General features: G+C 28.5%; 219 protein-coding genes and 3 tRNA genes (2 of these 222 running past the window's edge). 119 read left to right on the top strand and 103 right to left on the bottom strand.

The features are described 5' to 3' along the window. The 13 genes from neuC to B5464_RS14065 form a co-directional block, all read left to right on the top strand. Window positions 1–731 carry the 3' portion of a UDP-N-acetylglucosamine 2-epimerase gene (gene neuC, locus B5464_RS14125; RefSeq protein ID WP_079738911.1) on the top strand. 427 nt of this gene lie to the left of the window's left edge, so the window shows 731 of its 1,158 coding nt (coding positions 428–1,158); the start codon falls outside the window, past its left edge; its stop codon occupies window positions 729–731. Further along, window positions 731–1,426 carry an acylneuraminate cytidylyltransferase family protein gene (locus tag B5464_RS14120; RefSeq protein ID WP_079738910.1) on the top strand — a complete coding sequence of 232 codons (696 nt, stop codon included), beginning with the start codon at window positions 731–733 and terminating at the stop codon, window positions 1,424–1,426. Before neuC ends, B5464_RS14120 begins: the two co-directional genes overlap by 1 nt. Before the next feature lie 3 nt (window positions 1,427–1,429). Next, entirely contained in the window at window positions 1,430–3,142 is a 1,713-nt protein-coding gene (asnB, locus tag B5464_RS14115; RefSeq protein WP_079738909.1) for an asparagine synthase (glutamine-hydrolyzing), read from the top strand. Next, complete coding sequence (locus B5464_RS14110) at window positions 3,136–4,524, top strand: hypothetical protein (protein ID WP_079738908.1); 1,389 nt, start codon at window positions 3,136–3,138, stop codon at window positions 4,522–4,524. The genes asnB and B5464_RS14110 overlap by 7 nt, the downstream gene beginning before the upstream one ends. Further along, window positions 4,525–5,658 carry a glycosyltransferase family 4 protein gene (locus B5464_RS14105; protein ID WP_079738907.1) on the top strand — a complete coding sequence of 378 codons (1,134 nt, stop codon included), beginning with the start codon at window positions 4,525–4,527 and terminating at the stop codon, window positions 5,656–5,658. It begins immediately after the preceding gene. A 105-nt stretch (window positions 5,659–5,763) separates the two neighbouring features. After that, window positions 5,764–6,285 (top strand): hypothetical protein, encoded by a 522-nt coding sequence (locus B5464_RS14100; protein WP_079738906.1) that lies wholly within the window; start codon window positions 5,764–5,766, stop codon window positions 6,283–6,285. Beyond that, entirely contained in the window at window positions 6,285–7,418 is a 1,134-nt protein-coding gene (locus B5464_RS14095) for a glycosyltransferase (RefSeq protein ID WP_079738905.1), read from the top strand. The genes B5464_RS14100 and B5464_RS14095 overlap by 1 nt, the downstream gene beginning before the upstream one ends. Further along, window positions 7,411–8,487 (top strand): glycosyltransferase, encoded by a 1,077-nt coding sequence (locus B5464_RS14090; protein ID WP_079738904.1) that lies wholly within the window; start codon window positions 7,411–7,413, stop codon window positions 8,485–8,487. The genes B5464_RS14095 and B5464_RS14090 overlap by 8 nt, the downstream gene beginning before the upstream one ends. A 2-nt stretch (window positions 8,488–8,489) precedes the next feature. Then, entirely contained in the window at window positions 8,490–9,860 is a 1,371-nt protein-coding gene (locus tag B5464_RS14085) for an O-antigen ligase (protein WP_079738903.1), read from the top strand. Then, on the top strand, window positions 9,850–10,851 hold the full coding sequence (locus B5464_RS14080) for a glycosyltransferase family 4 protein (RefSeq protein WP_079738902.1): 1,002 nt from the start codon (window positions 9,850–9,852) through the stop codon (window positions 10,849–10,851). Before B5464_RS14085 ends, B5464_RS14080 begins: the two co-directional genes overlap by 11 nt. Further along, window positions 10,852–12,135 carry a phenylacetate--CoA ligase family protein gene (locus B5464_RS14075; RefSeq protein WP_079738901.1) on the top strand — a complete coding sequence of 428 codons (1,284 nt, stop codon included), beginning with the start codon at window positions 10,852–10,854 and terminating at the stop codon, window positions 12,133–12,135. It begins immediately after the preceding gene. After that, entirely contained in the window at window positions 12,128–12,868 is a 741-nt protein-coding gene (locus B5464_RS14070; protein ID WP_079738900.1) for a glycosyltransferase family 2 protein, read from the top strand. Before B5464_RS14075 ends, B5464_RS14070 begins: the two co-directional genes overlap by 8 nt. Continuing rightward, entirely contained in the window at window positions 12,868–14,247 is a 1,380-nt protein-coding gene (locus B5464_RS14065) for an exopolysaccharide biosynthesis polyprenyl glycosylphosphotransferase (protein ID WP_079738899.1), read from the top strand. Before B5464_RS14070 ends, B5464_RS14065 begins: the two co-directional genes overlap by 1 nt. Here the strand turns inward: B5464_RS14065 and B5464_RS14060 are convergent. From B5464_RS14060 to B5464_RS14050, 3 genes are all read right to left on the bottom strand, one after another. Further along, window positions 14,227–15,408: a DUF4105 domain-containing protein gene (locus B5464_RS14060; protein WP_154066982.1), complete on the bottom strand. Its 1,182-nt coding sequence runs from the start codon at window positions 15,406–15,408 to the stop codon at window positions 14,227–14,229. The two genes, B5464_RS14065 and B5464_RS14060, sit on opposite strands and share 21 nt — an antisense overlap. A 6-nt stretch (window positions 15,409–15,414) precedes the next feature. After that, the gene (locus B5464_RS14055; RefSeq protein WP_231963678.1) at window positions 15,415–16,485 is read right to left on the bottom strand and encodes a PorV/PorQ family protein; all 1,071 of its coding nucleotides are present in this window, start codon (window positions 16,483–16,485) and stop codon (window positions 15,415–15,417) included. A gap of 79 nt (window positions 16,486–16,564) precedes the next feature. After that, window positions 16,565–17,539, bottom strand: a complete 975-nt coding sequence (locus B5464_RS14050) for a YheT family hydrolase (protein ID WP_079738897.1) — start codon at window positions 17,537–17,539, stop codon at window positions 16,565–16,567. Window positions 17,540–17,645: 106 nt separating this feature from the next. On the opposite strand from B5464_RS14050, the gene B5464_RS14045 reads away from it, so the two are divergent. After that, complete coding sequence (locus tag B5464_RS14045) at window positions 17,646–18,386, top strand: phosphatidylcholine/phosphatidylserine synthase (RefSeq protein ID WP_079738896.1); 741 nt, start codon at window positions 17,646–17,648, stop codon at window positions 18,384–18,386. 55 nt (window positions 18,387–18,441) lie between these two features. On the opposite strand, the gene lptB is transcribed toward B5464_RS14045, so the two are convergent. The 4 genes from lptB to B5464_RS14025 form a co-directional block, all read right to left on the bottom strand. After that, a complete protein-coding gene (gene lptB / locus B5464_RS14040) occupies window positions 18,442–19,179 on the bottom strand; it encodes an LPS export ABC transporter ATP-binding protein (protein ID WP_077809359.1) in 738 nt (245 codons plus the stop codon). Between the two features lie 77 nt (window positions 19,180–19,256). After that, window positions 19,257–19,604, bottom strand: coding sequence for a carboxymuconolactone decarboxylase family protein (locus B5464_RS14035; protein WP_077809358.1), 348 nt, complete (start codon window positions 19,602–19,604; stop codon window positions 19,257–19,259). Continuing rightward, window positions 19,579–20,406 (bottom strand): twin-arginine translocase subunit TatC, encoded by an 828-nt coding sequence (tatC, locus tag B5464_RS14030; RefSeq protein ID WP_077809357.1) that lies wholly within the window; start codon window positions 20,404–20,406, stop codon window positions 19,579–19,581. Before tatC ends, B5464_RS14035 begins: the two co-directional genes overlap by 26 nt. Further along, window positions 20,406–21,374 carry an SIS domain-containing protein gene (locus B5464_RS14025; protein WP_079738895.1) on the bottom strand — a complete coding sequence of 323 codons (969 nt, stop codon included), beginning with the start codon at window positions 21,372–21,374 and terminating at the stop codon, window positions 20,406–20,408. Before B5464_RS14025 ends, tatC begins: the two co-directional genes overlap by 1 nt. Window positions 21,375–21,514: 140 nt before the next feature. Here B5464_RS14025 and B5464_RS14020 point away from each other — a divergent pair, with 140 nt between their 5' ends. After that, window positions 21,515–23,698, top strand: a complete 2,184-nt coding sequence (locus B5464_RS14020; protein WP_079738894.1) for an ATP-dependent DNA helicase RecQ — start codon at window positions 21,515–21,517, stop codon at window positions 23,696–23,698. Window positions 23,699–23,762: 64 nt separating this feature from the next. Here B5464_RS14020 and B5464_RS14015 read toward each other — a convergent pair whose 3' ends face one another. Together B5464_RS14015 and B5464_RS14010 are read right to left on the bottom strand one after the other, a co-directional pair. Next, a complete protein-coding gene (locus B5464_RS14015; RefSeq protein WP_079738893.1) occupies window positions 23,763–24,440 on the bottom strand; it encodes a ZIP family metal transporter in 678 nt (225 codons plus the stop codon). Further along, a complete protein-coding gene (locus B5464_RS14010) occupies window positions 24,437–25,162 on the bottom strand; it encodes a class I SAM-dependent methyltransferase (protein WP_079738892.1) in 726 nt (241 codons plus the stop codon). The genes B5464_RS14015 and B5464_RS14010 overlap by 4 nt, the downstream gene beginning before the upstream one ends. Window positions 25,163–25,349: 187 nt before the next feature. Between B5464_RS14010 and B5464_RS14005 the strand changes: the two genes are divergently transcribed. The 3 genes from B5464_RS14005 to mqo all read left to right on the top strand — a co-directional run bounded on the left by B5464_RS14005 (window position 25,350) and on the right by mqo (window position 30,691). Continuing rightward, window positions 25,350–26,531, top strand: a complete 1,182-nt coding sequence (locus tag B5464_RS14005; RefSeq protein WP_079738891.1) for a class I SAM-dependent RNA methyltransferase — start codon at window positions 25,350–25,352, stop codon at window positions 26,529–26,531. Between the two features lie 206 nt (window positions 26,532–26,737). Next, window positions 26,738–29,179: a primosomal protein N' gene (gene priA / locus B5464_RS14000; RefSeq protein ID WP_079738890.1), complete on the top strand. Its 2,442-nt coding sequence runs from the start codon at window positions 26,738–26,740 to the stop codon at window positions 29,177–29,179. Window positions 29,180–29,215: 36 nt separating this feature from the next. After that, a complete protein-coding gene (mqo, locus tag B5464_RS13995) occupies window positions 29,216–30,691 on the top strand; it encodes a malate dehydrogenase (quinone) (RefSeq protein WP_079738889.1) in 1,476 nt (491 codons plus the stop codon). Here the strand turns inward: mqo and B5464_RS13990 are convergent. Then, on the bottom strand, window positions 30,686–31,831 hold the full coding sequence (locus tag B5464_RS13990; RefSeq protein WP_079738888.1) for an NAD-dependent epimerase/dehydratase family protein: 1,146 nt from the start codon (window positions 31,829–31,831) through the stop codon (window positions 30,686–30,688). The two genes, mqo and B5464_RS13990, sit on opposite strands and share 6 nt — an antisense overlap. A gap of 123 nt (window positions 31,832–31,954) precedes the next feature. Between B5464_RS13990 and B5464_RS13985 the strand changes: the two genes are divergently transcribed. From B5464_RS13985 to B5464_RS13905, 17 genes are all read left to right on the top strand, one after another. Continuing rightward, complete coding sequence (locus tag B5464_RS13985) at window positions 31,955–32,515, top strand: RNA polymerase sigma factor (protein WP_079738887.1); 561 nt, start codon at window positions 31,955–31,957, stop codon at window positions 32,513–32,515. Next, window positions 32,502–33,302 (top strand): hypothetical protein, encoded by an 801-nt coding sequence (locus tag B5464_RS13980; protein WP_079738886.1) that lies wholly within the window; start codon window positions 32,502–32,504, stop codon window positions 33,300–33,302. Before B5464_RS13985 ends, B5464_RS13980 begins: the two co-directional genes overlap by 14 nt. Before the next feature lie 34 nt (window positions 33,303–33,336). Then, complete coding sequence (locus B5464_RS13975; RefSeq protein ID WP_154066981.1) at window positions 33,337–34,458, top strand: hypothetical protein; 1,122 nt, start codon at window positions 33,337–33,339, stop codon at window positions 34,456–34,458. Between the two features lie 216 nt (window positions 34,459–34,674). Continuing rightward, window positions 34,675–35,760, top strand: coding sequence for an alanine dehydrogenase (gene ald, locus B5464_RS13970; protein WP_079738884.1), 1,086 nt, complete (start codon window positions 34,675–34,677; stop codon window positions 35,758–35,760). A 108-nt stretch (window positions 35,761–35,868) separates the two neighbouring features. Then, the gene (gene rpsF / locus B5464_RS13965) at window positions 35,869–36,210 is read left to right on the top strand and encodes a 30S ribosomal protein S6 (protein ID WP_077809346.1); all 342 of its coding nucleotides are present in this window, start codon (window positions 35,869–35,871) and stop codon (window positions 36,208–36,210) included. A 3-nt stretch (window positions 36,211–36,213) separates the two neighbouring features. Next, on the top strand, window positions 36,214–36,510 hold the full coding sequence (rpsR, locus tag B5464_RS13960) for a 30S ribosomal protein S18 (RefSeq protein WP_077809345.1): 297 nt from the start codon (window positions 36,214–36,216) through the stop codon (window positions 36,508–36,510). 15 nt (window positions 36,511–36,525) lie between these two features. After that, window positions 36,526–36,972 (top strand): 50S ribosomal protein L9, encoded by a 447-nt coding sequence (rplI, locus tag B5464_RS13955; protein ID WP_079738883.1) that lies wholly within the window; start codon window positions 36,526–36,528, stop codon window positions 36,970–36,972. 97 nt (window positions 36,973–37,069) lie between these two features. Next, the gene (locus B5464_RS13950) at window positions 37,070–40,195 is read left to right on the top strand and encodes a carboxypeptidase regulatory-like domain-containing protein (protein WP_079738882.1); all 3,126 of its coding nucleotides are present in this window, start codon (window positions 37,070–37,072) and stop codon (window positions 40,193–40,195) included. A gap of 64 nt (window positions 40,196–40,259) precedes the next feature. Beyond that, window positions 40,260–40,727 carry a DUF6495 family protein gene (locus B5464_RS13945; protein WP_079738881.1) on the top strand — a complete coding sequence of 156 codons (468 nt, stop codon included), beginning with the start codon at window positions 40,260–40,262 and terminating at the stop codon, window positions 40,725–40,727. A gap of 127 nt (window positions 40,728–40,854) precedes the next feature. Beyond that, a complete protein-coding gene (locus B5464_RS13940) occupies window positions 40,855–41,268 on the top strand; it encodes a response regulator (RefSeq protein ID WP_079738880.1) in 414 nt (137 codons plus the stop codon). Between the two features lie 2 nt (window positions 41,269–41,270). Continuing rightward, window positions 41,271–41,810, top strand: a complete 540-nt coding sequence (locus B5464_RS13935; RefSeq protein WP_079738879.1) for a heme NO-binding domain-containing protein — start codon at window positions 41,271–41,273, stop codon at window positions 41,808–41,810. Continuing rightward, complete coding sequence (locus tag B5464_RS13930) at window positions 41,810–43,795, top strand: PAS domain-containing sensor histidine kinase (protein ID WP_079738878.1); 1,986 nt, start codon at window positions 41,810–41,812, stop codon at window positions 43,793–43,795. Before B5464_RS13935 ends, B5464_RS13930 begins: the two co-directional genes overlap by 1 nt. A 1-nt stretch (window position 43,796) precedes the next feature. Then, window positions 43,797–44,942 carry an FIST signal transduction protein gene (locus B5464_RS13925; RefSeq protein WP_079738877.1) on the top strand — a complete coding sequence of 382 codons (1,146 nt, stop codon included), beginning with the start codon at window positions 43,797–43,799 and terminating at the stop codon, window positions 44,940–44,942. Beyond that, a complete protein-coding gene (locus tag B5464_RS13920; RefSeq protein WP_079738876.1) occupies window positions 44,942–45,985 on the top strand; it encodes an ATP-binding protein in 1,044 nt (347 codons plus the stop codon). Before B5464_RS13925 ends, B5464_RS13920 begins: the two co-directional genes overlap by 1 nt. Window positions 45,986–45,987: 2 nt before the next feature. Continuing rightward, complete coding sequence (locus B5464_RS13915; RefSeq protein WP_079738875.1) at window positions 45,988–46,305, top strand: histidine kinase; 318 nt, start codon at window positions 45,988–45,990, stop codon at window positions 46,303–46,305. A gap of 5 nt (window positions 46,306–46,310) precedes the next feature. After that, window positions 46,311–47,030 (top strand): LytTR family DNA-binding domain-containing protein, encoded by a 720-nt coding sequence (locus tag B5464_RS13910; protein ID WP_079738874.1) that lies wholly within the window; start codon window positions 46,311–46,313, stop codon window positions 47,028–47,030. A 107-nt stretch (window positions 47,031–47,137) separates the two neighbouring features. Continuing rightward, window positions 47,138–48,781 carry a T9SS type A sorting domain-containing protein gene (locus tag B5464_RS13905; RefSeq protein ID WP_079738873.1) on the top strand — a complete coding sequence of 548 codons (1,644 nt, stop codon included), beginning with the start codon at window positions 47,138–47,140 and terminating at the stop codon, window positions 48,779–48,781. Window positions 48,782–48,835: 54 nt separating this feature from the next. Here the strand turns inward: B5464_RS13905 and B5464_RS13900 are convergent, their stop codons facing one another. Continuing rightward, on the bottom strand, window positions 48,836–50,842 hold the full coding sequence (locus B5464_RS13900; RefSeq protein ID WP_231963677.1) for a tetratricopeptide repeat protein: 2,007 nt from the start codon (window positions 50,840–50,842) through the stop codon (window positions 48,836–48,838). Window positions 50,843–51,047: 205 nt separating this feature from the next. Here B5464_RS13900 and B5464_RS13895 point away from each other — a divergent pair, with 205 nt between their 5' ends. The 3 genes from B5464_RS13895 (at window position 51,048) to B5464_RS13885 (ending at window position 53,894) form a co-directional block, all read left to right on the top strand. Then, a complete protein-coding gene (locus B5464_RS13895; protein ID WP_079738872.1) occupies window positions 51,048–51,320 on the top strand; it encodes a hypothetical protein in 273 nt (90 codons plus the stop codon). A gap of 14 nt (window positions 51,321–51,334) precedes the next feature. Continuing rightward, entirely contained in the window at window positions 51,335–52,606 is a 1,272-nt protein-coding gene (locus B5464_RS13890) for an oligosaccharide flippase family protein (protein ID WP_079738871.1), read from the top strand. Window positions 52,607–52,712: 106 nt separating this feature from the next. Further along, the gene (locus tag B5464_RS13885; protein WP_079738870.1) at window positions 52,713–53,894 is read left to right on the top strand and encodes a glycosyltransferase; all 1,182 of its coding nucleotides are present in this window, start codon (window positions 52,713–52,715) and stop codon (window positions 53,892–53,894) included. Window positions 53,895–53,896: 2 nt separating this feature from the next. Here the strand turns inward: B5464_RS13885 and B5464_RS13880 are convergent, their stop codons facing one another. Genes B5464_RS13880 through B5464_RS13870 form a run of 3 tightly spaced genes read right to left on the bottom strand, consistent with a single transcriptional unit; the run spans window position 53,897 to window position 59,708 of the window. Then, window positions 53,897–55,411, bottom strand: a complete 1,515-nt coding sequence (locus B5464_RS13880) for a cellulase family glycosylhydrolase (RefSeq protein ID WP_079738869.1) — start codon at window positions 55,409–55,411, stop codon at window positions 53,897–53,899. Then, on the bottom strand, window positions 55,405–56,619 hold the full coding sequence (locus B5464_RS13875; protein ID WP_079738868.1) for a hypothetical protein: 1,215 nt from the start codon (window positions 56,617–56,619) through the stop codon (window positions 55,405–55,407). Before B5464_RS13875 ends, B5464_RS13880 begins: the two co-directional genes overlap by 7 nt. Then, window positions 56,619–59,708, bottom strand: coding sequence for a hypothetical protein (locus B5464_RS13870; protein ID WP_079738867.1), 3,090 nt, complete (start codon window positions 59,706–59,708; stop codon window positions 56,619–56,621). Before B5464_RS13870 ends, B5464_RS13875 begins: the two co-directional genes overlap by 1 nt. Before the next feature lie 177 nt (window positions 59,709–59,885). Here B5464_RS13870 and B5464_RS13865 point away from each other — a divergent pair, with 177 nt between their 5' ends. From B5464_RS13865 to manA, 3 genes are all read left to right on the top strand, one after another. Next, window positions 59,886–61,025 (top strand): response regulator, encoded by a 1,140-nt coding sequence (locus tag B5464_RS13865; RefSeq protein WP_079738866.1) that lies wholly within the window; start codon window positions 59,886–59,888, stop codon window positions 61,023–61,025. A gap of 64 nt (window positions 61,026–61,089) precedes the next feature. Beyond that, window positions 61,090–61,503 (top strand): hypothetical protein, encoded by a 414-nt coding sequence (locus tag B5464_RS13860; RefSeq protein ID WP_079738865.1) that lies wholly within the window; start codon window positions 61,090–61,092, stop codon window positions 61,501–61,503. Between the two features lie 22 nt (window positions 61,504–61,525). Continuing rightward, window positions 61,526–62,737, top strand: a complete 1,212-nt coding sequence (gene manA, locus B5464_RS13855; RefSeq protein ID WP_079738864.1) for a mannose-6-phosphate isomerase, class I — start codon at window positions 61,526–61,528, stop codon at window positions 62,735–62,737. Here manA and B5464_RS13850 read toward each other — a convergent pair. Then, on the bottom strand, window positions 62,730–63,419 hold the full coding sequence (locus B5464_RS13850) for an NAD-dependent deacylase (protein ID WP_079738863.1): 690 nt from the start codon (window positions 63,417–63,419) through the stop codon (window positions 62,730–62,732). The genes manA and B5464_RS13850 overlap by 8 nt on opposite strands. Before the next feature lie 70 nt (window positions 63,420–63,489). Here B5464_RS13850 and B5464_RS13845 point away from each other — a divergent pair, with 70 nt between their 5' ends. Continuing rightward, window positions 63,490–64,161, top strand: a complete 672-nt coding sequence (locus B5464_RS13845) for an RNA methyltransferase (RefSeq protein ID WP_079738862.1) — start codon at window positions 63,490–63,492, stop codon at window positions 64,159–64,161. Beyond that, window positions 64,161–64,751 carry a YdeI family protein gene (locus B5464_RS13840; RefSeq protein WP_079738861.1) on the top strand — a complete coding sequence of 197 codons (591 nt, stop codon included), beginning with the start codon at window positions 64,161–64,163 and terminating at the stop codon, window positions 64,749–64,751. Before B5464_RS13845 ends, B5464_RS13840 begins: the two co-directional genes overlap by 1 nt. Before the next feature lie 2 nt (window positions 64,752–64,753). Here the strand turns inward: B5464_RS13840 and B5464_RS13835 are convergent, their stop codons facing one another. The 4 genes from B5464_RS13835 to B5464_RS13820 form a co-directional block, all read right to left on the bottom strand. Beyond that, window positions 64,754–65,122, bottom strand: coding sequence for a DUF4258 domain-containing protein (locus B5464_RS13835; protein WP_077809322.1), 369 nt, complete (start codon window positions 65,120–65,122; stop codon window positions 64,754–64,756). Window positions 65,123–65,216: 94 nt separating this feature from the next. Then, the gene (locus B5464_RS13830; RefSeq protein ID WP_077809321.1) at window positions 65,217–66,413 is read right to left on the bottom strand and encodes an alanine dehydrogenase; all 1,197 of its coding nucleotides are present in this window, start codon (window positions 66,411–66,413) and stop codon (window positions 65,217–65,219) included. 6 nt (window positions 66,414–66,419) lie between these two features. Continuing rightward, the gene (gene tsaE / locus B5464_RS13825; RefSeq protein WP_077809320.1) at window positions 66,420–66,827 is read right to left on the bottom strand and encodes a tRNA (adenosine(37)-N6)-threonylcarbamoyltransferase complex ATPase subunit type 1 TsaE; all 408 of its coding nucleotides are present in this window, start codon (window positions 66,825–66,827) and stop codon (window positions 66,420–66,422) included. 73 nt (window positions 66,828–66,900) lie between these two features. Then, complete coding sequence (locus tag B5464_RS13820) at window positions 66,901–68,445, bottom strand: bifunctional response regulator/alkaline phosphatase family protein (RefSeq protein WP_079738860.1); 1,545 nt, start codon at window positions 68,443–68,445, stop codon at window positions 66,901–66,903. Between the two features lie 194 nt (window positions 68,446–68,639). Here B5464_RS13820 and B5464_RS13815 point away from each other — a divergent pair, with 194 nt between their 5' ends. The 10 genes from B5464_RS13815 to B5464_RS13770 all read left to right on the top strand — a co-directional run bounded on the left by B5464_RS13815 (window position 68,640) and on the right by B5464_RS13770 (window position 79,483). Next, a complete protein-coding gene (locus B5464_RS13815) occupies window positions 68,640–69,863 on the top strand; it encodes an HD domain-containing protein (RefSeq protein ID WP_172830889.1) in 1,224 nt (407 codons plus the stop codon). A gap of 45 nt (window positions 69,864–69,908) precedes the next feature. Further along, window positions 69,909–70,943, top strand: a complete 1,035-nt coding sequence (gene lpxD / locus B5464_RS13810) for a UDP-3-O-(3-hydroxymyristoyl)glucosamine N-acyltransferase (RefSeq protein WP_079738858.1) — start codon at window positions 69,909–69,911, stop codon at window positions 70,941–70,943. Further along, window positions 70,943–72,334 carry a bifunctional UDP-3-O-[3-hydroxymyristoyl] N-acetylglucosamine deacetylase/3-hydroxyacyl-ACP dehydratase gene (locus tag B5464_RS13805; protein WP_079738857.1) on the top strand — a complete coding sequence of 464 codons (1,392 nt, stop codon included), beginning with the start codon at window positions 70,943–70,945 and terminating at the stop codon, window positions 72,332–72,334. The genes lpxD and B5464_RS13805 overlap by 1 nt, the downstream gene beginning before the upstream one ends. Window position 72,335: 1 nt before the next feature. Beyond that, entirely contained in the window at window positions 72,336–73,121 is a 786-nt protein-coding gene (gene lpxA, locus B5464_RS13800; protein WP_077809315.1) for an acyl-ACP--UDP-N-acetylglucosamine O-acyltransferase, read from the top strand. A gap of 53 nt (window positions 73,122–73,174) precedes the next feature. Further along, window positions 73,175–73,741: an elongation factor P gene (gene efp, locus B5464_RS13795; RefSeq protein WP_079738856.1), complete on the top strand. Its 567-nt coding sequence runs from the start codon at window positions 73,175–73,177 to the stop codon at window positions 73,739–73,741. Window positions 73,742–73,743: 2 nt separating this feature from the next. Beyond that, window positions 73,744–74,670 (top strand): UDP-3-O-(3-hydroxymyristoyl)glucosamine N-acyltransferase, encoded by a 927-nt coding sequence (locus B5464_RS13790; protein WP_079738855.1) that lies wholly within the window; start codon window positions 73,744–73,746, stop codon window positions 74,668–74,670. Window positions 74,671–74,732: 62 nt separating this feature from the next. Continuing rightward, window positions 74,733–75,605 (top strand): succinate--CoA ligase subunit alpha, encoded by an 873-nt coding sequence (gene sucD / locus B5464_RS13785; protein ID WP_077809312.1) that lies wholly within the window; start codon window positions 74,733–74,735, stop codon window positions 75,603–75,605. A gap of 103 nt (window positions 75,606–75,708) precedes the next feature. Next, complete coding sequence (gene fabG / locus B5464_RS13780; RefSeq protein WP_079738854.1) at window positions 75,709–76,455, top strand: 3-oxoacyl-[acyl-carrier-protein] reductase; 747 nt, start codon at window positions 75,709–75,711, stop codon at window positions 76,453–76,455. A 336-nt stretch (window positions 76,456–76,791) separates the two neighbouring features. Then, the gene (locus B5464_RS13775) at window positions 76,792–78,582 is read left to right on the top strand and encodes a VWA domain-containing protein (protein ID WP_231963611.1); all 1,791 of its coding nucleotides are present in this window, start codon (window positions 76,792–76,794) and stop codon (window positions 78,580–78,582) included. A 70-nt stretch (window positions 78,583–78,652) separates the two neighbouring features. Further along, window positions 78,653–79,483: a prohibitin family protein gene (locus B5464_RS13770; RefSeq protein WP_077809310.1), complete on the top strand. Its 831-nt coding sequence runs from the start codon at window positions 78,653–78,655 to the stop codon at window positions 79,481–79,483. 296 nt (window positions 79,484–79,779) lie between these two features. Here B5464_RS13770 and B5464_RS13765 read toward each other — a convergent pair whose 3' ends face one another. The 3 genes from B5464_RS13765 to B5464_RS13755 all read right to left on the bottom strand — a co-directional run bounded on the left by B5464_RS13765 (window position 79,780) and on the right by B5464_RS13755 (window position 80,862). Further along, window positions 79,780–80,586, bottom strand: coding sequence for a carboxypeptidase-like regulatory domain-containing protein (locus B5464_RS13765; RefSeq protein WP_079738853.1), 807 nt, complete (start codon window positions 80,584–80,586; stop codon window positions 79,780–79,782). Window positions 80,587–80,659: 73 nt separating this feature from the next. Continuing rightward, window positions 80,660–80,743: transfer RNA gene (locus tag B5464_RS13760), tRNA-Leu, on the bottom strand. A gap of 46 nt (window positions 80,744–80,789) precedes the next feature. Next, window positions 80,790–80,862 (bottom strand) — tRNA-Lys (locus B5464_RS13755). A gap of 96 nt (window positions 80,863–80,958) precedes the next feature. On the opposite strand from B5464_RS13755, the gene B5464_RS13750 reads away from it, so the two are divergent. Beyond that, the gene (locus B5464_RS13750; protein WP_077809308.1) at window positions 80,959–81,474 is read left to right on the top strand and encodes a shikimate kinase; all 516 of its coding nucleotides are present in this window, start codon (window positions 80,959–80,961) and stop codon (window positions 81,472–81,474) included. Here the strand turns inward: B5464_RS13750 and B5464_RS13745 are convergent. Both B5464_RS13745 and B5464_RS13740 read right to left on the bottom strand, forming a co-directional pair. After that, window positions 81,466–81,969, bottom strand: a complete 504-nt coding sequence (locus B5464_RS13745) for a phosphoribosyltransferase domain-containing protein (RefSeq protein ID WP_079738852.1) — start codon at window positions 81,967–81,969, stop codon at window positions 81,466–81,468. The two genes, B5464_RS13750 and B5464_RS13745, sit on opposite strands and share 9 nt — an antisense overlap. Beyond that, window positions 81,969–82,346, bottom strand: a complete 378-nt coding sequence (locus B5464_RS13740) for an RNA-binding S4 domain-containing protein (protein WP_079738851.1) — start codon at window positions 82,344–82,346, stop codon at window positions 81,969–81,971. Before B5464_RS13740 ends, B5464_RS13745 begins: the two co-directional genes overlap by 1 nt. A gap of 79 nt (window positions 82,347–82,425) precedes the next feature. Here B5464_RS13740 and B5464_RS13735 point away from each other — a divergent pair, with 79 nt between their 5' ends. Beyond that, window positions 82,426–83,232: an FKBP-type peptidyl-prolyl cis-trans isomerase gene (locus B5464_RS13735; protein ID WP_079738850.1), complete on the top strand. Its 807-nt coding sequence runs from the start codon at window positions 82,426–82,428 to the stop codon at window positions 83,230–83,232. A 236-nt stretch (window positions 83,233–83,468) separates the two neighbouring features. Here B5464_RS13735 and B5464_RS13730 read toward each other — a convergent pair whose 3' ends face one another. The 3 genes from B5464_RS13730 to B5464_RS13720 form a co-directional block, all read right to left on the bottom strand. After that, the gene (locus tag B5464_RS13730; RefSeq protein ID WP_079738849.1) at window positions 83,469–84,062 is read right to left on the bottom strand and encodes a porin family protein; all 594 of its coding nucleotides are present in this window, start codon (window positions 84,060–84,062) and stop codon (window positions 83,469–83,471) included. 37 nt (window positions 84,063–84,099) lie between these two features. Continuing rightward, window positions 84,100–85,053, bottom strand: coding sequence for a transketolase family protein (locus tag B5464_RS13725; protein ID WP_077809303.1), 954 nt, complete (start codon window positions 85,051–85,053; stop codon window positions 84,100–84,102). 145 nt (window positions 85,054–85,198) lie between these two features. After that, entirely contained in the window at window positions 85,199–85,777 is a 579-nt protein-coding gene (locus B5464_RS13720; protein WP_079738848.1) for a Maf-like protein, read from the bottom strand. 165 nt (window positions 85,778–85,942) lie between these two features. Here B5464_RS13720 and raiA point away from each other — a divergent pair, with 165 nt between their 5' ends. The 7 genes from raiA (at window position 85,943) to B5464_RS13685 (ending at window position 93,256) form a co-directional block, all read left to right on the top strand. Then, entirely contained in the window at window positions 85,943–86,245 is a 303-nt protein-coding gene (raiA, locus tag B5464_RS13715; RefSeq protein ID WP_077809301.1) for a ribosome-associated translation inhibitor RaiA, read from the top strand. A gap of 37 nt (window positions 86,246–86,282) precedes the next feature. Further along, window positions 86,283–87,404, top strand: a complete 1,122-nt coding sequence (locus tag B5464_RS13710; protein ID WP_079738847.1) for an alkene reductase — start codon at window positions 86,283–86,285, stop codon at window positions 87,402–87,404. Between the two features lie 4 nt (window positions 87,405–87,408). Further along, window positions 87,409–87,918, top strand: a complete 510-nt coding sequence (locus tag B5464_RS13705; protein WP_079739029.1) for a redoxin domain-containing protein — start codon at window positions 87,409–87,411, stop codon at window positions 87,916–87,918. Window positions 87,919–87,987: 69 nt separating this feature from the next. Next, complete coding sequence (locus tag B5464_RS13700; protein ID WP_079738846.1) at window positions 87,988–88,848, top strand: YihY/virulence factor BrkB family protein; 861 nt, start codon at window positions 87,988–87,990, stop codon at window positions 88,846–88,848. A 98-nt stretch (window positions 88,849–88,946) separates the two neighbouring features. After that, entirely contained in the window at window positions 88,947–90,257 is a 1,311-nt protein-coding gene (locus tag B5464_RS13695; RefSeq protein ID WP_079738845.1) for a DEAD/DEAH box helicase, read from the top strand. A 113-nt stretch (window positions 90,258–90,370) separates the two neighbouring features. Next, complete coding sequence (locus tag B5464_RS13690) at window positions 90,371–91,702, top strand: DEAD/DEAH box helicase (protein ID WP_079738844.1); 1,332 nt, start codon at window positions 90,371–90,373, stop codon at window positions 91,700–91,702. A gap of 15 nt (window positions 91,703–91,717) precedes the next feature. Next, window positions 91,718–93,256 (top strand): SDR family NAD(P)-dependent oxidoreductase, encoded by a 1,539-nt coding sequence (locus B5464_RS13685; RefSeq protein ID WP_079738843.1) that lies wholly within the window; start codon window positions 91,718–91,720, stop codon window positions 93,254–93,256. Between the two features lie 74 nt (window positions 93,257–93,330). Here B5464_RS13685 and B5464_RS13680 read toward each other — a convergent pair whose 3' ends face one another. The 9 genes from B5464_RS13680 to B5464_RS13640 all read right to left on the bottom strand — a co-directional run bounded on the left by B5464_RS13680 (window position 93,331) and on the right by B5464_RS13640 (window position 102,608). Beyond that, entirely contained in the window at window positions 93,331–95,073 is a 1,743-nt protein-coding gene (locus tag B5464_RS13680; RefSeq protein ID WP_079738842.1) for a M14 family metallopeptidase, read from the bottom strand. Window positions 95,074–95,089: 16 nt separating this feature from the next. Then, complete coding sequence (locus B5464_RS13675) at window positions 95,090–96,715, bottom strand: M14 family metallopeptidase (RefSeq protein WP_079738841.1); 1,626 nt, start codon at window positions 96,713–96,715, stop codon at window positions 95,090–95,092. A gap of 183 nt (window positions 96,716–96,898) precedes the next feature. Further along, window positions 96,899–97,639 carry an acyl-CoA desaturase gene (locus B5464_RS13670; RefSeq protein ID WP_079738840.1) on the bottom strand — a complete coding sequence of 247 codons (741 nt, stop codon included), beginning with the start codon at window positions 97,637–97,639 and terminating at the stop codon, window positions 96,899–96,901. Between the two features lie 65 nt (window positions 97,640–97,704). Beyond that, window positions 97,705–98,274, bottom strand: a complete 570-nt coding sequence (locus B5464_RS13665) for a Crp/Fnr family transcriptional regulator (protein WP_079738839.1) — start codon at window positions 98,272–98,274, stop codon at window positions 97,705–97,707. Window positions 98,275–98,350: 76 nt separating this feature from the next. Next, window positions 98,351–99,259 (bottom strand): EamA family transporter, encoded by a 909-nt coding sequence (locus B5464_RS13660; protein WP_079738838.1) that lies wholly within the window; start codon window positions 99,257–99,259, stop codon window positions 98,351–98,353. A 97-nt stretch (window positions 99,260–99,356) separates the two neighbouring features. Further along, a complete protein-coding gene (locus B5464_RS13655; protein WP_172830888.1) occupies window positions 99,357–100,163 on the bottom strand; it encodes a type 1 glutamine amidotransferase domain-containing protein in 807 nt (268 codons plus the stop codon). Window position 100,164: 1 nt separating this feature from the next. Then, window positions 100,165–101,325, bottom strand: a complete 1,161-nt coding sequence (locus B5464_RS13650) for an iron-containing alcohol dehydrogenase (protein ID WP_079738837.1) — start codon at window positions 101,323–101,325, stop codon at window positions 100,165–100,167. A gap of 40 nt (window positions 101,326–101,365) precedes the next feature. Further along, window positions 101,366–101,998 (bottom strand): nitroreductase family protein, encoded by a 633-nt coding sequence (locus tag B5464_RS13645; protein ID WP_079738836.1) that lies wholly within the window; start codon window positions 101,996–101,998, stop codon window positions 101,366–101,368. 25 nt (window positions 101,999–102,023) lie between these two features. After that, the gene (locus B5464_RS13640) at window positions 102,024–102,608 is read right to left on the bottom strand and encodes a TetR/AcrR family transcriptional regulator (protein ID WP_079738835.1); all 585 of its coding nucleotides are present in this window, start codon (window positions 102,606–102,608) and stop codon (window positions 102,024–102,026) included. Window positions 102,609–102,798: 190 nt separating this feature from the next. On the opposite strand from B5464_RS13640, the gene B5464_RS13635 reads away from it, so the two are divergent. Then, the gene (locus B5464_RS13635; protein ID WP_079738834.1) at window positions 102,799–104,886 is read left to right on the top strand and encodes an NAD(P)/FAD-dependent oxidoreductase; all 2,088 of its coding nucleotides are present in this window, start codon (window positions 102,799–102,801) and stop codon (window positions 104,884–104,886) included. On the opposite strand, the gene B5464_RS13630 is transcribed toward B5464_RS13635, so the two are convergent. Both B5464_RS13630 and B5464_RS13625 read right to left on the bottom strand, forming a co-directional pair. After that, on the bottom strand, window positions 104,883–105,500 hold the full coding sequence (locus tag B5464_RS13630; protein WP_079738833.1) for a DEAD/DEAH box helicase: 618 nt from the start codon (window positions 105,498–105,500) through the stop codon (window positions 104,883–104,885). The genes B5464_RS13635 and B5464_RS13630 overlap by 4 nt on opposite strands. A 105-nt stretch (window positions 105,501–105,605) precedes the next feature. Further along, window positions 105,606–107,591, bottom strand: coding sequence for an ATP-binding protein (locus B5464_RS13625; RefSeq protein WP_079738832.1), 1,986 nt, complete (start codon window positions 107,589–107,591; stop codon window positions 105,606–105,608). A 254-nt stretch (window positions 107,592–107,845) separates the two neighbouring features. Here B5464_RS13625 and B5464_RS13620 point away from each other — a divergent pair, with 254 nt between their 5' ends. The 5 genes from B5464_RS13620 (at window position 107,846) to B5464_RS13600 (ending at window position 111,760) form a co-directional block, all read left to right on the top strand. Then, entirely contained in the window at window positions 107,846–108,589 is a 744-nt protein-coding gene (locus B5464_RS13620) for a 5'-nucleotidase C-terminal domain-containing protein (protein ID WP_079738831.1), read from the top strand. A gap of 2 nt (window positions 108,590–108,591) precedes the next feature. Continuing rightward, window positions 108,592–109,506, top strand: a complete 915-nt coding sequence (locus tag B5464_RS13615) for a bifunctional UDP-sugar hydrolase/5'-nucleotidase (RefSeq protein WP_079738830.1) — start codon at window positions 108,592–108,594, stop codon at window positions 109,504–109,506. A 179-nt stretch (window positions 109,507–109,685) separates the two neighbouring features. Next, window positions 109,686–109,767 (top strand) — tRNA-Tyr (locus B5464_RS13610). 440 nt (window positions 109,768–110,207) lie between these two features. Continuing rightward, window positions 110,208–111,077, top strand: a complete 870-nt coding sequence (locus B5464_RS13605; RefSeq protein ID WP_079738829.1) for a glycerophosphodiester phosphodiesterase family protein — start codon at window positions 110,208–110,210, stop codon at window positions 111,075–111,077. Window positions 111,078–111,505: 428 nt separating this feature from the next. Continuing rightward, window positions 111,506–111,760, top strand: coding sequence for a helix-turn-helix domain-containing protein (locus tag B5464_RS13600; RefSeq protein WP_079738828.1), 255 nt, complete (start codon window positions 111,506–111,508; stop codon window positions 111,758–111,760). Window positions 111,761–111,900: 140 nt separating this feature from the next. On the opposite strand, the gene B5464_RS13595 is transcribed toward B5464_RS13600, so the two are convergent. The 19 genes from B5464_RS13595 to B5464_RS13510 form a co-directional block, all read right to left on the bottom strand. Next, window positions 111,901–112,542 (bottom strand): DUF6266 family protein, encoded by a 642-nt coding sequence (locus B5464_RS13595; protein WP_079738827.1) that lies wholly within the window; start codon window positions 112,540–112,542, stop codon window positions 111,901–111,903. A gap of 845 nt (window positions 112,543–113,387) precedes the next feature. Next, on the bottom strand, window positions 113,388–115,343 hold the full coding sequence (locus B5464_RS13590) for an NACHT domain-containing NTPase (RefSeq protein WP_079738826.1): 1,956 nt from the start codon (window positions 115,341–115,343) through the stop codon (window positions 113,388–113,390). A gap of 441 nt (window positions 115,344–115,784) precedes the next feature. Further along, window positions 115,785–116,468 (bottom strand): hypothetical protein, encoded by a 684-nt coding sequence (locus B5464_RS13585; RefSeq protein WP_079738825.1) that lies wholly within the window; start codon window positions 116,466–116,468, stop codon window positions 115,785–115,787. 442 nt (window positions 116,469–116,910) lie between these two features. Beyond that, on the bottom strand, window positions 116,911–117,375 hold the full coding sequence (locus B5464_RS13580) for a hypothetical protein (RefSeq protein ID WP_079738824.1): 465 nt from the start codon (window positions 117,373–117,375) through the stop codon (window positions 116,911–116,913). Between the two features lie 476 nt (window positions 117,376–117,851). Further along, window positions 117,852–118,358, bottom strand: coding sequence for a hypothetical protein (locus B5464_RS13575; RefSeq protein ID WP_154066980.1), 507 nt, complete (start codon window positions 118,356–118,358; stop codon window positions 117,852–117,854). 154 nt (window positions 118,359–118,512) lie between these two features. After that, window positions 118,513–118,977, bottom strand: a complete 465-nt coding sequence (locus B5464_RS13570; protein WP_079738822.1) for a hypothetical protein — start codon at window positions 118,975–118,977, stop codon at window positions 118,513–118,515. 237 nt (window positions 118,978–119,214) lie between these two features. Next, complete coding sequence (locus tag B5464_RS13565; RefSeq protein WP_079738821.1) at window positions 119,215–119,826, bottom strand: hypothetical protein; 612 nt, start codon at window positions 119,824–119,826, stop codon at window positions 119,215–119,217. A 51-nt stretch (window positions 119,827–119,877) separates the two neighbouring features. Next, window positions 119,878–120,465 (bottom strand): Crp/Fnr family transcriptional regulator, encoded by a 588-nt coding sequence (locus tag B5464_RS13560; protein ID WP_079738820.1) that lies wholly within the window; start codon window positions 120,463–120,465, stop codon window positions 119,878–119,880. Between the two features lie 436 nt (window positions 120,466–120,901). Further along, window positions 120,902–121,366, bottom strand: a complete 465-nt coding sequence (locus B5464_RS13555; RefSeq protein WP_077809275.1) for a hypothetical protein — start codon at window positions 121,364–121,366, stop codon at window positions 120,902–120,904. 458 nt (window positions 121,367–121,824) lie between these two features. Further along, a complete protein-coding gene (locus tag B5464_RS13550; RefSeq protein WP_154066979.1) occupies window positions 121,825–122,823 on the bottom strand; it encodes a hypothetical protein in 999 nt (332 codons plus the stop codon). 308 nt (window positions 122,824–123,131) lie between these two features. After that, window positions 123,132–124,436 (bottom strand): erythromycin esterase family protein, encoded by a 1,305-nt coding sequence (locus B5464_RS13545; protein WP_079738818.1) that lies wholly within the window; start codon window positions 124,434–124,436, stop codon window positions 123,132–123,134. A 555-nt stretch (window positions 124,437–124,991) separates the two neighbouring features. Next, a complete protein-coding gene (locus B5464_RS13540) occupies window positions 124,992–125,327 on the bottom strand; it encodes a hypothetical protein (protein WP_079738817.1) in 336 nt (111 codons plus the stop codon). A 61-nt stretch (window positions 125,328–125,388) separates the two neighbouring features. Further along, window positions 125,389–126,240 (bottom strand): IS3 family transposase, encoded by an 852-nt coding sequence (locus B5464_RS13535; RefSeq protein WP_079737287.1) that lies wholly within the window; start codon window positions 126,238–126,240, stop codon window positions 125,389–125,391. Next, window positions 126,240–126,611, bottom strand: a complete 372-nt coding sequence (locus B5464_RS13530) for a transposase (protein ID WP_079737286.1) — start codon at window positions 126,609–126,611, stop codon at window positions 126,240–126,242. Before B5464_RS13530 ends, B5464_RS13535 begins: the two co-directional genes overlap by 1 nt. A 184-nt stretch (window positions 126,612–126,795) precedes the next feature. Beyond that, a complete protein-coding gene (locus B5464_RS13525; protein WP_079738816.1) occupies window positions 126,796–128,439 on the bottom strand; it encodes a hypothetical protein in 1,644 nt (547 codons plus the stop codon). Between the two features lie 475 nt (window positions 128,440–128,914). Then, window positions 128,915–129,100, bottom strand: coding sequence for a hypothetical protein (locus B5464_RS14390; protein ID WP_154066978.1), 186 nt, complete (start codon window positions 129,098–129,100; stop codon window positions 128,915–128,917). Between the two features lie 252 nt (window positions 129,101–129,352). Further along, complete coding sequence (locus B5464_RS13520; protein WP_079738815.1) at window positions 129,353–131,893, bottom strand: T9SS type A sorting domain-containing protein; 2,541 nt, start codon at window positions 131,891–131,893, stop codon at window positions 129,353–129,355. Between the two features lie 181 nt (window positions 131,894–132,074). Continuing rightward, a complete protein-coding gene (locus tag B5464_RS13515) occupies window positions 132,075–132,620 on the bottom strand; it encodes a hypothetical protein (protein ID WP_079738814.1) in 546 nt (181 codons plus the stop codon). A gap of 349 nt (window positions 132,621–132,969) precedes the next feature. Next, window positions 132,970–133,434 carry a nuclear transport factor 2 family protein gene (locus tag B5464_RS13510; RefSeq protein WP_079738813.1) on the bottom strand — a complete coding sequence of 155 codons (465 nt, stop codon included), beginning with the start codon at window positions 133,432–133,434 and terminating at the stop codon, window positions 132,970–132,972. A 232-nt stretch (window positions 133,435–133,666) separates the two neighbouring features. Here B5464_RS13510 and B5464_RS13505 point away from each other — a divergent pair, with 232 nt between their 5' ends. Beyond that, a complete protein-coding gene (locus B5464_RS13505; protein ID WP_079738812.1) occupies window positions 133,667–134,347 on the top strand; it encodes a hypothetical protein in 681 nt (226 codons plus the stop codon). Between the two features lie 65 nt (window positions 134,348–134,412). Here B5464_RS13505 and B5464_RS13500 read toward each other — a convergent pair whose 3' ends face one another. From B5464_RS13500 to B5464_RS13485, 4 genes are all read right to left on the bottom strand, one after another. Beyond that, window positions 134,413–134,928, bottom strand: coding sequence for a hypothetical protein (locus B5464_RS13500; protein WP_079738811.1), 516 nt, complete (start codon window positions 134,926–134,928; stop codon window positions 134,413–134,415). A gap of 1 nt (window position 134,929) precedes the next feature. Further along, on the bottom strand, window positions 134,930–135,841 hold the full coding sequence (locus tag B5464_RS13495; protein WP_079738810.1) for an AraC family transcriptional regulator: 912 nt from the start codon (window positions 135,839–135,841) through the stop codon (window positions 134,930–134,932). A gap of 9 nt (window positions 135,842–135,850) precedes the next feature. Next, window positions 135,851–136,801, bottom strand: a complete 951-nt coding sequence (locus B5464_RS13490) for an SDR family oxidoreductase (RefSeq protein ID WP_079738809.1) — start codon at window positions 136,799–136,801, stop codon at window positions 135,851–135,853. Between the two features lie 704 nt (window positions 136,802–137,505). Then, the gene (locus B5464_RS13485) at window positions 137,506–138,318 is read right to left on the bottom strand and encodes an RDD family protein (RefSeq protein WP_079738808.1); all 813 of its coding nucleotides are present in this window, start codon (window positions 138,316–138,318) and stop codon (window positions 137,506–137,508) included. Between the two features lie 22 nt (window positions 138,319–138,340). Between B5464_RS13485 and B5464_RS13480 the strand changes: the two genes are divergently transcribed. The 9 genes from B5464_RS13480 to B5464_RS13440 all read left to right on the top strand — a co-directional run bounded on the left by B5464_RS13480 (window position 138,341) and on the right by B5464_RS13440 (window position 146,177). After that, complete coding sequence (locus B5464_RS13480) at window positions 138,341–139,306, top strand: stage II sporulation protein M (RefSeq protein ID WP_079739028.1); 966 nt, start codon at window positions 138,341–138,343, stop codon at window positions 139,304–139,306. Further along, complete coding sequence (locus tag B5464_RS13475; RefSeq protein WP_079738807.1) at window positions 139,306–140,007, top strand: hypothetical protein; 702 nt, start codon at window positions 139,306–139,308, stop codon at window positions 140,005–140,007. Before B5464_RS13480 ends, B5464_RS13475 begins: the two co-directional genes overlap by 1 nt. After that, on the top strand, window positions 140,008–141,219 hold the full coding sequence (locus tag B5464_RS13470; protein WP_079738806.1) for a hypothetical protein: 1,212 nt from the start codon (window positions 140,008–140,010) through the stop codon (window positions 141,217–141,219). 2 nt (window positions 141,220–141,221) lie between these two features. Beyond that, window positions 141,222–142,241 (top strand): MoxR family ATPase, encoded by a 1,020-nt coding sequence (locus tag B5464_RS13465; protein ID WP_079738805.1) that lies wholly within the window; start codon window positions 141,222–141,224, stop codon window positions 142,239–142,241. 20 nt (window positions 142,242–142,261) lie between these two features. After that, entirely contained in the window at window positions 142,262–143,596 is a 1,335-nt protein-coding gene (locus B5464_RS13460) for a DUF58 domain-containing protein (RefSeq protein WP_079738804.1), read from the top strand. Between the two features lie 27 nt (window positions 143,597–143,623). Further along, a complete protein-coding gene (locus B5464_RS13455; protein ID WP_079738803.1) occupies window positions 143,624–144,022 on the top strand; it encodes a DUF805 domain-containing protein in 399 nt (132 codons plus the stop codon). Between the two features lie 12 nt (window positions 144,023–144,034). Beyond that, window positions 144,035–144,469 (top strand): DUF805 domain-containing protein, encoded by a 435-nt coding sequence (locus tag B5464_RS13450; protein ID WP_079738802.1) that lies wholly within the window; start codon window positions 144,035–144,037, stop codon window positions 144,467–144,469. Window positions 144,470–144,490: 21 nt separating this feature from the next. Continuing rightward, on the top strand, window positions 144,491–144,865 hold the full coding sequence (locus B5464_RS13445) for a DUF805 domain-containing protein (RefSeq protein ID WP_079738801.1): 375 nt from the start codon (window positions 144,491–144,493) through the stop codon (window positions 144,863–144,865). 109 nt (window positions 144,866–144,974) lie between these two features. Beyond that, entirely contained in the window at window positions 144,975–146,177 is a 1,203-nt protein-coding gene (locus B5464_RS13440; protein WP_079738800.1) for a multidrug effflux MFS transporter, read from the top strand. A gap of 4 nt (window positions 146,178–146,181) precedes the next feature. Here B5464_RS13440 and B5464_RS13435 read toward each other — a convergent pair whose 3' ends face one another. Next, the gene (locus B5464_RS13435; RefSeq protein ID WP_079738799.1) at window positions 146,182–146,727 is read right to left on the bottom strand and encodes a DUF4251 domain-containing protein; all 546 of its coding nucleotides are present in this window, start codon (window positions 146,725–146,727) and stop codon (window positions 146,182–146,184) included. A 109-nt stretch (window positions 146,728–146,836) separates the two neighbouring features. Between B5464_RS13435 and B5464_RS13430 the strand changes: the two genes are divergently transcribed. Beyond that, window positions 146,837–147,544, top strand: a complete 708-nt coding sequence (locus B5464_RS13430; RefSeq protein ID WP_079738798.1) for an RluA family pseudouridine synthase — start codon at window positions 146,837–146,839, stop codon at window positions 147,542–147,544. 166 nt (window positions 147,545–147,710) lie between these two features. Here B5464_RS13430 and B5464_RS13425 read toward each other — a convergent pair whose 3' ends face one another. The 5 genes from B5464_RS13425 to B5464_RS13405 form a co-directional block, all read right to left on the bottom strand. After that, window positions 147,711–147,896, bottom strand: coding sequence for a CPXCG motif-containing cysteine-rich protein (locus B5464_RS13425; protein ID WP_231963609.1), 186 nt, complete (start codon window positions 147,894–147,896; stop codon window positions 147,711–147,713). Next, on the bottom strand, window positions 147,896–148,900 hold the full coding sequence (locus B5464_RS13420) for an NADP-dependent oxidoreductase (protein WP_079738796.1): 1,005 nt from the start codon (window positions 148,898–148,900) through the stop codon (window positions 147,896–147,898). Before B5464_RS13420 ends, B5464_RS13425 begins: the two co-directional genes overlap by 1 nt. 34 nt (window positions 148,901–148,934) lie before the next feature. Next, window positions 148,935–150,923, bottom strand: a complete 1,989-nt coding sequence (locus tag B5464_RS13415) for a thiamine pyrophosphate-dependent enzyme (protein WP_079738795.1) — start codon at window positions 150,921–150,923, stop codon at window positions 148,935–148,937. Between the two features lie 113 nt (window positions 150,924–151,036). Next, window positions 151,037–151,516, bottom strand: a complete 480-nt coding sequence (locus tag B5464_RS13410; RefSeq protein WP_077809232.1) for an Lrp/AsnC family transcriptional regulator — start codon at window positions 151,514–151,516, stop codon at window positions 151,037–151,039. 85 nt (window positions 151,517–151,601) lie between these two features. Then, a complete protein-coding gene (locus B5464_RS13405; protein WP_079738794.1) occupies window positions 151,602–152,651 on the bottom strand; it encodes a M14 family zinc carboxypeptidase in 1,050 nt (349 codons plus the stop codon). Window positions 152,652–152,998: 347 nt separating this feature from the next. On the opposite strand from B5464_RS13405, the gene B5464_RS13400 reads away from it, so the two are divergent. The 3 genes from B5464_RS13400 to B5464_RS13390 all read left to right on the top strand — a co-directional run bounded on the left by B5464_RS13400 (window position 152,999) and on the right by B5464_RS13390 (window position 154,591). Next, window positions 152,999–153,361, top strand: a complete 363-nt coding sequence (locus tag B5464_RS13400) for a helix-turn-helix domain-containing protein (RefSeq protein WP_077809230.1) — start codon at window positions 152,999–153,001, stop codon at window positions 153,359–153,361. A gap of 77 nt (window positions 153,362–153,438) precedes the next feature. After that, the gene (locus B5464_RS13395) at window positions 153,439–154,218 is read left to right on the top strand and encodes a HipA family kinase (RefSeq protein WP_079738793.1); all 780 of its coding nucleotides are present in this window, start codon (window positions 153,439–153,441) and stop codon (window positions 154,216–154,218) included. Next, window positions 154,208–154,591 carry a DUF3037 domain-containing protein gene (locus tag B5464_RS13390; protein WP_079738792.1) on the top strand — a complete coding sequence of 128 codons (384 nt, stop codon included), beginning with the start codon at window positions 154,208–154,210 and terminating at the stop codon, window positions 154,589–154,591. The genes B5464_RS13395 and B5464_RS13390 overlap by 11 nt, the downstream gene beginning before the upstream one ends. Window positions 154,592–154,910: 319 nt before the next feature. On the opposite strand, the gene B5464_RS13385 is transcribed toward B5464_RS13390, so the two are convergent. After that, window positions 154,911–156,764, bottom strand: a complete 1,854-nt coding sequence (locus B5464_RS13385) for a radical SAM protein (RefSeq protein ID WP_079738791.1) — start codon at window positions 156,762–156,764, stop codon at window positions 154,911–154,913. A gap of 163 nt (window positions 156,765–156,927) precedes the next feature. On the opposite strand from B5464_RS13385, the gene B5464_RS13380 reads away from it, so the two are divergent. Both B5464_RS13380 and B5464_RS13375 read left to right on the top strand, forming a co-directional pair. Continuing rightward, window positions 156,928–157,905: a hypothetical protein gene (locus B5464_RS13380; protein WP_079738790.1), complete on the top strand. Its 978-nt coding sequence runs from the start codon at window positions 156,928–156,930 to the stop codon at window positions 157,903–157,905. Between the two features lie 186 nt (window positions 157,906–158,091). Next, window positions 158,092–158,817 (top strand): tRNA-uridine aminocarboxypropyltransferase, encoded by a 726-nt coding sequence (locus B5464_RS13375; protein ID WP_302849545.1) that lies wholly within the window; start codon window positions 158,092–158,094, stop codon window positions 158,815–158,817. Between the two features lie 48 nt (window positions 158,818–158,865). Here the strand turns inward: B5464_RS13375 and B5464_RS13370 are convergent, their stop codons facing one another. The 7 genes from B5464_RS13370 to B5464_RS13340 all read right to left on the bottom strand — a co-directional run bounded on the left by B5464_RS13370 (window position 158,866) and on the right by B5464_RS13340 (window position 166,027). Next, a complete protein-coding gene (locus B5464_RS13370; protein ID WP_079738788.1) occupies window positions 158,866–159,642 on the bottom strand; it encodes a zinc-dependent peptidase in 777 nt (258 codons plus the stop codon). Window positions 159,643–159,667: 25 nt separating this feature from the next. After that, window positions 159,668–162,109 (bottom strand): M1 family metallopeptidase, encoded by a 2,442-nt coding sequence (locus B5464_RS13365; protein WP_079738787.1) that lies wholly within the window; start codon window positions 162,107–162,109, stop codon window positions 159,668–159,670. Window positions 162,110–162,305: 196 nt separating this feature from the next. Further along, a complete protein-coding gene (locus B5464_RS13360; RefSeq protein WP_079738786.1) occupies window positions 162,306–163,868 on the bottom strand; it encodes a S41 family peptidase in 1,563 nt (520 codons plus the stop codon). 78 nt (window positions 163,869–163,946) lie between these two features. Continuing rightward, window positions 163,947–164,489 carry a DUF4252 domain-containing protein gene (locus B5464_RS13355; RefSeq protein ID WP_079738785.1) on the bottom strand — a complete coding sequence of 181 codons (543 nt, stop codon included), beginning with the start codon at window positions 164,487–164,489 and terminating at the stop codon, window positions 163,947–163,949. A 60-nt stretch (window positions 164,490–164,549) separates the two neighbouring features. Next, window positions 164,550–165,056 carry a DUF4252 domain-containing protein gene (locus B5464_RS13350; protein ID WP_077809221.1) on the bottom strand — a complete coding sequence of 169 codons (507 nt, stop codon included), beginning with the start codon at window positions 165,054–165,056 and terminating at the stop codon, window positions 164,550–164,552. 40 nt (window positions 165,057–165,096) lie between these two features. Further along, a complete protein-coding gene (locus B5464_RS13345) occupies window positions 165,097–165,531 on the bottom strand; it encodes a hypothetical protein (RefSeq protein WP_079738784.1) in 435 nt (144 codons plus the stop codon). Further along, on the bottom strand, window positions 165,518–166,027 hold the full coding sequence (locus tag B5464_RS13340; RefSeq protein ID WP_077809219.1) for an RNA polymerase sigma factor: 510 nt from the start codon (window positions 166,025–166,027) through the stop codon (window positions 165,518–165,520). Before B5464_RS13340 ends, B5464_RS13345 begins: the two co-directional genes overlap by 14 nt. Before the next feature lie 166 nt (window positions 166,028–166,193). Between B5464_RS13340 and B5464_RS13335 the strand changes: the two genes are divergently transcribed. Together B5464_RS13335 and B5464_RS13330 are read left to right on the top strand one after the other, a co-directional pair. Beyond that, entirely contained in the window at window positions 166,194–167,651 is a 1,458-nt protein-coding gene (locus tag B5464_RS13335; RefSeq protein ID WP_079738783.1) for a S41 family peptidase, read from the top strand. 1 nt (window position 167,652) lies between these two features. Continuing rightward, a complete protein-coding gene (locus B5464_RS13330; RefSeq protein WP_079738782.1) occupies window positions 167,653–169,131 on the top strand; it encodes a S41 family peptidase in 1,479 nt (492 codons plus the stop codon). A gap of 40 nt (window positions 169,132–169,171) precedes the next feature. On the opposite strand, the gene B5464_RS13325 is transcribed toward B5464_RS13330, so the two are convergent. After that, the gene (locus tag B5464_RS13325; RefSeq protein ID WP_079738781.1) at window positions 169,172–170,140 is read right to left on the bottom strand and encodes a patatin family protein; all 969 of its coding nucleotides are present in this window, start codon (window positions 170,138–170,140) and stop codon (window positions 169,172–169,174) included. A 45-nt stretch (window positions 170,141–170,185) separates the two neighbouring features. On the opposite strand from B5464_RS13325, the gene B5464_RS13320 reads away from it, so the two are divergent. The 3 genes from B5464_RS13320 to pepT are packed head-to-tail and all read left to right on the top strand — an operon-like array spanning window position 170,186 to window position 173,030. Next, on the top strand, window positions 170,186–171,226 hold the full coding sequence (locus B5464_RS13320; protein ID WP_079738780.1) for an oxidoreductase: 1,041 nt from the start codon (window positions 170,186–170,188) through the stop codon (window positions 171,224–171,226). Further along, the gene (locus tag B5464_RS13315; RefSeq protein WP_079738779.1) at window positions 171,216–171,788 is read left to right on the top strand and encodes a hypothetical protein; all 573 of its coding nucleotides are present in this window, start codon (window positions 171,216–171,218) and stop codon (window positions 171,786–171,788) included. The genes B5464_RS13320 and B5464_RS13315 overlap by 11 nt, the downstream gene beginning before the upstream one ends. Continuing rightward, on the top strand, window positions 171,789–173,030 hold the full coding sequence (gene pepT / locus B5464_RS13310; protein WP_079738778.1) for a peptidase T: 1,242 nt from the start codon (window positions 171,789–171,791) through the stop codon (window positions 173,028–173,030). It abuts the gene before it with no gap. A 140-nt stretch (window positions 173,031–173,170) separates the two neighbouring features. Here pepT and B5464_RS13305 read toward each other — a convergent pair whose 3' ends face one another. Continuing rightward, complete coding sequence (locus B5464_RS13305; protein ID WP_079738777.1) at window positions 173,171–173,710, bottom strand: 1-acyl-sn-glycerol-3-phosphate acyltransferase; 540 nt, start codon at window positions 173,708–173,710, stop codon at window positions 173,171–173,173. A gap of 93 nt (window positions 173,711–173,803) precedes the next feature. Between B5464_RS13305 and rmuC the strand changes: the two genes are divergently transcribed. The 3 genes from rmuC to B5464_RS13290 all read left to right on the top strand — a co-directional run bounded on the left by rmuC (window position 173,804) and on the right by B5464_RS13290 (window position 175,778). Continuing rightward, window positions 173,804–175,144: a DNA recombination protein RmuC gene (rmuC, locus tag B5464_RS13300; protein ID WP_079738776.1), complete on the top strand. Its 1,341-nt coding sequence runs from the start codon at window positions 173,804–173,806 to the stop codon at window positions 175,142–175,144. Window positions 175,145–175,240: 96 nt separating this feature from the next. After that, window positions 175,241–175,480, top strand: coding sequence for a hypothetical protein (locus B5464_RS13295; RefSeq protein WP_079738775.1), 240 nt, complete (start codon window positions 175,241–175,243; stop codon window positions 175,478–175,480). Window positions 175,481–175,592: 112 nt separating this feature from the next. Continuing rightward, on the top strand, window positions 175,593–175,778 hold the full coding sequence (locus B5464_RS13290; protein WP_079738774.1) for a CsbD family protein: 186 nt from the start codon (window positions 175,593–175,595) through the stop codon (window positions 175,776–175,778). A 79-nt stretch (window positions 175,779–175,857) separates the two neighbouring features. Here B5464_RS13290 and glyA read toward each other — a convergent pair whose 3' ends face one another. After that, the gene (glyA, locus tag B5464_RS13285; protein ID WP_079738773.1) at window positions 175,858–177,132 is read right to left on the bottom strand and encodes a serine hydroxymethyltransferase; all 1,275 of its coding nucleotides are present in this window, start codon (window positions 177,130–177,132) and stop codon (window positions 175,858–175,860) included. Between the two features lie 198 nt (window positions 177,133–177,330). Here glyA and fahA point away from each other — a divergent pair, with 198 nt between their 5' ends. The 3 genes from fahA to B5464_RS13270 all read left to right on the top strand — a co-directional run bounded on the left by fahA (window position 177,331) and on the right by B5464_RS13270 (window position 182,633). Further along, the gene (gene fahA, locus B5464_RS13280) at window positions 177,331–178,608 is read left to right on the top strand and encodes a fumarylacetoacetase (protein ID WP_079738772.1); all 1,278 of its coding nucleotides are present in this window, start codon (window positions 177,331–177,333) and stop codon (window positions 178,606–178,608) included. 131 nt (window positions 178,609–178,739) lie between these two features. Continuing rightward, window positions 178,740–181,004 (top strand): FUSC family membrane protein, encoded by a 2,265-nt coding sequence (locus tag B5464_RS13275; protein WP_079738771.1) that lies wholly within the window; start codon window positions 178,740–178,742, stop codon window positions 181,002–181,004. 102 nt (window positions 181,005–181,106) lie between these two features. Further along, window positions 181,107–182,633, top strand: a complete 1,527-nt coding sequence (locus B5464_RS13270) for a carbon-nitrogen hydrolase family protein (RefSeq protein ID WP_079738770.1) — start codon at window positions 181,107–181,109, stop codon at window positions 182,631–182,633. A 48-nt stretch (window positions 182,634–182,681) separates the two neighbouring features. Here the strand turns inward: B5464_RS13270 and B5464_RS13265 are convergent, their stop codons facing one another. The 6 genes from B5464_RS13265 to ytxJ form a co-directional block, all read right to left on the bottom strand. Beyond that, window positions 182,682–182,948: a hypothetical protein gene (locus B5464_RS13265; RefSeq protein ID WP_077809204.1), complete on the bottom strand. Its 267-nt coding sequence runs from the start codon at window positions 182,946–182,948 to the stop codon at window positions 182,682–182,684. A 41-nt stretch (window positions 182,949–182,989) separates the two neighbouring features. After that, on the bottom strand, window positions 182,990–183,967 hold the full coding sequence (locus B5464_RS13260) for a deoxyhypusine synthase family protein (protein ID WP_077811337.1): 978 nt from the start codon (window positions 183,965–183,967) through the stop codon (window positions 182,990–182,992). Further along, a complete protein-coding gene (gene speB / locus B5464_RS13255) occupies window positions 183,957–184,901 on the bottom strand; it encodes an agmatinase (RefSeq protein WP_079738769.1) in 945 nt (314 codons plus the stop codon). The genes B5464_RS13260 and speB overlap by 11 nt, the downstream gene beginning before the upstream one ends. A 71-nt stretch (window positions 184,902–184,972) precedes the next feature. Then, window positions 184,973–186,364, bottom strand: a complete 1,392-nt coding sequence (locus tag B5464_RS13250; protein ID WP_079738768.1) for an arginine decarboxylase — start codon at window positions 186,362–186,364, stop codon at window positions 184,973–184,975. 484 nt (window positions 186,365–186,848) lie between these two features. Next, window positions 186,849–188,399 carry a DEAD/DEAH box helicase gene (locus B5464_RS13245; RefSeq protein WP_079738767.1) on the bottom strand — a complete coding sequence of 517 codons (1,551 nt, stop codon included), beginning with the start codon at window positions 188,397–188,399 and terminating at the stop codon, window positions 186,849–186,851. Between the two features lie 60 nt (window positions 188,400–188,459). Further along, on the bottom strand, window positions 188,460–188,861 hold the full coding sequence (ytxJ, locus tag B5464_RS13240) for a bacillithiol system redox-active protein YtxJ (protein ID WP_079738766.1): 402 nt from the start codon (window positions 188,859–188,861) through the stop codon (window positions 188,460–188,462). A 163-nt stretch (window positions 188,862–189,024) separates the two neighbouring features. On the opposite strand from ytxJ, the gene clpB reads away from it, so the two are divergent. Then, window positions 189,025–191,634, top strand: coding sequence for an ATP-dependent chaperone ClpB (clpB, locus tag B5464_RS13235; RefSeq protein ID WP_079738765.1), 2,610 nt, complete (start codon window positions 189,025–189,027; stop codon window positions 191,632–191,634). A gap of 93 nt (window positions 191,635–191,727) precedes the next feature. Continuing rightward, window positions 191,728–192,225 (top strand): histidine phosphatase family protein, encoded by a 498-nt coding sequence (locus tag B5464_RS13230; RefSeq protein WP_079738764.1) that lies wholly within the window; start codon window positions 191,728–191,730, stop codon window positions 192,223–192,225. Window positions 192,226–192,300: 75 nt separating this feature from the next. Here the strand turns inward: B5464_RS13230 and B5464_RS13225 are convergent, their stop codons facing one another. Then, the gene (locus tag B5464_RS13225) at window positions 192,301–193,044 is read right to left on the bottom strand and encodes a DUF6503 family protein (protein WP_079738763.1); all 744 of its coding nucleotides are present in this window, start codon (window positions 193,042–193,044) and stop codon (window positions 192,301–192,303) included. Window positions 193,045–193,145: 101 nt separating this feature from the next. On the opposite strand from B5464_RS13225, the gene smpB reads away from it, so the two are divergent. Then, complete coding sequence (gene smpB, locus B5464_RS13220) at window positions 193,146–193,610, top strand: SsrA-binding protein SmpB (RefSeq protein WP_077809196.1); 465 nt, start codon at window positions 193,146–193,148, stop codon at window positions 193,608–193,610. A gap of 1 nt (window position 193,611) precedes the next feature. Next, a complete protein-coding gene (locus B5464_RS13215; RefSeq protein WP_079738762.1) occupies window positions 193,612–194,508 on the top strand; it encodes a geranylgeranylglycerol-phosphate geranylgeranyltransferase in 897 nt (298 codons plus the stop codon). Here B5464_RS13215 and B5464_RS13210 read toward each other — a convergent pair. After that, complete coding sequence (locus B5464_RS13210) at window positions 194,498–195,421, bottom strand: EamA family transporter (protein WP_079738761.1); 924 nt, start codon at window positions 195,419–195,421, stop codon at window positions 194,498–194,500. The two genes, B5464_RS13215 and B5464_RS13210, sit on opposite strands and share 11 nt — an antisense overlap. Before the next feature lie 176 nt (window positions 195,422–195,597). Between B5464_RS13210 and B5464_RS13205 the strand changes: the two genes are divergently transcribed. The 3 genes from B5464_RS13205 (at window position 195,598) to B5464_RS13195 (ending at window position 198,061) form a co-directional block, all read left to right on the top strand. Then, entirely contained in the window at window positions 195,598–196,227 is a 630-nt protein-coding gene (locus tag B5464_RS13205; RefSeq protein ID WP_077809193.1) for a TMEM175 family protein, read from the top strand. Continuing rightward, on the top strand, window positions 196,208–197,017 hold the full coding sequence (locus tag B5464_RS13200) for a LytTR family DNA-binding domain-containing protein (protein ID WP_079738760.1): 810 nt from the start codon (window positions 196,208–196,210) through the stop codon (window positions 197,015–197,017). The genes B5464_RS13205 and B5464_RS13200 overlap by 20 nt, the downstream gene beginning before the upstream one ends. 93 nt (window positions 197,018–197,110) lie before the next feature. Next, window positions 197,111–198,061, top strand: coding sequence for a DUF5694 domain-containing protein (locus B5464_RS13195; protein ID WP_079738759.1), 951 nt, complete (start codon window positions 197,111–197,113; stop codon window positions 198,059–198,061). A 113-nt stretch (window positions 198,062–198,174) separates the two neighbouring features. Here B5464_RS13195 and yiaA read toward each other — a convergent pair whose 3' ends face one another. Then, window positions 198,175–198,663, bottom strand: coding sequence for an inner membrane protein YiaA (gene yiaA, locus B5464_RS13190; RefSeq protein ID WP_079738758.1), 489 nt, complete (start codon window positions 198,661–198,663; stop codon window positions 198,175–198,177). Window positions 198,664–198,813: 150 nt separating this feature from the next. On the opposite strand from yiaA, the gene B5464_RS13185 reads away from it, so the two are divergent. Together B5464_RS13185 and B5464_RS13180 are read left to right on the top strand one after the other, a co-directional pair. Next, entirely contained in the window at window positions 198,814–200,310 is a 1,497-nt protein-coding gene (locus B5464_RS13185; protein WP_079738757.1) for a hypothetical protein, read from the top strand. A gap of 74 nt (window positions 200,311–200,384) precedes the next feature. Further along, entirely contained in the window at window positions 200,385–200,879 is a 495-nt protein-coding gene (locus B5464_RS13180; protein ID WP_154066977.1) for a hypothetical protein, read from the top strand. Window positions 200,880–200,885: 6 nt separating this feature from the next. On the opposite strand, the gene hisIE is transcribed toward B5464_RS13180, so the two are convergent. From hisIE to B5464_RS13120, 12 genes are all read right to left on the bottom strand, one after another. Further along, a complete protein-coding gene (hisIE, locus tag B5464_RS13175) occupies window positions 200,886–201,485 on the bottom strand; it encodes a bifunctional phosphoribosyl-AMP cyclohydrolase/phosphoribosyl-ATP diphosphatase HisIE (RefSeq protein ID WP_079738755.1) in 600 nt (199 codons plus the stop codon). After that, on the bottom strand, window positions 201,485–201,946 hold the full coding sequence (locus B5464_RS13170) for a GNAT family N-acetyltransferase (RefSeq protein ID WP_079738754.1): 462 nt from the start codon (window positions 201,944–201,946) through the stop codon (window positions 201,485–201,487). The genes hisIE and B5464_RS13170 overlap by 1 nt, the downstream gene beginning before the upstream one ends. An 18-nt stretch (window positions 201,947–201,964) precedes the next feature. Then, complete coding sequence (gene hisF / locus B5464_RS13165) at window positions 201,965–202,720, bottom strand: imidazole glycerol phosphate synthase subunit HisF (RefSeq protein WP_079738753.1); 756 nt, start codon at window positions 202,718–202,720, stop codon at window positions 201,965–201,967. Window positions 202,721–202,785: 65 nt separating this feature from the next. Next, entirely contained in the window at window positions 202,786–203,523 is a 738-nt protein-coding gene (gene hisA / locus B5464_RS13160; protein WP_079738752.1) for a 1-(5-phosphoribosyl)-5-[(5-phosphoribosylamino)methylideneamino]imidazole-4-carboxamide isomerase, read from the bottom strand. A gap of 78 nt (window positions 203,524–203,601) precedes the next feature. Next, complete coding sequence (hisH, locus tag B5464_RS13155) at window positions 203,602–204,183, bottom strand: imidazole glycerol phosphate synthase subunit HisH (protein ID WP_079738751.1); 582 nt, start codon at window positions 204,181–204,183, stop codon at window positions 203,602–203,604. Between the two features lie 54 nt (window positions 204,184–204,237). Then, window positions 204,238–205,377, bottom strand: coding sequence for a bifunctional histidinol-phosphatase/imidazoleglycerol-phosphate dehydratase HisB (gene hisB / locus B5464_RS13150; protein ID WP_079738750.1), 1,140 nt, complete (start codon window positions 205,375–205,377; stop codon window positions 204,238–204,240). A 39-nt stretch (window positions 205,378–205,416) separates the two neighbouring features. Next, on the bottom strand, window positions 205,417–206,472 hold the full coding sequence (gene hisC, locus B5464_RS13145; RefSeq protein ID WP_079738749.1) for a histidinol-phosphate transaminase: 1,056 nt from the start codon (window positions 206,470–206,472) through the stop codon (window positions 205,417–205,419). A 37-nt stretch (window positions 206,473–206,509) separates the two neighbouring features. Then, the gene (hisD, locus tag B5464_RS13140; RefSeq protein ID WP_079738748.1) at window positions 206,510–207,790 is read right to left on the bottom strand and encodes a histidinol dehydrogenase; all 1,281 of its coding nucleotides are present in this window, start codon (window positions 207,788–207,790) and stop codon (window positions 206,510–206,512) included. 152 nt (window positions 207,791–207,942) lie between these two features. Next, window positions 207,943–208,800 (bottom strand): ATP phosphoribosyltransferase, encoded by an 858-nt coding sequence (hisG, locus tag B5464_RS13135; RefSeq protein ID WP_079738747.1) that lies wholly within the window; start codon window positions 208,798–208,800, stop codon window positions 207,943–207,945. Window positions 208,801–209,133: 333 nt separating this feature from the next. Continuing rightward, a complete protein-coding gene (locus tag B5464_RS13130) occupies window positions 209,134–210,381 on the bottom strand; it encodes a pyridoxal phosphate-dependent aminotransferase family protein (RefSeq protein WP_079738746.1) in 1,248 nt (415 codons plus the stop codon). Window positions 210,382–210,468: 87 nt separating this feature from the next. Continuing rightward, the gene (locus B5464_RS13125) at window positions 210,469–211,467 is read right to left on the bottom strand and encodes a PLP-dependent cysteine synthase family protein (protein ID WP_079738745.1); all 999 of its coding nucleotides are present in this window, start codon (window positions 211,465–211,467) and stop codon (window positions 210,469–210,471) included. A gap of 113 nt (window positions 211,468–211,580) precedes the next feature. Then, window positions 211,581–213,683: a S9 family peptidase gene (locus tag B5464_RS13120; protein WP_079738744.1), complete on the bottom strand. Its 2,103-nt coding sequence runs from the start codon at window positions 213,681–213,683 to the stop codon at window positions 211,581–211,583. 133 nt (window positions 213,684–213,816) lie between these two features. On the opposite strand from B5464_RS13120, the gene B5464_RS13115 reads away from it, so the two are divergent. Continuing rightward, window positions 213,817–214,140, top strand: coding sequence for a YbaB/EbfC family nucleoid-associated protein (locus B5464_RS13115; protein ID WP_079738743.1), 324 nt, complete (start codon window positions 213,817–213,819; stop codon window positions 214,138–214,140). Between the two features lie 119 nt (window positions 214,141–214,259). Beyond that, window positions 214,260–216,857: an AsmA-like C-terminal region-containing protein gene (locus B5464_RS13110; protein WP_154066976.1), complete on the top strand. Its 2,598-nt coding sequence runs from the start codon at window positions 214,260–214,262 to the stop codon at window positions 216,855–216,857. A gap of 42 nt (window positions 216,858–216,899) precedes the next feature. On the opposite strand, the gene B5464_RS13105 is transcribed toward B5464_RS13110, so the two are convergent. Together B5464_RS13105 and rocD are read right to left on the bottom strand one after the other, a co-directional pair. After that, window positions 216,900–217,343: a hypothetical protein gene (locus tag B5464_RS13105; RefSeq protein ID WP_079738741.1), complete on the bottom strand. Its 444-nt coding sequence runs from the start codon at window positions 217,341–217,343 to the stop codon at window positions 216,900–216,902. A gap of 106 nt (window positions 217,344–217,449) precedes the next feature. After that, window positions 217,450–218,724 (bottom strand): ornithine--oxo-acid transaminase, encoded by a 1,275-nt coding sequence (rocD, locus tag B5464_RS13100; protein ID WP_077809172.1) that lies wholly within the window; start codon window positions 218,722–218,724, stop codon window positions 217,450–217,452. Window positions 218,725–219,059: 335 nt separating this feature from the next. On the opposite strand from rocD, the gene rlmD reads away from it, so the two are divergent. The 10 genes from rlmD to B5464_RS14385 all read left to right on the top strand — a co-directional run bounded on the left by rlmD (window position 219,060) and on the right by B5464_RS14385 (window position 226,366). Next, a complete protein-coding gene (gene rlmD / locus B5464_RS13095) occupies window positions 219,060–220,511 on the top strand; it encodes a 23S rRNA (uracil(1939)-C(5))-methyltransferase RlmD (protein ID WP_079738740.1) in 1,452 nt (483 codons plus the stop codon). Between the two features lie 81 nt (window positions 220,512–220,592). Beyond that, window positions 220,593–220,889 carry a 4a-hydroxytetrahydrobiopterin dehydratase gene (locus B5464_RS13090; RefSeq protein WP_079738739.1) on the top strand — a complete coding sequence of 99 codons (297 nt, stop codon included), beginning with the start codon at window positions 220,593–220,595 and terminating at the stop codon, window positions 220,887–220,889. 31 nt (window positions 220,890–220,920) lie between these two features. Continuing rightward, on the top strand, window positions 220,921–221,412 hold the full coding sequence (locus B5464_RS13085) for a DUF6452 family protein (protein WP_079738738.1): 492 nt from the start codon (window positions 220,921–220,923) through the stop codon (window positions 221,410–221,412). Beyond that, entirely contained in the window at window positions 221,393–222,112 is a 720-nt protein-coding gene (locus B5464_RS13080) for a DUF6048 family protein (protein WP_079738737.1), read from the top strand. Before B5464_RS13085 ends, B5464_RS13080 begins: the two co-directional genes overlap by 20 nt. A 67-nt stretch (window positions 222,113–222,179) precedes the next feature. Then, a complete protein-coding gene (locus B5464_RS13075; RefSeq protein ID WP_079738736.1) occupies window positions 222,180–223,127 on the top strand; it encodes an isopenicillin N synthase family oxygenase in 948 nt (315 codons plus the stop codon). 74 nt (window positions 223,128–223,201) lie between these two features. After that, entirely contained in the window at window positions 223,202–223,525 is a 324-nt protein-coding gene (locus B5464_RS13070) for a translation initiation factor (protein WP_077809166.1), read from the top strand. 4 nt (window positions 223,526–223,529) lie between these two features. Beyond that, the gene (locus B5464_RS13065; protein ID WP_079738735.1) at window positions 223,530–224,474 is read left to right on the top strand and encodes a DUF1835 domain-containing protein; all 945 of its coding nucleotides are present in this window, start codon (window positions 223,530–223,532) and stop codon (window positions 224,472–224,474) included. Window position 224,475: 1 nt separating this feature from the next. Next, entirely contained in the window at window positions 224,476–225,345 is an 870-nt protein-coding gene (locus B5464_RS13060; RefSeq protein ID WP_079738734.1) for a nucleoside phosphorylase, read from the top strand. Beyond that, complete coding sequence (locus tag B5464_RS13055; protein ID WP_079738733.1) at window positions 225,346–226,206, top strand: substrate-binding domain-containing protein; 861 nt, start codon at window positions 225,346–225,348, stop codon at window positions 226,204–226,206. Window positions 226,207–226,225: 19 nt separating this feature from the next. Beyond that, a complete protein-coding gene (locus tag B5464_RS14385; protein WP_154066975.1) occupies window positions 226,226–226,366 on the top strand; it encodes a hypothetical protein in 141 nt (46 codons plus the stop codon). A gap of 90 nt (window positions 226,367–226,456) precedes the next feature. Here the strand turns inward: B5464_RS14385 and B5464_RS13050 are convergent, their stop codons facing one another. Then, window positions 226,457–227,053, bottom strand: a complete 597-nt coding sequence (locus B5464_RS13050; protein ID WP_079738732.1) for an NAD(P)H-dependent oxidoreductase — start codon at window positions 227,051–227,053, stop codon at window positions 226,457–226,459. 91 nt (window positions 227,054–227,144) lie between these two features. Between B5464_RS13050 and B5464_RS13045 the strand changes: the two genes are divergently transcribed. From B5464_RS13045 to B5464_RS13035, 3 genes are all read left to right on the top strand, one after another. Continuing rightward, complete coding sequence (locus tag B5464_RS13045; protein WP_079738731.1) at window positions 227,145–228,047, top strand: LysR family transcriptional regulator; 903 nt, start codon at window positions 227,145–227,147, stop codon at window positions 228,045–228,047. A 241-nt stretch (window positions 228,048–228,288) separates the two neighbouring features. Beyond that, complete coding sequence (locus B5464_RS13040; protein WP_079738730.1) at window positions 228,289–229,167, top strand: UDP-2,3-diacylglucosamine diphosphatase; 879 nt, start codon at window positions 228,289–228,291, stop codon at window positions 229,165–229,167. A gap of 3 nt (window positions 229,168–229,170) precedes the next feature. Further along, complete coding sequence (locus tag B5464_RS13035; RefSeq protein WP_079738729.1) at window positions 229,171–230,184, top strand: glycosyltransferase family protein; 1,014 nt, start codon at window positions 229,171–229,173, stop codon at window positions 230,182–230,184. Here the strand turns inward: B5464_RS13035 and B5464_RS13030 are convergent. Then, a protein-coding gene (locus tag B5464_RS13030) for a uracil-DNA glycosylase (protein ID WP_079738728.1) crosses the window boundary here: on the bottom strand, window positions 230,168–230,686 show its 3' portion. The gene runs 144 nt beyond the window's last position; only the last 519 of its 663 coding nucleotides appear in the window; its start codon lies off the right edge, out of view; its stop codon occupies window positions 230,168–230,170. The genes B5464_RS13035 and B5464_RS13030 overlap by 17 nt on opposite strands.

The following is a 230,686-nucleotide window of genomic DNA, read 5'->3' as shown; positions in this document are numbered from 1 at the left end:
CTAACACTAAATTAGCGGATTTACATCTTGTTGCTTCTGAAGACGCGAAAGAAAGAGTAATTAAATTGGGTGAAAACCCTAGTAAAGTTTTTAATACCGGTTGCCCGTCAATAGATTTAGCTTTTAATGTAAATAAATCTCCGGATTTAAATTTTGATCCAATAGAAAAATATGGGGGAGTTGGAGAAAATATTGATTGGGAAAATGGTTATTTAGTAGTAATGCAACATCCTGTAACTACAGAGTATACATCTGCTAGAAAAGATGTTGAAGCAACATTAGAAGCTATTTACAAATTAAATATGCCAACTTTTTGGTTTTGGCCAAATGTAGATGCTGGTTCTGATGGTACTTCAAGTGGAATAAGATCCTTTAGAGAAAGAGTAAAACCCAAAAATATTCATTTTTTTAAAAACATGGAGCCAGAAGATTTTTTGAGATTATTAATCAATTCTAAAACACTTATTGGAAATTCTAGTGTAGGTATAAGAGAATGTTCTTATTTAGGAGTTCCTGTAGTAAATATTGGCTCTAGACAAAGTAGGAGGCAACGTGGCTTAAATGTTATTGATGTTCATTATGATAAAGAAATAATTAAAACAGCCATTTTAGATAGTATTTCTAAAGAATATGAAAGTGAATTTATTTATGGTGATGGTAAATCTGGAAAAAAAATTGCAGAAATTTTAGCTACAGCAGAATTAACTTTTCATAAAACAATAGAATATTAATGAAAATTTTAGGGATTATACCAGCTAGAGGAGGATCTAAAGGACTTCCTAGAAAGAATATAAAAATGCTCGGTGATAAGCCTTTACTTCAATATACATCTGAAGTTGCTTTAGAAAGTGATAAACTAGACCTTGTAGTTTTAAGTTCTGATGATGATGAGATTATTGATATTGGTAAAAGGTTGGGATTAACAATACCTTTTAAAAGACCGCAAGTATTAGCTGAAGATAATTCGTCTAGTTTATCTGTAATTAAACATGTTCTAAATTTTTATTTAGATAAGAATGTACATTTTGATGCTATTTGCTTATTACAAGTAACTAGTCCATTTAGAACAAAAGAATTTCTAGATAAAGCGATTGAAACGTTTATAAATAATAAATCAGATTCTTTAGTTTCTGTATTAGAAGTTCCACATGAATATAATCCACATTGGACTTTTAAAGATAATGAAAAAGGTTTATTAGATATTTCTACAGGAGATAAAAATATTATAAGTAGAAGACAAGATTTACCAAAATCTTATCATAGAGATGGTAGTATTTACATTACAAAAACTTCTGTTATTTTAGATGAAAACTCTTTATATGGTTCATCAATTTCTTATATTGTTTCACCTAAGGAATATTATGTAAATATCGATACGGTTAAAGATTGGGAGAAAGCAGAAAATTTATTAAATAATATTTCTTAATAAATGTGTGGAATTGCAGGTATAATAGGAGGAAATATTAAAGAGGACGTAATTTCTAAAATGTTAAAAACTCAACATCATAGAGGCCCTGATAATACAGGAGTTTTTAGAGATGAACAAGTTTTGTTAGGTCATAATAGATTATCAATATTAGATTTATCAGAAAAATCGAATCAACCTTTTAAAGATAATTCTAATAGATATATAATAACTTTTAACGGTGAAATTTATAATTATATTGAATTAAAAGAAGAGTTAAAAAAATATAATTTTAAAACAGAATCAGATACAGAAGTACTTTTAGCCGCTTATATTAAATGGGGAAAAAAATGTTTACATAAATTAAATGGAATGTTTTCTTTTGCAATTTGGGATAAAGAAAAAAAGCACCTTTTTGCAGCTAGAGATCGATTTGGAGTTAAACCATTCTATTATTATAGAGAAAAAGAAAAATTTTATTTTTCATCAGAAATTAAAGCATTACATGCATCAGGAGTAAAAAAAACTCCGAATAAAAAAGTATGGGCCTCTTATTTAACCTATGGTAGTTATGGTCATCCAACAGAAACTTTTTGGGAAAATATAAATCAATTACAAGGTGGTCATTATTTAGAATATTCAAAAAACTCTTTAAATATTAACAAATGGTATTTTTTCGAAAAAGAGATTTTAAAATATCAAGCTAAAGTATCTTTTAAATCAGTAAAGGAAAAATACAAGAGTTTATTAGAAGACAGTATAAAATTAAGGTTTAGAGCAGATGTAAAAGTTGGATTTAATATTAGTGGTGGTTTAGATAGTTCAGCTCTATTAGCATATGTAAATAAGCTAAATAATAGCAAAAATATAAACGCTTACACTTTTTACACAAATGATAATAGGTATGATGAGCTACCATGGGTAGAAGAAATGATTAATTATACAGAAAATCCTTTATCAAAAATTTTACTAAAAATAGATGATGATTTTTATAAACTAATAGATTATATTTCAAAAATACAAGAAGAACCTTTTGGAGGTATTCCAACCTTAGCTTACAGTAAAATCTTCGATAAAGCAAGAAAAGATAATGTAATTGTTTTGTTAGATGGACAAGGTATGGACGAACAATGGGCGGGATATGATTATTATTTAAAAAATAATGATAACACAATTCAAGGAATAAAATCATCTCCTTTTAAAGAGAATGTACTTGCGGAAGATTTTAAAAAATTTGCATCTAAACCAGTTTATCCAAAACCTTTTAAAGATGCTATTTTAAATAAACAGTATAGAGATTTATTTTATACTAAAATTCCGAGAGCACTTAGGTTTAATGATAGAGTTTCTATGGCATTTAGTACAGAGTTGCGAGAACCTTTTTTAGATTATAGACTTGTAGAATATGCATTTGCACAACCTTTAGATTATAAGATTAAAAACGACATTCAAAAATACTTATTAAGAGAATTAGTTGCAGAAGATTTAAATGACTCTATATCCTATGCTCCTAAAAGACCATTACAAACTCCACAAAGAGAGTGGTTACAAAATGAATTATTTTCTTTTGTAAAAGATTCTTTAGAGAAAATAAAAAAATCAGAATATTCTAATTGGTTTAATATAAAAGAATTAGAAGAAGAGTTAGTTAAGTATAAAAAAGGAAATATAGATTCTAGTTTTCATATTTGGCAATGGGTTAGTTTAGGTTTAAATATTGATAATTATTTATGTTAAAAGGAGAAAATAAAAAAACTGTTTTATTTGTAGTTCCAGATGGTACAGGAATTAGAAATTATCTTTTTTCTGATATTATTCCAAAATTACATAAAGCAGGTAAAAATATTTATATTTATCATTCTTTGGATGATAAAGCACTAGATGAAGTTAGAAAAATTCATAAAATAAAATTTGAATCAAAAAACATTTCTCATTATAGAGAAACAATAAAGCAGAAGTTTTTAAGAGAAGTCATTGCATTTTCCCGTCTGAAATACAACGCAAATTTGGTTAATAATGATACAATATTAACTAATTGGAATAGAAATAGAAAAGGTACTAAGAAGTATTTTTATAAGTTAGTAGAAGGTATTGGTAATTATTATAGTAAAAAATATTCAAGAATTTTATGGTTAGAAGAAAAGTACCAGAAATCTTTATTAATTTCTATAAATAAAGAAATTAAATTTTTAAAAGATTTAACTGTAGAAAGTTTATTTTGTACTCATCAAAGAGCTATTAATGCTATACCAATAATTAAAGCAGCAAATGTTTTAAAAATTAAAACAATTGGTGCAATTTATTCTTGGGATAATATTCCTAAAGGAAGACTAAGTGTTAGAACTCAAAAATATTTAGTTTGGTCTAACTATATGAAAAATGAATTACTACAATTTTATCCAGAAATAAATTTAGAATCAATTGTAATTACTGGAACTCCACAATTTGAGTTTTATAACGATGAATCTATTTTTTTAAACAGAGAAATATTTTTTAAAAATCAAAACTTAGATTTAAATAAAATAACTATTTGTTTTTCTGGTGATGATGAGTTGACCTCACCCTATGATCCAAATTATTTAGAAGATTTAGCAGATGAAATTTTGAAAAATAATAAAGAAAATGATGTTCAAATTATTTTCAGAAGAAGTCCTGTAGATTTATCTGGAAGATATGATAAGGTAATTAATAAATACAAAGCATTTATAGTTCCAATAAGGCCTTTGTGGAGCAATAATAGAGAACATTGGTCTACTCTTTTTCCTAGTTTTAACGATGTAAAGTTATTGGCTAATATTTGTAAACATTCAGATTTGGTAATTAATTTAGGTTCTACTATGGCACATGATTTTGCTATTTTTAATAAACCTGCGGCTTATTTAAATTATAATAGTGTAATAGATAAAAGGTGGTCTGTAGAGACAATTTATAAGTTTCAGCATTTCAGGTCTATGCCTAATCAAAATCAATTATATTGGATTAATTCTAAAGAAGAGATCTTAAAAATTATTAATTTAGCTATAAATCATAAAAAATCTCTTGGAAAAGAATGGTTAAGAGTAATTAATTGTGATAATAAAAATTCATCATTAAACATTGTAAATCAAATTTTAAATTAAATGCATATTTGTTTTATTTCTAGTGAATTTCCATTGCCTAATGCTTCCTATGGAGGTATTGGTACTTTTTTATTAACCTATTCTAAGCTTTTGATTAACAATGGACATAGGGTTTCCGTTGTTGGTCTACATGATAAAGAAGAAACAGAAGTTAAAATTGAAGGTGTAAATATTTTTTATGGAATAAAATCTAATATAAAAGGATTTTCTTGGTTAAAAAACTCATTTTCTATAAGTAGTTTAATTAGTAAAATTCATAAAAAAGATAAAATAGATATATTAGAAGCTCAAGAAGGTGGTTTTGCTTTTATTAAAATACCCAAAAACGTAAAGAGAATTGTAAGATTGCATGGTGGTCATCATTTTTTTCACACTTTTGAGAATAAAAAATTAAATTTTAAAAAATCACTTTTAGAAAAATTAACCTTTAAAAAAACAGACGCAGTTATAGCTACTTCAGACTTTGTTAAAATTCAAACTTCTAAATTTATTAATTTTTCTAAAAAGAAAAATATTACTATTAATAATCCGATTTTAATAGACCAGTTTTATCCTGCGGATAAAAGTAAAGTTATTAATAATACTGCTGTTTTTGCGGGTACTATTTGCGAAAAAAAAGGAATAAGACAATTGTGTTTAGCAATTCCTGAAATTCTTAAAGAATTTCCTGAATTTCATTTATATATTTATGGGAGAGATTGGTATTTTCCAAACGGGACATTATATAAAGACTGGATGTTAAAACAATTATCGGATGATATAAAAAAAAGTATAACTTTTAAAAATCCAGTACCATATATAGACTTACCAAAAGTTTATGAATTTGGTGAAATTTGTATTTTTCCGTCTCATATGGAAGTTCAAGGTTTAGTTGCACCAGAAGCAATGTGTATGGAAAAAATAGTTGTTTTCACAGAGTATGGCCCAGGGTCTGAAACAATAACTGATGGAGTAGATGGTTTTTTATGTAAACCACTAGAAGTTGAAAATATTTCAAAGACAGTTATAAGGGTGTTAAAAAATCGTAATAATAACAGGGAAATAGAAATAAGAGCTAGGAAAAAAGTGATTGATAAATTTTCACCAAAAATTATTTTAAAAAAAAATATAGATTTTTACAACTCTATTCTTTAAAGATTAGAAATTTAACTACTCATTTTTTATTAAAATTCAATTTTCAACTAGATACATAGAGTAAAAAATTTATTAAATTTAAAGGCTTCAACTAAAAAAAATAATTTGTTTAAATCAGATATTTTAAAATATAAAAAATATAGTGGAGGTAAATCTTCACTAATATTACTTTTAACAACACAGGGTCTATGGGCTATTTTTGTATACAGAGTTTCTAATTATATTTTTAAAAGTAACTTATCTGGATTGATTAAAAAACCATGTTTATTGTTAGCATTAATATTTCAAAAATGGATTGAAATTATAACTGGTATTTCTATACCTTATACTTTTACAATTGATCATTCATTTTATATTGGTCATTTTGTTAGAGTCATTATAAATACCAAAGCAATTATAGCATGTAAAATAAAACCCTTTAATGAATTTACAGGAAATTCTGATTCGATACTTTTTTTTAAACCTAACTCCAAAGAATATATTAGTAAAAAAGTAGTTGATTTATTATCAGACCATAAAAAAAGATTAGAATTAATAGAAGAGAGTCAGAAACATACCTTAGAAAGTTTTAACTCTCATAATATTTTAGAAGATAATATTTCATTTTATAACCCAATTTTAAGATAATGAAATTTGGAATTATAACACATGCAATTCATAAACAACATTCTGACAAAATTTATGCTTATGAGCCTTATGTAAGAGAGATGAATTTATGGGCTAAATACGTCACTGAAATAAAAATTTTATCACCAATATCAAAAGAAAAACAAACTGCTATAGAAACAGAATATACTGGTGTTAAAGTTAAATTAGAAAAAATACCTAGTCTGCATATTAAAAATATTGCATATGCACTGCATAATATATTATACATTCCTTTAATTTTTTTTAAAATTATAAAATTTATAAAAAATGTAGATCATATACATTTACGATGCCCTGGTAATATTGGACTTTTAGGTGCTTTAGCTCAAATATTTTACCCTTCTAAACCAAAGACAGTAAAATATGCAGGTAATTGGGATCCAAACAGCAAACAACCTGTTAGTTATAAGATTCAAAAATGGATTTTATCGAATACTATTTTAACAAAAAACTGCAAGGTTTTGGTTTACGGAAATTGGGAAAATCAATCAAAAAATATAATTCCTTTTTTTACAGCATCCTATAAAAAAAATGAAATAGAAATAGTAAAAACTAAAAATTTATCATCAGTAATTAAATTTATCTATGTTGGCGCTTTCTCGGTTGGTAAACAACCTATGTTAAGTGTAAAAGTTATAGAAAAACTTTGTAACCAAGGTTTTAATGTACAATTAAATATGTACGGAAATGGTGAAAAATTTACTGAAATACATAATTATATAAAAGAAAAATCGCTTGAAAACATTATTGTTTTACATGGAAATAAACCCAAAATTGAAGTAAAACAAGCTTTTAAAGAATCACATTTTTTACTGTTTATTTCTAAATCTGAAGGTTGGCCTAAAGTTGTGGCAGAAGCAATGTTTTGGAGTTGTTTACCAATATCTTCAAATGTTTCTTGTGTAAATTACATGCTTGGTAATGGCTCAAGAGGAAGTGTTTTAAGACCTGATGTTAACATTGAAGATATTATCTTTGAAATAAAAAGATATTTAAATGATGAAAAAAAATATCAAGAAAAAGTTTTAAATGCAACCAGTTGGTCTCGAGAGTATACTTTAGATAAATTTGAAGTTGAAATTAAAAAAATTTTAGATATTAATTATGAGTAATTTAGGTGTTGTTCAAATTATTGATACATTAGAAACAGGCGGAGCAGAAGTTTTAGCAGTTAATATAAATAACGGTTTAAATGAAGTTGGAATAAACTCACATATTTGTGCAACAAGAAAAGAAGGTAAATTAATAGAAAACATCAATAATAAAACAAATTATATATTTTTAAATAGAAAAAAAACTATTGATATCAAAGCTTTAATTAAATTTAGAAAATATATAGAAACGAATAATATTTCTGTTTTACATGCTCATGCTACTTCCATATTTATGGCTTTTTGTATAAAAGTAATGAATCCTAAATTAAAAATAATATGGCATGATCACTATGGCAAAAGCGAAAACTTGAAGTATAGACCAAGCATATTTCTAAAACTTTTTTCATTTTTTACTCATTCTATAATATCAGTGAATGTAAAGTTGAAAGACTGGTCGGAAAAAAAATTATACTGTAAAAATGTTTTTTTTGTAAATAATTTTGCAAGCTTTAATTTAGTAAAAGAAAAAACAAAATTGAATGGTGAAAATGGAAAGAGAATAATTCATTTGGCAGCTTTTCGAAATCAAAAAAACCATCAATTTTTAATAGAGGCTTTTGCAAAAATAAGTAAAGTTAACCCTGATTGGACTTTACATTTAGTAGGAAGACTTGGGAATGATTTATATACACAAAAAAACTTAGCATTAATTAAAGAATTGAATTTAGAAAAGCATATTTTTGTTTATGATGCTAAAATGGATATCCAAAATATTTTATTCCAATCAGATATTGGGGTTTTATCATCTAGTTCAGAAGGTTTACCTTTAGCTCTTTTAGAATATGGTTTAGCTAAGTTACCTGTAGTTTGTACAAATGTTGGTCAATGTTCAGATATTGTTATTGATAAAAAAACGGGTTATTTAATTGAAAGCAATAATATGAATCAACTAGTTGATAAATTAGAATTGTTAATAAAATCAAAAACTGATCGAATTAAGTTTGGACAAAATAATGAAATCAATATTAAGAAAAACTATTCTGTAGGCCCTTTTTTAAAAAAAATAATTAAAATTTATAATTCTTAATTTTGATAAAATTAATTCTTCGAAATAAACTTGTATTCATATTAATTCATCTGGCTTTTGGATATTTTGGTACATTTAGTTTTTTTCCAAAATTATTTGGAATTATAATTGTATTAACTCCACTTTACTTCATTTTTAACTCTAAGAATGAAAATGAAGAAGCTTTATTATTTGCCGCTTATATTGTAGGTGCAGAAGTTTATACAAGAATGATAGGTGGTTTTATCTTCTATGAAACAGGGAAATATGTAGTTATATTATTTCTTGTTTTAGGAATGTTTATAGGACGATTTAAACAAAGTTTTTCTGTACAATATGTCTTTTATATCTTACTCTTATTATTAGGAATTGTTTTTACTAAAGTACCTGAAGGAGAATCAATAAGGAAAAATGTTATATTTAATTTAAGCGGCCCTATTGTTTTAGGTATCTCCGCTATCTACTGTTATCAAAGAAATGTTTCTGCTAAAAAATTATTAGATATTCTATATTTCATGCTTTTACCATTGTTTTCTATGATAATTTTCCTTTATTTTAGGACACCAGATTTAAGTGAAATAGTATTTGGTGGAGAAGCAAACTTTCAAACTTCAGGTGGATTTGGACCAAATCAAGTTGCAACTGCAATTGGTCTAGGTATGTTTATTTTAACAGTTTATATACTATCAAATAAACGACTAACTGGTTTTATATATATTGATGCCATTTTTTTAATTTATTTTTCTTATCGTGGTTTATTAACTTTCTCACGAGGTGGAATTTTAACAGCTATAATTTCGATTTCTTTTTTTGTTATATTTTTCTTGATGTACAAAAAAATATCATTTACAAAGTTTTTTAGATACCTAATGCTAGCATTGGTTTTTATATTGTCTATTTGGATATATACATTAGACATTACAAACGGAATGTTAAATAATCGTTATACAGGAAAAAATGCAATTGGAGTTCAGAAAGATATTACGACGGGTAGAGTAGATATTTTGAAAATTCAAATGGGTAATTTTTTAGAGAATCCTTTAGGTATCGGTGTTGGGAATGGTAAGTATGAAAGGCTAAAAAAAGGAGAAGCAATTACTGCAGCATCACATAATGAAGTAGGTCGTTTGTTAGAAGAACATGGTTACATAGGTTTTATTTTATTAATAGCACTAATTACAATTCCGTTATTTAACTTCCTAAAAGGGAATTCTTATCAAAAAGCATTTATAATTGCATTTTATTTGATTTGGTTTTTAACGATAAATCATTCTGCTATGAGAATTGCTCTTCCTGGATTCGTTTACGCTTTAAGTTTGTTAAATATCACAAATATTGATGAATTAGAAAACACAGAAGACAAGAATCTAATGATTGCCGAAAATGAGTATTAAAATTCTCTACATAGGTAATAACAATACTAAAAATGAAACTACTTTAAAACTATTAAGTAATTCTCTTGTAAATGAGGATTATGATATAATTATTACCTCTAATAAACAAAATAAGTTTTTTAGGCTTTTAGATATGTGTGTTAATTTATTAAAACTAAGTTTTAAATTAGATTTTGTTATTATCGATACTTACAGTACAACAAACTTTTATTATGCTTTAATATGTTCTCAAATTTGTAAAATTTTTAAATTAAAATACATTACTGTTTTACATGGAGGAAATTTACCAAATAGACTTAAAAAAAATAAATTTTTATCTAGTTTAATTTTTAATAATGCTTATAAGAATGTTTCTCCTTCCATGTATCTAAAAAAGGAATTTGAAAATTATAATTATGTAGTTGATGAAATACCAAATATTATTCAAATTGATAAATATCCGTTTTTAAAAAGAATCAATATAAAACCTAAGTTACTCTTTGTAAGAGCTTTTCATGAAATTTATAATCCAGTAATGGCTTTAAATGTATTAAAAGAGGTTTTGAAATCTTTACCAGAAGCAACATTGTGCATGATTGGTCCAATAAAAGATAATTCACATCAAAATTTTTTAAAACTTGCGAGCCAATATAATTTAATTGATAAAATTGAAATTACAGGTTTCTTGGCTAAGGAAGAATGGCATGAAAAATCTAAAGATTTTGATATATTCATAAATACTTCTAATTTTGATAATATGCCCGTTAGTGTTATCGAAGCTATGGCTTTGGGTTTGCCAATTGTTTCTACCAACGTTGGTGGACTTCCATATTTAATAGAAGAAAACATTAGTGGTTTGTTAGTTGATAAAAACGATGTTAAAGCAATGGCGAATGCCATCAATTTAATTGTTGAAGGAAAGCATCAGAAACTAGCAATAAATGCTAGAAAAAAAGTAGAAAGTTTTAGCTGGAATTCAGTAAGAAAAAAGTGGTTAGAAATACTAAAATAGATGATACACAAGTTTATTTACCTTTTAGGACAAACTTTTAGGAATCCATCTCTTAGAAAAAACTATCAGTTTTTAAAAACTACCGAGAATTGGTCTTTAGAACAATTAGAAGAATATCAGTTTAAAAAAATTAGAGAAATTACAAAGTTAGCAATTGAAAATTCTACTTTTTATAGAGATAAATATGCTAAAGTCAATACTCAAGAAATTAAATCGCTTGATGATTTAAAGTTAATTCCGGTTTTGACTAAAGAGGAGTTAATTGAAAATGTTAATGAAATTCATACCAATTTAAACTTTCGTAAACAATTTTTGGCAACAACGTCAGGTACTTCTGGTCAATCTTTAAAATTTTATAGAAACGAAGAAGCAGATTCGTTTAATAGAGCAGCAATTCAACGAGGTTATTCTTGGCATGATGTAAATCCTTGGGATAAAAATGGGTATTTCTGGGGATTTAATTTCTCGTTAATTTCTAAAATAAAAAATAAGCTTTTAGACAAACTCCAAAATAGATTTAGAATCTTTAGTTTTGAAGACAAATATCTAAAGAGTTTCATTAAGAAAACAAAAAATGCAACTTACATTCAAGGTTATTCTTCAATGATTTATCAAACTGCTGTATTAATCAATAAACTAAATTTAGAAAAACCTAAAAATTTAAAATTAGTTAAAGGTACATCAGAAAAAATCTTTGATTCATATCAAGAAGAAATAAAAAAAGCTTTTGGATTGAAAATGGTTAGTGAATATGGTGCTACAGAAGCTGGAATTATAGGTTTTGAATGTAATAAAGGAAATATTCACATAAATATGGAAGGTGTTTACGTTGAAGAAGTTAACAACGAGATTTTAGTAACGAATCTACAATTAAAATCATTTCCTATTATTAGATATAAGTTAGGCGATTATATTTCTTTGGCACCAAGAAATGAGAATTGTACTTGTGGAAAGAAACACCTAATTATTAAAGAAATAACAGGTAGAGTAGGAGAAAATATTTACGGGAAAGAAAATATATATCCTAGTTTATATTTGTATTATATTTTTAAAAATATTTCAAAAAAAGAAAATATAAATTTAAACTATCAAGTTTTACAAGAGGAAAAAGGTAAATTGGTGTTTTTAATTCAGAATCAAATCGAAGCAGAACTTCAGCAAAAGCTGTGTAAAGAAATTAAGCAACATTTTAAAGATGATATCGATTTCGAAATTAATACGGATTCAGAGTTAAAAAAATCTAACGGTAAATTAAAAAACTTTATTTCTACCATAAATGAATAATTTAGTTTCTATAATAACACCTAGTTATAATTCATCAGCTTTTATATCAAAAACCATAAATAGTGTTTTAAATCAAACCTATAAAAATTGGGAAATGATTATAGTTGATGATTGTTCTACGGATGGCAGTAATAAAATCATTGAAAGTTTTATCGCGAAAGATAGCAGGATTATACTACATAAATTAGCTAAAAACTCTGGAACAGCAATAGCAAGAAATACTGCAATAGATATAGCAAACGGTGAATTTATAGCTTTTTTAGATAGTGATGATATTTGGTTGCCTAACAAATTAGAGCTTCAAGTAGATTTTATGATTCAAAACAATTATAATTTCACATACACCTCTTACAGCACTATAAACGAAACATCAGAAAAACCAATTAAAAACTTTATTTGTAGACCAACTCTAAATTATAAAAACATGCTTTATTCTAATAGAATTGGGTGTTTAACAGTAATTTATAATGTAGATAAATTGGGTAAAATTTACATGCCAAATGTTAGAAAAAGGCAAGATTATGCACTGTGGTTAAAAATTTTAAAAATTGAAGAACACGCCTTTGGTATTCCAGAAATTTTAGCACATTATAGATTAAGAAACCAGTCTATTTCTAATAATAAGTTTGAAATGCTTAAGTGGAACTTCAATCTATTTAAAAATATTGAAAAAATGTCATATGTTAAATCATTTTTTTATCTTTCGTGCAATGTTTTGAATAAACTATTTTAATGAATCAAAAAAAATATTTTAATATATCTGAGCGTAAAATTTTGCTTAGAGTAATAGATACAATAGTTATAATTACTAGCTTGTATTTTTCTTTTGAAATATTAAATTTTAGCTATTTTAACTTTTATAGTAATAGTTTATTAGTTTGGGCATTCTTACTTATTTCATATTATTTAATTTTTGGAGAAATTTTTCAATTATTTAATTTAAACATTTCTAACAATAGATATTTAGTACTTAGAAGTATCGTTGTTACTGCTTTTGCCACAACAATATTCTACGTTTTCACACCATTTTTATCGCCTATTTTACCTAATAATAGACTTCAAATTGTCTATCTTTTTTTAATTCTAGCAATACCAATTGTTGTTTGGAGATTTTTATACATTCAATTAATATTTTCTCCAAAGTATTTTAAAACTGTCATTTTTATTGGGAAATCTGATAAGATAAAAGGGATGTTAGAAAAAATTCAAAAAGATAATTTTCATAACCTTAGAGCCTATTTTTCTGATGAAGAAATCGATAATGTTAATGGTTTTAGAAATGTTGAAACTGAAAAACTTTCAGAATTTTTTACCGATAATAGTATAAATGAGATTGTAGTTTCTAAAGATGGTTTATCTAATGAAGTTCTAGAATCTTTAAATAAAGAGTTGATTTTTCTTTTTCAAAAAGGATATAATATTGCAAGCTACGAGTCTTTTTATGAAGAAATAAACTTAAGAATTCCTAAAGAATATTTAGAACTTAATTTTTATAAGCATATTAATTTTAGTAAAAACAATACTAACAGGTTTTATTTATTTGGCTTAAGAGTAACAGATGTTTTTATTGCTTTAATTGGTTTGATTGCTTTTTTAGTTGTTTTTCCTATAATTCTAATAGGAAATATTTTTGCTAATCGTGGTCCTCTTTTTTATTCTCAAGATAGAGTAGGACAAAATGGTAAGATTTTTAAGATTTATAAACTTAGGTCTATGGTTACAAATGCAGAGAACAATGGTGCAGTTTGGGCTCAAAAAAATGATACAAGAATTACAACATTCGGTAAATTTTTAAGACATACAAGGTTAGATGAAGTTCCTCAATTTTACAACATCTTAAAGGGAGATATGGGAATTATTGGTCCTAGACCAGAAAGACCCGAATTTGTAAACGATTTAGAAAATAAAATTCCGTTTTACTCTATAAGAAATATTGTTAGACCAGGCTTAACAGGTTGGGCTCAGGTTAATTATCCGTATGCAAATACAATTAAAGAACAAGAAATAAAACTTAGATACGATTTGTATTATATAAAAGAAAGAAGTGCTTTTCTTGATTTTAAAATCTTAATTAAAACCATTACAACAATCTTATTTTACAGAGGTCAATAAGTTTTTTAGTAAATAGAAATATCTAATATTTAATAATATTAAAATCGGAATTAAAGTTACAGGAAAGCTCTGTAAACCTATTATCCATAATAACGGAACTATATTCAATAAAGCTATAGTCACTTTTAAATAATTTTTCACCCAAAGTTTTACCGATTTTCTTAATAATAAAAATGCAATAATAATATTAGGGATAAATGCCCATAATACATTAAAATTATTTGGAGCAGTTGTGTGAGAAGAAAATAACCATAGATAGGTTAAAATTAAACCAATTAAACCGGTTATAAAGAAGATTAAAAAATCTAAAACTTTTGATCTTTTATTATTTTTAATATTCTTAACAGTTATAAATAAAACAATAATTAAAAGAGCAGAAAAAATAAAAATCGGACTTACAATAAAGTTATTATTTTGAATTTCTTTATAATTTAATAAAACATCTTCGCGCTTAACAAAGTCTACAATTCTTCCGTTTCTTTTAATTTTTGCATTCTTAGATGTTTTGTATAAATAATCAGGTAAATAGGTGTAGGCTATTTGATTTCTTTCTTTATCTAAAATAGTACCAGCAATTAAATTAATTCCAAAATTACCCCAAGTATTCCAAGTAATTTCGTTGTTCATTAATTGTCTTAATGTTTTATTATTTTCTATCTCATTACTTTCTAAAATTAAATTATCTTTTAAAACTTCAAGAGAAATATCTTTAAGTTTAGATGCACAATTATTAAAAAAAGGATCGTATAAATACGTTGCATTTTCTTTTAGAGCATTTTTTTCTAAATATAAAAAGACTTGCTGTTTTTCTAATGTATTTAAATTTAAAACCTGTTGCTTTAACCAACGCTTATCTTTCATGTAACTATTAAAAAAATAGACAAAATCATATTTAGCCAATAGGTAGTACATTTTACCGTGAGCAAAATTTAATAGAAAATTAGGTTTATCAAAATCAAATATCCCATAGTTATAAATAACATCTAAATTTAAAGATGGGTCTTTAATTCTAATTGCAGAATGACCAAATTTCTCATATAACTCTTTACCAGGACCTGCTGTAACAATAGATATTTCTGAGAAAGTAGATAATTTCTGAGCATGATTAATTTTAAATAATAATAAAAAGATAGGAAGAACTATACATAGTTTTTTTATCATAATATATTAAGGTCTAAGTAAATTATAATCTATGGTAATAGAAAAAATATTAGAATACAAAGCGTTTCCGACACTACCAATATTAGTTAAAGCATAATCAACTTGAATTCCTTTATAATTAAATCCAACACCAAAATTAGGTTGAGTGTTTAAAGATTTAGAGCCATCAAATTCTGTTTGATATTGAAAATTACCAACACCAGCTCTTAAATAAACAATATTTTCATAATCTAATTGCAACCCGATTGCCGGATCTATACTTCCTGCATCCGAAGAGAAGATATCATTTGTTCTAGCAAAACGCACATTTAAATCTATTTCTGTTTGTAAATTAAAAAATCGGCCAATTTTAAAATCTCTAGCAACACCTAGTTGTAGTTTTGGTTTTGTAATTTCTGTACTTTGTGGTAATTCTTGATTTTGACCAGGAATTGCATCTCTAATTTTTTCAAATTCTTCTTCATTTATAGCCCAACTATTAAAAGTTGTAGTTATATCTCTAGCCATTAAACCAAATTTCCAATTATTTCTTTCAAATTGAAGACCAATATCAAAACCAAATCCCCAAGAAGAAGCAAAATCGCCAATTGTTCTTCTTACAATTTTTGCATTAACTCCTAATTTAACATCTTTAAAAATTAAGTTTCTAGCATAAGCTAGATTAAACGCATAGTCTGCCGCAGAAAATAAACTAATTCTGTTAAAATCTATGTTTCCGTCGCTATCAATTAACTGTGTTGTATTTAAAATATCATCTACACCAAATCGAATAACAGAAATTCCTAGAGCACTTTCTTTATCTATAGGCATTGCAAAAGCCGCATGGTTGTAATTTGCAATTCCTGCAAAATAAGAGGCATACATTAAGGAACCTTGATAATCTTCGATACCAACTAAACCCGCAGGATTCCAGTAAGTTGCATTTACGTTATTTGTAGTAGCTACAACAGCTTTACTTTTACCTAAAGCAGCAGCATCTACACCAATATTTAAAAATTCATTAGAGTAATTTCTAAATGCCTGCGCGTTTACTAATACTGTTAAGAATAAGAAAAAAAGTAAAATTCTATATTTCAAATGACATGATTTTTCTGTAACAAATATCTTAAATCCTATTAAAATAACATTAGTTTTAGTAAGATATTGTTTCATAAAGTTATATTTGAATTTTTTCTTCGATAAAAGAAGCTATTTTGGTTTCAAGCCAATTATTTTCTTCTGTTTTAAAGGAACTCATAAAACCACAATGACCACCAAATTCTGGAATTTCTAAATAAAAATTACGCGATTTAATCGCTTCTTTTCTTGGGTAACATTCTGCAGACAAAAAAGTATCATCTTTAGCATTTAAAAGTAAAGTTGGTCTATCTATTTTAGACAAATAAGGTTTAGAGCTCGCTTTTTCCCAATAATCTTCTGGATTTTTAAAGCCAAAAACAGGTACCGTATATAAATATTCTAAATGTTTAAACTTTGTTGCTTTTTTTAAGCGTTCTTTATCTAATTGAAACTCTGGAAATTTATTCGCTTTATCTAAAATTTTACTTTTTAAAGTCTTAAAAAATACTTCTACATATAATCTATTTTTAAATTTGTCTAATTCTTTTTCTGCAGAAGTAATATCAATTGGTACAGAAACAGCAATTCCTCCTTTAACAATGTTAGATAGTTTTTCTTGATATTCTCCTAAATACTTTAAAGTCAAATTTCCGCCCAAACTAAAACCTATAATTACTATTGAATCGTAATTATAGTTGGTATTAATGTGCTTAATTACATAATCTACATCTTCGGTTTTACCGCTATGATAAGTGTCTAAAAGTAAATTATCTTCACCACTACAACTTCTTAAATTTAACGAAACAGTATCTAAACCTTTACTATTTAAATGATTTACAGAAGAAATAATATATTTTGATTGAGAACTTCCTTCTAAACCATGAATTAACAATACCAAATTTTTAGAACCAACTTTAGAAAAATCTAAATCGATAAAATCATTATCCCAAGTAGAAATTCTTTTTCGAGAATAAGTACATGTTTCCTTAGAAAATAAAGGACGATAAATTGTATTAAAATGTCCGTTTTTAAAAGGTAAAGTAGGAGAGAAGTCCGATTTTAATATTGGCATTCTTAATGATTTGTATGATAATTTTTAAAAATACATAAAATATTGATAATTTTAGAAAATTACCAAATTAGGATTTATTATTTTAGCCCTCTAATCAAATTTTATAATGAAAAAACACATTCCTAACTTACTAACATTAGGTAATTTATTTTGCGGAACAATTGCAACCATTTTAGCTGTTAATAACAACTTTGTATTTGCAGGTTTGTTCGTAGTTTTAGGTATCTTTTTTGATTTTTTTGATGGTTTTGCTGCTCGTTTATTAAACGTTTCTGGAGAATTAGGAAAACAACTAGATTCACTAGCAGATATGGTAACTAGTGGTGTTGTGCCAGGAATTATAATGTTTAAGTTGATTTCAGGAGAAAAAGGTGTATCTTTCTTTAATCATTTTACAGAAACTTCTTCTTTTAAAGGTATGCATTTAAATGTAGTTTCTTTAATTGGTTTAATACTAACTTTAGGCGCATGCTACAGATTAGCAAAATTTAATATTGATACAAGACAATCTGAATCTTTTATAGGATTACCAACACCTGCAATGAGTTTATTTGTAATTTCATTACCATTAATTTTAGAATATTCTGATCTAGAATTTGTAAATGATCTTATTAGAAATAATTACTTCTTAATAACGATTACACTTTTATTAACCTATTTAATGAATGCAGAACTACCTTTATTTTCTTTGAAATTTAAAAATTATGCAATCAAAAATAATATCGTTAAATATTTATTTTTGTTGATATCAATTATAATGATTATCAGTTTACAATATTTATCGATTCCTTTAATAATAACAATTTACGTTTTATTATCGCTCATATCAAATTCTAAAAAAGCGTAAATAAAAAAAGCATCAATTTTAAATTGATGCTTTTTTTAATAGAATAAGGTTTGTCTTAAAATACTTTACGTTTTTTAAGCTCAAAATCTTTACCTAAATATACTTTTCTTACCATTTCATCAGCAGCAAGTTCTTCTGGTGTACCTTCTTTAAGAATACTTCCGTTATACATTAAATAAGTCTTATCTGTAATAGCTAAAGTTGCTTGTACATCATGATCTGTAATTAAAATACCAATATTTCTATCTTTTAAATGCGCTACAATACTTTGTATATCTTCTACAGCAATAGGATCTACACCTGCAAAAGGTTCATCTAAAAGAATAAAGTTTGGGTCTGAAGCTAAACATCGAGCAATTTCTGTTCTTCTTCTTTCTCCACCAGATAATAAATCACCTCTGTTTTTGCGAACATGACCAATATTAAATTCTTCTATTAAAGATTCTAATTTTATCTTTTGTTCTTTTTTAGAACGACCTGTAAATTGTAAAACAGACATAATGTTGTCTTCTACAGAAAGTTTTCTAAAAACAGAAGCTTCTTGTGCTAAATATCCAATCCCTTTTTGCGCACGTTTGTACATGGCATCTTGGGTTATTTCTTCATCATTTAAAAATATTTTACCAGCATTGGGTTTAATCATACCAACAATCATGTAAAAAGAAGTAGTTTTACCAGCACCGTTTGGTCCTAATAAACCTATAATTTCTCCTTGTTGTACTTCTAAAGAAATACCTTTTACAACTTTTCTACTTCCGTAGATTTTCTGAATGTTATCTGCTCTTAAAATCATATTTTAAATATGTAGTTTTTGGGTTTGTTAAAAGTAGTAAAAAACTACTTTGTTATTCTTAAAGGTATCTTAAACAGTTACTCTTTTTCATCTAACATTTCCCAATATTCTACTGCTTTTCTTAAATGAGGTATTACAATTGTACCACCAACTAAGTTGGCAATAGACATTGTTTCCATCATTTCTTCTGTCGTTACTCCGTTTTCTTTAGCCGATTCTAAATGATATTGAATACAATCATCACATCTTAAAACTGCAGAGGCAACTAAACCTAATAGTTCTTTTGTTTTTACTGGTAAATGCCCTTCTTTAAAAGCATTTGTATCTAAATTAAAAATTCTTTTAATTACTTTATTATCAGAATCTAAAATTTTCTTGTTCATTTTAGAACGGTAGTCGTTAAATTCTTGGACTTTTTTGTGCATCTTTTAATTGTTTTTTGATCACCATTTTTGAAACTTTGATACTTATTTCATATAAGATAAGTATCGGAATTGCTACAATAACTTGACTAGCAATATCTGGAGGCGTAATAATAGCTGCTAATATTAGTACAACTACTAACGCATGTTTTCTGTATTTTTTTAAAAATTCTGGAGTTACCAATCCTATTTTAGTTAAAAAATAAATTAGAACAGGTAATTCGAATAAAATTGAAATTCCTAACAACATATTAGTTACCAGACCAATATGAGAATCCATCGTAAAATTATTCTGAATTAAATCTGTAATTTGATAATTGTACAAAAAATGAATTGAAATAGGCGCAATTACATAAAAGCTAAATGCGATTCCGCAGAAAAATAAAAATGAAGCTATAAAAATAAAACCTCTAGAATTTTTAATTTCTCTTTCTGTTAATCCTGGTGCAATAAAACGCCATAATTCCCATAATAAATAAGGAAATGCAAGTATTATTCCTAAAATTAATGAAGACCAAATAGCATTCATTAATTGTTGTGTTGGTTTTAAACTGATTAAATTATCATTAAATTTTACGTTACAAAAAGTGCTATCTAATCCTAAGAAATTAAAAAAGTCACAAAAAACCTGATAGGTTATAAAATCTGGTTTTCTATGCGCTAGTAAAAAGTATTCGTAGACTTCTTTCTGAAAAATGAATAATAAAATTCCGATAATAAATATTGCTGATGCACTTCTTACCAAATGCCATCTTAATTCTTCTAAATGTCCTAGAAAAGACATTTCTTTTTGTTCTTCTGCCATTAGAAAATTCCTTCTTTAATTAAATCATGTAAATGTACAACACCAACATATTCATTTTTATCGTTTATTACTAAAATTTGAGTAATACTATTGTTTTCTAACTTATCTAAAGCCTCGATAGCCATTGCATTTTCTAAAACAGTTTTTGGGTTTTTACCCATAATGTCTTTTGCCGTAAAGTGGTTTATGTCTGTTGTTTTGCTTAGCATTCTTCTAATATCGCCATCAGTAATAATACCTACCAACGTTTCGTTTTCTAAAACAGCTGTAACACCTAATCTTTTTTCTGATATTTCTACAATAACTTTTGCAATAGAATCTGTGCTATTTACTCTAGGAACTTGGTTATTTGCAATTAAGTCAGAAACTCTTAGGTATAAACGTTTACCCAAAGCACCTCCTGGATGATATTTAGCAAAATCTTTGCTAGAAAAACCTCTTAAATCTTGCAAGCACATAGCTAATGCATCTCCCATCACTAATTGTGCTGTTGTGCTAGTTGTTGGTGCTAAATTATTTGTACAAGCTTCTTTTTCTACAAAAGTATTTAGAGGGAAATCGGCATTTTTACCTAAAAATGAATCAACGTTACCTGTTATGGCAATAATTTTATTACCATAATTTTTAATTAACGGAACCAATACTTTAATTTCTGGAGTATTACCACTTTTAGACAAACAAATAACTACATCATTTTCTTGTACGTTTCCTAAATCTCCATGAATTGCATCTGCTGCATGCATAAATATTGCAGGCGTACCTGTAGAGTTAAAAGTTGCTACAATTTTGTTTGCAATATTTGCGCTTTTGCCAATTCCTGTAATTATGACCCTTCCGTTTGCATTTAATATAAAATTAACGGCATTTTCGAAGTTATCATCTAATAAATTTGCTAAATTCGCAATTGCACTACTTTCCAATAAGATAGTTTCTTTTGCGGTTTGTAGTATCGGATTAATTTTTTTCAATAGTTTTGTATTTTATTAAAACAAAAAAAAGTTATATCTTTAGATATAAGAAACAGGCAAATTTACTACAAAAAATAGTTTCATCAAACTATATATAAAGGTTTGTATTTTGTTTTTAACGTTAAACGAATATTTTATAAATGGATTTACATAGCCCTCTAAAAAAGTTCTTTGGATTCAATAAATTTAAAGGCTTACAAGAGCAAGTTGTTAATAGTATTGTAAATGGTAATAATACATTTGTTATTATGCCAACAGGAGGTGGTAAATCTCTATGTTATCAACTACCTGCATTAATGCAAGAAGGTACAGCAATTGTGGTTTCTCCGTTAATTGCTTTAATGAAAAATCAAGTAGATGCCATTAGAGGTATTTCAGAAAATAATGGTGTTGCCCATGTATTAAATTCTTCTCTTAACAAAACAGAAATTGCAAAAGTTAAAGAAGATATTTCTAACGGAGTTACAAAACTTTTATACGTAGCACCAGAATCTTTAATTAAAGAAGAGTATGTTTTATTCTTAAGAACTCAAAAAATTTCTTTTGTAGCAATTGATGAAGCGCATTGTATTTCTGAATGGGGACACGATTTTAGACCTGAATACAGAAATTTAAAACATATAATTAAAGCTATAGATAATGTGCCTGTTATTTGTTTAACTGCTACAGCTACAGAAAAAGTACAAGAAGACATTTTAAAAACTTTGGGTATTACAGATGCCAATAGATTTAAAGCTTCTTTTAATAGACCAAACTTGTTTTACGAGGTTAGGCCTAAAACCAAAGAAGTAGAAAAAGATATCATTCGTTTTGTAAAACAAAGAATTGGTAAATCTGGTATTATATATTGTTTAAGTAGAAAAAAGGTAGAAGAAGTAGCTCAAATATTACAAGTTAATGGTTTAAACGCTGTTCCTTATCATGCTGGTTTAGATGCAAAAACAAGAGCAAAACATCAAGATATGTTTTTGATGGAAGATTGTGATATTGTGGTTGCTACCATAGCTTTTGGAATGGGAATTGACAAGCCAGATGTTCGATTTGTTATACACCACGATATTCCTAAAAGTTTAGAAAGCTATTACCAAGAAACTGGTAGAGCAGGTAGAGATGATGGCGAAGGTTATTGTTTGGCTTTTTATTCTTATAAAGACATAGAAAAGTTAGAAAAATTTATGTCTAGTAAACCAGTAGCAGAACAAGAAATTGGTCATGCTTTGTTACAAGAAGTTGTAGGTTATGCCGAAACTTCTATGAATAGGCGTAAATATTTATTGCATTATTTTGGTGAAGATTTTGATGAAATAAACGGTGAAGGAGCCGATATGGATGATAATTCTAGAAATCCGAAGAAAAAACACGAAGCAAAAGAAGATGTAATTAAACTGTTATCAGTTGTTAAAAATACAATGCAAAAATATAAATCTAAAGAAGTTGTAAATACTTTAATAGGTAAAGAAAATGCATTATTAACTTCTCATAAAACACATTTACAACCATTTTTTGGAATTGGTAAAGAGAAAAAAGCAGCTTATTGGATGGCTTTGGTTAGACAAGTTTTAGTTGTAAACTTTATCAAAAAAGAAATAGAACAATACGGAGTTGTAAAATTAACCAAAGAGGGAGAAAGTTTTTTAGAAAAACCAGTTTCTTTTATGATGACAGAAGATCATTCATATTCTGAAGAAAATGACAATACAATAATTACAAATGCTAAGTCTGCTGGTGCTGCAACAGATGCTACATTGGTTAAACTCCTAAAAGATTTACGTAAAAAAGTAGCTAATAAACAAGGTGTTCCTCCGTTTGCTGTTTTTCAAGATCCCTCATTAGATGATATGGCTCTAAAATATCCTATTAATTTAGAAGAACTTTCTACAGTTCATGGAGTAGGAGAAGGTAAAGCAAGAAAATTTGGTAAAGAATTTGTAGCATTAATTTCTAATTATGTTACAGAAAATGAAATTTTAAGACCAGACGATCTAATTGTAAAAAGTACGGGTACAAATTCTGGAATAAAGTTATATATCATTCAGAATACAGATAGAAAACTTCCTTTAGAAGATATTTCGAAATCGAAAGGTTTAGAAATGACAGAACTAATCAAAGAAATGGAAGCAATTATTTTTTCTGGTACAAAGCTAGATATTAATTATGCTTTGGATGATGTTCTAGATGAAGACCAACAAGAAGAAATTTATGATTATTTCATGGAAGCAGAAACTGATAAAATACAAGAAGCTTTAGATGAATTTGATGGTGACTATGATGAGGATGAATTACGTTTAATGCGTATAAAATTTATAAATGAAGTAGGTAATTAATCAACTTTATTACAGTATTTTAAAGTCTATTTTTAAGAATCAATTTCTTTGAAATAGGCTTTTTTTATAGCGTAAAAATAGTAAGTAAGATTCCTAAAAGAATTGCTGTAAACTTTTGTATATTAAATTTATGATTTTCCGAACTTTCAAATAGAATAATAGTTGAAATGTGTAAGAAAATTCCGATTATTAAAGCGATAATTTCCGCATAATAATCTGTGAAAAAACCTATTTTATTTCCTATTAAAACTCCTAACGGACTCATTAATCCGAAGAAAAAAAGAAACCCAAAAATAGTTTTTTTACTGTACTTTGTATTTACTAAAAAGGTAGTAAGTACAATGGCAATTGGTACTTTATGCACTACAATTGCCCATAACAAATTATCATCAGAATGATTTATAGGCAAACCTTCGGAAAATGCATGTAAACATAAACTTAAAAATAATAAGGTGGGAAACTTTTTGCCGTCTGTATGAATGTGAATATGACCATGTTCTGCTCCTTTAGAAAAAGATTCTAAAATCGATTGTAAAATTATACCAAAAAGAATAATAATTCCAATTTTTTTAGGATCAGTAGTCGTTTCATAAACCTCTGGCAACAAATGTAATATAGTTACAGAAAGCAAGTAAGAACCACTAAAAGCTAACAATAATCGAACTATATTGGTACTTGGTTTTATTACAAAAACTAATAAAGAACCAATTAAAACAGAAGATATTAATAAGATATTTATCATTTAGCTACAATAATTAATCTATTAGAATTATTAGCATCAAAATTATTTAAATTATAATCACCAAAAGCTTCAATAATTGTAAAACCAACAGCGTCTAGATAAGAAGTCATTTTTTCTAAATCTAAAAATTTTACTCTTTCTGTATATGCGTGATTTTTACCATCAGCAACAAAAGAAATATGTTTTAAGATAAACCCGTTAACGATTTCTCTTTTAATATCAAAAGTAATACCTTCTACTGTTTTAGTTTCCTGTGTAACTAAATTGGCTTTCACTTTATTTGCGTTTAAAAAATCAAAAACAAAAAGGCCATTTTTAGTTAACGCACTTTTAATGTTTTTTAGAATTAAAATGTCTTGTTTATCATCATCAAAATAGCCAAAACTTGTAAAAAGATTAAAAATAGCGTTATATGTATCGTCTAAATTAACACGCATATCGTGTACTTTAAAACTTAACGTATCATTTTCGAACTTTTTTGCGTACTTAATACTGTTTTCAGATAAATCTGCTCCGGTTACATTATAACCTAAAGAATTTAAATATACAGAATGCCTTCCTTTACCACAGGGCATATCTAAAACAGTACTTTTCTTATCAATGTTTAAATAAGTAGTAATATTTTTAATAAATAGTTGTGCTTCAGAGTTATTTCTATCCTTGTAAAGAATGTGGTAATACTTTGTATTAAACCAATCTGTAAACCAATCTTTTGTTTTCATAAGTGCTTTGAGTCTGTAAAAGTAACTAAAACTTACATTCTGTAAAATGAAATTTTAACAAAGTATTTTAAATTAATATTAAAAGCTTAATAGTCTATTGTATAATTTAATTATTAATTTAAAACTTCCGTATTCTAATAACATCATTCTAACAATTAAATGTATTTTTGCATACAATTTTACAAGTATGAATAGAGATTTTAAAATGACAGCAACAACACTTTTTGGTTTAGAAGGTGTGTTGGCAGACGAACTTAAAAAATTAGGAGCACAAGATGTTAAAGAAGCAGTAAGAAGTGTTTCTTTTAGAGGAGATACAGGTTTTATGTACAAAGCTAATATCGCTCTAAGAACGGCTGTTAGAATTTTAAAGCCAATAAAAACTTGTAAAATTTATGATGAAGAAGATTTATATGAAGCTATTCAAAAAATAAAATGGGAAAACTATTTAGATGCCGATGGTACTTTTGCAATTGGTGCTGTAGTAAATTCTAAAAATTTTACATCGAACTCTCATTATATCTCTTTAAAATCTAAAGATGCAATTGCAGATTATTTTCGTCATAAATATCACAAAAGACCAAATGTAGATTTAAAATACCCAGATGTTAAAGTACACGTTCACATTCAGAAAGATTGGTTAACGGTTTCTTTAGATTCATCCGGAGATTCTTTACATAAAAGAGGTTATAGAACCGCTACTAACATTGCACCAATTAATGAAGTTTTAGCAGCCGGAATGGTGTTATTATCTGGTTATACAGGTGATGAAAACTTTATTGATCCAATGTGTGGTTCTGGTACAATTTTAATAGAAGCAGCAATGATTGCCAATAATATTCCTGCAAATATTAACAGAAAACTCTTTGCTTTTGAGCATTGGAAAGATTATGATGAAGATTTGTACTTTACCATTCAAGATGCATTGTTAAAGAAAATAAGAAGTTCTCACTTTAAAATAATGGGCTTCGATAAAGCGCCATCTGCAGTTCAAAAAGCAAAAGCAAATATAGAAAGTGCAAATTTAGATGAGTTTATAGGTGTACATCATGTGAACTTTTTTAATTCAACAAAAGAAGTTTTTGGTAACACAACAATTCTATTCAATCCGCCATATGGCGAAAGATTAAACATCGATACAGAAGAGTTTTACAAAAAAATTGGTGACACTTTAAAACACAATTATCCTGGTTCTACGGCTTGGTTAATCACATCAGATACAGATGCTCTAAAATGTGTAGGTTTAAGAACCTCTAAGAGAATTGCTCTTAAAAACGGAGATTTAGATTGTAAATTTGTGAAATACGAATTGTACGAAGGAACCCGTAAATTTAAAGAACGTAAACAAGAAGACACTTCTGAAGATTAATTTTTAGAAGCTATTTCCTGCTTTTCGCACTCGCTTTTTTTCGTAACTCAAAAAGAGCTCAAACAAACGCTACAATCAGGGCTAAACATATTAAACAGTAAAATTTAGAATTAAAAAAAGGAATTGCTTTCTTATTTTAGTTCTATTTTTTATTAGTTTTGATGCTATAGTAATAATTAAATTATAATTAGCGAATTCTAGATTCTATGCATTTTATAGACGTTATTTTACCAATTCCTATTCAGAAGACATTTACTTATTTGGTTACAGAAGATGAAGCCAATTTTTTACAAAAAGGTATACGAGTAGCGGTATCTTTTGGTAAATCCAAAATGTATACAGGTTTGGTATTTAATATTCATAACAATGCACCAACATTATATGAAGCTAAAGAAATTCATCAGATATTAGATGAAACACCAATTGTAAATGAGTTACAATTGCAACATTGGCAGTGGATTGCTAATTATTACATATGCTCTTTGGGCGATGTATATAGAGCATCGTTACCATCGGCTTTTTTATTAGAAAGTGAAACAATACTTTTTAAAAACGAGGCTTTTACAGACGATACTATTTTAGCAGATGATGAGTTTTTAATTTTCGAAGCGCTCCATCATCAATCTCAATTAACAATACATCAAGTAGTTGCTATTCTTGGTAAAAAGAAGGTAATGCCAATTGTAAATTCTTTAATAAAAAAATCTGCAATTTATGTTAAAGAAGAAATTTACGAGCAATACAAACCAAAATTAGTAAAATATGTACGATTAAACTCTGCATATAATTCAGATACTGCTCTAAACAAATTATTAGAAGATTTATCTAGAGCAAAAAAACAACGAGAAGCTGTTTTAACCTTCTTTCAATTAGCGACATCAAAAAAACCTATAAAATCTAAAGATTTAGAAACGTCTGCAAATGTTTCTTCATCAATATTAAAATCTTTAGTAGATAAAAATATCTTTGAGTTTTATCACATTCAAACTGATAGAGTTCAGTTTAAAGGAGATACAAACGATTTAAAAGTATTAAATGAGTTCCAATCGAAAGCACTTTTAGAAATAAAAGAAACTTTTAAAGTTAAAGATGTTACACTTTTACATGGTGTTACAAGTTCTGGTAAAACAGAAGTTTATACAAAGCTAATTCAAGAAGTTTTAGATCAAGGCAAACAGGTTTTATTTTTATTACCAGAAATTGCATTGACAACACAAATTATAACGCGTTTGCAATTTTATTTTGGCGAACAAATTTCTGTATTTCATTCTAAATATTCTATAAACGAAAGAGTAGAAGTATGGAATAATGTTTTAAATAATAAGCCTAAAGCAAGAATCGTTTTAGGTGCTAGATCCTCTGTTTTTTTACCTTTTTCTAATTTAGGATTGATTGTAGTAGATGAAGAACACGAAACTTCTTATAAACAATTCGAGCCTTCACCAAGATACAATGCAAGAGATGCAGCTATTGTTTTAGCTAAACTACATAAGGCTAAAATACTCTTAGGTTCTGCAACACCATCTTTAGAATCTTATTTTAATGCTACTCAAAATAAATATGGTTTTGTTTCTTTAAATAGACGCCATGGTAATGTGCAATTGCCAAAAATAGAGCTTATAGACGTTAAGACAAAGCATAAGAAAAAAGAAATGACTGGGCACTTTTCTGATAGAATGCTTTTATTAATAAAAGAAGCTTTAGAAGAGAAAGAACAAGTTATTTTATTTCAAAATAGAAGAGGTTATTCGCCAGTTGTAGAATGTAAAACTTGTGGTGTTTCACCAGAATGTCCAAATTGCGATGTTACTTTAACATATCATAAATTCAAACACGAGTTAAGATGTCATTATTGTAATTACCAAAGAGCAATGCCAAATAGTTGTGGTGCTTGCGGTAGTAACACTTTAGACACAAAAGGTTTTGGTACAGAACAAATTGAAATAGAATTGAAAGAACTATTTCCAGACTATAAAATTGGTAGAATGGATTTAGACACAACACGTGGTAAATACGGTTATCAAAAAATAATAGGCGCTTTTGAAGCAAAAGAAATAGATATATTAGTTGGTACACAAATGCTTTCTAAAGGGTTAGATTTTGAAAACGTTTCTTTAGTAGGAATTTTAAATGCAGATACTATGTTAAATTTCCCAGACTTTAGAGCACATGAGCGTGCTTACGATATGATGGTGCAAGTTTCTGGTAGAGCAGGTAGAAGTAAAAAACAAGGAAATGTAGCTATTCAAACTTACAATCCTTATCACCAAATATTACAACAAGTTTCTACTACAAGTTATACAGAAATGTATAAAGAACAATTACAAGAACGTTGGCAATATAAATATCCGCCGTATTACAGACTTATAAAAATTACGCTAAAACATAAAGATTATAACAAAGTAGATTCTGGTGTTAACTGGCTTTTTAAAGCATTGTACACTTCATTTGGCGAAAATGTTTTAGGACCAACGGCACCGGCAGTTTCAAGAATAAGAAATCAATACATTAAAAATATTGTAATAAAGATTCCGCCGAAACAAAGTTTGGTAAATACTAAAAATCAGATTACAAAAATTAGAAATACCTTTGAAGCTGTAAAAGATTTTAGACCTATTCGGTTTATTATAGATGTTGATGCTTATTAGTAATTTAAAATATGTAAATTCTAAAAAAAATACTTTATGAAATTAAAAAAAGAATACGATTTAATATGTGTTGGTGGCGGAATTATGAGTGCTACTTTGGCTTTAATTACTAAACTTTTAGATCCTACGAAAGAAATTTTAATTTTAGAAAGGTTAGACAAAGTTGCTCAAGAAAGTTCTGCTGCATGGAATAATGCAGGTACTGGTCATTCTGCTTTGTGTGAATTAAATTATTGTCCAGAAAATAAAGACGGATCAATCTCTATAAAAAAGGCCATCGATATTTGTTCGCAATACGAAACTTCAAAACAATTTTGGTCTTTTTTAACTAAAGAAGGTTTCTTAGAAAATCCAGAAGAATTTATTGCTTCAGTTAAACATCATAGTTGGGTTTTAGGTAAGGATAATGCAGATTATTTAGAAAAAAGATTCAAAGCTTTTAAAGAACATTTTATGTTCGATTCTATTGAATTTACAAGGGAAAAAGAAAAGATGAAGGAATGGTTTCCTTTAATTACAGAAAATAGAGATGAAAGTGAAGTAATGGCAGCCTCAAGAATTGATAGAGGAACAGAAATGAATTACGGAGTTTTAACAGAGAAACTATTTTCAATTTTAGAAAAAGAATTTGATACACCAGTGCATTGTAATATGGAAGTATTAGATATTGATCCTGATACAGATTTAGATTGGACTGTAGAAATAAAGAATTTAAAAACAAAAAAAATACATCAATTAGAAGCAGAACATGTTTTTATTGGAGCAGGAGGCGGCAGTTTATTATTACTACAAAAAGTAGAAATTGACGAGAAGGAAGGTTATGGAGGTTTTCCTGTAAGTGGAGAATGGTTGGTTTGTAAAAATGAAGAAATTATTAAGCAACACAATGCAAAAGTATATTCTAAAGCAGGAATTGGAGATCCACCAATGTCTACACCACATTTAGATACGCGTTTTATTGATGGAAAACGTCAATTAATGTTTGGTCCTTTTGCTGGTTTTAGTCCGAAGTTTTTAAAAGAAGGTTCTCATTTAGATTTGTTTAAGTCTATTCAGTTTGATAATATTCCTTCTATGTTTGGTGCTTTTTGGCACAATTTACCATTAACTCAATATTTAATAGAGCAAGTTTTAATGAGTAAAGAAGACAGAATGGATTCTTTACGAAAGTTTGTAAAAGATGCCAAAGATGAAGATTGGGAAGTTGTAAAAGCAGGTCAGAGGGTTCAAATTATTAAAAAGGATGAATTTGAAGGCGGAAAATTACAATTTGGCACAGAAGTAATTTCTAGTAAAGATGGAAGTATTACGTGTTTGTTAGGTGCTTCACCAGGAGCATCAACAGCAACTTCTATCATGTTAGAAGTTATCGAAAAAGCATTTCCAGAATTGATGAATTCATCCGAAGGAAAAGAAAAATTAAAACAAATGGTGCCTTTTTATAAAACAGAAATCACCAAAGAATTGTTTGATAAAGAATTAGAAAAGAGTAAGATTTCTTTGAAATTATAATTTTGATATATTTTTCCAATCAGCAATAATTTCTTTTTCTTTAACTAAAACAGAATCTTCTTTTTGCTCAAATTTTGCACGTCTTTCATCCGTTAAATTATCAGAATACCACCAATTGTGCGTTTCTTTTATAGATGTTTTTGTGTCTCTAAATGTCAAACCATTTTTTATAGCTAAAGTATTACTAACTCTTGCAGAACCATAATTGTATTCATCAACAGGAATCCATGGCACTAAAGATAATACGTTATGTTTTTTAAGAAAATCATAATCATCAATTTGTACTATTGTAGATTCCGCATTAAAAGTATGCTGAGTTTTGGTAACAAAATCTAGCATGGTTTCTTTATCAGAAGGACCAACAACATTGTAAGTTCCTGCAGATTTTTGTTCGGCTAAACGAATTGTAAACTCTGCAACATCTCTCACATCAATATATTGTACAGGATCATCTGTTTTACCAGGAACTAAAATTTCACCACCTTTTGCCAATCGAACAGGCCAATGCATAAATCTATCTGTTTTATCACCAGGACCAAACATATAAGTTGGTCTTACAATTATAGAACGCTCTTTACCAAAAACTTTTATTGTTTCTTGTTCAGAATTAGCTTTCATAACTCCATACCAATATTCCATTTTTAGCATTTCGTCTTCAATAACTTCGGGTTCTTTTAAAAGAACTTTTTGCTCTTCTTTAATATCTGCAGTTTTATAAGGGAAATAAACTCCTGTAGATGATGTATACACATAAACACCACAATTATCTTTTAATAATTGAGCTGTTTTTTGAGTCCATTTAGCTTTTTTACCAGAATTATCAATAACAATATCCCACTTTTTGTTTTCTAAAGCAGATAAATTATTCTCTCTATCACCAATTAAATGTTCAACTTTATCAAAAACTTCTTTATTTACGTTTGGTTTTGTTTTTCCTCTTGTAAAGATAGAAACTTTGTGACCTCTTTCTAAAGCATATTTAATTTGATGTGGACCTAAAAAACTTGTTCCGCCTAGAATTAATATTGATAATTTATTTTTATCAGCAGAACTACAAGCGAGCAAACCACTACTTATTAAAGGGATACTTGCACCTAATAAAACACTGTTTTTAATAAATTTTCTTCTAGAATTACTCATATTTTACTACTGATTTTGATAACTTTAGCTAATATAATTAAATAATTATATTTTTTTAGGCAACCATTTTAAAAGATTTGTAGTCTATATATTTGTAAGGCAGTTAAAACAGAAAAAAGAGGCTTGAAAATTATAACATTGCATAACAAACAAAAATCGTTAATTAAAAAAGCGATTGATAACAACAGAGAAGCGCAAAAACAATTGTTCGAGCAACATTCTCCTAAAATGTTGGGTGTTTGTAGGCAATACGTAAAAGATATGCATCATGCAGAAGACTTAATGTTGCAAGGTTTTTTAAAAGTTTTTACCAACTTATATAAATTTAAACACGAAGGTAGTTTTGAAGGTTGGATTCGAAGAATAATGGTGAATACGTGCATCTCTTATCTTAGAAAAAAGAACCTTGTAGATGTATCTGATGAAGATTTTGTGTTTAACGATGCAGCAACAGAAAGTTTAGAAAATACTTCGGTAGAAGATATTCAGAAATTAATAGACAAATTACCAGAAGGTTATAAAATGGTATTTAATTTATTTGCTATCGAAGGATATAAACACTCTGAAATTGCAAAAAAATTAGATATTTCAGAAAACACATCAAAATCGCAATTATTTAAAGCACGTAAATTATTGCAAGAAAATTATAAAAAAATGAATAAAGTAATTCATGAAAACAAATAAGTTAGACAATAGCGTAAAAGAAAAGTTTGCAAATAGAACTTTAGAACCATCGGTTTCGGCTTGGGAACGTTTATCTACAAAATTAGATGAAGAACCAAAGCAAAAAAAGAAAGGTTGGTTTTTTTATATAGGTTATGCTGCAAGTATTATCGTAATAATTTCGATAGGATTTTTTATTTTTTCTGATGAAGACATCATCATTAAAAACGATACAATTATCGTTGAAGAAGCTCTAGATACTGTAAATATTATTAAAAATATAGAAGAACATTTTAATGAAGTTCCTGTAGAAAAAGCAATTGTAAAAACCGAACAGTCAATAGAAGAAAAAACCAAAAAGATTGATAATAACAAACGTGTTATTACAAGTAAAAGTACTAAAGTTGCTCAATCTAATAATAAAAACAAAAAGTTAGAGAAATTATTAGTAGATAAAACAACAAGAACAACAACTAATGTAGTTGCAAAAAATGAAGTAAACCCTAGTTTTGATTTAAACAAAGATAAATTTAGTATTACCGTAAATGCAGATGATTTGTTGAAATCTGTATCTACAAAAAGTAAAAAAGTAGAAGCGTATTACGCAAATAATAATATTAGTGAAGAAGAACTTTTAAAAGCGATTAAATCTGAGCTCATAAAATCTGATTTAAAAGTGAATCCAGAAACTATATTAGCAGAAGTAGAGCGAAGTATTAATGATGATGTTTTTGAAAATAATTTCTTAAAATCTTTAAAGAAAAAAATATCTAACATTGCTACTGCAATTGCAAGCCGAAACAATTAAATAACAAAAAACAAACCTGATAAAACAATTTATAATGAAAAAAATTACAATCATATTCCTCTTAATGTTGTCGATAACAGCATTTGGTCAAGAAAAAAGAACTTTTGAAAAAGAAGTAAGAAAAATATCAAAAAAGATAGAAGAAATTACAAAAAATCAAAAAGATTCTTTAAAAGCAAAAGTAATTGCAATTGATAAAAGATTAGAAAAAGGAGAAATTATAAAAGAAACAGCAGATAATTTAAAGAAAGATGTTGCTAAGTATCATGCTAAACAAATAGAAGAACAAGTTAGTAAACAAGAACAATTATTACAGGTACTTGTTCAAGAAAAAACAAATGGAAAAATTATTAGTGCAGACGATAGTGATTTAAATGAAGAAGATGTAAACACTTTTAAAGTAGGTAACAAAACTTTTCGTTTTTCAATAAACACCAAAGATTTTAATGACGAGAATGATCTAGATAAAGAAAGAAAAGAGAGAAGATGGCGAAGAGACGGAAAAAATAATAGAAGAACAACAAGCCAATTTGTATTTGCTTTAGGTGTAAACAATGTGTTAGAAGATCATAAATTTAGTTCTTTAAGCGATTCTGAATATAAATTTTGGCAATCTCATTTTTATGAAATTGGTTTTACATGGAAAACAAGATTAACAAAAGAAGCTTCGCAAGTATACTTTAAATATGGTCTTTCTTTTCTTTGGAATAACTTAAGGTTAGATAACAATCAATCTCATATTAAAAACGGAGATAGAACAGATATTGTAGTATTTCCTAATAATTTAATCGAAAGTAGGCTACGACATGTTCAAATGAATATTCCTATGCATTTCGAATGGGATTTTTCTAAAAACAAAAAGTATAAAGATGGTTTTGTTTACGATAGAACAAACAGAGGTTTAAGAGCAGGTTTAGGTGGTTTTGTTGGTGTTAAATTAGGCACCAGACAATACTTAGAATATGAAGATGATAGAAATGTTAAAGTGCAAGAAATTCAGTTTAACAATTATAACATGAATACAGTAAACTACGGATTAAGTGCTTATGTTGGTTATAAATCTACAAGTTTGTATTTAAAATACGATTTAAATCCTTTATTTAAAGACACTGAAACAAGAAATATTTCTATGGGACTTCGTTTAGATTTAAACTAAGAAATCATAAAAATTATAATTGATAATAAAAAAGTCAGCTCATTTGAGCTGACTTTTTTATTGATTTAGAGAATTATTAAAGATTAATTATTAAAATTTAATTATTAAGAGCCTTAATTAGTAATCTCATAAAAATTATACAATATCAAATTTTGTTTCAAATATCAAAAAAAATCAAACTAAATTTACTCGCTTAAAATATCTAAATTAAGCAAAATGATAGTTGGAATTCCTAAAGAAATTAAGAACAACGAAAGTAGAGTAGGTATGACACCTGCAGGTGTTTTTGAACTTACAAAAAGAAATCATTCAGTTTTTGTGCAATCTACAGCAGGAGAAGGAAGTGGTTTTTTTGATAAAGATTATCTAGAAGTTGGCGCTACAGTTCTAAAAACCATAGAAGAAGTTTACAGTAAAAGTGAAATGATTGTAAAGGTAAAAGAACCAATTGCATCAGAATATCCTTTAATTAAAGAAGACCAAATAGTATTTACTTATTTTCATTTTGCATCTAGCGAACCCTTAACACTTGCTATGATCAAAAGCAAAGCGATTTGTATAGCTTATGAAACTGTAGAAGATAATGACGGTACATTACCACTTTTAACACCAATGTCTGAAGTTGCCGGAAGAATGGCAATACAACAAGGTGCTAAATATTTAGAAAAACCAATTAAAGGACGTGGTATTTTATTAGGAGGAGTTCCGGGAGTAAAACCTGGAAAAGTTTTAATTTTAGGTGCAGGAGTTGTTGGTGTGCAAGCTGCCAAAATGGCTGCAGGATTAGGTGCTCATGTAACCATTATGGATATCAACATGAAAAGACTACGTTACGTAAATGATGTATTACCTAATCATGTTACTACCGCTTTTTCTAGTGAATATAGTATTAGACAATTAATTAAAACGCATGATTTAATTGTTGGTGGTGTTTTAGTTAAAGGAGGTAAAGCGCCTAAATTAATTACCAAAGATATGCTAAAAGAAATGAGACCAGGTACCGTTATTGTAGACGTTGCTGTAGATCAAGGTGGTTGTTTTGAAACTACAAAAGCTACAACACATGAAGATCCTACATATATTATTGATGATGTTGTACATTACTGTGTTGCAAATATGCCAGGTGCTGTGCCTTATACATCTACAATGGCATTAACAAACGTAACTTTACCATTTGTTCTAAACCTAGCCAATAAAGGTTGGGAAAAAGCATGCGAAGAAGATCAAAACTTATCTAAAGGATTAAGTATTGTAAAAGGAGACGTTGTTTATAAAGAAATAAACGAAGCTTTTAATCTTTAAAATTATCTTAAAAAAAGCTGGTAAATAAACATTTCAATATTATTAGTGCTAATAATTAAAAAGTTACTATATTTGCACCCTTAAAAATAAACAATAAATATTTAATTTATGAATCATTACGAAACTGTTTTCATTTTGAATCCCGTTTTATCTGATACTCAGATAAAGGAAACAGTACAAAAGTTTAATGACTATTTGGTTTCTAGAGGTGCCGAAATGATTTCTAAAGAAGATTGGGGCTTAAAAAAATTAGCGTATCCAATCCAAAAAAAGAAAAGTGGTTTTTATCACTTATTCGAGTACAAAGTAGCTGGAGAAGAAATTGCTGCATTTGAGTTAGAATTTAGAAGAGATGATAGCGTTATGCGTTACCTTTCTGTTAAATTAGACAAACATGCTGCAGCTTGGGCAAAAGTTAGAACTGAACGTGTTAAATCTAGTAAAAAATAAGAAATGGCATCAATAGAACAACAAGCAAAAGGTGGTAAATCTGCTGACGTTAGATATTTAACGCCATTAGATATAGATACAAAAAAAGAAGCAAAATACTGTAGATTTAAAAAGAAAGGTATCAAGTATATCGATTATAAAGATGCAGATTTCTTAATGTATTTAGTAAACGAACAAGGTAAAATTTTACCAAGACGTTTAACAGGAACTTCATTAAAGTATCAACGTAAAGTTGCACAAGCAATAAAAAGAGCGCGTCATTTAGCGTTAATGCCTTACGTTGGAGATTTGTTAAAATAATAAAGAAGTAGAGACATGGAATTGATATTAAGACAAGACGTAGAAAATTTAGGATTTAAAGATGATGTTGTATCTGTGAAAAACGGTTACGGTAGAAACTTTTTAATCCCTACAGGACAAGCAGTTTTAGCTACTTCATCTGCAAAGAAAGTTTTAGCAGAGAATTTAAAACAAAGAGCTTTTAAAGAAGCTAAATTAGTTGAAGATGCAAATGCAATTGCAGAAACAATTAAAGGATATGAAATTAAGATTGCATCTAAAGTTGGATCTGGAGACAAATTATTTGGTTCTGTAAACAACATAGATTTAGCTGCAGCATTAGCTAAAGCTGGTACAGATATTGATAAGAAGTTTATCAAAGTTACTGGTGGTAATGTTAAAAGATTAGGAAAATACGAAGCTGCTGTAAGATTACACAGAGCAGTTGTTGCTGATATTACTTTTGAAGTAGTAGCAGAGTAACTAAAATGTTAACATATTGTTAAAAAAAAGCATCTACTTTACAAGTAGATGCTTTTTATTTGTTTTATTTTTGAGATGTAAACTCAAATTATACAAAATGAAGCAAAAATTTATTTTAGTGCTTTCTTTATTTTTATTTGCAGTAATTAGCGTAAACGCTCAGGTTACTTCATCAAAGATTAAAGGAATTGTAACAGATGTTACAGGAGAACCATTATTTGGTGCATCCATTTCGGTACTACATGTACCAACAGGAACTTTAACTGGTACAACCGCTCAAGACAATGGTAGGTATACTGTATTAAATTTAAGAGTAGGTGGTCCTTACAAAATAACATTTAGTTATTTAGGATTTAAAACTCAAGAAGTTAATGACGTATTTTTACTACTTGGAAAAACTACTAACATCGATGGTAAGTTAGCAGAAGAAGGGCAATCATTAGATGAAATAGTAATTTCTTCATCAAAAAACAAAACTTTTAATAGCGATAGAACGGGTGCACAAACAAGTGTTTCTGCTATGCAATTAAAAACATTACCTACAATTTCTAGATCTACTGCAGATTTTACACGTTTAGAGCCTTCAGCTAGTGGAAATTCTTTTGGTGGTAGAAATGATCAGTTTAATAACTTCTCTTTAGACGGAGCAATTTTTAACAATCCATTCGGATTAGATGCGCCAACTCCAGGAGGACAAACAGGTGCACAACCAATTTCTTTAGATGCAATTGATCAGGTTTCTGTATCAACAGCGCCTTACGATGTAACATTATCTGGTTTTACAGGGGCTTCTGTAAATGCAGTAACTAAAAGTGGTACAAACGAATTTACAGGTACTGTTTATGGTTTTTATAGAAATGAAGATTTAACGGGTAGTAAAGTTAATGGTCAAGATATTTTTGTGCCAGAATTAACTCAAAATCAATACGGAGTTAGTATTGGTGGACCAATAGTAAAAAATAAATTATTCTTTTTTGCAAATTTTGAAAAAGATGAACGTGTAGATTTAGGACAAAATTGGTTACCAAATAGAGGTTCTGGTTTAATAAATGAATCTAGAGTTTTAGAGCAAGATTTAATCAATGTTAAAAATGCTCTTGCAGGTATTGGTTATGATACTGGTAGTTACGAAGGTTTTACACACGACACAGAATCTACAAAAGGTATTTTTAAATTAGATTGGAATGTGAATGAAAACAATAGAGTTGCTTTTATTTATAATTTCTTAAATGCATCTAAAGATAAACCTGCGCATCCAACTGCAATTAACAGACGTGGACCAGATTTTAACACTTTACAATTTCAAAACTCAGGATATAGAATTAATAATAAATTAAATTCTTTTCAATTTGAATTGAATTCTAATTTAACAGAGAATACTACAAATAAGTTACAATTAGGATATTCTCATTTTGAAGATTCAAGAGATCCTTTTTCTGCTCCAGCACCAGTAATTAATATCTATAAAAATGGGTCACCATATATTATAGCTGGTCATGAACCTTTTTCAATTAACAATAGATTAGATCAAAAAGTATTTCAATTAACAAATAATATGAACTTTTTTCAAGGGGATCATACTTATACAGTTGGTTTCTCTTTCGAAAAATTTATGTTTAAAAACTCGTTTAACTTAAAAGGTTATGGTTTTGATGTTTTTGGAAATGTTGATATTAATAATTTTGATGCAAATAATTACGCGAATGCATTAGCAAATGCTCAGACTACTTTTAATACTAAAAATAATTTAGGTGAAGGAGTAGATGGTGGATGGAATTTAGCTGAAATGAATTTTGGTCAATTAGCTTTTTATGTTCAAGATGAATGGGAAGTTAATAACAATTTTAAACTTACATACGGTATAAGATTTGATAAACCTTTATTCTTTAATACATCAGAATTAGCTCAAAAATTTATAGATACAGAAAATTCAGAATGGTTTGTTCCAGGAATAGAATATACAGATCCAGAGACAGGAAATCCTTACGTATTTGATTCTACAGAAATGCCGTCTAACCAATGGTTAATTTCGCCAAGAGTTGGTTTTAACTGGGATGCTAAAGGAGATTCTAGTTTACAAATTAGAGGTGGAACAGGATTATTTACAGGACGTTTACCGTTTGTATGGATTGGAAACCAAGTAAGTGGTTCTGATGTATTCTTTTATCAAGTTGTAGATCCAGATTTTAAATTTCCACAAGTTTGGAGAACAAATATTGGTATTGATAAACGTTTAGAAAACGGAGTAGTTTTAACCACAGATGTTTCTTACACGAAAGACATTAACGGTGTTCATGTGCAAAATTGGGGATTAAAAACACCTTCTGGTACTTTAAGTGGTGTAGATAATAGACCTGTTTATTTAGCAGGAGATCATGCAACATCTTTCTTAGGAAATGCAAACGCATATACTTTAACAAATTCAAACAAAGGTAGAATCTGGAATGCTTCTTTTAAAGCTCAAAAAACTTTTGATAATGGTTTGTATACAACTATTGCTTATAATTATTTAAATGCTAAAGATGTAAACTCTATCGAAGCAGAAATTACAGGTGATGCATTTGCATTTAATCCAGCATTAAATAATGTAAATGACGAGCAGTTAAGTTATTCTAAATATGGTGATACACATCGTATAGTTGGTGTCGCTAGTAAAAAGTGGACTTACGGAAATGACAAATGGTCTACTACTTTATCTGCATTTTTTGAATATGCACAAGGTGGAAGATTTAACTACACATATGGTGGAGATATTAACGGAGACGGTGCAGCCGGAAACGATTTAATTTACATTCCAACAACTAGTGAAGTTACACAAATGCAATTTTCTGGAGCAGGACAAGCAACTGCTTTCGAAAACTATATTCAGCAAGATGATTACTTAAACGGTAGAAGAGGAGAATATGCAGAAAGATACGGAGCCTTAGCACCTTGGAGAGGAAAATGGGATATCAAATTATTACAAGATTTAAACATAAACGTTGGTAATGGTAAAACAAATACTGTTCAGTTTAGTTTAGATATTTTAAACTTTGGTAACCTATTAAATTCTAAATGGGGTTTAATTCAGCAACCAAACAGTGTACAACCAATTGGTGTTAGTTTTGATAATGCTGGTGACCCAGTTTATACTTTTGATGAAAATCAACAAACAACTTTTGGTTACTCATCTTCATTATTATCAAGATGGCAAGCTCAAATTGGTTTACGTTATATTTTCTAAATCAATTAAGAATTAAGATATTTGAACCGCCCAATTATGGGCGGTTTTTTTTATATATAATATTATGAAATATAGACAGCTTACCAAAGAACAGTTTGAAAGTTTACATGAAGAATTTGCTAGATTTTTAGCTTCGCAAAGTATAGATGTTAAAGAATGGAATCAAATTAAGGAAGAAAAACCAAAAATTGCAGAAGAAGAAATGAATGTTTTTTCTGATATTGTATGGGATGATGTTTTAACAAAAACGAAGTTTGTAGAACATTATTCCAAAACAGCTGTAAACCTTTTTAAATGTGATGAAAAACAAATTAAAAGAATTGCCATAAAAATAAATTGGGACATTAATTTACTAGAGCAAGAAGGTTTTGAGTGGTTAATGAAAAATCCTTTAGACAATTCTGTAGATATTTTCACTGGAGATAAAGCATACAATACAGAGAGAAATAGCGAAATATTTGATTTAATTGAAAAAGGAGCAACCATATCAAAAGGCGAAATTTTCAATTATTTTGAGCAAATTATCGCTTAATAAAAATATATTACCATTCATCTATACTTATTTGTATCTTATCTACAGATAAAATTGTTTAAGCTACAATACATATAAACAACTCTTTATTAGATTATTTTTGTTTAAAACATAAGATTAATTAATCATGGGTAAGCAAATTAATGTACTGTTAATAGAAGATAATTTAATAGAAATAATGAAAATGAAAAGAACCATTTCATTATTAGAATTGACGCATAATATTACAGTAGCAAAAAATGGAGAAGAGGCATTGGAAATTTTAGAAGATAAAAGTCAATTTCCTGATTTAATTTTATTAGATTTAAACATGCCAAAATTAAGTGGAATAGAATTTCTTACAATTCTAAAAGGTAATGATGAAATTAAACATATTCCTACAGTAATTTTAACGACTTCAGATAATCAAAAAGATTTAGAAGAATGTTATAGTATAGGGGTTTCTGGATACATGCTAAAACCTTTAAAATATAACGATTACGTTAAAAAAATAGAAACTGTATTAAATTATTGGAGCATTAATGAATTAAAAAAATATTAGTTATGAAAGGTATTGTTTTTACTGAATTCTTAGATTTAGTTGAAGAAAAATTTGGTATAGAAATGGTTGATAAAATTATTTCTAAATCAACATTAGAATCCGAAGGAGTTTATACATCCATAGGTACATATAGTTTTTCTGAAATGTTACAACTACTAAAACACTTAAGTGAAAACACAAATATCTCTATAGATAATTTATTATTAGTTTATGCAGAACACTTTTTTAGTGTTATAGAAAATAGTTACCCTGGTTTATTGGCAACCTACAAAGATCCAATCGAGATGATTTCTTCAATAGAAGATCATATTCATATAGAAGTTAGAAAAATTTACCCAGATGCAGAGCTCCCTACTTTTATAGTAGAAGAAAAAACTGAAGATTCTTTAGTCTTAATCTATAAATCTAGTAGAGCTATGCATCATTTTGGTCTTGGATTGATGAATAAAACTTTCGAACACTTTAATTCTACAGCAAATATTGTTTTAGAAAAAATAAAAGAAGATGGTACGGAAGTTAAATTTCTTATTAATAAAAATTAATGAGCCAAGAAAAAATTGACATATTAGAAAGAGCACTTAAAAGGGAAAAAGCTGCCAGAAAAGCTGCCGAAAAAATTCTAGAAGACAAATCTAGAGACTTATATTTTGTGTCGGATAAATTAAAAGACACTAACAACAAGTTAGAAATTTTGTTAGATGAAAAATCTTCTCAATTAGAAGGTGTTTTTGAAAACTTAGTAGATGCTTTTGTTGTAATGGATTTAAGCGGAAAAGTTATAAAATTTAATGAAGCAGCCATTGATGTTTTTGGTTATGATATTGAAAACGAAAATTTAAATGTTAAAGATTTAGTATACAAAGAAGACATGGGATATGCCATTTCTTCTTTTTTTGATTTAATAACAGATGGACACTTTAAAAACTATGAATCTCGAATTTGCACAAAGTCTAAAGAAGTAAAATGGGTTCACATAAACGCTAGTTTAATTTATAACAAAGATAAACACCCTATTGCCGCACAAGGTATTGTAAGAGATATTACAGAACAAAAAGCTGCCGATGAAAAGTTATTAGAATCTAAAAACAGATTATCTGCTTTAGTTTTAAATTTAAATAGTGGTATAATTTTAGAAGATGAACATAGAAAAATTGTTTTAACTAATAATAAATTTTGTCAGTTATTTAGAATTGAAGAAAATCCAGAAGATTTATATGGCAAAGATAGTAATTGGGCTTTAGAAGAAATAAAAACACTTTTTAAAAAACCAGACGAATTTGAAAATAGAATCACAGAAATTGTTAATAATAAAGTAGCAGTTTTTGGTGATCATCTAGAGCTTAAAGATGGTACGGTTTTAGAAAGAAATTATATGCCAATAACCGTTTCTGGAAATGTAAATGGTTTTCTATGGACATTTAGAGATATAACTTTAGAGAAAAATTATAGTTTAAGCTTAGAAGCTCAAAAAGCAAAGTATAGTAATATAATTGCTAACATGAATCTAGGTTTAATAGAGTTAAACACAGATAATGAAATTTTGATGGTAAATCAAAGTTTTGTAGATATGTCTGGTTATTCAAAAGAAGAATTAATAGGACAAAAAGGTAATATTTATTTTCCTTTAACTGATTTAGATACAGAAAAGCTAAAAGAACAAAGAAAGAAAAGACATAAAGGAGAATCAGACTCATATGACCTAAAAGTTAAAACAAAATCTGGTGAGGTTAGACATTGGTTAGTAAGTGGTGCTCCTAATTATAATTTATCAGGAGAAGTTGTAGGTTCTATCGGTATAAATTTAGACATTACAGAGTTTAAAAAACTACAAATTCAAAAGGAAAAAATTCTTAAAGAATTAGAAAAAAGAAATGAAGAACTGCATGAGTATGCACATATTGTTTCTCATGATTTAAAATCTCCTTTAAGAAGTATAGATGCTCTGGTTTCTTGGATTAAAGCAGATAATGAAGGTAAATTTGATGAAATAACTCAAGAAAATTTTAATCTAATTGACAATACGTTAGAAACCATGGAAACTTTAATTTCTAATGTATTAGAATATTCTAGTGCTGGCTCTAACACAAATTCATTATCCAAAGTAAATTTAAATACAACTGTTAATAATCTTATAAAGGTATTATTTGTACCAGAAAATATTTCTATTAATATTATAAATAAATTACCAATTGTAAAAGGAGACGAAACGAAGTTTCAACAATTATTTCAAAACTTTATAAGTAACGCAATAAAATTTTGTGATAAAGAAGTTGGTTTAGTTGAAATTGAATATCAAGATAAAAATACTTTTCACCAGTTTTCTATAAAAGATAATGGTATTGGTATTGAGAAAAAATATCATGAAAAAATCTTTCAAGTATTTCACTCTTTAAATAAAAGGAAAGATTCTACAGGAATAGGTTTATCAATCGTAAAAAAAATAATTGACCTACACGAAGGTGACATTTGGTTAGAAAGTGAACCAAATGTAGGTACAACTTTTTTCTTCACGCTAAAAAAGAACTAAAATGAAAACAGTACAATTAAAAAAAACTAAAAATTCTGATTGGAAATTTTTAACAGAAAACATTAAGTTAAAAGAACCATTAGTGCTTGTTTTTGGAAATAGATTTTTATTAGAAGATGAAAATATTTACCAAGAAATTAAAGAAATGTTTACTGATGGACATATTGTATTTGGTTCTTCTTGTGGTGATATTTCTTCTGATGCAATCGATGAAGAAACAATTACAATTACAGCTATAGAATTTGAAAAAAGTACTTTTGAAATAAAAACAGCCAATGTAAATGAAAACAAAATTGATGATCATTACGACAGTTTTAAAGCTGGTAAAGATTTAATTAGTAAGTTTAACACAGAGAATTTAAAGTATATTTTTGTTGTTTCTGAAGGTAGTTTTTTAAATGGAAGTCAATTTACTACTGGTATGAACGCCGCTACAGATGATAATCTTTTAATTACTGGTGCTTTGTGTGGTGATGATGCAAGGTTTGAAAAAACAGTATCTTCTTATAATGAGAACCCTAAACAGGGTGAATTAGTAGCCATTGGTTTATATGGCGAATCATTAGAAGTTTCATTTTCTATTAATGGTGGTTGGACACCTTTTGGCCCTGAAAGAATAGTAACAAAATCTAAAGGAAATATTTTATACGAGTTAGATAATTTACCAGCACTAGATCTTTATAAAAAATACTTGGGTGATAAATCTAAAGAATTGCCAAGTGCAGCCTTGTTATATCCTTTAAATGTTAAGTCTGAAAAAGAAAAAAATTCTATCGTAAGAACTATTATTAATATTAATGAAGATGATAATTCAATGATTTTAGCAGGTGACATTATTGAAAATTCAAAAGTTCAATTAATGATGACCAATGTAGATAATATTGTAAATGCTGCAGAAAAAGCCGCTATCAGTGCTTCTGAAGTTAGAAAAAACAAGCCAGAATTAGCTATTCTAGTAAGTTGTATTGGTAGAAAATTAGTATTAGATCAAAGAGTAGAAGAAGAGGTTGAAGAAGTTATAGAAATTGTAGGTGAAACCACTACTGTAACCGGATTATATTCATACGGAGAAATTGCTCCTTTTATTGGTGAAAGTAATTGTCAATTGCACAATCAAACAATGACTATTACTTTAATTAGCGAATAATGAACTCTCTTTTAAAAAGACAAATCAGAAAATACTTACCTAAAGAACTTCATGAAAGTGAAGATTTAAATGCATTTTTAGATGCTATAAATAAATCATACAAAACATCCGAAGAGCAGTTTGTTATGTTACAAAGAGCTACAAGAATTAGCTCAGAAGAACTATTTGATGTTAATAGTAAATTAAAAGAAGAAACTAATTCTCAAAAAAAAGTTATCAATAAATTAGAAGGTGTAATAGATCAATTACAATCTTATAATTTATTGGGAGATAGACCAGAGGAAACAACAGACTCTTTAACGCTTGTAGATTTTATTGATAATCAAACTAAAGAAATTATACGAATTAATAATCAAAAAGACGCACTATTAAAAGATTTAGAGTTACAAAATCAAGAGTTGAATGATTATGCTCAAATGGTATCGCATGATTTAAAATCTCCATTACAAAGTATAGAGACAATGGCCACTTGGTTACAAGAAGATTATAAAGAAGCATTAGAACCATACGGAATAGAAAATTTAAAAATTATAAGAGAAAACGTATTAAAAATGGATAATTTAGTACGTGGTATTTTAGAATACTCTACCATTAGAAGAATGGAAGGAGCATTTTATAAAGTTGATTTAAATGAAATTCTAAAAAAGTTGATTGGTAAACTAAAAATATCTGATTCAATTAAAATAACCGTTCCTAATAATTTACCTACAGTTTACGGTGACAAATTTAGATTAGAAAAATTATTCTATAATTTGTTAGATAATGCAATAAAATATAACGATAAAGAAGAAAAAATTATAAAAATTGGCTTTGAAGAAAATGAAAATTATTTTAATTTTCATGTAAAAGATAACGGACTTGGTATTAAAGAACGTTATTTTGATAAAGTTTTTGAGACATTTCAAAAATTAGATCATGAAAACAACTCTACAGGATTAGGATTACCAATTGTAAAAAAAATTATAGATATTTACAACGGTAAAATATGGATAGAATCTATTGAAGATAAAGAAACTACATTTTATTTTACATTAAAGAAATAAATATGGAAAAACCGAATTTAGACTATATAAATCAACTAGCAAGAGGAGATGAATCTATTAAGAAAGAGCTTATAGATGTAATTAAAACTGAGTTTCCTGAAGAGCAAAAAGACTACTATGAAAGTGTAAAAATAGGTGAGTTCAAAAAAATTGAAGAAAATGTGCACCGAGTTAAACATAAAATTAGTATTTTGGGACTTGAGAAAAGTTACGAAATTGCTAATAAATTCGAACACAATCTTCGAGAATTAAATTTTAATGGTCAAGAAGACTTCGAAAAAATACTTGTAGCAATTTCTGAATATATAGAAACTCTATAATTTTTATGAATTGTATTATTATTGATGATGAAAAAATGGCTAGAACCATTTTAAAAACTTTATGCAATGAAGTTAAAGAATTAAATGTTCTAGAAGATTTTCCGAATGCCTTACAAGCAATCAAATATTTAAATGAAAATGCTGTAGATTTAATATTCTTAGATATTCATATGCCTGATTTTAATGGTTTAGATTTTATCAAAAGCATTAAAAATCCTCCCAAAATAATACTTACAACTTCAGATCCTCAATTTGCTATCGAAGCTTTTGAATATGATTTTATTATAGATTATTTACTAAAACCATTAGAGTTAGAACGTTTTAAAAAATCGATAGATAAAGCTAATAAAAAGGTTTTAACTACTTCATTAACTACGTCAAAAAACAAACCAAAATCTTCTAATAATGAGATTGATAATGATTTTTATGTAAATATTGATAGAAGATTAATTAAAATAGATTTACCTAGTATTTATTTAATAGAAGCAAAGGGAGATTACATTAAAATTAAAACTGAAAATAAAGATTATACTGTACATTCTACATTAAAGAAAATAGAAGAAAAATTACCAGATTCTTTATTCCTTAAAATTCATAGATCTTACATAATCAATATTAAAAAGATTATAGACATTGAAGATAATAGTGTTTTAATTAAAAAAGATGTGGTACCTGTTAGCAGGTCTAAAAGACCCGAATTAATGAAAAGGTTAGATTTACTGTAATCTTTTATCTAAACTAACCTGATATTTGTCTATAGTTTAGTTGTACATAGCGAATAAAACACATCAAATTTACCTTTATTACTATTTTTGTGGTATAAAATTATATCATGAAAAAATTGTTACTAATATTAATTTCTACGGCAATTACCTCGGTAAATGCACAGAATAAAATTAGTTTAGACAATTTTATTTCTAATGAAGGATCTTTAGATAAAAATACCACTTCCGTAGTTAATTATTTACCGAAAACTGGTGTTTTTAATTCGGAAACTACAAATATTTCTCAGCCGTCAGATTTATTAACTTCTACAAACGCAAATGAAATATTTATTGTAGACTATTATAAAAATAATAAAAAGGTTTCTTCTGTATTAGCATCAAAAACAAAAGCGAATATATATGATCATTCAAAAGTAACATACGATAGATTTTATAATGATTCGTTAGAAGATATTACTATTTTGGAAACAAGAGGGCATCAAATTATTTGTTCTAAAATAAAAAGAGCTAACGGAAAAATTGAATATAGTTTGAATTTTTCTATAAGAGAAAATACTAATGAAAACGAATTATTTAGTTTTTGGAATAGGGATCAATATCCTACAGGAAACTATCAGAATTTTCAAATATGGGGAAGTTCTTATTTACAAGTAGAGTTTATTGCTAATTTTATTATTGATAAACAAACCCAACTAAACGGTTTAAAAAGTTTAAAAAACAAAGATATAATTCCCAATGTATTTGTGAAGTCTGGTTCTTATGCAAACGGACTATTAAAATTAAATATTATTAATAAAACAAATGAAACTGCTGTTATTCTAGATAGTAATATAGCTGCTACAGAAATTTACAAGCATAAAAAAACATCTAAAACTATTGCTTTATCTGGTGCTTACACTGAAATATTACAAATTGAAACAGGTATTTTATTTGACATCGGTTTTACTTTGCAAACTAACAATTCTGTTCAAAAAGACGCTTTATATTTAGCCGATGGTCCTTGGGGATTGGATTATTTGAATGAATATGCAACTATCAATAACTTTAAAATAAACGTTAAAAATAAAGGCAATTCAGAAAAAGCTCATAGAGTTGATAGAAATGCATCTGTAACCGGAGAAGTTAAAGGAAACATAAATCTATTTAGACATCTTTTACCAGGAGATCAAACTTTAGACGTAAAAAACTATAGTTTTGTAAATTTTGCATCAATAAATAATAAACCTGTAGAAATTGTAATAATGCAAGAAGATGATAGAACTTGGGATAATAGATTAAGATACTCGATACCAGCAACATCAGAATTAAGAAATTTTAGTATTCCTTTTTCTGATTTTAAAGATGCCAATGGTAATTCTGCTGTAGTTACTAATATTAAAACAATTGTTTTTTCTGTTATAGGAGATTATACAAACTTTGTGCCTTTTGATATAGAAGTTAATGACTTGTCTTTCACTTCGACTACAGTTTTAAATAAAGAAGAACAGTTAAAAAACTCAAACGCAAAACCATTTAATTATCCTAATCCGTTTTCTAGCAATACAACCATGGTATTATCTTCTAGTTCTTCATATATAATTTTACAAGTGTATGATTCTTTAGGTAGAGTAGTAGATACTAAAAAAATAGATACAGATAGTACTTTATTGCGAGCAACTTATAAAGCGCCAAATTTAAAAAATGGTCAATATAAATATTTATTAAAGGACGAAAATGGTAAAACCTTTTCGGGTACATTTTTAATAAACTGAAATTAAAAACATATAGTGGGGAAATAGTAAAGGTGAAAGTTAGTTCTTTTGCCTTTACTTTTTATAAATCGGTTTTTTTAGAAAAATCCATTTAAATCTTAAACCAAATTCTGTGTAAGTAAACCCTGTAGAACCTGCTGTTGCTACTGCAGAAGCAATATTACTTTGTAAACCATAAATATTTATCAAAGCGCGGTCAGAAAACTTGTATCCTAATTTTGCGTCGATTCTATAAGTACTTAAACTATCATCATCTTCAATATACTGCAAACCAGTTGCTGCCGTTAGACCATAAAACCATTCCTTATTCTTTGCTGCGGTTTCATCTTTTATCAAGTTTATAAATAATTCTACGGCATTAAATTTACTTGGACTAAAATAGTTACCTCTTTTTTCTTTAAACGATATATTTTGATAATTTACACCTGCTTTTACTGATGGTTTTGAAAAAATATTATAATATAAAGAAGTAAATAATAAATTTCTAGAATTTTCGTCACTCTGCCAAGTGTAATAATATTGAGTAAACCAACCTAAATTAAAATTGGTATTTAAACTATAATTTGCAATAATATTATTTTGTACAATTTGATCATTTAATAAAGCAGCGTTAAAATTCTGAATATCTCTTTTGTAGCCGATCTCTAAGTTTTGTAGTTTAAAAGGCTTTATATTTAAAGAAATATCTGTTAATAATTGTGTGTAACTTTCTTGTGCTGATTCTGATTTTGTAGCACCAAAATTAGCTTTTAAAGTTAAATTATTTAAAAGTTGATAAGATGCACCAAACAACACATTATTAGTTGTTGCTTCTACTGCAGTTACATTATTTTTTGTTGTTCTGTAATTGTAATTTGCAAGTATTTTGAATTTTGTAGAAAAAGGAATTTCCGTTTTAAAATCAAATGCATTGGCTTTGTTGTTTCCGTTATCATAAGAATATGAATATTTTGTTTCTAAATGTGGCGTAAAGCTTAAATCTAATTGCTTTATAAAGTTTTTTGCATCTTTTTGATCGTCATAAAAAGTAAGAGTGTTTTCTGCACTTTTATAAGCCTTTTTGTAATATCCAGAAGCTTTTAAAGCATTTGCTTTTCCTAAGTTTCCATCAAAAGAAGCGCTATCTTTTTGTAAAATTGAATTATAATCGGCTATACTTTTCTTAAAATCACTTTTATAAATATTTAAAGTTGCTCTAAGTGATAATATCCAATTTTCTGGAGTAGAATTATTTTCTAATAATTTTTGAATTTCATTTTCTGCTGCAGAATATTTTTTATTCCAAATTAATGCCTGAATATATCTTTCTACTGTCTGATTTTTTAATGTTTTTGATGTATTCTCTTTGATGCTATTTAACGATTTCTCACTAATTTTTAACGCAGTTTTATCATCTTCCGCTAAATGATACGATAACGCAATACCGTTTAAAGAAGTTAATAAATCTTCAGGATTTTCTCCAATAATTTCATAAGTTTCTTTCGCTTTATCTGTTTGGTTAGAAATTAAATATAAGTTTGCTAGATTTAATAAAGTTTCTTTGTCATTTTTAAAAGTAACTAGATTTTCTTTTAACAAAGCTTCTGCTTTTTTATATTCTTGGGTTTTTACTTTAGCACTCGATAAGCCTAGTCTCATATACTTTTTTGAAACTAATGCATTGTTATTTCCAGGAGAAACTGCCAAGGCTTTATCAACATTAATAAGAGCATTTTCATATTCTTTTAAATTAGACAGTGTATTTGCATAACCTAATAAAGCAGCAAAACTTTTATCATTTTCTTGCAATAATTTTTCATAATATATCTTTGCATCTTTATAATTTTTACTCCATAATAATGATTCTGCATAATTTAATTTCACTTCAAAATCGGCAGGATAATCTTTTAATAAATCGGTAAAAATTCTAACTGCTTTAGCTGATTTTCCATTTAAACCTACAGCACGACCATAACATAATCTAGCAGTTTTATTTGTTGGATAATCTTTTAAAACTTCATTAAAAAAAACTTCTGCTTTTTTATATTTTCCGGTTTCTAAATAGGTAAAACCTTCTTTCATGTCTTGACATAAAGTATTTAAACTAAAAAAGAATACACAAAAAAGTGTCGTAAAAATATATTTCATATCTAACTTATTTTGATTGTAATTTAAAGAATAAGAATATTCTTTTAAACGGCATAAAATTGTAATTGAACGATTAAATCTACTCATTTTAATAGAACTAAAAGATATTTACAGCATTATTAACATAAAAATAAAGATAATGCCATTAGAAATTTCAAAAAAAGACAATAAATTTTATTTAAAAGGAAAAATTAATTCTGAAACGGTTCCTTATTTTATTTCTTTTTTTGATAAAATTAGATCTAAGCAAATAATTATTAACATTAATAATATTAAAGAAATTGATAAATTAGGATTACTAACAATTTATAATTTTTTAGATAAGTCTCATATAAACAATATGTTATTTTCTGTAGAAGGCTATGGTTGTAAAGAAATTTATGACTATTTTCAAGAAATGAAAATCGCTTAAAAGAAACCCAAACTATGCAAGCATTAATTAGATTTGTTAAAAAAGGTATAAAACCAGAACAATTGTTTATGTTAAGTGTACTACTAGTAAATGGTGGTAATTACTTATATAACTTGGTTTTAGGAAGAGTTTTAGGTCCAGAAAAATTTGCTGATGCAGCTATTTTAATCACTTTTCTATTAGTACTATCTTTTGTTGCCATGACTTTTCAGTTGGTAACGGCAAAGTTCTCTGTACTTTTCGAAGATTCTGTATTTAGCGGTTTTATTTCTAAAATATATAAGAATGCGCTACTTACTGGTATTTTTTTGGCAATTTTAATAGTAGTTTTTTCATTACAATTACAAAGCTTTTTTAGAACTACATCTTCTACAATGTTTGTTATTTTCGGAATTGGCGTTCCTTTTTATTTTTTAATGAGCGTAAATAGAGGTATTTTCCAAGGAAAACAAGAACTTAAGTCATTGTCTATTACGTATCAATCAGAAATGATTAGTAGACTGTTGTTAACTTTTACTTTATTATATTTATTAGATATTGATTCCTCTCTGATAATTGCAATTGGTATATTTTTCTCTTTCATTTTCGGACTTTTGCCTTTTAGAACCAGCAATTTTTCTTTATCTAAAAAGTTTGTTTTAGATACTGCCAATAAAAAATTAGTAAAAAACTTTTTTATCATTACAGCATTTTATGAGCTTACACAGATTATTATAAACAATAGTGATATTTTACTAGTAAAACATTATTTTGAATCTTATGAAGCTGGTTTATATGCTTCTTTAGCTTTAATAGGTAGAGTAGTATACTTTATTGCATGGATGTTTGTAATGTTACTTTTACCGACTGTTGTACAATTAAAAAAAGAAGGAAAAGATACGTTACCAATACTTTTAAAATATGTAGCTTATATTGCTGTAATTGCTGCAACAATTGTTTTAAGTTGCTTTTTCTTTCCTGATGAAATTATAAAAATATTATTTGGAAGCGAATACCTATCAATTTCTAATCTATTATGGAAATATGCATCTGCTACTGGTATTTTCGCGATTTCTAACATCTTTGCATATTATTATTTATCTTTAGACAAGTATGTACCTGTAGTTTTATCTGGTATTTTCGGAATGTTACAAATAGTTTTGGTTGTACTTTTTCATGATTCTTTAGAGCAGGTTGTTCATGTACAAATTATAGCAATGATTTTGTTATTATTTGTACAGTTAAGCTTTTTCTTTTTTAAAGATTCTGTTAAGTCAAAAAAAATTGAAGAGATCACAAAAGAATAATATCTAAGCGAATTTTACAATTATCTATAGATAACTGTATTTCAACGTAGTTAGTTAAAAACTAAAAGAAAAAATAAAGAAATTTGTACTATTAAAAAGAAAGAATATGAAATTAGCAATTGTAACCGCTTATCCGCCAAGTAAAGTAACTTTAAATGAATATGCATATCATTTGATAAAAAGCTTTAGACTTAAAGAAAAAATTACAGAATTAATTCTTTTAACAGATGTTACTAATGATGAAAAGGATTTAGACTTTGAAGAAGATGGTTGTAAAATAACTGTAAAAGAATGTTGGAAATTTAATAGCTATACAAATGTTTTAAATGTAACAAAAGCTATAAACCAAACAAAACCAGATGCAATTTTGTATAATTTACAGTTTATGAAGTTTGGCGATAAAAAAGTTGCTGCTGCACTTGGCCTAACTTTACCATGGGTTTGTAAAATAAAAAATATACCTACTATTGTTTTACTGCATAATATTTTAGAACAAGTAGATTTAGAAAGTGCAGGTTTTACTTCTAATAAAATTGCTCAAAAAGTTTATAATTTTATTGGTACATCGTTAACAAGATTAATCTTAAAAGCAGATTTAGTGGCTGTTACTATGGATAAATATGTAGTAACGTTAAAAAATAAGTATAAGAAAGATTCGGTTAAAATGATTCCTCACGGAACTTTTGAAATTCCGGAAAATCCATCACAAGATTTACCTGAAGGACCAATGAAAATAATGACTTTTGGTAAATTTGGAACTTACAAAAAAGTAGAATCTATGATAGAGGCAGTTGAAATTGTAAGAAGTCAAACAGGTTTAGATTTAGAAATTGTTATTGCAGGTACAGACAATCCAAATGTACCAGGTTATTTAGATAGTGTTAAAAAGAAATACCAAAATGTACCACAACTTACTTTTACTGGTTATGTAGAAGAAGTAGAAGTAGCACCTTTATTTACAGAAAGTGCAGTAGTTGTTTTTCCGTATACATCTACAACAGGTAGTTCTGGTGTTTTACATCAAGCCGGAAGTTATGGTAGAGCAGTGGTAATGCCAAATTTAGGTGATTTAGCAACCTTGATCATTGACGAAGGTTACAGAGGAGAGTTTTTTGAACCAGAAAGCGTGCCAAGTTTAGCAAAGGCTATTAAAGCAATTGTAACTGATGATGAGTATAGAAAAGAATTAGGAGAAACAAACTACAAAGCTGCAACAGCATTTCCTATGGAAAGAATTACAGACATTTACTTAGAAGAATTTGAGAAAATTATAGAATCAAAGAAATAATTTTAGTTAGTAATATGTTTAAACGAAAGTTTCTTTTCTCCTAAACTATTTATAAAACCAAATTTTTTCTGCGGATTTGTTCGCCAAGGTAAGCGTCCTAAAACTTCTTTAGGTACATTATCAAAATCATATAAAGTCCATGACATAAAAGAAATATTATTCTTTGTCAGGACTTTTTGCATTTCTGCATAATAGTTTGCTTGTTTTTCTTCAGAGCTAGCAAAAGGTCTCCAAATTCCGCTATAAGAAGACAATCCAAATTCTTGCAAAACAATTGGCTTGTTAGGTATATTAAGCTTTAAAGTTAAGAAATCACTTTCAAACTTCTCTTTATCTTCGTAATAGTGAAACGAAATAATATCTAGTTTATCTTTTAATATTGTAGCACTTTCTGTGTTAGACCAACCAACTGTTACAGGGTGAACTTTGTCTATATCTTTAATTAAATCTATCATAAAATTTAACCAACCAACAACATTTTCTTTTCCTCTTGAATCAAAATCTAAGTTTGGTTCATTTTTTATATCCCAAGCTAATAAAGCTTCGTGATCTTTAATTGCAGATACAATTTTTTCAGCATGTCTATGATTTAAAGTCCAATCTAGCACATCATAATTACCATAAAAATCAAACAAAGTAACAACTACTTTTAAATTATTCTTTTTAGCAACATCCAATACTTCTTTTAATTTTAAAATCTTGTTGTAATCTACGTTTGCTTTACCAAAATCTTCATATTGAACAAAAATTCTTATTGTATTTAAACCAGCATCTTCTATAATTTTAAAATCATTATCAATAATAGAAATATCATAATCTTCACCAAACATATCCCAAGGTGTTGCTTGCGGATAATAGTTAATTCCTTTTATATCATTATAAGCCAATGTTGCTGTGGTAATTTCTGGTTGATATGGTTTAGAGTTTTCTTTAACCATATGTCTAATTCGCCAAAAACCATCTTCTAGTAATAAAATATATCTATACGTATTAACCTCAGTAGTTTCTAAAATAAGCACGTTGTCTTTAAAAACTTTTTTATATTCTAACGCATCTGTATCTGTTAAAACCAATAACTGCCCATCTTCACTAAAAAATTCGATATCTAAATTATGCTTTAATGTTGTAGATTCTACCGTAATATTATTTTTCTTATTGTAATCTAAAATGCTATAAATATTAGTTCTTGCACTTTCTGTAAAATAATCTTCTATACCAACTCTTGTGTTTGTTTTGTATGCAATGTGTTTTACATACCAGGCATCTAAATAATCGTTTTCTACAGATTTTACTTTCTGATCGCTAATTTTTCTACCTTCATTTCCGTCATCTTTCCAAGTAACTTTTGGTAAATATTGATCTATTTTCTTAACCTCTGTATGCAACATTTTACTTCTGTCTGCACCGGTATTTAAGAAGCTGTATAAAGAACTTACTAAAAATAATAGTACACCAATAATAATTACATATGTAAGCATTAAAACGCCTCTAATTATTTTTCTATTAGTTTTTACCATACTTTTAAACCGTTAAATTCTTTTTCTATACCAGCAGTTTTTGTTTTGAAATCATAAATTCCGTCCTCAAAAATATTCGGATTTAAATTAAATTCTGCAAAACCAGCTTTAGATTCTCTAAATATAGTTTCTATCAATTTTTTATCCTTAAAAATAAACAGTTTTACAATTAAACCGTCTGGTATAATTTGCCCCATAAAACTCTCTAAAGGACCAATTTTTATAGTTCTATTGTTATTATTAAAGTCTACAGTATAATTATCTATTACTTTCTTAAACTTAAGATTTATAACGTTGCTTTCGGAAATACCGATAGAATATGCTTTTACGCTCCAATTTTCTTCAAAATCTGGATGAATAATTTTTGCATGTGCTACACCATTTATTGTTGTACCAGTAGTTTTTAAAATGTTTCCTTTTTTATTTGTAATGTAAAACTCTATAAAACTTCCATCTATAATTACATTATTAAGACGGTCTTTAATTACTGATGTATAAAAGGTTGTTATTTGATTTCCGTCTGCATATTCATGATTCCTTTTTGCATAGATTTTAAAATTGGTAGCAATTGCAGGCATAATATTTACATCAAATTCTTTTGAATTTAAACCGTAAGATTCTGATGAAATAATCATTCTACCACTTTTTAAAGGAGAATAAATATTTTTGTAACCTATTAATTTATCTGTAAAAATTGGAGCACTCCTTTCTGATTTTAAGAACTGATTTTTTACATCAACTTTACTATTATCTTTTATAGGATTGTCTAAACTATCTGTAGGTATTACAACTAACATTGTGTAATCTATTGCACCAGCATCTATACTTGGTGGGCCTAAATACGTTTCTATGGTTTTGGGCTGTTGCAAAGAATTTACAAATAAACTACCAGAAATATTAGTTTCTAAACCTATCGTTTTCCATGTTAAAAGTCCTCTTTTTTTTGATAAAAATTTAGGGATTCTAAATGTCACTTTACCATCATTTTTATCAGGATAAATCATCGAAGAACCATAACTATTAGAGCAATAAAGGTTAAAATTTAATGAATCTTTTACACCAAAATCTAAAAAAATCTCATCAGAAACACGAAACTCTTTTTGCGTTGTAAGTAGAGAAACTTTACCTACAGAATTTGTTTCTTGTGCATTTACGCAAAGAGTTAAAAAATAAATAATTAGTAATATTAAATGTTGTTTTTTCTGCATTATTTAGGATTACCGATATACATATTCAATTCTATTCTTACATAACTAAACAAAGAATGTTCTACTTTTTGTAGTTTTCCAAATGTATGATTTTCAATTCTTTTAGGTATTATTTTAAAAGCAATATCTTCATTTGGCAAACCATTTACAAAACAAAAACTCATATCGTCGCTAATGGTCTTTATTGTAGGATTTTCTGGTATTTGATAATTAAAAGGCAGTTTTCTTTCTTGACGTATTCCTTCTTTTAAAAATAGATTATCAACCCAAATCATCTCTTTATCTTCATTATAAAAAGTAATTATTAATTGCGGAATTGTAATTTCTTGAATTCCGCTATTAAATAAAGTTCCGCTAATATTATTTTGAGAAATTTCGACATCACTTAGTACAATATCTTTAAACAAATCTGAATTTGACGTATTACCAGCTGCTTGTAAATTAAATTTGGTTGGTTGTTCACTCAATTCTATTGGTGTAAATTCATCAGGATTAAATGTTTTAGGAATAGAATCTTTTGTTTTTGACCACGCAATTCCTTCAAAATTTATTCTGAAAGCACTTATTTCTTTTGGCATCAATTTATGCTTTAAAATATGTTTTGCATTATAAGTTGCAAGCTCTTTATTATCGTCGTTATAAAGTGTTCCTTTTAAAACCACATCCGAAGGTACGTTGTCTATATTTTGTACTTCACCAATTATAGAATAACGCTTATTAAACTTAATTAATTTTGCAGAAACTATCTCTAAAACAGGTTGTTTTAAAACATCTTCATGATGTGTTTGTTCTGTTGTTATTCTTCTTCTTCCTTGATTAAAATAACCTGTTACATTTTTAGAATATAGTTGATCTGGTGGTAAATCTATCGATTTTTTTGTTGCTTTTATATACCATTTTCCTTTTCTCTTAACAGCTGTTCTATATTCTAATTTTGATAATTTTTCTAATGGAGTTATCCATTTTGTTTCTACCTTTAAAGTGGCTAAACTGTCTGTTTCTTTTATAACATCGGCAGTAATTGCGTCTAATTTTGCATATGAACTTAACAGACCATCTGTTACAGAAATTTCTAAAAGATATTGCGCTCTAGACATATCTCCTTCCGGATCTATATAACCATAACTTTTATTTAATTCTTTAAAATCTATTGCATCGTAATATGCTTTTACAACATTTTCTGGAGACCTTTGGGTATCATTTTTAATGTAAAACATGTAACATGCATATGAAATAACAATAATCATAATAACAGCCCAAATATGTAAAGATTTTAATACCAAACTAGAAAATTTGGTGTAGTTATTTTGAAATTTAAAATATGCTGGTTTTGGTTTTACTCTTGTTTTTAAACTATTTACAAATAAAGACTGCACATTAAACATAAATGCAATTAGAACTGTTAAAAACGGAATTGTACCCCAAATTATTTTTACCCAAGCAGGCACATCTTCTTTAGGTAAAATTGATGAAACTGGCGGTACATTTAACTTTTCCCAAACCATAATTCCGTTTTCTAATTGAGATAAACGTTGCCATCCGCAGAAAAATAAAACCGGATCGTAAAATTTATCATTAGAAAAAATATACTTTAAATTGTATTTTTCTGGTGTTGTTAAAAATTGTTGCAAAGATCCAATACCAGCAACACCTTTAAATTTTGAATTTTCTAAACGTTCTATTGGTCTTGTAGTTAGCTCTGGTAGTCGTCTTGCAGAATGATAATTTCCGTCTACACTCATTGCATTTGTTTGTGCTGCTAACCAAGCCATTTGATCGCCAAATCCTAAAGTTAAATAGCGCCAATGGTCATGAGAATCTTGGCTCAAAAAATTTACAATTGGTAGCATTTTAATTTTCTGGGGTTGAGAAGGTCTAAAATATCCTAAACTCATTGTGAAAATTACAATAGCAACATACATAGATGCTAAAATACCACCAATTAAACGATGGTAAACAGCACCGAATTTTCGCTGTATTAATTCTTTTAAATCTCCTTCTACAAATCGATATATAAATTCTCCAAAAATGGGAATAGACATTATAGAACCCCAAAGTGTAAATCTATCTAACGTTAAAATATTAAAGGCAGTTTCACCTAAAATCATCTTAGGTATTGGTGTTGTTCCACCAGTACCTAAAATTACCAACATTGTAAAAGATAAACCAAAAAACAGGTATCTTTTACTATAATATCTATAAAAAATATAAGGTAAAATAAATAATAACAATCCCCACGGAATTGTAAAAAACACCAAACCAGAAGATGTAACTTCTATAAAACTATCTCTAGAACCATGCGGAATAGGAACTTGGGTAATAGGATTCTTCTTCGAGTTTAACCAATATGGAAAAATACAGAAAACAATTAAAAATAATGCAGATAGCCCAAAAGCCATATTCTTTTTTAACTGCTTAAAAAACGTTTTTATAAATAACGAAAATTTAACTTCTTTATAAGAATCTACTTCTTCTCGAGCAACATCCATAATTACAGTTCCAATCAACGGAAAAATAAAAAATAGCATTCCAAAAATAGGAGTAACATGATGTGACGTTACCGTTACAGAAATTAATGAAAGTGATGTAAAAAAGAATTTATATTTACCCGTTTTTAACCATAAATAAATTTCTGGCAACGCATGCATTAATATCGAAACACCAACTATACTTGGTAATTGGCCAAAAATATGCAGTGTTTCTACAAAAGAAGAAGAAAAAACAGCCAAAACAGATGCGTAACCTGCAACAGTTCTATTAGAAGTAATTAATAAGGAATACCTATAAGAACCCGTTACAAATAAAATGATTGCAATTATTGCAACTGTAAATAACCCAAACTTTAAACCACCAATTAAAGATAAAGCACCAATTGTTTGATGGACTAATGGCGGATAACTTTGTACCGTAAAGCCTGTATACCATTTGTAGTTCCATGGTTCAAACCATCCATTTGCATAATGATCTGCAAAAAACAAATGAATTAATGCATCATAAGTTGTTTCTAGTGTAAAAAATATAGAAGAGCCATGAAAAACAATGGCAAGTAATATTGCTGTAATTAAATATTTATTAGACTTCTCTTTCATTAACTATTTATAACTTATAATAATGTAAATATAAAAATTTTTAAGGTTAGTTTTTTTTTATTTAACTTTACTAACAAACCATTCATCTAAAGATATTTACCTTTAGTATCAATAAAAAAAAAACAAAAGAAAACAAAAGTACATTTGTGTAATCGTTTTTACAAAATAAACTCAACTATGAAAATACTTGCTATTGATGATCAGAAATTAGTTCTAATTCCTTTAGAAAACAGACTTAAAGAAATAGGATATGAAATAATTACAGAAACTGATGGTCGTAAAGGAATCGAATTATTTAATTCTTTTCAACCAGATTTAGTAATTGTAGATATAAATATGCCTACAATATCTGGTTTAGAAATTGTAAAACACATTAGAAATTCTAAAAAGCCTAAAACACCAATAATGATTCTTTCTGGTAACACAGATGATGAAATGATTACAGAAGGTTTTGAACTTGGTGCAAACGATTATATGAAGAAGCCATTGAGTTTAACTGAAGTTTGTTTAAGAGCTAAGAATTTAATAGGTGTGCCAGAGAATAAAGGACCTAAAAAGACTTTTAAAAATACAATTATTCAAGAAAGATGCGTAGGTGTTGTAATTCCTTGTTATAATGAAGAAAAAAGACTTTTTAGTACCGAATTTACAGACTATATAAAAAAGCATTCTGGGTATCATTTATGTTTTGTAAATGATGGTAGTACAGATAAAACGCTAGAAGTTTTAAATGAACTTAGAAAAGGTAGAGAAGACTTTATAACAGTTTACGATTGTGAAAAAAACGGAGGTAAAGCAGAAGCTGTAAGGCAAGGTATGTTACATATGGCCAAACAAGAAGATTTAGATTATATTGGTTTTTTAGACGCTGATTTGTCTACTGATTTATCAGATTTTGATGATTTGGTTAAAACTATAGAAAACTCGAATTACAAAATTGTTAGCGGATCTAGAATTAGTAGAATGGGTGCAAACATTACAAAAGAATCTGCAAGAAAGATTATTAGTTTAACTATTAACTATATAATTAGAAATATTCTGAAAATGGACTTTAAAGACACACAATGTGGTGCCAAAATATTTCATAAAGATGTAATAGACATCTCTTTTGGTGAAAAGTTTGTTACTCAATGGATTTTTGATGTAGAAATTTTTAGAAGAATAACATTACACTTTGGATTAGATAAAGCGAAAGAAATTCTTTGTGAACAACCTTTAAAAAGATGGATTCATGCAGATGGTTCTAAACTTTCGATGAAAGACTCTGTTAAAATTGTTGGGCAATTAGCGCAAATAAAATGGCATTATAGAAAATAAATAGTACAAATTAAGTAGAGAAAGAGTAGGGACTTTCTCATAAAAAATTAAAATTTAATTAATTATGAGAAATGGTTTAGTTATCGTTTTTGATGAAACATCAAAAATTGATAAAGAGGTTTTAAAAAAACCTTGTTTTAATAAAAAAGTAAAAATTTGCCTTGTTAAGAACGGAAATGTGCAAAATATATTAGATTTGCTTTATAAGTTTAAAGAACAATCTGATTGTGATATTTCTATATTAGATTTAAAAAAGCAAAAAAAAGAAATGCTTGCTATAAAAGCTGGTGCTAGATTTTTATCTAATAATGAAGAATTAGGTTTAATTTTATATTCAAAAAATATTTCTTTTTTAAAGCAAAAAATCTTTAAAAAAATTTCAAAATTAAATATAAAAGATTTTCTGAAAAAAGAAACTGATCAAAGAGTTTTGTTTAGAAAACTATATGATTTACAACAAGTTGTAAACTACGAATAACAGTAAATATTCGATATTAAAAATGAGAAAAATTTTCAAATTAAAAGGTAAAGTTCAAAATTATGATTGGGGTGGTACTAGTTACATTCCTAATTTAGTTTCAGAAAATATCAAAGAAAATACTACTTATGCAGAATATTGGATGGGCGCTCATATAAAAGCTCCATCAGAAGTTATCACAGAAAATGAAAATATCTTACTGAATAAATTTATAGCGGAAAATTTAACTGTTAGTTTAGGTAAAGATGTATCCTCTAAATTCGGAAAATTACCATTTCTTTTTAAAGTCTTAGATGTTAACAATATGCTTTCTATTCAAGTTCACCCTTCAATAGAAGCAGCCATTAATGGTTTTAATTTAGAAGAAAGTAAAGGAATACCATTAACCGCTAAAAATAGAAATTATAAAGACAAAAATCATAAACCAGAAATAATGGTAGCGCTTAGTGATTTTTGGTTATTACACGGATTTTTAGAAAGAAATAAACTTATAAAAAATTTAGAGCAAACTAAAGAATTAAACTTTTTAAAGGAAATTTTCTTAGATAAAGGTTTTGCTGGTTTGTATAAATTAGTAATGAATTACTCTCAAAGCGAAGTAAATAATATTTTACAACCTTTAGTTGATAGAATTCTACCAAAATATGTAAATAATGAATTAGATAAAGCATCTCCTGCTTATTGGGCTGCTAAATCAATTTACGGTAAAACTAATAAAGATATTGATAAGGGTATTTTTTCTATTTACTTTTTCAATATTTTAAATGTTTCTAAAGGTGAAGCTGTTTTTCAAGATGCAGGTGTACCACATGCATATTTAGAAGGAAAAAACATTGAATTAATGGCGAATTCAGACAATGTTTTAAGAGCAGGTTTAACATCTAAACATATCGATGTTGATGAACTTATTAAAAATACAAAATTTGAAGAAACCATTCCAGAAATATTAAAAGGAAATTTCAATGCTCAAAACGGTGAAACAGTATTTAAAACAAAGGCAATTGATTTCGAATTAAGTAAAATTTCTTTGGATGATTCTATTACTTATCATAAAACTTCTAATTCAATAGAAATTTTAATCGCTTTAGAAGGAAGTGCTACAATAAAAGATAATTCTTTTAGCCTAAATTTAGAGAAAGGAGAATGTATTTTGATAAATGCAAATACAGATTATAAAATTGAAACATCTAAACATGTAGAAATTTATAAAGCTAGTGTTCCAGAAATTATCTAATTTCTTTTAATAGTTTTAATAATTTATCGGTTCCAGAACTTGCAACATCTTCAATAATTTCTAATTTTTTAACGTTTTTGTTTGATACAGAAGGTTTAGGATCTATAAAATATATTGGCGTATTTGATTTTACAAAATCTATCAAACTAGCCGCAGGATAAACTTGCATAGAAGTACCAATAATTACTAAAACATCTGCTTTTTCTACAATTTTAATTGCAGTTTCTAACATTGGTACCATTTCTCCGAACCAAACAATATGAGGCCTTAACTGGCTTTTTTTAGAACATAAATCGCCCAGATTTAAATCTTTTTTCCATTCAATAACATCATTTTCGTTTAAAGTGCTTCTTACTTTTAACAATTCGCCATGAAGATGTAAAACATCAGAACTACCAGCTCTTTCATGTAAATCATCTACGTTTTGTGTTACAATATTTACATTAAAATATTGTTCTAATTCAACTAAATTAAAGTGTGCTTTATTCGGTAAAACTTCTAATAATTGCTTTCTTCTTTTGTTGTAAAATTCTAAAACTAATTCAGGGTTTTCATTAAATCCTTTAAGTGAAGCAACTTCCATTATGTTATGACCTTCCCATAAACCATCAGCATCTCTAAATGTTTTAATGCCACTTTCTGCAGAAATGCCTGCACCAGTTAATACAACCAAATTTTTCAATAGTATAGATTTTTATTATTTTTAGTAATAGTTATTGAAACCTAAAAATAATAATTTTAAGTTTGTAATTATGATTGATGATAAATTATTACAATATTTCGAAACTTTTTTAACAGAAAAAAGAAAATTACTATTTAAAAAAATTCTTGAAGAAAGAACTCGCCATTTTACTGTTGTTTTAGAAGATATTTATCAACCTCACAATGCAAGTGCAGTTGTAAGAACTTGTGATATTTTTGGAATTCAAGATGTTCATACCATAGAGAATAAATATAATAATAGTGTTTCTAGACATGTTGCTAAAGGTTCTCAAAAATGGTTAAATCAATATAGATATAGAAACGATGGCGATAACACAAAAACTTGTTTAAACGGTTTAAAAGAACAAGGTTATCAAATTATTGCTACAACTCCACACAACGATTCTTGTCTATTGCATGATTTTGACATTACAAAAAAATCTGCATTTGTTTTCGGAGTAGAGGCAGAAGGTGTTTCTGATTATGTTATGGATACTGCTGATGGTTTTTTAAAAATACCTATGGTTGGTTTTACAGAAAGTCTAAATATATCTGTAGCTGCGGCAATTATTTTACAAGATGTAACTACAAAACTTAGAAATTCTAATTTAGATTGGAAATTGAGTGAAGAAGAGAAAAATATTATCTATTTCGATTGGGTAAAGAAAACTATAAAAAATGTAGATAAAATTGAAGAACATTATAACTTAAATGTTAAATAATGCGTGCAAATGTTACTTCTTATATAAATGGTAAATCAAACTGGAAAAAAGAATTAGAAACTATAAGAGCAATTCTTTTAAAACTTCCTTTGGATGAAGATATAAAGTGGGGAATTCCGGCCTATATTTATAAGGGTAAAAATATTTTAGGTTTTGCTGCTTTTAAAAACTATTGCGGAATTTGGTTTCATAATGGCGTATTTTTAAAAGATGAAGCTAATTTACTTATAAATGCACAAGAAGATAAAACAAAAGCAATGCGCCAAATGAGGTTTTATAATTCAAATGAAATTCAACCAGAAATCATTAAAACTTATTTTTTAGAAGCAATTGCAAATTCAGAAGCTGGTAAAGAGATTAAGCCAAAAAGAAATACAAAACCTTTAGCAGTACCAACCATATTGTCTTCTGCATTATCATGCGATAAAATACTAGCCGAAAAATTTAATAGTTTTAATATAGCAAAGAAAAGAGAGTTTTGTGAATATATTTTATCAGCAAAAAAGGAAACAACTAAACAAAATAGATTAGATAAAATAAAACCATTAATTCTAAACGGAATAGGCTTGTATGATAAATATAAAAAATAAATTTAATTAACTATAACCTTTTGTATAGTTGAAGTAGAATCACATCTTTTTACTAATAAACTTACTTTCTCTAACTCTTTTTTACCAGTAACAAAATATTCTGCACATGGTTTTTGTCTGGGTTTTCCTTTACCAAAATCTACGTCACCATTTTCTAAAATTGTAGATATTTTAAGTGTGTCAATATCAAATTTTAGCATCGCATTTTTAGCTTCATCAGAAAAAAGACGCTTTTTTATTCTGATTGTTTTTAATGTTCTGGCATCCATACCATAATCGAAACTAGCATTTTTCTTTTGCCAGAAAAAATATACACCAATAGAACCTAAAGTTAATCCAACTAAATAATAAAAAATTCTTTTTGCTAACATGGTAAAATTTTAGAAATGCAAATTTAGTTTTTTTGTATGTATTTATTCAAATTGAAGTACTTTATTTTAATAGAATAAAACATCAATAAAAACGTTACATTATTAAAAGATTAATATCTCTAAAAGGTAAATCGAACCAATCTGCAACTGTTTTGTTTGTTAAAATTCCGTGGTAAAAATACATACCATTTCTTAAGCTTTTATCAAACCTAGCTGTATTTTCAAAACCTCCTTCTTCTGCAATATTTAATAAATAAGGCGTAAAGATATTACTAATAGATACAGATGCTGTTCTTGCATATCTTGCAGGAATGTTTGGTACACAATAATGTATAACGCCATGTCTTACAAATGTTGGTGTTTGATGCGTTGTAACATTCGAAGTTTCAAAACAACCACCTCGATCGATACTTACATCTACAACAACGGCACCTTCTTTCATTTTTTCTACCATATCTTCTGTGGCACAAATTGGCGATCTGCTTTTACCTCGAATAGCACCAATTGCAACATCGCATCGCATTAAAGCCTTAGAAACAGATTTTGGTTGTAAAGTCGATGTATAAATAGGAGAGTTTAAACAATCTTGTAATTTTCTTAATTTACTAATCGAGTTATCAAATACTTTAACTCTTGCACCTAAACCAATAGCAGTTCTTGCCGCGTATTCACCTACAGTTCCTGCACCAAAAATAACAACACTAGTTGGCGGTACACCACCAATATTACCAAATAATAAACCGTTACCTTTATTAACGCCGCTCATTAATTCGCCAGCAATTAAAATAGAAGCAGTACCAGCAATTTCGCTTAACGATTTTACAATAGGATAAGAATCATGCTCATCCTTTATATAATCGAAAGCAATAGCTGTAATTTTCTTTTTTGCTAAGCATTCAAAATATTTTTTTGATTGCGTTTTTAATTGAAGTGAAGAAATTAAAATAGCTTGCGGATTAATGTAAGCTATTTCATTTTCTGTTGGCGGTGCAACTTTTAAAATAATATTGCATTTAAAAGCTTCTTCTACGTTGTAAGAAATTTTAGCACCAGCATCAGAATACTCTTTATCTGTAAAATTTGCTCCATCGCCAGCACCCGTTTCAATAACAATTCGATGACCGTTTGCTGTTAATGCTCCAACTGCATCAGGAGTTAAACAAACTCTTTTTTCACTTAGATAAGCTTCTTTTGGCAAACCTATAAAAAGTTCTCCTTTTTGTTTTTTAATTTCTAATTTTTCTTCTTGAGGAATTAATTCTTCTTTACTAAACGGAGAAAATGAACTCATAGTTGGTTATTTTAGTTGAATGTTGCGTTGCCCATTTTCTAAAATTGATAAATGAATTTCAACAGCATCTAAAGGTAATAAATTTTCGACATTCTGTGGCCATTCAATAAGACACCATGTATTATTATATAAGTAATCTTCAATACCCATATCTAGCGCCTCTTCTTCATCTGTAATTCTATAAAAATCAAAGTGAAAAACTTTCTCTCCGGAAGAAGTTTGGTATTCATTTACCAACGAAAAAGTAGGAGAGGAGATATTGTCTTCTACAGATAAAACTTTACAAATTTGTTTAATAAGTGTTGTTTTTCCTGCACCCATTTCACCATAAAACAATAAAGTTTTATGAGCTGCAACTTTTATTAATTCTGTCGCAATTTCAGGTAAATTATCTAAGGAATAATCTTTATTCATATCACAAAAATAATAAAACTGATAGGTTTTTAAAGTCTATCAGTTTATTTTAATTCTATTATTTAATTTTATATTACTTAGGGCTATAAACCGCACAAGGAATAATAACTTCTTCTAAAGAAACACCACCGTGTTGGTATGTATTTTTAAAATATTTTACAAAGTGATTAAAGTTATTTGGATAAGCAAAAAACAAATCTTCTTTTGCAAAAATAAACGGAGCATTCATTGCAACCGTAGGTAAAAAAATGTCTTTTGGGTTTCTTACAGCATACACGTCTTTATCTTCATAGGTTAAACTTCTACCAGTTTTGTACCTTAAGTTAGAACTTATATTTTTATCGCCCACAACCTTTGTTGGATGTTTACAATTTATAGTACCATGATCTGTTGTAATTATTAATTTTTGTCCTAAAGCTTGTGCTTTTTGTATAATTTCGAATAGTGGAGAGTTTTTAAACCAACTTAAGGTTAGAGACCTGTAAGCTTTATCATCACCAGCCAATTCTTTAATAACTTCCATTTCTGTTTTAGAATGCGATAAAATATCAACAAAATTATAAACCACGGCAGTTAAGTCATTTTGTTTTGTACCGTTATAATTATCAGCTAACTCTTTACCACTTTTTAAAGTTGAAATTTTATAATATTCGTGTTTAATATTTAAACTCAAACGTTTGATCTGAGCTGATAAAAATTCATTTTCAAATAAATTCATACCACCTTCATCAGTATCGTTTTTCCAAAATTCTGGATGCCTTTTCTCCATTTCTGAAGGCATTAAACCAGAAAAAATCGCATTTCTAGCGTATTGAGTTGCTGTAGGTAAAATAGAAAAATACGTATATTCTTCGTCTTTCTTATAATGATTGTTAATTAAGGGCTCTAGAATTCTGTATTGATCGTAACGTAAATTATCAATCACAACCCAAAGTACACTTTGTTCTTTTCTAAGTTCTGGCACAACATAATCTTTAAACAACGTGTGCGAAAAAGTTGGCTTATCATTTCCTGTTAAAAAATCTTCGTAATTTTTTTTGATGAATTTAAAAAACTGTGAATTTGCTTCTTGTTTCTGACTTTCTAAAATACCAAGCATTCCAGGATCGCTTATGTTTTCTAACTCTAATTCCCAATGAATTAATTTTTTATACAATTCAATCCAGTCTTCGTAAGAATTCACCATGGCTAAATCCATAGATATTTTTCTAAACTCTTGCTGATAATTAGATGTTGTTTTTTCGCTAATTAATCTAGAATGATCTAAGTTTTTCTTTAAACTTAATAATATCTGACTCGGATTTACCGGTTTAATTAAATAATCTGCAATTTTAGACCCAATGGCCTCTTCCATGATATATTCCTCTTCACTTTTGGTAATCATAACCACAGGTAAATTGGCTTTTTTCTGTTTAATTTCGGCAAGAGTTTCTAAGCCTGTTAAACCTGGCATATTTTCATCTAAAAAAACGATGTCAAAATTTTCTTCTTCAACTAAATTAATAGCATCTGCACCATTTGTGCAAGTTGTAACTCTATATTCTTTACGCTCTAAAAATAAAATATGTGGTTTTAATAACTCAATTTCATCATCTACCCATAGAATTTGTATGCTCATGTATTTCGTTTTATTCTTTAACGATAAATTTAAGTAAATGTTACTTTTATTATGCATGTTTAATGATAAAATATTGCCAATTTTATAATAATTTGACAAATAATAATTTCATCAATAAAATTTATGGTTTTTTTCGTAATTATCTCATCAGAAATATTGTATTTTGCATTGTTAGATAGATAATTTTAGTCCTTTTGAAGAAAAAAAAACCGAATAAACTTAAAATATTAAACGATCCTATTTACGGATTTATACAAATTCCTAATTCATTAATTTTTGATATAATAGAACATCCTTATTTTCAGAGATTAAGAAGAATAACACAAATGGGATTTTCTAACTTGGTATATCCAGGTGCAAATCACACACGTTTTCATCATGCTGTTGGCTGTATGCATTTAATGCAAAAAGCAATAAGAGTTCTTCGCTTTAAACAGGTAGAAATTTCTAAGGATGAAGAAACGGCGCTTTGTATTGCAATTTTGTTACACGATATTGGTCACGGAGCCTTTTCTCATGCTTTAGAGCACAGTATTGTGAGCGAAATAAGCCACGAAGAAATTTCTTTAAAGTTTATGAAGAAATTAAATAAAGAATTTAAAGGAAAATTATCTTTAGCAATCGAAATTTTTGAAGGTAAAAATTCACGTAAATTTTTATGTCAATTAATTTCTAGTCAATTAGATATTGATAGATTAGATTACCTAAAAAGAGACAGTTTTTATACTGGTGTTACAGAAGGAAATATTTCATCCGACAGGTTAATTGCCATGATGAATGTTAAAAATGATGAATTAGTTATAGAGCATAAAGGTATTTATTCTGTAGAAAAATTCTTAATTGCCAGAAGATTAATGTATTGGCAAGTTTATTTACATAAAACAGGTTTAGTTGCCGAAAATATTTTGGTTAATATTTTAAAAAGAGCCAAAGAATTGGCAGAAAAAGGAGTAGAATTATACGCTAGTTCTTCTTTAAAATACTTCTTATACAATCCAATATCATCAGAAAACTTCACTTTAGAAACCTTAGAAATGTTTTCTAAATTAGATGATTATGATGTATTATCTGCTATTAAAGAATGGGTAAATCATGATGATAAAGTTTTATCACTTTTAGCTAAAATGATTGTTGATAGAAAGTTATTGAGAGTGGAAATTCAACAAGGAATTTTTAATGAGTCTTACATTCAAAAGAAAAAAGAAAAAGCCATTAAAAAACTAGGCATTGAATTAGATGAAGTAAATTATTTTGTTTTTCATCAAGAAATAAGCAATCAAGCTTATAATTTAAAAACACCAATATATATTTTAAATAAAAAAGGAAAACTTAAAGATATTGCAAAAGCTTCAGATCAATTAAACCTACAAGCTTTAACTTTACCGGTAATAAAACACTTTATTTGTTATCCAAAATAACCTTAGATTAGAGTAAACGGTATAATTTTTATATTTTTGCGTTTGATGAAATTTAAAGCACAACAAATAGCAGATATATTAGAAGGTGATATCGTTGGTAATCCTGATGAAGAAGTTTCTAAATTATCTAAGATAGAAGAAGGTGAAAAAGGTTCTTTAACTTTTTTATCAAACCCTAAATATAATTCATATATATATACTACAAATGCTTCTATAGCAATAGTTAATAAAAGTTTTATTCCAGAAAAAGATATTACCACTACCTTAATTAAGGTAGATGATGCATATAAATCATTTTCTAAATTATTAGAGTTTTACAACGAGGTAAAAAATAATAAATCGGGTAGAGAACAACCTCATTTTATTTCAGAATCTTCATCTATTGGAGAACATGAATATATAGGAGCGTTTGCATACATTGGTGAAAATGTTAAAATTGGTAACAATGTTAAAATTTATCCGAATACTTATATTGGAGACAATACAGTTATAGGAAATAATTCAACAATATTTGCTGGAGTTAAAATATACTCAGATACAATTATAGGTAATAATTGTAAAATTCATTCTGGAGCAATAATCGCTGCAGATGGTTTTGGTTTTGCTCCAGATGAAAATGGAGAATACAATGCAATACCTCAAATTGGTAACGTAATTATTGAAGATAACGTAGATATTGGTGCTGCTACAACAATAGATAGAGCAACCTTAGGATCTACAATTATTAGAAAAGGAGTTAAATTAGACAATCAAATACAAATTGCACACAACGTAGAAATTGGTAAAAACACAGTAATTGCCTCGCAAACAGGTATTGCAGGTTCTACCAAAATAGGCGAATCTTGTATGATTGGAGGACAAGTAGGTGTTGCAGGTCATATTAAAATTGGTAATAATGTAAAAGTGTTAGCACAAGCAGGTGTAACCAAAAGTTTAAAAGACAACGCTTTTGTAAATGGAACACCAGCATTTAAGTTTAATGATTATAATAAAAGTTATGTTCATTTTAAAAATTTACCAAAAATAGTAGCAAACATCAATCAATTAGAAGAAGAATTGAAGACTCAAACAAAAAAATAATGAGTAAGAAACAAAAAACAATACAGAAAGAAATTAGTTTATCTGGTGTAGGTTTACACACAGGTAATACGGTTACAATGACAATGAAACCTGCACCAACAAATCATGGTTTTGCTTTTAAAAGAGTAGACTTAGAAGGTGCACCTATAATTGCTGCTAAAGCAGAATATGTTGTAAACACTCAAAGAGGAACTAATTTAGAAAAAAACGGTGTTCAAATACAAACTTCAGAACACGTTTTAGCTGCTGCAGTTGGTTTAGATATAGACAACTTATTAATAGAGATTGATGCTTCTGAGCCGCCAATTATGGATGGTTCATCAAAATTCTTTATAGAAGCTTTAGAAAAAGCAGGTGTACAAGAACAAGATGTAGATATAGAAGAGTATGTTGTAAAAGAAATTATTTCTTACAAGGATGAAGTTACAGGAAGCGAAATTATTTTAATGCCTTCGGATGAGTACCAAGTAACTACAATGGTAGATTTTGGCACTAAAATTCTAGGAACTCAAAATGCTACTTTAGATAAAATTGCAGACTTTAAAGAAGAAATTGCAGATGCAAGAACTTTTAGTTTCTTACACGAAATTGAAATGTTACTTGAAAATGATTTAATTAAAGGTGGCGACCTTAACAATGCAATTGTATATGTAGATAAAGAATTGTCTGAAAGTACAATGCAAAAATTAAAAAAGGCATTTAATAAAGAAGACATTGCTGTTAAATCTAACGGAATTTTAGATAATTTAACACTACACTGGGCAAATGAAGCAGCTAGACATAAATTATTAGATGTTATTGGTGATTTAGCTTTAGTTGGTACAAGAATTAAAGGTAAAGTTATCGCGAATAAACCCGGTCATTTAATTAATACTTTATTTGCTAAAAAATTGGCTAAAATTATAAAAGCTGAAAAAAGAAACAATGTTCCTTCTTTTGATTTAAACTTACCACCGTTATTAGATATTCATCAAATAATGGATATTTTGCCTCACAGACCACCATTTTTGTTAATTGATAGAATTTTAGAACTAACAGACACGCATGTTGTTGGTATGAAAAATGTTACAATGAACGAAAATTTCTTTGTTGGACATTTTCCAGGAGCACCAGTAATGCCAGGTGTTTTACAAGTAGAAGCAATGGCGCAATGTGGTGGAGTTTTAGTTTTAAATACTGTACCAGATCCAGAAAATTACTTAACGTATTTTATGAAAATGGATAAGGTGAAGTTTAAACAAAAAGTTTTACCAGGAGATACTGTGATTTTTAAATGTGAATTAATTACACCTATAAGAAGAGGAATTTGTCATATGCAAGCATATGCTTATGCAAACGGAAAATTAGTTGCAGAAGCAGAATTAATGGCACAAATTTCTAAAATTAAGTAATATGAATCAACCTTTAGCATACGTACATCCACAGGCAAAAATTGCTAGAAATGTAGTAATAGAACCATTTACAACAATACATAATAACGTTACAATTGGTTCTGGTACATGGATTGGTTCTAACGTAACTATTATGGAAGGTGCTATTATCGGTAAAAACTGTAGAATTTTTCCAGGAGCTGTAATTTCTGCAATTCCTCAGGATTTAAAATTCGATGATGAAGAAACAACCGTAGAAATAGGAGACAATGTAACAATTAGAGAATGTGTGACGATTAACAGAGGAACATCCGATAGAATGAAAACTAAAATTGGAGATAACTGTTTAATAATGGCATATTGTCATATTGCTCATGATTCTTTTGTGGGTAACAACTGTATCTTTTCTAATAATTCAACACTTGCAGGTCACGTAACTATTGGAGATAACGTAGTTTTAGCAGGAATGGTTGCTGTACATCAATTTGCATCCGTAGGAAATCATGCATTTGTAACCGGTGGTTCTTTAGTAAGAAAAGATGTACCGCCTTATGTAAAAGCAGCTAGAGAGCCTTTATCTTATGTAGGAATCAATTCAGTTGGTTTAAGAAGAAGAGGTTACACTACCGAAAAAATTAGAGAAATTCAGAATATTTATAGAATCTTATTTCAAAAAAATTATAATTATACACAGGCTATAGATATAATTGAGGCAGAAATGGAAGCAACGCCAGAAAGAGATGAAATAATTCAATTTATAAAAGATTCTCATAGAGGAATCATGAAAGGATACTTCAATTCTAACTAAAAAGTTTACAATTGATATTAATAATAAAAAAATTATAAAATAAAAACGAAATAATGGCAACAACATCAGATATTAGAAACGGATTATGTATAAAGTATAACAACGACATTTACAAAATTGTTGAATTTTTACACGTAAAACCAGGTAAAGGTCCTGCTTTTGTAAGAACAAAATTAAAAAGTGTAACCAATGGTAAGGTTGTAGATAATACTTTTCCTGCAGGAAGAAAAATTGATGATGTTCGTGTAGAAACTCACAAATTTCAGTACTTATATAATGAAGGTGATACTTATCATTTTATGAATGAGCAAGATTACACTCAAATTCAACTTCAAAAATCTGCTTTAGATAGTCCAGATTTAATGAAAGAAGGTGAAATTGTAACAATTATTATTAATTCTGAAGATGACATGCCATTATCTGTAGATATGCCAGCAAGTGTTATTTTAGAAGTTACGCATACAGAACCTGGTGTTAAAGGTAATACTGCTACAAACGCAACAAAACCTGCAACAGTAGAAAGTGGTGCAATAGTAAATGTACCTTTATTTATTAATGAAGGAGATAAAATTAAGGTAGAAACTACAAAAGGAACTTACCAGGAACGAATTAAAGAATAGCCTTGAAATTTAAAGAATCTCAAACACTCCAACAAATTGCATCATTAATTGATGCAAAATTTGTTGGAGATCAAAACTTTAAAATCTTAGGTATCAATGAAATTCATGTTGTAGAACAAGGAGATATCGTTTTTGTTGATCATCCAAAGTATTACGACAAAGCATTAAATTCTGCTGCAACTACTATTTTAATTAATAAAGAAGTTGCTTGTCCAGAAGGGAAATCTTTACTAATTTCTGATGATCCTTTTAGAGATTTTAATAAAATAACTAAAAATTTTAATCCATTTATAGCTTCTAAAGTTAGTATTTCTGAAAGCGCAACAATAGGAGAAAATACAGTTATTCAACCAAATGTATTTATCGGAAACAATGTTAAAATTGGTAAGAATTGTGTAATTCACCCAAATGTAACTATTTATGATAATTCAGTTATTGGTAATAATGTTACTATTCACGCAAATACAGTTTTAGGTGCAGATGCATTTTATTACAAGAACAGACCAGAAGGATATGATAAGTTAATTTCTGGAGGAAAAGTTATTTTAAAAGACAATGTAGATTTAGGAGCCTCTTGTACAATAGACAAAGGTGTTACAGGTAATACAACAATAGGCGAGGGCACAAAAATAGATAATCAAGTACATGTTGGCCACGATACTGTAATTGGTAAAAAGTGTTTAATCGCATCACAAACAGGTATTGCAGGTTGTGTAGTAATTGAAGATGAAGTAACTATTTGGGGGCAAGTTGGTACAAATAGCGGTATAACAATAGGCAAAGGTGCTGTAATACTAGGACAAACTGGGGTTACGAAATCTGTAGCTGGCGGAAAAAGTTATTTTGGTACACCAATATCCGAATCAAGAGAAAAATTAAAAGAATTAGCAGAAATTAAACGATTTTTAAAAGATAGAAAGAATTCTTAATTTTCTTTTTTTTAAAGTTTCAAAAAGTTATTTTTGCGTAACAAAAATTAAATAGCAAACCAATGAGTGTTTTAGTAAATAAAAATTCAAAAATTATTGTTCAAGGTTTTACAGGTAGTGAAGGTACTTTTCACGCTGGTCAAATGATTGATTATGGAACCAATGTTGTTGGAGGTGTAACTCCAGGTAAAGGAGGTCAAGAACACTTAGGAAAACCAGTATTTAACACAGTTGTAGAATCTGTAGAAAAAGTAGGAGCTGATACCTCTATTATTTTTGTACCACCAGCTTTTGCTGCTGATGCAATTATGGAATCTGCTGATGCAGGAATTAAAGTAATTATTTGTATTACAGAAGGAATTCCTACAGCAGACATGGTAAAAGTAAAAGCTTATATAGACAATAAAGACTGTACATTAGTTGGTCCTAACTGTCCGGGTGTAATTACACCAGATGAAGCTAAAGTTGGTATTATGCCAGGTTTTATCTTTAAAAAAGGTAAAGTAGGTATTGTATCTAAATCTGGTACATTAACTTATGAAGCTGCAGACCAAGTTGTAAAACAAGGTTTTGGTATAACTACAGCAATCGGTATTGGTGGTGACCCAATTATTGGAACCACTACTAAAGAAGCTGTTGAGTTATTAATGAATGATGATGAAACTGAAGCAATTGTAATGATTGGTGAAATTGGAGGTAATTTAGAAGCAGAAGCTGCACAATGGATTAAGGCTGATGGAAATAGAAAACCAGTTGTTGGTTTTATAGCAGGACAAACTGCACCAGCAGGAAGAACAATGGGGCACGCAGGTGCAATTGTTGGTGGTGCTGATGATACTGCACAAGCAAAAATGAAAATTTTAGCTGAAAATGGAGTTCACGTAGTGAGTTCGCCTGCTAAAATAGGAGAAATGGTTGCAAAAGTTTTAAACTAGTTTTAAAATTAATCAATATATAAATTCCCGTTTTTACGGGAATTTCTTTTTTATAGTTGAGAAACTTTGATAGCGATAAGTTTAAAATGATAAATTGAAAATTATGAAATTATTAGAAAATAAATCAGCAATAATAACAGGAGCTACAAGAGGAATTGGTAGAGGTATTGCAGTAGAATTTGCAAAGCAAGGTGCAAATGTAGCATTTACTTATAGTGCTTCTGTTGATGCAGCAAATGCTTTAGAAGAAGAATTAAAATCTTTCGGCGTATCTGCCAAAGGTTACCAATCAAATGCTGCAAATTTTGATGCGGCACAAGAATTAGCAAAAGAAGTTCATAAAGAATTTGGTGCTATTGATATTTTAGTAAACAACGCAGGTATAACAAAAGATAACTTGTTAATGCGTATTTCTGAAGATGATTTTGACAAAGTAATTGAAGTTAATTTAAAATCTGTTTTTAATTTAACAAAAGCTGTCATAAGACCAATGATGAAACAAAGATCTGGTTCTATAATAAACATGAGTTCTGTTGTTGGTTTAAAAGGTAATGCAGGTCAAGCAAATTATGCTGCTTCTAAAGCTGGTATTGTAGGTTTTTCTAAATCTGTAGCCTTAGAATTGGGTTCTAGAAACATTAGAAGTAACGTTATTGCACCAGGATTTATAGAAACAGAAATGACTGCAAAATTAGATGAAGCAACTGTACAATCTTGGCGAGACGGTATTCCTTTAAAAAGAGGAGGGCAACCAATAGATATTGCAAACGCATGTGTATTTTTAGCTTCTGATATGAGTACTTATATTACCGGACAAACATTGTCTGTAGATGGTGGAATGCTAACATAAACTACATTGTATAAAATAAATAAAACCTGTAACAATTTTAACGTTACAGGTTTTCTTTTTTAAAATAGTTATTTATATCTTTCACTAAAATAGTTTTAATTGCAAGCAACAACCATATTTTACATCATTTTAGCTTTATTAGTAAGTATTGTTATTTCATATTTTCAATATTTTTACAAGAATAAAAGCAAGCACAAAGTAAATATTCTTCTTTTTTCACTAAAAAGTATTTCAATTTTTATTTTACTCGTATTATTTATAAATCCTAAAATTAATACTAAATTTTACAAAAATGAAAAGCCGAAACTATCAATTTTAGTAGATAATTCTAAATCATTGCGTTTTTTTAAAGATGAAAATAAATTAGAAAACGTACTTAGCAAGTTAAAAACCAATGAAAAACTACAAAGTAAATTTAATATTGAAACATTTCTATTTGATAAAACATTAAAAGTATCCGACTCTGTAGATTTTAAAGGAAATGAAACCAACATAAACAAATCTTTAAAAGCATTAAATCAATTAAATAAAAAGGAAAATGCGCCAATAATTCTATTATCTGATGGAAACCAAACAATTGGTAATGATTACGAGTTTATAAATTCTAAACAAAAAATTTACTCGGTAGTATTTGGGGATACAACTAAGTATAAAGACTTAAAAATTAGTCAGATTAATGTAAATAAATATAGTTACATAAAAAATAAATTTCCTGTAGAAGTAATTTTAAACTATGATGGTTTAGAGAATGTAAACTCAATATTTAAAATTTATAACAATGGTAAAACTGTATTTTCAAAGAAAGTAAAATTCAACAAAAATGATAATTCAAAAATAATTACAACAAATTTAACTTCTTTAAAAGAAGGTATCAATTATTACACTGCAACTTTAGATAAAATTGAAAACGAAAAAAATACTCGAAATAATAGAAAAAACTTTTCTGTTGAAGTTATAGACGAGCAATCTAAAGTACTAATTTTATCCTCTATAAAACATCCAGATATTGGAGTATTAAAAAAAGCAATTGAAAGTAACAAACAAAGAAGCGCAACACTCGAATACAACATTAACAAAAATATTGAATTAAATGATTTTCAATTAATTATATTATACAATTTAAATAATCAATTTAAATCTATTATTTCAAACATAAAAGCTAATAATCTAAATTTTTTATTGATTAATGGTATCAATTCTGACTGGAATTTTATCAACAGACAACAATTTGGTTTTTCTAAAAAAGTAATTAATCAAACTGAAAATTATGCACCAATTTTAAATAATTCTTTTTTAACTTTTTTACAAAAAGATATTGGTTTTAATGAAATGCCACCATTGGTTGATAAGTTTGGAGAAATTACTTTTTCTAAAGATTATCAAAATTTATTATTTCAAAATATCAACGGATTAAATACAGAGCAACCACTAATTTCATTTTTAGAAGAGAATAACCAAAAAATTGGAGTAATTTTTGGAGAAGGTTTATGGAAATGGAGAGCATCTAATTATCTACTAAATAATTCGTTTACAGAATTCGATCAATTTATAGGTAACATTGTTCAGTATTTATCTTCTCAAAAGAAAAGAGCACGATTAGATGTAAATTCAGAAAACTTATATCCTGCAAATTCATTAGTAAATATAACAGCATTTTATACAGATAAAAATTACAAATTTGACGCTAGAGCCTCTTTAGAAATTATAATAACCAACAAAGAAACTAAGAAAAACACAAAGTTACCTTTCTCTTTAATCAATAACTCTTATCAGGTTTCTTTTGAAGATCTTGAATCTGGCGATTACACCTACAAAGTTTCTGTATTAGGACAAAAAATCAATAAATATGGTAGTTTTAAAATAACTGATTATGAGGTTGAGGAGCAATTTACAAGCGCTAACGTAAAAAAATTAGAAAAGCTAGCTAATAAAACAGGAGGGAAGCTATATCATAAAAACAACCATCAACAGTTAATTAAAGACTTGTTAAATGATTCTTCTTATTTCACAATACAAAAATCTATTGTAAAAGAACAAAATTTGGTCAATTGGAAATGGATTCTTTTGTTAGTTGTCATTTTATTTACATCAGAATGGTTTATTAGAAAATATTTTGGTAAAATTTAATTCTACCTTATAGATTGTGATTCCTAAAGTTATATCGTAAATTTGACTTTAAATTTAATCAATATAACAAATGGCAAATAATCAAATGGATATAAAGTTTCCAAAAGGTGGAGTATTCTTCGTAATTCTTGCAGTTGCTGCATTAATTTTATTCTCAAAATCTACAGTTACTATCGGACCTGGTGAAGGTGGTGTGATTTTTGAAACTTTAGGAGATGGTATTAATACTGAAAAAACGTATGGAGAAGGGTTTCATATTGTGGCTCCTTGGAATAAAATGATTGTAAGAAAAGTACGTCAACAATCTATTTCTGATGAAATGAATGTACTTTCTGTAAATGGATTGGAAGTTAAAGTAAACGGTACTATTTGGTATGAACCAGAATTTTCTAATCTTGGTAATTTAATTAAAACTAAAGGAGAAGATTACGAAAGAGAATTACTAGATCCAGCAATTAATGCTGCTGCTAGAAGCGTTGTTGGTAGATATACACCAGAACAATTATATTCTAGTAAAAGAGATGTAATAGAACAAGAAATTTTAGACGAAGTTAAAAACGTTTTAAAAGATCAATATTTAATTGTAAAAAGAGTTTTAGTTGAAGATGTAAAATTACCAACAACTATTAGAACGGCAATTGAAACTAAATTAAAACAAGAACAAGAATCATTAGAATATGAATTTAGGTTAGCAAAAGCTAAAAAAGAGGCAGAAAGACAAAAAATTGATGCAGAAGGTAAAGCTGTTGCAAATAAGATTTTAAGTGCTTCTTTAACTGATAAAATTCTTCAAGAAAAAGGAATTGAAGCAACTTTAGAGTTATCTAAATCTAGTAACAGTAAGGTTGTATTAATTGGTGCAGGAAAATCTGGAATGCCAATTATATTAGGCAATCAATAAGAAAATATTTCTAAACATTTTGAATAAAAAAAATCCAGCTTAATGCTGGATTTTTTTTTGCTTATATATTTCTTCTTTCTATTAAAATACTGTTAAAGAGAATTTAAAATGTAACAAATAATAAAATATGGCGTCTTAATAATATAGATTAGGTTTAAAGTTTTCGGGTAACTATAAATTTAATTATCAAAATAGAATTTAAAAATAACTAAGCCCTAAAAAGTTTAGTTTGTAATTAGTTTTTAATAGTTGATTAAGGTCAGAAATCGTTGGTTTCTGGCCTTTTTCATTTAAGACTAATTCTTTTTATCCGGAATTTTGTTACGCTCTATTTTCCCCTTTTTTAAGGCTTTATAATTTTCATAACAATCTAATACTGCTTCAATCATTTGTAAATCTGATGCTTTTTTAATGAAATATTCAGAATAATTACAATCGGTTAATAACTCAGACAATTCTTGTCTATCCATGTCTAAATATTCCATCATAACTTCTCTATCAAACTTACCAGCAAGCATTTTACGCAAGTCGTCTTCTTTTTTTAGTTTCTGAAGCTTTCGAAGTTGTTTTGGTTTTTTTCCGAATAAATTATACAAGAAATCTACCGGTTGAAACAAGGCTGCAACAGGAGATGAGAAGTTTTTGGCTTGTGGTTTACCAACCTCATAAGTTTGTTGTAGACCATTAATATGTATTCTTGTAAATCTATCTTTAGGCACTTGTTTTACATCAATTTCTAAAACACCTATTAATTTAGTAGAACGAATTACAACTTCTTTTACATTTTCTGGTTTTTCATAAAGCGCTATTTCTAACTCGTTTCCTTTAAGTAAATCGTTTGTAACTTTTAATTTTATTGAAGTAAACCCTAAGTAAGAAACCAAAATAGTATCATTAACTTTTGTTGGTAATTCGAAAAAACCTTTATCATCAGTAATAGTTCCACTAACTGTATTTAGATTCAAAACATGGGCCGCACTTAAAAATTTTTTATTTTCGGCGTGTATAATTTGCCCTTTTAAAACTTTAGTACGTAAAGTATCTGCTTGAGAGAATGTGCTTAAAGAGGCTAAAAAGCACAAGATTATAATCAGTTTTTGCATAAAAACAAAATTAATGATAATCCGTTATACTTTGGTTAATTATTTGTGAAAGAAGTTATTTTAAGTCAATTTGTGCGCACGAGAAGATTCGAACTTCCACTTTCTTACGAAAACAACCCCCTCAAGGTTGCGCGTCTACCAATTTCGCCACGTGCGCAAATTAATATAAAATAAAAAAGTTAAGCTTTCGCTTAACTTTTTTGTGACCGGGCTGGGGCTCGAACCCAGGACCCTCTCCTTAAAAGGGAGATGCTCTACCAACTGAGCTACCAGGTCTTTTTCTTAAATCGGTTGCAAATATACTATCAATCATTGGATTTATTAGCATAAAAATGATTTTTTTTTATCGATATTTGTAAAAAAATAAAAATAATGAAAATTATACTGTTAGGATACATGGCTTCTGGAAAATCAACAATCGGTAGAGAAGCTTCTAAAAAGCTGAATACTAATTTTATAGATTTGGATGATTACATCTCTAACAGAGAAAAAATGACAATTTCAGAAATCTTTAAAAATAAAGGAGAAATCTATTTTAGGATAAAAGAAAACAAATATTTAAAAGAAATTTTAGATTCTGAAGAAGATTTTATACTTTCTTTAGGAGGAGGAACACCTTGTTATGCCGGTAATATGGATTTGATTAAAGCGAGTACAGCTACATCTATTTACATAAAAGCAAGCATAAAAACTTTGGTAGATCGTCTAAAGAATGAAAAAAACACAAGACCTCTTGTATCAGAATTAAATGATGACAAATTATCTGAATATGTTGCTAAACATCTTTTTGAAAGACGTTTTTTCTATGAGCAAGCAAATACAACTATTAGCTCAGATAACTTAACAAGTAAAGAAGTTGTTACAGAAATTGAAAAATTATTAAACTAAATACGCTAAAGCACCATCGTTATTAAACTCTACCTGAACATGTTCTTTAATAGAAGTTGATAACGAAATTCCTTTAAAATCTGCTTTTACTGGATATTTTTTATGATTTCTATTTACCAAAACTGCTGTTTTAAATCTTTTTAGAGGAACTTCTAAAAAATGTTTAATACCATAAATTAAAGTAGTACCAGAATTTAAAACATCATCAACTAAAATAAGAGGTTTATTCTTGTAATCTTCTACAGAAATGGAAGTTGAAACAGGTAGTAAAGGTTGTTTTTTATTGATATTGACTTCACAAAGTATCACTTTTAATGAAGAAATTTCTTCTAAAATAGTTGCTATTTTTTTTGAAAAAACGAAACCATTACCTATAATTCCAGCAACTACAACTTCACTTTCAGAACTATTGCTTTCATAAATTTGATATGCAATTCTTCTAATTTTCTGATTTATTTGAGTGTTATCTAAAATAATATTATTTTCTGCAATCATTACTCTTCTGTTGTATAATCTTGATAATTATCTATATCTCTTCTATCTTTTTTGGTTGGTCTACCAATTCCTTTTTTCCTATAGTAATCTTTTGCATATTTTAAAAGTTCTGTTTTTTCGAACTCTTCTTTTGGTGTCACATCTTTTCTATATTGATCTACCAATTTTGCGCCAACTCTACTTTCTGGTAAATTTAAAACTTTTATTTGATAATTTATCTGATTTTTACGAACTACAATTAATTCGTTACCAAAAACTTCTTTAGATGGTTTTATACTTTTACCATCTATCTTAACTTGCCCTTTTTTACATGCTGTTGTAGCAATACTTCTTGTTTTAAAAACTCGAATACACCACAAATATTTATCAATTCTCATAAAATAAGTTAAAATATAATTTTTGTCTTTTTACAAAGGTATAAAAATGGTAAATTGCACGCTTAAATTTTTAAGTTAAATGAATAAAATAAAAAATATTTTCTTTCTTCTTTTATTAGGAGTGGTAGTAATGTATTCTTGTGATGATGATAATAACGGTTTTTTTAATCCGTTTGCAGACATTAATTATGAAGAATTAGCAATAAAAGATAACGATTCTATTGTAAAATTTTTAAAGAACAATTATTACGACACTGATTTAGATTCTGTAAAAACATTAGTAAGTGGTAAAACTTCATTATTTGAAGATACAGATAAATTAAAATCTTATAAAGTTACAGAAAATGATATCGAGCATACTTTATATGTTTACACAATAGAACAAGGTCAACCTTCACCAGTAAAAGGAAACCCAACAGTAATGGATTCTATATATGTAAAATATTCTGGTCAAGCTTTTGCAAATACAGAATTGTTAACTTCTAATTTTGATAGAAATGACACTGGAGCATGGTTAACTTTAAATGCCGTTATTGATGGATGGAAATATGGTTTTACAAATTTTTTAGGAGGAGAATTAAAAAAAGATAGTAATGGCGGAACACTTAACGGACCAATTACATATTTAAATACAGGTAAAGGAATTTTATTTATTCCTTCTGGTTTGGCTTATTCTTCAATAGACACTAACAATTATACAAGTAGTTTAGTAGACACAAACTTAATGTTTTACATTGAGTTATTAGATATCGTAGAAGATACTGATCATGATAATGACGGAATACCTTCTATTGATGAAGATGCAGACGGAGATGGTGATCCAACAAACGACTTTAGTGATAATAGTAATCCTGGTTTACCAGATTATTTAAATCCTAATGTATAATTAGAATTTTTACAATATTTAAAAAAGCTCTTGAATTCTTCAAGAGCTTTTTTTGTACATAAAACTAAATTTTAAAAGTTATAAATAATTTTAAAGTAGAATAGGTAAGTATAATTATAAATTTATGAAACTCTTTAAAGCTCTAAAAACAACAATAAAACTATTTTCAGAATAGTTTAGAACCAAAAAAAAGTCCTTGTAAATACAAGGACTTTTTTAATATTTTATAAATGTTACTATAGCTTTAAAGATAAACCAAAAATAATTTGATCTGTTCTGTTATCTACAGTTACGTTAGCAAAATTTGCTTCAGTTTTAGATAAACCTCTTTCCCAACGTACATCTATACCTATTCTTCCTAATTCGATACCAGCACCCATTTGTAACCCAACAGAAAACTTGTCAAACTCATCTGTAGTTAATCCAGAAAAGCTAAAATCATCTTCTATTATATACTGAAATGAAGGACCAATAAAAACATTGGCAACACCTAAAAATTTCTTACCTAATAAAACAGGAACGTCTAATTTTTTATATTCATATTCTGAAGTTGCATCGTTTTGATCTGTATACTCATTTTTTACTTGTGTAAAAACCAATTCTGGTCTAATATACAAACCTATTAAAGGTAATTTACCACGAAACCATAAACCTGCATGATAACCCGATCTAGATTCTCCTCCTTTAATAACATCACTTCCTGTAGAAGAAAAAGTTGCATCACCGTTGTTATTGTAGTTTATACCTCCTTTTAAACCGAAATCGATTTGAGCATTAGAAGTTTGACTAAATGCAAAAGCCAAACAAATCATTAAAATTACTTTTTTCATGTTTTTTAGATTTATAGTTTGTTAATGTTAAACGAATTTATTTTCTAGAAATTACTTTTTTAACAGCTTTTACAACTGCAGTTGCGTCTAAACCATATTTTGCCATTAATTGTTCTGGTGTTCCAGATTCTCCGAAAGTATCATCTGTAGCAACAAATTCTTGCGGAGTAGGAGCGTTTAAAGCTAAAGTTCTAGAAACACTTTCACCTAAACCACCTAATTTATTATGTTCTTCTGCTGTAACAATACAACCAGTTTTAGCAACAGATTTTAAAATAATATCTTCATCTAAAGGCTTAATTGTATGAATATTTATAACTTCTGCAGAGATACCTTGAGCTTCTAATTGTTCTGCTGCTTGCAGAGATTCCCACACTAAATGTCCTGTTGCAACAATTGTTACATCTGTACCTTCTGTTAATTGAACTCCTTTACCAATTTCAAATTTTTGATCTGTTGGCATAAATACAGGCACTTTTGGTCTACCAAAACGTAAATAAACTGGCCCATCAAAATCTGCAATTGCAATTGTTGCAGCTTTTGTTTGATTGTAGTCACAAGTATTTATAACTGTCATACCTGGCAACATTTTCATCAAACCAATATCTTCTAAAATTTGGTGTGTAGCACCATCTTCACCTAAAGTAACACCTGCATGAGATGCACAAATTTTTACATTTTTACCAGAATATGCAACAGATTGACGAATTTGATCATAAACTCTACCTGTAGAAAAGTTTGCAAATGTACCTGTAAATGGTATTTTACCTCCAATAGTTAAACCAGCAGCAATACCAATCATATTTGCTTCTGCAATACCTATTTGAAAAAACCTTTCTGGGTTCTCTTTTATAAATTGATCCATTTTTAAAGAACCAATTAAATCTGCACATAAAGCAACCACATTTGGGTTTGTTCTTCCTAGCTCTGTTAATCCGTCACCAAAACCTGAACGTGTATCTTTTTTTTCTGTGTACGTGTATTTTTTCATTATTAAGTTGTAAAAATTGTTGTGTTGTAAATTTTGGTAAAAATAAACTTTTATTTGTCTTTAGGAAAAGAAAACGAAGATTAGAATTCGTTCTTTTTAACATAATTCTCTTAAAACTATAAAAAGACTAAAATCAATCTTAAAATTATAGCTTCATTAACTCACTATAAAGTTTTTGTACTGGCAAACCAACTACGTTAAAATAGCTTCCTTCTATTTTTTCTATACCAATAAAACCAATCCATTCTTGTATGCCATAACTACCAGCTTTGTCAAATGGTTTATAATTTTTGATATAATATTTTATTTCATCCGAAGTTAAATTTTTAAAAGTAACTTTAGTAACATCATTAAATATCTTCTGAAAACTATTGGTTTTTAAAGAAACAGATGTTATCACTTTATGCTCTTTTCCAGACAAATTGCTTAACATTTTAAATGCTTCATCGTCGTCTTTTGGCTTACCCAGTGCTTTGTTTTCTAGCCAAACAATAGTATCTGATGTAACCAATAAATCGTTATCGTTTAAGTTTTTAAAAGCTTTCGACTTTAAATCTGCTAAATAATCGGTAATTTCTTCTGCTACTAATTCCTTCGGATAAACCTCGTTAACTGGCTTTAGTTCTATTGAAAATTCTATTTCTAAGTCTTTAAAAAACTGCTGTCTTCTTGGTGAACCAGAAGCCAGTATAACATTGTATTTTGATAATTTTTGTTGAATCATGTGCTTAATTTAAAACAAATTTAATATTATTTATACATTTTAGTTATACGAAAATCGTTTTTTGATATGAGTTCAAATTAGAATCTTAAAGACAACTTTTTCGCTGTAAGTATTCTTAATTTTACATCAGAAAATTTAATTATAAATTAAAAAATGTAAGAGATTATGACTATAAATTTTGAATACCACGATGTAGAAGCTAGCGAGAGATTAGAAGAGTTTACAAAAGAAAAATTAGAGCATTTATACAAAAAATTTAATATGATTGTTAGAGCAGATGTGTTTTTTAAAACAGAAAACACAAGCTCTGATGAAACCGGAATGATATGTAACATTCGTTTAAGTGTGCCAGGGCCAAGGTTATTTGCAGAGGCTACAAACAGTAATTTTATGAATTCTATATCAGAATCTATAAAAGAACTAGACAAACAATTAACAAAAAAGAAAGGTAAAATGGCAACTTATTAAAAAGTCATTTAGAATTTCAATAAAAAAAAATAGAATTATGAAAAAATCATATTTATTACAAAACTTTAATAATATTACAGATCTACCTTTAAACAACAGAGTTGTAATGGCGCCTATGACTAGAAGTAGAGCAGACAACGACCAAAATGTTGCTACCAAAGATTTACAAGGTTTGTATTATAAACAAAGAGCATCCGCAGGTTTAATAATTACAGAAGGATCACAAGTTTCTAAGCAAGCTGTTGGTTATATTAATACTCCTGGAATTTATAGCGAAGCGCAGACAGAAGGTTGGAAAAAAGTTACTGAAGAAGTACACAAAGAAGGCGGTAAAATATTTATTCAGTTATGGCATGTTGGTAGAATTTCTCATCCAGATTTTCATAACGGAGCATTACCATTAGCTCCTTCTGCGGTTAATGCAAATGTGCAAGTATATACACCAGAAGGAGAAAAAGATACAGTAACACCAAAAGAAATGTCTTTAGAAGACATTAATCAAACAGTTTTAGATTTTAAAAATGCAGCCAAAAATGCAATGACTGCTGGTTTTGATGGTGTAGAAATACATTCTTCTAATGGTTATTTATTTCATCAATTTTTTAACGAAGAATCTAACATTAGAACAGATGAATACGGTGGTAATGTAGAAAATAGAACTCGATTTTTCTTTGAAGTTTTAGACGCTGTTAAAGAAGTTGTTCCAGAAAGTAAAATAGGTGTAAGATTTAATCCGTCTTTAAACGGGATTTTCGGAATGAAAGTTACAGAGAATTCGATTCCGACTTTCGAATACCTTTTATCAGAATTAAACGATTATAATTTAGCCTACGTGCATTTATCAGAACCTTTTACAGATGTTTCTGATGTGCCACATGCAGTTACAAACATAGCAAAACATTTTAGACCTATTTATAACGGAACTTTAATGATTAATGCCGGTTTTGATGAAGCGTCTGGAAATAAAATTATAGAAGATGGTTATGCCGATTTAGTAGCTTTTGGTAAACTATTTATTTCGAATCCAGATTTAGTAGAGCGTTTTGAACAAGATGTAGATTTAGCAGATTGGGATAACGATACTTTTTACACAACTGGTAAAAAAGGATATACAGATTATGAAAAAGCTACGGTAGATGTAAGTGAAATTAAAAGATAAAAAAATGATTAAACCAAGACAAGTAGTACCCGATTTAACTATTAACTTAGTTAACGACACAAAATGGAATTTAAAAGACCAAAAACCAGAAAATTTTACTTTGATATTTGTTTACAGAGGAAAACACTGTCCGGTATGTAAAAAACAATTAGAACAAGTAGAGAAAAAGATAGCAGATTTTAAAGAAAGAGGCGTAAACTTAATTGCAATTAGCGCCAACTCAGAAGAAGTTGCAAAAGAGACTTACAAAGAATGGGAAATAGAAAACTTACCTATTGGATATGACTTTTCTATTGAAGAAGCCAGAAAATGGGGGTTGTTTATTTCTAACGGAATTAGTGATAAAGAACCAAAACAATTTATTGAACCAGGTTTATTTTTAATTGATAAAGAGCATAAAATGTATTGGCAGTCTATACAATCGATGCCTTTTGGACGACCTAATTTAAAAGATGTTTTAGGCGGAATAGATTATATTTTGAAAGAAGGATACCCTGCTAGAGGAGAAGATTAAATACATTTAAACTTCCAATATCTATAAAATGATATTGGAAGTTTTTATATTACACCAAATTATAATAACGTGCATTTAAAAAGACTTATTAAAGATTTACCGAGTTTATTAAAAAAAACAGGCACAAATTGGCTTAATAGTGAACCTTTTGAGCTTAGTGCCATTGTTGCTTATTATGCTATTTTATCTTTACCTGCATTACTAGTTATAATTTTAAATTTAGTTGGTAATGTATGGGGAAAAGAAATAGTACAAGGAGAATTGTTAGATGAAATAACCAAAGCAGTTGGTGTGCAAACCGCCGAGTCTATTAGATTGATGATGCTAGATAGAGGAGATGAAAGTGTTTCTATTTTTACAACAATTATTGGTTTTGGAACATTATTTTATGGTGCAACAGGTGTTTTTTACCAACTACAAGCTGCATTCGATAAGATCTGGAAAACCCCAGAAAACAAACAAGAAAACGGTTTTATAAAAATGATTTTTAGCAGAATAAAAAGCTTTGGTTTCATTTTAATAATAGGTTTTTTATTACTGATAAGCTTTGTGTTAACAGCTTTAATTAGCACTTTTAATAAAAGAATCGAAAAATTCTTACCAGAAAGTTTATTCGAACATATTTATATTATAGATTTTTTAATGTCTGTTATTTTTATTTATGTACTTTTTGCAGCAATGTTTAAATACTTACCAAGCATTACTGTAAAATGGAGAGCTGTAAAAATTGGTGCTGCAGTAACCGCTATCCTTTTTGTAATTGGAAAATTTTTAATGGCGTGGTATTTTAATGAAATGGAACCAGGCTCAACCTACGGTGCGGCAGGTTCTATTATCTTAATTATGCTTTGGGTATCTTACTCTAGTTTAATTCTTTTTTTTGGTGCACATTTTACCAAAGTATATGCAGATACTTATTTTATAAAATAAACTTCTAATAGGTAAATAAGATTATTTACAGAATTATACACTTTAAGCAAGAAGTCTAACTATCTTTGTAGCCTATTTAATTCTACAAAACTGCAGTAATGGCAAATCATATTAAAGATCAAAAGGAAATTTTACAAAAACTGAATATTAGTCAGTTAAATCCGATGCAAGAGGAAGCTATTGCTACAATCAAAAAAAATACAAATACAATTTTATTATCTCCTACAGGAACTGGTAAAACATTAGCTTTTGCTTTACCCTTATTAGATTTTTTAGATCCAGAGATAGAAGAAATTCAGGCGTTAGTATTAGTTCCGTCTAGAGAATTGGCCATACAAATAGAACAAGTTATTCGTTCTATGGGATCTGGATATAAAGTAAATGCAGTTTACGGCGGAAGACCCATGTCTAAAGATAAAATAGAATTAAAGCATTTACCAGCAATCTTAATAGGAACTCCTGGTAGAATATCAGATCATTTTGCAAATGAACGTTTTTCAAAATCATATATTAAAACTTTGGTTTTAGATGAATTTGATAAATCTTTAGAAGTAGGTTTCGAATATGAAATGAGAGGTGTTATCAATCAATTAACGGCTTTAAATAAAAGAATCTTAACTTCTGCAACACAAGGTGTTGAAATTCCAGATTTTGTAAGAATGGATAAACCAAATACGGTAAATTATCTTAAAGCCACAACTTCTAAACTTCAAATAAAAACAGTTGTATCGCCCGCTAAAAATAAGCAAAACACACTTTTACATTTATTGAATCATTTAGGCAATCAGCAAGGAATCATTTTTTGCAATCTAAAAGATAGTATCAACACTATAAGTAATTTTTTAGAAAGTAAAAATATTAAGCATGGTTGCTTTAGTGGGGGAATGGAGCAAAAAGATAGAGAAAGATCTTTAATTAAATTTAGAAATGGTACCAATCAATTATTAATAGCCACAGATTTGGCTGCAAGAGGAATTGATGTGCCAGAAATGAAATTTATCATTCATTATGAATTACCAAGTGCCGTAGAAGAATTTACACACAGAAATGGAAGAACGGCTAGAGTTTCTGCTAAAGGAACTGCTTATGTTTTAAAATGGAAAGATGAAAGAGTACCCGATTTTATTAAAAATGTTGAAGTAGCAAACATATCTAAACAAGCTGAAAGAAAAGCTGTTTTTTGGGAAACACTATTTATTTCTGGTGGAAGAAAAGACAAAATTTCTAAAGGTGATATTGCCGGTTTATTTATAAAGCAAGGTAAACTAACTAAAGATCAACTTGGTGTTATAGAATTAAAACAAGATTGTGCATTTGTTGCTGTGCCTGCAAGTTTAACTGCGGATTTAGTTGATAAATTAAACAATTCTCGTTTAAAGAAGAAAAAAGTTAGAATTTACGAAGTCTAATTTTTTTTGAATTTTAAGTTTCATTTTATCCGTCAGAATTAAAAATAAAGAAACCTAACTACGGCAATTATATAAACTAAAAACAGTAGTACATTTGCATAAAATATTTTTTTATGTTAAAACAGTTTTCCGAATTAGGAATTAATAATGAATTACAAAAAGGTTTAATAGATTTAGAAATCTCTAAGCCTACAGAAATTCAAGAAAAAGTGATTCCTATTGCTTTAAATAATAGTGAAGACATAGTTGCTTTGGCTAAAACAGGTACTGGTAAAACAGCTGCTTTTGGCTTGCCATTATTACAATTAATTGATACAGATAATTCGAATATACAAGCTGTAATTTTAGCACCTACAAGAGAGTTAGGCCAACAAATTGCTTCTAATTTAGAAGCTTATGCTAAATTTTGCCCTTCAATTTCTATTGCTACTATTTGTGGCGGAATACCCATAAAACCACAGATAGAACGTTTAAAAAAACCAACTCAAATTGTTGTTGCAACTCCTGGTAGACTTGCAGACCTTGTAAAAAGAGAAGCAATAAACATAAAAAATATTTCTTACTTTATTCTAGATGAAGCAGATGAAATGGTTAGCGCTTTAAAAGAGGGTTTAGACCATATTATTAAAGAAATTCCTAAAAAAAGAAGAACTTTCCTTTTTACAGCTACAATGCCAGGTTCTATTAGACAAATGGTAAATAACTACATGTCTAAAAATGTTGTTCAAATTGAAGCGAATATGGCTACAATGGGGCATCAAGGAATTAATCATAAATATGTAGTTGTAGAACCGATAGAAAAATTAGAGGTTTTACTTCATTTTTTAAATTCTAAATCGGGCAAAAGAGGTATAATTTTTTGTAAAACTAAAGCTGCAGTAAATAAATTAGCCAAAAAATTAGCGATAAATAAATTTTCTTCTGGTGCGTTACACGGTAGTTTAACTCAAGGAATTAGAGATCGAATAATGGATCAATTTAGAGAAGGACATATTGATACATTAGTTGCTACAGATTTGGCTGCCAGAGGTATCGATGTTAAAGATTTAGCGTATGTTGTAAATTATCATTTACCAGATACTTATGATGCTTATGTTCACAGAAGTGGAAGAACGGCTAGGGCAGGAGCCAGCGGATTATCGTTATCCATCATTCAAAAGGAAGAAGAACAAGATATTACAGATTTTGAAAGAGAATTAGACATTAGGTTCGAAACTTTTAAAAAAGCAGATGCCAAAAGTATTGAAGAAAATAATGCTTTAGTTTGGGCAAATAAAATTTTTAAAACAAAACCTAACCGTTCTGTAGATGAAGATTTTAAAGCTCAAATTAAAACCATTTTTCACCATTTAACTAAAGATGAATTGGTAGATAAAATTTTAGCAAACTATTTAGCTAGCACAAAAAATACTTCATCAGAAACCACAAAAAATAAAAGGAAATAATAGTTTTAGTATTTTATGAGCGAAGAAATCAAAGAGAATAAAGAAGTTGCTGTTTGTATAGAAACTATTCAGAATTTATTAAAAGATACAAATCAACTTTTCGAATTACCAGAAGCACAAAGAATTGCTCTTTTTAAGGTTGCTGGTGAATTGTCTAGACCGAATAGAGACGAGTTTCAGCGAAGACGAAAAGATGCAAAAAAAGCTGCAAAACGTAAAAAAATTGAAAGTGATAAACATGCTAGAAAATCTACCGGAATTAGGTCTGCTAGAGAAGCTGCTTTATTTGTTGCTCCTAAATTATTAGGTGCAGGTCAAATAGAAAAAGACACACCAGAATTAGAGTCACCAAGAAACTGTTACGTATGTAAAACAGTGTATACTAAATTGCATCACTTTTACGACACAATGTGTACAGAATGTGGCGATTTAAACTATGCTAAACGTTTTCAAACTACAGATTTAAAAGACCAAGTTGCTGTAATTACAGGTTCTCGTTTAAAAATTGGATATCATATAACCTTAATGTTATTAAGATCTGGTGCAACAGTTGTTGCAACTACTAGATTTCCTGCAGATTCTGCAATCCGTTTTTCTAAAGAAGAAGATTATAAAGATTGGAGCCATCGTTTACATATTCATGGCTTAGATTTAAGACATATACCGAGTGTAGAAATCTTTTGTAACTATATAGAACAGAAATACGATCGTTTAGATATATTAATTAACAACGCGGCTCAAACCGTAAGAAGACCTTCTGGTTTTTATTACCATTTAATGGAAAATGAAAAAAAGCCCGTAGATCAATTACCTAAATTAGCACAAACGCTGCTAAAAGATCATGAAGCTTGTTTAGATGAATTGTCTAGTTTAAGTGTTTCTACAAACAAAACGAGTAAAAATAACGTTTTACCCGTAACATGGCATGGTCCAGAACCAGGAATTGGTTTGCGTAATTCTGCAGAATTATCTCAAATACCATATAGTTTCGATAATTCTTTACAAGCAGCAGAAGTTTTTCCTGAAGGAAAATTAGATGCAGATTTACAACAAGTAGATTTAAGAAAAACCAATAGTTGGCGTTTAAGATTGGGTGAAATTGAAACAACTGAAATGGTAGAAGTTCAGTTGGTAAATGCTGTAGCTCCTTTTGTTTTATGCAACCGATTATCATCTTTAATGATGAAAGAAAATACGGGTAAAAAACATATAATTAATGTAACGGCAATGGAAGGGAAGTTTCATCGATTTAAAAAGGAAGATAGACACCCACATACAAATATGGCAAAAGCTGCATTAAATATGTTAACGCACACTTCTGCATCTACATTTGCTAAATCTGGTATTTATATGAACGCTGTAGATACGGGTTGGGTTACAGATGAAGATCCGGCAGAATTATCAAAAAAGAAAACAGAAATTCACGATTTTCAACCACCACTAGACATTGTTGATGGTGCTGCAAGAGTTATGGATCCGTTAATTGACGGAATAAATACAGGAAAGCATTGGTGCGGTAAGTTCTTAAAAGATTATTTTCCTATTGATTGGTAAAACATTTTTTTAGACATTAAACATAAAAAAGCCCATCTTAAAAGATGGGCTTTTTAAGTTTAAAAAAATAAACTTTACTTATTTGATTTACTTAGTAAACCTCCTTTTGCACTGTCTACCGTAATTGTAAATTTAGAATTTCCTTTTACAATCCATCGTACTTTAACAACACCGTTACCAGGTATATTTCTTACTCTTAATTTAGCCGGATTTACCTTTTGTTCTTTATTGACGTTAAAATCTGCGTTAGAAACCAACATACCTGCAATTACTTTTACACCAGAAATTGATATATAATCTGGTCTTGTAATATTATATTTTAAATCTTGACTAGCATGCGTTGGCATTAATCTATCATTTTTAATTGTAGCTGTAATTTCTTTTAAACCACCACTAATTTTATTTTCAGATATATTAGAAATTGATAAATTAGGCATATGTTGTGCATGGTAAAATGTAAATGCCATATTTCTATGTGCTTCTTCTTCTAACATAAAACCAGGTGTTGCTCTACCAAAATTCTTTTTAAAGCCACCAACTTCTATTTTACCATAAGTAGGATGATCGTATTCTTTCCATGGTGTAAAAGCATCTCCCATTAATAACTCTTTATCAAAATCATAAGTTTGATTTCTATCTCTTCCTCGTTTTTTATAGTACGCAAAAGAAGTAAAAATCTCATTTGTAAAAGTGTAAATTCCTCGACTACCATAAAACCAATCTAATTCGCCACCAAATACCGAGTATAAGTCTTTATACACAGTTAAATAACGATAACCAGGTAACATTTTTTCTCCTTTTTTACCAATTGCATCATAAATTCTGATGTCTTGTCTGTTATAAGTTGCTAAATCTTCTTGTGCGCCAGGACCTCTTAAAATCATTCCGCCAGAGTTATGAAAACTTTGTGCACCTGCAATATTAGGATGCGCTAAAACAAAATCTGCAACGGCTCTTGTTTCTGGTAACGAAAAAGGATGCTTGTAAGCACCACGCTGAATATAATCTGGTTGCCATTTCCAACCCCAATCTCTATTTGGATCGTAATAACCATGTGTATCTTCATTTATTCTTCCGTCACCATCATTATCAATTCCTTCATTACCAAGGTATTCATATCGCTGAGTTGTAACTACATCATCTGGCCCAATTGCAATCATTTTTCTAGGATCTAAAGGATCTACAATATAATTACCATCATCACTTTTTCTTCTCATTCTAGTAATAGAACCATCACCATCAATATCATCATAACCATCTTCATCAAACTTACCGTCTCTATCATCATCCAAAGGAATCATACCAGATCTTGGACTACTCCCGGTATTTGCTTCTTTCATAAAGTCGTTTCTTGCATCAGGATTTATAGTTGGTACAATGTAAAATATACGATCATTTAACATATTTGTTATGTACTCGTTATCATTAAAATTTTCTGTTAAATACCAAGCAGTGTAAATACTTATTTCTCCTCCTTGAATTTCATTTGAATGAATGTTTCCGTCTAAATAAAAACCAGGTTTTCTATCTGCTTTTCCTTTTTTATAGTTGGTAATTGCTAACATCCAAATATCTTTACCTAAAGCAGATTTACCAATTGATTGCCTTTTTACTAAATTAGGATGCGCATCAGCAATTTTTTTACTTAATGCAGCTAAACCTTCTGATGTATAATATCTATTAAAAGAAATTTGAACTTTTGGATTGTGAGGTGAACCCGCAGCTCTAAAAACTTCTGAACTATTTTGTGCACCAATTGCTAATGGAAATAAAAATAATAGCAACAATGATTTTAATATATTTCTATTGAATTTCATCTTTTCTAATTTTTATTTATTTCAATTTTATTGTTGCAGAATCTAAGCCTGTATGTGATGTTCCTGCTTCTAACGTTACACTACCATTACCTTTTATTAACCAAGAAAATTGTACAGAACTGTCACCATCTATACTATTTAATAATGTAATTTCTTTTCCGCTAATAATTTCTTGATTCTTTTTTAAACCTAAGGCGACTTTAATTTTTCTTAACCACCTAGATCTTTTACCCATTTCTGTATGTGTTGGTAATAAACCGCTATTGTGCACGTCTACAGAAATTCTTGTAATTCCGTTTCCTACAGCTTCTGATGTTAAATTTTGAAGTGTAATATTAGGTTGCATTTTTGCCAATTCTATAATAAAATCTGTATGCTTTTTACTAATATCTGCCACTAATTTATATGGCGGATTTATCATTTTATAAGGAGCAATACCACCAACTTCTACTTTTTTATTAGGAAAGTCTGGATGAGAAACCGTTGTCCAATCTACAAATGCATTTTTAATATTTTCTTTTTCTGCCCATCTTAAGTAATTTACTACTTTATTTTTTGATGCTTTTTTAGCAGAATCTTTTACTTGAGGCACCCACCAACCCGGAGTTGACAATGCTAGTTTACCAAAATGAAAGTAAGACCATTGGAAAAAATCACCACCTTTGCCTTTAGAACTAGGAGCATTTTTAGCTTTAATAATTTTGTTATACTTATCTGATAAAAATTTATTTAAAGCTGCGTCTAGTTTTAAAACACTAGTTACAACTCGTTTTTTGGCACCAGAAGCACTATATTTTAAAGGTGTAGATAAATTGTTTTCTGGCCCTAATGTTACAATGGCAAAAATATTCCATCGATCGTATAAAAAAGAAAGTAAATCTCTATTTTCTTTTTCAGAAACAGGATGTTCTCCGGCACCAGGCGTAAAATATTGATAATTATAGCTAAAATTTTTATTGAATAAAATTCCGCCTTTACCATCTTCATTAAAAGCACCATCTTTATCATTATCAATTCCTTCACTTAACAATTTATAAGTTCCTTTTTCGCCTTTATTAATATCTGCTTTTACAAGAACTCTGTCATCTTCTTTTAATGTTGTATAATCGCCTGTAATATCTTCTACACGCATCATGGTTATCAAACCATCATTATTTAAATCATCAAAAGAATCTTCATTTACAGCACCATCTCTATCATCATCTGTCTTTTTAGCATTACCATTTTTATAATGTTTTAAAGACGAAAAATAGTTTTCTGTAGCATTCGGACTCATGTTCGGAAAAATGTAAAAAGTAGTTTTTTCTAAAACATTTGCATGATTTTTTAAAATGTTATCTGCAATATTAACAGCCATTTCTGGTCCTAAAATATGAGAACCATCTACACCACTAACAATTGCAATTGCTGGTTTATTTTCTGCATTGCCTTTAGATAATGTTAATACCCAAATCTTATGCCCACCAATTGTAGTGGTTAATGCTTCTAATTTAGCATTGGCAGCATTCGATTTTTGAAGTGATTTGATTTTTTGAGTAAGTTTACTGTAATTACTATAATCGGATTGTGCCGAAATTTGTAACGTAGTAAAACAAATAGTCATCCCTATCAAAAAGAGAGATGCTCGTTTTTTATTAAACATAATAGTTAAGTTTGGTTAATTTAAATAATTATGTTTAAATATATAGTTTTCTATATATAATGCATTCTTTAGTGCCTTTTACACCTAAATATTAAGGATTGTTTAACAGATTTTAAAATTTTTAAACTAAAAAGTTGTAATTCTTTAAAGAATTACAACTTTTATTAATATTATAAAGAAGTGTTATTTTTGGATTGAAATAGGTTTTAACTTTATAAATCCTACAAAATCTAATACTTTAATAATTTGATATGTTACATCAATTTCGTGCCACTTTACACCAAAATTTGCACTACTAGCATGTTTATGATGATTGTTATGATATCCTTCTCCCATCATTAAAAAATCAAAAGGAAATAGATTTTTACTCGTATTTGTCATTTTATAATTTACATACCCATAAATATGACCAAACCAATTGATAATAACTCCGTGAATTGGTGCCATTAAAAGTGCAATTGGTAATAAAAACCATTGCCATAATGCAGTTGTAAAATAAGCAAAAAATAAGATGTAAAAAGCAATCCAAAGTAATCTAGAAAAACGAGAACTTGCAAAGCTATCAAAGCTTTTCCATTGTGGTACGTTCTTGGTAAACTTACTATCTACTGGTATTTTTTGTTGATTAATTTGCTGATAAATCGTTTTAGTTTTCCACATCATTGCAAATAAATTAGAATCGTAAGATGGTGAGTGCGGATCTTTTTCTGTGTCTGTATATGCATGATGCATTCGATGCATTATACCATAACCATAAGCGCTTAAATAACTAGAACCTTGAAAAAACCAAGTTAAAACAAACGTAACACGCTCCATGGTTTTAGACATTGTAAAAACCTGATGTGCAGCGTATCGATGTAAAAAGAAAGATTGAAAAAATAAGCCTCCGTACCAAAGAATTACTACAAATAAAACTATAATCATTAATGTTTTTTTGCAAAGATAAATTGATATCAAAAGCAAAACAATGAACCCAAATCAATAAAAAATTATACTCTTTTTCTTATTCTACTTAGGGCTTGCGCTGTTACACCAATGTAAGAACTAATATATTTTAATGGTATTACTTTTAACAACTCTGGTCTTTCTTTAAAAAGCTGCAAATAACGTTCTTCGGCTGTTAGGTTTAGCAAATTTTGTTCTCTTTTAGATTTTATTAAAAAAAGTCTTTCTGCTGTTAACCTACCAATTAAATTACCAATTTGTGTAGTTTTATAAACCTCTTGTAAATCTTTATACGTAATGCTTAAAATAGTAGTTTTTGTAAGCGTTTGCAATTGATATAAAGAAGGCCTTTGTGTTAAAAAAGAATCATAAGCACTTACAAACTGATTTTTAAAACTAAAACCAAATGTAATTTCTTTTTCTGGATTTTCTTTGGGAATAAATAACCTAACAACACCAGATTCTATAAAAGAAATATGATTTTCTATTTCGTTGATTTTTAAAAAAGTGGTTTTCTTCGGAATTACTCTTCGCTGTAATTTAGAGGTAAAGAAGTTCCAATCTTTATCAGAAATGTCTGCAATTTGATTGATATATTCTTTTATTTGATCCACTTTTTTTAATACTTAAAATTAGATGCAAAGATAAGCTTCTTAGTATTAATCCTAATGGAGTAGGAAGTATAAATTTTTAAAATCCTGCGGCATATAATATCAAGAAAACACCAATCATAATTCCCGCTAAAGGCACTAGTTTTTTACGTTTATTTTTTTCTTTGAATAAAATACCTCCAATAACTACCGCAATAATTAACTGACTTCTTTTAATTGCTGATAAAAGCATTATCAAAGCTTCTGGATCTTGTAAGGCTTTAAAATAAAAATAATCTGCAGCTTGTAATAATATACCAACACCAATAATAGTGTATCTAAATTTAAACGCCTTTCTTTTTTCGGAATACGGAAACCAAGTTATCGCTAAAATTATCAACAAAATGAATACAGTGTAAAAACAAAACCAGAATTGCAATGTCTGCGGATTCAATAACAAACTCTGAATTAAAAACTTGTCATACAAACCACTCGAAGCGCCTAAAAAAGTAGCACCAATAATAGCAAATATCCATTTGTTCTTTTTAAAAATAATTCCTTCTTTTTTACCAACTCTAGAATAAAGAATTACAGAAAATATAATTAAAAAAAAGCCAATCCATTGTAAAAAAGTAGGTTGTTCATTATAAATTATAATAGCACCAATAAAAGTAAAAAAAGGTCCTGCAGATCTAATAGGTGCAACAATTGTTATTGGTAAAAATTTTAATGCTTGATATGCCAATACCCATGAAGCGGCCATAATCATCGATTTTATAAAAATAAATCCATGAGTTTTTAACGGAATTGAAGTGATGTAAAAACCAATTTCTTTTGTGTAATCTGGGTAAAAGATTGACATAAAATAAAAAGGCAAAAGCACTAAAAAACCAGAAGCTATTGTACCAAATAATACCGGAAAAACCTCATTACCTTGTACTGCATGTTTTTTACATAAATTATGTAATCCTAAGAAAAGTGCAGCCAATAAACCTAAATACATCCACATGGCGCGAAGATAGTTTTTTGAACTATTTTATTGAAAATAATTGCATAAAAAAAGGTTGCCGTTAAACGGCAACCTTTATAATTTATTTCAGTTTAAATTATTTTAAACTTTCTAATAATTTTTCTGCTACTAACTCAGAAGAAGCTGGATTTTGACCTGTAATTAAATTACCGTCTTGAATTGCATAAGCAGCCCAATCTTCTTTTTTAGAATAGATTCCGCCATTTGCACTTAGCATATCTTCAACTAAAAATGGTACCACAGAAGTTAATCCTACAGCATCTTCTTCAGTATTTGTAAAACCTGTTACTTTTTTACCTTTAACAAGTGGTTCTCCGTCTGTTCCTTTTACACTTTTTAAAGCAGCAGGAGCGTGGCATACAAATGCTACAGGTTTTTCTTGAGAATTAAACTTCTCTATCAAAGCAATTGAAGTTGCATCATTTGCTAAATCCCATAATGGTCCGTGACCACCAGGATAAAATACTGCATCAAAATCATCTGCATTCATATCAGACAACTTTTTAGTATTCGCTATTTTAGCTTTTGCTTCTTCATCTTTGTTAAATCTATCAGTGTCTTCTGTAGCAGCATCTGGTGCATCACTACTTGGATCTATTGGTGCAGCTCCTCCGTTTGGTGTTGCAATTGTAATGTTAGCACCTTTATCTAATAATGTATAATATGGGTTTGCAAATTCTTCTACCCAAAATCCTGTTTTTTTTCCTGTATCTCCTAATTTGTCGTGAGATGTAAGTACAAATAATACGTTCATATTTTTATTTATTTTAGTTTTTATTGATGTTTCAGAATCATTTTCTGAAGTTTTTTTTGATATTTTATCTTTACAACTTGATGCCGTAACAATAGTTAACGCGATGGCAATAGTTTTTAGTAATTTCATATTAATAAGCCATTTTTACAATTTTTTCAACTCTTTCTGGAGATAATGTTTGATGTTCTCCTAAACCTGTCCAACCACGATCTGTAAAACGTTGCGCAATTTTTTCTGCAGTACCTTCATACTCTTTTGTATAATCAGATAGTTTTGTATCGATACCTAAATTATTAAAAAATGCTTCTGTTTTAGTAATCGCTTCATATGCTTTATCATCTGTACTACCTTCGGTAATTCCCCAAATTCTTTCTGCATATTGTGCTAACTTTTCTTTTTTATCTTCAAAGTTAAACTTGTAATGGCTTGGTGCAATAACTGCTAATGTACGTGCATGATCTATACCAAATAAAGCTGTAAGCTCATGACCAATTGCATGAACTGCCCAATCTGTTGGCACACCTTTTTGAATTAAACCATTTAAGGCCATTGTACAACTCCACATAAAATTAGAAGCTGCTTTGTAATCTGTAGGATCTTCTAATACCTTAGGAGCAATTTCTATTAGTGTCTGTAAAATACTTTCTGCAAATCTATCTTGCAATAATGCACCAACAGGGTACGTCATATATTGTTCTAAAACATGCGTAAATGCATCTGTTAAACCATTAACTAATTGACGTTTAGGAATAGACGTTATTACTTGAGGATCTAATATTGAAAAAACAGGAAATAAACCAGGACCACCCATGGCTAATTTTTCTTTAGTTTCTTCTCTAGTAATTACAGCTCCAGAATTCATTTCAGAACCCGTTGCTGGTAAAGTTAAAACAGTACCAAAAGGCATTCCTTTTTCTGTTCTAATATTTTTAGTTAAAATATCCCAAGGTGTTTGGCCATCATAAACTGCTGCAGCAGATAAAAATTTTGTTCCATCTATTACAGAACCACCACCAACAGCTAATAAATATGTAATATTTTCATCTTTAATAACTGTTAAGGCATCCATTAGCTTTGCATATTCCGGATTTGCAGGAATACCTCCAAACTCAGTAACATCAACATCAGCTAAAGCAGTTTTTACTTGCTCATAGATTCCGTTTTTCTTAATACTTCCACCTCCGTAAAGCAATAATACTTTTGCATCCGCAGGAATTTCTTCTTTGATATTTTTTATTGTGTCTTTACCAAAAATAATTTTGGTAGGATTTTTAAAATCGAAATTATTCATTTTTCTTTTTTTTGGGTTGATACTTCGTAATGATAAATTACTACTCTATAACAGTTACTAAATCTTTCATTGGCTTTCTAACTTTAACTAAGTTCACCAACCAATCTTCATCTTCTTTTCTATAACCTAAAGGCAATAAAACTGCACTTTTTAGACCTTTTTCATTTAAGTTTAAAATTTCATCTACTGTAGCAGGGTCAAAACCTTCTAAAGGTGTTGCGTCTACGCCTTCATAAGCAGCAGCAATAATTGCGTGTGCAAAAGCAATGTATGCTTGTTTTGCAGCATGATTAAAGTTTTCGTCTGCATCTTTTTGCGGATAAGAACTTAACAACATTTGTCTGTAATTTTCCCATCCTTCGTTTTTAAAACCACGAATTTCATTGGTTAAATCGAACATATAGTTAATTCTTTCTTCTGTATACGTGTCCCAAGCAGCAAAAACTAAAAGGTGAGAACAGTCTGTAATTACAGATTGATTCCAAGCAATTGGTTTAATTTTTTCTTTAATTTCTTGATTTTTTACAACAATAATTTCAAAAGGCTGTAAACCACTTGATGTTGCTGCTAATCTAGAAGCTTCTAAAATTCGCTCTATTTTATCTTCAGATACTTTTTCACCGTTCATTGCTTTAGCGGCGTATCTCCAATTTAATTTATCTAATAATTCCATGTTATTTTAATTTATATCTATTTGTTTATTTGATCACTTTTATACTGTTCCATGCAGATTCGTAGGCGTCATCTAAATGCGTTTCATTTAAAGTGAACGAACCTCTTTTTTGAGAAATCATTAAAAACGATAACGGATTTATTGCATACGCATACAATAAATAATCTGACATGGGTTTGATTATATTTTGTTCTTTTCCTTTAGTCCATAAGTCGAGTAGGGGCTGTAAATGTTTAATACCTTCAATTCTACTTGGCTCATCAATCATTGGTGTGTTGTCGCATTGTGCTAAAAACATTGCATTTTCACATTCTTTCAATTTAAACTCTGCAATTCTATGCCATATCAATTTAAATCCTTCTTCTACAGCCATATCTGCACTATAATTTTCGAAAGCGTAATCTGTATATTTTGCTTTCACTTCTATGTACGTTTTATTTACCAAGTCTTGTTTATTCTCGAAATATAAGTAGATCGTTGCAGGAGAAACCTTAGCCATTTTAGCTATTTTACTCATAGGTGTTGCATGAAAACCGTTGTTGTTAACCAACTCTATAGTGGCTTTTATCAACGCGTTTCTTTTGTCTATGCTTTTCTGAAGTTTTACCATTGTTTTCTAATTACGATGCAAATATAGTAAAAAAATGAATGTTCATTCTTTTTTTTAACAAAACTTAACATAATACTTAATAAACTGATAACTAAACCCTAATAACCGATTTTATAAACGGGTATTTATACGCTAAAGCAAAAATTGGATAATAAATAAGTTTGTATAACTAAAACTTTAATTTATAATTATGAGCTATTTACCTTTTAGACCCAATGCAAAATCTATTGATATTGATAACAAAAGAGAAAATTCTGTTAGAAATGCTTTTTCAGAATTTTTGATAGAAAACTATGGTAAAGATTATCAAAGTACAGTAGAAGAACATAGAAGTAGACCCAAAGCAAATCATTTTAACGAACACATAAATTCTGAAAAAGCAGACAAACCAATAGTCGGAATTATTGGTGGCGGTTTTGCAGGTTTATATTCCGGATTGATACTGCAGTCTTTAAATATAGAGTTTGAAATATTTGAAAGCTCAGAAAGAGTAGGTGGTAGAATAGATACTTGGTATTCTACAAAGTATGATGTAAAAGATACAAACAAAGCAGGATTGTATGGTGAAGTAGGTGGTATGAGAATTCCACAGTTTTCTAATGATATGCTACCTGTACAACAACTTGCTTTGTCTGTAAATGCAGTTCTAAAAAGAAACGATTTAGAAGATACTTTGTTAATTTGGAGAAAATTCTATTACAATTCACCGGTACAAAGATTGCGCTATAACAACATGAAAAAACCAATTTTAGCAGAAGATTCTAATCTAAATGCTTTAAATTTTGGTGTAGATAAAGGCGGAGATATCCCAATGGTTTGGGTAACTAAAACAACGTTAGGTTCAGAATCTTTTTTACCAATTAATAAAATTTTAGATAAAGTGAATGAACCTTTTATCACGGCAATAAATCAATCTTTTTCAAAAGGATTTAAGAAATTGATGAAGTTTGACAATTTTTCTATGTGGGCGTACCTTACTAATGTATTTACACTTGGCGATTTAGGTGAATACTACAATCCTGCAATGGGAGAAAAAACAGCCCATTTACCTTACAATATTGCCAGTTATCTAGAAACCTTAAATGTTGGTACGGGCATGTATACTGTATCTTTTGTAGAAATTATTTTGGCAAGTTATGATTGGGATGGTAGCAAAAACTCGTACGATGCCACAGATCAAAATATTTATATGATTACGATGGATAAAGGAATGCAACATTTTCCTGATGCTTGTAAAACTGTTTTAAATTTAGAGAAAGGTATTTTACCAGAAGACGGACAAAGAGCTCAAGAATTAATAGGTATGAAACCTGGTTTAAATGGTAAAGTTGGGTACTCTCCAGATAATTTAACAATAGCCGCAGCACCACCAAAAACAGTTCCGGCTGCAGATGCTTCTGCACCAGTACAAGGTTCAAAATCTAAAAAGAAAGAACGTGTGCATTTAGAACACAGAGTTACTCATATTAATTATGATGAAAACTTATACAAAGGTCATGGCGGAGTTAAAATGACCATTAGAAATCATGGTGAAACAAGAGAAAAACAGTATCCGTATGTAATTACAACATTGCCAAACGGAGCGTATTTAAACGGAGATTTAAAAGAAAATTTCTTTGATAATTTATCTTTTTCAAAAGCAAGAGCTATTAGAGAATGTAATTATATGCCGTCTTTTAAAGCTTTTATTACATTTAAAAAACAATTTTGGGCAACTTTAGGTGAAAGACAAGATAAAGGTTTAGGTGTTGCAGTGTCAGACAAATCGAACAGACAAATTGTATACCCTTCTTATGGCTATGATGCAGAAGGTGGTGTTTTACAAATTTACTGTTGGGCACAAGATGCCGAAAGAATAGGTGCGCTTTCTGATGAAGAAAGAGTAAACGAATGTTTAAAAGGAATTCAGTATTTATATCCAGAAGTAGATATTTACGAACATTTTGCAGGTTATAAACCAGAAGAAACTACCAAAACTTGGTTTTGGGATAATCATGCCAATGGTGGTGCCTTTGCACTTTTTAAACCAGGCCAATTTAAAAGTTTATATCCAACCTTGCTAACGCCAGAATTTAATGGTTCTTTACATTTTGCAGGAGAATGTTGTTCTGTTCACCATGGTTGGATTGTTGGTGCTTTAGATTCTGCATACAACGCTGTGTTAAGTATTTTAAAACAAGCTGGCGCGCACGATAAAATTAAGCAAATGGAAACTACTTGGGGAACTTTATCAGCACCCGATGTGGCCTTAACCAAAATGAGCAAACAATTGGTTTAAACAGATATTTTTTTAGAATACTCCATAAAATTAGCTTCAAAACGTTTTAATGTAGCATCTAATTTTTCAGCATAAATTACAAACTGACATTTATGAATGCTTTGTGTAATAGAAATTATATCTGTGTATGGAGATTTTTGAGATAAAAAAGAAGCATCATCAACACTTAAAATTTTTACTTGTGTTGTGTTTAATCCTTCTAGTAATAATAATTTATTTACAATTTTAGGTGTTGAAATAAGAATGTCTATTCCTTCAAAAATTTCAGATTTTAAAAGGTCTATATGTTCTTTTTCATCACCAAAATAAACTCTTAAGCTTGTATGTCTTGTATATAATAAAAAAGCATTGTACAGTTCTTGTGCTTTTTCGTTGTCTTCTACTAAAACAATAGCTCTTGGTGCATCACCTTTTTCTTCACACTTTAATTTATGTAATGTTGTAAGTATTAATGTTGTTGATTTACCACTGTTTTCTGAAGCTGTACAATATAAATTTGCGCCACTTTTAATAGCAGGAATTGCTACTTTTTGAAATTCTGTTGGTACAGAAATTTCGAAAGAAGTTAATTTTTCTTTTAAGTGATTGTGTAATTTTTTAAAAGGCTTTTCCATTTAAAATACTATTTAGAATACAGTTATATAAAGTAAGGGCAAATATACAATTTAATTCATGTTTGCTATCTATTAAATACCTTAGTTATCGATGGTTTTTGTATTTTATATTTTCCAAGTAAAACTGATGGTTAAACCTTTCCCTTTATCAGAATCTATGGTAATTTCTCCTTTATTCTGAGTAATAATTTTTTTAACAATAGCCAAACCAATTCCTGTACTTTCTACATCTTCATTAATTTTTAATTGACTAAAGATTTTAAAGATTTTATCGTGGTATTTTTCTTCAATTCCGGGTCCATTATCAGTAACACTAAACAAATACCCTTCTGCTATTTCTTTAACATCAATCTTTATAATTGCCTTTTCTTTGTCGTTGTGCTTAATTGCGTTGCTAATTAAATTTTGAAAAACATGACTTAGTTCTGTTTCATTTGCATAAATATCTACATCTTTTTCAGGTAAAAGGATGCTACTTTTATGCTGATTATCTACAACACTAGATACCTTGTTTAATAGTTGATGTATGCTAAAATAGGCTTTTACTTTATTGCCTTTAGCTGCTTTAGAATATGCTAATAAACCATTGATTAAAGATTCCATTTTAGAAACAACATCTTTTAAAAGTTTTAAATGATACTTTGTATTAACATCTAAATTGTCTTTTAAATCTTCTTCTATAAAAGAAGCCAAAGAGTACACCGAAACTAACGGAGATTTTAAATCGTGAGAAACAATATGATTAAAATCGTCTAACTCTGTATTGTAATTTTCTAGAAGCAGTAAATTTTCTTCTAACTTTAGGTTGGCTTGCGATAATTTTTCTGATTGCAAAGAAATTTCCTTTTTTTGTTTGAGAGCCAATTCTTTAGAAATTTCTAACTGTTTAAAAGAAATCGAAAAGCGATTCATTAAAAGCATAGACAATAATAAAAAAGCAACAACATAACCAAAGTTTACAAAAATTATGGCAAAATCATTTTCATCAATAAAGAAAAATATATGAATGATAAAAATTGCAGATCCTAACAACATGCTTATTAAAAGTAGTATCGATTCAGATTTTTTTATAAAAATGACTTTAATAATTATAAACGCTACATACGTTAGATTTAAAAGCATCAAAACTAAAAATGGCATTAAGAGATATGTAAAGTAGGGTGCCGGTAAAATGACTGCTAAACTTGTAAGCGTCCAAAAGCTAATTTTTATAATTTTAGTGTAAATAGCATGCCTAAATTTTTTAAAAATATCATTAAAAAACAAACTTGCTGCAGAACCGCCTAAAAATAAAGCAACGTATTCTATTCTGGTTAATAATAGCCAGTTAGCATTTTCAAAAAGGTGTGTAAATGGCGCATAACGATCACTTAAAGCCATATAAGACAAAGCAATACACATTATTGCAAAATGCAACACCGCTTGGTCTTTGTTCCAATACCAAAGGTAAAAAAACAAGAAAAAGACTCCAATAAAACCAAGGCAACCAATAAAAATCATATCGGCAACAATACGTTTCGTTTTCTTATCAAATAATTGTTTTGTGGGTGCAATAACTAAAGGTTCTGTAATACCACCTTTAGAGTGATAAAAGTTAGCAACTTGCAAAACGATTTCGAAAGTAGACTCGTTTGTATTTAAAGGAATAATTTGCGAAAATCTTCGATGTAAGGTTTCTTTTCTATTGGTACCCACAACACCTATCTCTGAAATAAATTCTCCGTTAATCCAAAGTTTTGAAGCAGCGTAAATTTTAGGAATGTATAATGACGATGCAACTAGATCACTAGGTATGGTCACCGTTTTTGTATAGGTTGCAAAACCCAAAGAAGGTAAACTTTTTTGGTTGTTTAAGGTAAAATTTGTCCAATTTTGTAGAGAAACCTGCTTGTAAACTGTAGCAGATTTAACACTTTCTGGTGTTAAAAGTTGATTCCAATAAAAGTTCCAATCGGTATCTAAAACAATCTTATCATTTGATTTTAAACTGCTAGAATCCTTAGCAACATCAATGTTCTTATTTACTTTTTGAAAACCGTAAAGATTTATAAACGTACTTAAAAATATAAAAAGAAAGCTTACTAACTTCAATTGTAAAATGTTTGTTAAGATTGCAAAATACAATAAAGATTTTGTTTACTTTTTAAATAATTTAACTTTCTAAAGCCTAAGTGCATCAAACTTCACATTTACATACTATTAGCAATTTAAAGTGTTCAATTTGTTTGTTGTGTATGTTAAAGTGAAGTATTCTTTTTTTTTAACATAAACATTTTGATAATTGTATTCTACATATTGATTAAAAAGTATAATTTTAGATTTTTAAAATAACCAACACTACTTACATGAAATTTATCCATTTTTTATGTCTATTTCTTTTATTTACAGCTTGTAAAAAGACAGAAGTACACCTTACTAAAATTACTGCAAAAAATATTGCGATTGATAGTACCCTAGAATCATCAGCAAAAATTGATAGTATCATTGCACCTTATACTAGAAAAATGATTGGTGAAATGGAAAAAGTATTAAGTTATGCGCCTTATAATTTTACCAAAAAAAGCGAAAACAGACAAAGCAATTTAGGGAATTTAATGGCAGATATGTGTTTTGAAATGGCAAATGCGATGTTTAAAGATAAAACAAACGCAGCAATCGATTTTTCTATGTTTAACAGTGGTGGTTTGCGTGCAAATATTTCTATGGGAGATGTAACACAAGAAGACGCTTTTAATTTAATGCCTTTTGAAAATGAGTTGGTTGTTGTGCAACTATCTGGTGCTAAAATAGAAGCGTTGGTAAGCTATTTTATAGCTTCTAAAAGTGCACATCCTTTGTCTAAAGAAGTTGCATTAAACATCCGTAAAGATGGTTATCAATTAAAAATTAAAGGACAAAATTTTGATAAAAACAAAACCTATCATGTCTTAACATCAGACTATTTACAAGGTGGTGGCGATAGCATGAACTTCTTTAAAAATCCTATAAAACTTACAAAGTTAGATTATAAGGTTAGAGATGCCATCATCCATTACTTTCAACAAACAGATACCATAAAAGCCGCAATAGATAACCGTGTAACTTTATAATTATGAAAAGAAGAAATTTTATAAAACAATTAGGTGGCGCTGCAGCTTTATCTATGGTAGATGGTTTGGTTTTACCAACACTAGCTACGAACCATAAGCGTCATATTACTATTTTACATACCAACGATACACATAGTCATATAGAACCTTTTGATGCAGATCATAGCAGAAACCCAAATAGAGGTGGAGTGGCAAGAAGAGCTACATTGATAGAACAAATTAGAAATGAAAACAAAAACACGTTATTGTTAGATGCTGGTGATATTTTTCAAGGAACACCGTATTTTAATTATTTTGGTGGCGAGCTTGAGTTTAAGCTAATGAGCATGTTAAAATATGATGTTGCAACCATTGGTAATCATGATTTTGACAATTCTATAGAGGGTTTATACAAACAATTGCCCAATGCTAAATTCGATTTTGTTTCTGCGAATTACGATTTTAAAAATACCGTTTTAGATACGCACGTAAAACCTTATAAAATTATTGTAAAAGATGGTATTAAAATAGGAATCTTTGGTTTAGGTATTGAGCTTGAAGGATTGGTAGGCAAAAAAATGTATAAAGAAACAGGGTATTTAGATCCGGTAGAAATTTCTCAGGATATTACTAAAAAGCTTAAAAATGAAGAAAACTGCGATTTAATTATCTGTTTATCTCATTTAGGGTATTATTATAAAAATAATCCGAATAAAATTTCTGATCTAAACCTTGCGAAAGCAACCAAAGACATCGATTTAATTATTGGCGGACATACACATACCTTTTTACCGAAACCAACACTGGTAAAAAACTTAGACGATAAAAATATATTGGTAAATCAGGTTGGTGCTTATGGTATCAATTTGGGTCGTATTGATTTTTATTTTGACGAAAACAAAAATAAATCTGCGAATGGCACCACAATTTTAGTTTAAAAAATTCTTAAACTGCTTTACTTATTTATAAATGAAAAATTAAGTTGAAAAAATTATAAAAATTTTAGGTCGTTTATAAAAACTTTGTATATTCGCACACCTTAAGAAAACAAGGTTGTTTTTTTACAATAATGGCTACTTTAAAATTAGCTGTATATCGTATTAAAATAGCACAAAAAGGGGAGATACTCAAGCGGCCAACGAGGACGGACTGTAACTCCGTTGACTATGTCTTCGCAGGTTCGAATCCTGCTCTCCCCACAACTTGTTTTTCACTTCAAAACACCCCAAAAATCAATATAATTTATCATAATAGTTTGCTATCACTAAACAATCTATGTTTTGATAGTACGCTAAGATTTTAGCAATCTCGATATGTTTTTTTGAGTATTCAACTACTTTACCAAGACTTTTTTAACAACTGTAAAGTTTATTACATGTAAACTTTTATGTAGCAAAGGCTATGTTTTTTAATTTTAGATTCAGAAATAGCAATTTATATTTTAACTAAAAATTCATTACCAATATGATCTCATTTTTTTAGACAAGAATTAATTTAAATTTAATAATCCGTTCAATTAAGATAGAACCAAAATAGTATATTTGACTCATAGCAATACTTAAAAGCATACATGTAATAAGTGGCTTTTAATAAAAGCTTTACGACACTTACATGGTAAGCCTCTCAAAATTTTTATAAGATGAAAAAACTAATAACTTCTATTTTACTAATTGCATTTCTTTTTATTGGTTGTAAAGAAAAAAACAAGCTAGAAAATACGTTACAAACACATTTTAAATATGCAAAAGATAAGGAGATATTAATTAGTGCACATCGCGGAGGAAAAGGTTATCCTGGTTATCCTGAAAATTGTTTAGAGACGATGCAATACATTAAAAAACATATCCCAAATGCCTTATTTGAAATTGATGTAGCTAAAAGTAAAGATGGTGTATTATTATTGATGCATGATAATTCGCTAGAACGCACATCAACGGGGTTTGGTAGGGTAGATCAAAACAATTGGGCGGCAATGGAACAATTACAACTTAAAGATGATTTTAAAACCATTGTTGATTTTAAAATCCCTTTATTTAAGGAAGTATTAGATTGGGCAAAAAAAGAAAATGCTATACTTACTGTAGATATTAAGCGAAGTGTAGACCCAGCAGAAGTGCTACAATTTATAGAAAAAAACAATGCTTTAAACCAATCTGTTATTATTACTTATTCTTTAAAAACGGCTCAAAAGTTATATAACTTGAATCCGAATGTGATGTTATCTGTTAGCATTAGAAATATAGAGGAGTTTAATAAAGCGGCCAATTCTGGTATTCCTTGGGCCAATATGGTTGCTTTTACAGGAACAAGGCTTTCAAACACCAAATTGTATAACCAATTGCACTCAAAAGGAGTACAATGTATGCTGGGTACTTTAGGAAACTTAGATAAGAGTGCTGCTGCAAAAGGCAATCATCTCTATAGAAAATGGACAAACCTTGGGATTGATATTTTTGCTACTGACAGACCACTTGAAACTAAAAATGCACTGAAAACTTATAAAAATTAATATATGTATTTATAGTACATACTATTTTGCGAAAATCGATTCGCTTTATAAAACCATTTTAAATATCAAACCATATAGTTGTATCATAATGTGCTGCGTTATGTACCTTTTGCTTTGCTTAAAAGTAATAGTTGTGACAACAGTTTTTTAAAAAAATTATGTTACAATTTTAGTAAAACAGTTTTTACGTGACGATATAGAAGTAAAGCATCATGTGCGTACATTGAATTGTCTTACAAATTATTGCTTTAAAAAAACAACGTTTTATTTGGTCTTGTACTTGCATTGCGCCTATAATCAATATAAACATTTTTTAGCCTTTTACATACCCCGTATTTATACCTATAAAACAAGACTTAAAAAAAATTAAGTATATTTAGGCTAACGTACTCTATGTCAAAAGAGTAGGTTACTAAGAAAAAGTACTTATGAAAAAAGAAAAAAAACAACAACCCGCTGTACAAAACAAGCATTTAGCGTATGATGCACATTTGTTAGAAAATGAAGTATGGCTAACTACAGAGCAAGCCATGGCGCATTTAAATGTTAGCCGTAGCACCATGTACCGTTTACGCAAACAGCACAACATACCTAGTTTTAAATTAGGTCATAGTCCTATGTATCCAAAACATTTGTTAAATAAATTGTTTATTAACAAGGCATTGGGCAATGTAAAAATGTAAATAGATTTTATACATAATTTGTAGGTTGTTTATAAAAAACACCTGATTTTTGAGAACACAAAAAAGTGTTTGTACACAACTAGTTACTCGTTGTGTGCAAACACCTTATACACATGTTTTATGTTGTAACCTACAGGATGTTACAGCACCGTAACTGCCCCCATATACGTGCTTATCGCAGCAAAGTTGGTGGATGGTTTGCTAAAAGAGGCCCAAATTTCTACATTAAAAGTTGCCATAAAATTGGGTAATGTTACACTGGCTGTGGTAGCACTTCTATCTGCTACAGTTGTGTTGGTATAAAACAAATTTAGATCGGGTGCATATACCACTACCATTAAAGTATCGGTAGCGGTTGCTTTGCCTTGGCCGCTATTGTCTTGCCAACTAAAGTTTAGGGTTTGGTTTGCTGCAGCTGCCACTGCACCGCCATCAATTCCTCTTAAATCGCCTTTACTTATCAACACTTTTGGATAATCCATTACGGCACCTTGTGGTGTATTTATTACTGCGTTTTTAAGATGATAAGAGGTTGCCAAATTGGCTCTCGATTTATCGCCTTGTGCACTGCCAAAATAACTATTTAAAATTTCTACAATCGGACTTAAAAACCCAATTACAGTTTTAAATTTTTGACGTTGTTCTGTTTGTTTTTCTGTTGCTGTATAATTACCACGTTGTGGTAAACTACGCATTACATTTTTACCCCTCCATCTAGAGCCTACTACGTTACCTACTTTTCCAGAAAATCCGCCTAAGATGCCTTTTTCAAATGTTGCCATACTTCTTTTTTTTTATGATTAATAGAAACCAAACATACAGACTAAAGTGCACGAAAACAAGTACTTGACACCTGCTGATACGTATTGACACAAACTGACGTTTTGTAAACGCTTTTGAAACTTTATGACCAAAATTGACCAATTAAGACACGTTATGACACATCTTGATACGTACTGACACAGCTACGCAAATTTTATAGTGATTTATTCGAGTTTGCTTCGGGGTTTGTTCGGGTGCGGGTAGGGGGTATTTTTAAAAAATGGACTTTTTACGGAGAAATCTACTAGCAAACTGGTATCAGGCTGCTAACAATTGGTTTAAAAATGCCGGGTATAGTTCGTATTTTAAGCTTTAAAACTCTTGATTAGAAGATTTTATAAAAACAAATTTAAAGGTATGTCGAAACGTTTTTATTAGGCAAGCCCTGTTATTATTAGATACTATTAGGAATTGTTAATACAGGTGCTTTTTAATTTTCTGTAATTTCTTTATTGATTTTAGAAATTAACAAAGCCCAAATCGGAATATTTAAAAAAAAGAAAGAAATACTATTGAAACTTGAATTTGATTTTATACTTGAAAAGATAACACTGCCTAAAAGTACTCCAGTTAAAAAGAACCCTAAACTATTATTAAAATTGCTTTTCTTGTAAATGCTAATTTTCCAATAAAAATCTGTTTCATATTATTTTTTAGTTTTTTCGGAATTAATGGTCTTGTATATGAAAAGTAGCTGATTTCCATGAACTAACTTTTTCGATTATAACTGACCTTTAATTTATTCATTTTCTTTAGGTTAAGCGATTAAGGCTCTATTTTTTATATACGTTGTTAGCAGCAGATTTTAAAAGTCCAACAAGTCATCATTTGATTTTTTTTCTTTTTTAGAATTAATAATATTGATTATGTATTCTGCTTTTGTTTTATCAATGAAAATGTTGTTAGGTCTACTCGAATAAAACCTGATAATGTCGTTAGTTTTCTTAAAGTTTTCACCTTTATTCAAGATAGAGTTCTTTCGGTCTGTAACTTTATGTAATTTATTTTTGGGTAATTTAAAATTAACAGATAATTTTTTAAAATCTTCATTATTTCTGTATACAAAATCAGCCCTTTGTTTGTAGAAAAATTGAATGAGAGATTTGTATGGCTTATCTACTACTGGTGTTTTTATGTTGGATATGTTTGTGTCATCTGCTAACATAATACTCATTGGCACATATTTATTATTGAATTGTTTGCGCATTAAGTTAAAAACAAACTCAGCCACGTCAACTTTTGTATTCGGCTGAGCATTAATTAGATATATATCATTATTGAAACAAAATTGTTGTCTGGCTAATTTTTCATTTCCTGAGAAATTTTTGTAGGTGTTTTTTGTAAAATCTAAAAAATCGTTTAAAAGTTTGTAAGTGACTATACTTTCAAAACCTACTGGGTCAATACTTTTATACAAGTCAAGTACATTAAAATAAGATTTATTATTTGGATGAAAAGAAATATGAGTAAGCATATCATTTTGCTTTTCTTTTGAGTCGAGATAAATAAACTGAGCTGTGAAATATTCTTGTAATGATTTATGAGACCACTTAAAATATATTCCATCTTTATTAAATATAGGAACTGTACTCAGTAAATCTTTAATAAAGTCAGAAGGTTTGATATCTAAATCTCCACAATAGTCTATTGCTTTTTGAATGGTAGTAGTTAACTCATCACGAGTAAACTCTATTTTATTTCCAGATTTTAAACATAAATAACCAAAAATCCTTAAAACTCGATGAAAATCATCAGAACCTAATTTGCAATATTTATCTCTTTCGAAAGAGTTTCCTTTCGAAAGGTCATGAGTTTCAAATAGAGCATCATATACTTGTCTGTAAAATACGTGTTTTTTAAAAGGAATTTTTTGCTTGTGCTCAAATGCAGTATAAAGCAAAGACACTAATAAAGGTGTTGTTAAATATTCCTCAATATTTTGAAAAACTTCTTTTTCTTCTAATTTAGAGATAAGTAATTTTGATACTACTCCATGATTATCATATTTTTTTAATAAGTCAAAAGCTTCATTAGAGTTTAGGGCTTTTATTTTAAACTTTTTAAATTCTCCAAATGAAGATAATGCGTCTTCAGGTCGAGATGTAAGTATAAATTTGTTCGCTCTGGCTTTTGAAACAAACTTTTCAATATCAGTAGTAACAAATGCTCTTTCTGATAATGAAATTTCATCAAAACCGTCTAGGAAAAAAATAAAATCGCCTCTTTTAATTAAATCTAAAATAAATTGCTTGTCAATTTTTTCATTAATAGAGTTAAATTGTTCAATGATTTCATCGATTATACCTTTGCTCTTTGATAAACGCCTGAGTTCTATTAATAAAGGAACACCTTGATTTTGTTCAATGCAGGAAATGAGCATTTTTTTTACCAAAGTGGATTTACCCATTCCTGCTGTGTCTGTTATTAAAATTTTATTGGTTTCTTCAAATAGTTGATTATCAAAATTTTCGATTTTAATTTCCTCTCTGTTTTGTTCACAAATTAAATTTAATGGCAGATATACATCATTTAGCAAAACTTTTCTCTTTTTGTAAGCAATAGTATTTAATACTGCATTTTTCTCAAACGACTCATTAAGGTAATCTTGAAATTTACTTTCAAAATAATGATCAATTAAAAGTTGGTCTTTATTCCATTTTTTGCCAAGTTCTTTGAATTTTGGTACTAGATATGTATCTAAAATGGCTTTAGTGAAAGGGGCTGCAATTGTAGCTATATTTTTTAATGTATCTATGTCCATGTTTTGAATTTGCTGCTAACTCGTTATATAAAATCAAATATATTGCATTTAGATTTTATTTACTTGTATAACAGCACTTTTTTATTACTTAAACTAAATATCATGAAGTTATCAAATAGAAACAGTTATCTAGTTTGGCAATAACATTAACTAAATAATGCAAAAGTCTTAAGAAAGTTATTTCTACTTAATAGTCTATTAAAGTTGTGCTTATGTTAGGTTCTTCTTTTAAATTTGTGGTAATAAAGTTTTTGTATATGAAAAGTTACCTGTTTGTATCTAGTGATAAATGTAAGTAGGGGAGAACGTATTTGTGTATGCTTTGTTGCGTGGTTTAAGCAACTAATTTAGTAAATGATTACCGACCAAGAAAGTCCGCGAGGACTTTCGCAAGTAGGCAATAAGCTAGCAATAAATTATATACGGTGTTAGCAAAAGTTTTTACTTTTTATCTTCTGGAAACAAGTCATAATAATGTTCAAGCAAAGTTGCTCCCAAATCAGAAAGAAGATAGTTGAATTCAATTTCTCCACCTTTAAATTCAGGGTCATATTCATTGTACTGATGATTTTTTTCAATTGGTTTTTGTTCAGAAGGTTCTTGGTAAATTAGACCTAAACTAATTATCGGATAATAATCTCCTTCGTGAATTTGCTGTTTTTTCCCTTTCTCAAAATCCGTAACTAATATTAAATCATCTAAATATGCATCTTGAATTAGTTTAGTCATTCTTAAAAAATCTTCCGAATATTTGATTTTCCCTAGAGCCTTTAGTTTACATAAACGACCATAGACTTTGCATTTTTTAATTGTTTCTAGTCTATCAATTGCCATAAGAATCTTTTCTGAACCTGTTCCGTTTTCATCATCCAATTCAGATGTCAATTCAACACGTTCTTTCCAGTTTATTTCTCCAAGTTCTAGTAAAACATTCATTGCTTTTTTAATGAAAATTCTATCTGTATAAGAATTATAAATTTTCCTAACAGCAACTAGAGATTTTAGAATTGGAACTTCTTGGACAACTTCATTAGTGATTTGGTTATCTAAAACTTGTTCAACCAAATCAAAAGTAATATCCTTCAATTCTTCGGATTTAATTATTTCATTGAACTGTTCTTTCACTTGGTTTTTTAATTTTTGCTAACTCGTTATATAACATCAAATATATTGCATTTAGATGTTATTTACTTGTATAACAGCACTTTTTATTACTTAAACTAAATACCATGCAGTTATCAAATAGAAATAGCATTTTTCTTTGGTAATAACATTAACTAAATAATGCAAAAGTTTTAAGAAAATTATTTCTCCTTAATAGTTTATTAAAGTTCTGATGATGTTAGGTTCTTCTTTTAAATTTGTGGTAATAATTTTTATGTATATGAAAAGTTACCTGTTTGTATGTGAAGATAATTTTAAGTAGGGGAGAACGTGTTTGCGTATGCTTTGTTACGTATAAATAGAGACTAATTTAGTACATACAAACCAAATAGAAAGTCCGCGAGGACTTTCGCAAGTAGGCTTATACTAGCAATTTTGGTTATACGGTGTTGGCATGGTGTTTTTATTCAATCAACTTATAATTTCGTCCAGTTTTAAATCCGCTGTATACTATCAATCCAACTATTATTATTTGTAATGAATATAGAACTGTTGAAACATTGTCAAATATTTTGTTAGTTACAGGAAGATTATATTCTGTAGTCTCTGTTACTCCGATATAAGAATTGACAATTGAAATCATTCCAGTAAGGATCCAAATACTCAATACTCCACTAATTACAAAAATCATATTAGCAGTTAAGTTTTTAAAATTCTGTTTTAACATTCGTATAAGATAAAAGCTAAAAAAAATCAGAATGGATAATGGCAGAATAAAATGAATATTCGCAATTACAAAATAAGTGTCGTGAACATTTATGTCAGTTACAGATTCAGATTTGAATCCGTCAACACCAAATAGAGAAAAATTTATAATCAGCACAAAAATTGCTGTTCCAATAAGCCAAAATATTTCTTTGCGTTTCAATTCAGTCGTTAGTTTTTAAGTTAGTTGCTCAATATTATGCACAACTCGTTATATAAAATCAAATATATTGCATTTAGATTTTATTTACTTGTATAACAGCACTTTTTTATTACTTAAACTAAATACCATGCAGTTATCAAATAGAAACAGCATTTTTCTTTGGCAATATTATCAACTAAATAATGCTAAAGTCTTAAGAAAGCTATTTATATTTAATAGTTTATTAAGGTTCTGTTGATGTTAGGTTATTCTTTTTAATTTCTGGTAATAACGTTTATGTATATAAAAGTTACTTGTTTGTATGAGAAGATAATTTTAAGTAGGGAAGAACGTGTTTGTACAAGATTTAGTTGCGTATAAATAGACACTAATTTTCCGGTTAAACACAGAGCCGAATTTTTCTATTTTGTTTTTAAATACCAAATTTAAAAATTTAGCTACCTTTATAAATATGCATAAAACTTTCGATATAAGACTTACCAGCTATGTTTTATACACGTTGTTGTAGCTAGTTTTTCTTCATCTGCAATAAATGTATAAGTACAAATTTTTACTGTTTGTCTGTCAAATCCAATTTCAAGAGGATCTGCCCATTTAATATTTCTTCCAGGTGTTTTTCTCTTCCATACAAACCAATAAGAATCAAATTCTTGTTCACGTAAAAGGTCTAATTTTTTAAAACTCCATTTTTTAAATGAACTATCAATTTCTATTGCGATATCTTTTCCTTCTTTATTATATATAACAATATCTGTGTATCCAAAATTCCCTCTTTTTTTAAATTCCTCTTTTACGTCATCATTGAATACAAATTCAAATTCAAGTTTATATTTTAAATTTAAAGCCTTACAGCTATTGACTATTGAATTTGTTATAGCTTTAGTGAAATCTGATTTTAAGGGAATATAGTTGTAATCAAATCGACCTATATCAATAGAATAAATTCCTTCTAATAGTTTTTCGAATATTTCATCTGAAGTCATTTTTACCATATTAGCTACAACGGTTTTGTGTATGATTTCGTTGCGTCTTTAAGCACTAAAGTTAGCAAATAAATCACAGATAGAAAGTCCGCGAGGACTTTCGTAAGTGGGCTTATACTAGCAATTTTGGTTATACGGTGTTGGCATGGTGTTTTTATTCAATCAACTTATAATATCGTCCAGTTTTAAATCCGCTGTATACTATCAATCCAACTATTATTATTTGTAATGAATATAGAACTGTTGAAACATTGTCAAATATTTTGTTAGTTACAGTAAGATTATATTCTGTAGTCTCTGTTACTCCGATATAAGAATTGACAAATGAAATCATTCCAGTAAGAATCCAAATACTCAATACTCCACTAATAACAAAAATCATATTAGCAGTTAAGTTTTTAAAATTCTGTTTTAACATTCGTATAAGATAAACGCTAAAAAAAATCAGAATGGATAATGGAAAAATAAAATGAATATTCGCAATTACAAAATAAGTGTCGTGAACATTTATGTCAGTTACAGATTCAGATTTGAATCCGTCAACACCAAATAGAGAAAAATTTATAATCAGCACAAAAATTGCTGTTCCAATAAGCCATAATATTTCTTTGCGTTTCAATTCAGTCGTTAGTTTTTAAGTTAGTTGCTCAATATTATGCACAACGTTTAGTATGAGAATAGTAAGGGATTAAAACGCACTTACTTTTCGGTTTAGCACTTAGCCAAATTTACAATTTTACCGCTATTTTAATTTTAACCGTCAAATTGTAAATTTGGCGGACTTTGTTAATATGCACTAGTCTTTGATTAAGCATTAAAACCCTTATTATTTTTATACATTGTTGTGCGTTCGTTTTTATTTTCCAGTCATTATATCGTATTCTTTCGGTATTTCAACTCCATTAAATTCGTTTGTCAGTCCGTAGAATATTACTAAAGTCAGTATTATTCCAATAATCAGAATAATGTAGGATTGTATATTCGGCTCAATTCCAATTATTTTATTTTTCATTTTTTTTGAGTGAATAGCAGAAATATGCCCAAAAAATGAGATTATAGCAAGTCCATAATATGGTATAAAAAATAAGTTCAAGGGAAATGTATTTAGTCCGGCAACTCCAAAATAAAAATTAGTGTCTAAATTCAAAATTAGTCTTCCAGATAAAACTGCACTTAAATGAATAAAAAAGAAAATCGCAAGATAAAGTCCAGTCCAAATTTGTAATTTTTCAAAGAAATCAGTAACATTTTTTCGTTTTTTAAAGAATAATTTGATTCCCGAAAAAACCTGTATTATAACAGCAAAAAGTAATATGGTTTCTGCGATTATGTTTCTATAAACAACTCTTAAGTCATTCATCATTTCAAAATGAGCATCTGCTCCCAAAATACTATATAAATGATTAAACAAATGTACTCCCACGAAAAAGGAAATTAGGACTCCTGAGAAATAATGTATACGTTTCATTTTTTTTTTTACAAAAATCAACTTAAAAATTAAGCTGTCATTTGATTTATATCAAATTCGGTTTTTAAAATTTCGGATTCTACTTAATGTTTCAAGCGTAATTCCAATATATGAAGCTATATGTGTTAATGGAATTCTTTGAGTAATATCAGGTCGAATGGATAAAATATTATCATATTTCTGTTCTGCTGAATGAAATTGCATAGATGAAATTCTTTCCTGTTGTCGTAACATTGTTTTTGTCACAACAATTTTACTTAAACGTTCAAAATCAGTGTGCTCATCAGATAGTTTTTCTACATCTATTTTCGATATTTCTAATATTATGGAATCCTCCAGCAGTTCTATAAAATGTGGGCTTGGGATATTGAGAAAAAAACTATTTATAGAACTAATAAAATCGTTATCGAAAGCAAACCAATCAGAAATGTCTTTTCCATCTTTTAAATAGTACGCTCTTGCGCAACCATTAAAAATGAAAAATGTTTTATCAGAATATTGTCCTTCTCTGACAAGTATTTCGCCTTTTGGTAGAACTAAAAATTTAGAATTATTTGATAATTTCTGTTGACATTTAAAAGACAATTTTGAATATGTTTCACTAATTCGATTTATTATTTCTTCTTTATTTACTCTCATTTTGTAATGACGCACAACTCGTTATATAAAATCAAATATATTGCATTTAGATTTTATTTACTTGTATAACAGCACTTTTTTATTACTTAAACTAAAACCATGTAGTTATCAAATAGAAACAGTAATTTTCTTAAGCAATATCATACACTAAAGAATTCTGAAGTCTTAAGAAAGTTATTTCTACTTAATAGTATATTAAAGTTCTGTTGAAATTAGGTTCTTCTTTTAAATTTGTGGTAATAACCTTTATGTATATGAAAAGTTACCTGTTTGTATGTGTGGATACTTATAAGCAGGGGAGAACGAGTTTATGTATCCCTTGTTAGGTGTTTAAGCAACTAATTTATTAAATACAAACTGAATAGAAAATCCGAGAGGACTTTCGCAAGTAAGCTTATACTAGCAATTTTGGTTATACGGTGTTGGCATGGTGTTTTTATTCAGTCAACTTATAATTTCGTCCAGTTTTAAATCCGCTGTATACTATCAATCCAACTATTATTATTTGTAATGAATATAGAACTGTTGAAACATTGTCAAATATTTTGTTAGTTACAGTAAGATTATATTCTGTAGTCTCTGTTACTCCGATATAAGAATTGACAAATGAAATCATTCCAGTAAGGATCCAAATACTCAATACTCCACTAATAACAAAAATCATATTAGCAGTTAAGTTTTTAAAATTCTGTTTTAACATTCGTATAAGATAAACGCTAAAAAAAATCAGAATGGATAATGGCAGAATAAAATGAATATTCGCAATTACAAAATAAGTGTCGTGAACATTTATGTCAGTTACAGATTCAGATTTGAATCCGTCAACACCAAATAGAGAAAAATTTATAATCAGCACAAAAATTGCTGTTCCAATAAGCCAAAATATTTCTTTGCGTTTCAATTCAGTCGTTAGTTTTTAAGTTAGTTCTCAATATTATGCACAACTCGTTATATAAAATCAAATATATTGCATTTAGATTTTATTTACTTGTATAACAGCACTTTTTTATTACTTAAACTAAATATCATGTAGTTATCAAGTAGAAACAGTAATCTATTTTGGCTATATCATTAACTAAATAATGCTGAAATCTTAAGAAGTTATTTCTACTTAATAGTCTATTAAAGTTCTGTTGACGTTAGGTTCTTCTTTTAAATTTGTGGTAATAACGTTTATGTGTATGGAAAGTTACCTGTTTGTATGTGTGGATACTTATAAGTAGGGGAGAACGTGTTTGTACAAGATTTAGTTGCGTTTGTTTAGCAATAAAGTTACTAAATAATTACTGACAAAGAAAATCCATGAGGATTTTCGTAAATAAGCTAAAAGCTAGCAATTAATTTTGTACCGTGTTATACTTAGTTTTTTAGTTTGCAAATATTTAAGTAATCGTTACTGTATATGATAAAATTCTCACCAATTAAATCAAATTTTAAAATACCTGAATTTTTTTGTTGACCTAAATTTTGTTTGGAGGTCAGAGATAGTTCAAACTTTTTTGTAAAGTCTATTGTACTATAAAAATATAATCTGTTCTTTTTTTCTTGAGGTCGTAATATAAAATATTTCTTATCTGAACTATGGTTTCCTTGACCTTTTGCGATTTCAAAATTACAAATCCAGTTTTTTTTAAAATCATATTTTGATATTATACTATAATCCCAAGCACTACCACTTTTAGTTCTGGTTTTTGCTCCACCAGTCGAATATATAAATAAGAAATGTTCATTCGTGAAAATATCTCTAATGTTTAACCAATCATGATTTGGCCAGTCATCATTAATCCTAACTTTGGGGTATTTATCTTTTGGTAGCTCAAATAAAGTTTTTTCAAAATTAGCTGATGTTTTTCTTAAAAAACTTTTTTTATTGATTTTTAAACTACTTACATATCTTGGAGCATCATTTTTGTAGTATAAATCTTCTAAAGCAACTATAAATTTATTGCTATATTCATTGTAACATGATAAGCTTACTTTATGATAATTATTAATATCTAATGTGAGGGAATCTTTAACTTTCACTAAGGAATATTTCCCAAAGTTGTGGTTACTCCATAATATAATTTTATCTGTTTTAAATATTAGACCAAAAAAATCTGATGAATTAATTACTCCATAACCATTAAAACTAGACGCATATTTGAAATCTTTGTATTTATTTAAACAAATTGAATCTATAATTTTTCCATTTACATATTTGTCAATAAATGTTGGTGATTTAAATTTATTACTTATAACAATAGTGGTTGACTTATCTGTATTAAAGATCCATTCAAATCCATATCCCTCTCTAGGTTTGTATGTTTTTATAAATTCCGTTTTCAAAATTAAATATAACTCGTTATATAAAATCAAATATATTGCATTTTGATTTTATTTACTTGTACAACATAACCTTTTTTTATTATTTAAACTGAATATCATGTAGTTATCAAATAGAAACAGTTATCTACTTTGGCAATATTATCAAATAAAGAATGCTGAAATCTTAAGAAAATTGTTTTTACTTAATAGTTTATTAAAGTTCTAATGATTTTGGGTTCTTCTTTTAAATTGTTGACAATAATGTTTATGTATATAAAAAGTTACCTGTTTGTATGAGAATATTATTGTAAGTAGGGGAGAACTAGCAATAAAATATATACGGTGTTTTAAAACGTTATTTATTTCTCCCAATTATATTCAGGTTTCGATATTTCTTTAACAAAAATTAAACCATCATATGTTTCTGTGTAAATTTTACTAATCATAATCTTGTGAAGCGGTTTAGGTTTATATCCGCCAGCGCCTATTAATATATGTTTGTTTTTTTTACTAAAAAAGTTTGAGGAACCATTTTCAATTGCTTTTTGCAAATCAACAAAACAAATATCTTTATTAATAGACATTAGAGTTTTAGCATATGTTTTTTTAAACGGTTTTATTATATCGTAAGTTTTCCAATGATTTCCTTTTTTTTTGTCGACAACAAAACCATTTATTTTTCCAATTCCAAAGTCAAAACCTACACTATAATATTCATCTTTGTAATAATCTTTCAAATGACGACCTAAATTTATTATACTACTTCCAGTAGACCACATTTCTTTTTTATTAATGTGTTCATTATGTGCCCAAATAAAAGCTTTACCATTTTTGGATTCATTTTCTACTATCCATTTTACATTTTCAAACATTTTTAAATCTCTAAATTCTGTGCTTTCAGGAAATTTGCTTTTAACTTTTGATGCATATTCAGTATATGCTATTAAATAGTTTAGGCTTCTTATTACAGATTTGTATTCTTTATCCTTTATTTCTGAATTTAGTATTTCCTTTTTTAATTTAATTAATTTTGGAATTTGATATTGCCACCAATTATTAAATTTAGTATAATCTATCATCTTATTAGAACAACTATCTGCAATTTTCAAAAGATCCTCCTCAACAATAATTTTATTTTTATTGATAAATTCTCGTATTGTAAGATTAATTTTTTTGCCTAATTCAATATCCATTCCATAAAATCGAATTTGGTTTTCTTTTGGTTTATCTAAATTATAGTTTCTCATCCATTGTAAAAGATTCACTATTTCTTTAGTATTCCAAAAATACATATTAAAGTTTTTGGCTATTGTTTTAATATTTCCATTTCCGCCACTTATCCATTCATTTATTCCAGATTCAGCTTGATATTCATCTTCCATTATAAAAATTCTGACACCTTGATTTTTCACTAGATATTTAAAAAATTTTGCTTTTATATCAAAAAATTCTTTTGTATTATGAGAAGCTTCTCCGAATCCAAAAATTTTAGCATTTGCAAATTTATTAGGTGTATTATTTTTAAAAATTGTTAGTTCAGAATCAGGATTTGCATTTTCAATCTCTATTGCATTTTCATTAATCCATTTTACAGTTTTATTATTTTGCCCATTAACAATGAATAAGGAGAGTAACATTACAAGTATTAAATATTTTTTTTCCATAATATGAAATTGATTGTTTAGGTCAAGCTTATAGTATTTTGTTATCTAAAATATTAAAGTAGTATTTAATTAAAGTTAATTTAAATACAAAATAATTCAATTAGTTTTTAAGTTAGAAGTTTGTCAAATGTTTTACAACTCGTTATAAATCAAAAATATTGCATTTAGATTTTATTTACTTGTGCAACAAAACCTTTTTTATTATTAAAACTGAATATCATTTAGTTATCAATTAGAAACAGCTTTTTTCTTTGGCAATATCATCAACTAAATAATGCTAAAGTCTTAAGAGAGTTATTTCTACTCAATAGTTTATTAAAGTTCTGTTGAGGTTAGGTTCTTCTTTTAAATTTGTGGTAATAACGTTTATGCATATGAAAAGTTACCTGTTTGTATGTAGCGATAAATGTAAGTAGGGAAGAACGTATTTATATATGCTTTGTTGCGTGGTATAACCAACTAATTTAATACATACAAACCAAATAGAAAGTCCGCGAGGACTTTCTATTTGGCTAAAACGAGCAATAAATTTTATATGGTGTTAGCTTTAGTTTTTTAATTCAAGTTTCTTAATTGATTTTTTATTCGTTCAGTAAGAATGTCAAAATCCTTTGTTTTCCCAGTAAATTCATATTTCAAAATATCATTACTTTCAGCTTTTTTTGAAAGAATTATTGCAAGAGAAATTTCTTGTTCAGAATCATTTTCCTTAAACATTTCTTTAATAGCATCCCAATTAAGTTTTTTTAATTCCTCTTTATTTTCTGCTTTGAATTCAAAATTTGTAATAGCAATTTTGTCACTTTTTTTACTTGATTGAATTTGCGTAAATGCAATAAATACAAGTATTGATAATACTATAGTTCCAATTAAAATTCTTTTTGTTTTCATAATTTTTCTTTTTTATGGGTTAATGTCTTGTCCTGAAATATGGCTACAGGTTAAAATTGAATTAAGCTGATAATTTATATACCATATTTGGTGTTTTATAGTCTAAAGATAAGTGTAATCTTATCTCGTTGTATAAATTAATTGCATTTTTTGTAGCTCTCTTTGCGTGTGCCACATTATCAAAGGTTTGGTCTAGATAAAATTCATCTTTTAAAATACCATTTACACGTTCAGCCATTGCGTTTTCATAACAATGATTTTCTTCAGTCATACTGATGTCTATTTTCTTTCTTTTTAATATTTGAGTATATACATTACTGCAATATTGTATCCCTCTGTCTGAATGATGAATAAGCCCATTAATGTTTTTAGCTTTATAAATCGCCTTATTTAGCGCTCTCACACATCCTTTAAGTTCCAAGCTATCACTAAGGTCGTAACCAACAATTTTTCGAGAGTGCATATCTGTTATTAAAGCTAAGTAACAAAATCCTTTTACGGTTCTTATGTAAGTTATATCACTTACCCAAACCTGATTAGATTTTGTAATTTTTAAGTCTTTTATAATATTATTATATTTATAAAATCGATGATATGAGTTTGTTGTTCTGGCACTAGTTTTCCTTCTAAGTGTTAGCATTTGGTGTTTTCTAAGGACATTAAATAAAGTATCTCTACCAACTTTAATATTTACTTTATTAAAATCTACATCTAAAGATTTAGTAAGTTTACGCACACCTTCTCTAGGAAGAGATTTGCGTCTTTTTCTAACAATATTTATAATCTGTTGTTCTAATATTAAACGTTTATCAGCTCTAGATTTGTATTTATAATACGCATCACGTTTAAGTCCAAAACAATGAGTTATAGTCGTTAAAGACGCAAATTTCTTAGATTTCTCTTTAGCTTTTATTAAGGCTTTATACTTAACTTTTTTTTTAGTTCAGCAATAGATTTATAACCTAAATCTTCAGCAGCTACTTCTAAATAGGATTCTTCTACCATAGCATCGAGATCTTTTTTAAGTAGTAGTTTTTTTAGTTGCTCAACCTCTTTTTGAAGAGCTTTAATTCTGGATATTTCGTCTTTAGTCTCCACTTTTACTCTGGTGTTCATTAAGTCTTTACGATTGTACTTTTTAATCCACTCATTAACGGTTGTAGGTGCAATAGAGTAGAGTTTACAAAGTTCGCTCTTTGTGTGTTTTCCGATTGTAAGTTCGGCTAAAATTTTTAATTTAAAAGGTTCACTGTAACGTCTAATTACTTTGTCATTTCTATACATAATGTTTAAAATTATGTAGCCTTATTTCAGGACGGGTGTTAATTGTGGGCAACGGTTTTGTATATGAAAAGTAGCGGATTTTACTCACTAATTTTTCAGGTTATAACAGATCTTTAATTTATTTATATTCTTTCTATTAAGCGATTAAACCGCTATTTTTTATATACTTTGATGGCAACTGGCTTTATTCAATCTCAAATTTGAAAATATATGTTTGAGCTCTCCAATATGGGTCAGAAGAATACCTTACATTAGATTGATTAGCTTGAGAATAAATAAGGGTTTTATCATCTGAAAATATTATAGAATTAAACATGTCATTTCCTTGTGGTAATCCATTAAATTCACAAGCAACATTTAAATCTGAATAGTTATATATTTTATCAAAATCTGCGAGATAGCTATTATTTGGACTACATGCTTTAATATCTGTATTAAAAGTTCTGAGAACATTTAAGTCTAAATCTAATTCAAAATTTTCCCAGAATAGTTTTTGATTATCGGGAGCTAAAAATACAAATGGGTATGCTCTATAAGAATACGGTTGATTTATATTATCTAAATTTAATTTATTATTAGAATTTGAAAATCTATAAATTGTATGATCACCATTACTTTGTGCTCCATATAATTTGTTATTAGAAGTATTGAATTCAATATCCCCATGGCTTGTAAATCCTGTCTGACTTGCTAATAAGTTACCATTATTTCCATTATACAACCAGAAACCAGTTGTACCTGAAGTAGGTGGGTCTCTATGACAGTAAAGTACATTATCATTACCGACTTCTATTTTATGAATTCCCCACCCATTTGTATTTGTTGCAAAAGTTGTAGCTTCTAACGTGTTCAAATTAAGTTTTGTTAATTTGTCAACTCGTTCTTGACATAGAAAAAGATATTGACCATCTGGAGACATATCTAAATCAGCAAAAATATCATCTTGCAATATATGAGAATTGATTTTAAATGTTTGATTATTAATATCAATTACTAACAAACCATACACATCAGACTCATAGTTTTTATTCCCAACCAAAGCATAGAGCCTTTCTCTTGAAGGGTCTTTTATAATTTTGCTTATATAATATGGAAAGTCAATAAAAACGCCTGGATGCATGCTTTTAATATTACTACCTATAACATGATTGTAATTACCACTTGTTTCAACGATAATTTGATATTTTTTATCCTCTACAAGAGAAGAAAAGCTTGTAACATCATATTCTAATGTATTAATGTCGTTAATTTCTGTTATCGGGGAAAAGTCTTCAGTATAAACCTTGTAAGATACAAAGTCATTGCCTTCATATTTTGTCCAATTTAGTCTCACAGATTTACCTGTATTTACTGCATTAAGTTTTATGCTGTTAGATAATATTATGGAATCTTTCACAGTTAAATTTTGGTTTGGTAGTGAGGCTTCTAAAAATATTGTATGAATTCCATTAGTTAATGTCTTTTCAATTTCACTTCCGAAGTTATCATTAGGGTTTCCTTGAAATAAAATTCCATCTATACTACTTCTCCAAACGAGTTGAATGTCAGTATTGTTCAGTTCAACTGAATTATTTCCATAACTTATATTAATATTGCCATTAAATACCTTTATGCTATCTGGCTTTTCAAAAATACCATCATATCCTTGATTATGATAAGAGTAATCTCTTGTCTGTAATGGTGAATTAATTTTTGCTGTAAAATTTGTAATATTTAAAACTAAATCAACAGTCTCATCATCGTTATTATTATCCAGTGGTATTTCATTATCAGAACTACAACTAATTGTTAATACTAAAATAAGTAGAAGGTAAATTTGTCTTTTCATATTTTTTATTTGTTTTTTTGCTTGTTGCCAACTCGTTATGTAAAATCAAATATATTGCATTTTGATTTTATTTACTTGTATAACAGAACTTTTTTATTAATTAAACTAAATACCATGCAGTTATCAAACAGAAACAGCAATCTACTTTGACAATATCATCAACTAAAAAATGCAAAAGTTTTAAGAAAGTTATTTCTCCTTAATAGTTTATTAAAGTTCTGTTGAAGTTAGGTTCTTCTTTTAAATTTGTGGTAATAACGTTTATATATATATAAGTTACCTGTTTGTATGTAGCATTAATTATAAGTAGGGGAGAACGTATTTGTGTATGCTTTGTTGCGTGGTTTAAGCAACTAATTTAGTAAATAAAACAAGAACAAAGAAAATCCAAGATGATTGTCGTAAGTTGACTTATACTAGCAATTAATTTTATAAGGTGTTAGCATTTCGCTGTTTTTTCAGATATTAACTTATTCTAATTTTGAATGCCATTATAATCACAAGGAAAATCTTGATAATTATCTTCAAATATTTCTTCTTTTTCATTCCAAATAGGAATATTAACTCTTTTTGTGCATATATCTTCTTCGATACAACTAATAAATAAAATTGAAATTAATGTTAGCATAAAATGATATTTGGTTAATCGTGTGATATTCATCTTTTTTGAATTTGAATGCTATTTTTATTATTTTTCTTTATTTATTATTAAATCCACAATTTTGAATTAAAAACTTGCTCTGCAATGAGTGGTAACGTTGTTGTGTATGGTTTGTTAAGTGTTTTAAGCAACTAATTTAGTAAATAATTACGGACAAAGAAAACCTATAAGGACTTTCGAAAGTAGACTATAATTGGCAATGAATTATACCGATTGTTGGATACAGTTTTTTATCTCCGATACTTTTCGGATTTACTCTTTAATTATTTTATAAACAGATTTTTGATTGGAGATTTTATTTTTAAGAGAAAAAAGATAAATACCATTGGTTAAAAAAGATAAGTCTAAGTTGTTTTCCGATGTTGTTTTTTTAAGAATTGACCTACCGCTTATAGAAAATAACTCTATATCATAGATTCTGTTTTCTTGATTATTCCAACTAATGGAGTTTACAAAAGGATTAGGATATATTTTTAATTGATTTAGATTATTATCATTTTTAACATTTTCAACACTTAAAGTTGTTGAAATGTTTTTATATGAGGATATTAATCCTTCAAATGAAGAAAAATTGTTTATAAACAAATCTTTTTTCTCATCATCATTATAGTCATATAAAAGTAAATCTCCTCTTGTATATGGATCTGAAGAGTTATAATCAGCTGAATAAGAATCAATTTCAATTTTAGTGAAATTTAAATAATCAGTTGTAGTATAATAAAAAATATTGTTTTTATATGTCGAATAATTCCAAGCATATATTTCAAGAATACCATCCCCATCATTATCATAAAATTCTATGTCTTCAATATTTAAATCCTCAATAACAATTGATTCAAAGTTGTTATTACCATCATTTTTAAAAAATAAAAATTCAGTATCGAAGTATGGGTTTTGGTTAATGTTATACACAAAAAAATCTAAATCACCATCTTGATCAAAATCATTAATCTTTATATGACCTCTACCATAATTACTGCCACTAAATAAAGAAACACTATTTGCAAAAAAATCACCATTACGATTCTCTAATATACTTACTTCTGTATACCATTGATTATTTTTATAATAATAGCTTAAATCTAAAATATCAATTTGATTATCATTATTGAAATCACCGAATGCTAATGAAATAGATGAAAGATTGTCTTCATTATTAATGGATAATGGTTTTAGGTCTTCAAAATTATTTCCATTGTTGTTTTTTGACCAATTATATATGTTACCACTTTCTCCATTTATACTTGAGAAAAGTAAATCCTTAAATCCATCACTATCAATATCAACAAAAGATATATCTGTTGTAAAACTATTAGTAATAGAAATTGATTGAATAAATTCAAAATTATCGTTTCCTAAGTTTTTATAAATTTTTGCATAATCTCCAAAACCCATAAAATCAACAACATCACCTAACCCATCATTATTGATATCAGTAATATGATTTATAGTATAAGTAGAAGCGTTAGGATTAGATATTACACCTATTAAATTTCTCATACCACTTAATTCACCGCCAGTTTTTTTCTCAAAAAAACCTAACCCATTTTGAGTGCCTACGCAAATATCTTTTATCCCATCTCCATTCATGTCGATAACAGAAAAGTCGTTTGGCCTAACAAGTTGTTGTATACATATGGATTTATCAACAGCGTTATTTATATCATTATTAATAAAAATCATTTTGTTTTCATTAAAGTTTGAAGTAAAGGTAAAATCTAGTTTGTTGTTGTTGTTAAGGTCTAAAAAATTATACTGTCCTAAAGTAAATGTATTAATTTCAAAATTTTGTAAAATTACTTCGGGATTACTAAACTTTCCATTTTCTAAGTTTATCTTGTATATATTGCATTCATGTTTAACTGTTTCTAAAGCAATATATATATCATAATTATCACTTCCGTTATTTATAATATAAACAGAGTCATCTTTTGTTGAATTTGTATTGTAAGGTATGTTATCAACAGATAATTCATTTTTAACTACGATAAATTCTTCTTCCTCTTCATCAAAATCATAATATTTTGCCCAAATAGCATCATCTTTCCAATATAAAACGTCTTTAAACCCGTTTTTGTCTAAGTCTAATATTCCAAACGATTCTAATCTAGATACTGTTTGTAATCCTTTCAATTCAGTGAAAACACCATCATTATTCAGGTATATTATAAGAGAATTGTAGTCATATACATAAAAATCAAAATCACCATCATTATCAAAATCATCAATTTTATAAATATGATTAAAACTACCTACAGAAATTAAAAATTCTGCAGGCTCTAATCCACCTATTTGGTTATTTTTTAATACATAAGCATCTTCGTTTTTATCTATAACAATTAAATCCATGAAACCATCATTATTGTAATCAAATTTTATAGGGTGAATTGTGTAAGAACCATTAAAACTTTGAACAGTTTCCTCTTCACTAAAAGTGTCATTTTGTAAATTATATAGCACACCTATAGTATTAAATTGTTGGTAAGTTATTAAATCTGGAAAACCGTCATTATTTAAGTCTAAAGATATAATTGGGTTTATTCTAGAAGCAATAAATTTTGATGGATTAGCATTAAAATCACCATATTCATTCTTCTGAAGCAAAACATTCCTTGAATTACCAGCACTATGTTTTATTAAGTCTAAATCACCGTCAAGATCGAAATCATCGTAAATTATATTAACGCTTAAAGAATCATAATCGTAAATATTGACTTTGTCTTCAAAATTTACTTGTCCTAATGCTGCGTTAAAAATAAATAGCATTAAATTAAAAAGTAGGATTTTTCTCATTTATAATTTTTTTATATAATTATTATCCGATAATTGGCTACAACGTGTTTGTATAAGCTTTGTTGCGTGGTTTAAGCAATGAATTTACTAAATAAAACACGAACGGCGAAATTCCGAAGGAATTTCCCAAATGAGCTAAAAATAGCAATAAAGTTTATAAGGTGTTGGCAACAGTTTTTTATTATTCAGTTTTCAATTTTTTCTTTTTTTTCTTTTCTTTCTTTTTGCGTTTTTCCTCTTTCTCCCACTTTATTAATTGCACAAAGAAAATAGGGATAAATATTAATGAGATAATAAACAATATTGTAATTAACCTATTATTTGGGAATATTGAAATACCTTTAGGATAAGTTATTCTACTTCCTTTTTCTCCTTCATCCAATAATGTTTCTCTCAATTTTAAAAGTACGTTTGTTTTTTCCAATGAGGTAGAGTTTTTGGTCTTTTCAAGCTCTAATTTGCTTGCTTTTAAATTGCTATACCAAAAGCTTAAATCTTCATCTGGAGTTTTATAAATAATTGAAGTATAACCACTAGTTAATTTATTTTCTTCAATATATTCTAAAGCAGTTTTCAATTCATTCAGAGCAAGTTCAATACTATTTGCATCTGCGGCTCTTTTCAAATGACCTGTTAATTGCTGTTTAATTATAATATTCGAATAAATTCTGAATACTACTAAAGACACAAAAATTAGTAGGAATAAATATCCAATATATTTTCTCATAGTTTCAATTTTTTAATTGGTTACAACTCACTATATAATACCAAATATATTGCATTTAATTTTTTTTTACTTGTACAACATAACCTTTTTTATTATTTAAACTGAATATCATGTAGTTATCAAATTGAAACAGTTATCTACTTTAGCAATATTATCAAATAAAGAATGCTAAAGTCTTAAGAATTTAATTCTACTTCATACTTTATTAAAGTTCTGTTGATGTTAGGTTCTTCTTTTAAATTTGTGGCAATAACGTTTATGTATATGGAAAGTTACCTGTTTGTATGTGATGATAATTGTTAGTAGGGGAGAACTAGTGATAAAATATAGGCACTGTTGGGTAACGTTATTATTTATTTATAAAACGGTCTAGTTTTGTCTTCGTAGTTTTCTGAATTTTATTTTTCATGTAAGTTGTCCATCCCATCAAATATCCAGCAGGCCCAATTGCTTGTTGTGTCCATTTCCATAAATTAAAATCGTCTATATGTTCAATGATTTTAGAATCTTTGAATTTAAAATTTGCTTGAACTTTATTGATTACTTTTCTTTTTTTCGCTCCATACTCATATTTTACGACCCAATTCGCTTTTCCTTTTTCTGCAGTTGCTTCAACATTATTAAAAGTAATAATAGTGTTTTCTTTCTTTTGAGAAAGTAGCATTTCCCACATTTTAAATGCTCTTTGTCCTTCTAGTTTTCCGAATACTGCATCTTGAAATACAATATCTTTATGATAACATTCTAACATTCCTTTCACATTACCATTAGAAAAAGAAGTATAAAATTTATTTATTATTTCCTTATTATCCATTTTGTCGTTCTTTTTTTAATTATGCCCAAGGTTGTTGTCTAAAAACAGTTGCATAGTTTAAGCACTAAAGTTAACAAATTAATCATAGATAGAAAATCTGCAAGGATTTATGCAAGTAGGCTAGAACTAACAATTAATTTTATACGGTGTTGGTAAACATAAAAAAAACAATAAAATGTAACAAATTATTATTTTGAACTTCTAATAAGTAAATAACATAAAAGCTACGAAAATGAAAAAAATAATATTTATTTTATTTACAGTGATTTCCCTTTCTATTTACTCTCAACAAATTGAATTTGAAAAAGCATTAGGAAAAGAAAATGTTGAAACTCTGAATTCTCTGATTGAAGATTTTGAAACAAAAACATTAAAAAATGAATACCCAAACCTAAAAACCGAAAATGCTTACAAGACATTTTTAAAGGATATTTTAAAGTATAACTATTCTATTTTGGAAAATGAAATATTTCCAGAAAGTAAATTAAAAATGCATATTTATTGTGTACCTGATTCTACTTGGGTTAAAGAAAGAGAACTTTCAGCTGGAGCTGGGAAAAAAAGTAGAATGGATAAGTCACAATACATAACAAAATACAAATGTTTGAATCCAAAAGGAAAAGTTATTTATTCTGGGTCTGCTTATTTTTATAGTAACGAAATAAAAAAAGCACTAAAACTTGTAGAAAATCAAAAAGATGACGTTCAAATTAATTTGAATAGCATTTATCTAAAAGCTTTGGAAGAAATCCCAAATAAATCAAAATTCGTCAAATATTATTTAAAAAATATTAAAATGACAGGTGCCCCAATTCATCCTTTTTGGATGTCTAATTATATATTTAAAAATAATGTTGAAATCAATGACTACTTTACAAAAAGGTTGATATTCATAAATATGTTTTATAAATAAATAACGTTTGCCAACACCTTGTATAAAAAATTGATAAATTTGGCTTAATCAAAGGTTGTATATAGTTATTTTTTTATTTCATTTTGAATATCCACTAGTTTCAATTCTTTATAGTAGTTTTCTATTCTTGAGTGCGCAGTTCCGTCAACTAATAAAATGACTATTAACATTGCAATAGCTGTAATACAAATTGCTCTCGAGGTAGGTGTGTTTACAAACAGCATTATTAATGCGGCTATGATAATTAATATTGGAATTACTTTAAATACAACTGTATATTCCTTTAAGGTACTTTCTGAACGTTCAATTTCAGATTGATAAAAAGCAAAAGCGTCTTCATTATAATGTTTTTCAAATTGTTTAACTCTTTGAATGTTCGTGTAATTAAGACCGCTACCAATTATTAAAAGTAATATACCTGCCACTAATGTTGGAATGATATAGGCTTTTGCCAAATCTGTTTTTCCTAATTGCCAAAATCCAACACTTGCAAATAAAAACCCAATAGAAAATAAGATAAAAAAACGTGTTGAAAATACTTCGGATTTTGCCCATTCTGTTGCTAATTTTAATAGTTCCATTTTAATTTAGTTTGTATTTTTCTCTGTATTCTGTAGGACTTATGCCTTCTTTCTTTTTAAATAGTCTCGAAAAATAAGGCGGATATTCAAATCCTAATTCGTAAGCCACCTCTGAAATACTTTTATTGGGTTGTAAAAGTATATTTTTAGCCTTGTCTATTAAGTGTAAGTGTAAATGTTCGGTTGTAGTTTTACCTGTTTCTTTTTTTAAAGTGTCACTTAAATAACGTTGTGAAAAGGACATTTTATCTGCAATTTGCTCAATACTTGGAATTCCTTTTTCTTGTAATTGTCCAGACTCTAAATATACAGTTAAATGCCTATTGAATTGCTCTAACAAATTATTGGATATTTCTTTTCTATTTAAAAATTGCCTTTCATAGAAACGATTGGCATATTTTAATAACGTGTCTAATTGCGAAATGATTATTTGTTTGCTAAAAGCATCTTGGTTATTTTGATACTCAATTTCAATATTTTTAACAATAGATTCTATCTGTTTTTCTTCTTTAGGCGAAAGGTGTAAAGCTTCATTTACAGAATACGAGAAGAAACCATATTTTTTAATTTGTTCTGCCAATTCTGTGCCTTTCAAAAAATCTTCGTGAAAGTTTATCGAAAACCCTTTTTGTTCAAAAACTACGCTGCTATCCCATTGCAAGACTTGTCTTGGTGCAATGAAAATCAAAGCACCATTTGTGAAATCATATTTAGTTCTGCCGTAGTTTAAATTCCCTTCTACATATTTTTTAAAACTTATGGAATAACAATCGTTTGTAATTGGTGGCGAACTTTGTCTTGGACAAGGCAGATGCCCATCTTCTTTAGAGTTAAAAACGCTCAACATAGGGTGTTCTGGTCTTGGTAATTCCAAATAATCTAAATACGATGATAATGTTTTAAAATGTTGCATACTACAAATTTAAATATTCCATTTTACACCTGTCTCTTTTTCAGAAATTTTCCATAGACGCTTTGCCACTAATTTATCTTTAGCGTGCGTTTCTATTTTGTGAGCGCCAACTGGTCCTACCCAATTGCTTCTTCCTGTTGGTCCATAAAAACCGCTTTGGTCTAAATTTGGTTCTGTTGCACACATTAATTGCGGATAAGCCCCTTTTTCTGCTGACTGTGTTAATGGAGATAATTTCATCAAATTAAAGATGAATTTCATCATAAAACTACCACTTGTGTTTATCAAGTTGGTTCTCGAAGAACCAGGATGACACGCATAGGCTTTAACTTCTGTTTTTCCTGCTGCTTTTAATCTATCTTGTAATTCGTACATTGACATTATTTGAGCCAATTTACTTTGACTGTAAGCATTGTTAGGCGTATAGTCTTTATCCCAATTTAAGTCCTCAAATTTTATGGTTTTAATGCCCATATCGTACCCCATACTTCCAACGGTTACAATACGTCCTTTAGATTTTTCAATAAGAGGAAACAATAAAGCTTGTAATGTCCAATTTCCGAAATAATTCGTTCCCATCTGGCTTTCCCAACCGTCTACTGTAAGGGTTTGTTTTGGTACTTGGGCAATTGCTGCATTACAAATAAGCGCATCTATTTGAGAAACTGTTTTTAATACTTCTGTTGCTGCTTTTTTTACAGAAACTTGCTTAGACAAATCCATTTGAATGTTTATTACATCAATATTATTTCCCATTTCTTGTTTCAACATTGCAATAGTGTTTTCTGCTTTTTTAGGATTTCTATTAAGCATAACCACTCTTGCACCTTTTGATAGTAATATTTTCGCTGCTTCAAATCCTGTTCCGCTTGTAGTTCCTGTTATAACGTATGTTTTACCATATAATTCTTCAATCCTTTCTGGTGTCCAACCTTTTTTACCAAATTGATTTGTATTCATTTTATCTATTTTTTAAGGTTAAAATTTTAATACAAAGGTCGGGTAGTAGTGGTCTTAATTCCTTATACATATTTTCAGATGTTGGATACTTTTTGGTTAAAGTTCTTATTACAAGCAATATGGTTGTATATGTTTTGTATTTGAAGTAATTAACTTAGTAAATAATTACTTACGAATAAAGTCCGAGAGATTTTATGCAGATCGAGTAGAAATAAGCAATTAGTTATAGACGATGTTGGCGGTTATAAAACTTATAGATAAATAGTATTCAAATTAATTTGAATGTCATCTTTTTGATTTTTTACAAGTTTTAGTGCTTTTTTCATTTCGTTATTATAACAATAAGCTGACCCAGAATAAATAACTTTTCCTTCAGGATTTAAATATTTTTTTTCCAAAAGATTTAAAGATTTAAAGATTTAATGTGTTTGTTTAAAATCTTTAATTAAAGAATTTAGAGTTTCAATATTTTCTATACCTAATGTTTTCTAAAAATTGCTATCAAATAAATCTAGAAGTTAAATATCCGTAATTTCTTTTAACATAATTGTTGACGATATGATTCTAAAGAAGTCATATCTACAATTATGTATAAATAGCCTGAAAAACGGCTATACAAAAATCACTATATATTTGTTATATAATTTATATTATGTTAAATAGAATATTTCAAACCATACTTCTATTTCTATCAAATATAATAATTACATGTTCTGAGTGTAAAAATTATAATCTTTTAAAACAACAGATATAAACTCTCTATCACTTTTATGAATAGATTTAATCTGGGTAACTTCTATAATCTTAGTACGTAATTTTATTAAAGTTTTATAATCATTAAATTTAATAGCAGTCTTAAATGTATTTTTAATTATTCGTGCATCATTATCAGACAATTTAATCACGTTCGGATATGTTGGTACGTATTTATCAGCTAATTCTTCTAAAATGGTTTCAGAAAACTTTACTTCATCCTTTAAATAAATAACAACGGTATTCGCAATGATATCTCCAAATCGTTGATTATTGGGTGTAAATAATATCAGTAATAATCCTACTAACTTCCCTACAACAAATGTCAATCCTAAAAGAAAATCAGAATCATCAATGGTAATAGATTGTATATATACCGCTAAAAGTATAAATAAATTAAAATCTACTATTCGTAAAAACCAACGCATTGTATAATCAGAAACCGAAGGTTTAAATCCATCTACATTTATTACTTTAACATGTAAAAGCTTCTTTCCTAATGTTTGTCCATCCATTAAAATTTCTGAATATAATGTGTAAAAAGTAACCGGAATTAAGACTAAAATTCCGACCGCTTGTACCGTCCAAGTATCACCAGAAAATGTTTCTTCTACCGCTTGAAAATCAAATACATAATACACAAAATAGATGTAAGCAAACTTAAGAATATTGTCAAATAAAAACGCTAATAACCTTTGACCAACGTTGGCTACCGTAAAATTTATATTTATATTTTGTGCGGTTTTTATTTGGAGTGTTTTCATGCAATGGTTAAATTCGCTCTTAATGAGAGAGGTCGCTTTTATAAAGCAAAATAAAGAAAAATGGCTCGAATTTGAACAAGTTATTTCAAATAAAACGAAAAAAAGTCCAGATGACATTGCCAACTTGCATATAAAAATCATGAATGATTTGGTATATGCCCAAACGTATTACCCAAAAAGTAAGGTTACTTCGTACTTAAACAAATTAGCTAAAAGCAGTTTCGACAAAGTTTATCATTCTAAAAGAAGAGATCACAATATATTTTTATATTTCTTTTTTGACAAGGTGCCACTTCTCTCCTATCAATACAGAAAATTCTTTTATTTATCATTTGCTTTTTTCTTTGTGTGCTTTTTTATCGGTTTACTTTCTACTTTTAATGATGATAGTTTTGCTAGACAAGTTTTAAGTGACGAATATATAGATCAAACACTAGAAAATATAGAAAGTGGTGATGCTATGGCGATTTACAAAGGCGGTAGTAATTGGGGTACTTTTATTGGTATTTATAATAACAACCAAAGAGTTGGCCTAAATATGTTTCTTTCTGGATTGTTTCTAGGAATTGGAACGGGTTATTATGTTGTGATGAACGGAATAATGGTTGCCGTATTTCAGGCATTCTTTTACCAACAAAATAGTTTTTTTGATAGTATTAAAGGAATCTGGATTCATGGTACTTATGAAATCTTCGGAATGATTATCGAAGCTGCAACAGGTTATATTATTGGTGCAAGCATTTTGTTTCCAGGAACATTAAAAAGATTAGAATCTTTTAAAAAAGGCGTAAGAAATGCTTTTTACATCTTTTTAAGTACCATACCATTTACAATTATGGCTGCTTTTTTAGAAGGTTACGTTACAAGATATTCTAATATTATGCCAACTTTTTTCTGCTTTGCAATCATTCTTTTTTGCTTAGCAACCATTAGTTATTACTATTTAATTTTGCCTTTTAAAGTGGCTAGAAAACATCAATTAAGATAATGAAAAAAGTTATTTTATTATTGATGATTTTTATAAGTTCAATTGCCAAAGCGCAAGAAGAAAAGCTTGATAGTATTGTAAAGTACAAAGACACAACCAAATACATTAAAAGTATTGAATACAGTACCTTAAGAACTTTTTCTGATAGTTTACACACAAAATACTCAGGTAAAGATTTTATTTACACAGAAGAAAAAGAAAAGAAAAGATCTAATACCGATTTAAGTTTTTTAACAAGTATTGCCTCTTTTTTAAAAGTAATTTTTCCATTTTTATTAGGAGGAATTGTAATTTTTATCATCTTAAAAGTGGCTCTTGGTTCTAGAATTGGTTTTTTCAATTTTAAGAAAAATCCTAAAAAAACAGCAGAAAAACTAATTTATGAAGAAGATGATATTAATGAATTAGATCTAAATGCACTTTTAGAAAAAGCAATACAAACAGAAAATTATAAATTAGCTATTCGTTATTATTTTTTAAAAACATTAAAAGCACTTGCTACCAAAAAACTAATTAATTACCATAAAGACAAAACGAATTCAGAGTACAAATTTGAACTTAAAAAAGGTACAATTAGAAATCAATTTTCTTATTTAACTTATGTATATAGCTACGTTTGGTATGGCGATTTTGGCGTGTCTAAAGATGAGTTTTCTATATTACAAACTAAATATGAATCATTTATAAAAAACATTTCTTAAATGATGTACTTTAAAAACATATTTAGATTTTTTTTAATTGTTACCTTGGTTTTTATTACAGGTTGTACAAAAACCAATTGGAATGAAAATTACAGAGAAAAAGAAAAAAGTCCGTTTGGAAATTATATAATCTCAAAAGAAGCTTCTAACTTATTTCCAGATACAGATGTTACGATTCTTAAAGAAAATTTTTACGACACAACTATTTTTTCTTTTGATGGCGATACAATCAGTAAACAAAATTATGTTTTAATAAAAAATAGTGCTTTTAAACAAACTAAAGAAGGTACTAAATCTTTGTTAGAGTTTGTGTCTAAAGGAAATGCTGCATTTATATCTTTACATTATTACAATGCTGATTTTAAAGAAGCTTTAGAGTTTAGCATCAATAATTTAGATAAAAACACTTTTGGAAATCAAAATTTAAAAAATTTAAACGGAGAATTTTACCTAAAACATCCTGATTTTGGTAAAAAACCATATTTATATTCAAGAAATATTAAAAGAAATTATTTTTTACAATACAACGAAGGTAAAACGATGGTTTTAGGTACAACAAAGATAGATGGCGAAGAAGTACCTAATTTTGTAAAAATCTATCATGGTAAAGGTGCTTTTTATTTACACACAAACCCTATTGTATTTACAAATTACTATTTATTAGAAGGTAAAACAGATTACGTGGCCAACCTACTCTCCTATTTACCAAACAATAAAGTTTTATGGGACGAGCATATTAAATCGAGTGAATTTTCACAGAATCCAGATGATAAACCATCCATTTTTAATTATTTCTTAAAACACCCAACGCTTACTTGGTTTTTATATGTATCAATAATTGGCTTACTATTTTTTATGCTCTTTAATGCGCGCAGAAAACAAAGAGCTATACCTGTTCTAAAACCTTTAGAAAATACCACTGTTGCTTTTACCCAAACAATTTCTAACTTGTATTTAAGCGAAGAAGATCATAAGAATTTAGTTGATAAAAAAATTACATTTTTCTTAGAAAAGATTCGTTCGAAATACTTAATTGACACAACAATTTTAAATGCTGATTTTATTAAAAAACTAGCAGCAAAATCTGGTAACGAACTGCAGAAAACAAAATACTTAATACATACATTTATTACTTTAAATAAAAAGACAGAATGTTCTAAAGAACAATTAATTGTATTGCATAAAATGATAGAAAATTTCTTTAAAAAATAACTATGGAATCTTTAAATACAGCACAACCAAATTCATCAGAAGAAACGAATAATATCGAGTTTAAAAATCGATTAGATGTAAGTGAATTACAAGAAAATGTTTTTAAAATTAAAGAACAATTGCAAAAGGTAATTGTTGGGCAAAAAGACATGTTAGAACTGTTAATTGTTGCCTTATTATCTGATGGCCACGTTTTAATTGAAGGTGTGCCTGGTGTTGCCAAAACAATTACTGCAAAACTGTTATCTAAAACTATTGCTGCAGATTTTAGTAGAATTCAATTTACGCCAGATTTAATGCCTTCGGATATTTTAGGAACTTCGGTTTACAATCTACAGACCTCTGAATTTGAGTTTAAAAAAGGGCCTATTTTTTCGAACATGATTCTTATTGATGAAATTAATCGTGCACCTGCAAAAACCCAAGCTGCTTTATTTGAAGTGATGGAAGAAAAACAGGTAACTATTGATGGTAAAACCTATAAAATGGAAGAACCTTTTATGGTTTTAGCTACGCAAAATCCTATAGAACAAGAAGGTACTTATAGATTACCCGAAGCGCAATTAGATCGTTTTTTATTCAAAATAAATGTAGCATATCCAAATGCAGAAGAAGAATTTGAAATCATATTAAAAGAACAAGCCTTAAATAATACCACAAAATCTAGTAAAATAGAAACTGTAATTTCTGCCTCTAAAATTAAAGAATTTAGAAATTTGGTAAATCAAATAGCAATAGAAGAAAATTTATTAAAATACATTGCTAATATTGTTGTAAACACAAGATCTAATTCTTTTTTATACTTGGGCGCTTCACCAAGAGCAAGTATTGCTATCTTAAATGCATCTAAAGCATTTGCAGCCATAAGTGGTAGAGATTTTGTAACACCAGAAGATGTTAAAAAAGCGACAATACCTGTTTTACAACACAGAGTTATTGTAACACCAGAAAGAGAAATGGAAGGTTTAGGAAGCAAGCAAATTATAGAGCAAATTATAGAAGCTGTAGAAATACCAAGATAATTTAAAGAGAAAACCAAACCTTGAAAAACTTTTACAATTCACTCTTTTTAAACAATAGATTTTTCTATTTATTAGGTACAATTGCAGCACTTTTTGTTGTTGGCTTTTTTATACCCGTATTTTTCGAAATTTCTAAAGTGCTACTTTTTATACTTTTAACAATTTCGTTAATTGATGTAATTCTTTTGTATAAATTAAAAAATGGTATCGAATTTTCAAGAAATTTACCCGAAAGATTATCTAACGGAGATGTGAATACTATTCGTTTGAACTTTACAAATACTTATGGTTTTAAAGCGCATTTAAATATTATTGAAGAGTTACCCTATCAGTTTCAAAAAAGAGATGCCAATTTCAATTTAAACATTGCTACTGGTGATAATAAATCCCTTTTTTATGATTTAAAACCTAATCAAAGAGGAGTTTACAACTTCGGAAAAACAAACATTTATACGAATACTCCACTACAATTAGTAACTAGAAAATATGTTTTAGGAGAGGAGAAAATCTTAAAATGTTATCCTTCATTTTTAAAACTAAAAGAATTCGATTTTAAAGCTTTTACCAACAGCACAGTATCTTACGGCACAAAAAAAGTGAGAAGAATTGGGCATTCTTTAGAGTTTGAACAAATTAAAGAATATGTTTCTGGAGACGACATTAGAACTTTAAACTGGAAAGCAACAGCAAAAAGTAATCAACTGATGGTCAATCAGTATGTAGAAGAAAAGTCGCAACCTGTTTATGCTATAATCGATAAAGGTCGTGCAATGCAAATGCAATTCAATCAGCTTTCTTTATTAGATTACGCTATAAATGCTACACTTGCAATTAGCAATATCGTTTTAAGAAAACAAGACAAAGCCGGAATGTTATCTTTTTCTAAAAAATTAGAAGATTGGATTGTTGCTGAAAAAAGGAATTCTCAAATGAATTTGATTTCTGAATCTCTATACAACCTTAAAACTGATTTTTCTGAATCTGATTTTAGTACGCTATACGCAGTTATAAAAAGAAAAATTACGCACAGAAGTTTGTTAATTATCTATACAAACTTCGAAACTATGGATGGTTTAAACAGGCAACTACCCTATTTACGTGCTTTAGCAAAAAATCATTTGGTATTAATTATATTTTTTAAAAACACCGAATTGCAAGCTCTAATTAATACAGATACAGACAATATACAAGATGTTTACGACAGTATTATTGCAGAAAAGTTTATGTATGAAAAGGTTAGAATTGTAAATGAGTTGAAAAAATACGGAATTCAATCTGTTTTAACTGCACCAGAAAATTTAACAGGAGATGTTATTAATAAATATCTTGAATTAAAATCTAGAGGATTGTTCTAAAAAAACTATTTTCGTCAAAAAAAAGCAATGAATTATTATAAGTACTGCATAAAAAACTATGCAAATTTTTCTGGTCGTGCTAGAAGAAAAGAATATTGGATTTTTCTTCTTTGCAATCTAATTATATTTACAATACTTGGGTTTCTTGCAGAGTTTATAAATACATTTACTTCAACTAACGAAGGTTTTTTATTAATAGGTATTTATGGTCTATTTATAATTACACCACATTTAGCTTGTGCAGTTAGAAGATTACATGATGTTAACAAATCTGGTACTTATTGGTTTGTTCGCTTTATTCCGTTAATTGGGCCAATTTGGCTCTTAATTTTGTTTTTAGAAAATAGCTGGGAAGGACAAAATAAATACGGAATGAACCCGAAGAAAATAGATGCATCAGAATTAGAAAATATAGGAAAAGAATAAAAACAAAAAACTATGGATTGGTATTTAAAAGTATTAAAAGATTATTTTAAATTTTCTGGCAGAGCTAGAAGAAAAGAATATTGGATGTTCTTTTTATTTCATTATTTGTTTACAGGGCTATTATTGTTTCTTTTTATATATTCTAACGAAAATCTTTTTGATTATAGCCAAGAGTTTGAAACCGAAAACACTTCATATCTATTTTTAATACTTCTATTAATTTATACATTAGCTACCATTATACCTTCTTTAGCTGTAAGCTCAAGAAGAATGCACGATTTAGGTAAAAGTGGCGCATGGTTTTTTATCAACCTTATACCGTACATTGGTGGTTTTTGGTTTTTGATATTAACTTGTATGGAAGGCGAAAATAAAGTGAATCAATATGGAGAAAATCCGAAAGGAATAAACAATAACAGAGAAATAGATTTTATAGGAAAAGAATAAATTTACTTAAAAATAAGAAAAATGAATTGGTATTTAAAAGTTTTAAAGCAGTATGCAGATTTTAAAGGAAGAGCAAGAAGAAAAGAATATTGGATGTTTGTATTGATAAATTCAATAATATCATTTTCGCTTAAGTTTATAATGCATGGTTCATTGGTTTCTCCCGAAACATCGCTTATTGAAACCATATATTCTATTGCAGTATTTTTACCCTATTTAGCTGTAGGAGTTAGAAGAATGCACGATGCTGGTAAAAGTGGTTGGTTTTTATTGATTCCTTTTTACAACTTGTATTTATTAGCTTGTACTGATAGTGAAAATGGTGAAAATAAATGGGGATCAAACCCAAAAGGTTTAGGAAACAGCAATGAAATAGATTTTATTGGAAATGAATAATTTCTTTAATTTATACATAATAAAAAGGACTGCAATTTTGTAGTCCTTTTTTTTATGTAAAAAACGAATATTTACAGAATTATAAAAGTGAATAAACTACTTTTGCCGAATGGAAATTAGACAAAAATCTGAAATAGAATTTATTATTGTAATGGCTTCTTTAATGTCTTTAGTGGCATTAGCTATAGACGCTTTATTACCTGCAATAACAGATATTGGTCTGTCTATTAATGTGACAGATTCTCAGAATAATCAGTTATTAATTACCATGATTTTTCTAGGTTTAGGTTTTGGACAGTTAATTTCAGGTCCGTTATCAGATAGCTTTGGTAGAAAACCTGTAATTTATGTAGGTTTTATTGTGTTTGCTTTTGCAAGTTTGGTGTGTATTTTTTCTAAAAATTTAGAAATGATGATATTTGGTAGAATTCTACAAGGTATTGGTCTTTCTGCACCCAGAACTATAAGTATTGCAATGGTTAGAGATCGTTTTAGCGGTAATTATATGGCTAAAGTAATGTCTTTTGTTGTGGTCATTTTTATTCTAGTTCCTGTTGTTGCACCTGCTATTGGTAAAATAATGTTAGATTCTTATGGCTGGAAATCTATTTTCTACAGCCAGTTAGTGTTTGGTTTGTTTGTAATGCTTTGGCTTTGGAAAAGGCAACCAGAAACACTAAAAGTAGCAAATAGAAAAAAATTTAAATTATCTTTATTTATTTCGGGAACAAAAGAATTTATAAAACATAAAAACGCTGTAATTTTTACTTTATTCTCTGGTTTTATAACTGGCTCTTTTATGGTGTATTTAAGTGCAAGTCAGCAAATATTCGAAAAACAATATCATTTAAAAGAAGAATTTCCGTTTATTTTTGCAGGTTTGGCAATTAGCATTGGTATTGCAACATTCTTAAACGGAACTTTAGTTGTGAGATTAGGAATGTTTAAATTGGTTAAAATTTTTACAGTATTATTTACACTTATTCCAATTATCTACATATCGATATTTTATGGTGAAAGCAACCCAAGTATTTATGTGTTGATAACATTTTTTGCTATACAATTTTTTGCAATTGGCTTTTTATTCGGAAATACGCGTGCTTTGGCCATGGAACCTATTGGTCATATTGCTGGTATTGGTGCAGCAATTAATGGTTTTTTCTCTACCATAATGGCAGTTCCTATTGCTACATATATTGGTGGATTTTTAGACAAAACTGCATTACCATTATTTATAGGTTTCTTTATCTGCGGATTAATTGCTCTTTGCTTAATTCAGTATTTGAATATTGCTAATAAGAAAGCAAGTTAAAAACTTAGTTGTCAATGTTTTCGGTTAATACTTTCCAATTTCCATTATAATAAATTGTTGATCTATGACTGCTATTTACATTCAAACTACAATTGCTGTTTGGGTATAAAGTTAACGTAGCATTGTAACCTTCGTCTTTTGCATTTAAAGTATACTTTAAAATATAAGCTCCTTTTTTAGCATCAAAAGTTTTTTTAACAACCTTTGGCTTGCCTTCAAATTTAATTCCTGCATCTGCGTTGTAACCTCTAGACAATTGCTGCTGACCGTAAAAAGGCAAATCTACATGAACACTATCACTTTTAATTCTAAAAAAATTAGCATTTCCAGATAAATTAATATTATTTGTAGAGCTACCTGGCGGTAATAAATTTTCTAATCCTCTTACATTATTATTTAACCCCATTGGCTGCGCCCAATCAAAAATTGCTTCTATATTTTTACTAGCTACGGTTTCTTTTAAATTATCAATTTCTGCTTGTGTAGCGGTACTTTTTAAACTAGAACAACCAAAGCAAAAAACTAATAAACTCACCAATACTATTCTCATAATTAAATATTTTATTGATTATTAGGTATCTAAATTTACAAAAAAGGAATTTAAATTCATTTAAAGATATCACAAATTAAATGGTATTTTTGAAATCTAAATAATAGAAATGAGTGTACACATTATTTTTGAAGATGATTATATCTTATGCGTTAGTAAACCTAACAATGTTGTAGTTCATCATGCGCATCACTCTAGAAACGTTGCTGATGAAGCTTCTCTTTTACAATTAGTTGAAGCATTGAAAGGAATAAAAACGTACCCAATACATCGTTTAGACAGAAAAACATCTGGTATTATTTTATTAGCAAAAGAAAAACAATACGTTTCTAAGTTTCAAGAATTGTTTACTAATAATCAAATTGAAAAAACATATTACGGTTTGGTTAGAGGATTTGCTCCAGAAGAAAAAATAATAGATTCGCCAGTAAAAGGACGTGATGCTAATGTACACAAAGATGCATTAACAGTTTTAAAAACTTTAGAAAAGGTAACGCTAGAAATCCCTGTAAAACCTTACGATTCTTCTCGTTATAGTCTAATTGAAATGAAACCTAAAACAGGTAGAATGCATCAATTAAGAATTCATACCAATAAAATTAGCAATCCGTTGATTGGCGACCCAAAATATGGCGATAAAAACCACAATGTAATGTTTGAAAACAACTTTGGTTGGTGCAAAATGTTTTTACACGCTGGTAAATTAGAATTTAATCATCCTTTTTCTGAGGAATTCTTAAGTTTAAAAGCAAAGTTTCCGGAAGATTGGCAGCATGCTTTTAAAGAATTTTCTTGGAAAAATCCATTAACAAATTAAGCACTTAAAATCGGTATAGAACTGTTGTTTCCAGAATTTCTTAGCCCTGATAGAGCGGTTTGTTTGAGCTCTTTTTAGATTGTTTTTATAAAAAGATATTTTTATAAAAACAATCTAGCGAAGCGAAAAAAAGCGAGTAGCGAAAGCAGGAAATAGCTTCTAAAAATTATTGTTCGATACTTTGTGCATTAAAGGCTATTAATTCTCCTGCCTCAAAAGTTGGTGTAACTTCTATAGGATTACAGCAAACCTCACAATCTTCTATATAGGTTTGCTGATGTACGCTTGCATCTAAAATCATCGATACTTCTTCCCAACAATATGGGCATTGAAAAAAATGCTCTTGCTCCACTACTCTTTTACTTTTAAAACTAATTTTCCGTTTTTATTACCCGTAAAAAGTCTATTATAGGTTTCTTGAAAATTTTCAATTCCGTTGTAAATATCTTCTTTCGATTTTAGTTTTCCTTCTTGTAACCAGCCACTCATTTCTTTTACAGCTTTACCAAAATCTTTAGTATAATCCATTACCATAAGACCTTGCATTGTAGAACGTGTTACTAACAATGATAGATAGTTACTAGGGCCTTGCACTTTGCTTTTGTTGTTGTATTGAGAAATTGCTCCACATATAATTACTTTTGCATGCATTCTTAATTTGCTTAACGCTGCATCTAGTATTACACCACCTACGTTATCAAAAAAGACATCGATACCTTTAGGACATTTCTTTTTTAAGGCAGAATAAATATTCTCGTTTTTGTAGTCTATAGCATCATCAAAACCTAACTCATTTACAATGTAGTCGCATTTTTCTTTTCCACCAGCAATACCAATTACTGTACAGCCTTTTATTTTAGCTATTTGCCCAACAATGGCACCTACAGCTCCTGCAGCACCAGATACCAAAACGATATCTCCTTGTTTAACTTTTCCTACTTCTAAAATACCAAAGTACGCTGTCATTCCTGGCATACCTAAAGTACCCAAATACATTGGCATTGAGGCCAAACTTTCATCTACTTTAAACCAACCATCTCCGTTTGTAATAGAATATTGTTGTACGCCACCCCAACTTGTTACACAATCTCCCACTTCAAATTTTGGATTGTTATTTGTTTTGATAACTTTACCAATAGCACCTGCACGCATAACGTGATCTAATGCTACTGGCGGAATGTATGATTTTGAATCATTCATCCAACCGCGCATTGCTGGGTCTAATGATATATAATGATGTTCTATTAAAATTTCTCCGTCTTGTAACTCAGTAATTTCATTACTTTCTAATTGCCAAGTATTTTCATCTGGATAACCTTTTGGTCTATTTTTAAGTATAACTTGTTTGTTAATCATGAATACTAATTTTTAACTCTAAAAATACTAATTTTTAATAATTTAAAAGCACTTCTATGGCTTTATCTAATCGACTTTTTCCTAAATACTGATTTTCTAATTCCGCTTGAAAAGGTATAGGAGTTTCTAAGCTTGCAATTCTAGCCACCGGTGCGTCTAAATATTCGAAACAGTTTTCGCTTATTAATGCAGAAATATCACTAGCCAAACCACCAAACATAGAATCTTCTTGTACAATAATTGCTTTACCTGTCTTTTTTACAGAACTATATATTGTTGCAACATCTAAAGGTTGTAACGTTCTTAAATCAATTACATCTATATTTTCTATGTTTTGCTTTTCTAAAGACTCTAAAACCCAATGTATTGCAGCACCATAACTAATAATTGTTAATGCATCACCTTCTTTTACAAAAGCTGCTTTACCAATTTCTGTTGTATAACTATTTGTAGATACCTCTTGATAAACAGAACGGTACAAAGCTTTATGCTCAAAAAACATTACAGGGTTTGGATTCTCTATTACCGAAGCTAACAACCCTTTTGCATCTGATGGAAAAGCCGGATAAACAACTATTAAACCAGGAGTTTTGGTAAACCAAGCTTCGTTTGTTTGACTATGAAAAGGCCCTGCATTAACACCTGCACCGCAAGGCATTCTTACTACAATGTCTGCTTTTTGTTGCCAGCGATAATGCGATTTTGCAAGTAAATTTACAATAGGATTAAACCCTGATGACACAAAATCTGCAAATTGCATTTCCATAACAGCTTTAAATCCGTTAACAGACAAACCATAAGCAGCAGAAACAATTGCAGACTCGCAAATTGGAGTATTTCTTACACGTTCTTTGCCAAATTTATCTAAAAATCCATCAGTAATTTTAAAAACACCGCCATAAGCTGCAACATCTTGCCCCATGATAATCAAATTATCATTTTTTTCCATTGCTTGCTCCAATCCTTCTGAGATGGCATCAACAAATCTTATTTTTTTCTTATCGAGAGACGGAACTATTTCTTTGTAACTATAATCTTTATAAACGTCTTTTAACTCCTCTTCTAAATTTGGTATAATTTCTTCCTCATTATATGCTATATCTAAGTTTGTATTTATTTCTGATGTAATTTCAGTACGAAAAGATGCATCTAATGTTTCTGTAAGAACACCTTCTTCTAATAAAAATTCTTTAAAATTTTCTAAAGGATCTTTATCTGCCCAAGTATCTAATAAATTTTTTGGTACGTACTTTGTTCCACTCGCTTCTTCGTGCCCACGCATTCTAAAGGTTTTAAACTCTAACAATACTGGTCTTGGTTTTTTTCGAATACTTTCGGCTATTTCAGATACTTTTGCATACACCTCTAAAATATTATTCCCATCAATTACATAACTCTCCATGCCATAACCAATGCCTTTATCGGCAATATGATTGCATTTAAATTGTTCTGATGTAGGCGTAGACAAACCATATCCATTATTTTCTACACAAAATAATACGGGTAAATCCCATACAGAAGCAACATTTAAGGCCTCATGAAAATCTCCTTCACTTGTACCACCTTCTCCTGTAAAAACTGCACAAACTTTGCCATTTTGCTTTATTTTATTTGCTAATGCAATACCATCTGCAACGCCTAATTGTGGCCCAAGATGCGATATCATACCAACAATATGAAATTCTTGTGTCCCAAAATGAAAACTTCTATCTCTACCTTTAGTAAAACCATTTAATTTACCTTGCCATTGCGAAAAAAGTCTGTGTAAAGGAATTTTACGTGTTGTAAACACTCCTAAATTTCTGTGCATTGGTAAAATGTACTCATCATCATACAAAGCAGCCGTTACACCAACTGCAATGGCCTCTTGCCCAATGCCAGAAAACCATTTAGATATTTTACCTTGACGCAAAAGAATTAACATTTTTTCTTCTATTAATCTAGGTAACAACATTTCTTTATATAAATGTAAAAGTTGTTCTTTTGCTATAGAATTTGCGATAAATTTAATTTTACTTGCCATACGTTGTATATTTCATAACGTTAACAAACATAAACAATCAAAAGTAGAATCCACAAAAAAATCCTTATCATTTTAATGATAAGGATTTCTAATTATTTATTAGTAAAATACTACTACAATTCTTTAAAAATTGCGTGCATCATTCTCTTTTTATCATTTATACTTTCTTCTAAAGCAATCATAGTTTCTGTTCTATTAACTCCAGGAACATCGTCTATTTGATATATAATGTCTTTTGCATCATTTGTTCCTTTTGCTCTAACTTTACAGAAAATATTATATTTACCTGCTGTTACATATGCAACAGTAACGTTAGGTATGTTTCTTAAGTTTTCTATAACACTCTGTGTCATAGACGTTTTTTCTAGATATACACCAACATGTGCTATAAAAGAATAGCCCATTTTTTCGTAGTTAAGTGTTAAAGTAGAACCTTGAATAATACCTTCATCCTCCATCTTTTTTACACGAACGTGAATGGTTCCTGCAGACACTAATAATTGTTTTGCAATATCTGTAAATGGTGTTCTAGCATTCTCTATTAAAATGTCTAAGATTTGATGGTCTATTTCGTCTAAAATGAATTTTTTCATAATTTATATATTATTCAATTATAATCGCAAATTTATAAATTTAATTTAAGAGAACAATGAAAAAAATGAGAAATATCTAATGTTTTTAGCTTTCGAAAACGATTTCGTGGTGACCAATTTTGCCTTTTAAGCTACTTTCTTCTACTTTAACCAATGTCGAAACTAACTCACCATCAACAATTTGATCTTTATATTGGTAGGCAATATCCTCCTTTTCGCCTGAATATCGATGAATTATATCATAAAAATCTTTTGCGTTGTTTGGGATAGTAAAGTAGTCTTTATACTCACTAAAATCTTCGGTAATTGCAATATGATACAAACCCTGTAAAATAGCATAAAAAGTATATTCTCTAGACACCTCTCTTACATAATCATCAGGATAGTGCCCAGATTCTATTAAGATAGTGTTGTAACCTAACTTTTGAAAATTATCTCCGGTAGCAGTTGGGTAAAACTCATCAGTGTATCTACCTATATAATTCGGAATCATTTTTTGCAAAACAGCATTCATAGCTGCAATCACATTCATTGTCTGTTTTCTACCTTTAGTTAACACCCTTGTCACTTCTTCTGATGGCGCTAAGAAAGATATTGTAGCAGGGTTTTTAGTGTTTTCTACATTAAAAATAGTTCTTTGGTCGTGTAAATTAAAACAAAACTGCGGATTAAAATCTTCTAAAAGACTTCTTAATAACTTGCTTTCTTTTGCAATTCGATCTACAGCATCTCTATTAAGATCTATATTATTACCATTTACTCTTGTATATACTTCTGCTCCGTCTGGATTTAACATAGGTATAAAAACCAATGTACATGCATCTAAAATCGTTTGTAATTGCTTTTTATTATTATTTAAAAAGCAATTAAATAGATCGAATAATGCTTTTGTACCCGTACTTTCATTTCCGTGCATTTGCGACCACAACAATATTTTTTTCTTACCAGTACCTATTTTAAGTTTATAAATAGGCATTCCTTTTTCTGATGTACCTATTTCTTGCACAAGAAATTTAGACTCATATTTCTGAAACAAACTTTCTATGTCTTTAAAACGAATCCATTTTCCAGAAATAGAAGTTTCTTTTTGTTCTTTAAAAATGGTCTTCAAAAAATCTACTGCTAACAATCTCATAATAATCGGTTGTAAAATCTTTGTAAAAATAAAGCAATCACATTTGTAATCAAACTAAAATGTTACAAATGTAAATCACCCAATTGTTACAAATGTAAACCTGTAATTTTGTTTACAAAGTTACTTTTGTAAACAGGATTTCTATTTTCTAATTCTCAAAGCTATTTGATTAAACATCAATATAATAATTTCTTATATTAAAAATTTAAATTACTATATTTTAGCATTTTACAAGACTTAACTAAAGTTTTACTTCACATATTTAAACACGCAATAAAACTAGATATAAATTTACCTTTGTGGTTACAATAATATATTTTACATTTGTAAAACAACAAGTTGTTACAATGATAAACACAGCCAATTTTACAAGTAAACTGAAAAAAGTAATGGAACATCATCAACTTTCGGCATCTACGTTTGCAGATAAAGTTGGTGTGCAACGTTCTAGTATCTCTCATATTTTATCTGGAAGAAACAAACCAAGTTTAGATTTTATATTAAAAGTAACATCAGAATTTAACGACGTAGATATTAATTGGCTTTTAAAAGACGAAGGTGTTTTTCCTAAAAATGCAGTTCAGAAAATAAAACAGCACACCCCTTCTTCTCCTACTTTATTTTCTTCAGAAAAAAATAACAGCGGAAAAAATATTCAACGAATTGTAGTTTTTTATGATGATGGTACTTTTGAAGAATATCAAAAATAATTTTACGTTTACTTTTCGTTTTCAACAAAAACCTAATTTTTACAACAAACTTGTTTAAATAGTATATTTTAGTATTTATGAATAAAATTGATATAAGAACGGTAAATGTGGTTCAGTATTTACAACCTTTAAGAGAAGGTGGTTCTTTGCCTGCAATTGTAAAAGCAGATGATGGTTTTTTGTATGTCTTAAAATTTAGAGGAGCCGGCCAAGGAACCAAAGCTTTAATTTCTGAATTTATTGGTGGCGAACTTGCGAGAGCTTTAAACCTGAAAGTACCCGAACTAGTATTTATGAATTTGGATGATTCTTTTGCAAAAACAGAACCCGATGAAGAAATACAAGATTTATTGAAATTTAGTGTGGGTTTAAATTTAGGACTTCATTTTTTATCGAGCGCAATTACTTACGATCCTTTGGTTTCTAAAGTTGATGCTTTTACGGCATCTAAAGTTGTATTGTTAGATAGCTTGATTAGTAATATCGATAGAACAACAAAAAATACAAACTTGCTGCATTGGAATAATGAACTTTGGGTAATTGACAATGGCGCTAGTTTTTACTTTCACCATAATTGGAGTACTTGGGAAAATCATTTAACAAGAACGTTTCCGTTAATAAAAGACCATGTACTTTTAGCGAAAGCAACAAAACTAAAAGAAGCTGCACTAGAAATTAAAAAAGAAATAAACGAATCTATTATAAATGAAATCGTTTCTAAAATTCCGGAAGATTGGTTGGAGAATGAAGGTGAAGTTTTAAAACCTAACAAAATGAGAAATGCATATATTACTTTTTTAAATGCAAAATTAAAAATGTTAGATTCATTAGTAAAAGAAGCAGAAGATGCAAGATAGATTTACATTTGAATATGCAATTATACGTGTTGTGCCAAAAGTAGAACGCGAAGAATTTTTTAACGTGGGTGTAATTCTATTTTCTAAAAGAAAAAAGTTTTTAGGAATTAAATACCATATAAACCCAGACAAGTTAAAAGCACTTGCCCCAGAATTAGATCTTAATTTTTTAAATAATTATTTAGCAGCTTGGGTGCAAATTTGTGAGGGCAATAAAGCCGGAGGTAAAATTGGTGAATTTGAAATTGCAGATAGATTTAGATGGCTTGCTGCTTGCAGAAGTACAATTATACAAAGCTCTAAAACACACCCTGGTTTGTGTGAACAACCAGAAGATTCTTTAAATGATATTTTTAAGAAATTTGTAATGTAACTTACAATAGCTCATAATTATACTTAAATAATTATTGAATTGATGTTGCCTCTTTATCAAAGACAACTTACAACAGTTATATACATTATGGTTAACTAATATTTTTTTTGCTAAATCATGTTAGCATATTTACGTTTACAAATAAAAACTATTTTTTGATTCTTAACTTAAGTAGTAAACAAGTTTAGCCCTGATTGTAGCATTTGTTTGAGCTCTTTTTTAGTTTGTTCGCGAAAATTTGTGAAGTATGAGCAAATTTATAAAGTGAACATACTAAAAAAAGCGAGTGCGAAAAGCAGGAAATAGCTTCTAAAAAAATCTATAAATGACTAGCGATTAAATTATTTTTAACAGTAACCTCTGGTACTTTAAAATTGAAATAATTATACAACGGAATTTCAAAACCTTTATGATTCAAATAATTATTTAATGCAATATTTAATCCTTCGCTATAAAGATGATGCTCTGCCCCTGTTGGGTCTTCGTGAAATAAATCGTTTTCTGCAAAACCTTCAAACTTTGGTCCTGTAATTTTAATTTTAAATTCCTCTGGATTTTTACCTACCGGACTATGACTTGTGCAAGCAAATTGATGCCAAAAAGCAGATTGAATACAATTGTTATAAAACAACTGACGTACAACTTCTAAAGAATCGATAGTTTCTTGCGCTGTTTCTGTAGGAAAACCAAACATTAAATAAGCATGAACCATTATATTTTGGTCGGAAAATGCTTTGGTAACTCTTGCTACTTGCCCAATATCTACTCCTTTTTTCATTTTTGCTAACAACCTATCGGATGCAACTTCTAAACCACCAGTTACTGCAATACAACCAGATTTAGATAAAAGTGCACACAGTTCTGGCGTAAAAGTTTTTTCGAATCTAATATTTGTCCACCAAGTAATAAATACTTTACGTTCTAGTAATTTATTGGCCAACGCTCTTAACATTTTTGGTGGCGCTGCTTCGTCTACAAAATGAAAACCAGTTATACCTGTTTCTGCAATTATCTTTTCGATTTTATTTACCAAATCGTCTGCAGTAGTGTTTTGATAATTGCCGATATAATCTAAAGTAACGTCACAAAACGAGCATTGTTTCCAATAACAACCATGAGAAATAGTTAACTTATTCCATTTACCATCAGACCACATTCTGTGCATCGGATTCATAACATCTAAAAAAGACAAGTATTTTGCTGTTGGCAAACCAACATAACTTGGTGCTGGTAAATTTTTATGATGAAAAATTGTATTCGGAGATTTATCTGCATAAACAACTTTATTTTCTCTGCAAATAAATGTTCTTTCTAAAGACTCCTCTCCTATTTTATTTTCTAAATATTCTGTAATTCTTAATAACGGCCCTTCACCATCATCTAAAGTTATAAAATCTACATAATTAAAAATACGCGTGTCTGTTAATCGTCTAAGCTCTGTATTGCAATAACCTCCGCCAAAAGCAACCTTAATTGTTGGATATTTTTCTTTGATAAATTGCGCACATCTTAATGCAGAAAACAAATTACCAGGAAACGGAATTGTAAAACAAACCAAATTATAAGCATCTTGTTGTAATTGTTCTTCTAACAAATACAACATTTCGTCTTCTATTAAAGTGGTTTCATATTGCAAACATTCTTCTAAAGTATTAAAACTAGATGCTGCTCTACCAATTTGTTCTGCATAACGTGTAAAAGAAAAAAACTCGTCTACATTGGTATTTATAAAATCGCCCAATTCTTCTACAAATAAAGTGGCAATGTGTTTTGCTTTGTCTAAAATACCAAGTTTACCAAACTCTGTAGATAAATCTTTGTTTAGTTTTATACGCCTGTGCCCGTGCGGTAAAAAATCTTTGTGCACAATTTGATAAGCTGCAGTAACTTCTTGTACACGCAAATAATTCATTACAGTATCTACTTTATCTATATATGCTTCTCTTTGTTGCCAAACCAACGGCAACGCAGTATTACCAAGCATTTCTGCTTGTTTAAAAATAGCATCTATAAATTCTTTAGTAAATACACTTGTAAATAACTCGATACTTAAATCTAGCTGCTTTGTTTTAACACCTTTAGCATCTAAAAATCCTTTAATATATGCCGTAGCAGGATAAGCAGTATTTAACTGCGTAAATGGCGGAGTAATTAAAAGTGCGTTAGTAGACATCTAATTTATTAAAATGCAAAGATACTACCTCAATTATAATTACTCTTTAAATTTTTAATGCTTTTTCTTAAGATTCATTTTCTTACAAAAACAGGTATTTATACGTGAATTCTGTGCCAACTAAAAACTTACATTCGTTTTATAACTTAAAAACAATTTAATTTTGAATAGTAACCCTAACTTTATTGAAATTAAAACAGAAACCACAAAACTGTTAGATGCTGAAATTACTAAGGAAAATGCTAAAATTAGTTTAAATAAAATTCATCTTAAATTACAAGAAACAACTGCTATTACAGGTTCTGATTTTTCAATTGAAAATTTAGTAGCAATACCCACATCAAAAGGAAAAGCCTTGGGTTTAAATTATGCTGCTTTATGTTTATTAGATTACAAAAGAACAACTCTTTTTTTACAAGCGATATATACTGCTATAAAAGAAATACAAGACAAAAAGCCTAAAAAAAAGATAAAAATATTTTATGCCGGTTGCGGGCCTTACGCACCTTTTTTCACATTGATATGTACTCTTTTTAAACCAAGTGAAATTGAGTTTTCTTTGCTTGATATTAATGTTGCATCAATAAAGTCAACAAAAAAAATAATTAGTGCTTTTAATTTATTGCCATACATAAGTACAATTTATACTGCAGACGCCACAACTATAAAAGTACCTAAAAGTGTATGTTATGACATTTTAATAAGCGAAACTTTAGATGCTGTTTTATATAGAGAATGTTATGTACCCATTTTAATGAATTTATTACCTCAATTTAAGAAAGACGTAATTTTGATTCCAGAAAATGTGCTGCTCACCTCTTCTTTAATTAATACTGATGAACCTGATAAAGAAGAAGAACTTTTAGATGTTATTTTTGATGTTAGAAATAGCATACTAAATAATACAATTTCAGATAATTCCAATCCTTTAAAAGTTGCTATTTCTAAGAAAACAGAACACTATAATACTTTGGTAATTGATACAAATGTTCATATTTATAAAGACTATTGGTTAAAAAGATACGATTCTACTTTAACAACACCTTACGCTTATCACCTAGAAAAACCATTTACTAAGCAAAAAGCTGTTTTTACATATCATTTGGCTCCAGAAATAGAAATGAAATTAACTTTTGAGTAACTAAATTATTCTGTTTCATCGCAGATACTTATTTACTTATTGTAGTATTTTTAAAATTGGAAAAGAGAAAAATTTTACAGATGATGATCTTTTTTTCCCTGATATATTTCTGATTTAAAAAGTAGTAGTTTTGCAAACTAAATTTTTAATATTCACAAATTAAAAGCATCTAAACAAAAATTTATTTTGCAAGAAGAAAGTTATAATTACAGAATACAATGTTACAAATGTATGAGACCAAATAGTACTTGTATTTGTAAACACATCCGTTCTTTTGATACAAAAACTCGTTTTATTATTTTAATGCATCCGAAAGAATATAAAAAAGAGAAAAACGGAACGGGAGTTATGACAAATCTTCAGTTAAAAAATGCTGAAATAGTTGTTGGTGTAGACTTTACCAAAAACAAACGAATTAATAATATAATTGATAATAAAGAAAATTCTTCTTTCTTATTATACCCAGGTAAAGAAAGTTTTAATTTATCTACTAGAAAAAAACCAGAAATAGAACGTTTTTTAGATAAAAAACCTCATATTTTTATTCTTGATGGTACTTGGCCTTGTGCAAGAAAAATGCTGAAGCTAAGTAAAAACTTACAGGAATTAAATAGAATAAGTTTCGACAACAAAATAAAATCTAAATTTATTATCAAACAACAGCCAGAATCGCTTTGTCTTAGTACGATAGAGTCTGTTTACACGGTTTTAAATCTACTTAAAAAAGCAGAAATAGAAAATTGCGATACTTCTAATTTTCTAGTTCCTTTTAAAAAAATGATTGGGTATCAACTTGATTATTTATTAAACCCAAAAAGTAAAAATTATCTTCCGGAAGCTAGTAAGGTTATTTCACCTAAAAATAGTTATAAGAAAGAAACTCAAAGAAGTATTATTTACGAACAAGAATAATTTGCGTTCTTAAATCTACCTTTTTTGCTCTTTTTAAACTTCTAAAAATTATTTAATAAAACAAGACGCTAACATCTTATATAAATCTGGATGTTTTCTTTTCATTAGTTTAGGTCTTTCAAAGAAATACTCTCCGGACACAGCTAAAAATTCAATTTCAGATGTTCCTCCGTAATTTCTAATATCAGAATCATCATTATTAATTTCTTCGATTTTTTTATGAATTAACTGTAAATAAGGAATCGTGTATTGTTTGTCTAGTAAAACTTCTGGAATACCATCAATAACACCATCCGATTTATCGAGAAGATGAATAAACTCGTGAATAGCTGTGTTTCCTTTATCTGTTTTATTATGAAAACCATGATGCAGTGCTTTTCTTGATAAAATCATTTGATTTTCAAACCTTCCTGTACCCACTAAACCACCAATATTTCTGTGTGCTGCCTTAGAGTCAAACTGTAAATCATCATCAAAATAATCTGGATAAATTAAAACCGTTGTTAAGTTTGTATACTGCCAAGAAGGAAATCTAAATACAGGAATTACAGCACTGGCAGCAACTAATAACGTATCTAACTCTTCTATTTCAAATTTAATAGCCCTAATATGAACGGATGATAAAAAGCGTGCCATTTTTTCTCGAAAAAGTTGTTGCTCTTTTTCTGTAAGTTTTTGATAAAATAAAACGTTATTCTTTAAAACACTGTGCCAATGATTGGGTACAGAAATTTTTTCGATATTTTTAATCGCTCTTTTTTTATTACTTCGAATAGTAAATATTAAAAGTATCAATAATAAAGAGATTGCAATAATATAAAGCATTCTAGTATTTTTTTAATAAAAAAAATTACAAGAGACCCGTCATTGCTTCTTTTACAATCGCAATATTTCTATCTTTATTGGTGTTTGTAGATTTTTCTTGTTCTTGTATTATTGTTCTCATTAAGTTGATTACTACTTTATCGAAGCTAAACTTTTTATATTGATTTCCTTTGGTTACCATATCTTCTACTAAATTCTGAATTGCCAACATATTATTACTTTTAGAAATCATTTTAAAAGCTTTTTCATACATCACTTTTGTTGGTCCTTGTCCAGATAAAAACATACCAGAAACAACACTTTTAGCAATAAATGGTAATTCTGTTTCGTCTTTAGACTCAATAAATATTTGTGTTAACGGTGTTGCCAATATTTTACGAACATCGTCTGGTAATTCTTTAGATTTTTTTAAAGCCAAATCTTTATCTATATAATACATAGCAACTAAAGATTTTCCTAAAACTGCATACGATTTACTTTGCAAACCTTTTGTGAAAATAGATTTTAATTCTGGGTCTGTTAATTTCCCTAAAGTTTCTATAGCAGCTGCTTTAACCAATGTTTTAGCATCATTATTAGCCAATTGCATAATTTTTCTAATGGCATCTTTCTTAGAAAATTTATTAATTAAATCGATATTTTCTAAAGCCAGTACTCTAATTTTATATGAAGAATCATCTAAAGCTGATACAACAGCGTTAAACGCAACTTTATCGTCTTGTTTTTTTACAACTTCTAAAAGCGCTTCTCTTCGATGCATAAAATGTGTTGCATTTTTTAACTGAAAAATATAATCACTTAAAACTTTATTTTCATTAATCTCTGCCAACAATACACCATCAGAATTTATCTGAATTAAATCTGGCATAGTTTCGAACGGAAACGTAAATGAAGCATCGTTATTTTCTACAAAAACAGTTTCTCTTCTACGCTTAGTACCTTCAAAAATATCTAATGTTAAAGGAAATTGAAAATTTTCTGGTTGCAGTTGTAAAATGTTTACTGTTACAGTTTTTCTTAACTTATTATAATCATAAGAAACATCTATTTTTGGATGATTTGCACCAAAATACCATTGATTAAAGAACCAGTTTAAATCTTTACCAGTTACTTTCTCGAAAATTAAACGCAATTGATGTGCCTCTGCTGCCTTATATTTATAGTCATTTAAATACGTTTTTAAGCTTTCGAAAAAAGCTTTGTCTCCTAAATAGTTTCTTAGCATATGCAAAATAGCGCCACCTTTGTTATAGCTAACTAAATCGAACATATCTTCTTTATCTAAATAATTAAAACGTACCAAATCCTTATCAGATTCTTGACCTTCTAAATATGAACTAACATTAGAATGCATGTACATTTCTGCTGCCTCTTCTCCGTATTTATATTCTTGCCATAAATATTCGCTATAATTCGCAAAAGACTCGTTAAGTGTTAAATTAGCCCAACTCTCTGTGGTTACTAAATCGCCAAACCAATGATGAAAAAGTTCGTGTGCTATAGTGTTTTCATGAATATTTTCGTCGATTAATTGTCCGGGTGTTTGGTATGCTTGTTCACCATGAACAACCGCTGTAGTATTTTCCATAGCACCAGAGACATAATCTCTAACAACTATTTGGCTATATTTATTCCAAGGATAAGCAACGCCCAATTTTTCTGAAAAGAATTGTATCATTTCTGGTGTATTACCAAAGATATCTTTTGCATATTGTGCATATTCTTTTTCTAAATAGTAGTTTACCGGAATATTTTTATAAGAATCTTTTACTATCTCGAACTCGCCAACACCCATAAAAAATAAATAAGGTGCATGTTTTTGATCCATTTTCCAGTAATCAGTTCTTAAATTGCCATTATTCGTTTGATTTACAAGTGATCCATTAGATAAAGTAACATATTTGTTAGGAACTGTAATGTAAATTTCTTGTGTAGTTTTTTGATTGGGCGCATCTATTGTTGGAAACCAACAACTGCTTCCCTCTGTTTCTCCTTGTGTCCAGATTTGTGTTGGCTTATTTTTATCTGCACCATCAGCATTTATAAAATACAAACCTTTTGCACCAGTAATTGCCGCACTACCTTTGTCTTTAACTTTTTCTGGCCTTGCAGTATATTTTAAATAGACCGTAAATTTTTCTTCTTTTGTATACTTTTTTGGAAGTTTTATTACAATTTGAGCATCATCATAATCGTAATTTAATTTTGTTCCGTTTAAAGAAACTTCATCAAACAACATTGCTTTTGCATCTAACGTAAAAAGGTTTGTAGCATAGAAATGAGGTTTTGCAGTAACCCAAGCTTCACCATTTAATTCTTTTTTATCAAAATTAAAATTAACTTTTAGTTTGGTATGAATTAAGTTGTGCGTTTTTTCTCTTTCTGCTCTATAAATGGCATTATTTTGTGAGAAACTTATGGTGCTTATTGATAGGAATGCAAGTAGAATCCAGATTTTAATCTTCATAAATAATATATTCTTCTAAACTTCAAAAATACTAAATATGAAGATAGAACTTGTTAATGAGCAGTTAAATTCAAAAAACGTACCAAAAAACCTAAAATTATATAAAAAATGAGTTGTATTTGGTACAAAAATTCAATAAAAATTACAACTTATAATTTTATAAGAAACTAAATTTCATTGTTGATTATTTTACTAATTATTTTTCGATCTCATTTAAAATCCAATCCAATTCTGGATCTGTTTTATTTAATCTATTTTTTATTGTTGGTATAATTTCTACATCTGGTTTAACACCATAACCATCAGGGTTTTCTTTGTAAGGAGTTGCAATATGTAAAACTCCGTATCTGACTGCTACTTTGGTATTAGATAATCTATGCTGCCTCATAAAACCAGCAACAGTGCCGTTATAAGAACCACCTGTTTCTTCACCCACAAAAAACGCTCGTTTGCTACCATGCAAATATGTTGCTAATAATGCTGCAGCAGAATATGAATATCCATTAATTAAAACATATATTTTACCTTTAAAATTCAAAGGATTAGGTTTCTCTTTTTTTGTACCATAATTAAAATATAATTGACCGTTTTCTTTTTCGACACTAAACATTCTATGCATAGCAATAAAAGGTGAAACTGCACCAAAAATTACTTTAGTAAATCCAGATGTGCTGTTACTATAAATTACTTTTAATAACGGCATTCTAGTTTTTACTTCACTTCGCGTATAAAACTGGAATTCTTTATCTGTTAAATAAGAATATAAATTTTTAATTTCTTTTGCTTTACCACCTCCATTAAAACGTAAATCTAAAATTAAATTTTGTGTTTTATTCTTAGCTATTTTTGCAAAGGATTGCTCATAAAACTTTTTGAAATTTCCTTTTGTGAAACTTCTAATTTTCATGTATGCAATTGTACTATCTTTTCCGATAAATTCTAAATTTCTATTATAAGTTTTGTCTCGATAATTATAGCCATGAATTTTATTATACTTTCGTTTTTCTTTCCATGAAATTTTATTTTTTTCTTTTGTATTAGGTTTAATTTTTAGTGAATCTTTTTGCTTATCGTTGCTATTCGTTTTTTTTCTTAGAACTCTTTTAAAAGTTCTATTAAATAAAGAATCTTTTAAACTTAAAATTAATTGAATACTATCTTGTCTACCATTATTTTTTAAATATAATTCTTTAAAGTGTTTACCAATTACTTTATCGTAAAATGTGGTATTGAAGCCATCTGAAGAAAAGGTTTTTCTATAATTTACATAAATATCAGAAATGTCCTCATCATTTATTTTAAGAACTTTTGCTCCTATTAGTAAACTATCAGATTCTGCCCCGTCACTTATAAATAATTTAGAATTTAATGTTTCAAACTTTAACTCATTAAACTCGTTTTTCATTTTTAAATCAAGTTTTCTCTCCTTTTTGGTTCTTATTTTTGCAGGCGGACTAATAGCAGTATGTCCGTGCCCCATTTGAGAAATAACTACCACTACTTTTTTATAGAAATCCCTACTATTTAAAGGTTTATTCTGTGATTTTTTTAAACTATCAAACTTATAATCTAAAACTTCTTTAGTTCTATACTGATATAATCTTGGATGGTATTTTTTAAGTTCAGAATACAATTCATCAATATCCTTTCTTAAATCTTTTACCGAATGTAGTTTAGAAATTTGTTCGTTGTGTTTTTTAATACTCACGCAGGAAGTTAGTAGCATTAAAAATGCTACATATAGTAATCTTAATTTCATTAGAATTTTTTCTAAAAATAACTAAAAAAACCTCAACTTCTTTCGAAATTGAGGTTTTTTGTAAGTTTAAAATGCTAACTATTTGTTGAACATCTTAGAAAACTGTTTTAAAGAAGTACTGTCTCCGTCTACATTTACGCTATTTAGCATATCGATTATCTTAGAAGGATTCATATTTTCTCCTAATAATCTTGCGACTCCTACTCCGGCTTCTTTACCGTATCCAAAAGCGATAACTTCGTCTATGGAATTTGTATCACCAGAATAGTAGACTTTTACATTCATTCCTTTTGTCTTCATAGACATCAGGTTCTTATAAGTATCGTTGTTGGTAAATATCTTTTTTAATTTTCCTTTTTCAGTTTCGTAAGCAACAGAATTATCTGCAGTTTTAGGTAAAAAAGCTACATTAATTTTCTTGATACTTTTCATGGTTTCTTTTACATCATCAGAAACATCTGAATTTGCAGTTAGTAAAGAACTTACTGGTAAATCGCCCGTATAAAAATCTTCTTTACCGCTTGTGTCTACTAAATAACTTTGTAATGATTTATCGTTTTTACATGAGCTTGCAAAAACTAGTACAAAAAGTAAAGAAAGTATGGTTGTTAATTTTTTCATTGATTAAGTTTTAAAAAGTACAATCTAATTTTAAAAAAACTAGATTGTACATGTTTTATATTATTTGTTTGCAAAAGTATCTGCTAGATCAGACATTTTATTAATATCTATGTTACCTGTTAAAGAGACAATAACTGCTTCAGACATGCCATTTGTCTTTTTATCGATACCTTTAATAAACATTAAAACTTCATTAACAAAGTCTTTGTTTTTAGATGCTTTTACATAAATCTTAACTCTAGAATCGTCTTCTTTGATTCTCATTAACTGTGTTAAGTTTTGTTTTTTAATAGACGCATTTACCATGCTTTCCATTTTGTTTGCAATGGCCTTGTCTTCTGTAGAAAACATTTTGAATTCTTTTAATTCTTGTATCATTTGAAACACTTTCATCTCATCGCTATCTTTAAATTTTTCTGAATTAAATTTCGATAAAATTTCAAATGCATCTTTGGTAACAACTACCATATCTACTTCTTTTATATCTTCTAAAGAATCATATAAAGACTGCGCATTGCTTAACAAAGGTGTTACTATAAATGCGATTAATAATAATATTTTTTTCATCTTTTCTTGTTTTACTTGGTTTTACTAATATTTACTTGGTTTATCTTAAAATCTTTTTTACTGAGTTATCATAAGTATGTAAAGTTGCAACTGCTTGTTCTCCTTTTTTTAAGTTTTTAGACAATAATTTTAATCCTTTACTTACTTCTGCATAAATTTTTTCTGCTTCTTTTCTTTCTTGGTATTCGCTGTATTGTTGTTTACCAACAAATACACTAAATAATAAGACTACAGATGCTGCTACAGACAACCATTTAAAGTTTTTCTTTTTAGATTTTTTAGTTTCTAACTTAATGGTTTTTGTATACGTTTCATCTTTCGATACAGAAAAGTAGGTAAACATATAAGCATACTCTTGCAAATGTTGTGGTACATCACCTTCTTTAAAATAGTTTCTTAAGGTTGCCTCTTCTTGCAAAGTAGTTTCTGCGTTTTCGTACTTTTCTATTAATTTTTCTATGTTAGCTAACTCCATAGTTGTGTTTTTTAATTAATTGTTCTCTAATAGTTTTTCTTGCTCTAGATAATGCCACTCTTACTGCGGTTGGCTTCATATCTACCATTTTACATATTTCATCAAAATCATATTGTTCAATATCTCTTAACTGAATAATAATCTTTTGCTGTTCTGGCAACTTTTCTATCAATTGGTGCACTTGGTTTACACTGTCTTGATGTTCTAGTTTTTTATCTAAAGACGTTTCTTTCTCTTTATAATTACTGTGTACTAATGTTAAATTACTTGCTTGCTTAGATTTTAGTCTATCATAACAATAATTTTTTGTCATTGTCATTGCAAATGCTTCTACATTTTTATAACCAGCTATTTTATCTTTACTACGCCACAACTTAAAAATAAGCTCTTGTGTAGCATCCTCTGCTTCTTCTGTAGACACCAATAATCTTTTGGCTAATCTAAAGACCTTATCCTTAAAAGGTAAAACAACTTTTAAAAAGTCTGATTGGTTCATTTTTGTTTGGTTGATTAATGGTAAACCTGTTAATTAAACTTATTTTATTATCGGGTTTACATCATTACGACGAGTAACAATATATTTTGTTACACAAGAATTTAAAAATAATACTATTTCTATTTATATTGCGTTAGATTATTAAAACAATTCTTATTTTTTATAAATGAAAAACCTCTTAAAACTCTTTTATTTAGGCTCAATTACACTATTACTTATCAATTGTTCTAAAGAGTACCAAATACCCAATAATTTAGTTGTGCACGATTTTGTTTGGAAAGGTTTAAACGCATATTATTTGCATCAAGATGAAATTGCTGATTTATCTGACAGACGTTTTAACTCAGACCAACAACTAAATGCTTATTTAACTGGTTTTGCAGATTATAATACACTTTTTTCTAGTTTATTATTAAGTACTGATGAAAAGTCTATGCTTATTGAAGATTATACAAATTTAGATTTAGATATACCAAGGTCTGCTTTTGTAAACGGAATGGAATTTGGCATTATCGCGCAACCTAACACTACTACAAATACTGTTATTGGTTATGTAACACATATTTTACCTAATTCGAATGCAGCTTCAAAAGATTTACAAAGAGGTGAGTTTTTTAACGCTGTAAATAACATCTTATTAACAGAAGATAATTACTTTGATTTATTAATAAGTGGTGATACATCTTATACTTTAAATATGGTAGATTTTGACGGAACAACTGTTACACCAAACGCAAAAACGGTTGTTTTAGATAAAGAAAATTACGATTACGAAACTACATTTTTAGAAAAAACCTTTAATATAGGTTCAGACAATATTGGTTATTTAATGTACAATAACAATTTATCTAAATCGTCAATTAACAATTTAAACAACACTTTCTTAAATTTTAAAAATCAAAATATTAACGAATTGGTTTTAGATTTAAGATACAATATTACTGGTGGTAGTTTCGCTAAAAATATTACCAATTTGGCAACTATGATTACCGGGCAATTTACAGATGAAGTTTTTATAAAAGAAGAATGGAACTCGAAAGCACAACCTTGGTTTTTAGAAAATCAACCAGATTCATTATTAACTAAATTTCCTGCTAAACTTAATTCTTCAACAGATTTTAATAGTTTAAACCTAACAGAAGTTTACATAATTTTAAATGGTGATTCTTTTAGCGCTTCTTCTGCAATAGAACTATTAATAAATAGCCTAAAACCTTATATAAACGTAAATATTGTAGGTACAGCTACTAATGGAAACAATACAGGTTCTATAACTTTATATAATTCTCAAGACTACGATATCGAACTAAAAAACGATACACATACAGTAGCTTTACAACCTGTTGTGTTAAGTTTTTACAATAAAGACGACCAAACCTATAACGAGGGTTTTACACCAACAATTGCAACTTGTCCAAATGAAGATATTTTAAATCTAGGTTTTGTTGGCGAAAGGTCAGAACCTATTTTAGATAAAGTATTAGAATATATCTCAACAGGAAATCTTGGTACAAATGTTGTGTGTAATCCTAATAATTTTACACATTTATTTAATTCAATTGATATCCAAAGAGAATTTGATAATGGCGTATTTATAAAACAAGATTTACCTAATACAAATTAAAATGAAAAAATATTTAAGCACACTATTACTTTTTACATTATTAATAAATATTTCTTGTAGTAAAGAAGATACAGGTATTAATGAAGATTTTGAAGTTTCAACATCAGATGAAATTAATCATTTTATATACAAAGGGTTAAACCTATATTATTTATGGCAAAAAGATGTTCCAGATTTAGCCGATAATAGATTTAATAACTTAGAAGAGTTATATACTTATTTTAGAAAATATGATACTCCAGAAGCTACTTTTAATAGTTTATTAAGTCAACCCGGAGTTGTAGATCGTTTTTCTTGGATTGTTGATGATTATGTAGCTTTAGAAAATTCTTTTCAGGGTATTAATTTAAGTACGGGTATGGAGTTTGGACTTGTACGATATACAAATAGCAGCACAAATATTTTCGGCTATATTAGATATGTAATTCCTAATTCTAGTGCTTCTAGTTCTGGACTAACTAGAGGTATGTATTTTAATTCAATTAATGGTATACAATTAACTGATAGTAATTTTAGAGAACTACTATTTAGTAATGATACATCTTTCTCTTTAGGTTTAGCAGATTATAATAACGGAAACCCGATAAACAATAACAACACAATAATTTTAGACAAAACAGAAGTTCAAGAAAATCCAATTGCAGTTTCTAAAGTGATTACAGATGGAACTCAAAAAATTGGTTATTTAATGTACAATCAATTTGCAAGTTCGTACGACCAAGATTTAAATGCTGCTTTTAGTAATTTTAAAGCAGAAGCAGTAAACGATTTAATTATCGATTTAAGATATAATGGTGGTGGTTCTACAAGTACTGCTGGATATTTAGGAAGTATGGTAACTGGTCAATTTACAGGAGAAGTTTATTCTAAAGAGGTTTGGAATGATAAAGTTTTAGATGCTTTTTCACCTGATAATTTTATTAATAATTTTCCAACAAGAATTACCAAAACAGATGCTAATGATAATATTGTTGTTGATGAAGCTATAAACAGTTTAAACTTATCTAGAGTTTATTTTATAGTTTCTGGTAGTTCTGCATCTGCATCAGAATTAGTTATAAATGCTTTAGATGCATACATCGATGTTAAAATTGTTGGTACAACAACTGTAGGTAAACAAGTAGGTTCTATTACTTTGTACGATTCTGATAATTTATTTAGAAGTGGAGACAATTTAAATACAGAGCATACATATGCAATGCAGCCATTAGTTTTAGAAATTACAAATAAAGATGGTAAAAACTACCCGAACGGAATTGTACCTGGAACAAATTTTACAGGTATTAATTTAGGTGAAGATATTGGTAACTTAGGTGTTTTAGGTGAAAGATCAGATCCATTATTAGATAGAACTCTAGAATATATTTCTACTGGCGCAAAATCATCAGCAAAAACAAAAGACTTTATTAAAACAGAAGAAATATTTAATTCTAAATTGGCTACACCGGCAAAGAATAATATGTATTCCGAATTAAAATAACAAATTAAAAAATCCAGCTTAATTGCTGGATTTTTTTTTACTAGATATTTAAATTTTCAGCCTCTTCTGCAGAATCTTCCATTTCTTGATCGGTAAGAATATCTGGTCTAAATTCGCTCATCTTCTCTTCTTCTTTAGATTTAGCATAATTAAATCCAGATTTCCACCATTTTTTCATTAGTTTTTTATCAAAAACCAAAGAGTTGGTGGTTAAAACTGTTGGTGTATAATATAAGTTTAGTTTGATATCTTTATTTGACGCCGCTAATTTACCAATAGTAATATTATGCCTTTCTACATGTACCAACATAAAATCCATTACATCAAATAATAAAGAAAACGGATTCTTTGCAGGCAACCTATTAATTTGAGTAACTTCTGTTTCTAAAATAATTGCATCAATTTCTGTAGCTCCTCTTAAAATAGCTTCTCTAATTGGTATTAAAGAACCAAAACCACCATCGGCATATTGACAGTGATCTTTTTCTAATAAACTCATAAACGGAACATAGTTGCAAGACCCCCAAATCCAATCACAAAAATCTTCATAACTACAATCGTTAATCGATTTATACTCAATTTGATTTGCCGTTAAATTAGAAACAGTAACAACAACTTCTTTATTTGCCGCTCTAATTTTAACATACATTTCTTTGGTAACATTTTTTTTAATTAGAGATCTTAAATTTTTACTTTCTCCAAAAGTTTTTCTACCATTTAAAAAATTCCAAAATGTATTTAAGTGGTTAATGCTTATCACTTTTTCACCAGCAACTTTTCTAATTTTAAAAGGATTGTTACTAAAAATAGTTTCTTGATTAACATTGGTATACAACTCTTTAAGTTCATCTAACATATCCATAGCCAAATGAGATACCATTAAACTTCCTGTAGAGGTTCCTAAAAACAAATCGTATTTTTTGTTTTCATGTTTCATTAAGTACTGCGCAACACCTCCTGCAAATGCTCCTTTACTTCCTCCGCCAGAAATTACCAATGCTTTTTTCATTATCAATTATGATTTGATTACTTTAGTCGTATAAAAATATCAAAAATGAGAAGAATATTCGGTATTATTTTAATTTTCCTTTTTTTAATCTCTTGTAAACAAGAATATCAGCCAAGAAATATTAGTACAATTTCTATTGAAGCATATAACATTGATACTACTAGCATAAGAGCAATTCAAGTAATAGATTCGACAACAGTTGTTTATGCTGGCTCTAACGGAACTATAGGAACAACTGTAGATAACGGTAAAACTTGGTCTATTTTAAATATAAAATATAAAGACTCTATAATTCCTAATTTTAGAAGTTTAGCATTTAATGGCTCAGATTACTTTGCATTATCTATTGCAAATCCTGCATTGCTTTATAAAATTTCTGATATGGAAGCTACTTTACAATATACAGAAGAAGATGCCAAAGTTTTTTATGATGCAATTGCATTTTTTGATGATAATAAGCATGGTATTGCCGTTGGTGATCCTACAGAGAACTGTGCTTCTATTTTAGTTACTGATGATGGTGGAGAAAACTGGCATAAAATTCCGTGCGAAAATTTACCTGAAATAGCCGAAGGTGAAGCTTTTTTTGCTGCAAGTAACACCAATATTAAAACAATTGGCAGTACCGTTTATATTGCCTCGGGTGGTAAAAAATCTAGAATTTTAAAGTCTAATAACTTCGGAAAAACATGGCAACTATTTGAAACCCCAATAATACAAGGTAATGGACCACAGGGAATATATTCTATCGATTTTTATAATAAAAATAACGGAATTGCAATTGGTGGCGATTACTCGAAACCATTAGAAAATAAGGCTAATAAAGCAATTACTGCAGATGGTGGTAAAACTTGGACTTTAATTGCAGATGCAGAAAATCCTAATTATAAAAGTTGCGTACAGTTTGTACCTAACACCAACGGAAAAGAAGTTTTTGCTGTAGGTAAAACTGGTATTTCTTACTCTAAAGATGGTGGATTAACATGGAACAAAGTTTCTAATGATAGTTATTATACCATTCAATTTATAAATAAAAATACTGCTTGGTTAGGTGGTGCAAATAAAATAGGAAAACTTGAATTGTAAATTTCTTTTTAAATACGCCCTTATTTTAGGAGCTTTACTCCTACTTTTTAATTGCAATAAGTCATCAGACCTAAAACAAAACCTTAGTTGTAATGAGATTTATTTTAAGAATTTAAAAGAAATTTCAGATGCTAAAAACAGCTTTAAAATAAGTTTGCCTAATAATTGGAAAACAAGCAATTTTACAGACAATTATCAATCTTCTATTTATACAGCAGATACAACAAAGCAACTTACCAAAAGTTTGCTTTTAGACGTAAACTTCATCAATAACGCTATAGAAATAGATGATATCTTTAAGCTAAAAATAGAACACGAAAACTTAACTAATAAACTAATTCAAAAAGAACAGAAAGAAATAACTTTTTTAAATAGAAAAAGTTATTATGTTGTTTCTATTGGTAAAAAACAGAATTTTAAATACAAATCTTTACAAGTATTTGTACCTTTAAATAAAAGTAGTTCTTTAGCTATAAAAGCAGAAGTTTATGGCGATTCTTTAGTGCAAAAAAGAATTTGTAAGGCTTTAACTTTAATAGATAAAATTAAAATTGAACAGTAAATGATTGATAAAAAACATATTACAGATAGGTTTATTAAGTATGTAACTATAGATACAGAATCAGATCCAAATAACCCAGCTTTTCCTAGTACAGAAAAACAATGGGATTTAGCAAAGATTTTAGTTGATGAATTGAAAGAAATTGGAATGCAAGATGTAGATTTAGATGAAAATTGCTACATCATGGCAACGTTGCCTAGCAATATAGACCATCGAGTACCTACAATTGGCTTTGTTGCGCATATTGATACAAGTCCGGATTTTACTGGTAAAAACGTAAAACCACAAATAGTAGAAAATTACCAAGGAAATGATATTCTATTAAACGAAGAAAAAAACATCATATTATCTCCAAATTATTTCGAAGATTTACTACAATATAAAGGGCAAACTTTAATTACTACAGACGGTACAACTTTGTTGGGTGCAGATGACAAAGCTGGTGTAACAGAAATTGTAACCGCTATGGAATATCTAATTAAACATCCAGAAATTAAGCATGGTAAAATTAGAATTTGTTTTACACCCGATGAAGAAGTTGGTAAAGGTGCACATAAATTTGATGTAAATAAATTTGATGCAGAATGGGCTTACACTATGGATGGAAGTCAAATAGGAGAATTAGAATATGAAAACTTTAATGCAGCTAGTGCAAAAGTAACTGTTACAGGTAAAATTGTTCATCCTGGTTATGCAAAAGGCAAAATGATAAACTCTCTTAAAATTGCAAATGATTTTATGGCAGCTATTCCGCAAGAAGAAGTTCCAGAAAAAACATCTAGTTACGAAGGTTTTTTTCATTTGCACGACATGCATGGTAATGTAGAAAAAACAGTTTTAGAATACATTATTAGAGATCATGACTTAGATTTATTTGAAAAAAGAAAATATTTGATGCAAAAAATAGCATTCGATTTTAATGAAAGATTGGGTCAAGAGTTAATTGAAGTTTCTATAGAAAATCAGTATTTTAATATGCGAGAAAAAATTGTACCCGTTATGCATATTGTAGATTTGGTTGAAGAAGTAATGAAAGACTTAGAAATTACACCTATAATTAAACCAATAAGAGGTGGTACAGATGGTTCTCAATTATCGTATAAAGGATTGCCATGTCCTAATATTTTTGCTGGCGGACATAATTTTCACGGAAGATATGAATATGTTCCTGTAGAATCTATGGTAAAAGCTACAGAAGTAATTATTGGTATTGCAAAAAAAGTTGTAGAAAAAAATTCATAAAAAAAAGTCTTCAGCGAACTGAAGACTTACATCATAGCATATGCTATAAAGTAAATTTTTAATAATAGAGCCCCTAATCTCTATTAAAAACGATTTACTATTACAAACTTAGTGAATTTTATTTATTAAAACTACATTCTTTAAAATAATTCAGGGTTTTTCCCCTTAATATTCTTAAAAAAACTCTTAAAATTATCAAAATCCTTCTCTAAACTGTCTGTTGGGTAATAAGGTTCGGATATTTTAACTGTCTTATTTTCAAAATCTAACGTTGCCATAACAATAGGTACATTAGCTCCTTTTGCAATATAATAGAATCCTGTTTTCCATTTTTCTACCTTTTTTCGAGTTCCTTCTGGCGAAATTCCTAACCTAAATTCTTCTTTAGAATTAAAAAGTTTAATAACAGCATCTACCATATTATTACTTTTAGATCTATCTACAGGTGTGCCTCCTAGAATTCTAAAAAAATAACCAAACGGCCATTTAAATAGAGTACTTTTTCCTATAAAATGAACCATTATACCTTCGCTCATTCTTGTTAAAATTGCAATAGGAAAATCTACCCAACTAGTATGTGGTGCGGCAATAACAATATATTTCTTTGGCTCTTTCGGAAAACCATTTTCAATCTTCCAACCCAAAATAGTATGTAAAATAAACTTAGATATTGCTTTCAAATTGTCGTGATAAGTTAATTGTTTACAAAAACCTAAAGTAAAGGTTTTGTGTTCTTTTTATAATTGATAAATTTAAGGACTTAATTCGACATGATGACAGAAATAATCATATACTTAATAATTGCTGTAGTTTTTTTAATATTTGGCTTTTTAATTGGTAAATTAATTTCAAAAATTAATTTTGAGAAAGAAAAATCGATTTTAGAAAAAGCAAATGCCACGTTAGAAGAGAGATCTATTAGGTTATCTCAGTCTAAAGAAACTTTAGAAAATAACTTCATAGAAAATCAGCAAGAATTAAAAAATAATCAACAAGAAAAAGAAAAACTTCTTACCATAACATCAAAACAAGAATTTGAAATTGAAAATCTTCAGCTTAAATTAAAGGAAAACAAAACCGAAGTAGAAAATTTACAACAAAAGTTCACGAAAGAATTTGAAAATTTAGCGAATAAAATTTTAGATGAAAAATCGAACAAATTTACTGTTCAGAACAAAGAAAATATTCAAAATATATTAAATCCTTTACAAGAAAAAATAAAAGGATTTGAAGATAAGGTTGAAAAAACTCATAAAGAAAGTATCGATTATCATGCTGCTTTACGTCAGCAAATACTTGGTTTAAAAGAGTTAAACCTACAAATGAGTAAAGAAACCATTAATTTAACAAAAGCTCTAAAAGGCGATAATAAAGTTCAAGGAAATTGGGGTGAGCTCGTCTTAGAACGAGTTTTAGAAAAATCTGGCTTAGAAAAAGACCGAGAATACTTTGTTCAGCAAAGTTTTACAAATGACGATGGCAAAAGGGTTTTGCCCGATGTAGTTATTCATCTGCCGAACAATAAAAAAATGATTATCGACTCTAAGGTTTCTTTAGTGGCTTATGAACAATATGTAAATGAAGAAGACGAAAGTTTAAGACAAACTTTCTTAAAAGAGCATGTAAATTCTTTAAAAAGACACATTACACAATTAAGTGATAAAAAATACGAAGACATATATAAGATAGCATCTCCTGATTTTGTATTGCTTTTTATTCCGATAGAACCTGCTTTTGCAATTGCTTTAAATGAAGACACGCATCTATATAACAAAGCTTTCGATAAAAATATTGTTATTGTTACACCTTCTACCCTATTAGCTACATTACGTACCATAGATACGATGTGGAACAATGAAAAGCAACAAAGAAATGCACTCGAAATAGCAAGACAAGCGGGTGCTTTATATGATAAATTTGAGGGTCTTTTAAATGATTTAATTGGAATTGGTAAAAAAATCGATGACAGTAAAAAAGAATATTCTAATGCCATGAATAAATTGGTTGATGGTAGAGGAAACCTTATTAAAAGCGTTCAGAAATTAAAAGAAATGGGAGCTAAAGCTAAAAAATCTATTCCAGAAAACTTATTAGAACGTTCTAAAGAAAACTGATTTTATTTCTTTTGAGTCATTATTTAATCCTTATTAGTTAATACAACCGTACAATTAAAATTAATTTTGGTGTATTATAACTTAAAGAAAAATATTATGTCAAATAAAGAAAGACCAAGTGCCGAAAATGTAACAAAAGGAAACTCTGGAGATGTTCATGAAAGAGGTTTACATCCCTTAAAAGGAACTGTAAAAAAAGGCTATAAAGATACTGATAGCGATAAAAATAGATTAAAAGGAGAAGATAAAGATAAATTAAAAGATCAAGTTCATAGTGTTACTAAAGATAAAGACAAAGTTGCTGATAAAATTCAAAACTCAGAAAAAAGCAAGTAATATTTCATATGAGTTATTCTTTCGATTGATACCACTAACATTCTATATATAAAGGCTTTAAATTTGTACTATTATTAACCAGTACTAGAAATAGTACATAAAACTAAATAATATGAATACGGATACAAACGAAGGTAAGTGGAAACAAATAAAAGGTGAATTTAAAGAAGAGTTTGGTAATATTACCAACGATAAATCTACCGAAACTGATGGTAAATTTGATAAACTTGTTGGACAAATTCAAGAAAAATACGGTGAAACCCGAGAAAAAATAGAAAAAGAAGTTAAAAGCTGGTAAAAACAACTCTTAAGTATTTAGCATAAAAAAAGCATCAAGAAATTATTCTTGATGCTTTTTTTATAATTTTTATAGAAAATTACATTACAAATAGTCTTCTTGCGCTCATCATATCAGAAACACGTTCACCTATTTCATGTAAAGCCTCTTCGTTATCTGCATTATTAATCGCTTCATCAATAAAGTCTACAACAGCTTTCATATCTTCTACTTTTAAACCTCTTGTTGTAATCGCTGGCGTACCAACTCTAATACCAGAAGTTACAAAAGGAGACTTATCATCAAAAGGAACCATATTTTTATTAACCGTAATATCTGCTTTACCTAAAGCAATTTCTGCATCTTTACCAGAAATATTTTTATTACGTAAATCTATTAGCATACAATGGTTATCTGTACCACCAGAAATAATTTTATAACCTTTTGCTACAAATTCTTTTGCCATTGCTGCTGCATTTTCTTTTACTTGAATTTGATATTCTAAAAACTCATCTGTTAATGCTTCTCCAAAAGCTACTGCTTTTGCAGCAATAACGTGTTCTAACGGCCCACCTTGGTTACCAGGAAAAACTGCCGAATTTAATAATGTCGACATTTTTTTAGGTTTACCACTTTTAAGTGTTTCTCCGAAAGGATTTTCAAAATCTTTACCAATCATAATCATACCACCTCTTGGGCCACGTAATGTTTTATGAGTAGTTGTAGTAACAATATGACAATGAGGCAAAGGATCATTTAAAATTCCTTTTGCAATTAAACCTGCAGGATGAGAAATATCTGCTAATAAAAGTGCACCAACACTATCTGCAATTTCTCTAAAACGTTTAAAATCGATGTCTCTAGAATATGCAGAAGCACCAGCTATAATAAGTTTTGGTTGTTCTTTATTTGCAATATCTTGAATTTTATCATAATTTAAAATTCCTGTTTCTTCATCTACACCGTAAAATGTTGGGTTGTATAATTTACCAGAAAAATTTACAGAAGAACCATGAGTTAAATGTCCACCGTGCGATAAATCGAAACCTAAAATCGTATCACCAGGTTTTAAACAAGCTGCAAAAACGGCTGTGTTAGCCTGTGAACCAGAATGTGGCTGTACGTTGACGTACTCTGCACCAAATAATTCTTTAGCTCTATCTATTGCTATTTGCTCTACAATATCAACTATTTCACAACCTCCATAATACCTTTTACCAGGATATCCTTCAGCGTATTTATTCGTTAAAATAGAACCTTGAGCTTGCATAACTTGGTCGCTTACAAAGTTTTCTGAAGCGATTAATTCCAAACCATTTAATTGTCTTTCTTTTTCTTCCTGAATAAGGTCAAAAATTTGATTGTCTAATTGCATTGTAATTGTTTTGAATAAGTATCAAATGTAACAAAAAACAAAATCCTATTAAATAACTTTTTCGTATATTTTTAAAGAACTTATTAAGATTTATACAATTCAAAAAAAAGCATTGTTAAAAATAAGTTATTCGTTAAATTTCATTTTAAAGATGAGAAAAAATTGCATAAATTTGAACAAAATAAAGATTTTTATAAGATGATCATAACAGCAAATAATCCGAATAGAAAATCATGGTTAAAGGTAGAAGAAGATTCAGATTTTCCGATACAAAATATACCGTTTGGGGTTTTTATTACAAGAGATGATATTATTACAATAGGAAGTAGAATTGGCGATTTTGCTATTGATCTAGGCGCTTTACACCAATTAGGTTATTTTGAAGGAATACCATTAACAGATGATATTTTCTTACAAGATAATTTAAATGATTTTATTGCAGATGGTAGAAAAACTTGGCGTTTGGTTAGAAATAGAATTGCAGAAATTTTTGACGTAACAAATGGCAATTTAAGAGACAACGCAAACCATAAAGACAAAATTATCTTTAGAATGGATGAGGTTGAAATGCTTTTACCCGTTTCTGTAGGCGATTATACAGATTTTTATGCAAGTAAAGAGCACGCTACAAACGTTGGTTCTTTGTTTAGAGATCCAGAAAATGCATTATTACCAAACTGGTTACATATACCAATTGGTTACCATGGTAGAAGTTCTTCTATAATACCTTCTGGCACACCAATTAGAAGACCGTTAGGACAAACAAAACCTGCTGAAGGAAGTAAAACTCCTGGTTTTGGACCATCTAAATTATTAGATTTTGAATTAGAAATGGCATTTATTACTACGGATGCAAATGTACTTGGAGATAGAATTCCTATCGAAGAAGCAGAAGAGTATATTTTTGGTTTGGTGCAATTTAACGATTGGTCTGCAAGAGATATTCAAGCTTGGGAATATGTGCCATTAGGCCCTTTCTTAGGAAAGAATTTTGCTTCTACAATTTCACCTTGGATTGTTACTTTAGATGCATTAGAGCCTTTTAGAACAGAAAATCCGAAGCAAGTGCATGAGCCTTTACCTTATTTAAAGCAAGAAGGAAAAGGTAGTTACGATATTAATTTGCAAGTTGGTATTCAGCCAGAAAATGGTGAAGAAACAATTGTTGCAAACTCTAATTTTAAATATATGTACTGGACGATGGCACAGCAATTAGCACATCATACCGTTAATGGTTGTCCTGTAGAAGCTGGTGACATGATGGGTTCTGGTACAATTTCTGGACCAACCAAAGATAGTTTTGGTTCTATGTTAGAGTTAACTTGGCGTGGACAAAACCCAATTACTTTAAAAGACGGAACTACACGTAAGTTTATAAACGATAACGATACTGTTATCATGCGTGCACATTGTAAAAATGATACCATAAGAATTGGTTTTGGAGAATGTATTGGTAAAGTTTTACCCGCTAAATAAATAGCATTTATATTTTAGAAACAAAACCTCATTTTTAGTTAAAAAATGAGGTTTGTTTTTTTATGATCAAAATAAAAACACTTAGTTAGAAGATTTTACTATCTTATAAACTTAACAATCAACTACAAATCTTGAAAGAGAAATTAAAACATTTAGAGTTATTCTTAAAAAGTTCTGATTTTAATAGAGGCATTAGAATTGGTGTTGCAATTGCAATACCATTTGCCCTACTCTACTTTTTAGGATATTTTGAATACGCACCTGCAATTGCAGTTGGTACTTTTTTAAATTCACCAAGTGATATACCTGGAAGTATCAAAAGAAAAGTAAATGCTATTTTAATAAGTATTCTATTATCAATGGTTATTACGGCTGCAATATTGTTTGCCAAACCTTTTTTAGTGCTTTTAATTTTAGTAATTACAATTATTTCGTTTATAGTTTCTTTATTATCTGTTTATGGATTTAGAGCTTCGTTGGTTTCTTTTTCTGGTTTATTAGCAATGATTATTGCTTTTGCCATTCAGAAACAAACTACTCAAGAAATATTGGTACACCTTGGTTTAATGACTCTTGGCGGATTATGGTATTTAGTGGTTTCTTATGTTTTTCAAAAACTAGCTCCTAAAAAAGATCAAAATCAATTATTATCTGACTCTTTGTTACTAATTGGCGATTATTTAAAATTAAGAGCAAAACTTTTAACTAAAAAAACAAAAAGAGACGAGTTACTTAAAAAAACTTTTGTTCTTCAGAATCAAATTAATGAAAAACACGAAACTTTAAGAGAAGCATTACTTACGGCAAGAAAACGCTCTGGTAGATCTAGATACGAAGAAAAACAATTACTGATTTTTGTTTCATCAATAAAAATTTTCGAATTAATTGAAGCCAAGCATTTAGATTATAAAATGATTGATTCTATTTTTGGCGAACGAAAATCATTTTTAAAAGCATCTAAAAAACTAAACAAAATTATGGGAAACCATCTTATTGTTTTATCTGAATTATTAATTCAGAACGAAAAAATACCTAATAAAGATGTTTTATTAAAAGCTCTTTCAAAAACAAAAGAATCTATTAATCAATATGTAGAAAGTGTTCAACTTCCAGAAGCAAGAGAAGGTGCTTTGGTGTTGCAAAACTTATACGATTATCAAGAGCAATTATTAGAAGAAATAAGAGTAATTAGACGTGTAATGGCCAATGTACATGATGCATCTAAAATTTCTTTAAAAAGAGAAAGTTCAAATCAGTTTTTAACATTACAAGAATATCGTTTTAATGTGTTATTGCAGAATTTAAGCTTAAAATCTACCATATTTAGACACTCTGTAAGATTAACATTTGCCTTGGTTTTTGGTTATCTCTTCGGATATTTTTTAGAAATACAAAATACCTATTGGATTTTATTAACCATAATCGTAATCATGCGACCAAGTTACGGTTTAACACGTTTAAGAACCAAAGATCGAATTATAGGAACTTTAATTGGTGCTGCAATTGCTTTAAGTATTGTTTCTATAACTCAAAATATTGTAGTTTATAGCATCTTAGCTTTTTCTTCATTAATTTTTGCTGTTTCATTGTTGCAACAAAATTATAAATCTGCAGCAGCTTTGGTAACAATAAGTATTGTATTTGTATACTCTTTAATGAATCCTGATGCATATGAAGTAATTCAGTACAGGGTTTTAGATACTATTATCGGAGCTATAATTGCCATTGTAACTAATTATTTAATACTTCCTACTTGGGAAATAGATAATCAGAAACAAATTTTAGTAAATGCGCTTAAAATGAATAAAAATTATCTTCTAGCAACGCAAGAACTATATAAAAACCCAAATATCAATAAATTACATTATAATTTAGCTAGAAAAGAAGTGTTTTTAGCAATAAGTAATTTAAATGCTTCTTTTCAAAGATTAACTCAAGACCCTAAATCAAAACAAAAAGAATTTGAATTGGTGTATGAAATTGTAACCATTAACCAAACTATGGTTTCTGCAATTGCTTCTATTGGTAACTTTATAATCAATCATAAAACGACACCAGCTTCTAAAGAATTTGATATTTTAATTGATAAAATTAGCAACTCTTTACAACTAGCTTGTACCAATTTACAAGCAAAAACTAGCAATGCTAAAGTAGCAGAAGAAATTGTAGAAAAAGCAGAAAACAAACTTTTAAATGCGTATCAAAAATTATCTAATTTAAGAGATGAAAGCATTAAAAAAGGCAATACCGAAATAGACCAAAAAACATTGCATGCACTGCAAGAAGCCTATTTAATTTCTAATCATATGGTTTGGTTAAAATCACTATCAGAAAGTTTAAAAAAAGCTACAAATAAGTACAAAAAAACTATTTTAGAAAACCAATTAACTCACTAAAAAACAGTAAAATAAATTTTTAACAATTTGTTAAATCAATTCTTTTTTTATCTAATTTTGTTTTAAGAAAATGGTCTATTTTAAAAAACCATTGCATTAAAAATGATACAAAACATAGAGAATATTGAGCTTCATTATTTAACATTAAATGACTACAAACAGTTAAAAGAAGCAATGATTGAAGCATATGCAAGTATGCCAGATTCTTATTGGAAAGAAGACCAAATTAAGGCTTTAATTGATAAATTTCCAGAAGGACAAGTAGTGATAAAAATTAACGGAGAATTAGCCGGTTGTGCTCTTTCGATAATTTTAGATTACGATAGTTTTGATGACCAACATACGTATAAAGAAATAACAGGCGCATTTACTTTTAATACGCATAATACAAACGGTGATGTTTTATACGGCATTGATGTTTTTATTAAATCTGAATATAGAGGTTTACGATTAGGTAGAAGGTTGTATGATTACAGAAAAGAATTAACAGAAAAACTAAACTTAAGAGGCATCGCTTTTGGCGGTAGAATTCCTAATTATCACAAGTTTTCAAATAAATTATCACCAAAAGAATACATAGAAAAAGTAAAAAGAAAAGAAATTCATGATCCAGTTTTAAATTTTCAAATTTCTAATGATTTTCATCCTTCAAAAATTTTAAAGGGATATTTAGAAGGTGATGAAAATTCTGGTGAGTTTGCTGTATTACTAGAATGGGATAACATTTATTATCAAAAAAAATCTAAAAGAGCAGCTAGTAATAAAAAAGTGGTTCGATTAGGATTAATACAATGGCAAATGCGCTTGTATAAAGATTTGGAAGAATTAATGCAACAAGCAGAATATTTTGTAGATGCCGTTTCTGCATACCGATCGGATTTTGCACTCTTTCCAGAGTTTTTTAATGCACCGTTAATGGCTGCTAATAATCATTTACCAGAATCGCAAGCCATAAGAGAATTGGCCAAATATACGCCAGAAATTGTTCAAAAATTCTCTGAATTAGCTATAACATACAACATCAATATCATTACCGGTAGTATGCCAGAAATTAAAAATGGCTTATTGTATAATGTAGGTTATCTATGTAAAAGAGATGGTACAACAGACCGTTACGAAAAACTACATGTTACACCAGATGAGGCAAAGGTTTGGGGAATGCAAGGTGGTAATGAATTAAAAACTTTTGATACCGATTGTGGTAAAATAGGTATTTTAATTTGTTACGATTCTGAGTTTCCAGAATTAAGTAGATTACTTGCAGATGAAGGTATGGATATTCTATTTATTCCTTTTTTAACCGACACACAAAATGGTTACTCTAGAGTTAGACATTGTGCGCAGGCTAGAGCTATAGAAAATGAATGTTATGTAGCCATTGCTGGTAGTGTTGGTAACTTACCAAAAGTAAATAATATGGATATACAATATGCCCAATCTATGGTTTTTACGCCTTGTGATTTTTCTTTTCCGGCTAACGGAATTAAAGCAGAAGCAACTACAAACACAGAGATGATTTTAATTGCTGATGTTGATTTAGATTTATTAAAAGATTTAAACAAATTTGGTTCTGTTAGAAACTTAAAAGACAGAAGAAAAGATATTTTTGAATTGAAAAAGAAGAAATAATTAGATAACAAATAAAAAGCTCCGAAAATTTCGGAGCTTTTTTACTTATTAAGAATCTAAATCATTAAATTGAAATTCGTCATCAAAAGAATCTTCATCTTCTGCATAATCTTCCATTGTTTGCTCTAATTTAGTACTAATCTTCACCAAATAAATGGTTTCCTCTGTCCTAACTTCAACAGCTTTTATATACTCTCCTTTTGCATTTTTAAAAGATAAAATATCCGAATAATCATATCCATCAGGATATTTTTCTATCAACAAATCTAAAATATCTGTTGTTAGTTTTGCATAATCTACAATTACTCTTTTCATAAATATAGTTTTTCTATTGGCTTAAAAGCAAAATTTAAGTGTTACATTTCTAGTAAATAAGCAAATATTAAAGGCGCAACAATAGTTGCATCACTTTCTATAATAAACTTAGGTGTATCTATATCTAATTTTCCCCAAGTGATTTTTTCATTAGGAACTGCTCCAGAATAGGATCCATAACTTGTTGTAGAATCAGAAATTTGACAAAAATAACTCCAAAATGGTGTATCAGTTCTTTCCATATCTTGATACAACATTGGTACAACACAAATAGGAAAATCACCAGCAATTCCACCTCCTATTTGAAAAAAACCAATTCCGTTTTTAGAATTCTCTGTATACCAATCGGCTAAAAAGGTCATATACTCTATTCCTGATTTTACTGTAGAAGCTTGTAATTCTCCTTTTAAAACATAAGATGCAAAAATGTTACCCATTGTAGAATCTTCCCAACCAGGCACAACAATTGGCAAGTTTTTTTCTGCCGCCGCATACATCCAAGAATCTTTTAAATCTATTTCATAATGCTCTTCTAGAACACCAGAAAGTAACAACTTGTACATATATTCATGCGGTAAATAACGTTCTCCGTTTGCCTCTGCATCTTTCCAAATTTTTACAATATGCTCTTGAATTCTTCTAAAAGCTTCTTCTTCTGGTATACAAGTATCTGTAACTCTATTTAAGCCTTTTTCTAATAAATCCCATTCGTCTTGCGGTGTTAAATCTCTATAATTCGGTACACGTTTATAGTGAGAATGTGCAACCAAATTCATAACATCTTCTTCTAAATTTGCGCCCGTGCAAGAGATAATATGAACTTTATCTTGACGAATCATTTCTGCAAAAATTTTACCCAATTCTGCCGTACTCATGGCACCAGCTAAAGAAACCAACATTTTGTTTCCTTTATTAAGTTGCGTTTCGTAACTTTTTGCAGCATCTACTAAAGCCGCTGCATTAAAGTGAAGAAAATACTTTTCTATAAATTCTGATATTGGTTTTTGATTAGTATTCATCTTCATCATTTTTAAATTTTGCCACTTTTTTAAACACATTTTCTTTTGTAAGATCTTCTCCTATATCATAAGAATCTTCATTTGATGAAAACTTATAACTTAACATTTTGTAAAATAATTTTGCTGCTAAAAAATCAGATGATTTTTCATTTTCATTTGGGCAAAGTTCAACCATATCAAAACCAACAACATTTTTTTGCTCGAACACTGTTTTTAAAAATTCTAACGTTTCATAATAAAACAATCCACCTGGTTCTGGTGTTCCTGTAGATGGCATAATCGACGGATCTAAAGCATCCAAATCAAACGTAATAAAAACATTTTTACCTAATTGGTCGATAACATCTTCCATCCAATCTTCATTTACAGCCATATCGTGTGCAAAGAATACCTTATCTAAATTCATATTTCTTTTTTCAGAAATATCCATACTTCTAATACCAACTTGTACCAAATTTGTATTTTGATTTGCCTCATAGACAGCACAAGCATGGTTACAAGAAGAACCTTCATACTCTTTTCTTAAATCTGCATGTGCATCAATATGCAGTACTGTTAAATCGCTAAAACACTCGTTAAAAGCTCTAATTGTTCCTATAGAAATAGAATGTTCTCCACCAAAAACGGTTACAAATTTATTTCTATTGATATATTTTTTTGTTATTTGATGTACTTCTTCTACCATGGCTTCTGGAGATGAATTTTCAGTAATAGCATCAGCTAAATAAACGCCTTCTTTGTAAACCTCTGTATCTGTTTCTATATCATACAGCTCCATGTTTTCTGATGCATTTAAAAATGCTTCCGGACCTTTGTCTGCACCTTTTTGCCATGTACTTGTGCCATCATAAGGAACAGGGATAATTACTATTTTTGAAGTTGACAGGTTTCCGAACTCCTGCGGAATTCCTGCGTATGTTTTATTTGTGTTCATTTTATTTGAGATACTTGTAATTGTATAATCAATTAATAATTAAATTTAAAATCTAATTGATTATTTTCTTTTTAATAACCTAATATTGATAATAATTCGTTGCTTTTTTGTTGTTCTTTAAAAACGTTAAAAGTTAATTCTCCGTTTTCATCTCTATCGATTAATAAGTGTTTTGGGTGCGGAATTAAACAATGTTGCAAACCACCAAAACCACCTATAGATTCTTGATATGCACCGGTGTTGAAAAAACCAATGTATAACGGATTATTCTTCTCATAAACAGGTAAATAAATTCCGTTTATATGTTGTTCAGAATTGTAATAATCATCACTGTCGCAAGTTAAACCGCCCAACAAAACTCTTTCGTACTGCTTGTTCCACTTATTAATTGGCAGCATAATAAAGCGTTTATTAATTGCCCAAGAATCTGGTAACGTTGTAATAAAAGACGAGTTTATCATGTTCCATCTTTCTCTATCGTTTTGTTTTTTCTGATATAAAATTTCATAAATAGCAGCACCAGATTCGCCAACAGTAAAGCTTCCAAATTCTGTAAAAATGTTTGGTACATCTACATCTGCTTCTTCGCAAGCCAATTTAATTTGATTGATAATTTCATCAATCATATATTGATAATCATATTCAAAACCCAAAGAGTTTTTAATAGGAAAACCACCACCAATATTTAAACTATCTAAAGACGGACAAACTTTTTTAAGGTTGATATAAACGTTTAAACACTTCATCAACTCGTTCCAATAATAAGCATTGTCTTTTATGCCTGTATTGATAAAAAAATGTAGCATTTTTAAATCTACTTGTGTATTATTAGCAATTTCTCTTTCATAAAAAGAAACAATATTTTTATAGCCAATACCTAATCTAGATGTGTAAAATTCGAATTTTGGTTCTTCTTCGGATGCAATTCTAATACCAACCTTAAAAGGTTTTTCTGTTTCTTTTTGCAACAACGGTAACTCCTCAAAATTATCAATAATAGGAATCACATTTTTATGATCAGAATTAATTAAATCACCAATATTTTTAATGTATTGATCCCTTTTAAATCCATTACATATTACAAATGTGTTGTCTTTAATTTTACCTTCTGCTTTTAATTTTTTTACAATATCGATATCAAAAGCAGATGAAGTTTCTATATGAATATCATTTTTTAAAGCTTCATTTAAAACATGCTTAAAATGAGAACTTTTGGTACAATAACTATAAAAATAGTTTGCTTTATAGTTATGCTTTTGCATACTATTTTCAAACCATTCTTTTGCTTTATTGATGTTTTCTGATATTTTTGGCAAGTAGGTAAACTTTAACGGTGCACCATATTTGGCAGTTAATTCCATTAAATTTATTCCGTGCCAGAATAATTTATTGTTTTCAGTTTTAAATTCTTCTTGAGGAAAATCGAACGTTTGTTCGATTAAATCTTTATATTTTGTGTTCACTTTTATTTTTAAATTAATTGTACGATAAACCTGTCTGAACTAAAACATTTTTAAGTTTTAGAATAGATATTATAACCTTTTAAAAAAGGGTTTATCACTGTAATATTTGCAAGTAAACTACATGCAACTTAGAAAAAAGCTGCAATTCTTGAAGAATTGAAAATGGAGATACCTTAATTTTTTCGTTGCATTTCCAAAATGCGATATAATTTTCATTCTCCGTTAGAAAATTATTTCCGAAATAAGAAAAACTAAACATTTTACTTAAATAAGTTAATCAAATGTATATTATTTTTCAATACAAAAAACAAAAGTGAAAAAAAATTTACTTTTATTTAATATGCAGTATTTCTTCCTTTAAACACTAAGGTTGTTCGACTTATTATTATCAAAAAAAATAATATTTAATGTAAAAAGTGTTTTTTAATTACTTTAAAAAAGTCTAAAACAAAAAAAAACTCTGAATTAACAGAGCTTTTTATATTTATTCTTCAATTGGCGGATGCCCATGAATTTTTTCGAAATCTTCGTCGAAATTTGCACGTAAATATGCATTTAATTTCTTTCGATAATCGTCTTTTAACCAAGTAACAAAATTGTGTGTACTTTTAGAAATACATTTAGCATATCTATTAATTCTATCATCAATTTCTTCGCCTATCATTTTTGCTAAAATTAAAGCATCAAAAACATCTTCACTATTTTCGATACACATTTTTGCATGATGCACTATCGATTTTTCTAATACTCGCTTTGAAGATTCACCTGCTTTAATTGTATCTATATATACTTTTTTCATATCGAAATAAGTATCTGTAGATTTTGCAAATTCTTTTTTAATATCTGCAGGTAGTTCATATTTAAAAGTACTTTCGATTTCTTCATCAGAAAGTATAGAATCTAAATAATAATCTGGTGCTCTAAACATTTTTTGCCAATCTAAATCTGCACCCCAAGGTCCAAATCTATGAAAGTTGTTACCTAAATCGATAACTTCAAAAGTTTTCTTGTCTCCTAAAATACGAGAACCACGACCAATCATTTGGTAATATAAAGTAAGCGATTTTGTTGCTCTATTTAAAATAATGGCTTCTATACTTGGCTCATCAAAACCTGTAGTTAAAATACTTACAGAAGTAATAATAGCGTTTGGTGTTTTATGAAACCACTTTAAAATAAGCTCTCTTTCTTTTTTAGTATTTGTATTATCTAAATGGGCAATTGGGTACCCAGCTTTTTTAAATGCATGAAATACTTGTATCGAAGTATTAATACCATTATTAAAAATAAGCGTTTTTTTACCTTTAGCTGTTTCTTCGTAAGCGCTTACTAGTTTAGTAAGCATGTCTGTATTCATATACAAATCTTCAGAAGATTTTACTGTATAATCTCCGTTAGCACCAACTTCTAAAGAAGTTAAACCTACATTGTAAGAATACATATTTGCTTGTGCTAAATAACCACTTTCTATTAAATGATGAATTGGTTCTCCTACAAAAAGCTCTTGGTAGTTCTCGTACATTGGTAATTTAATGTTAGAACTTAAAGGAGTAGCTGTTACACCTAAAATAAAAGAATCATTAAAAAACTTAAATATTTTAGTAAAAGAGTTATAATGTGCCTCATCTACAATAACCAAACCGATATCAGAAATATCTAACTTATCATCTGTAAGTCTATTCTTTAGCGTTTCTACCATGGCAACAAAACAATTAAAATCGTTTTGATCGTCTAATTTGGCTGTAGAATTAATAATTTTATTGTGCACACCAAACTCATTAAGCATTTTAGATGTTTGCTTGCTTAATTCTATTCTGTGTGTTAAAACTAATACTTTCTTCTGAAATTTTTCTATGTAACGTCGAACAATTTCAGAAAAAATAACAGTTTTACCACCTCCTGTAGGTAATTGATATAATAAATGATAATCTTTTGGTGCAGTTTCAAAACGATTAAAAATCTCTTGAAGCGCATCTTTTTGATATCCGTATAATTCTTTTCCTACCTTTACTTGTGAAGTGTTTGTTTCTGCCAAAAGTTTAAAAATTTTAAGCTACAAAAGTAAGACTTAAAATAGGTTTTTCCCAAATTTAAGCTATATAAATCTTGATAAGTTTGTTTGAGTGATATCATAATGCGATGCGTTATGCACAGAAACACCATTTTTTACCACAATTAGTTGTGGTGATTGGTGCATAATTTGAAACTTATACCCTACTTCATCAGAAATATTTCTATAATTTAATAAATCTAAATAATAAACTTTTAAATTTTGATGTTCTTCTAAAAAAAGGTTTTCAAACTGTTTTATTACCATACTACTAATTCCGCATCTAGTAGAATGTTTAAAAATTAAAACAGCCTCTGTTTCAGATTCTTTCTCTATAATTTCTAATTGATCTATACTATTTAAAGGAATCCAGTTTAAATATGACTTTTTTTCTGGTTTTGATTTTTTATCACTATTTCCTCCAAATACGTTGTTAAATATACCCATTTACTTGTTTTTTTTACTTTGTCGATACAAATATAAGAAACTTTCATCAGTCAAAAAGTCAGTTAAAACAAGTGATTTACAGACATTTTGACCTATTTAAAGTTAAATAATCTAATGGTATTAAAATTGCTCTAATCTTATCAAAAAAACAAAAGAATAGAAAATGAATTTTAATAACTATACAACAAAATCGCAAGAGACCATTCAAATGGCGCAGCAAATTGCGCAAGGTTTTGGTCATAATCAAATAGAAAATGAACACATATTTAAAGCATTAACACAAGTAGACGAAAATGTTTTGCCTTTTCTATTAAAGAAATTAAATATAAATACAGCAATTTTAGAGCAAGTAATAGATAAACAATTAGAAAGCTTGCCTAAAGTTTCTGGTGCAGAATTAATGCTTTCTAGAGAAGCTGGTAAAAGTTTAAACGAAGCATCAATTATTGCTAAAAACATGAAAGATGATTATGTTTCTATTGAGCATTTAATTTTAGCAATCTTTAAATCGAAAAGTAATATTGCGCAAGTTTTAAAAGACCAAGGTGTGAGTGAAAAAGATTTAAAAGCTGCTATTGACGAGTTAAGAAAAGGAGAAAGAGTTACTTCTCAATCACAAGAAGAAACGTATAACTCTTTAAATAAATTTGCTAAAAACTTAAATCAATTAGCGCAAGATGGCAAACTAGATCCGGTAATTGGTCGAGACGAAGAAATTAGACGTTTACTACAAATTTTATCTCGTAGAACAAAAAACAACCCAATTTTAGTTGGAGAACCAGGAACTGGTAAAACGGCTATTGCAGAAGGTTTAGCACATAGAATTGTAGATGGTGATGTACCAGAAAATCTAAAAGATAAATTAATTTTTTCTTTGGACATGGGCGCATTAATTGCTGGTGCAAAATATAAAGGTGAGTTTGAAGAACGCTTAAAAGCAGTTATCAAAGAAGTTACAACTTCTGATGGAGATATTGTACTTTTTATAGATGAGATTCATACATTAGTTGGCGCAGGTGGCGGACAAGGTGCTATGGATGCTGCTAATATTTTAAAACCTGCTTTGGCTCGTGGAGAACTGCGTGCAATTGGTGCAACTACGTTAGATGAATATCAAAAATACTTTGAAAAAGATAAAGCATTAGAAAGACGTTTTCAAAAAGTTCAAGTTGATGAACCAGACACAGAAAGTGCTATTTCTATTTTACGCGGAATTAAAGAAAAGTACGAAACTCACCATAAAGTTCGTATTAAAGATGAAGCCATTATTGGTGCTGTAGAATTATCTCAAAGATATATTACCAATAGGTTTTTACCTGATAAAGCCATAGATTTAATGGATGAAGCTGCATCTAAATTGCGTATGGAAATCAATTCTAAACCAGAAGAATTAGATGTTTTAGATAGAAAAGTAATGCAGTTAGAAATTGAAATCGAAGCCATTAAACGAGAAAAAGATGAAGTTAAATTAAAATCTTTACGTTCTGATTTGGCAAATCTAAAAGAAGAACGTAATGAAATTAATGCAAAATGGAAATCAGAAAAAGAGGTAGTCGATAATATTCAGAATGCAAAATTAGAAATAGAAAACTTTAAACTAGAGGCGGAAAAAGCAGAACGTGAAGGTAATTATGGCTTAGTTGCAGAGTTGCGTTATGGTAAAATTAAACAAGCTCAAGAAAATTTAGAGCTTTTACAAAAAACATTGCAAGAAAATCAAACTGAAAGTTCTTTGATTAAAGAAGAAGTTACTTTAGATGATATTGCAGAAGTTGTTGCAAAATGGACAGGTGTTCCGGTTACAAAAATGATTCAATCTGAAAGAGAAAAATTATTAAAACTAGAACAACAACTGCACAAAAGAGTTGTGGGTCAAGAAGAAGCAATTGTTGCAGTTTCTGATGCCGTTAGAAGATCTAGAGCAGGTTTGCAAAACCCAAACAAACCAATTGGTAGCTTTTTATTTTTAGGTACTACAGGTGTTGGTAAAACAGAATTAGCAAAAGCATTGGCAGAATATCTTTTTGATGATGAAAATGCCATGACTCGTATTGATATGAGTGAATATCAAGAAAAACATTCTGTTAGTAGATTGGTTGGTGCGCCTCCTGGTTATGTAGGTTATGATGAAGGTGGGCAACTTACAGAAGCAGTTAGAAGAAGACCTTATTCTGTGGTGCTTTTAGATGAAATAGAAAAGGCGCATCCAGATACTTTTAATATTTTATTACAAGTTTTAGACGAAGGTAGGTTAACTGACAATAAAGGACGTGTTGCAGATTTTAAAAACACCATAATTATTATGACATCTAATATGGGAAGTCATATTATTCAAGAAAAATTTAGCGACCCTAAAGCAGATTTAGAAGCTGTTACAGAATTGGCTAAAATTGAAGTTTTAGGCCTTTTAAAACAATCTGTTAGACCAGAATTTTTAAACAGAATTGATGATGTAATTATGTTTACACCACTTAAACAGTCTGACATTTTTGAGATTGTAAAACTTCAAATTGAAAGTTTAAAGAAAATGATTGGGAAACAAGAAATAACTTTAGACGCTACAGATGAAGCTATAAGTTATTTGGCTAAAAAAGGATATCAACCAGAATTTGGTGCAAGACCTGTAAAAAGAGTTATTCAAAAAGAAGTTTTAAACCAACTTTCTAAAGAAATTCTATCAGGAAAAATCACAACAGATAGTATTATTCTTTTAGATTCTTTTGATGACAAATTAGTGTTTAGAAATCAATCAGATTTGGTAGAAGAGTTATAGTTTAGTTAGGTTAATTAGTTAGTTAGTAGAAAGCGGTACTTTAATAAGTATCGCTTTTTTTTTATTTATATTCGTACATCAAAACAAATTATCATGAAAAAATATATTCTAGTATTTAGCTTAATTTTTAGTTTATTAGTTTCTTGTAACTCTCAAGAAACAACAACTTACTATTTAATTCGTCATGCAGAAAAAGACAGAACAGATAGTGGAAATAAAAATCCAGATTTAAATGAAAATGGTTTAAAAAGAGCTAAAAAATGGGCAGAATATTTTAAAAATATCGATTTAGATGCCGTGTATTCTACAAGTTACAATAGAACACAACAAACTGCAAAACCTACAGCTGATAGTAAAAATTTAAATATTACAAGTTACAATCCTGGTAAAATGTACGACTCTGTATTTAAAGCAAATACCAAAGGTAAAACAGTGTTAATTGTTGGTCATAGCAACACAACACCTGTATTTGCAAATAAAATATTGGGTAAAAAGATGTATGAAAACATGAGCGATAATGACAATGCCAGTTTATTAATTGTTACTATTTCAGGTGATGATAAAACTAGTAAAATTGAAAAAATTGATTAGCATAATATTTTCTAACACTAGAAAAGACTTGTAATTAGATATCTATCAAACTACAAGTCTTTTTCTTTTTTAAAGCTACTTAAGTAATTTAACTTCAATATTTTCTAAAATAATTTCTGATACTTTTTTAAGCTCATTTTTTTCAAAAGCTTTATCAATATCAATAAGAGAAATTTCTTTATACAACGGTTTGTAATTTTCGAAATCGACAAAACGAATTCCGTTTTTTATTGACTCTTCTTTTAAAGCTCTAAAACGTTTTCCACCACCGTTTGTGTGGTAAGAATACGCCAAATAATCAATTAAAAAATCTTCTTTACCAATCCAATAAATAAATACATCTTCAAAGTCTTCTCCTCCTCCATCTTTAGAAAAAGTAACTTCAATTTTATGATAATCTTTACCCTTAACTTTTGATGATGCCAACAATTTCTTATGAACAGCTTTGTCATTTAAACCAAATGGTAAAACAGAAAAATAATGTACAGAGTTTACCGCATTAGCAATAACATTTGCTATAGAATCGTTTGTTTTAACTAATTTACCATCAACAAAACGCTTGAATCCATTATTAGAAAGTACATCTTCTACAGTTTTATGATCAGAATTATTTGTAAATCGAAATAACTCAAAATTTCCATTTTTACGAACCGCAGCGTAATCAACATCTCTAAATTTAAACCCAATTTTAGAGTTTTTAATTTTATCTGCACCAGAAGAAACCATTGTTTTATCTATAATTTCTTGTGCATTCAACTCTTTCTTAGCAGGTTTACAAGAAATTGCAATCAGTAAAAAAAGTAATACTATTTTTTTCATTTTATAAGAATATTAGTTCTAGAATAGAATTCAAAATTACGTTTCTTTCCCGAATGTAAAAATGTATCTTTGTTAAAAATTTTTAAACATAAAATCAGTCTATGGCTGTACAGAAAAAAATAAACATACAGAATAAAAAAGCGAGATTCGAATTTGAAATTCTAGATAAATTTGTGGCCGGAATTCAATTAACCGGAACAGAAATTAAATCTATACGACTAAGTCAAGCAAGAATTACAGAGAGTTTTTGCGAGTTTAATGATCGCGGAGAATTGTTTATTGTAAATATGTACATACAAGAATACATGTTTGGGCATCATTTTAATCATAAGCCAAAAAGCGAACGTAGATTGTTATTAAACAAACGAGAATTACGAAGTTTAAAAAAAGATGTTGAAGCAAAAGGAAACACAATTGTACCTTTAAGATTATTTATTAATGATAGAGGATTTGCAAAACTAGAAATTGCCTTAGCCAAAGGAAAACAAATTCACGACAAAAGAAATACGCTAAAAGACAGAGATAATAAAAGAGATTTAGCTAGAATTAAAAAGAACTTCAACTAAAATGCCTGTTTTTTTAAAACTAATTCGTTATAAAAACCTCTTAATGGTTTTATTAACAATGGTTTTGACTAAATACGCATTATTAGAATCTCACTCTTCAAATACATTATTATCGCATTTCAATTTTATTATTTTAACGACCGCTGTACTTTTAATTACCGCAAGCGGATATATTATTAATGATATTTTTGATATTGAAACTGATAAAATAAACAAGCCATCAAAATTATTCTTAGATAAAAACTTTTCGATTAAAAAAGCTTGGTCTTTTTATATTTTACTTAACATCTTTGGTTTAGCTCTTGGTATTATTGTTTCCATCGCAACAAATACACCTTTAAACTCATTATATTTTATTGTAACTGCGATCATCCTGTTTTGCTATTCTAAAAGTTTTAAAAAAATCGCTTTAATTGGTAATCTTATTGTAAGTTTCTTATGTGCTCTAGTAATTTTTTTAGTTTCTGAATTCGAATTTAATGGCACAAGTTTAGAAACTAATTCAAAAATTTCTTCTGATTTAATAATTGCTATTTATTTATTCTTTTCTTTTACAATAACATTAATTAGAGAGATTATAAAAGATATTGAAGATGTAAACGGAGATTTAAAAATAAAAGCTAAAACATTGCCAATTCTTATAGGAAGAAAAAGATCTGCAAGAATTGCTTTTTTTATCAGTTCTATAATGTTAGTTTTTATACTGATTATCTTACAATCGATAAAAAACGAATCATTATTTTTTTGGTATATTTTATTTTTAATTTGCCTACCACTACTCTATTTATTAAATAAAATTTGGTTTGCAAGAACTAAAAAAAACTATAGTATTATTAGTAAATTACTAAAAATTATTATGTTTTTAGGAATTTTATCGATGCTTTTATTTAGGTTTTAGAAGTACCTGTAACATTTTTCACTTTTCTTTTTCTTGAAGTGATAAAGTAAACTCCAGATAACAAAACTACAGATGCAATTATAGATTGAATAGTTAATTCTTCATCTAAAAAATACCAACCTAAAACTAAAGCCACAATAGGATTCACGTATGCAGAAGTTGCTACTTTTTCTGTAGAAACTACTTTTAGTAAATAATTAAAAGCTGTAAAAGCAATAATACTTCCAAAAATTATCAGCATAATTAAAGAAAACTGAACTTCTATTGCCCAATTTAAAGGAGAAGACATTGTTTCATTAAAAGAAAAACTCATCAATAATAATAACAATCCTGCAAATAGCATTTGGTATCCTGTTGTTACAAAAAAGTTTTTGGGTAAATCTGCTTTAGAAACAAAAACACCACCATAAGCCCAACTTAACACACATGTAAGAATCATAAAGATCCCTAACAAACTACCTTCTGAAGTTGTAATTGATTTCTGACTAACCAAAAGATACATACCTACAATACCTAAACCAACACCAATAATCGATTGTCTTTGCATTGGTTTTCTATCGATCAATCTTAATAAAATTAGCACAAACAATGGTTGTGTAGCAGCCAATAATGCAGCAAAACCACTGTCTACATATTTTAAAGCCCAAACAAAAACGCCGTTACCATAAACTAAAAAAAAGAATCCAGAAACAGCACAGTTAATTAATTGCTTTTTAGAGATTTTTAAGTTTAACTTCATAATTTTAGAAATTATAAGTATTAAAACTGCAGAAATTAAAAACCTTACAGATGCCATAAAAAAAGCTGGTAAAGCAGTTACAGCAATTTTATTAAACAAATATGTAGACCCCCAAACAACGTAAATTGTAAAAAAAGCGAGAACTATTAATATTTTAGAATTTTTTAAAAACATCTATTTAAATTTAAAAGCTAAAATACTACTATTAAAAATAAACAATGCATAAATTTTCGTCAGTTCTTATACTGATAAATAAAATATAAGTTTTATCTTCTTATAAATATATTTTAAACCTATTTTTAAGAAATTTTAGAAATAGTATATTTAATTTTATATATTTATTTGAATAAATGAAAGGAGAAATTTTTGATAAACAACGTGTAATAAGTTTTAGTGATGCTGTCTTTTCTATTGCAATTACTCTTTTAGTCTTAGACATTGTAGCACCAACTTATAAAGAGTTAAAAGCAGCAGATACTTTACAAATTCTACAAAATAGAATTCCAAGTATTATTGGTCTAATAGTTAGTTTTATTGTGATAGCTTTATATTGGGTAGCACATATGAGAATTATGAAATATGTTTCTACAATAAATAAAAAGGTATTACGATACAATATTTTCCTTTTATTTTTTATAGTTCTTCTCCCTTTTTCAACTGCGTTTTATGTTAGAGGCTTTATGTTAAAAGGCCCATTTGCTTTTTACTGCTTTAACTTATCTGCAATTGGCTTTTTTAATTATTTGCTTAACATTTACATTCCTAAAAAAGAAAAAGGTTTAACTGGCATAACCCCCGTTTTAGCCAAATATTTTAAATACCGAGCTTTAATTGCATTTATTATTTGGGTTTTGGCGGGTATTTTTGCTTTTTTACTTCCAATGTTTGCTAGGTTGTTATTCTTATTTATTTTTATATTAGAAGCTATCTTAGTTAAGATTTACAAAAAAAAACTAATTAGTGAAAAAACTATTGTATAGAAAATATCCTTTTGATCCATCAATAAAAAACCATTGTATTGTTGCTTTTGGTTTGGCTATTTGGGTGTTTATATTCTTGTTTTATACAGAACCTTTTGACGTTAATCAATTTAAAGATAATGAAATGCCACTTTACATGTCTTTATATGGATTGTTGGTAGGAACTTGTTATTTGGTATTTATACCAATACAAGAGATTTTATTTAAAAAGTATAAAGAAAATTGGTATGTTATCTCAGAAATATTTTTTCTATTAATTTATGTTATAATAAGTATTATAGCTGCAAGGTTATTTTATTTATATGCAGTAGTACCCGGAGAACCATACCCATATACCTTGGGTTATCATTTAAAAGCAATTTTAATACCTGCTTTTTTAACAATTTTACCAATTGTTATTTTTGGAAGATTTGCTTTTGGAAAATATAAAAATAAAAAAACTGAAGCAAAAAAAATTGAAATAAAAGGCGAAGGTAATTACGAAGGTTTGCGTTTACTTTTTAATGATGTAATTTGTATACAATCATCAGACAATTATATAGAAGTTTTTTACTTAAACGGTTCTATTTTAAAGAAGACTTTAATTAGAAATAAACTTTCTGTGATTGCAAATGAGTTTCCAGAATTATTAAGAACTCATCGTTCTTATTTGATAAATCCTTATCACTTTTTACAATGGAAAACAGAAAAAAGCAAACTATTTATTCTCTTATTTCACCACATAGAAGTACCCGTTTCTAAAACGTATCAAAATAATGTAAAAAGCATTTTAAATTCTACCACAGAATAGCTGTATTTCGCCCCAAACACTTATAAATATTGAGTTTATTATTGATTAGTTTCTAGTTTTGTATCAGAAAGTTTAATCAATTAAAACCTCATTATGAAAACTCAAATTACATTTCTTATCGTATTTATTTTATCAATTTCTAATTTATCAAGTCAAGAAAATCAACAAGAAATTTTAATTATTGGTACAATGCACACAGTACCTAAAATTGTAAAAAACAGCTACAAACCTATGTTACGATTTGCAAAAAAATACAAACCAGAAGCAATCTATGTAGAATCGCCAATGGCCAATGATTCTATTTCTTGGGAATATTTAAAAAAAGGTTGGTCTAAAGGATATCAAAAATTTTACAAATTATCAGATTCTTTACAAAAGACTTTTAATTATAACGACGGAAAATTTAACGCTACTATTCGAAAAGATTTTTCAAGTATGAGTGATGATGATTTAGATTACCTTATTAAATCATTTATTTACAAAAGAGATAATGGAAACTATGAATTATACACCTATTTAAAAAAATATGGTGTAAATGGATCTAAAAACCCAACAAGACATGAAGACGGAGATTTGACATATAAATTAGCATTAGCTATGAATCATAAAAAAGTGATTAATATGGATGATCAACAAACCAATAAAGAATACCATTTAGCTTGGAATAAGTGTAGTAAAGAAGGTGCTAAAAATGGCAATAACACAGCAAATTCTAAATTGTATAAAAAAAGTTATAATAGCGCTATTTTACCTGCTGTTTTTAGAAAATTGGGCAAACATACAAATAAAAGAAAATCATTGCAACAATTGCATGATATGGCTTCATTTTCTTATGTGATTAAAGACACTGAAGGCTGTAAAGAAGGAAGGAAATATTTTGACGAAAGAAATATGAGAATGGCTAAAAACATTGCTGAACAAATTTTAGTTTCTAAAAAAACAAAAAATATTATTATTGTTGGTGCAGCACATGTAATTGGTTTAGAAAAAGAGTTTAAAAAAAACTATCCTAACCTTAAAGTAATTCTAATGAATGAGTATTAAACTTTCTATTTTTACTTTTAATTAGAAAACGCTCACAATATTTTGTGAGCGTTTATTTTTTAAACCTCATAAGCTTAAACTTATGAGGTTTTGGTGTACAAACCATTATCAAACTAACTATTTTCTTCTTCAGTTTTAGTTTTGATAAAATCAAGATCTCTAGTATTTTTTTGAACAGTAATTGCACCAAATAAACTTAATAAGTATGATATGGCGTAGAATCCTTTTTCACTTAAAAGCAAATCTGCATTTCTCAATCCAACTATTAATAATAATAACGATGCAATTACAATAACCCAACTAATTCCATAATAAATTTCACTGACTTTTATGTCTTCAGCTTTATCTCTTACTGCTTTTTGTAGAGAAATTACGGCATAAATCCCCATTAAAAGAATAGCAAAATAATATCCTTTTTCATTCAATTCCATTGTTGCATTCCAGAGCCCAATACAATAAGAAAGTAATCCAATAATTACAACTCCCCAAGTTGCACCTACATAAGCCGCTGTTGGTTTTTGGTTCAATTCATTTTTTAATTTGTTCTTTGTTCTTTTGTTCTTAGTCTCTTCTTTTGATGAAACTGTTGTTTGATAATTCATAATATTTAGTTTAATAATTATGATACAAATTTGCGACAGTTTTGAAGTTCTTAGAATTTAATTTCAACTAATTACTGACGATTAAAAATAACCAATAACACAAGTAAAACAATAATAAATTATATTTACATATATTTTACTGACGATATAATGATAAATTTAAAAGAAATATTAGAAACTTTCACGAAAGAAAATCAGCAAGAGTTTATTTTATACTTAGAAAAAAAGAACAAAAGGAAAGATGCAAAAAACATTCAGTTAGTTCGTCTTTTATTGTCAGACAACTTTTCTTCTACAGAGATTTCTCAGAAATTATATGGCAAACAAAATAAAGTAGCATTACATGCTTTAAGAAAAAGGTTATTTAAGTCTTTGATTGATTTTACAGCAAATCTAAGTATGAGAGAAGAAAATTCAATTGACATACAATTGATTAAATACATTCTTTCTGCAAGAAATTTTCTTAAAAAAGGACAAATTAAAATTGGATATCAAATTTTAGACAAAACTGAAAATATTGCTAATGAACATCAACTTTATACAATTTTAAACGAGATTTATCACACTAAAATTGAATATGCTCATTTAAATAAAACTTTAAATTTTAATAATCTTATTTCCACTTTTAATGACAATCAAAAACAGTTAATTATAGAAGACAATATTAATATTGCCTGTGCTAAAATTAGAATTTCATTAGCCGAATATCAACAAAAAAAATCAAAAGAAGATATCAAAACACTGATTGAAAATGTTTTGAAAGAGCAAAATATTATCATTTCAGATTCCTTATCATTCAAATCTTTATATCAAATAATTCAAATTACTAGCATTTCTTCAGCGCAAAAATTTGATTACTGGAATATTGAAAAATTTCTGGTAGACACTTATGCTATTATTAAGCATCATACATCTAAAGACAAACAACTTTACTATCATATAGAAGTGTTATACCTTATTGCAAATGTTCTTTTTAGAAGCAAAAAATTTACAGAATCTAAGAAGTATTTAGCGTTAATGTATTTTTATATGAATGAAAAAAAGCAAAAATATTATTCTGATTTTGCTCCAAATTATCATTTATTATTGAGTTTAAATTACAACTATCATAATCAACAAGAAAAAGCTATAGAGCTTTTAGAACCTTATCTTACAAAGAAAAACGTAGATCTTGTTTCTCAATTAGACATTTTACTTTCACTTATTGTTTATTATTATCAAAACGAGTCTTTAGAAAAAGCTAAAAATTTGTTGGCTACTTTTTATCATACTGACAATTGGTATATAGACAAAGCAGGAATTGTCTGGACCATTAAAAAAAATCTTATAGAAATTTTACTTCATATTGATTTAGGAAATATTGATTTGGTAGATTCTAGACTTATAAGTTTTAAAAGAAATTATTTTAAACATTTATCTGAAATAAACCAAGAAAGAGTAATCTCTTATTTAAAATTGATTGAAATCTATTATAAAAAACCAGAAATAGCTACGACTATTGAATTCTACAATAGAGTAGAAAAATCATTTAATTGGATAAATAGAAATAATGAAGATATTTTCTTAATGAGTTTTTACGCTTGGTTAAAAGCAAAAATGACTAAACAGAATATTTATTTTGTTACTTTAAACTTGATAAATAATTAACTTTTTTGCATATAAAATGTAAATACATGCTCTTGGCATAATAGTTGGTTAAAAGCTATTTAAAATCAACAATCATGAAAAAAATCTATGTATTCCTTTCTATTTTCACCACATTATTATTGTTTAATTGCAGTAAAGAGAACAACGAAATAGATTTTAAATATACAGTAGCAGATTTAAAAAAAATAAATGATGATTCTTCTAAAACCTGGACAGTAAATCAATTTTATTTAAATTTTGCAAATGATGTATTAAGTCAGTTTAATGATTGTTATGTAGATGATACTTTTACTTTTTATCATAATAAAGAGCAAGTTGAAGCCACATTAGGCAACACATCTTGTTTCTATCAAAATCCAACAGAACAATACGCTACATTCACTTTAAATTTTTACGAAGAAACGGGCAAAATATTTCTAAACGTTTCTCGTGGAGAAAGTTTAGAGAATAATTTTAAAACCCGTTTATTTATATTACAGTTAAAAGAATTATCAGAAACAAAAATGATTTTTGCTACAGGTGATGCGCCTAATAATTATGGAAAAACAATTGTTTTTACCGCTAATTAACAAAGTTTATTTCTGCCTTTTTATCAACTCTGCTTCGATATCTTTCAAGGTAAATCCTTTGGCTTGTAACAACATTAAATAATGAAACATTAAATCTGCAGATTCATACAAAAACAAGTCGTCATTGTTATCCATTGCTTCAATAACAGTTTCTACTGCCTCCTCACCTACTTTTTGGGCAACTTTATTAATTCCTTTAGAAAACAAACTGGCAACATAAGATTTCTTTGTGTCTTTATTTGCAACTCTTTCTGTAATTACATCTTCTAAAGTAGAAAAGAAACCATAATTTGGTGTATTTTCTTCTTTCCAACAAGTATCTGTTCCTGTATGGCAAGTTGGTCCATTTGGGTTTACTTGAATAAGAAGTGTATCATTATCGCAATCTAGCTTTATATCAACTAGATTTAAAGTATTCCCGCTCTCTTCACCTTTAGTCCACAAACGATTTTTAGTTCTAGAAAAGAAAGTGACTAACTTTGTTTCTTTTGTTTTGTTAAACGCCTCTTCATTCATATATCCCAACATCAAAACATTTTTTGTTGTTGCATCCTGAATAATAGCTGGCACTAATCCATCATTATTTTTATTGAAATCTATATTCATTATCTTAATTTTAATTCCATTTTTATATCCGCAGTTACAAAATGTGTATCCTTAATTTCTACATGCTTAAAGCCTAATTTTTCATATAAACTTAAGGCTTTTTCTAATTTTGTACTAGATTCTAAAACAATTGTTTCAACATTATTTTGTTTACATAAATCAATACAAATTTGCATTAATTTATAACCTATTCCTAAACCTTTATAACCATCAATAACAGCAAATTTTAAAATTTCGCTACTGTTTTTATTTAAAGGATTTAAACATATAGTTCCAACAATTTCATTATTTATTCTAGCTAAAAATATATGTGCACCATTCTTTATAAATAAACTAGGATTATCTAATAACAGATCATCTGCTTTTTCATAAAGATCAAATTTCTTTAACCAATGTAAATTTATACTTTTAAACTCTTTTTGATATTGATCTTGATATTTTATAAACTCTAAATCTTTCATATTGGTAAAATTTAGAACTTAAATTCTTACTGGTATATTTTGTTTTTTTAAAGCATCTTTTAATTCTAAAATTGGTATTTCACCAAAATGAAAAACACTTGCTGCAAGTGCTGCATCAGATTTTCCTTTAGTAAAAGTATCTGCAAAATGCTCGATAGAACCAGCGCCACCAGAAGCAATAATTGGTATGTTTAGTGTTTCTGATAAATAAGCCAATGCTTCATTTGCAAAACCTGCTTTTGTGCCATCATGGTCCATAGAGGTAAATAATATTTCTCCAGCACCACGTTTTTCTACTTCTTTTGCCCAATCAAATAGTTTGATATCTGTTGGTATTGTTCCGCCTGCCAAGTGCACAAACCATTCGCCATTAATTTGTTTCGCATCAATAGCAACAACAACACATTGGCTGCCAAATTTATCTGCTAATTCGTTAATTAAATCGGGTCTTTTTACTGCAGAAGAATTTATAGAAACTTTATCTGCGCCACATTGTAATAATTTATCTACATGCTCTACAGAAGAAATTCCGCCACCAACTGTAAACGGAATGTTTACTTGTTCGGCTACTTTTAAAACCATATCTAAAGTGGTTCCTCTATTTTCTAACGTTGCAGCAATATCTAAAAAAACCAATTCGTCTGCACCTAATTCTGCATATTGTTTTGCTAAAACCACCGGATCTCCTGCATCTATTAAATTAACGAAATTTACACCTTTTACAGTTCTTCCGTTTTTAATATCTAAACAAGGCACTATTCTTTTTGTTAACATTATTTATAGCTTTTGGTTCTTGGCTTTTGGCTCTTTGCAAATAGCAAACTGCTAAAAGCAAATCACTATTTTTTTATTATATAGTTTTCTAATTGTTTTAAACTGATTTTATTCTCATAAATTGCTTTCCCTATAATTACTCCTTCGCAACCATTTTCTGCTAATTTTGGAATTTCATCAAAAGATGAAATTCCGCCAGATGCAATTAATTTTAAAGGTTGTACTTCGGTTAATATTTGCTGATACATTTCAAAACTTGGTCCTTGCAACATACCGTCTTTAGAAATATCTGTACAAATTACATACTGAATTCCTTTTTTTTGATAATCAGCAATAAACGGTATTAATTCTAAAGAACTTTCTTCTTGCCAACCATTGGTTGCTATTTTACCTCCTGAATTATCAGGATAAAAATCGGCACCTAAAATAATTTTTTCTGATCCGTATTTAGCAATCCAACTTTCAAAAATTTCTTTATTTTTTACAGCAATACTTCCACCTGTTATTTGATTTGCGCCAGAATTAAAAGCAATTTCTAAATCTTTGTCAGATTTTAAACCACCACCAAAATCAATTTTTAAATTTGTTTTAGAAGCAATTTGTTCTAACACATTATAATTAATAATCTCGCTAGCTTTTGCGCCATCTAAATCTACAACATGTAAATATTCGATACCTGCATCTTCAAATTCTTTAGCAACTTCTAACGGATTTTCATTATAAATTTTCTTTGTATCGTAATCTCCCTTTGTTAAACGAACACATTTTCCGTCTATAATATCTATGGCTGGTATTATTCTCATTCTTTTAGCTTTTAGCTTTTGGCTTTTAACTTTTGACTTTTAGCGGACTGCTAAATGCAAATAGCAAAAGGCATAATTTTATAAATTTAGAAAGTTTTTTAAAATTTGTTCACCTGCTTTTGATGACTTCTCTGGATGAAACTGTACTCCGTAAAAATTATCTTTTTGTAAAGCTGATGCGTATTCTAATTCGTAATCTGTAGTTGCTATTGCTTCTTTACAGTTTTCTGCATAAAAACTATGTACCAAATACATAAACTCTTTTTCTTTAATTCCTGTAAATAATTCTGAATTTAGATTATAAATTACATTCCATCCCATTTGCGGGACTTTTACAGCTTTAGAAAACTTTTTAACATCAACATCAAAAATACCTAAACCTTTTGTGTTGCCTTCTTCGGATGAATTACACATTAATTGCATACCTAAACAAATACCCAAAACAGGTTGTTTTAAAGTAGGTATAACTTTATCTAAACCGCTTTCTTTTAGCATTTTCATTGCTGAACTTGCTTCTCCTACTCCAGGAAAAATAACTTTATCAGCAGCTTTTATTTCATCAATATTATTAGATAAAACAGCATCTAAACTTAATCGTTTAAAAGCAAACTGAATACTTTTAATATTTCCCGCTCCGTAATCTATAATTACTACTTTCATTTTTTTACTTTTAACTTTTGGCTATTAGCAAACGACTAACAGCTTAAGGCAATTTTATAACACTCCTTTTGTAGATGGTAAAAACATTTTGTTTGCATCTCTTTTTACAGCCATTTTCATTGCTTTTGCAAAAGCTTTAAAAATTCCTTCTATTTTATGATGCTCGTTATCACCTTCTGCCTTTATATTTAAGTTACATTTTGCACCATCTGTAAACGATTTAAATAAATGTAAAAACATTTCTGTTGGCATGTCTCCAATCATTTCTCGTTTAAAATTTGCTTCCCAAACCAACCAAGGTCTTCCTCCAAAATCTACAGCAGCTTGCGCTAAACAATCATCCATTGGTAAACAGAAACCGTAGCGTTCTATGCCTAATTTATTACCAAGCGCCTTATGAAATAATTCACCTAAAGCAATCATTGTATCTTCTATAGTATGATGCTCGTCTACTTCTAAATCGCCATCAACTTTAACTGTTAAATCCATTGCGCCATGACGACCAATTTGATCTAACATATGATCGAAAAACTTAACGCCTGTATCAATATCATTTTTACCAGAACCGTCTAAATTTAACTTGATATAAATTTTAGTTTCGTTTGTATTTCTAGTAATTTCAGATACTCTATCCTCTAATTTTAAAAACTCATAAATCTCTTTCCAATCTGTAGAAGTTAGAGCAATACAATCAAGAATTTCTTGTTTTGAAGTTTCAATTTCATCTGCTCCTAATTCTGGGTTTTCTGATAAAAAGATTCCTTTAGCACCAAGATTTTTTGCTAATTCCATATCTGTGATTCTATCACCTAAAACAAAAGAATTTTCTAAATCATAATCCTCAGAAAAATATTTAGTCAACAAACCTGTTCTTGGTTTTCTTGTTTCTGCATTTTCATGCGGAAAGGTTTTGTCTATGCAAACTTCAGAAAAAACAACACCTTCTTTTTCGAAAGCAGAAATCACCTTGTTTTGTGCAGGCCAAAAGGTATCTTCTGGAAAAGAATCTGTACCCAAACCATCTTGATTGGTTACCATAACCAACTCAAAATCTAATTCTTCGGCAATTCTTGCCATGTATCTAAAAACCTTAGGATAATATTCTAACTTTTCTAAACTATCTAATTGGTAATCTACTGGCGGTTCTAAAACTAAAGTTCCGTCTCTGTCTATAAATAGTACTTTTTTACTCATTTTAATAAATTTTATCGAATTCTAAAACTAAGAATTACTTTATACAAGAGATTTTAAAGCTCTTAATAATTTTTGATTTTCTTCGCAAACACCAACACTTATTCTTAAACAGTTTTCGCAAAGTGGTTGTGTTGTTCTATTTCTAATAACTACACCTAATTCTATTAATTGATTGTATCGTTTTGTGGCATTATCTACTTTTATCAATAAAAAATTTCCATCAGAAGGATATACCTTTTCAATAAAATCTACACAACATTCTAGTTCCTTTTTTAAGCGATCTCTTTCACTTTTTAATTGAGAAATTTCATTATCAATTTCATCCATTTTTTGCAAACGGCTTATTGCTCTTTGTTGCGTTAATTCGTTTACGTTATATGGTGGTTTAATGGTATTTAAAATATTGATGATTTCTGTTGATGCATAACAAATACCTAAACGTATTCCTGCTAAACCGTATGCTTTAGAAAGTGTTTGAGTTACTATTAAATTAGGATATTTTTGCAAGCTTTGCAACCAACTTTCTTCTTCAGAAAAATCTATGTAAGCTTCATCTAAAACTACTAAACCTTTAAACTTTATCAATAATTCTTTAACCGCTGGCACTGTAAAACTATTACCTGTTGGATTGTTTGGCGAACATAAAAATAAAATTTTACTATTATTATCTGCAGTTTTTAAAATTTGTGAAACTTTTGGTTGAAAATTGTCATCTAATAAAACTTCTCTGTTTTCTATTGCATTGATATTTGCCAGTACATTATACATACCGTAAGTTGGCGGTAATGTTATAATATTGTCTTTATTTGGTTCGCAAAATGCTCTAAAAATTAGATCTAAAACCTCATCACTTCCGTTACCCAACAAAATATTTTCTTTTGAAACATTTTTAATTGTGGCTAATAAATCTTTTACAGAGTTTTGCTGAGGATCTGGATATCGATTTACACCATTTTCGAAAGGATTTTCATTTGCGTCTAAAAAAATCATTTCTGTTGTAGCAACATCTTTATACTCATCTCTTGCCGAAGAGTATGGTTTTATTCCTTTGATGTTATCTCTAACTAAATCACTAATAATTTTACTTGTTTTCATACCAAAATAACTCTAAAAAAGAGCAACATTATTTATTTTACAAATCTTTTAAACGAATAGAAACTGCATTTTTATGCGCTTGCAAACCTTCTGCTTCTGCCATTAATTCTATTGCATTACCAATAGTTTTTATACCTTCTTTAGAAATTTTCTGAAAAGTAATACTTTTTGTAAAACTATCTAAATTTACACCAGAATACGATTTAGAAAAACCATTTGTTGGTAACGTATGGTTTGTACCAGATGCATAATCACCAGCACTTTCTGGTGTATAGTTTCCTATAAAAACAGAACCTGCATTTTCTATATTATCAACATAAAAATCGTTATCACTTGTACAAACTATAAAATGTTCTGGCCCGTATTCATTAATTAATTCTAAAGCAATTTTATCATTTTCTACAAAAATAGATTTTGAGTTTGCAATTGCTTTAGCCGCAATTTCTTTTCTTGGTAATTTATCAAGTTGACGCTCTACTTCTTTTGAAACTTCTGCTATTAATTTTTCTGATGTAGAAACTAAAATAACCTGACTATCTACACCATGTTCTGCTTGACTTAATAAATCTGATGCTACATAACTTGCATTAGCAGCATCATCTGCTACTACTAATAATTCACTTGGTCCTGCTGGCATATCTATGGCAACCCCAAACTTTGTAGAAAGTTGTTTGGCCACAGTAACAAATTGGTTTCCTGGTCCGAAAATTTTATAAACTTGCGGAATAGTTTCTGTACCAAAAGTTAAACCCGCAATTGCTTGAATTCCGCCAACTTTAATAATTTTAGTAACACCACATAAATTGGCTGCAAATAAAATTGCCGGATTTATTTTACCTTCTTTATTTGGCGGAGAACACAATACAATTTCTTTACAACCCGCAATTTGTGCTGGAATTGCAAGCATTAATACGGTAGAAAATAAAGGTGCTGTACCTCCGGGAATATATAAACCAACTTTTTGAATGGCTCTTTTTTCTTGCCAACAAGAAACTCCGTTTGCTGTTTCTACAGAAACTTTATTCGTTTTTTGAGCTTTATGAAAATTTGTAATATTCGTCTTTGCTAATTGTATTGCTTCTTTTAATTCTGAAGAAACTAATGCTAGTGCTTCTTCTATTTCACTTGAAGAAACCAATGTATTATCTAAAGAAACACCATCAAACTTAGTTGTGTATTTATTAACAGCTGCATCTCCGTTTTTTTGTACATCTAAAAAAACTTCATTTACAACACCTTCGATATCATCAACGGTTTTTGTTGGTCTCTCTAAAATTTTATTCCAATCTTTTTTTGATGGATTATTAATGATTTTCATAATTTACTATCTCTTATAAATGTGCTCTAGCGTTAGGGATTGCAGCAATTGTTTGAGCTCTTTTTTCTTTTTCTGAAAAAAAGCGAGTGCGAAAAGCCCGTTAAAACGCCCAAAAAAACATTTTTATTTCTCTTTTAAATACTGAAACGAGTTTAAAGTACCATTTTTTCGATTGGACAAACTAGAATTCCTTCTGCACCATTTGCCTTAAGTTCATCTATAATTTCCCAAAATTCATTTTTATTGATAACTGTGTGTACAGAACTCCAACCTTTTTCTGCTAAAGGTAAAACAGTAGGACTTCTCATGCCTGGTAATAAATTTAAAATATCTTCTAATTTATCATTTGGTGCATTTAACAATACATATTTAGAGTTTCTACCTTTTAAAACAGACTGAATTCTAAATTGAATTTTATTTAAAATTGCTTTTCTTTCTTCAGAAATTTTTGGTGATACAGCTAAAACTGCTTCAGATTTTAAAAGAACTTCTATTTCTTTTAAACCGTTTTTAAACAACGTACTTCCACTAGAAACAATATCACAAATTCCGTCTGCTAAACCAATATTAGGTGCAATTTCTACAGAACCATTAATTTGGTGCAATTGTGCATCGATGTTTTGTTCTTTTAGAAACTTTTTTACTGTTTCTGGATATGATGTTGCTATTCTTTTACCTGCTAAATCTTTTAAAGAGTTTGCATTAGAGTCTTTTGGCACAGCAATAGAAACTTTACATTTAGAAAAACCTAAACGTTCTACAAATTCGATATCGCTTCCTTTTTCTATTAATACATTTTCACCAATAATAGCTGCGTCTACAACACCATCTTTTAAGTATTGAGGAATATCGCCATTTCTTAAATAAAATACCTCTACCGGAAAATCTCTAGCTGCTGCTTTTAATTGATCTTTACCATTATCGATAGAAATACCGATGTCTTTTAAGATTCTCATTGAATCTTCGTTTAACCTTCCTGATTTTTGTACTGCAATTCTTAAATTACTCATTTTGTTTTATTTGATGTTTGAACAAATACGGTTTTAAAATGAAAAAACCCGCTTGATTTGCTCAAACGGGTTTATAAATATCTTGATTTTATTCAATACACTTTTATATCGCTTGATTGCAATTGTAAAAATGATGATGATGTGATTGAATAAAATTCATGTTCTTTTTTTATATATGCAAATATTCTAAATTTATTTTCAATTAAACAAACTATATCTGTAAAATTTTGATTAAAGTTGAATATTTATCAAAATTTAATTTTTTGTTGAAATTTAAAACAAAAAAAAACAGCACTTATTTGTGCTGTTTTTAATATTGTATATGTACAAGAATTAAGCAATTTGAGCTGCTATTTTCTTGTAAGTACCGTTTTCTAATTTTTCTCTAATTGCAGAAAAAGCAGTAATTGTTTCGTCTATATCTTCTTGTGTATGTGTTGTAGTAGGTATTAATCTTAAAATAATTAATCCTTTTGGTATCACAGGATATACAACAATAGAACAGAAAATTCCGTGATTTTCTCTTAAATCATTTACCATAGCCATTGCTTCAGGAATGTCTCCTTTTAAGAATACCGGAGTAATACATGTTTGTGTTGTACCTAAATCGAAACCAGCATTTCTTAAACCAGATTGTAACGCATTTGTGTTTTCCCACAATTTAGTTTTTAACTCTGGCATTGTTCTAATCATATCTAAACGTTTTAGAGCACCTTTTACCATTGCCATTGGTAAAGATTTTGCAAACATTTGAGATCTTAAATTATATTGTAAATATTGAATTACATCTGCATCACCTGCTAAGAATGCACCAATACCTGCCATAGATTTTGCAAAGGTTGCAAAGTAAACATCGATATCATCTTGTACTCCTTGTTCAAAACCTGTACCTCTACCGTCTTTACCTAATGTACCAAAACCATGTGCATCATCAACTAAAAGTCTAAAATTATATTCTTTTTTAAATGCAACTATTTCTTTTAAACGACCTTGCTCTCCTCTCATTCCGAAAACACCTTCAGAAATTACAAGAATTCCTCCTCCAGTTTTTTCTGCCATTTTAGAGGCACGTTTAATGTTTTTCTCGAAACTTTCCATATCGTTATGACGATATACAAATCGTTTACCAGAATGTAAACGTACACCATCGATAATACAAGCGTGCGTGTCCATATCATAAACAATGATATCGTTTTTAGTAACCAACGCGTCTATTGCAGACATAATACCTTGGTAACCAAAATTTAATAAATATGCTTTTTCTTTATCAACAAACTCTGCACATTCTCTTTCTAATTGTTCGTGTAAAGGCGTGTGACCAGACATCATTCTAGCACCCATTGGGTAAGCCATACCATGTTCTAATGCTGCTTCTCCGTCAACTTTTAGTATTTCTGGATGATTTGCTAAACCTAAGTAATCATTAATACTCCAAGTAACTACTTTTTTTCCATTGAAAGACATTCTATTAGAAATTGGTCCTTCTAGCTTTGGAAAAACATAATATCCTTCTGCTTTATCTGCCCATTTACCTAAAGGGCCTTTATCTTTTACAATTCTATCAAATAAATCTGTCGTCATTTTGTCTTCTGTTTTTTGAAGTTTGCAAAGTTAACAAATTTTAACAGTTTATACAATTAAGCTAAAAAGAGAAGAAAAAGAAAAAAATTAATCTAAAAACCCTTGATTTTTCATCCAAGAATCGTTGTAAATTTTATTTAAATATCTAGAACCGTGATCAGGAAAAATTACTACAACAAAGCTGCCTTTGTCAAAAAAGTTCATAGCATGATATTGTTTAGTAGCCTGCATTACAGCGCCACTTGTGTAACCACAAAACAAACCTTCTTGTTTAACAATATCTCTTGCGGCAAATGCAGCATCTTTGTCTGAAACTTTTTCATAAACATCAATCACATCAAAATCTGTTGCTGTAGGAATTAACGTTTTTCCTAAACCTTCTATTTTGTAAGGTTTGATCTCATTTACATCGAATTCACCTGTTTCATGAAATTTCTTTAAAACAGAACCAATGGCATCTACACCAAGAATTTTTATATCAGGATTTTGTTCTTTTAGATACTTACCTGTTCCAGAAATAGTTCCTCCTGTTCCGCTTGCTGCAACAAGATGTGTAATTTTACCTTCTGTTTGTTTCCAAATTTCGGGTCCGGTAGATCTATAATGTGCTTCAATATTTAACTCGTTAAAATATTGATTGATGTAAACAGAATTCTTTGTTTTTTTATGAATTGTTTTAGCAACTTCGTAATAAGACCTAGGATCATCTGCAGCAACATTTGCAGGACAAACATACACTTCTGCTCCCATTGTTTTTAACAAATCAATTTTATCTTGAGAAGATTTATCGCTAACAGCTAAAATACATTTGTATCCTTTAACAATACTTATCATTGCTAAACTAAAACCGGTATTACCCGAGGTTGTTTCTACAATTGTAGCTCCTTTTTTAAGAATACCTTTTTTTTCTGCATCATTAATAATATGTAAAGCAATTCTGTCTTTTGATGAGTGACCAGGATTAAAAGCTTCTACTTTAGCAAAAAAATTACCTTTAAAATTCTTTGTGATATTACGAAGTTTAATTAATGGTGTTTCTCCTACTAATTCTAAAATACTATTATTAATTGCGCTATTCTTTACCATTCTACATGCATAAATAAAACATCATTACTGATAAATAATGATGTTTGATTGTCTTTTTACCGTCTGCAAAAGTACATTTTCGTTTTGAATTACAAAATTGAATTAAAATTTAATTATTTCGCATCAATTTTACCTTCTAATGCTAATAAAAACGAATAATCTTTAGCGGTTTCTTTTAATGCATTAAATCTACCAGATGCACCACCGTGTCCTGCTTCCATATTTGTTCTTAGCAACAATATATTATCATCAGTTTTTAAATCTCTTAATTTTGCAACCCATTTTGCAGGTTCCCAATATTGGACCTGAGAATCGTGAAAACCTGTAGTTACTAAAATATTTGGATAATCTTGCGGTTTTACTTGATCGTATGGTGAATATGATTTTATATAATCGTAATATTCTTTGTCGTTAGGATTTCCCCACTCATCATATTCTCCGGTAGTTAACGGAATCGATTCATCTATCATTGTAGAAATAACATCTACAAAAGGAACTGCAGCTATAATACCGTTATATAATTCAGGATTCATATTAACAATTGCTCCCATTAACAATCCGCCAGCAGAACCACCCATTGCATATAAATGCGCTGCAGAAGTGTAATTATTTTCAATTAAAAACTTAGAACAATCTATAAAATCTGTAAACGTATTTTTTTTGTTTAACATTTTACCATCTTCATACCAGTTTCTACCTAAGTATTCGCTTCCTCTAATATGCGCCAATGCATAGACAAAACCTCTATCTAATAAACTTAATCTAGTTGATGAAAATCCGTCTGAAATTGTATAACCATAAGATCCGTAGGCATATTGTAACAATGGCGTATTTTCGTTTAAAACTGTGTCTTTATGATATACTAAAGAAACTGCTACTTTTTTACCATCTCTGGCAGTAACCCAAACGCGTTCGCTTTTATAATTTTCTTTATTGAACTTACCTCCTAAGATTTCTTGCTCCTTTTTAACTTCTTTCGATTTATCTTTCATGTTAAAATCGATAATAGAAGCAGGAGTTGTCATCGAATTATAAGAATAACGTATCACATCTGTATCAAAATCTGGATTTGCATAAACACCCACAGAATAGGTTTCTTCTGTAAAAGGTAAATAATAATCTTCTACATTATCCCAACGTTTAATTCTAATTTTATTTAAGCCGTTTGTGCGTTCTTCTAGAACTAAATATTCTTTAAAAATAGAGAAATCTTCTAATAATGTATCTTCTCTATGCGGAATTACATCAACCCAATTTTCTTTTGCTGTATTGGTTACAGGCGTTTTCATCAACTTAAAATTAGTAGCATCGTCTTTATTAGTTAATAAATAAAAATGATCTTCGAAGTGAGAAACACTATATTCTAAATCTCTTTCTCTTGACTGCAACATTGTAAACGAACCAGTAGGATTATCTGCATCTAAAAATTGTGCTTCTGTAGATACTGTACTACTAGAACCTATGATTATATACTTGTCTGATTTAGATTTTGTAACATACGCATTAAAAGTTTCGTCTTTTTCGTGATAAACTTCTACGTCTTCAGAAGTTGGTGTACCTAAAATATGTCTATAAATTTTTTCGCTTCTTAATGTATGCGGATTCTTTTTAGTGTAGAAAATAGTTTTATTATCGTTAGCCCAAACAGAGGCTCCTGTAGTATTTTCTATGATATCTTTATAAATTTTACCGGTTTCTAAGTTTTTTATCCTTAAAAAATACTGTCTTCTACTTACAGTATCTGTAGCAAAAACCACTAATTTATTATTTGTAGATATATTTAAGCCTCCTAATTGAAAATAATCAAAATCTTTAGCCATCTCATTTACATTAAACATAACCTGCTCTTCTGCATCTAAGTTGTCTTTTTTTCTACTAAAAATAGGATATTGCATTCCTTTTTCGAAACGCGTTATATAAAAATAACCATTGCTCTTGTATGGCACAGAAGAATCATCCTCTTTAATTCTGCCTTTCATTTCTTCAAATAAATTCTCTTCGAAATTTCTTGAAGACGCTGTAACTTTATCGTGATAAGTGTTTTCTTCCTCTAAATAATTTATAACTTTGGTTGTATGCTCATCTCTAACTTCAGATAGTTTTTGAGCGTCAGACAAACGCATCCAAAAATAATTATCTTCTCTAACATCGCCATGCTTTTCTAAAATTGCTAATTCTTTATCTGCAATTGGTGCTTTTGTATCTATATTTTTCATTACTTCATTTTTTAAAGCAATTGCAAAAATAAGATTATTAAAGTGAGTTTACCGTAAATATTTTCTCAATTTTAGCCTACATTTTTCTATAATGAATTCGTAAATTTGTAATCTAATTTTAAATTAATAAAAGATGTTTGGAGATATTTCTGGAATGATGAATAAGCTAAAGGAAGCGCAACAAGAAGTAGAAAAAACAAAAACAAGATTAAACTCTGTTTTGATTGATGAAGTAACGGCAGACAAAAAAATTCAAGTAACACTTACTGCAAATAGAGAAATTAAAGCAATTACGATAGATCCTTCTTTACTTTCTGATGCCGAAGAATTAGAAGATTACTTAATTTTAACTTTAAATAAAGCAATTGCCAAAGCTTCTAAAATTAACGAAGACGAAATGGCGGCTGCTGCAAAAACAAACATGCCAAACATACCTGGTATGGATATGTTTAAATAACAATGCACCATCATTAATAAAAAATTAACTCAATTGAGTTACTTTTAACAGTATATAAACTAAAATACCTCTTTTAAAAGAGGTATTTTTGTGTGTATTAATTTATAATAATACTTATTATGATGAAAGATAAAAACCAAACTTCTCTTGGTAAAAAAATATTAAAATGGGCAGCAATTACAATACTAGTTTTATTAATTGCCTTAATATCTGTTCCGTTTTTATTTAAAGATAAAATTGTACAAATGGTTTCTAATACCATTAACAATAACGTAAATGCAACTGTAACTTTTAAGGAGACAGATTTAAGCCTTTTAAGAAACTTTCCTTTAGCCAGTTTAAAAGTAAACGACATCAATGTTACAAATAAAGCTCCTTTTTTAGGTGATACTTTGTTTAATGCAAAAGAACTTAATTTAAATTTAAAAATTACAGAACTTTTTAAAAGCTCATCAGAAACTTTAGAAATTAATAGTATTTCTGCAAATAATGCCGCCGTAAACATTATACTTAACAAAGATAATATTGGTAATTATGATATCGCTAAAAAATCTGATAACAGTGCAAATAGCAGTGACAGTTCTCTTTCTTTAGCAATAAAAGAATATGAATTACAAAATGTAGATTTTAGCTATTTTGATGAAACTACCAAAATAAAATTAGCTGTAGATAGTATTTATCATACTGGTAAAGGTAATTTTGCCCAAGACATTCTAGATTTAGATACAGAAACTACTGCTAAAGTTTCTTTAGATATGGATAATATAAATTATTTAAATGATGTAAATATAAATCTTAACGCTGTTTTAGGAATCGACTTAAAGAATTTAAAATATTCATTTAAAGAAAACACAGGTTACATTAATCAATTACCTTTAGAATTTAACGGTTTTATACAATTAATAGAAGAGAATCAATTGTATGATATCACTTTTAAAACACCAACATCTTCTTTTAAAAACCTTTTATCTTTAATGCCAAAACAATATGCTGGTAATTTAAACACTATTAAAACTGAAGGTAATTTTGATTTAAAAGGTATTGTTAAAGGTACACTATCAGAAACTACAATTCCGACTTTAGACATCTCATTTGTATCTAAAAATGCAATGTTTAAATATGCTGATTTACCAAAATCTGTAGATAACATATATTTAGATGCCAATATTATTAATAAAACAGGTTTAGCTAAAGACACTTACATTGCAATTAATAATACTTCTTTTAAAATTGATAAAGATGTATTTAATGCAACAGGTAAAGTTGCCAACATTACAGATAACGCAACAATAAATCTAAAAGCTAAAGGAACAATTAATTTAGATAATATCAGTAAAGTTTATCCGGTAGCTTTAGAAAATGAATTAGAAGGAATTTTAACTGCGGATGTTACAACTAATTTTGATATGAATTCTATCGATAAAGGCAATTACCAAAACATTAGAAACAAAGGAAACGTATCTGTTTCTAACTTTAAATATTCTGGTGAAGATGTTGCAAATCCTTTTATTATCGATAAAACTGCTGTAAATTTTAATACAAATACAATTTCACTAGAAGAATTTGATGCAAAAACAGGAAGTTCTGATTTGTCAATTAAAGGGAATTTAGAAAATTTTTATGGATTTTTATTTAAAGATCAAAAGTTAAAAGGAAATTTCAATCTAAACTCAACAAACTTTAAAGTTGATGATTTTCTAACAAAATCTGATGAGAATACCACAACAAACACAACCAGCAAATTAAAAATACCTGCTTTTTTAGACATTACTTTAAATGCAAACGCAAACACCGTTGTATACGACAACATTAATTTAGAAAAAGTTTCTGGTAAAATTTTAATTAAAGATGAAACCGTTAATTTAAAAAACTTAAAAACTAGTGTTTTTGGAGGAAATATTGGTTTTGATGGAGAAGTTTCTACGAAAGGAACAACTTCTAAATTTAATATGGATTTAAACTTAAACGAATTAAATATTGCCGATTCTTTTAGCAAATTAGAAATGTTAAAAGCTATTGCACCTATTGCAAAATCTGTAGAAGGTAAAATTAATTCTAAAATTAAAGTATCTGGTAATCTAGGTGAAGATATGACGCCTCAATTAAAATCTATTTCAGGTGATTTACTAGGCCAATTATTAAACACTAAACTAAAAGCTAGTAATTCTAAAGTATTAAGTTTATTAGGTTCTAAAGTAGATTTTTTAGATGTAAGTAAATTAAATTTAAACGATGTAAGCGCTTTATTTACGTTTAATGACGGTGAAGTTAGCGTAAAACCATTCGATCTTAAATACAAAGATGTTGCAATTAATGTTGGTGGTTCTCATGGATTTGACAATTCTATGAATTACAATATTACTTTTGATGTGCCAGTAAAATATCTAGGTTCTTCGGTAACAAATGCAATTGCAAAACTAACACCTAAAGACGCGGCAGAAGTTAAAAGTATTCCTGTAAATGCGACTTTAACGGGTAGTTTTTCGAGTCCTAATTTTTCATCAAACATTAAAAGTGCAACAGAAAATTTAGTAAAAAGCTTGGTAGAAAAACAAAAGCAAAGTCTGATCAATCAAGGTAAAGATAAATTGAAAGATTTATTATCTGGATCAGATAAGAAAGATTCAACATCAACTACAGATAAAACAAAAGATAAAATTAAAAATGTTTTAGGCGGTCTTTTTAATAAGAAAAAAGATACTACCAAAAACAATTAATAAAAAAAACCGGAAGCTATTGATTTCCGGTTTTTTTTTAGACTAGAAAGCACTTGTCATGCCCAGAACACCTACTATAATTCCTAAGAAATATATAGATATTATAATAATGGTTAAAACACCAATAAATTTATAATGCGACTTTAACATCTCGAATGCCTTTGCCAAAACAGCATCATCTTTAGAAATTAAGGCTTTTTTCATTTTTACTGAAAAGTTGTATAAATAATAAACTGGTAAAATGTAAATTAAAGCAAAAACAATATAAGTTATTGTTATAATTAAGCCCATATCTACAGGTGCAGGTTGTGCTGCAGGAAAGTTATTGTACATAGAACCAATAAAAAAACTTCCAAAAATCATTAAACCAATTAAAATAAAACCTAGAATAGATAAAAATTTACACCAACTCGCTGTTTCTTTTAGAAACTTTCTAGCAGAATTTGTTAAAGTTAATTGCTCTAATTCGGTAATTGCATTTTGCATACTAAAGTTTGTTTTAAGTTAGAAAAGCATCAAAAATAATAAATTTATAAAAAGAAAGCCACAAAAGTAAATTTGTGGCTTATTATATATTGATAAAGTAAGTTCTTTAAAACTCAGAAATTGTTTTCTTAATAATAGAAATACAATCCATTAATTCTTCTTCTGTCATCACTAAAGGTGGTGCAAAACGAATAATATTACCGTGTGTTGGTTTTGCTAACAAACCATTATCTCTTAATTTAATACAAATATCCCAAGCTGTAGAACTATCTTCAGAATCGTTAATTAAAATAGCATTTAACAACCCTTTTCCTCTCACAGACTCTACTAAATGATTATTTTTACAAAACTCTGTTAATTCTGCTCTAAAAATCTTTCCTAATTTATCTGCGTTAATTGCCAATTTCTCATCAGTAACAACCTCTAATGCTGCCATTGCAACAGCTGCCGCAATAGGATTTCCGCCAAAAGTAGAACCATGATTTCCTGGTCTAATAACACTCATTACACTATCATTTGCCAAAACTGCAGAAACCGGATAAGCGCCACCACTTAAAGCTTTACCTAAAATTAAAACATCTGGCTTAACTTCTGGTGTACCAGAACAATTTTTTTCTGGACAAGAACAGTTACCACAAGTAGCTAATAATCTACCTGTTCTAGCAATACCAGTTTGTACTTCGTCTGCAATAAATAATACATTATGATCTGCACACATTTTTTTTGCAGCTGCTAAATAACCTTCAGAAGGCACATACACACCAGCTTCACCTTGAATTGGCTCAACTAAAAAAGCGGCAATATTATTACTACTTTCTAGAGTCTCTTGCAATTGCTGTAAATTATCATATTCTATTTTATGAAAACCTTTTGTATACGGACCAAAGTTTTTTCTAGCAACCGGGTCATTAGAAAAAGAAATAATTGTAGTTGTTCTACCATGAAAATTGTTTTCACAAACTATTATTTCTGCTTTATTTTCATCGATTCCTTTTACTTCATACGCCCATTTTCTAGCAATCTTTAAAGCCGTTTCTACAGCTTCTGCACCAGTATTCATTGGTAAAAGTTTATCAAAACCAAAATACTCTGTTGCAAATTTTTCGTATCTACCAAGCATATCATTATAAAAAGCTCTAGAAGTTAAGCTTAATGTTTTTGCCTGATTTGTCATTGCATCTACAATTTTTGGATGACAATGCCCTTGGTTAACTGCAGAATATGCAGATAAAAAATCGTAATATTTTTTACCTTCAACATCCCAAACATAAACACCTTCTCCTCTACTTAATACTACCGGAAGTGGATGATAATTATGCGCACCATGTTTGTTCTCTAATTCTATCGCTTCTTGCGACGTAAGTTTGTCTAAAACAGCCATTTTTATTGTTTTAAGTTTATAAAATAACCATTCCTATTCTACCTTTATCCTTCTGAAAAATTATCAGAAATTCAGCGTGGGAAAGAAATCATCCCCGAAGTTTCACAAAAGTAATAAAATAAACCTTTTAAATACAAAATTTTTGGGCGTTACCTAAAGGTCGCGCTTTCCACTAAATCTTTTTGTGAAAAACAAAAAGGATACCGTTTCAATCGCTAACGCGTATTGCAAACCTGCAAAGTTTTGTTATTTATAATTAATTAAAAGAATTCGTAGCAATAACAAGTACACTAATCAATATCTTTTACTAATTTTGCAGACCAAAATATTTTAAAATGCCACGTAGAGAACGAAACAAGTTTGTAAAAAAAAATCAGGTTTTAGAATTAAAAATTGAAGATTATGCTTTTGGCGGAAAAGGTATTGCAAGAATCCATTCCGAAGAAGGTAGTTTCGTAATTTTTGTTCCAAATACATTACCTGGTCAGTTGGTAAAAGCGCAAATAAGTAAGTCTAGTAAAAAATACGCAGAAGCAAAATTAGTAGACGTTTTACAACCATCAGAAGATGAAGTTGCAGTTCCGTATCAAGACATTCCTGGTGCACCTTACATTCAATTACCAATAGATTTACAGCATAAATACAAACAAGAAAGTACACTTTCTCTATTTAAAAGAATTGGTAAAGTAGAAAATATAGAAGATTTATTCGACGAATTTGTAAAATCGCCAAACGTATTTCATTACAGAAATAAAATGGAATATGGTTTTTCTGCAATTGGATACGATAGAATTAATAAAACAGACAAAGACGAGTTTACACTAGGTTTCAAAAGACGTGGTGTTTGGTGGATGGGTGATAATCTAGAAAAAGATTCTGGCTTATTTGACAAACAATTAGAAGACAACCTAAAAAACATTAGAGAATATTGTAAAGCAACAGGTTTAGAACCTTGGCATGGTCCTAGAAAAACTGGTTTTTTTAGATATTTTGTAGTAAGAAAATCTTTTAAAACAGACGAGTTATTGTGTAATTTAGTTACAACTTCACCAGAATTAGAAAATTTTGATTTAGATAAATTTGCAAACTTTTTAAAAGATATTTTCGGAGATCGTTTAGCAGGTTTATTACATACAATTAACGACGAAACTGGCGATAGAACAATAGCAACCGCAGGTAAATTAGACCTTGTGTATGGTAAAGATAAAATTGTAGAAGAATTATTAGGGTTAAATTTCGAGATTAGCATGAAAAGCTTTTTTCAAACCAACCCAAAATGTGCAGAAAAATTATACTCTAAAGTTGTAGAGTACGTTTTAGAAGATAAAGACAAAGTAGACAACACTGTTGTAATGGATTTATTTTGTGGTACAGGTACAATAGGTCAAATTGTTGCTTCTAAAAGCGAAAACGCAAAAATTGTTGGTGTAGATATTGTTGCTTCTGCTATAGAAGACGCAAAGAAAAACGCCAAAAGAAATAATATTGAAGGTTTACAATTTTATGCAGCTGATGTTGGTAAATTTTTAATTGCGCATCCAGAATATCAAAATAAAATTAAAACGATTATTTTAGATCCTGCAAGAGCTGGTATTGCACCGAAAACGCTTAAAAAAATCATCAATCTAAATGCAGATAGAATGGTGTATGTTTCTTGTAATCCGGCAACACAAGCAAGAGACACAGAGTTATTAAGAGAAGCGGGTTATGCTATTAAAAAAATTAGTTTGGTAGATCAATTTCCGCATACAAGTCATATAGAAACTGTTGTTTTATTTGAAAAATAATAAACTTGTTTTAACATCTTTTTAATTCACTTTAAATTCACAAAGTTTATATTTAAAGGAATTAATTTAAATTTTAAAAAAATGAAAAAATTAACAGAATTCGAAATTTCTAACAAATTAGAAAAATTAGTAGATTGGGAGTATTATGACAATGCTTTGCATACAGACTTTGAATTTGATAATTTTAAAGATTGTATGTCTGCAATGAATAGAATTGCTTTTGAATGTGAGGCGTTAAATCATCATCCAGAATGGACAAATGTTTACAATACCTTAGATATTACATTAACAACACATGATGCAGATGGCGTTACAGAATTAGATTTTAAATTAGCGACAGCAATTAATAAAATTGTAGAAGTTGAAGAAGAAGATTAATCTGTTGAAATAAATTAAAAAATTTATCTAAATGATAAAAAAACTGATTCCTTTCTTATTGCTTACAATCGCTATTTTCTCGGCATGCGAAAAAGACGACTTTTGTTTACAAAACCCGGTAACACCAAAGTTAATCATAACTTTTTATGATGAAACCAATAGAGAAACATCTAAAAATGTGCAAAGATTATCTATTTGGTCGGGCACAAAAGATACGATTGCACAGTATACAAGCGTTACACAAGATAGTATTGCAATACCGTTAAACTCTTTAACAGAAGAAACAGTTTATTCGCTTAAAAAAAATGCAACAAACGGTTCTAAAGCTGCAAATGAAATTGCAACTTTTACCATTAAATATAATACAGAACAAGAATTTGTTTCTAGATCTTGTGGTTTTAAAGTTATTTTTAACAACGTTTCTTTTTCATCAGAAAATAATACTTGGATAACCGATTTTACACCAGCAACAATTACGAATTTAAATGACCAAACTACAGCGCATGTTCAGATATTTCATTAATCTTTGTTTTGTTTTTAGTTTTATAAATGGTTATTCTCAAGAACAAAAAGAGAATGATAATTTAGACAAAGTTTCAGATTCTATTGTTTATAAGACCAATTACGGACTACGTTTAGGTGTAGATATTAGCAAACCAATAAAAGGCACTATTGATGGTGCTTACAGCGGTTTTGAAATAGTTGGAGATTACAGATTAAAAAAGAATTTTTATTTAGCTGCAGAAGCTGGTTTCGAAGAAGAAACTTCAAATGAAGATTATTTAAACACAACTTCAAAAGGAAGTTATATCCGTTTAGGATTTAATTACAATGCTTACAAAAATTGGTTAGACATGAATAACGAAATTTTTGTAGGTTACAGATATGGTTTTAGCTTATTTGAGCAAACGCTTAACAATTATACACCCAATGTTTCTGATGCTGAAAACGGTAATTACTTTCCTGCAGAATTAAACACAAATGCTGTAACAAGTACTGGTTTAAACGCACATTGGTCTGAACTTATGTTGGGTATCAAAGCAGAAACTTTTACCAATTTTTACATCGGCTTTAGTGTTTCTTATAAAGTAATGATGAGCGTTAAAGATCCCGATGGAGTTAAAGCCTTATTTTCTCCTGGTTTTAACAGAATTTTCGAAAGTAATACAGGTTTTGGTTTTAATTATACCTTAAGTTACTTAATCCCTTTTTCAAAAAAATAAGAACACTTTATCAATTACTGATTTTTTAGTAACTTTATAGGCTGTTTTTAATAAAAAAACTACAAAGATGAATAAAATACCAAGTGTAAACTTAGCCGATTTTTTATCTGATGATAAAAATAGAAAGCAAAAATTTATAGACGAAATTGGTCACGCTTATGAGAACATAGGTTTTGTGGCGTTAAAAGGTCATTTTTTAGATGATAAATTAGTAAGTGATTTGTACGAAGAAATTAAAAACTTTTTCGAACTACCTGTTGCAACTAAAGAAAAATATGAAATTCCTGGCATTGGAGGCCAAAGAGGTTATGTTTCTTTTGGAAAAGAATCTGCTAAAGGAAAAAAAGAAGGAGATTTAAAAGAATTTTGGCATTTTGGTCAATATGTAGAAGATGATCCTGAAAGAGCTAAAGAATATCCAGAAAATGTTCTTGTAGAAGAATTACCAAAGTTTAACGAAGTTGGTAAAGAAACTTATAAAATGTTAGAAAAAACTGCAAAATATGTTTTGCGTTCTTTAGCATTGCATTTAGGTTTAGAAGAAACGTATTTTGATAATTTTATTAAAAACGGAAACAGTATTTTAAGACCTATTCATTATCCACCAATAGAAACAGAACCAAAAGGAGCGGAAAGAGCTGCTGCGCACGGAGACATTAATTTAATAACATTATTAATGGGTGCACAAGGTAAAGGTTTACAAGTACAAAATCATAATGGCGATTGGATTGATGCTATGGCAGAACCAGACGAATTAATGATTAATGTTGGTGATATGTTATCTAGACACAGTAACAATAAACTAAAGTCTACAATTCATAGAGTTACAAATCCGCCAAAAGAAATGTGGGGAACTTCAAGATATTCCATTCCGTTTTTTATGCATCCAATATCAGAAATGAAATTAGATGTTTTAGAAAATTGTGTTGATGAAAACAATCCTAAACAATTCGAAGATATTACTGCCGGAGAGTTTTTAGATCAACGTTTAAGAGAATTAGGGTTAAAAAAATAATCTTTAAATCAAAAGCGTAATTTAAAATTAAATTACGCTTTTGTGTTTTAAAAAATTAATATCAAATTATTTAAATGGATTTAAAAGATCAATTAAAAAACCTTTTTCCAGAGCATAAAGAATCAGAAGAACCAAAAAAAGAAAAATCGAATGTTTGGTTACAAGACGATCCTATAATTTGTAAATACGAAAAAAGAAAAGGGAAGCCAATTACAATTTTAGAAGGTTATAATGGCGCAACTTCAGATTTTAAAATCTTAGCAAAAGAGATAAAAACAAAATTATCTGTTGGCGGAAGTTTTAAAGATGATAAAATTATTATACAAGGAGATTATAGAGACAAAATTATGACAATGCTTAAAGACAAAGGCTTTAAGGTAAAAAGAGTTGGTGGGTGATTAAATGTTAAACAAAACTTTACATATAACTAACGGAGATTGTACAACAAACTATCTTAAAAAACTTCAAGTAAAAGGTAAAATTATAACTTGGAGAGAAATGTTATGTGAAGGTAAAACGTTAACAGATGTTGGTAGCGAAAAATTTTGGAATACAAGATTTCAATTCTTTAAAAATAGCTATAATGTTTCTAAAGAAATGTTTATCAATTTAACTTTAAAAGAATACAGAAGTCTTTGTAATACAAAAAATAGTAAAGAAATTGTTTTATGGTTTGAGCATGATTTATTTTGTCAAATTAATATGTTAGCTGTACTTTCTTGGTTAAAAAAACATAGAAAAGGATATACTATATTTTTAGTTTGTAGCGGTAAAATTAAAGGTTCTGATAAAATGTTTTCGCTTACAGATTTGTCTGAAAATCAAATTTTAAAACACTATAAAAATAAAATTGAATTAGATCAAAATGATATTGAATATGCAGATTATATTTGGCAATTATACTGTTCTAATAGTCCATTACGCTTAGAAACTGTAAATAATTTTAAACCAAATAAAGCCTTTAAATATTTAGTTGATGCTTTAAAAGTTCATTTAAAAAGGTTTCCGTCTGTAGAAAATGGTTTAAATAATACCGAAAATTTTATTTTAGAAACGGCCAATAATTACACTTTTTCAACAAAAAAACAATTCATTACAAAATTATTAGAATTGCAACAAGTTTTTGGGTTTGGCGATATTCAATATGAAACAGCTATCAATAACCTTAACAATGCGTTTGATTCTATAAACCCAACAAAACTCTCTAAAAGAGGAAAAGAACTGCTAGTAAATGAAACGAATTATTACAGAGAATTACGTTCTGATAATTCGTACCTTGGCGGTTCTAAAAAATATAGCTTTTTGTACAGCAATGCATCAGAAAAACTATTACAAATAACAAATTAGTATGAGTATACAACAATCGGAATTAATTTTAAATGCAGATGGTAGCATATATCATTTGAATTTAAAACCAGAAAATATAGCTAACGATATAATTTTTGTTGGCGATCAAGACAGAGTAGATAAAATTACAGATAGATTTGATTCAATTGAATTTACAACTCAAAAAAGAGAATTTAAAACAACAACAGGTGTTTATAAAGGCAAAAGAATATCTGTAATTTCTACAGGTATTGGCCCAGACAATATAGATATTGTATTAAATGAATTAGATGCGTTGGTAAATATCGATTTAAAAACAAGAAAACCTAAAGACCAATTAACAGCTTTAAATATTGTTAGAATTGGTACTTCTGGTTCTTTACAAAAAGACATACCGGTAGATTCGTTTTTAATGAGTTCTTTCGGCTTAGACTTAAACGGAATGCTTCACTCCTATCAAATTGATGAAATTTCTAATCCAGAAATTGAAAATGCTTTTGTAGAACATACTAATTGGAGTACAAAGAAATCGAATCCGTTATTAGTTAAAAATAGTAGTTCTTTAGAAGAAAAATTATCTTCGGATAAAATTTTTAAAGGAATTACTGCTACTGCTGGTGGTTTCTACGGACCACAAGGTAGAGTTTTACGTTTGGCTTTACAAGATGAAAAAATCAATAGTAAAATAGATTCTTTTAACTTTAATGGTAATAGAATTACAAATTTAGAAATGGAAACTTCGGCTATTTACGGTTTGTCTAAATTGTTAGGCCATAATGCCGTTTCTATGAATGCAATTATTGCAAATAGAGCAAACGGAACATTTAGTGAAGATTACAAAAAAGTTGTAGAAAATTTAATAGAATATTCGCTTAACAAATTAGCTGAATAAATGACGAATTTAAAAGTTGGTGGTGTACCAGAACACTTTAATTATCCTTGGTATTTAACACTTAAAAACAAAGAATACACAAAAGAAAACATCAATCTTAGATGGCAAGATTTTCCTGGCGGAACTGGTGCCATGTGCAAAGCATTGCGTGCAGGTGAAGTTGATATTGCAATTGTTTTAACAGAAGGAATTATTAAAGATATTGCTGCTGGTAATCCATCTAAAATTGTGCAGACATTTGTAGAAACTCCGTTAATTTGGGGAATTCATGTGGCTAAAGATTCTAAATTCAAAAAAATTGAAGATTTAGAACATGCAACAATTGCAATTAGTAGGTATGGTTCTGGTTCTCATTTAATGGCAATTGTAAATGCTTTTAATCAAGGTTGGAATGTTGAAAAACTTAAATTTAAAGTTATAGGAAATTTGCAAGGTGGTATTGATGCACTAACAAATGGTGAAGCAGACTACTTTATGTGGGAACATTTTACAACAAAACCATTGGTAGATAACGGCACTTTTAGAAGAGTCGATAATTGCCCAACACCTTGGCCATGTTTTGTTGTTGCTGTTAGAAATGAAGTTTTAGAAAACAATGCAAGCGAAGTAAAAAAGGTTTTAGACATTATAAATGCCCAAACTGCTAATTTTAAGGAAATAGAAGATATCGATAAAATTTTAGCAAAAAGATACGAGCAAAAGCTAGAAGACATTCAGAAATGGTTAAAAATAACTGAATGGAATGACGGGAAACCAATTACCAAAAATTTAATTACAAGAATTCAAAATAAAATGGTAAGTTTTAACGTTATAGAAGAGAAGAAAAACTCAACTGAGTTCGTAAAAAATATGTACATTTAAATATTAAAATTTTTAAAAGATGAAAAAAGTAGTATTTGTTGCAATTTGTATAGTAAGTCTTATGTGTTTTTCTTCTTGTAGAAGTACTTCTAAACCTTGTGGTTTGGCAGATACTATAACAACAAACCAAACGACATTAAAACAGATAAATATTTTATAATTTATTTGTTTCTTAATTCCAAATTCAATGAATCCGCTTTTTACAGCGGATTTTTTGTTTCAATTTAACACTACTATGAATATAATAGTACTAAAGTTTAGCTATTAAATCTCTAAGAAAAACACTATAATTCTCTAATTCTAAAGGAACATCAGCATTTTTTTCCATATCATGAAAGTGATGAGTAGCTAACAACTTCATACCTGTAAAAGCATTCATTTTATGAAAGCCAAACATTGGGCCCTCATCTACATTCTTCTGATTAAAAAATTCGTTTTCAAGTGTAAATGCAGTTTTAGGAGCATTCCAACTAGTTGTAAGGATGTATTGTTTACCATGCATTAAACCACCTGTTCCGTAGTTTATATCAGGATTTTTTCTACTTCTACCATCACTTGCATAAATTCCATTTTGATGTCCTTCTGTAAAAACTTCATCAATATATTGTTTAAAACCAAACGGAATTTGAAACCACCAAATTGGTGTATGATATATCACTATATCTGCCCACTTAAATTTTTCAACTTCATTTTTAACATCATAATTTTCACCAACTTGAGTAAATTTAACATCAAACCCTTCTAGTGTATCAAAATGTGAAATTGTAGTTTTAAAAAGTGTTTCATTAAATCTTCCTCCAGAATGTGCAAATGGATGACTTCCATTTATAATAAATATATTTTTCATGTTTATAATTTTATCCAAAGCAAAATTAAAACTACATTTACTATTGTAAAAATAATACAAATTATACCTTTGTATTAATATTATAATGATTATGGTAAATTTAGAATGGTACAGAACTTTTAAAGAAATATATGAAAACGGAACTTTAACCAAAGCTTCTGTTGCACTTTACGCTTCTCAACCCGGTGTCAGTGTACATTTAAATGCTCTAGAAGCCTATGTTGGTAAAAAACTGTTTGAACGTACTTCTAGAAAGATGATTCCTACCGAAGATGGAAAGTTCTTATATGAATATATTATAGAATCGCTAACAAAATTAGAAATAGCAGAGCAACATTTTAAAAAAACAACTCAAGAAAAAAATCCGTCTTTAAACATAGGAATGTGTTCTGAAATGTTTCAATTGATTCTAGAACCCGAAATTAAAAAATTAAACTTTGATTTGGTTGCTAGGTTTGGTGCGCATACAGATTTAATAAAAGATTTAAATAATGGTATTTTAGATATAGTAATTACTCCTAAAAAACAAGTTGAAAAAAAATCATTGGTAGAATATATTCCTTTTTCTAAAGAAAGAATTGTCTTAATTGCAGGAAACAAAACAGATACTTCAGTAATAACAAGCCATATCAATTCTAAAAATTTTAAAAAACTAGAAGAAGAATTGCTTAAAAATTTATGGTACAGTTCGTCAAACGAAATGGAGCATTTTAGACGCTTTTGGTTTGAAAACTTTAATAAAAAGCCAAGTTTTAAACCCAATTATATTTTACCAAATATTACTTCTATAATTAGATGTTTAAAAAATGGTAATGGACTTGCATTAGTTCCTGATTTTTTATGTGAAGAACAAATTTTAAAAAAGGAAATAAATTTAGTTTGGAAAGGTAAAATTAAGACAGAAAACACCTTATATTTTGCATTAAGAACAGACTTAAAATATAAAAAAGAATTAGATGTTATTAGAAAAATATTCACATCAAAATTAAAATAATCACCTAATAGTAAAAGCATTAGACTTAACACTTAGCTTACAATTTATAAACTTTTTAATAAGAATTAACTTACTTTTTTTTTATCATTAATTTACCATAACAAAACATAGTGTCTGTAAGTTTGATAAACTATATACAGAATGCGTTTGTGTACATTTTATTTAACCTTACATAACTATAAGTATCTTCTAAATACTTTATGTAACCAAAGAATAACTTCTAAACATTTACCTTTTTAAGATGAAAAAAAACAAAAAACGTAAGTTAGACTATGCTGTAATTTCTGATGTGCATTTAGGCACTTACGGCTGTAAAGCGGCAGAATTATTAAACTATTTAAAATCTATAGATCCTAAAGTTTTAATACTTAACGGAGACATTATAGATATATGGCAATTTAACAAACGTTATTTTCCTAAATCTCACATGAATGTAATTAAACACATTACTGGGCTACTTTCTAGGGGTACAGAAGTGTATTACATTACCGGGAATCATGACGAAATGCTTAGAAAATTTAAAGGTTTTCAATTGGGGAATTTTAAAATTTTGAACAAACTTGTTTTAAATATTGATAATAAAAAAACATGGATTTTTCATGGTGATGTTTTTGATGTAACCATGAAGCATTCGAAATGGCTGGCAAAATTAGGCGGTAAAGGCTATGATTTACTTATTTTGATTAACACCTTTATAAATTGGATTAGTAAATTATTTGGTTACGGAAAACTATCCTTATCAAAAAAAATTAAAAACAGTGTAAAAAGTGCTGTAAAATTTATCAATCATTTTGAAGAAACCGCTTCTGATATTGCAATTGATAACAACTACGATTATGTAGTTTGTGGTCATATTCATCAACCAGAAATAAGAGAAATTGCGAACGCTAAAGGAAAAACAACTTACTTAAACTCTGGCGATTGGATAGAAAATTTAACTGCATTAGAATATAAGAAAAAGCAATGGACTTTATACGAATATAATAAAGATGAAATTGTAAAAAACAATACAGTAAAGCTATCTAAAAAAGAGTTAAAAGCTTTAAAAAAACAAGATTCTCAAAACTTTATTTTTAATGAATTTTTAAAAGAATTTGACATAAAAAAACCGGTAAAATAATTTATGAAGATATTATACGCTATACAAGGTACAGGAAACGGACATTTAACGAGAGCAAAAGAAATTATACCAATTTTACAACAAAAAGGAGATTTAGATATATTATTAAGTGGTAACGAAAATAATATTCCGTTGGGTTTTGATGTAAAATACAATTTAAAAGGTTTAAACTTTACTTTTGGTAAAAACGGCGGAATAGACTTTATAGCGAGTTATAAAAAAATGAATTTATATCGATTTTATAAAGAAATAAAAAACTTACCTGTAAAAGATTACGACCTAATTATAAATGATTTTGAACCAGTTTCTGCTTGGGCTGCTCGGTTAAATAATGTAAATATCATTTCTTTAAGTCATCAAAATGCGGTTTTAGACTCAGCCTCACCAAAAATAGGTAAATTTAAAATTGAAAAGCTAATTTTAAAATATTATGCACCTTCTAAAGTAAGATTTGGCTTTCATTTTAACAGTTATAGTTCAGCAACATTTTTGCCAATTATCAGAAAAAAAATAAGACACAAAACAGTAAAAAACAAAGGCCATTTTACGGTCTATTTACCTTCTTATCATCATGATAAAATAGCAAAAATACTTTCTAAAATTCCGATTGTAAAATGGCATATTTTTTCTAAGGATACTACGAAATTAATCTTCGAGAAAAATATTACTATTTTTCCTGTTAACGAATTTGATTTTATAAAAAGTATGGCAAGTTCTAGTGGTGTCTTGTGTGGTGCGGGATTCGAAACACCTTCTGAAGCCTTATTTTTAAAGAAAAGGTTAATGGTTATACCTATGAAAAATCAATATGAACAACAATGCAACGCACTTGCACTTAAAGAAATGGGTGTTCATACAATAAAAAAACTTAGTAAAAAACAGGTGCCTAAAATTGCAAAATGGATTCGTTCTGAAAATATTATCGAAGTAAATTATTCAGACACTACAGAAGACCTTTTAGAAGCTTTATTATTGCCATATTATAAATCTTCTTCTTTACCTACCATTTTATCGTAGTTTTCTGTAATTTTTGAAGAATTTTATTAGTTTTAGAAAAATGTTTAGAACCAAACCAACCTCTCCATGCGCCTAAAGGAGAAGGATGTGGCGCAGTAAGAATTGTATGTTTTTTTATATCTATTAATTTAGATTTACTTTCAGCAAATTTACCCCAAAGTAAAAAAACTACATTTTCTTTTTCATTAGAAATTTGTTTAATTACAGCATCTGTAAAGGTTTCCCATCCTTTTTTCTGATGACTTCCGGCTTCGTGCGCTCTAACTGTTAGTGTTGCATTTAATAATAAAACGCCTTGTTTTGCCCATTTTTCTAAGTTTCCACTTTCTGGAATTTCTTGATTTAAATCTGTAGAAATCTCTTTAAAAATATTTTTTAACGAAGGCGGATGTTTCATATTATCTTGTACAGAAAAGCACAAACCATTTGCTTGATTTTCGTCGTGATATGGATCTTGACCAATAATAACAACCTTTAAATCATCGAAAGAACAATAATCGAA

This window comes from Polaribacter sp. KT 15 (assembly GCF_900143115.1).
GTDB lineage: Bacteria > Bacteroidota > Bacteroidia > Flavobacteriales > Flavobacteriaceae > Polaribacter > Polaribacter marinaquae.
Note: the sequence above shows the minus strand (reverse complement) of the source record. Positions and strands in the feature narration are given on the sequence as shown.

Bases quoted from the DNA above. Each gene is read 5' to 3' on its own strand.
- B5464_RS13435 (WP_079738799.1), bottom strand. From the start codon at position 146,727: ATGAGAATAGTATTGGTGAGTTTATTAGTTTTTTGCTTTGGTTGTTCT.
- B5464_RS13520 (WP_079738815.1), bottom strand. From the start codon at position 131,893: ATGAGAAAAATCCTACTTTTTAATTTAATGCTATTTATTTTTAACGCA.
- B5464_RS13400 (WP_077809230.1), top strand. From the start codon at position 152,999: ATGATAAACACAGCCAATTTTACAAGTAAACTGAAAAAAGTAATGGAA.
- B5464_RS13710 (WP_079738847.1), top strand. From the start codon at position 86,283: ATGAAAAAATCATATTTATTACAAAACTTTAATAATATTACAGATCTA.
- B5464_RS13440 (WP_079738800.1), top strand. From the start codon at position 144,975: ATGGAAATTAGACAAAAATCTGAAATAGAATTTATTATTGTAATGGCT.
- B5464_RS13735 (WP_079738850.1), top strand. From the start codon at position 82,426: ATGAATAAAATAAAAAATATTTTCTTTCTTCTTTTATTAGGAGTGGTA.
- B5464_RS13060 (WP_079738734.1), top strand. From the start codon at position 224,476: ATGAGTATACAACAATCGGAATTAATTTTAAATGCAGATGGTAGCATA.
- B5464_RS13185 (WP_079738757.1), top strand. From the start codon at position 198,814: ATGATAAATTTAAAAGAAATATTAGAAACTTTCACGAAAGAAAATCAG.
- B5464_RS13865 (WP_079738866.1), top strand. From the start codon at position 59,886: ATGAAAATACTTGCTATTGATGATCAGAAATTAGTTCTAATTCCTTTA.
- B5464_RS13210 (WP_079738761.1), bottom strand. From the start codon at position 195,421: ATGTTTTTAAAAAATTCTAAAATATTAATAGTTCTCGCTTTTTTTACA.
- clpB (WP_079738765.1), top strand. From the start codon at position 189,025: ATGAATTTTAATAACTATACAACAAAATCGCAAGAGACCATTCAAATG.
- B5464_RS13880 (WP_079738869.1), bottom strand. From the start codon at position 55,411: ATGGTAAAAACTAATAGAAAAATAATTAGAGGCGTTTTAATGCTTACA.
- B5464_RS14050 (WP_079738897.1), bottom strand. From the start codon at position 17,539: ATGCCAATATTAAAATCGGACTTCTCTCCTACTTTACCTTTTAAAAAC.
- B5464_RS13050 (WP_079738732.1), bottom strand. From the start codon at position 227,053: ATGAAAAATATATTTATTATAAATGGAAGTCATCCATTTGCACATTCT.
- hisF (WP_079738753.1), bottom strand. From the start codon at position 202,720: ATGTTAACAAAAAGAATAGTGCCTTGTTTAGATATTAAAAACGGAAGA.
- B5464_RS13945 (WP_079738881.1), top strand. From the start codon at position 40,260: ATGAAATATAGACAGCTTACCAAAGAACAGTTTGAAAGTTTACATGAA.
- B5464_RS14095 (WP_079738905.1), top strand. From the start codon at position 6,285: ATGAAATTTGGAATTATAACACATGCAATTCATAAACAACATTCTGAC.
- B5464_RS13340 (WP_077809219.1), bottom strand. From the start codon at position 166,027: ATGAACCAATCAGACTTTTTAAAAGTTGTTTTACCTTTTAAGGATAAG.
- B5464_RS14065 (WP_079738899.1), top strand. From the start codon at position 12,868: ATGAATCAAAAAAAATATTTTAATATATCTGAGCGTAAAATTTTGCTT.
- B5464_RS13470 (WP_079738806.1), top strand. From the start codon at position 140,008: ATGATGTACTTTAAAAACATATTTAGATTTTTTTTAATTGTTACCTTG.
- B5464_RS13950 (WP_079738882.1), top strand. From the start codon at position 37,070: ATGAAGCAAAAATTTATTTTAGTGCTTTCTTTATTTTTATTTGCAGTA.
- B5464_RS13770 (WP_077809310.1), top strand. From the start codon at position 78,653: ATGGCAAATAATCAAATGGATATAAAGTTTCCAAAAGGTGGAGTATTC.
- B5464_RS13075 (WP_079738736.1), top strand. From the start codon at position 222,180: ATGAATAAAATACCAAGTGTAAACTTAGCCGATTTTTTATCTGATGAT.
- manA (WP_079738864.1), top strand. From the start codon at position 61,526: ATGAGAAAAATTTTCAAATTAAAAGGTAAAGTTCAAAATTATGATTGG.
- B5464_RS13420 (WP_079738796.1), bottom strand. From the start codon at position 148,900: ATGATTAACAAACAAGTTATACTTAAAAATAGACCAAAAGGTTATCCA.
- B5464_RS13065 (WP_079738735.1), top strand. From the start codon at position 223,530: ATGTTAAACAAAACTTTACATATAACTAACGGAGATTGTACAACAAAC.
- sucD (WP_077809312.1), top strand. From the start codon at position 74,733: ATGAGTGTTTTAGTAAATAAAAATTCAAAAATTATTGTTCAAGGTTTT.
- B5464_RS13750 (WP_077809308.1), top strand. From the start codon at position 80,959: ATGAAAATTATACTGTTAGGATACATGGCTTCTGGAAAATCAACAATC.
- B5464_RS13455 (WP_079738803.1), top strand. From the start codon at position 143,624: ATGAATTATTATAAGTACTGCATAAAAAACTATGCAAATTTTTCTGGT.
- B5464_RS13920 (WP_079738876.1), top strand. From the start codon at position 44,942: ATGAACTCTCTTTTAAAAAGACAAATCAGAAAATACTTACCTAAAGAA.
- yiaA (WP_079738758.1), bottom strand. From the start codon at position 198,663: ATGAATTATCAAACAACAGTTTCATCAAAAGAAGAGACTAAGAACAAA.
- B5464_RS13355 (WP_079738785.1), bottom strand. From the start codon at position 164,489: ATGAAAAAATTAACAACCATACTTTCTTTACTTTTTGTACTAGTTTTT.
- B5464_RS13930 (WP_079738878.1), top strand. From the start codon at position 41,810: ATGAGCCAAGAAAAAATTGACATATTAGAAAGAGCACTTAAAAGGGAA.
- B5464_RS14080 (WP_079738902.1), top strand. From the start codon at position 9,850: ATGAGTATTAAAATTCTCTACATAGGTAATAACAATACTAAAAATGAA.
- B5464_RS13545 (WP_079738818.1), bottom strand. From the start codon at position 124,436: ATGGAAAAAAAATATTTAATACTTGTAATGTTACTCTCCTTATTCATT.
- B5464_RS13320 (WP_079738780.1), top strand. From the start codon at position 170,186: ATGAGAAGAATATTCGGTATTATTTTAATTTTCCTTTTTTTAATCTCT.
- B5464_RS13590 (WP_079738826.1), bottom strand. From the start codon at position 115,343: ATGGACATAGATACATTAAAAAATATAGCTACAATTGCAGCCCCTTTC.
- B5464_RS13205 (WP_077809193.1), top strand. From the start codon at position 195,598: ATGAAAGGAGAAATTTTTGATAAACAACGTGTAATAAGTTTTAGTGAT.
- B5464_RS13365 (WP_079738787.1), bottom strand. From the start codon at position 162,109: ATGAAGATTAAAATCTGGATTCTACTTGCATTCCTATCAATAAGCACC.
- B5464_RS13445 (WP_079738801.1), top strand. From the start codon at position 144,491: ATGAATTGGTATTTAAAAGTTTTAAAGCAGTATGCAGATTTTAAAGGA.
- B5464_RS13510 (WP_079738813.1), bottom strand. From the start codon at position 133,434: ATGGATAATAAGGAAATAATAAATAAATTTTATACTTCTTTTTCTAAT.
- B5464_RS13655 (WP_172830888.1), bottom strand. From the start codon at position 100,163: ATGAAATTACTAAAAACTATTGCCATCGCGTTAACTATTGTTACGGCA.
- B5464_RS13980 (WP_079738886.1), top strand. From the start codon at position 32,502: ATGAAAACAAATAAGTTAGACAATAGCGTAAAAGAAAAGTTTGCAAAT.
- B5464_RS13910 (WP_079738874.1), top strand. From the start codon at position 46,311: ATGAATTGTATTATTATTGATGATGAAAAAATGGCTAGAACCATTTTA.
- B5464_RS14105 (WP_079738907.1), top strand. From the start codon at position 4,525: ATGCATATTTGTTTTATTTCTAGTGAATTTCCATTGCCTAATGCTTCC.
- B5464_RS13110 (WP_154066976.1), top strand. From the start codon at position 214,260: ATGATGAAAGATAAAAACCAAACTTCTCTTGGTAAAAAAATATTAAAA.
- B5464_RS13875 (WP_079738868.1), bottom strand. From the start codon at position 56,619: ATGCAGAAAAAACAACATTTAATATTACTAATTATTTATTTTTTAACT.
- B5464_RS14015 (WP_079738893.1), bottom strand. From the start codon at position 24,440: ATGATAAATATCTTATTAATATCTTCTGTTTTAATTGGTTCTTTATTA.
- B5464_RS13360 (WP_079738786.1), bottom strand. From the start codon at position 163,868: ATGAAATTAAGATTACTATATGTAGCATTTTTAATGCTACTAACTTCC.
- B5464_RS14075 (WP_079738901.1), top strand. From the start codon at position 10,852: ATGATACACAAGTTTATTTACCTTTTAGGACAAACTTTTAGGAATCCA.
- B5464_RS13745 (WP_079738852.1), bottom strand. From the start codon at position 81,969: ATGATTGCAGAAAATAATATTATTTTAGATAACACTCAAATAAATCAG.
- B5464_RS14005 (WP_079738891.1), top strand. From the start codon at position 25,350: ATGAATAGAGATTTTAAAATGACAGCAACAACACTTTTTGGTTTAGAA.
- ald (WP_079738884.1), top strand. From the start codon at position 34,675: ATGATAGTTGGAATTCCTAAAGAAATTAAGAACAACGAAAGTAGAGTA.
- B5464_RS13045 (WP_079738731.1), top strand. From the start codon at position 227,145: ATGGTAAATTTAGAATGGTACAGAACTTTTAAAGAAATATATGAAAAC.
- B5464_RS13905 (WP_079738873.1), top strand. From the start codon at position 47,138: ATGAAAAAATTGTTACTAATATTAATTTCTACGGCAATTACCTCGGTA.
- B5464_RS13845 (WP_079738862.1), top strand. From the start codon at position 63,490: ATGATTGATGATAAATTATTACAATATTTCGAAACTTTTTTAACAGAA.
- B5464_RS14070 (WP_079738900.1), top strand. From the start codon at position 12,128: ATGAATAATTTAGTTTCTATAATAACACCTAGTTATAATTCATCAGCT.
- hisA (WP_079738752.1), bottom strand. From the start codon at position 203,523: ATGAGAATAATACCAGCCATAGATATTATAGACGGAAAATGTGTTCGT.
- B5464_RS13830 (WP_077809321.1), bottom strand. From the start codon at position 66,413: ATGAGTTCATTTTCTCCGTTTAGTAAAGAAGAATTAATTCCTCAAGAA.
- B5464_RS13415 (WP_079738795.1), bottom strand. From the start codon at position 150,923: ATGGCAAGTAAAATTAAATTTATCGCAAATTCTATAGCAAAAGAACAA.
- rmuC (WP_079738776.1), top strand. From the start codon at position 173,804: ATGACAGAAATAATCATATACTTAATAATTGCTGTAGTTTTTTTAATA.
- B5464_RS13395 (WP_079738793.1), top strand. From the start codon at position 153,439: ATGAATAAAATTGATATAAGAACGGTAAATGTGGTTCAGTATTTACAA.
- lpxD (WP_079738858.1), top strand. From the start codon at position 69,909: ATGAAATTTAAAGCACAACAAATAGCAGATATATTAGAAGGTGATATC.
- speB (WP_079738769.1), bottom strand. From the start codon at position 184,901: ATGAACACAAATAAAACATACGCAGGAATTCCGCAGGAGTTCGGAAAC.
- B5464_RS13195 (WP_079738759.1), top strand. From the start codon at position 197,111: ATGAAAACTCAAATTACATTTCTTATCGTATTTATTTTATCAATTTCT.
- lpxA (WP_077809315.1), top strand. From the start codon at position 72,336: ATGAATCAACCTTTAGCATACGTACATCCACAGGCAAAAATTGCTAGA.
- lptB (WP_077809359.1), bottom strand. From the start codon at position 19,179: ATGATTTTAAGAGCAGATAACATTCAGAAAATCTACGGAAGTAGAAAA.
- B5464_RS13290 (WP_079738774.1), top strand. From the start codon at position 175,593: ATGAATACGGATACAAACGAAGGTAAGTGGAAACAAATAAAAGGTGAA.
- B5464_RS13635 (WP_079738834.1), top strand. From the start codon at position 102,799: ATGAGCTATTTACCTTTTAGACCCAATGCAAAATCTATTGATATTGAT.
- B5464_RS13765 (WP_079738853.1), bottom strand. From the start codon at position 80,586: ATGCAAAAACTGATTATAATCTTGTGCTTTTTAGCCTCTTTAAGCACA.
- B5464_RS13935 (WP_079738879.1), top strand. From the start codon at position 41,271: ATGAAAGGTATTGTTTTTACTGAATTCTTAGATTTAGTTGAAGAAAAA.
- B5464_RS13680 (WP_079738842.1), bottom strand. From the start codon at position 95,073: ATGAAATTCAATAGAAATATATTAAAATCATTGTTGCTATTATTTTTA.
- B5464_RS13055 (WP_079738733.1), top strand. From the start codon at position 225,346: ATGACGAATTTAAAAGTTGGTGGTGTACCAGAACACTTTAATTATCCT.
- B5464_RS13500 (WP_079738811.1), bottom strand. From the start codon at position 134,928: ATGGAACTATTAAAATTAGCAACAGAATGGGCAAAATCCGAAGTATTT.
- B5464_RS13115 (WP_079738743.1), top strand. From the start codon at position 213,817: ATGTTTGGAGATATTTCTGGAATGATGAATAAGCTAAAGGAAGCGCAA.
- B5464_RS13885 (WP_079738870.1), top strand. From the start codon at position 52,713: ATGAAATTAGCAATTGTAACCGCTTATCCGCCAAGTAAAGTAACTTTA.
- B5464_RS13725 (WP_077809303.1), bottom strand. From the start codon at position 85,053: ATGAAAAAATACACGTACACAGAAAAAAAAGATACACGTTCAGGTTTT.
- B5464_RS13695 (WP_079738845.1), top strand. From the start codon at position 88,947: ATGGCAAATCATATTAAAGATCAAAAGGAAATTTTACAAAAACTGAAT.
- B5464_RS13990 (WP_079738888.1), bottom strand. From the start codon at position 31,831: ATGAGTAATTCTAGAAGAAAATTTATTAAAAACAGTGTTTTATTAGGT.
- B5464_RS13325 (WP_079738781.1), bottom strand. From the start codon at position 170,140: ATGAAAAAAGCATTGGTAATTTCTGGCGGAGGAAGTAAAGGAGCATTT.
- B5464_RS13370 (WP_079738788.1), bottom strand. From the start codon at position 159,642: ATGCTTTATATTATTGCAATCTCTTTATTATTGATACTTTTAATATTT.
- B5464_RS13890 (WP_079738871.1), top strand. From the start codon at position 51,335: ATGCAAGCATTAATTAGATTTGTTAAAAAAGGTATAAAACCAGAACAA.
- B5464_RS13565 (WP_079738821.1), bottom strand. From the start codon at position 119,826: ATGAAACGTATACATTATTTCTCAGGAGTCCTAATTTCCTTTTTCGTG.
- B5464_RS13605 (WP_079738829.1), top strand. From the start codon at position 110,208: ATGAAAAAACTAATAACTTCTATTTTACTAATTGCATTTCTTTTTATT.
- B5464_RS13125 (WP_079738745.1), bottom strand. From the start codon at position 211,467: ATGGTAAAGAATAGCGCAATTAATAATAGTATTTTAGAATTAGTAGGA.
- mqo (WP_079738889.1), top strand. From the start codon at position 29,216: ATGAAATTAAAAAAAGAATACGATTTAATATGTGTTGGTGGCGGAATT.
- B5464_RS13835 (WP_077809322.1), bottom strand. From the start codon at position 65,122: ATGTTAGCAAAAAGAATTTTTTATTATTTAGTTGGATTAACTTTAGGT.
- B5464_RS13740 (WP_079738851.1), bottom strand. From the start codon at position 82,346: ATGAGAATTGATAAATATTTGTGGTGTATTCGAGTTTTTAAAACAAGA.
- B5464_RS13530 (WP_079737286.1), bottom strand. From the start codon at position 126,611: ATGTATAGAAATGACAAAGTAATTAGACGTTACAGTGAACCTTTTAAA.
- B5464_RS13480 (WP_079739028.1), top strand. From the start codon at position 138,341: ATGAGAGAGGTCGCTTTTATAAAGCAAAATAAAGAAAAATGGCTCGAA.
- B5464_RS13035 (WP_079738729.1), top strand. From the start codon at position 229,171: ATGAAGATATTATACGCTATACAAGGTACAGGAAACGGACATTTAACG.
- B5464_RS13915 (WP_079738875.1), top strand. From the start codon at position 45,988: ATGGAAAAACCGAATTTAGACTATATAAATCAACTAGCAAGAGGAGAT.
- B5464_RS13925 (WP_079738877.1), top strand. From the start codon at position 43,797: ATGAAAACAGTACAATTAAAAAAAACTAAAAATTCTGATTGGAAATTT.
- B5464_RS13705 (WP_079739029.1), top strand. From the start codon at position 87,409: ATGATTAAACCAAGACAAGTAGTACCCGATTTAACTATTAACTTAGTT.
- B5464_RS13600 (WP_079738828.1), top strand. From the start codon at position 111,506: ATGAAAAAAGAAAAAAAACAACAACCCGCTGTACAAAACAAGCATTTA.
- B5464_RS13180 (WP_154066977.1), top strand. From the start codon at position 200,385: ATGAAAAAAATCTATGTATTCCTTTCTATTTTCACCACATTATTATTG.
- B5464_RS13485 (WP_079738808.1), bottom strand. From the start codon at position 138,318: ATGAAAACACTCCAAATAAAAACCGCACAAAATATAAATATAAATTTT.
- B5464_RS13870 (WP_079738867.1), bottom strand. From the start codon at position 59,708: ATGAAAGAGAAGTCTAATAAATATTTAATTACAGCAATATTACTTGCC.
- smpB (WP_077809196.1), top strand. From the start codon at position 193,146: ATGGCTGTACAGAAAAAAATAAACATACAGAATAAAAAAGCGAGATTC.
- B5464_RS13450 (WP_079738802.1), top strand. From the start codon at position 144,035: ATGGATTGGTATTTAAAAGTATTAAAAGATTATTTTAAATTTTCTGGC.
- B5464_RS13495 (WP_079738810.1), bottom strand. From the start codon at position 135,841: ATGCAACATTTTAAAACATTATCATCGTATTTAGATTATTTGGAATTA.
- B5464_RS13505 (WP_079738812.1), top strand. From the start codon at position 133,667: ATGAAAAAAATAATATTTATTTTATTTACAGTGATTTCCCTTTCTATT.
- B5464_RS13390 (WP_079738792.1), top strand. From the start codon at position 154,208: ATGCAAGATAGATTTACATTTGAATATGCAATTATACGTGTTGTGCCA.
- B5464_RS13130 (WP_079738746.1), bottom strand. From the start codon at position 210,381: ATGACGACAGATTTATTTGATAGAATTGTAAAAGATAAAGGCCCTTTA.
- B5464_RS13225 (WP_079738763.1), bottom strand. From the start codon at position 193,044: ATGAAAAAAATAGTATTACTTTTTTTACTGATTGCAATTTCTTGTAAA.
- B5464_RS13430 (WP_079738798.1), top strand. From the start codon at position 146,837: ATGAGTGTACACATTATTTTTGAAGATGATTATATCTTATGCGTTAGT.
- B5464_RS13230 (WP_079738764.1), top strand. From the start codon at position 191,728: ATGAAAAAATATATTCTAGTATTTAGCTTAATTTTTAGTTTATTAGTT.
- rocD (WP_077809172.1), bottom strand. From the start codon at position 218,724: ATGGCTGTTTTAGACAAACTTACGTCGCAAGAAGCGATAGAATTAGAG.
- B5464_RS14045 (WP_079738896.1), top strand. From the start codon at position 17,646: ATGAAAAAACACATTCCTAACTTACTAACATTAGGTAATTTATTTTGC.
- B5464_RS13675 (WP_079738841.1), bottom strand. From the start codon at position 96,715: ATGTTTAATAAAAAACGAGCATCTCTCTTTTTGATAGGGATGACTATT.
- B5464_RS13660 (WP_079738838.1), bottom strand. From the start codon at position 99,259: ATGTGGATGTATTTAGGTTTATTGGCTGCACTTTTCTTAGGATTACAT.
- B5464_RS13540 (WP_079738817.1), bottom strand. From the start codon at position 125,327: ATGAAAACAAAAAGAATTTTAATTGGAACTATAGTATTATCAATACTT.
- B5464_RS13690 (WP_079738844.1), top strand. From the start codon at position 90,371: ATGTTAAAACAGTTTTCCGAATTAGGAATTAATAATGAATTACAAAAA.
- B5464_RS14035 (WP_077809358.1), bottom strand. From the start codon at position 19,604: ATGCACAAAAAAGTCCAAGAATTTAACGACTACCGTTCTAAAATGAAC.
- tatC (WP_077809357.1), bottom strand. From the start codon at position 20,406: ATGGCAGAAGAACAAAAAGAAATGTCTTTTCTAGGACATTTAGAAGAA.
- rlmD (WP_079738740.1), top strand. From the start codon at position 219,060: ATGCCACGTAGAGAACGAAACAAGTTTGTAAAAAAAAATCAGGTTTTA.
- B5464_RS13840 (WP_079738861.1), top strand. From the start codon at position 64,161: ATGCGTGCAAATGTTACTTCTTATATAAATGGTAAATCAAACTGGAAA.
- B5464_RS13525 (WP_079738816.1), bottom strand. From the start codon at position 128,439: ATGAAAAGACAAATTTACCTTCTACTTATTTTAGTATTAACAATTAGT.
- B5464_RS13085 (WP_079738738.1), top strand. From the start codon at position 220,921: ATGATAAAAAAACTGATTCCTTTCTTATTGCTTACAATCGCTATTTTC.
- B5464_RS13595 (WP_079738827.1), bottom strand. From the start codon at position 112,542: ATGGCAACATTTGAAAAAGGCATCTTAGGCGGATTTTCTGGAAAAGTA.
- B5464_RS13335 (WP_079738783.1), top strand. From the start codon at position 166,194: ATGAAAAACCTCTTAAAACTCTTTTATTTAGGCTCAATTACACTATTA.
- B5464_RS13270 (WP_079738770.1), top strand. From the start codon at position 181,107: ATGATACAAAACATAGAGAATATTGAGCTTCATTATTTAACATTAAAT.
- B5464_RS13265 (WP_077809204.1), bottom strand. From the start codon at position 182,948: ATGAAAAGAGTAATTGTAGATTATGCAAAACTAACAACAGATATTTTA.
- B5464_RS13820 (WP_079738860.1), bottom strand. From the start codon at position 68,445: ATGAGCATACAAATTCTATGGGTAGATGATGAAATTGAGTTATTAAAA.
- B5464_RS13080 (WP_079738737.1), top strand. From the start codon at position 221,393: ATGTTCAGATATTTCATTAATCTTTGTTTTGTTTTTAGTTTTATAAAT.
- B5464_RS13805 (WP_079738857.1), top strand. From the start codon at position 70,943: ATGAGTAAGAAACAAAAAACAATACAGAAAGAAATTAGTTTATCTGGT.
- B5464_RS13385 (WP_079738791.1), bottom strand. From the start codon at position 156,764: ATGTCTACTAACGCACTTTTAATTACTCCGCCATTTACGCAGTTAAAT.
- B5464_RS13615 (WP_079738830.1), top strand. From the start codon at position 108,592: ATGAAAAGAAGAAATTTTATAAAACAATTAGGTGGCGCTGCAGCTTTA.
- B5464_RS13640 (WP_079738835.1), bottom strand. From the start codon at position 102,608: ATGGTAAAACTTCAGAAAAGCATAGACAAAAGAAACGCGTTGATAAAA.
- fahA (WP_079738772.1), top strand. From the start codon at position 177,331: ATGATCATAACAGCAAATAATCCGAATAGAAAATCATGGTTAAAGGTA.
- hisG (WP_079738747.1), bottom strand. From the start codon at position 208,800: ATGAGTAATTTAAGAATTGCAGTACAAAAATCAGGAAGGTTAAACGAA.
- B5464_RS13350 (WP_077809221.1), bottom strand. From the start codon at position 165,056: ATGAAAAAAATATTATTATTAATCGCATTTATAGTAACACCTTTGTTA.
- B5464_RS13040 (WP_079738730.1), top strand. From the start codon at position 228,289: ATGAAAAAAAACAAAAAACGTAAGTTAGACTATGCTGTAATTTCTGAT.
- B5464_RS13345 (WP_079738784.1), bottom strand. From the start codon at position 165,531: ATGGAGTTAGCTAACATAGAAAAATTAATAGAAAAGTACGAAAACGCA.
- hisB (WP_079738750.1), bottom strand. From the start codon at position 205,377: ATGAGTAAAAAAGTACTATTTATAGACAGAGACGGAACTTTAGTTTTA.
- B5464_RS13645 (WP_079738836.1), bottom strand. From the start codon at position 101,998: ATGGAATTATTAGATAAATTAAATTGGAGATACGCCGCTAAAGCAATG.
- B5464_RS13090 (WP_079738739.1), top strand. From the start codon at position 220,593: ATGAAAAAATTAACAGAATTCGAAATTTCTAACAAATTAGAAAAATTA.
- hisC (WP_079738749.1), bottom strand. From the start codon at position 206,472: ATGAAAACAAGTAAAATTATTAGTGATTTAGTTAGAGATAACATCAAA.
- hisD (WP_079738748.1), bottom strand. From the start codon at position 207,790: ATGAAAATCATTAATAATCCATCAAAAAAAGATTGGAATAAAATTTTA.
- rpsR (WP_077809345.1), top strand. From the start codon at position 36,214: ATGGCATCAATAGAACAACAAGCAAAAGGTGGTAAATCTGCTGACGTT.
- B5464_RS13575 (WP_154066980.1), bottom strand. From the start codon at position 118,358: ATGACTTCAGATGAAATATTCGAAAAACTATTAGAAGGAATTTATTCT.
- B5464_RS13070 (WP_077809166.1), top strand. From the start codon at position 223,202: ATGGATTTAAAAGATCAATTAAAAAACCTTTTTCCAGAGCATAAAGAA.
- B5464_RS13120 (WP_079738744.1), bottom strand. From the start codon at position 213,683: ATGAAAAATATAGATACAAAAGCACCAATTGCAGATAAAGAATTAGCA.
- fabG (WP_079738854.1), top strand. From the start codon at position 75,709: ATGAAATTATTAGAAAATAAATCAGCAATAATAACAGGAGCTACAAGA.
- B5464_RS13560 (WP_079738820.1), bottom strand. From the start codon at position 120,465: ATGAGAGTAAATAAAGAAGAAATAATAAATCGAATTAGTGAAACATAT.
- priA (WP_079738890.1), top strand. From the start codon at position 26,738: ATGCATTTTATAGACGTTATTTTACCAATTCCTATTCAGAAGACATTT.
- B5464_RS14120 (WP_079738910.1), top strand. From the start codon at position 731: ATGAAAATTTTAGGGATTATACCAGCTAGAGGAGGATCTAAAGGACTT.
- B5464_RS13295 (WP_079738775.1), top strand. From the start codon at position 175,241: ATGTCAAATAAAGAAAGACCAAGTGCCGAAAATGTAACAAAAGGAAAC.
- B5464_RS14090 (WP_079738904.1), top strand. From the start codon at position 7,411: ATGAGTAATTTAGGTGTTGTTCAAATTATTGATACATTAGAAACAGGC.
- B5464_RS13475 (WP_079738807.1), top strand. From the start codon at position 139,306: ATGAAAAAAGTTATTTTATTATTGATGATTTTTATAAGTTCAATTGCC.
- B5464_RS14020 (WP_079738894.1), top strand. From the start codon at position 21,515: ATGGATTTACATAGCCCTCTAAAAAAGTTCTTTGGATTCAATAAATTT.
- B5464_RS13630 (WP_079738833.1), bottom strand. From the start codon at position 105,500: ATGGAAAAGCCTTTTAAAAAATTACACAATCACTTAAAAGAAAAATTA.
- B5464_RS13900 (WP_231963677.1), bottom strand. From the start codon at position 50,842: ATGAAAGAAGGTTTTACCTATTTAGAAACCGGAAAATATAAAAAAGCA.
- B5464_RS13410 (WP_077809232.1), bottom strand. From the start codon at position 151,516: ATGAAAAAATTCATTTTAGACGAAATAGACCATCAAATCTTAGACATT.
- B5464_RS14390 (WP_154066978.1), bottom strand. From the start codon at position 129,100: ATGAATATCACACGATTAACCAAATATCATTTTATGCTAACATTAATT.
- B5464_RS13405 (WP_079738794.1), bottom strand. From the start codon at position 152,651: ATGAGATTGTTAGCAGTAGATTTTTTGAAGACCATTTTTAAAGAACAA.
- efp (WP_079738856.1), top strand. From the start codon at position 73,175: ATGGCAACAACATCAGATATTAGAAACGGATTATGTATAAAGTATAAC.
- B5464_RS14010 (WP_079738892.1), bottom strand. From the start codon at position 25,162: ATGAAAACAAAAGATTGGTTTACAGATTGGTTTAATACAAAGTATTAC.
- B5464_RS13940 (WP_079738880.1), top strand. From the start codon at position 40,855: ATGGGTAAGCAAATTAATGTACTGTTAATAGAAGATAATTTAATAGAA.
- raiA (WP_077809301.1), top strand. From the start codon at position 85,943: ATGACTATAAATTTTGAATACCACGATGTAGAAGCTAGCGAGAGATTA.
- B5464_RS13170 (WP_079738754.1), bottom strand. From the start codon at position 201,946: ATGAAAGATTTAGAGTTTATAAAATATCAAGATCAATATCAAAAAGAG.
- B5464_RS13105 (WP_079738741.1), bottom strand. From the start codon at position 217,343: ATGCAAAATGCAATTACCGAATTAGAGCAATTAACTTTAACAAATTCT.
- glyA (WP_079738773.1), bottom strand. From the start codon at position 177,132: ATGCAATTAGACAATCAAATTTTTGACCTTATTCAGGAAGAAAAAGAA.
- B5464_RS13895 (WP_079738872.1), top strand. From the start codon at position 51,048: ATGCCATTAGAAATTTCAAAAAAAGACAATAAATTTTATTTAAAAGGA.
- B5464_RS13465 (WP_079738805.1), top strand. From the start codon at position 141,222: ATGGAATCTTTAAATACAGCACAACCAAATTCATCAGAAGAAACGAAT.
- B5464_RS13515 (WP_079738814.1), bottom strand. From the start codon at position 132,620: ATGAGAAAATATATTGGATATTTATTCCTACTAATTTTTGTGTCTTTA.
- B5464_RS13860 (WP_079738865.1), top strand. From the start codon at position 61,090: ATGAGAAATGGTTTAGTTATCGTTTTTGATGAAACATCAAAAATTGAT.
- B5464_RS13720 (WP_079738848.1), bottom strand. From the start codon at position 85,777: ATGATTCAACAAAAATTATCAAAATACAATGTTATACTGGCTTCTGGT.
- hisIE (WP_079738755.1), bottom strand. From the start codon at position 201,485: ATGAATATAGATTTCAATAAAAATAATGATGGATTAGTGCCAGCTATT.
- B5464_RS13215 (WP_079738762.1), top strand. From the start codon at position 193,612: ATGCCTGTTTTTTTAAAACTAATTCGTTATAAAAACCTCTTAATGGTT.
- ytxJ (WP_079738766.1), bottom strand. From the start codon at position 188,861: ATGGGTATATTTAACAACGTATTTGGAGGAAATAGTGATAAAAAATCA.
- asnB (WP_079738909.1), top strand. From the start codon at position 1,430: ATGTGTGGAATTGCAGGTATAATAGGAGGAAATATTAAAGAGGACGTA.
- B5464_RS14060 (WP_154066982.1), bottom strand. From the start codon at position 15,408: ATGATAAAAAAACTATGTATAGTTCTTCCTATCTTTTTATTATTATTT.
- B5464_RS14110 (WP_079738908.1), top strand. From the start codon at position 3,136: ATGTTAAAAGGAGAAAATAAAAAAACTGTTTTATTTGTAGTTCCAGAT.
- pepT (WP_079738778.1), top strand. From the start codon at position 171,789: ATGATTGATAAAAAACATATTACAGATAGGTTTATTAAGTATGTAACT.
- B5464_RS13670 (WP_079738840.1), bottom strand. From the start codon at position 97,639: ATGATTATAGTTTTATTTGTAGTAATTCTTTGGTACGGAGGCTTATTT.
- B5464_RS13685 (WP_079738843.1), top strand. From the start codon at position 91,718: ATGAGCGAAGAAATCAAAGAGAATAAAGAAGTTGCTGTTTGTATAGAA.
- B5464_RS14385 (WP_154066975.1), top strand. From the start codon at position 226,226: ATGAAAAAAGTAGTATTTGTTGCAATTTGTATAGTAAGTCTTATGTGT.
- B5464_RS13650 (WP_079738837.1), bottom strand. From the start codon at position 101,325: ATGAATAATTTCGATTTTAAAAATCCTACCAAAATTATTTTTGGTAAA.
- B5464_RS13620 (WP_079738831.1), top strand. From the start codon at position 107,846: ATGAAATTTATCCATTTTTTATGTCTATTTCTTTTATTTACAGCTTGT.
- B5464_RS13260 (WP_077811337.1), bottom strand. From the start codon at position 183,967: ATGAATACTAATCAAAAACCAATATCAGAATTTATAGAAAAGTATTTT.
- rplI (WP_079738883.1), top strand. From the start codon at position 36,526: ATGGAATTGATATTAAGACAAGACGTAGAAAATTTAGGATTTAAAGAT.
- B5464_RS13490 (WP_079738809.1), bottom strand. From the start codon at position 136,801: ATGAATACAAATCAATTTGGTAAAAAAGGTTGGACACCAGAAAGGATT.
- rpsF (WP_077809346.1), top strand. From the start codon at position 35,869: ATGAATCATTACGAAACTGTTTTCATTTTGAATCCCGTTTTATCTGAT.
- B5464_RS13330 (WP_079738782.1), top strand. From the start codon at position 167,653: ATGAAAAAATATTTAAGCACACTATTACTTTTTACATTATTAATAAAT.
- hisH (WP_079738751.1), bottom strand. From the start codon at position 204,183: ATGAAAGTAGTAATTATAGATTACGGAGCGGGAAATATTAAAAGTATT.
- B5464_RS13730 (WP_079738849.1), bottom strand. From the start codon at position 84,062: ATGAAAAAAGTAATTTTAATGATTTGTTTGGCTTTTGCATTTAGTCAA.
- tsaE (WP_077809320.1), bottom strand. From the start codon at position 66,827: ATGAATAAAGATTATTCCTTAGATAATTTACCTGAAATTGCGACAGAA.
- B5464_RS13975 (WP_154066981.1), top strand. From the start codon at position 33,337: ATGAAAAAAATTACAATCATATTCCTCTTAATGTTGTCGATAACAGCA.